Origin of the sequence: Celeribacter ethanolicus (assembly GCF_001550095.1) — a bacterium.
Taxonomy (GTDB): domain Bacteria; phylum Pseudomonadota; class Alphaproteobacteria; order Rhodobacterales; family Rhodobacteraceae; genus Celeribacter; species Celeribacter ethanolicus.
On record NZ_LRUC01000003.1, the window covers coordinates 1 to 188863 of the forward strand.

Consider the following 188863-nt stretch of genomic DNA (forward strand, 5'->3'; position numbering starts at 1 on the left):
TACCCGTGTCAAAGACCGGTTCGATCTGCACCCCGAGCGTTTGATCGCAGACACAGCTTATGGATCAGGCCCAATGCTGGGTTGGCTGGTTGAGCGTGAGATTGCGCCGCATATTCCCGTCATCGACAAGGCGGGGCGCAGCGACGGCACTTGGTCACGCGCGGAGTTCGAATGGGACGCGGAGAATGATCAGTATATCTGCCCCGAAGGTCACGAACTGAAGCAGTTCCGGCGAAACTACTCCGACCCGAACCGAGGTCCGACCGGCAAAGGCACAGCCCGCTATCGAGCTTTGAAGGAGGTTTGCCAAACCTGTCCATCGAAACCAACTTGCTGCCCGAATGCAGAAGCCCGCAAAATCACCCGCGAAGAACACGAAGACGCCCGCCAAGTTGCCCGTGATATCGCCAAAACCCACCAATACGATATCTCGATGAAGCTCCGAAAGAAGGTCGAGATGCTCTTCGCGCATCTCAAACGAATTCTTGGCCTGAACCGGCTCAGGTTACGTGGACCCTGCGGCGCAAATGACGAATTCCTCCTCGCCGCAACCGCCCAAAACCTCCGTAAACTGGCCAAGATCTTTCCTGCGCCGCAGCAACCGCGAAAAGCCTGAAAAGAAAGGCGCTCACGCCCATTCGGGAACCGCAAATTCTGCGCTCGCAAACATCAGTTTTTCAACAGAATCGGCGGGCCGCGGACGGTCGCTGCGCTTGCACAGATCACCTTCGCAGTTAACAAGACGCAGACGCCCAAAGCCACCCAAGCGGCTACGTCTCATCTCAGGGTTAGCGGCATCCAATCCGAAAAGTGCAACTCGACACGACAAAACCGACACCAGCTATGCCGCCAACAGCCACTTCACCGCAACCCTCAGTGCCAAGCGTTAATTGTCAACAGGCCCTAGATTCGGTCAGCCAGTCAAACATTTAGCCATATAGGGCGGCAATTCAGGCGCGGGATCAATTCTCGTGAAATTCACAGTGGCTCCGTTGCTGATGAAGTCGCCTATGTTTGAATCCACAACAAAGATGATCACTTCAATCGCTTCGGAAAGGCAGCGACCATAACCTAGCGAAGTCTGTTCAAGGCCAAATCGTTGATCCAACTCAATGTACTCAGGATTGCTTGCGTAGTTTTTACCTAATTGCTCGACCGCAGCCGCAGCGACATTATAATCGATCCATTCCGCCTCAGCCCATTTCCCGCCTAGGTCTGTTTGTTTAGAATCCCAATCCCATGATAAATTTCCTATATCTTTAAACAGCTTGCTGCGGGTGGTATTGACATCGCACCTTCGGATACGTGCATTTTCCGTTCGATGGCTTCCTTTCACCGGGCTTGTTTGATCGCTTGCTAGGATATGCATCTGAAATCTGTTGTTAATGAACACTGACATAATGCCTCCATCGATATCTATGCTGGTTAGCATAACCCAATGATCAATTGCATCGATGGCCTCACCCGAATAGATCCAGCTTTGACACCTCTCAACAGCATTGGCTATCATTTCTTCTGGAGCTTGAGCATGCGCATTATCTCCCCAGACCAATGCAGGCAGCAATATTGTAAATGTAAGAAAGCTGAGAACTTTCTTCCTTAGCGACTCAAATGGCCTGCTCTGGGTCCAAAATTTCTTGTTCGGAAAATCAGTTGAAACACTCACTGGACTAAGACGTGTAAGATTCGTCAAAATTTCATTCAATTTAGTAGCCCCAACTCGCTATCGTCGGACAAGAACCTATGCAAAGGTCTGCCTGGTTACAACGCCCCCGCAGTGCCGCTTAGTGTAGCCGCCAGCTTGCGCTGCTACGCAATCGATCTTGTTGAGCTTGGCTGTTTCGATCAGGGTGAATGCATGCTGGCGCGCTCAGAGCCTTGCCTCGAACTCCGGCAACAGCAATTGCCGCAACCATGGTCGAGCGGCCGGTTTGGTGAAGTCGCACTACAGCTTGACCCGACGCGATAAATGGCGGCTAAGGGCCGTCTCTCACACTACACCAAACGGCCTATACCGGTCATTCGAACGCGACACAGCAAATGACCGGTGTCAGCCGAAAAGTACGCCCCATTCCTTCTGCCCTGCAAGGTGCCGCGCAGGCATCATGAGGGAACATGGGCTCAAACCGGACCTTTGCCGCATATCGCATAAACTTCGGTTTCGAACGTCAGGAAGCCATAGCCCTCAATGCCGCCCCCGCCGCAAAGTCTGTGCCGGGCTTTCACCGAACCTTTCCCGGTAACGGGCGGTCATCGCGCCGAGGTTCACATAACCGCGGGCCCGGGCGATCGCCGTGACGGTCTCGCCGGGTCGCGCGGCGCGCAAGGCTGCGCGCAGCGCATCGAGACGGGCGGCACTCAGGAATTCATGCGGGGTGAGACCGCGGAACCGCCGGAAGCCCTCCGACAGGCTGCGTGCGGTGATGCCGAGCCGGGCGGCGATTTCGGTGATCGTCGGCGCGTCCTCGGCGCTTTGCCGCATCAGCCGCTCCGCCTCGCGCACGTAATGCGGCGCGGCAGCCCGCGCGCCGGTTTCAAGGTTCAGCCCCGATGCCTGCGCCCAGTTGCGCAACAACTCGAGACAGATCATCTCCTCGATCCGCCGCTCGGTCAGCGGATCGCCGATCCGGTCATGTCGTGCATCGAGCGAGCGCGTCGCATAGTCCAAAAGCGACAGCCAGGCCGACTGCCCCGCGCCGAAAATCAGCCGTTTCTTCCAAAGATCGTCCTCCGGCACAAAGCCGTACCACCGCGCGGCAGTGTCCTCCATCAGCTTGTGCGGGATCGTCAGGTTGAGTTGCAGATCGTCGCCGTCGGCGAGGTTCCAGTACTGCGTGCGGCTGCAATCCACCACGTAGCTGTCGCCCGGTCGCGTGTCGATGGCATCATTGCCGCCGACCGGGTGACGCACCGAGCCGCGCAGCGTGTTGACCACGATGATATTGCCGCTGTCCGGATCGAAATCGTCGGCCCGCGTCGGTGTGCCGAAACAGAACCGGCTGAAGGTGATCCGCCCGATGTCCAGCATGCGGATGGTGGCGTTCGGGTCCATGCCGGCAGTCAGCGGATGGGTCGAGAGCGGCATATAGGCGCGATGGCAGAAATCGTTCACCACCGACCATTCGCGGGTTGCGGTCAGCGTGTCGCGCAGCAAGGGGGTGCCGCTCCCGTCCTGCAACAGGGCCGTTTCCAACATCTCGGATCCTCCCAATCCTCTGGCCTTCGCGCCTCTCTGGCTTTCACGTCTGCCCTCCGTGACAGGATCGCGGGCCGGTGTTGTGACGCTGTGGTTCAGGGAGCATGCCCCATGCCGGGGCGCTCCGGCAAGAGGGCGCGAAGGCTGTTGATACATATGTGAGCGAAACCGTGCAGGGGCAGGGGCGTCCTGCCGGGTGCACAACTGACGTGGGGACAGTCGGCGGGAGGCCCCGGTTTCACGGAGCTGTCACATCGGTGTCACGGAACTGTTGCGCGCGCTTGGCACCTGATGCGCCAGAAGACCTGCCCCCCGCACATGGGCCGCGTCATCGATTCTCAAGCAACGCACTCAATGGAGCGAGACATGAAAGATCAGGATATCGTCGACCTGTCGTGGGACGATTTTGACGAGATGCGCGACCCGCGCCCGAACACCAACGGTTTCGACGCGGTCGTCGAACGTGCAATTTCCCGCCGTGGCTTCCTCGGCGGCGCTCTGGCCTTCGGCTCCGGCGCGCTCGCGATGGGCGCAGGGCTGATGTCCTCCACCACGGCCGCCCGTGCGGAAGGCGCAGGCTTTGCCTTCAAACCGATCCCGATCGGCACCGATTTCGACGTCCACGTGCCGGAAGGTTACCAGTGGAAGGTCCTCGTGCGCTGGGGCGATGCGCTGTTCTCCGAAGCTCAGGGCGCCTATTCGCCCGAGACCGGTGTGCCGGTTGCGATGTCCGACAAGGTGTTTGGCGAGAACACCGACGGCATGGAGACCTTCACCGACGGCGACAAAACCGTGCTCGCGATCAACTCCGAATATGTGAACCCGAAAATCAACCTGCCCGCCGACTCCGAAGGCATGCCGAAAAATGCCGACGAAGTGACGCTGCTGAAGAACATGCAGGGCGTGACCGTCGTGGAAGTCGCCGACAATGGCAACGGCTACGAGGTTGTCGTCGACAGCCCCTACAACCGCCGCATCACCCATGAAACCCAGATGACCATGGACGGCCCGGCCGCCGGTTCCGATCTCGTCAAAACCAATGCCGATCCGGAAGGCATTTCGCCCAAAGGCACGATGAACAACTGTGGTTCCGGCAAGACCCTCTGGGGCACCTACCTGACCTGTGAAGAGAACTTCAACGGTTACTTCGGCGCCACCGGCGAGTATGCCGAAACCGAAGGCCTCAAGCGCTACGGCATCGGCGGCGAAGGCCGTTACGCCTACGAGAAATTCGATGCACGTTACGACCTCTCGAAAGAACCGAACGAGCCGAACCGTCACGGCTGGGTCACCGAAATCAACCCGCTCGATCCGACCTCGACCCCGGTGAAACACACCGCTCTGGGCCGTTTCAAACACGAAAACGCCGAGATGGTGCAGGCCGCCGATGGTCGTGTCGTGGTCTACATGGGTGACGACGAGCGCGGCGAATTCATGTATAAATTCGTCTCCAACGGCACCTGGACCGAAGGCGGCTCGACCGAAGGTCTTCTCTCCGACGGTACGCTTTACGTGGCCAAGTTCAACGACGACCTGACCGGCGAGTGGCTGGCCCTGACGCCGGAAGCCACCGGCATGTCGATGGAAGAGATCCTCGTGTTCTCCCGTGAAGCAGGCTCCAAAGTCGGCGCGACCACCATGGACCGCCCGGAATGGATCGCCGCCAACCCGCTCAAGTGCGAAGCCTATTGCGCGCTCACCAACAACAAGAACCGCGGTGTGAAAACCAACGCGGGCGGTGACGAGCAACCGGCGATGGGTCCGAACCCGCGTGAGGTCAACAACTTCGGCCAGATCGTGCGCTGGCGCCCGGAAGGCGAAGATCACGGCTCCGAAAAATTCGGCTGGGATCTCTACGTCATGGCCGGCAACCCGACCGTCTATGACAACGCTTACGGCGGCTCCGAGAACGTCAACGAAGGCAACATGTTCAACTCCCCGGACGGCATGGCCTTCTCGTCTGACGGCTTCCTCTGGATCCAGACCGACGGCGAAGACAGCAACGAAGGCGAGTTCGCCGGCCAGGGCAACAACCAGATGCTGATCGGCAACACCGAAACCGGCGAAATCGCCCGCTTCCTCACCGCACCGAACGGCGCCGAGGTCACCGGTCTCACCTGGTCCCCGGACAAGAAAGTCGCCTTCGTCGGCATCCAGCACCCGGGCGGCTCCTGGCCGGACGGTGCGGGCAAACCGCGCTCGTCGGTGATCGCCGTGTGGCGTGAAGATGGCGCTCTGATCGGCTAAGCCGATCACGCCAAGGGATTTCATCCCGAGATTTTATCAGGCGAGGGGTGCGGTGAAAGCCGCGCCCTTTATTTTGTAGCGTGACTTGAAGATCCTTTAACGAGACTAGTGATGGACTATATGTACTTTCTTAAGTGATTTTACGGGTGATTTGATGAATTACAGGCATATATGTAGTGCAGCTAAAATCTCATATCTTGGTCTACATACTGCGCACAATGCTGCAGGCAGATTGGGGCACGGAGAAAAAGAGCCTAATATGGAGCGTGAGGCCGAACTATACTGTTTAAGGCTGCTTTATTTTCGTCACATAATGTTGGAAATTGCAAATATCGCGGATGTGGCCTCGACCGCCCGTGCTATGTATAAAGATCACCCTGAACTTGGAGAATTGCACGGGGAGCTTTCACAAGCTTTTGAGTTCTTTAAGTATATTCGTAATAAATACGTTGGTCATCTCGTGCCGGAGTTGGTGGATAAAACTTTCGAGTGGCTACCTCAGTCATTCTCTACTCTTGGAGATGTGGATGAAAGTAACGCCCTCATTTTATCGTGGTTTGTTCTGGAAACAGTTATAAATACTTACACTGATCCGAGTACAGGCCATAGAGTATTCGATACAGAAACTGACCTCAATTATCCTCCTGATCAAATTCGATTTTTTGATTATCTTGGAGAAACTGCCGAAAAAGCGATGGTATATGCTGAACTTCTTTCGAAGGTTGCTGCGACATATGTAGAAGTCCCAGACATGAAAGAAGAGTGGTTTAAATTAGCAATGCAAGCCGGGGCGACTGAGTTTTCGTACCTTGCAAAGAAAGGGCGATAATTGGCGTTTGAGCGAACAATCATTTGAACTTGGAGAAGTTTTTATTCAGCTCAATGCCCCCCCCTCCGCAATAAACCATCCCCCCCTCTGCACCTCCGCGCAACATTCGCGCGAAATGTCGCGCTTTCCCCTCTTCAATCTTCCGCAGCCCCTCTCTATGGTGCGCGCGATTTGGCGCGGGGGGCCGTCCCCTCGCGCGCCTTTTGGAGGATAGACCATGGATCGCCGCTCTTTTCTGAAAACTTCCGCTCTGGGCGGGTCTGCCGCCGCCGCCTCGACGCTCGCCGCGCCGATGTATGCGCAGGGCAACCGTACGCTCACCATGGTCTGTTCCTGGCCGCGTGGCCTTGCGGGTGTGTGGGACGCCGTCGAGCGTTTCGCCGACAGCGTTCAGACCATGTCCGACGGTCAGCTCACCATCGAGGCGCGGGCCGCAGGCGAACTGGTCGGCGGTCTTGAGGTGTTCGACGCCGTGACCTCCGGTCAGGCCGACATCTACCACTCCGCCGAGTACTATTTCACCGGGCAGCACCCGGCCATGGCCTTCTTCACCACCTCGCCCTTCGGCATGACCGCGCCCGAGATGATGGTGTGGTATTACGGCATGGGCGGTCTGCAGTTGCACCGCAACCTTGGTGAAATCTTCGGCTTGCACACCAACATCGGCGGCCAGACCGGCGCGCAAGGTGGTGGCTGGTACCGCAAGGAAATCACCTCGGTGGCCGATTTCCAGGGCCTGAAACTGCGCATGCCGGGATTCGGCGGCGAAGTGGTCGGCAAGCTGGGCGCCTCCGTGCAGGTGATGCCGGCGGGCGACATCTATCAGGCGCTCTCCTCCGGCGCTCTGGACGGCACCGAATGGGTCGGTCCGTGGTCCGACGAACGTCTCGGCCTGCAAGAGGTCTGTGATTATTTCTACCCGGCGGGCTTCCACGAACCGGGCTCGGCGCTGTCCGTCAACACCAACCTCGACGTGTTCCAGTCCCTGACGCCCGCGCAACAGCGGATCATCGACAACGCTGCCGCCGAGTGCAACCAGTTCGACTATTCGCTGTTCCTCGCCAACAACGGCCCGGCGCTGCAACGTCTGATCGCCGGTGGCACCCAGATCAAGCAATTCCCGGACGACGTCTGGGAGGCCTTCGGGCGCGCCTCGAAAGAGGTTCTCGACCAGTACATGGACGACGATCTCTTCGTGGAAATCCGTAAATCCGTCGAGGATTCGATGAAGGCCACCTCCGCCTGGATGGGCCAGTCCGACAGCTTCTATACCGCACAGCGCAACCGCGTTCTGGCGATGATCGAAGAGTGATCCGGGCCACAGCCTGAGAGCTTCTGAACGCGCGGGGGACATCTCCCGCGCGTTTTCTTTTTACACATCCACTCGGAGACCCGGTTGGACAACCTGTCGCATGGCCATGCGCGGAAAATTTGTTTATGCGTTTATGCGCATAAGGAGATTTCCGCCATGTTGCCTATCCTGTCCGCCCTCTCTGAACCCACCCGGTTCGATGCCATGCGCCTTCTCTATGACGGCAACGAGCATTGCGTTTGTGAGCTGATGCGGGTCATCGGCGCGACGCAAAGCCGGATGTCGCGGCATATGCAGGTGTTGAAACAGGCCGGGCTCGTCACCGACCGGCGCGATGCGCAATGGGTGCGCTACAGCCTGAACCCCGATCTCTCCGAAGACATTCGCGCCGTGCTCGACGCCGTGTTCCGGGCCGAGGACGCTTTGAGCCAGCAAAGGAGTGCCGCATGAGCACGATCCAAACTCACCCCTCCCATCCCGTGCGCCCGGATTGGCTCTGGCATCTGGGCGTCGCGGCTTTTGTCGTGTGTTGGTGGCTGATCTATCACCGGCTGCAACCGCTGGCCGACTGGCTCACCGCGCAGCTCCCGGTCGAACGCCACAGCCATACGGGCGAGGCCATCGCCTTTTTCCTCTATGACGTGCCGAAAGTGATGATGCTCCTGACGCTCATCGTCTTTGCCATGGGCGTCGTGCGCAGTTTCTTCTCGCCCGAGAAAACCCGCGCGCTCCTCTCCGGCAAACGCGAGGGCGTCGGCAATGTGCTCTCTGCCGGCCTCGGTATTTTGACGCCCTTCTGTTCCTGCTCCGCCGTGCCGCTGTTCATTGGCTTCGTCTCTGCGGGGGTGCCTCTGGGCGTCACCTTTTCCTTCCTGATCGCCGCCCCCATGGTCAACGAGGTGGCGCTGGTCCTGCTGTTCGGCCTCGTCGGCTGGCAGGTGGCGGCAACCTATCTGGCCTTCGGTCTCGGCATCGCCGTGGTTGCGGGCTTCGTCATCGGCAAGCTCAATCTCGAAGGCTGGTTGCAGGACTGGGTGCGCGACATCCATTCCGGGGCAGGGGCCGTTGACATGCCAGAGGGTGAGCGCCTGACCATGGTCGACCGCTACCGGCTTGGCATCCAGGCCGTGAAAGAGATCTTCGGCAAGGTCTGGGTCTGGATTCTCCTCGGCATCGCCATGGGCGCGCTGATCCACGGCTATGTGCCCGAAGACCTGATGGTCCGTATCATGGGCGCGGATGCTTGGTGGTCTGTCCCCGCCGCCGTGGTGATGGGCATCCCCATGTACACCAACGCCGCGGGTGTGATCCCCATCGTCGAGGCACTTCTGGGCAAGGGCGCGGCGCTTGGTACGGTTCTGGCCTTCATGATGAGCGTGATCGCACTCTCGCTGCCCGAAATGATCATCCTCAAACAGGTGCTGACCTATCGTCTGATCGCCGTGTTCATCGGCGTCGTCGGCAGTGGCATTCTCGCCGTCGGCTTTCTGTTCAACCTGATCTTCTGAAAGGAGACATATGATGACAACCGTCAAAGTCTACGGCCCCGGCTGCAAACGCTGTGAAACCACCGCCGAAATGGTGCGCGAGGCCGCCGCAAAGCTCGGTCTTGAGGTCGAGGTGGAAAAAGTCACCGATCCGAAATCCATCGCCATGGCGGGCGTGATGTCCACCCCCGGCATTTCCATCGACGGCAAGCTGGTGCATGCGGGCGGCCTGCCGGATAAGGCGAAACTCGAAACCTGGCTCTCGGCCTGATCCGGTTTCCGTGGAAAAATACTCCCGCCGTCGGCAAGCGCCCGATAAGGGCGCTTCAAATTGTGCCCGACAAAAGTCCGACACAAATCCGACGCTTTGCCGACAGTCAAAAACAGGGGGGCAGAACCGCCCTCAGAACCGCCCTGTCCCCTGCAATACCCCATGCTCCATCGCATAGCGCGTCAGGCCCGCGGTCGAGGAAATCCCCAGCTTGCGCTTGATGTTCTTGCGATGGGTCTCGACCGTGCGCACGGAAATATCCAGCGCGGCAGCCACGTCCTTGTTGGATTTGCCCTGCGCCAGTTCCAGAAGGATCGTCGTCTCCCGATCCGTCAGAGGCTCCCGCCCGTCGCGAATTTTCGTTGGTTTTATAGCGGCTTGCGCGCCGTCGCACAGGTATTTCTCGCCCCGCATCACCGCGTCGATGGCGTCTTTCACTGCCTCGGTCGGTACGTCCTTCAAAACATAGCCCTTGGCGCCGTGGCTGAGTGCCGCGCCGATATATTCCGGGCCGTCATGCATCGACAGGATGAGGATGCGCGTCTCCGGGCGGCGCTCCAGCAACAATTCGGTCGCCGTCAGCCCGCCCATCTGGGGCATATTCAGATCCATTAACACAACATCCGGTGCCAACGCCTCCACCCGATCCACCGCTTCCCGCCCATTGCACAGCGTTCCGACCACTTCGAGATCATCGAAGGTTTCCAGAAGCGCGCGGATGCCCTCGGCCACCATCGGGTGGTCGTCGACAATCAAAACGCGAGTCGGTGTCGTCGTCATCTGGCACTTCCTATTGGAGATGGCGGGCGACCGGAGGTCGCGGGCGGAAGGATATGCTTCAACGGTACGGTTGCGTCAATGGCGGTGCCGGGGTGCAGCGGTGTGATGGTCAGGCGCCCGTCGAGCTGCTCCATGCGCTCCGCCATGTTTCGAAGCCCCAGTCCCCGCCCGCGTTTGCCCACATCCAAGGGGTCGAAGCCCCGACCGTTGTCGCAAATCAGAAGCGTCGCGCCCGTGCGGTGCCCCGCGAGTTTCATTGTGACTTCCGTGGCTTGCGCGTGGCGCTCAATGTTGGTCAGCGCCTCCTGCGCGATGCGGAACAGGGCAATCCGCGCCTCCTCGTCGAGCCGGTTGCGAAACACCACGGTCTCCAGCTCGGTCCTGATGCCGGTGCGGGCCTCGAACTCTTCCGTCAGCGATTTGAGCGCCGGGCCAAGCCCCAGATCGTCGAGAATGCCGGGGCGCAGGTCGCGCGAGATGCGCCGCACCTCACCGATCGCACCGCCCAGCATCTCTACGCCCCGGTCAAGGCTCGCAGGCGCTTTCGGATCGCCCGCGTTGAGCTGCCGCCGTGCGAGTTCCAAAGCATAGCGCACCCCGACCAGGATCTGGCTGATCCCGTCATGCAACTCGCGCGCCACCCGTCCGCGTTCCTCCTCCTGCGTGTCGAAAATCCGTTGGGTGAGTTTCTTCAACTTGCCATCCGCCAGCCGCCGTTCGCGAATGGTGATCGTCAGCCCGGACATGAACACCAGAAGCACCGCCGCCATGGTGATCGCGCCGATATAGCCGAAGGTGCGGGTCACCCGCGTCTCCACCTCGGCGCGGGCTGCGGCGACGGAGCGCAGCACGTCGTCGATGAACACGCCGGTGCCGATCGCCCATTGCCAGTCCTGCAAGCCGATGACATAGCTCATCATTTGCGCGTCCTCGCCGGTCGAGGGCTTGGGCCAGAGATAGGAATGATAGCCGCCGCCCTGACGCGCCAGCCGGATCAGCTCGTCGGTGATGGGCGTGCCGGCACTGTCGGTCATCCCGGCCCAGTTGCGGGTGATCAGCCGGGTGTCGCGCGGCGCCACGAGGTTGGTGCCGTCATAGGTGTAGACAAAGAAATACCCGTCCGTGCCATAGGTCATCGCCGCGAGAATTTGCGTGACCCGCAGCTTGGCGTCTTCATCATCGGGCGGCGCGGGGCTGTATTCCGTGGTGATCGAATTGCGCGCGAGTTGCAGGTAGTTCTGCAACTCCTGTCGCTTGGCGGAAAGAATTTGGTCTTCAAGCTCGGCGATTTCCCGTTCGGCCATGGTCCGCGACTGGTGTGCGACCACAAGCGCGATTGCCGCCACCGAGAGGATCAGTGGCAACGTGGCAAGCAGGAAGAGCTTGCGTGCATAGGTCAGTTCGGGGAGCGGCAAGGCGATGAGGCAGGTCCTTCGGTGATCTTCTGTTGGCCCGGTCGCAGGATAACGTGCCGGGGGAGAGCGTCAATTCCACGAATTTTTCTGCTGCGCGGCATGAAAATTACGAATTTACAGTGCCGGAAGTCACAAAAAATCCCGGACTGCGTAGTGTTGGGTATTTCAACACCGCCTCACCGCCGATAACGTTAACATCACGATTTGTTCGGTTTGTCCGTGAAGGACCCGCCATGTCCGGTTGCAAGCGCGCCTTTCGCGCCACTTGCCGGGAGGAAACATGCGCAGGGAAGGGGCCGGACAGACTGCCATCGCCATAGACAATCTTGGGAGGACTTACTCTATGGACCGCCGTTCTTTTCTGAAAACCTCTGCTCTGGGGGGCGCAACCGCTGCGGCCGCATCGACGCTGGCCGCACCGATGTATGCGCAGGGCAAGCGCACGTTGACCATGGTCACCACCTGGCCGCGCGGTCTGGCGGGGGTTTGGGATTCCGTCGAACGTTTCGCCGCCAATGTCGATGCGCTGACCGATGGCCAGCTCACCATCGACGCGAAAGCCGCAGGTGAACTCGTCGGCGGGCTTGAGGTGTTCGACGCCGTGACCGCCGGTCAGGCCGATATGTACCATGGCTGCGAATATTACTTCACCGGCCAACATCCGGCACTGGCCTATTTCACCACCGTGCCTTTCGGCATGACCGCGCCGGAGATGATGGTGTGGTACTATTCCATGGGCGGCATGGAGCTGCACCACAAGCTGGGCGAAATCTTCGGCCTCAAGGGCTTCATCGCTGGCCAGACCGGCGGGCAGGGTGGCGGCTGGTTCCGCAAGGAGATCAAATCGCCCTCCGATTTTCAGGGCCTCAAGTTCCGCATGCCGGGTCTCGGCGGCGAGACCGTGTCGAAGCTTGGCGCCTCCGTGCAGGTGCTGCCGGGCGGTGAGATCTATCAGGCGCTGTCCTCCGGCGCGCTCGACGGCACCGAATGGATCGGCCCGTGGTCTGATGAGAAGCTCGGCCTGCAAGAGGTCTGTGACTTCTACTATCCGGCGGGCTTCCACGAACCGGGCGCGGCGCTTTGCGTGACCACGAACCTCGAAGTGTTCGAAAGCCTGAGCCCGATGCAGCAAAAGGTCATCGAACTGGCCACGGGCGAGTGTCACCAGCACAATTATGCGCTCTTCGTGGCCAACAACGGTCCGGCGCTGCAAAGGCTCATTCAGGGCGGTACCCAGCTCAAGGAATTCTCCGACGATGTCTGGACCGCCTTCGGCATGGCCGCCAAGGAAGTGCTCGATGGCTACATGGGCGACGAGATCTTTGCCGAGATCCGCACCCAGTACGAGGCCTCCATGGCGGCGACCTCGGCCTGGATCGGGCGGTCGGACGGCAACTACACTCCGCAGCGCGACCGCGTGATGGCGGCAACCGCGGAGTAAGCCGTGAAAACGGGATAAAAAACGGGAAATGCGCGCGGTTTTCGCGCGCATTTTTGGCTCCGGGCGTTGCTCATCCGGGGCGAGGGGCGTAAAGCGGCCCGACAGATGTAAAATCACCGGAATAATATCACTGGGAACGGCTCCTCAACGCAGGAGCCGGGAAGGGGACAACAATATGGAAGAACAGAGCGGCGGGTCGTTCCTCGGCGCCGTGGTGGACGGGATCGTGAGCCTTTTCGTCAACCTCGGGCTCGGGTTCTGGCACATCATCTACGCGATCAGCCACCCGAGCCTCTGGCTCGACTGGTCGGACAAGGAAAGCCTTTTGCGCTTCGTCTATTACGGCGGGTCGAAAGAGCTTTTGTTCGTGTTTTTCGATGTGGTGATCGTGATCACCCTCGTGGGTTTTTTCTATCGGCCGTTCCTCTGGGCGCTGGTGCGTGGGCTTGAGAAAATCGCCAACACCACGGGCCGGATCGCGGCCTGGGCCGGTCTTCTGATGGTGCTGCAACAGATCATGGTCGTTTTCCTGCAATCGGTGTTCCGTCAAGGCGAGATCACGATTTCCCCTTTCGGTGGCGGGTTCACCCAATCGGTCGGCTGGTTCGCCGAGAGCCTCAAGTTTGAGAATGCCCTCGTGGTCGCGCTCTGTGTCTCCTACGCCTTCGTGCAGGGGTCCCATGTGCGGGTCGATCTGGTCTATGCGGGCGTCAAGCACCGCACCAAACGCGCCATCGACATGTTCGGCTCGCTGTTCTTCATGCTGCCGGTGGCTTTGCTGACCTGGATGTACGCCTGGTTCTTCCTCTGGCGGCACCTGATCACACCGAAGGTCTCGGCCTCCGATGCGCTCGACCGGATGCTGATGAAGGCCCGGATCGTGAAATGGAACGTCGAGACGATCTCCTTCTCCGCGAATGGGTTCAACGGCTATTTCCTGTTCAAGATCCTGATGTTGTGCTTCCTCGCTCTGGTGATCCTTCAGGCGCTCGCGTTCTTCTACCGCTCCTTCCTCGAATTCGTGGAGGGCGAGGAAAGCGCCGGGAAATATCGTGACCAAGACAGCCTCGGCGAAGGCGAAGAAGCCTACGAAGGCGCACTCTGAGAATAAGGCGGATCAGATATGTTTTTCGGACTTGATGGCGTAGAAATCGGCCTCATCATCGTATTCCTCTGCCTGTTCGGCGGTATCCTCACCGGCTTCCCGGTGGCCTTTGCCATCGGTGGTGCGGGGCTCATGTCCTTCGGGATCATCGCAGCCTTGGACAGCGCGGGCATCCTCGTCCATGAGGCGCTCGACACCGGCTCGCAGGCCTACCGCGATCTGGTGAACGGAGGCGTGAACCCCAATATGATCTCGCATTTCCGATACCCGGATTTGCCAACGGTCTCGGAATCCCTGTTCCCCGGCGGCTGGGAGCAGGCGGTGGATCGCAACCTGTCCTTTATCGTCAACCGGATGAACGAACGCGTCTTCGCGGGCGCCTCCATCGAGACGCTGCTCGCCGTTCTGATGTTCGTGATGATGGGGATCGTTTTGGAACGCTCCAAGATCGCCAACGATCTCCTGACCACCATGGCCCGTGTCTTCGGTCCGCTTCCGGGCGGTCTGGCGGTTTCCGTGGTGATCGTGGGCGCGTTCCTCGCGGCCTCCACCGGCATCGTGGGCGCGACCGTGGTGACCATGGGCCTTTTGTCCCTGCCGACCATGTTGCGTCACGGCTATTCGCCACAGCTCGCCACCGGTGTCATCGCCGCCTCCGGCACCTTGGGCCAGATCATTCCGCCCTCCATCGTCATCGTGCTTCTGGGCACGCTCGCGGGGGACATCTATTCCGCCGCTCAGGAAGCCCGCGCGCAGGCGGTCGGTTGTTCCGATGCGCTGACCTATCTTGGCGAGCCTGCCGTGGTCTCCGTCGGCACGCTGTTCCAGGCCGCGATGCTGCCGGGCGTGTTCCTTGCCGGTCTTTATGCGCTCTATGCCTTCGGTTTTGCCATGTTCAACCCGCACAAGGCGCCGCCGGTGCATCTCGAACACACGAACCATGAGACCATGACCCGTCGCGACGGGCTTTTGTGGATGGTGGCCGTGCCGGTGCTGCTGATCGGGGGCGCGGTGTTCTCCGGCCAGTTCGGCCTCTCCGGTTCGCAGAACATCCATGTCGCCGAATTCACCGAGGCGGGCGCAACCGCGTCTCTGCGCACCAATGTGTCTGCGCAATGTGAGACGGCGATGATCGAGCTGCATGGCCAGAGCGCCTGGGACAAGGCCGTGGCCGAGCAGGCCGCGATCGAAGCCTCGGGCGGGGCGCAGCAATCGGTGCAGCGCACGCCGGAGCAGATCGAACAGCTTACCGTCGAGGCCATCGCCAATGCGCCCAAACTCGGCACCGGTCTTCTGACCGTGATGGTGATGCTGGCGATCACGCTGGCCTTCGGGCGCGGTGTGGCGCCGCTCGCGAACCCGGCGCCGCTTTTGATCGGCGCGGGCGGGATCGTCGCCGCGCTGCTGCTCGACGCGCTCCTCGTTGGGCCGCAGACCTCTTCGGGTACCGCCTTCGCGATCTACTTCATCCCGTTCATTGCGCTGGCCTACGGGCTCAAGGACGCGGCGAAGCATCTGTCGAAGAACGAGTTGTTCCGCGTGGTCTTCCCGCCGCTGGTGCTGATCGTCGCCGTGCTCGGCTCGATCCTCGGCGGTGTGACCAACCCGACGCCAGCGGCCGGTCTTGGGGCCGGGGGGGCGCTTTTGCTCGCCGCCTATCGCAAGCTCGCCGATCACAAGAAGCCGGGCAAGATAATCCTCGGGGCGGCCTTTGCCATCGTCGTGATGCTTTTGATTGGCGGCAACTTCGACCTGCGTCTGGGCCGGGGCAATGTGCCGTTTGAGGATTGGGCCGCCTATCTCGTCGCACTCGGCGCCTATTACTACGCGATGTTCGGCATTCTCTATGCTTGCTGGGTGCTGTTCTCCGACGGCACTCTGGGCATCGTGGTGCGTGAAACGGCCAAGGTCACGTCGATGGTCTTCACCATCCTGATCGGTTCGCAATTGCTGAACCTCGTGGTGATCTCCTTCGGCGGCGAGCATTACATCCAGAGCTTCCTGCGCAGCTTCGACAACGAGTTCACGGTGTTCCTGCTGGTGATGCTGGTGCTCTTCGTGCTGGGCTTCGTGCTCGATTTCCTCGAGATCATCTACATCGTCGTGCCCATCGTCGGTCCGGTGATCTACGGCGGGACGATGGATCCGAAATGGGTGACGATCATGATCGCGGTGAACCTCCAGACCTCCTTCCTGACCCCGCCCTTCGGCTTCGCGCTGTTCTACCTGCGCGGTGTGGCGCCGGCGTCGGTCACCACCGGGCATATCTACAAGGGCATCATCCCCTTCGTGCTCATTCAGGTGCTGGGCCTCGGGATCCTCTGGACTTTCCCGGACATCGTCACCATCGTGCCGAACCTTTTGTCGAAATAGGCAAACCGCTCAGAAAACAGACCCGGAAAAAGACAAAGCCTCGCCTCTTCGGCGGGGCTTTTCTTATGGGCAAAAGAATCCCTTGCGTTGTGACTAATGTCTTATAAAAAGACTAGGGTATTTAATCGCAGCCCCGCAAAGGAGCCCGAACATGTCTTTCCAGTCTGCCCGTGCCATCGACCAATTGAGTGAAGACGCCCGCGATGGGGCGCAACCGGTGGGGAAACTGTCGCAGCTCAACGAGCAGGGGCGTATGGTTGTCACCCTGTTTCGCGGTTCGAACGCGTTGCGAGAGGGCAGTGACATGGGGCGCATCTTCGACCAGATGATGCTGGTGTTCCAGCGTCACGCCCGCCGCCCTCTGGTGCATCACGGGATGAGCTGCGATTGCCTCGGTGCGGATGAGGCGGTGCTGGCACAATTCGTCCGCCACGCTGCGCGGGGCCAACGCGAGGATGCCTGTCTCATGGCGATGCTTTTGGTCCGCGCCGATGTCGCCCCGCTGGCGGTATCGCTGGCCGAGCAACTGGGTCTCTTGATCGATGCCACGCTGCGCACCGACCCGCGCGCGATGATGGGGACAGTGAAGGTGCATTGAGGCTTTCGCCAAAGGCAGAATGACAAAGCGCGGCTCCGAGGGCCACGCTTTTGGTTTGGGCGTTACACTTCCGGTTTGGTCGTCCTCGTGCCCTGCATATCCGGCAGGTCAATCTTCGCCACCTGCTGGGCAATCGGCTCGCTCTCCAGCGGATGCGTATCGGAGGAGAAATCGTCGGGGTCCTTCAGGTCGATCCATTGCCCGCCCTGATAGACCTCAAGCGCCGAAAAGCGCGCCTTGTAGCCCATTTTCGGCGAACCCGGCACCCAATAGCCGAGGTAGACATAGGGCAGGCCGGCCTCGCGGGCGATCTCGATATGGTCGAGGATCACATAGGTGCCAAGGCTGTCCTTGATCAGATCGGGTTTGTAAAACGAATAGACCATCGACAACCCGTCATCCAAAAGGTCCGTCAGACAGGTCGCAGCCAGCTCGCGCGGCTGCCCGGCGGCGTTGGGGATGTAATATTCGATGACGCGGGTGCGGATCGGGGTTTCCTCGATCATCGCGGCGAACTCGAACACATCCATATCCGCCATGCCGCCATCGGCGTGGCGCGTTTCGAGATATTCGCGGAACAGCTCATATTGCGCTTCGGTCGCCCAAGGCGAGGTGGCGGCGCGTTTGAGATAATTGTTCTTGTTGATCGCCCGGCGCTGGGATTTCGAGGGCTTGAAATCGGCCACCCGGATGCGCGCCGACATGCAGGCGTTGCAATCCGCGCAGGTGGGACGATAGAGCACGTTTTGCGAGCGGCGGAAGCCCTGTTTCGACAGGCTGTCGTTGAGTTGCTCGGCATGCTCCCCTTGCAGCGACGTGAAGAGTTTCCGCTCCATCCGGCCGTCGAGATAGGGGCAGGGCTGGGGCGCGGTCACGTAGAACTGCGGCGCAAGGGGGAGGGAGTGACGCATGAGGTGGACTTACGAGGAATTTCCAAAGGACGCGTAAACGGTTCAGGAAAAAGGTAGCAATTCCGTTTCATTTCGCAAGCCTTGGGTGTGCTTTTCTTTGAAAACGCGACAAAGGGCGCAAAGCTGCGCCCTTTTTGACCTTTCGGACCGGAAATTCGGGGTCAGTAGTCCGAGGGACGGTTGATCGCGGCGGAGCCGAGGATCAGATCGGAAAGCCCCTGTTTGCGCGCCGTGGTGAGCATCAGGACGACGGAGACCACCTGCGGCAGGCCCATCGAGCACCAGACGGTGAAGAGCGTGGTGTGCAGGAAGGCCATGCCAAGGTCGAACCGCGCGCCGGAACGGTCGCGAAACTCGATCCCCATGAGGCGCATCCCCCAGGTCGCCGAGCTGTTCGCAATCGTGATCACCCGGTAGACATAGCCGACCACGGCCACGAGGAAGGGGAAAAAGAACAGGCCGGTGAAGGCGGTGAAGGGCACGATCAGCGCGGCGATCACCACGCTGACGATCAGGTCGACGACAAAGGCCAGCGCGCGTTTCGTGGGCAGGCTGTCGTAAAAGCCGGGCTGGCGATCGGGGTCCGGCAGACCCCAGTGGTCATCTTGATAAGCACTCATACTCTGCATTCTCGTTGCTCGCTTCGGGGGAGGCAAGCCCGTTTCGGGCTTGCTCTGTGAAGGATCGGGTGGACGATCAGGCGTCTGCCTTGTCGGTGTTCGCGTCTGCGTCCTCATCCTTGTTGGCGGCGGCACGGTCTTCGGCGGTACGGCGGCTGCGGTCGTCCATGAACTGGTCGAACTCGGCCTTGTCCTTGGCGGCGCGCAGACGTTCGAGGAAGTTCTCGAACTGGTCCTGTTCCTCTTCGAGCCGTTTCAGGGTTTCTTCCTTGTAGGCGTCGAAGGCGGTGTTGCCCGAGGGGCGCATCGCGGCATGCATGGTCCGGAACCGCTCATGGCGGTTCTCACGGAAGGCGCGCGGGCCACAGCCACGGCCAAAGGGCGATTGCGGGCGGGATTTGCAGGAAAACATGCGTTTGCTCCAGATCATGTAGAAGAGAAGGGCGAGGCCGACCGGCCAGACGAAGATGAAACCGAGGACCATGGTCGCGATCCAGGCGCCTTTGCCTTTGTCGTCGAGCCAGGCCTCTGCCCGGCGAAACCAGCTCGTGGCGGTCTCTGCGGGGGTGTATGTGGAGGCGACTTGGGTCATGTCATCTTTCTTTCGGTGTGTGTCGTGGGTTTCAAAGGTGGGTTTCAGTGGATGTGAATGTCTTTCACATTGCAAAGATGGGGAGGTCAGGGCTGTCCCGCAAGGGGTGATGTGAATGTTTTTTACATTATTTTGAAATTATGTTTTTTATCAGTTTCTTAAGGCGTTCTGGGCGCATGTAAGACGGTGCGCATGTGAGACCGGTTCTGGTCATATCTGTTGCCATCATGCATGCTGGGGCGCATGAGGAGGGCCGATATGATGTTGCAGAAAACCGGACGATGCCGCTGCGGGGCGGTGACTTTAACTGTTTCCGCAGTTCCCGTGATGACCTCCGCCTGTCATTGCGATGGCTGCAAGAAGATGAGTTCCTCGGCCTTTTCTCTGACTGCGATGATCCCGTCGGAGGGGCTTGAAGTGCAGGGTGAGGTGGTGAAAGGCGGGGTGCAGGGGCCGGAGCTCGATCACTTTTTCTGCACGTCCTGCAAGACATGGATGTTCACCCGGATCACCGGGTTCGAGGCGCTGACCAACATCCGTCCGACGCTGTTCAATACGGAAGACCCGGAGATTCAGGCGTGGTGTCGACCCTATATCGAGACTATGGCGGCCAAGCGTCTGCCTTGGGTCACGACGCCCGCCGAACATGTGTTCGAGGCGATGCCGGATATGGCGGACTTTTCGGAATTGCTCAAAGGCTTCGCGGAACGGGGGTGACGTCAGGCGGTGAACTCCGCCACTGTCGCCCCGGAGATGCGCTGGAGATCGGCGGGCGCGATCTCGAAGATATGGCGCGGCGTGCCGGCTGCGGCCCAGACCGTCGCGAATGTACTCAGTTTCGGATCGAAATAGGCATGCGGTGGGGTGAGATGCCCGACTGGCGAGACGCCGCCAATGGCAAAGCCGGTGACCTTGCGCACCTCCTTGCCGTCGGCGCGTTCCAAAGCTTCTCCGGCCACGCTCGCGGCTTTCGCCAGATCCACCTGATCGCCCCCCGCCGTGATGAAGAGACAGATCGCGCCACTTTTCGTCCCTTTGAACACGATCGACTTGGCAATCTGGTCGACATCGCATCCGGCCTGATCGGCGGCCTCCTGTGCCGTGCGGGTCGAGCCGTGCATCTCGAGCACATGGATCGTGAGACCGGCGTCGGCCAGCGCCGTTTCGACACGTTTGAGACTTTTCGACATGGGGCCTCCTTTGTGCCTTTGAACCATGTCGTTTGGCCTTGCACAAGCCGCTGAAAAGGCGATGCTTTGGCGCAAGTGGAGGAGACATCATGACTTTCGAGACCCGGATCACCCGTAGCCCGCGCCCCTATGAGCCGGAGCGCGCCACGGAGGCACGCGCGGCCTTGCCCGACCTTCCGGGCGCCACGGCGGAGGTGATCGCGGGGGCGGCGGGGTCTGCGCCCTATCTGCACGGGCTGCTCCTCAAGGAAGCGGCTTGGCTGCCAGAGGCGCTGGACGATCCTGAATCGGCATTGGCGGCGGGCATTTCCCGGATCGAGGCGCTGCCCTTCGACCAGATCGACACCGGGCTGCGCCAGGCCAAGCGTCGCGTGGCACTTTTGGCCGGTCTCTGCGATCTCGGTGGTGTCTGGACTCTGTCCGAGGTTACTGGCGCGTTGTCGCTTCTGGCCGACCGGGCGACCCATGTGGCGCTGCGGGCGCATGTGGCGCGCGAGATCCGCAAGGGCAAGATCCCGGGCCAGACCGAAGACGATATTGAGGCCTGCGGTGGCATGTTCGCGCTGGCCATGGGCAAGCACGGGGCGGGGGAGCTGAATTACTCCTCCGACATCGACCTGATTTGCCTGTTCGACGAGGAACGCTTCGAGGGCATCGACCGGATGGAGGCACGCGCGGGCTTCATCCGCGCGACGCGTCGCGCCATGGCGGCGCTGTCCGATCTGACCGCCGAGGGCTACGTGTTCCGCACCGATCTGCGGCTGCGCCCCGATCCATCGGTGACGCCGGTGTGTTTCGCCATGGAGGCCGCCGAACGCTATTACGAAAGCGTTGGGCGCACATGGGAGCGCGCGGCCTATATCAAGGCACGGGCCTGTGCGGGTGATCTGGACGCGGGGGGACGGTTTCTGAAGGGGATGATGCCGTTCGTCTGGCGCAAACACCTCGATTTCAACGCCATTCGCGAGACCCACGACATGCGGCTGAAAATCCGCGCACACAAGGGGCTGGGTGGCGCGTTGAAGCTCGAAGGCCACAACATGAAACTCGGCTTCGGCGGCATTCGCGAGATCGAATTCTTCGCTCAGACCCGCCAGCTCATCGCTGGTGGGCGGGACCCGGATCTGCGGCTCCGGGGCACGGTTCCGGCGCTCGCCATGCTCGCGCAGAAGGGCTGGGTCGAGGCGGACGTGGCCGATCAACTCAGTCGGGATTACGAGGCGCATCGCGAGGTCGAACACCGGCTCCAGATGCTGCGCGACCAGCAGACCCACAGCCTGCCGACCGCGCCCGAAGAATTCGACCGTCTGGCCGCGCTCATGGGCACCACAGTCGCGGCGATGCGCGCCGAGATCGCCGAGCGCTGCGAACGGGTCAATGCGCTGACCGAGGATTTCTTTGCCCCCGGCGAGGCCGCGCCGACGCCGGAACTGTCGCCCGAACAGGCGGAGGTCACGGCGCGCTGGTCGACCTATCCCTGTCTGCGCACGGCGCGGGCACAGGAGATTTTCGAGCGGCTGAAACCCGAGCTTTTGACCCGCATCCAGCGGCTCGACAAGCCCGAGGAGGCGCTCAGTCATCTCGACGGATTCCTGCGCGGACTGCCGGCGGGGGTGCAGCTTTTCGCGCTGTTCGAGGCCAACCCGCAGCTTATCGACCTGATCCTCGACATCGTCTCTACGGCGCCGCATCTGGCGCGCTATCTCTCGCGCAACGCCCAGGTGCTCGATGCGGTGATCGGCGGGCGGTTCTTTGCGTCCTGGCCGGGGCGTGAGGGGCTGATTGCGCTTCTCGACACGCATCTCGAGGAGGCCGGGGATTATGAACGCCAGCTCGACGCCTGTCGTCGCTGGGCCAAGGAATGGCATTTCCGCGTCGGAGTGCATCAGCTCCGCGATCTGATCACCGCCGATGAGGCCGGGGCGCAATATTGCGACATCGCCGCCGCTTGTGTTGCGGCGCTCTATCCTCAGGTCGTCGCCGAATTTGCCCGCAAACATGGCCCTCCGCCGGGCCGGGGCGCGATGGTGCTGGGCATGGGATCTCTGGGCGCGGGGCGGCTGACGGCGGCCTCCGATCTCGACATGATCGTGATCTACGATGCTGCGGGGGTGGATATGTCCGAGGGGCGCAAACCCTTGCAATCGCGCAGCTATTACGCCCGCCTGACGCAGGCGCTGATCACGGCCATGACCACCCAGACCGCCGAAGGGCGGCTCTATGAGGTGGACATGCGGCTCCGTCCCTCTGGCAAACAGGGCCCGGTTGCGACCTCGCTCGAGAGCTTCATGAGCTATCAGCGCGAAGAAGCCTGGGTCTGGGAGCATCTCGCACTCACCCGGGGGCGGGCGCTTGCGGGCGATCCCGAGCTGATGCGCGCGGTCGAGGATTTCCGCGCCGATCTCATTGCAGGCCCCCGGGACGAGGCCCGTATCCGGCAGGAGACGACCGAGATGCGCGCGCGTCTGGCGGAGGCCAAACCCGGTAGCGACTGGGACCCGAAAAACGGTCCCGGACGGATGATGGACATCGAATTATTGGCCGAAACGGCGGCGCTTCTTGCCGGCAGCGCTGAGCAGGACATTTATGCCCAGCTCGGCGCCGGACGGGCGGCGCAGTGGCTGACGGGGGACGAATATGCGCTTTTGGTCGAGACCTACCGGCTGATGTGGCGGCTGCAATCGGCGGCGCGGCTTCTGACCGGAGAGGCGCTCGATCCGGAGGCCGTGGGCGCGGGCGGGCGCGCCTTTCTCATGCGCTCCAACGGGGCGGTGAGCATGGCGGCTTTGTCCGAAGAGCTGAAATTGCGTGCCGCGGCATCCGCCATGGCGATCACGGCGGTGCTTGCGCGTCCCTTGCCGGGTGCGTAAGCCTGTCTCAGGAGGTGCCACATGGCGCAAAGACATCCTTACCCGAACCTGCCGGAGGTGGACCAGGCGCTCGATCCGGGCGGGCTGATCCGCGAATCCTACCGGATCGAGGGGCTGGGTCTGCCGGAGGCACGCTCGATCTTTCTCGACTGGGCGATCAAGACCGACCCGGAGCTTGCGCCGCAGATCGCGATCCGTCGGCTGCTGGCGCTTTATGCACCGTTGGGCGGGCCGGAGCATCCGATGACCGTGGTGCTGACCGAGGGATTGGGCAAGCTGAGCGGCCCGGGGGGGCGGCGCGGCGGCTCACGGGCACGCCGCGGCTGAGGGCATGGCGGAGCTACCGGCGGAACCGTTCGATTTTTCGGGATTTGTCATGTTCTGGCAGAGTCTCGTTTAGCAGTCGTTTACCCGTTGGGCCTATACTGTGGGAAAAATGCATTTTTTACGCACAGTCCAGAGGTGACCTCCATGAGGATCAAACGATTAAACGGCATGTTCACAGTCGCCACTCAGGTGGATCTGGCCAAGATCGGCAAGATTGCCGAGACCGGGTACAAGACCATCGTCTGCAATCGCCCGGATGGCGAGGGGGCGGATCAGCCCGGTTTCGAGGAAATGTCGAAAATCGCCCGCGATCTCGGGCTGCGCACCGTTTATATTCCGATTGCCCTGACCGGGGCGACGGAAAAGGATCATGCCGCCTTCGCCCGTGTGATCGAGGACATGCCGAAACCCATTCTCGCCTATTGCCGCTCTGGCACTCGCTCCGCGACGCTCTGGTCGCATTGGGAGCAGGAGGCGTCGGGCTATCACCGCGCGGAGCATCGCGTCGAGACGATTGCGCGCGAGCCGTGGCGTCGCATGTCTGCCTGAGCGCAGCGAACGCATGATCAACGGGGCAGGGCGGCGGCTTCGCGGGCCAGCTCCTCGATGGCTTTCCAGTCGCCCTTTTCCACCAGATCCGCGGGCGCAACCCAGCTTCCGCCGACGCAGAGCGTGTTGGACAGGGACAGGTAATCGCGAGCGTTTTTCAGAGAAATGCCCCCGGTGGGGCAGAATTTCATCTGCGGCAGGGGCGCGCCGATGGCCTTGAGCGCAGGTACGCCGCCATTGGCCTCGGCGGGGAAGAATTTTGCAACCGTATAGCCGCGCTCCAGAAGTTTCATCACGTCTGAGGCGGTGGAGGTGCCCGCCAGAAGCGGCATGTCATGTGCTTCGCAGGCGTCCAGAAGCCGGTCGGTGGCGCCGGGCGAGACGCCGAATTTCGCTCCGGCGGCCTTCGCGGCGATCACGTCCTCGGGCGTCAGAAGCGTACCGGCGCCGACCACACCGCCTTCGACCTTAGCCATTTCGCGGATCACGTCGAGCGCTACGGGTGTGCGCAGCGTCACCTCAAGCGCGGGCAGGCCGCCTGCGACCAGCGCTTCGGCCAGCGGGCGGGCATGGGCCACGTCCTTGACGACGAGCACGGGCACGACGGGGGCGAGAGCGCAGACCTCTGCGCATATCTGGCTGGCGTCTTGTGGTGTCATGATCTGTCTCCTGATGCGCATGTGGGAGTCGGTGTGATGCGTTGCGTCAGTGTTAGCGCTAAATCGACCCGGACGAAAGCCTCTGCGACGGCGGCTCATGCGTCAAAGCCTCTTCGCCTGCGCATTTTTGTCAAACCACCCCCGCAGGGCTTGTCCGATGTTTGCGCCACCATAGATTAGCGTAACACGCACACAAAGGAGCGCGAAGATGGACACAAAGATCGACACCTTGTTCCGACCGTTCACCTACAAGGGCCTGAGCCTGAAGAACCGCATCGTCATGGCGCCGATGACCAGGAGCATGACCAAGGGTGGGATTCCCGGGCCGGAAAACGCCGCCTATTACGCCCGGCGCGCGGCCCATGAGGTTGGCCTGATCCTGTCCGAGGGTACGGTGATCGATCGTCCGGCGTCGCGTAACGATCCGGGTATTCCGTTTTTCCACGGCCCTGAGGCCTTGTCGGGCTGGAGCCGGGTGATCGAGGCGGTCCATGCCGCGGGCGGCAAGATGGGGCCGCAGATCTGGCATACCGGCTCGACCCGGGCGGGCGCCTGGGAACCCGAGGCGCCGGTCGAGAGCCCGTCTGGGCTTGTCGGTCCGGACGATCCGCGCGGTGTTGCGATGAGCGAGGCCGATATCGAGGCGACGATTGCCGCTTTTGCGGCCTCGGCCAAGGCGGCGAAAGAGCTGGGCTTTGATGTGGCCGAGCTGCACGGCGCGCATGGTTATCTCATGGACCAGTTCTTCTGGGCGGGCACCAACCTGCGCGATGATCGCTGGGGCGGGGCGACCATCGAAGAGCGTTCGCGCTTTGCCGTTGCAGTGGTTCAGGCGGTGCGCGCCGCCGTGGGGCCGGATTTCCCGATCATCCTGCGTTTGAGCCAGTGGAAACAACAGGACTTCAGCGTCAAACTGGCCGCTGATCCGGAGGAAATGGAGCGCTGGCTCATGCCGCTCGTGGAGGCGGGCGTCGACATTCTGCATTGCTCGCAACGTCGCTTCTGGGAGCCGGAATTCCCGGAGATCGACGGCGAAGAGGGGCTGAACTTTGCCGGTTGGGCCAAGAAGATCACCGGCGTGCCGACGATCTCCGTGGGCTCTGTCGGCCTGTCGGGCGAATTCCTCGCGGCCTTTGGCGGCGAAAGCTCCGCTGTGACGCCGCTGGATCGGCTTGTGAAGCGGATGGACGCGGAAGAGTTCGACCTGATCGCCGTGGGCCGTGCGCTTCTGTCCGATTATGAATGGGCTGAAAAGGTCAAACGCGGTGCGGCGGACAAGCTCAAAGGTTTCGAATCTTCCGCGCTTGCCGAATTGGTGTGACCTTTCAAAGCCTTCCGGAGATGGGGAAGGCTTTTCAAGCGCACAGAGATGTGCGACATTGGAAGCCTCGGAACAAGGAGATTTATGCGCAGAAAATCAGCACCGCCACCCATGGCATGACGCGCGACCCAATCGGTTCGCATGATTTTCTATGCGCATTTGCGCTTTTTCTGAGGCTTTACCATGACCATTACACATCTGACACTCCGCCGCTTCGAGGCAGGAGATACCATGGTTCTGTCCCATATCTGGCGCGCGGCGTCGGAGCGGGCGCATCCGTTTTTCAGCCAAGAGCAACTCGATCAGCAACAAGCCTTGGTGGAGCAAGTCTACCTGCCCAAGGCCGAAACCTGGGTTGCGTTGCGCGGCGCAGTGCCGCTTGGTTTCATCGGGCTGTTGCCCGACGCAGAGGTGGCCATTATCGGCGGGCTGTTCGTCGCGCCGGAAGCACAGGGGCAGGGCATCGGGCGGATGCTTGTGGACCATGCTCGCAGGCTTAAACATCGTTTGAGCCTTGAAGTTTACGAGACCAATGCTTCGGCACGCGACTTTTACACCCGGCTCGGCTTTCGCCAGACCGGGCGGCGTGAGGTGGATGACAGCGGGTTGCCGTACCCGCTGTTGAAACTTGTGCTGTAACGCGGGAGGGCGTGCGCTCAGAACAGGGAGCACGCCCCTTCGGTGGCCGGTCCGGCATTCTGGCGGAAGGTTTCGAACAGTTCGCGTCCCATGCCGACGGTGTTTGCGGAGAGATCGACGGTCACCGCCGTGCGTGCCTCGAAACCGTCTTCCAGTACGTCGAGCGTGCCACTTGCGCCATCGACGCGGACCAGATCGCCGTCTTTGAGTTTCGCAATCGGACCGCCCGTGGCGGCTTCCGGTGAGACGTGAATACAGGCGGGCACCTTGCCGGACGCACCGGACATCCGCCCGTCGGTGACCAGCGCCACTTTGAGGCCCCGATCCTGCAACACCGCGAGCGTCGGCGTCAGAGAATGCAGCTCCGGCATGCCATTGGCACGCGGTCCCTGAAAACGGACGACGACCACGGTATCCTCGGTGAATTCCCCGGCCTGAAACGCCTTTTTGACGTCATGCTGATCTTGGAACACGCGGGCTTTCGCCTCCACCACATGGTGTTCGGGCTTCACGGCGGAGACTTTCATCACGCCACGCCCGAGATTGCCGCGGAGCTCCTTGAGACCGCCGCTTTTCTGGAACGGATCGGAGGCGGGGCGGAGGATCTTGTCGTTGACGCTTTCGCGTTCCGGCTCCTCGAAGCTGAGCACACCGTCACGCAGTTTCGGCTCTTTGGTATAAAGCGACAGGCCCTCTCCGGCGACGGTATTGACATCCGCATGGAGCAATCCGGCATCGAGCAACTCGCCGATCAGATAGGACAGACCGCCCGCGGCGTGGAAATGGTTCACATCGGCAAGCCCGTTGGGATAGACCTTCGCCAGAAGCGGCACCACATCGGAAATCTCTGAGAAATCTTCCAGATCGAGGATGATTCCGGCGGCGCGGGCCATGGCAGGCAGGTGCAACACGAGGTTCGTCGATCCGCCCGTCGCCATCAGCCCGACAATGCCGTTCACGAAGGCTTTTTCATCGAGAATGGCGCCTACGGGCGTGTATTCATTGCCAAAGGCGGTGATCTGGAGCGCACGTTTGGCGGCCTCGCGGGTCAGGGCGTCGCGCAGAGCGGTGCCGGGATTGACGAAAGAGGCGCCCGGAAGGTGCAAACCCATGACCTCCATCAGCATCTGGTTCGAGTTCGCGGTGCCGTAGAAGGTGCAGGTGCCCTGACCGTGATAGGCCTTCATCTCGCTGTCCATCAACTCGCGGCGGGTGATCTCGCCGGTGGCGAATTTCTGGCGGGCCCTGGATTTTTCATCATTCGAGATGCCTGTGGTCATCGGGCCAGCGGGCACAAAGACGGTGGGCACATGGCCAAACGCGGCGGCGGCCATGATCAGGCCGGGGACGATCTTGTCGCAGATGCCCATATAGAGCGCCGCGTCATAGCAATTGTGCGACATGGCGATAGAGGCCGAGAGCGCGATCGTGTCGCGGGAAAACAGCGACAGTTCCATGCCGGTCTGACCTTGCGTGACCCCGTCGCACATCGCCGGAACCCCGCCCGCGACCTGTGCCGTGGCGCCGTTCTGATGCGCGACCTCGCGGATGATGTCGGGATAATGCTCATAGGGCTTATGCGCCGACAGCATGTCGTTGTAGGCGGTGACGATGCCGATGTTGGGGGCGCGACCGTCCGCGAGCGTGGCCTGATCGTCCCCCATGGCGGCGTAGGCATGGGCCTGATTGCCGCAGGAAAGATGCGCCCGCGCCGGACCTTGCTCTGCCGCTTCCGCGATCCGGGCGAGGTAGGTCTCGCGGGTCGGGCGGGAGCGTTCGATGATGCGTTGGGTGACGTTTGCGATCTCAGGCGCGATTACGGTGGCGATCCGGGCGTTCGGGGACATGACGGGCCTTTTGCTGGTCTGGCCAAATGGGCACATGGGATGGTCTGAAATTCGTTAGCGCTAACCTAACCTCCTCGACAGGGAATGTCCATTGTGGCGTGGCGGCTGTTGCCGCCTATGCTGCACATGCAAGGGGGTTGCTGCAAGCGCATAACGGCTCTTCGCAATTGGCACTCGTCTGCGTCAGTGGTTTTGACCTATAAATCAGCCATCGGGAGGATCAACACAATCGCGCCAATGTCGGCACAGACCGGCGGGCCAACACTTGAATAGGTGATCCTGATGACCACACGTACCGTCGTTCAATTTTCCCATCTTGCCGTCGAAGCCGAAGCCCGCAAACTGCGTGCTCAAGCCATGCGTTCGATGATCAGTGCGACCGGCAAATGGCTTCGTGGCCGGCTGCATGGCGGACGCGCCGCCGAACTGGCCTGATCAAACTGGCCTCGCGGGGCCAGACCGGACCCGAGCCAAGCACAACAGGCGAAACGCCACTGCCCACGCACCACACCGCTTTGAAAATCCCGGAAATGCTCCGGGATTTTCGCATTTTGGCCTCATTCTCCCGGCACGTTAACCAAGAAATTGGGGAGACCCCCGGAGGCCGTCATGAAACAGACATTCAAAATCGCAGCAGCCCTGATGCTTGCCGTCGCCACCAGCGCCTGCACCATGGAAACCACGTCCCGGGCGGTGCCGTTCGAGCTGCCGCTGGGGGCGGGAGGCGCAGAGGCCGTGATGATTGCTCCGGATTTCCGTGTCGCAAAGATCAACGTGAGCGTGCCGGACACGCTGACCGTGTCCGAGGAGAACGGCATCAAGCCGCGCGCCGATATCGTCTGGCGCGAGGACCCGTTCGGCAATCGCTACGAACAGGTCAAATCGGTGATGGAAGCGGGGCTGAACGCAGGTGCTCAGGCGCTTGACGGCGCGCGCGCGGTGGTGCTTGACGTGCAACTGGTCCGCTTTCATGCCCAGACGCAGAAAGTGCGCTATTCCTCGCTGCCGTCCAAACATGAGATCGAATTCCTGCTGACCGTGCGTGACGCCAACACCGGCGCGGTCATCGTGCCCTCGCATATGGTCAACGCGACGTTGAACGCGCTCGGGGGGAATGCCGCCGTGGCCGCCGACCGTGCGGGGATCACTCAGCGGATGCGGATCGGCGAACATCTTGCAGGCGTGATCTATGGCGAGCTGACCAAGCCGATCGCACTCTGATCCCTCTTCCGTGCAGATCGAAACAGCGCTAAGAGGGCTCTCATGACAGAGCCCTCTTTTTCACTCCCGACCATCCGCCTCAAACCCAAATCCAATGCCCGCGCAATCCGCCACGGCGCACCTTGGGTCTATGATAACGAGCTGGTCACCGACCGGCGCACCAAGGCGATTGCGCCCGGGACCATCGCGCGCCTCGAAGATGCGGAGCAGAATTTTCTGGCCCTCGTGGCGGTCAATCCGAATTCGCGCATTTTTGCCCGCGTGCTCGACCGCGACGAGGCGGGGGTAATCGACGCGGCGTGGTTCCGCGCCAAGCTCGCGACGGCTCTGGCGCATCGCGAGACCCTGTTCGAAGCGCCTTTCTATCGGCTGGTTCATGCCGAGGCCGATGGTCTTCCGGGCGTGGTGATCGACCGTTTCGGCGATACCTGCGTGGTGCAGCCCAACGCCGCATGGGCCGATGTTTTGATCGAACCTCTGGCCGAGGCGCTTCGCGAGGTGACCGGGGGCAAGACCGTGGTGATGAACGGCACGGGGCGGGCGCGCGGTCTCGAAGGGCTTGAAGAGAAAACGGAAATCCTCTCTGGCAAGGTCGACGAACCGATCCCTGTGCCGATGAATGGCGCGACCTATATGGCCGATCTCATGGGCGGGCAAAAGACCGGGCTGTTCTACGATCAGCGTCCGAACCATGCCTTTGCCCAGCGTCTGGTCGCGGGCAAAAAGGTTTTGGATGTGTTCTCCCATGTCGGTGGGTTTGCGCTGGCCTCTCTCGCAGGTGGTGCGGCCTCGGCGCTGTCGGTCGACAGCTCGGCCGCAGCCCTCGATCTCGCTGAAAAAGGCGCAGACGCGATGGGGAAATCGGCCGTGTTTTCAACGCGCAAAGGCGATGCTTTCGATGTCATGGCGGCTTTGGCGGAAGAGGATGAGACATTCGACGTGGTGATCTGCGATCCGCCCGCGTTTGCGCCGTCGAAACCCGCGCTGGAAAAAGGTCTGCGCGCCTATGAACGTGTCGCCCGCATGGCCGCGCCGCTGGTGCGGGAGGGCGGGTATCTGGGGCTTTGCTCTTGTTCGCATGCGGCGGATTTGGAGAAGTTTCGCACCGCCTGTAACCGTGGGATCGGGCGCGGTGTCGGGCATCTTGGACGCTCGGCGCAACTGATCCATACGGGGTTTGCCGGTGCCGATCATCCGCTGATGCCGCAGCTCGCGGAGAGCGGTTATTTGAAGGCGCTGTTCTATCGGATCCTGCCGTGAAAGTGTTGCTCGACGCCTGCGTGCTCTACCCGACGGTGATGCGGGAAGTGCTTTTGGGCGTCGCGAAACGCGGGCTTTATACGCCGCTGTGGTCGGCGCGCATTCTGGAAGAATGGGCGCGGGCCGCGCGCAAGCTCGGCCCCGGAGGCGAAGCGCAGGCGCGCGGCGAAGTGGCGCTTGTGCGGGCGGAGTTTCCGAAGGCAGAAGTCAAGGAACACAAAGGCTTAGAGGCGCGTCTTTATCTGACGGACGAGAATGATATTCACGTTCTGGCCGCCGCGATTGCGGGCGGCGCAGAGGCGATCGTGACCGTGAATGCGCAGGATTTTCCGCGTCATATTTTGGCCGAAGAAGGGCTTGAGCGCTGGGACCCGGACGGGTTTCTCTGGCGGCTCTGGTCGGATCGTCCCGAGGAGGTGGCGGCGGCGGTCGAAGAGGTGCGGGCGGAGGCCGAACGGCTTTCGGGCGAGGCCTGGGACGTGCGGCGGCTTTTGAAAAAGGCGCATCTGCCCCGGCTGGGCAAGGCGCTTGGCTGATCCGTTTTTGAGTATTTTTGCCATCGGAAAACAGAAGGCGGTTTCGCTCTGAAACGGCTGATTTTGGCTGTCGGATTTGTGTCGGACTTTTGTCGGACATCCGTCGGGCACGGCGTGGGCGCTCAGGCGATCACGACCATTTCGCCTCATTGGCCTCGATGGCTTTGATCCGCTCTTCGGTCTTCGGGTGGCTCATCAGCCAGGCGGGCATAGAGGCGCCATGGGCGCCGGTGAGATGCGGCAGTTTTTCGAAGAGCGATTTTTGTGGGCCGGTGCCGATCCCGGCCTTGATCAAAAGTGCTGTGGCGTAGGCGTCGGCCTCGTATTCATCGGAGCGCGAGAGCTTGGCGGCGAGCATCTGGGTCAGCCAGCCTGCGATATAGACGCCGAGGCCGGGAAGGATGCGGGAGAGCAGCATGGCCAGTGCCGTGCGCAGCGCATTCTGACCGGAGAAGTCGATCATCCGGCGTTTCGAATGGCCAAGGGCGACATGGCCCAATTCATGCGCGATGACGGAGGCCATTTCGGTGTCGGTGATCTGGCCCTGACGGAATTTGTCGTAAAAGCCGCGGGTGATGTAGACCTTGCCATCGGGGGCGGCGAGGCCGTTGACCGGCTCGATCTCGTAGAGAAACACCCGCACGCGGGGCAGATCGAGCGCGCGGGCGAGTTGACCGAAGGCGCGGGCCAGCGCCGGGTCCGCGAGTTCGGAGGAGCGCGCCTCCAATTCCCGCAGGGTGCGCCAGACGGACATGCGGTACATGGCAATGCCCCAGATCAGGGCGAGGAGGAGCGGCGTGAATTTCAACATGACCGGAATATGGGGGCGACCGGGGCGGAGGGAAACCCCGCCCGGTCGCATTTTTCCGATCCCTGTGGTGCGCCTCTGTGCGGTGTCGCCTATCGTTCGAGCGACCGGACCGTGTGCCGTGCCAGCAGCCCGGTGAGCGGCCGCACCGGAGCGAAGGTTTCTTCGTACAGAGGGCGGATCGCCTGTCTGTTGCCGCCGGGGTGCCAGGTCAAAAGCGCGCTGACCCCGAAGCTGTCGTCGTTGCCCTCCGTGTCGGTGACGAAACTGTAACTGGCGCTCAGTGTCAGGTCGACGGGGGCCGTGGCAAAGGGCCATGTGGCGCCGAGTGCGGCGGTCAGGTCGCGGGAGGCCAGATCGCTTTCCTCCAGATCGTAACCCGAGAGCGAGGCGGAGAGGGCGAGACGATCGCCGATACCGGTTTTCACGCCAATGTCGCCGAAGATGAAATCGCGGTTGTCCGGCTGGTAGAGGCCGATCCCGGCGCGCATCGACAGGAGGGTCTGGTCCTTGATGGCCCAGAGACCTTCGATGCCGAGGGTGCCGATAGAGGCCGCTTCCTGATTGATGTCGGTATAGGCCGCGAAGAGACCGTATTTCGCATCGGCATTGGGCCGCATGTAGAGATGGCCCGCGAGCGTGCCTTGCCAATGATCGGGAAATGAGGTGGTGCCCAGATCCAGTTGCAGCCCGTGATAGCGCGAAATGGCATAATCGAGCGTGCCGTCCGCCGTGGCGATCGACGTGTCGTTCAGGGAGATGTAGCCGATGCTGCTGTTGGCTCCGAGAAATCCGAGGCCGCTGTCTGCCGTGGCGGCAAGCGGAGCAACTGTGGTCGCGAGCGCTGTCGCCAACCCCAGAGAGAGATGTGATAGCCGTGTCATGTCTTCACCCATATGCGGGGACGGACCGCTCCGGTCCTGATGTCTCCGCCTTTTGCAAGCTGCCCCCAGCCCGATTTCAGACACAATTATGACACGTTTTGGCGCGTTAAGATATTCTTAAGTAAACAGATGGTTAACGGCGTTAGTTGATGTCTTTCCTGAGCCGTTACGTCAGCATTTTCATGCCGCGGTCCAGTCCCTCGAGTGTCATCGGCACCATGCGGTCCTCGAATATCTCGCGGATCATGGCGATGGATTGCGTGTAGGGCCAATGGGTCTCCGGCACAGGGTTGAGCCAGAGGTGATCGGGCCATGTGGCCCGCGCGCGGGCCAACCATGTGGCCCCGGATTCCTCGTTCCAGTGCTCGTTGGCGCCGCCGGGGATGGCGATCTCGTAGGGCGACATCGAGGCGTCGCCGACGAAGATCACTTTGTAATCCTTGCCATAGGTGTTCATCACCTCGCGGGTGGGAATTTTCTCGCCCCAGCGGCGGCGGTTGTCGCGCCACACCCCCTCATAGAGGCAGTTGTGGAAATAGTAATATTCGAGGTGCTTGAACTCGCTGCGGGCGGCGGAGAACAGCTCCTCGACCACCTTGATGTGATCGTCCATCGAGCCGCCGACGTCGAAGAACATCAGGACTTTGACGGCATTGTGCCGTTCGGGGCGGGTCTGGACATCGAGATAGCCATGCTCGGCGGTGGCGCGGATGGTGCCGTCGAGGTCGAGCTCCTCATGCGCGCCCGAGCGCGCCCATTTGCGCAGGCGTTTCATCGCGAGCTTGATGTTGCGGGTGCCAATTTCGACTGTGTCGTCGAGGTTCTTGAACTCGCGCTTGTCCCAGACTTTGACGGCACGGCGATGGCGCGACTCGTGCTGGCCGACGCGCACGCCTTCGGGGTTGTAGCCATAGGCGCCGAAGGGCGAGGTGCCCCCCGTTCCAATCCATTTGTTGCCGCCCTGATGACGGCCTTTTTGTTCTTCGAGCCGCTGTTTGAGTGTCTCCATCAGCTTGTCGAACCCGCCCAGAGCCTCGATTTCGGCCATCTCCTCGGGGCTGAGATGTTTCTCCATCTCCTTGCGCAGCCAGTCTTCGGGCAGGTCAAGTGCCGTCAGTACGACGTCTGAGGAGATGCTTTCAAAGCCTTGAAAGGTCTTGGAAAAGGCGCGGTCGAAACGGTCGAGGTGGCGCTCGTCCTTGACCATGGTGGTGCGGGCGAGGAAGTAAAACTCTTCGATGTCGTAGAGCGCGAGGCCGCGGTCCATGGCTTCCAGAAAGGCAAGGAATTCGCGCAAGGAGACCGGGACGCCTTCGGAGCGCAGGATGTCGAAGAAACGCAGGAACATGGCTCAGACCAAACGGTCGAGAAGGACGCCCGCAAAGAGGCCGACGACACCGAAGATCAGCGCGTAGACCACCATGTATTGCAACTTGTCGGCGCGGTTGCCGCCGCGTGTGTGGGCCAGTCGCCAGCCCCAAAGCCCGCCCATCACGGTCAGAATGATCCCGATCATCTCTCGCTCCCCTTGGAGGCGTGGGGACGGCGTGCCTCTTGTCGCGGCCTAGCGTGCCAGGGCGGCGATTTCGGCGGCGCGGGCCCGAACCTCGTCATCAGAACCGAATCCATAGCGCGCCCAGCCGAGGCTGTCGAGCCGCACGCTGCGGGCGTCCTGTGTCCGGCCGAGTTTTTCGAGCGCTTCGGATTCGGTCAGCATGAGCGAGGCCAGCAGGGCGGCGTTCTCGGCGTCGCGGGCGGCGTCAATGGCGCCAGCGGAGAGTTCATAGGCGGCCTGATAGCGATGTTCCGAGAGCGCGAGGGCGGCGCGTTGCATGGCGACATGGGCGGCGTGGAACCGGGTCTCGGGGCGCGCGGCATAGATGCGATAGGCCTCGTCGAGGGCGAGATGGGCCTGTGCGCGGTCGCTGGAGACGGCGAGGCGGCCCATGAGGAACCACGAGAAGCCTGCGCGGCTGTCGGACCAGCCCTCGTTGCGGGCGATGGCGACGGCCAGTTCGGCGGCGCGGCGGCGTTGCGGCAGCGGGGCGTCGCCCATGGCGGTGAGCACGGCCTGGGTCCAGGCGGGGGGCGTCGGCTGAACCGGAACGGTGGTCCGCCCTGCGCCTGCCGGATGGATTCGGGCAAGAATGCCGGGCAGGGCGGCGGCGACCTGTTCGCGGGTCATGCCGGAGCGCAGCTCGGGTGCGTAGGTGGCGCGCAGGATGAGCATGTCGAAGGGGGTGAGGACGGAATGGATATTGTCGTCGTTGAACACCGAATCCGGCAGGCGGTAGAGGTCGTTGAGCGGCCCGAGCGCCTGGGCGAGTTCTTCGTGCAGGCAGTCGCGGATTTCCTGCGGCGGCACGTTTTCCGGGATGAAGACGGCGAGACGCTCGCGGCGCTCGACCTGGGTCCAGCTCAGATTGGCGCGGCGGGCGTGGCGAAATTCCTGCCAGCTCGACACGTTGGGCACGACGATGCAGGCGGTGTTGGGCGCGCGGCGCGACAGTTCGGCCTGGGTCAGGGTCTCGATGGTGATCGAGGCGGGCTGACCGGCGGGCACACGGGCGATCTCGATCCCTGCCTCGGAGCGGAAGCGGTCCATCAGGCGCGACAGGTCGTAGCCGAGCGAGGCCGGGATGCGCTCGCCGGTGATGCGCAGCGTGATTGGGCCTTCGAAGCGGGTGAACCGCTCAAGGGTCGCGCCAGTTTCGAGTGCGAAGCTCAGGTCGAGGAAGTCGCGGGCGATGGAGGTGTTGGAGCGCGTGGTGGTCTGCGTCGGCGCGGGCGAAAAGATTTTCATCGGCGGCAGATCGAGGGCGGCGGGCGCGGCGCGGGCGGTGTCCGGGGTTTTCGGCGCCGTGGTCATGCATCCGGCCAGAAGCACTGTGCCCGCAAGGAGGCGGAGGAGCGGACCGGTTTTGAGGCCGTTTTCGATGCTGTTTTTGATTCCGCTGGCGGTGCGTTTGTGCATGTCGGGGTGCGTCATGACGCGTCTTTCAGTCTGAGCCCAAGGCCTCGGTTTTAACGAGGTAACTGTGGCGATTTTAGGGCAAACCGGGGAGAATGCCAGAGGGGACAGTGCGTTAAATCCGAGGCTCCGGTTCGACCGGAAGGCCCAGATGCGAGACGGAGGCGGTCACGGCGGTCAGAAAGGCGGTGTCGTCGCCGGTGGCCCGGGCGAGCACGATGCCGCCCTGAACAGCGGCCAGAATCTGGATGGCTTGCGCCCGGGCGTCGACGCTTGGGCGTCCGTCGCGTTCGAGGCAAAACTGAAGGCTTTCGCGCCAGCGGGTGAAATACGGGCCGATGCGCCGGGCAAAGCGGTCGCGCAGGTCGTCGAGGGCGAAGGCCCCGACAAGGCAAATGCGCTGGCCGGATTTGAAATAGATGTCCAGCGCGTCGATCATGTCCGGCAGGGCAATGGCGGCGGGCTTTTGCGTCAGCGGCGTGAAGATATGCGTTTCGAACCAGAGAGCGATGTCGGCAAGGACGGCATCGGCCATCTCGTCTTTGCCGCCGGGAAAGAAATGGTAGAGGCTGCTGCGTCCCGCGCCGGTTTCCTTGGCGATGATGCCGATGCTGGCTCCCTCGAAGCCGTGACGCCGGAATATTTCGGCGAGGACGGGGATCAGGTCGGAGCGTTCGAGAACGGTGCGGGCCATCAGGGGATCCTATTCGGGTAGGCGGTGCCGTTGAGGCGATGGAAGGTCATGGCGACCAGAACGAGGATTACGGAGCCTGCGAGGACCGGAGCGAAAAGAAAACCGATGCCGGGATCGGCAGCGAAGACCACCAAAGGGTCGGCACCGGCGGGCGGATGGGTCACACGCAGCGCGACCATGAAAGCCGTTGCGCAGCCCACGGCAAGGGCGACACTCCACCAGCTTGAAGCCCAAAACGCATGGAAGGCAAGGCCTGTCAGGGTGGCCACGAGATGCCCGGCGATGACGTTGAGCGGTTGCGAGAGCGGGGCCGAGGGGGCTGCGAAGAGCAGCACACAGCTTGCGCCGAAGGGGGCGACGAGGAGGGCGAAGGGCACATTCTGGGCCAGAAGCGCAAGGATGGCGATGGCGATGAAGCTGCCAAGGCCTGCAAGGAAGACGTTTCTGAGATTTGAGCGGGGCAGGCTTGGGCTCAGGAGTTTGATCATGGCGAATCCTGTAATGAACGATACATTATGTAATGATCGTTACATTTCGCGCATGGTGGGTGTCAACGGAGAATTTTCAGGCTCAGAGGCTGGGCTCGGAGATTGTGCTCTCGGGTGTTTACCGCGTGTATTTGATAAACGGCGTCAGCTTGCCGATGCGGTCGTAGAGTTGGCGTGCCGTGGTGTTGTCGGTCTGGGTGGTCCAGTAGACCGTCGGCGTGCCGTTGTCGTCGGCGACGCGGTAGACGCCTTCGATCAGGGCGCGACCGGCGCCGGTGCCGCGGGCGGCCTCGGTGACGAAGAGGTCTTGCAGGTAGCAGACATCCTCGATGCGCCAGTTGTGGGCATGGAAAATGTAGTGCACGAGGCCGATGAGCGCGCCGTCCAGCTCGGCCACAAGCGCACCGCGTTCGGTGTGCGCCGGATCGGTCAGGCGGGCGAAGGTGGTGTCGTAGATCTCTTGCGAAAGCGCGGTTTCGTAAAAGGTGAGATAGCCGCGCCAGAGCGGCTCCCATTGAGCGCGATCGTCTGGGATCAGGGGGCGGATGGTGAGGGGCATGGCACGCTCTTGCTTGTGGGAGGGACAGTCTTTGCATCCCGCAGGTGCAGCGAAAATTCAAGCGTTTCCCCGCCCTGTTGTCGCCGCAGATTACAGGTCGGGGACATCGCATTTCCGCACATAAAGGTCCGAGATCGGGCGTAGGCAGGTCAGGCCGCTAGGGCGAAGAGAAAACGGCGCATGGTCGGTCCTTTCGGGGGGACTGTGCCCCTGTGTGGCAGGCGGAGATGATCATGCGCTCAGCGACGCCCCCTTGCGAGAAAAGCGAGGCGTTCGAATAGGGCGACGTCCTGTTCGTTCTTCAGGAGCGCGCCGTGGAGTTTCGGCAGGCTGCTGGCGCCGTCGCGGGCGAGGTCTTCGGGCGAGAGGTCCTCGGCGAGCAAAAGCTTGAGCCAATCCAGAACCTCGGAGGTCGAGGGTTTCTTCTTGAGCCCCTGCGTGTCGCGGATCTCATAGAATTGCGTGAGCGCGGTGGAGAGCAGCCGGTCCTTGATGCCCGGGAAGTGTACCTCGACGATCTGCTTCATCGTCTCCATGTCCGGGAAGCGGATGTAATGGAAGAAACAGCGGCGCAGGAAGGCGTCGGGCAGTTCCTTTTCGTTGTTCGAGGTGATGATGACCACCGGGCGCTGGCGGGCGGAGACGGTTTCGCCGGTCTCGTAGACGTGGAACGCCATCTTGTCGAGCTCCTGCAACAGATCGTTCGGAAACTCGATGTCGGCCTTGTCGATCTCGTCGATCAGGAGAACCACCTTGCGGTCGGCCTCGAAGGCCTGCCAGAGCTTGCCCTTCTTGATGTAGTGGCGGACGTCCTCGACGCGCGGGTCGCCCAACTGGCTGTCCCGCAGCCGCGAGACGGCGTCGTATTCGTAGAGCCCCTGCTGGGCGCGGGTGGTGGATTTGATGTTCCACTCGATCATGTCGAGACCCAGCGAGGCGGCGACCTGACGGGCCAGCTCGGTCTTGCCGGTGCCCGGTTCGCCTTTGACGAGGAGCGGACGCTCCAGAGCGATGGCGGCGTTGACGGCGACGGTGAGGTCGGCAGGCGCGACGTAACTGTCGGTTGAGGAAAATTTCATAGGGTTTCGGGCCTTGAAGGATAGGGATTGTGCGGGATCATAACGGCCGGGGGGAAAGGTGCAACATCAGGGATATTGTGACGTGACATCCCGGGTCAAACGCGCTAAACGGGCCGCAATTGGAGGGCGCCTTATGGCTGATAACATCGAAAACGCGGCCGAAGGCACGACAGAGGTGAGCACTATGAAGGCTGAGGCTTTTTTGCCCGATGACTACCGTCCCGCCGAGGACGAACCTTTCATGAATGAGCGTCAGCTCGAATATTTCCGCCGCAAGCTTTTGATGTGGAAGGCCGAGCTTCTCGATGAGAGCCGCCACACGATCGAAGGCCTGCAGGACAGCACCCGCAACATCCCCGACATCACCGACCGCGCCTCCGAGGAAACCGACCGGGCGCTGGAACTGCGCACGCGGGACCGTCAGCGCAAGCTGGTGGCCAAGATCGACGCGGCGCTGCGCCGGATCGACGAGGGCGAATACGGCTATTGCGAAGTGACCGGCGAGCCGATCTCTTTGAAACGCCTCGACGCGCGCCCGATCGCGACGATGACGCTTGAGGCGCAGGAGCGCCACGAGCGTCGCGAAAAGGTTCATCGGGACGACTGAGCGCTTATGCGCTCGGGGGACGATTGAGCGCCTAAGCCTCGCGGCATTTTGGCCCGATGATCTCGGCACGGGAATATGAGAAACACCGGAGGAAACTCTGGTGTTTTTTCTTTGTGCAGAGGTAAACCCGGAGAGAGCAGACTAAAGGAACAGTGCCATGGTGATCGGTCAGGATATTGCGGTTTTGGGAGCGGGCGTCGCGGGGCTTGCGGTGGCGCAGGCGCTGGCGCTCAGGGGCGCCAGGGTGACGGTCTACGAGCAGGCCGCCGAGATCGCAGAGGTCGGCGCGGGCTTGCAGATCTCGCCCAATGGCGTGCGGGTTCTGAAGGCGCTGGGGCTTGACCCGGAGGCCCATGCGATGCGCTCGAAGGGCGTGCGGCTGGTCGATGGCTATATGGGGCGCGAGGTGCTCTATCTCGATCTCGCCGCCTACCGGCCCGAGGATGCGTTCCTGTTGATGCACCGTGCCGATCTCATCGCGATGCTCGAAGCGGGGGCGCGCACGAGCGGGGTGGAGATCCGGCTGGCGCATAAGGTGGCCGATATTCAGGGCGATCATGACGGGGTGAGGCTGACGTTCGAGGGCGGCGAGACGGTGCGCCACGCCGTGGTGCTGGGCGCGGACGGGCTGCATTCGAAACTGCGCCCGATGCTCAATGGCCCGGCGAAACCGTTTTTCACCGGTCAGACGGCATGGCGCGCCACGGTTCCGGCCATGGGCAACGAGCCGCCGGTCGCGATGGTGCATATGGCGGCGGGGCGGCATGTGGTGAGCTATCCTCTGCGCGGCGGCACTTTGATGAACATCGTGGCTGTCGAAGAGCGCGAGGATTGGGTGGAAGAGGGGTGGAACCACGCTGGCGATCCGACCGAGATGATGCGCAATTTTTCGAATTTCTGTCCGGGGATCAAAGGCGTGCTGTCGCGCGTGACCGAGGTGTCGCGCTGGGGGCTGTTCCGGCATCCGGTGGCGCTGCGCTGGTATTCGGAACGCACGGCCATTTTGGGCGATGCGGCGCATCCGACCTTGCCGTTTCTGGCGCAGGGCGCGGTGATGGCGCTTGAGGATGCCTGGGTTCTGGCCGACTGCCTTGCGACGCTGCCGCTCGATCAGGCGCTCCCGGCCTATCAGGCCAAACGGCGCGCGCGGGTCGTGCGGGTGATCGAGGCGGCGAATGCCAATGCGAAAAACTATCACCTGAGCGGGCCGAAGCGGTTTCTGGGCCATGCGGTGTTGCGCTTTGCCGGGCATATGGCGCCGAAACAGGCGGTGGAGCGGTTTTCGTGGCTCTATGATTATGATGTGACCAAGGGGTGAGAGGCGCGCCTCCGGCGGGAGTGTTTTCCGCACAAAGGAAACGAAAAGCGCCGCGCTCCGGGAAGGGGCGCGGCGCTTTGTGTTGGGGGACTCAGGCGGCTTCGAGGGCCGAGACGATGCCGGAGAAATCGGCGGCCTTGAGGGAGGCGCCGCCGACGAGCGCGCCGTCGACATTGGAGGTGGCGAAAATCTCCGCGGCGTTGGCGGGTTTTACGGAGCCGCCGTAGAGGAGCGGGATGTCCGATGCGCCCGCGCCGTAGCGGGCGGTGAGCGTGGCGCGCATGTCGTCGTGGACTTCGGCGATTTGTTCGAGCGTCGGGATTTTGCCGGTGCCGATGGCCCAGACCGGTTCGTAGGCGATAACGAGTTTGCCGAGATCGACCGCATCGGGCAGCGAGCCGGAGAGCTGTTTGCGGATCACGGCGAGGGTGTCGCCCGCTTCGCGCTGATCCAGTGTTTCGCCGACACAGACCACAGGGACGAGGCCCGCCATGGTGGCGGCCATGGTTTTTTCACAGACGATGGCGTCGGTCTCGCCATGGTCGGCGCGGCGTTCGGAATGGCCGAGGATGACGTAATCGGCGCCCGCATCGGCGAGCATGTCGGCGGAAATGTCACCGGTATGCGCGCCGGAGGTTTTCATGTGGCAATCCTGCCCGCCGGTGTCGATTTTCGTGCCCGAAAGCGCCTCGGCCATGGCGGCGACAAGCGTTGCGGGGGGGCAGAGCAGGATGTCGACCTTGGGGGCGGGGAACATCTCCGCGAGTGCGGTTGCTTCCGCGAGGCTGGCTTTCAGCCCGTTCATCTTCCAGTTGCCTGCGGCCAGTTTGCGCGCCATGAGAAAACCCTCCTAAATCGGTTGGGGGCATCATTGCAGCCTGTGGCGGGCAGTCAAGCGGCTGTGGGCGCTAACGCCTCAAATACTTGTGGAAATTCAGAGAGCGTCGATGGCACGCCGCGCCCAGTTGCAGGCGAGATCGGGATCGTCGAGGGCGGTCTCGGGCAGGGTCCAGTAATTCATGCCGCGGCCGTTTTCCACCTCGAATTTCTCGCAGTCTTCAGCGGCGAGGGCATCGGCGAAAGCACCTGCGACCTTGAGGTAGACGCGGCCGTCGGCGGAGAGGATCGCGAAAATCTGGCCTTCTGAGTAGATCGACAAGCCACCCATCATCTTGCGATGGCTGAGCGCGCCCAAGGGGCCGAAGAGGTCGTAGATAAAGGCGATGTCTTCGTCGGTGATAGACATTATTTGGCGGACATTATTTCGCGGTGAGGGTCTCGTCGAATTTGATCGACTCGCCACAGCCGCAGGCCTCGACCACGTTCGGGTTGTTGAATTTGAACCCGGATTCGAGAAGCGAGACCTGATAGTCGATCTCGGTGCCAAACAGGAACATCTGCGCCATGGGGGCGATCATCACGCGGGCGCCGTCCTGCTCGACCATCTCGTCCATCGGGTTGATCTCGGAGACATACTCCATGGTGTATTCCATGCCTGCACAGCCGCCTTTCTTGACGCCGATGCGCAGCCCCATGGAGCCGTCTTTCTCCATGAGTTTCGCGATCTGTTTCGCCGCAGCGGGGGTGATGCTCACCGCCTGTTTTCCCGGGATGCCGAACATATGCGTGTCTCCTTTGGAGGTAATCTAGTCGTTCAGGGGCGAAATTCCAAGCGGGGGGAGTTGTGCGGCAATGAACATCACCGCCAGCGTGACCGCGATGGCCCAGCCGAAGGAGGCGAGTGTGCCGATGATCACCCATTCGGCTTTCTTGCCCTCCTGCGCGGCCTCGAAGCGCAAAACGGATTTCGCGGCGACGAGAAAGCCGATGCCGCCGGCCATCTGGCCGATGAGCAGAAGGAAGATCAGCCCGCGTTCCAGAAGGCCGATCCAGAACCCGCCCTTGTCGAGGCTGTCGCCTATGGGGTTGGGGCCGAAGCGCTCCATCAGCTTGCCGACCGCAAACCCGCCCGCGCGGGTGGCGTAGATCGCGCCTGCGGTGAAAAGCATCGCTTTCGGCAGCCACGCAAGGGCGGCGTAGGGGCCTTGGGGGAAGAGGTCGGGGGCGATCAAGGCGATAAGAGTGAGGGTCACGAGGTGCAGCGCCTGATCGGTGATGTGGGGGATAAACGTGTCGGAGAAAAAGCGGGTCTTGACCGTGTCGATGACGATGTGAATGAGGGCCAAGGCGTAGATCATCGGGGAGGCGACCTGCCCGGTGGTGGCCATGGCGGTCAGAAGGACGATGAGAGCATGGAGGAAGAGGGTCTCGGGGCGGGACTTTTCCTCGACCATCCATCGGGTTTGGAAGACGTAATCGGCGAGGACATGGGCGAGGAAGAGGGCGGCGAGGGTTTCAGTCATGGGGCTGTCGAGCCTCCAGAAGCTTTAATGTAGCGATGATATAAGAGTAGGAAGCAGCTTCGAGTGTTTTGCCGATAGACTGTCGAGAGACGCCCATTTGGGCTGCAACGTCCTGCTGTCTTGGCGTGTCATCGGGGGACAGAAATGGCAAAATTGTTCTCGCTTGGGTGCTGGTCCAGTTGCTCACAATTTGATCGAGCAAAATGCAGATGGCATCCATTTCAGGGGTGTTCCCAGAGGCCATTCTGAAAGCGGGCTGCATTTGGTCGAGCGTTCGCCCCGACAACACAAATGCTGCATCCGTGGTTGTTTCGATTTTCTCTGGGAGTTTCCCTGACCCTTGGGCAATGGCAATCCGGGTATCGCAGGCGCGATCAATTGCGCGCAGTTTGGCGCGTATGATCAAAGCGGCGCGCAAGGAAAGCGAGGCGTTCTCGAAGGCGATTTGCCATCCATCTCCCCGATATTCAGAAAAGCGAGCCGGAGTGCCCCAGCCGGAAATTTCGGAAAATGTTTCGGCAATGGCGCGTTGAACCTTTTCCAGGAGGTCTGCGTTGAGCTTTGTGCTCTCTATAATGTCGCCGGTTAGAACTGTGATGCTCATGTGTGTCTCGCTGGTTTGAGCAATCTTTAAGAAGCTCCCAAAGAAAAGCAACCTTTTTTGGTTTCTTTTTGAGTTTGCGCCCCAAATGGGTTGCGCCTACCCAAATCGCGCGGGGGCGGTCAGGGCTTCGGCCAACGCCTCCAGCGCCGCGCGCACGGGCGGGCGGTGTATTCGGCGTAGGTGATCGGCGCGAGTTTGCGGCCCGCGAGCCAGCTTTGATCGGGGCGGCGGTTGCGGATGCCGATGTCGGCTTCGCGCCGGGCGATGTCGACGTTGGTGTTGGAGGCCAGCAGCGCGGGACGCCACGGGCTTTCGGGCGTCCAGATTTCGGAGAGATGGCGGGCGATGTAGCGCGTGGTCCAGCGGCCTGCGGTGATGCGGACCTCGGGGGCGGCGTCCTAGCGTTGAAAGCGTGCGAGACGGCGGACGGCATCGCGGAGCGGTTCGGCCTCTTGCAAAAGCGCGCGGCTCTCGGCGGTCAGTGTGTAGCCCCTATTGCCGCGCTCGAAGAGGCGCTTGCCGAGGCTGCGCTCCAGCTCCGCCATGCGGCGCGAGAGGGTGGGCAGGGAGGTGCCGGTGGCCTTTTCCGCGCCCGACAAGCCGCCGGCATCGGCCACGGCGAGGAAGAGGGCGTAATCATCGAGTTTGGGTCTGTCTTTCATTTTTGAAAAAATTCTTGCGCAATCAGGGCGTATTTTAGGGAGGTTTCTGAACCTATTCTGATCCTGTTTTTCAAAAATGCAATTAAAGGCGAGGCAGATGGATCGTATTCCCGTCCGGTTGGCGCAGGAGGATCAGGATATGGGGCTCTATGAGGAAGAACAGGCGCAGTATGCGCGGGAGCTGAAAAGACTTAGAGAAAATCAGCCGCCATGGTGGCGCAGGCTAGGGCTGTGGCTCAGGCCTGAGGCATAAAAAAGCGGCCCGGAGGCCGCTTCGATCACATAAACCCAAGCTCAAGCCGGGCTTCGTCGGACATCATTTCCATGCCCCAGGGCGGGTTCCATGTCAGTTCGACATCCACCTGTTTGACCCCCGGCAGCGGTTCGATCGCATCGGCGACCCAGCCCGGCATATCGCCCGCAACCGGACAGCCCGGCGCGGTCAGGGTCATGATCACACGCACTTCGTTCTCGTCATTGATCTCGACCGTATAGACCAGCCCGAGGTCATAGATATTCACCGGAATCTCCGGGTCATAGACGGTCCGGCAGGCTTCGACCACCGCTTCGTGCAGCGGGTGATCGGTGCTCGACGGTTTGATCAACGGGGCGCCCTCGACCGGGGTGTCCTCCGTCGCGGTGCGGTGTGCCTCTTCGCTCATGCGCGCTAACTCCTATTTCCGAGTAATCATATAGGGAATGGCGCCGACAAGGTCCAGAGATTAGAGCGAGAGATCGCCTTTCCACGACCGAAGCGGGCCGAGGCGGGCGGATTTCTTGGTCATGTGCCGGTCCATGCGGCCGAGAATGCGCGACAGGAAACGGATGGTCTCGACCACGTAAGGCCCCTTGTTGAGCATGACGCAATCGGCGCGCTGTGCCATGGCGGCGTCGGTGGTCTCGGCGCGGGTGGCGAGGCCCTGTTTCATCAGACCTTCGAGCACCTGCGTGGCCCAGACCACGGGGGTGTGGGCGGCTTCGCAGAGCCAGAGGATTTCTTCCTGAATTTCCGACATGCGCTCCAGCCCGATCTCGACGGCCAGATCGCCGCGCGCGATCATCACGGCGGTTTCGGTCAAAGCGCCGGATTGCACGATGAGTTTCGGCAGGTTGCGCACGGCCAGACCGGTTTCGATCTTGAGCACCAGCGCGGGACGATGCGCGCCTTCGGGCAGGCGTTTGTCGATCTCAGCGATCAGCAGGCGGATGTCTTCGGGCGTTTGCACAAAGGAATAGCCGATCATGTCGGCGTGACCGACGACGAAATCGAGGGCGCTGCGGTCGTCTTCGGTCAGCGCCGGAATGTCGATCTCGACGGCGGGCAGGTTGAAGCCCTTCTCGGGCTTGACCTTGACGCCCTCGGGACCGGCGCGGGTGACGCGGAGCTTGGCACCTTTCGGTGTGATCTCAAGGACCTCCGCGCCGATTTTGCCGTCGTCGATGAAAACGCTCATGCCGGGGGCGAGGCGGTCGATCAGCTCCGGGTGGCTCAGCGTGGTGGCGACATGTTTCGATTTGCCAGAGGGCGCATCGCGGCGGATGTCGAGCCGGTCGCCGACCATCACCCGCTGTTTGTTCGGTCCCGCGACCGGCCCGGTGCGCAGTTTCGGCCCGGCGAGATCCATCAGCACCGGCACATAGCGGCCGATCTCGTCCTGAGTGTCGCGGATGCGGGCGATCATCGCGGCCCAGACCTCGGGTCCGTCATGGGCGCAGTTGATCCGCATGGCGTCGGCACCGGCGCGCAGCATGTCGGGGATGAGATCGGGATCGGTCGCGGCCTCGGTCGGGAGCGTCAGCAGGATGCGCGAGCGCGGCGCGCCGGAGGAGCCGGTGCCAAAGAGCGTGTCGCGTCGGGCGGCGAGGCGGGCGGGGCCTTCGGTGAAGGCGCTCGGATCGGGATAGGGGGCTTCGTCACCCGATGCCGCGCCGGAGAGACGGGAGAGCGTGGCCACCACCGCGTCGAGCGAGGCGCGGGCATGCGGTTCGGCGCGCCCGAGGGTGGAGAGGCCGAGGGCGGCGAGATCGGGCTGCATCGGGCTCAGATCGGCATGACGCAGGGCGAGATAGGAGGCGAGGTTCTCGGCCGAGGGGCGGAAGGCGGGACGGATGTCCGCAGCCTCCCAGGCGGTCTGGATCGCGTCGGCTTCGCGGGTGATTTTCTCGCGCAGGGCGTGCAGTTCGATCGAGAGGCGGGTGGCGTCGGGCGGGAGGAGGCAGAAGGACATGGAGCACCTGCGGGTTGGATTGCCTTGTGCCCCTGTCTTTCCACCGGCTTTGTAACAGTGCTATGGCAAAGATCAAATCAGGTGCAAAATGCCACAGTTGCGTCGGAGTGTCGTCAGAATGGAACATTATGAGTTGCTTGGCAAAACCCGGCTCGGGCAGGGTCGGTGTGGTGCGTCTTGAGAATGGTATGAGGATATAAATGTTTCGTGATCAACAAGCCATTTTCGAGTTTCGCGGGCCTTGGGGCGTGCCTGTCAGGATCGGCAGCAGCATCCTTCTGATGTTCTTGCTGTTTATCTCGACCACCGGGTCGGCGACGGATTTGCTTTATGATCTGGCCTTTATCGCCATGCTGATCGGCTCGGTGTTCCTGCATGAAATGGGCCATGCCTGGGGCGCTCTGGTGCAGAGAATCCCCGTGCGCAGTGTGACGATCCACGGCTTTGGCGGCTATTGCCAGCAGGCGCGGGCGGCGACCCCGCGCGAGAGCGAGCTGATCGTGGCCATGGGGCCGATCGTGACGCTCACGCTCTGGGCGGTGAGCCGCCTTGTCGCCAATGCGATGTGGGGCGCGGGACGGGAATACGACTATGTGCTCTGGTTTTTCGAGACCATGGCCTGGCTCAACGGTTATCTGGCGATCTTCAATCTGCTGCCGATTGCGCCTCTGGATGGCGGCAAGCTGTTCGAACTGATCCTGTTGCGCTTCATGCGCGGCACGACGGCGTCGAAGGTGACGGGCTATGTCGGGATCGCGGGGCTGGCGCTGATGATCCCCTATCTGGTGCTGGGGATGCACATGTATATTTTCGTGCTGTTCTTTGTTCCGGCCATTCTGGAAAACTGGAACCGGATGCGCGGGCAGGTCTACTGACCCGCCCGTCGGTTTAGGCCGCTGAGTTAGGCCGCGCACCTTGCGCAGGTCAGGTTTTGCTACGCCCCTTGCGCGCGGGGGCCGGGCGCATGCGTTTCTCGATCATGTCCAAAATCGCACCGGCGATGTTCTTGTCGGTCGTGGTCTCGGCGCCCTCGAAGCCCGGAGACGAATTGACCTCAAGCACTTTCGGCCCGTCTTCGGCGCGCAGCAGATCGACGCCTGCCATGCGCAAGCCAAAGGCCTTGGCCGAGCGCACCGCCGTTTCGCGTTCCTCTTTCGAGATGCGCACTTTCGAGGCGGAGCCGCCCAAGTGCAGGTTCGAGCGGAAATCGCCGCCCGAAGACGAGCGTTTGATCGCCGCGACCACCTTGCCGTCGATGACGACGCAGCGGATGTCGACGCCCGCCGCCTCCTTGACGAAATGCTGGACGAGGAAGTTCGCCTTGAGGCCCCGGAAGGCGGAGATCACCGATTGCGCGGCTTTCTTGGTCTCGGCCAGAACGACGCCACGGCCTTGGGTCGATTCCAGAAGCTTGACGATCAGAGGCGCGGAGCCCGCCAGAGCGATCAGGTTGTCGGTGTCCTTCGGCGAGGCGGCGAAGGCGGTTGTTGGCATGCCGATGCGGTGGCGCGCAAGCACCTGATGCGCCTGCAATTTGTCGCGGGACTTGGCGATGCCTTCGGAGCCATTGACGCAGAAGGTGCCGATAGTTTCGAACTGACGGATCACGGCGGTGCCGTAAGAGGTGACGGAGGCGCCGATGCGCGGGATCACCGCGTCATAGCGCGGCAGACGCTCGCCATCGTAATAAATCTCCGGCGCCATGGCGTTGATCACCATGTAGCAGCGCGTGGTGTCGATCACCTCGACCACATGGCCGCGTTTCTCGCCCTCTTCGACGAGGCGCAGGGTCGAAAAATTGTCCGGCTCGCGCGAGAGAACAGCGATGCGCAGCGCGCGCGGCGCCACGGTGTCGCGGATCGCGGTGGTGAAATAGACCGCGTCGTCGAGCCGGGGCTGGCAAAAGCTCTCGGACGGCTGGACGATCATGTCGTCGCGAATGGCCTGACGCCCGAGGAGCATCCGGTAGGCCATATTGGTGCGGTTGGTGAGGGTGATCTCGATCGGCCAGACCCGCTCGCCCATGGCGATCTCGGAGGCGATGACATAGCGCAGCTCGGTTTCGCCATTGGACGAGGTCACCTCGCGCCGGTCCACCACATCGGCGGAGCAGGAGATCGTGATGTCCTCACGCCCCGGCACCGGATGGATGTTGAACCGCACCTTGGGGGCGTCCGCCTTGCCGAAAGGTTCAATGTCGAACGCATGCAGCGCCGAGGTCTTGGCGCCGGTGTCGACCTTGATCTTCAGCGCGGGCAGGCCGAGCGCGGGCAGGGAGGCCCACTCTTCCCAGCCTAAAGCGAAAGGAGCTTTGTCCGTCATGTGTGTGTCTCGCAATTTGGGGAGAGGCCGGGGCGCTGCTGCGGTCCGGCCAGATGCGCCAAATGTCACCTTCCGAGGGTTCTGACAAGAGGCTTTGTCGGTTTTGTGACAAAGCGGCGAAAGACGGAGGGCGGCCGCAGATGCGCGATCCGAAACCGGTCAGTTTTTGGACGTCACCCCGGGAAAACAGCGGATTTTGCCGTTTTCTTGCGCGGGGTCTGCCGGGAGGGCGGGGTTCGGACGGTTTGCGACAGGTAACGCTTTCGTCATTGCCGAGGGCGGCTCAGGCTTTTGCTCAGGGGATTTCAAACGGAACAAACTGGGGACAAACATATGAGTCAGGAAAAATTCATGCCGCTGGTCTATCAGCTCGACGATGTGCCGCCACCGCCGAAAGCGGCGCTGGCCGCGGTGCAACATGTGCTGGCGTCCATCGTCGGCATCGCGACGCCCTCGCTGATCATCGGCGGCGCGCTGGGGCTTGGGGCCTATACGCCTTATCTGATTGCCATGGCGTTTTTCGTCTCGGGCATTGCGACCTTTATTCAATGTAAGACCATCGGGCCGGTGGGTTCGGGGCTTTTGTCGCTGCAAGGCACCTCATTCGCCTTTCTTGGCGCCATTCTGGCCGCAGGCTTCGCGGTCAAGGCGCGGGGCGGCTCGCCGGAGGACATTCTTGCGATGATCTTCGGGCTCTGTCTCGTGGGTTCGCTGGTGGAGATCATCCTGTCGCAGTTTCTCGACAAGCTCAAACGCATCATCACGCCGACGGTGACGGGGATCGTCATTACGGTGATCGGCCTGTCGCTGATCAAGGCGGGGTTCACCGATTTCGCAGGGGGCGCGATGGCGGGCGAAGACCTCGGCAAGCCGCTTTACCTGTTGATGGGCTCGCTGGTGGTGGCGATCATCCTTGTGATGACCTTCATCGGCAAGCCGACGCTGCGGATCTCCGCGATCATGATCGGTCTGGTGGTCGGCACCCTCGTGTCGAGCTTTTTCGGCATGGTGAATTTCGGCGCACTGGGGTCTGCGAGCCTCTTTGCCCTGCCGATCCCGTTCAAATACGGCTTCGATTTCGATTTCGGCCTCTTCATCCCGCTGGCCTTCCTCTATCTGGTGACGGCGATTGAAACCTCGGGCGATCTGACCGCCAACTCGGTGATCTCCGGTCAGCCGGTGTCGGGCGATCTATATATGAAACGCATCAAGGGCGGGGTTCTTGGCGATGGCGTCAATTCGGCGCTGGCCGCGATTTTCAACACCTTCCCGAACACCACGTTTTCGCAGAACAACGGTGTGATCCAGATGACGGGCGTGGCCTCGCGTCATGTGGGGATGTGGGTCGGCGGTATTCTTGTGATCCTCGGGCTCTTCCCCATCGTGGGGTCGTTCTTCCTGATCATCCCGAAACCGGTTCTGGGCGGGGCGACTTTGGTGTTGTTCTCGACCATCGCGGTGGCGGGCATCCGTATTCTGTCGACCGAAGAGATGAACCTGCGCCGGGTCTATATCATGGCCGTGTCCTTTGGCCTCGCTCTGGGTGTGACGCTGGTGCCGGATTCCACCCAAAACCTGCCGAATTTCCTGAAACAGGTCTTTGCCGCGCCGATCACGCTGGCGGGTCTGTCGGCGATCATCCTGTCGCTGGCGATCCCCGAGGATGCGCAGGCGAAGATTGAGGCGGCGGAGTAAGCGCGTCTTCCTTGAACAGAGCAGGGGCTTTAGCACAGCAGGCGGGGCATGGCGCGGTCATGTCCCGTTTTTCTCACCCAACCCGCAGGCCCGCGCAGGTAATGGCGCGGTGCTTGCGGCAGAAAGGTCGGCTGATCAGCGGCGCTCCAGACGGTGAGGGTCAGTTCCCCTTCGCCGGTCAGTTCGATCTGATTGAAGGTGTTGGGCGTGCCGCGCCTGCGGGTCGAGAGTGCTGTGCCGGCCTGAACGAACAGGACACCCGGCACCCGGGTGAAGGGGGCGGCACTTGCGCTGTGCAGATGGCCCGACAGCACCAGATCGGCGCCTGCGGCGAAGAGCGCGGTGAGCGCCGCCTTGGCGCCATGGGTGCGCGGTTTGTCGAGGGTCGGCGGCTGTTCCAGAGGATGGTGCAGCACGGCGACGCGCAGGCGGCCGTCGTCGGGGCCGAAATGCTCCATCATCCGGGTGAGGGTCTTGTCGGAGAGTCTGCCGCTTTGCCAGGCGAAGGGGTTGACCGTGTTGACGCCGATCACCTGCATCTGCGGGGTTTCGAAGGTCGGTTCGAGATCGGCGGAAATGGCGCGTTTGTAGCGGGCGAAGGGGGCGAACCAGCGCAGGACCAGATTGTCGAGCGGCGTGTCGTGATTTCCGGGGACGGTGAGCACCGGGGCTTTGATTGCGTCGATGAAGTGCCGGGCCTTGTCGAACTGGCCGCGCCGGGCGCGCTGGGTCAGATCGCCGGAGATCACCACAAGCGTCGGCTCCAGCCGCTCGATGGTGCGTAGGAGAGGGGCGGCGAGCGCAGGGTCTGTGCGACCGAAATGCAGATCGGAGAGATGGATGAGGCGGGTCATTGGCGAGGCCTCTCCGGTTTGCGGGGGATGAGGATGCGAAGCGGCACGTCGCTCATGCGGAGGCGCAAGGGGGCTGCAAGGCGGGCCTTCTCGCCGTCGAAGGCGGTGAGGAAAGGTTTGTGCGATCCGTCGTGATGCGCAATCGTCAGGTCTTTGGCGCGGATCAGGGTGAAATCCTGCGCAGGCGGCATCTTGCGCGCGGCCAGGGTCATCGCGAGGCGCAACAGGTCCATCCGTGCACGGGCATGGATCACGAAGGTGGCGAACCCGTCCTCGGAAATGATGTCGGCCCCCTCGAGGCCGAAGAGATCGAGCTGATAGGCGGAGCGGGCGATGAAGACGAGGGGCGTCTTGATCTCATGCACCGTGCCGTCTGCGGTAATCGTCAAACGCATACGGTGCTGCGATTGCAGGATGGTTTTGATCACCGACCAGTAGGCCACGATGCGATGCCGCCCCCAGCGGTCATAGATCGTCTCGCGTTCCTTGAGGATCGCGGGATAGACGCCAAGGGAGGCGTTGTTGAGGAAGGCGTGGCCATTGATCTGGCCGACGCGAATGTCGCGGGTCTCGCCATTCCGCAACTGGGCGGCGGCCTCTTCGGGGGCTTCCGAAAGCCCCAGGCCGCGGGTGAAATAGTTGAACGTGCCCATGGGGAGGACGGCCATCGGCACATCGCGCCCGAGCATGGCATCGGCGACAGACATGGCGGTGCCGTCGCCACCCGCCGAGATCACGGCTTCGGCCCCCTCGGCGATCTTGTGGTCGATGAGATCGGAGAGGTCGGTGTCCGGGTCGATGGGAACGATCTCGCAGTCCGTACCAAGGGCGGCGCAGGCGCGGGTGAGCGCGTCGCTGTCTTTTGCATTGGTGCCGGAGTGGCGGTTGGCGAGGATCACGGCGCGCATGGGGCTCCTGAGACGAGGGTGTCCTCTCAACGCACGAGGCGCGAAATCGTTGCATCTGGCGGCCACCGTCTGGCCTGACGGCGCTTTTGGCGCTATGGCCTCAGCATGACCCAGAACACCATGCCCCAGCGATTCTCATTTTCCGTAAACGCCACCGACGGCAAGGCCCGCACCGGTGTGATCTCCACCCCGCGCGGCGACATTCGCACGCCCGCCTTCATGCCTGTGGGGACGGCAGCGACCGTCAAGGCGATGATGCCGGAAAGCGTGCGCGCCACCGGGGCGGATATTTTGCTGGGCAATACCTATCACCTGATGCTGCGCCCGACGGCAGAGCGGATTGCGGCTCTGGGCGGGCTGCATAAATTCATGAACTGGGACCGCCCGATCCTCACGGACAGCGGCGGGTTTCAGGTCATGAGCCTCTCCGATCTGCGCAAGCTGACGGAAGAGGGCGTGACCTTCCGCTCGCATGTCGACGGTTCGAAACATTTCCTCTCGCCCGAGCGCTCGATGGAAATCCAAAAGCTCCTCGGCTCCGACATCGTCATGTGTTTCGACGAATGCCCTGCGCTTCCGGCGGATCGCGACAGGATTGCGTCCTCCATGCGGCTGTCTATGCGCTGGGCGGCGCGGTCGAAAGAGGCCTTTGGCGACCGGCCCGGCCATGCGCTGTTCGGCATTCAGCAGGGCGGTTTGGAGCGCGATTTCCGGGAAGAAAGCGCCACGGCTCTGAAAGAGATCGGCTTTGACGGCTATGCGATTGGCGGGCTTGCGGTGGGCGAGGGACAGGAGCTGATGTTCCAGACGCTCGATTTCGCGCCGGGGTTCCTGCCGGAAGACAAGCCGCGTTACCTGATGGGCGTGGGCAAGCCGGACGACATCGTGGGCGCGGTGAAACGCGGCGTCGATATGATGGATTGCGTGCTGCCGTCGCGGTCGGGGCGCACAGGGCAGGCCTGGACCCGCCGCGGGCAGGTCAACATCAAGAACGCGCGCCATGCCGACGATCCGCGTCCGCTGGACGAACATTGTTCGTGTCCTGCTTGCCGCAATTACTCGCGCGCTTACCTGCACCATGTGTTCCGCTCGCAGGAGATTATCTCCTCGATGCTGCTCACCTGGCACAACCTGCATTATTTCCAGGAGATCATGCAGGGCATGCGCGACGCGATTGCAGGCGGGACCTTCGAGGCCTGGGAAAAGGACTTCCACGACACCCGCGCGCTGGGTGACATCGAGCCGATCTGAGCCTTGTGAGGCAATGGGCGGGGCTGTGGTTTGAAATGTATCGGTTTTTTGACGTCGCTGTTCCGGTCGCGGGACGGTCGGGCTTCGAAATCGTGAAAATCCGGTGAAATCCACCCTTGCCCGTGGGCCGCATGAAAGGCAGACTGTTTCCCAAGTCGCAACTTGACTTGGTTGAAATCATGGGGACAGGCCCCCAGATATAGAGCCAAGACAGGAAAGACCGGATGGTTGCCGCAGGGGCGGGGCCTGGGTCTTTTGCCAGAACAAGGAATGAACATGCACGAGCAAATCCAATCCTATCCCGTCCTGCCGCTGCGCGACATCGTGGTGTTTCCCCACATGGTCGTGCCGCTGTTCGTCGGTCGGGAAAAATCGGTCAAGGCGCTCGAAGAGGTGATGGCGCAGGACAAGCAAATCCTGCTCTCCGCCCAGATGGACCCGTCGGTGGACGATCCGTCGGAGGACGGCATCTTTCGCGTCGGCGTGCTGGCCAATGTGTTGCAGCTTCTGAAATTGCCGGACGGCACCGTCAAGGTGCTGGTCGAGGGCGAGCGTCGGGTGCGGCTCGAACGGTTTCTCGAAAACGACAGCCATTTCGAGGCGGAGATCACGCCCTTGGAGGAAAGCGCAGGCGATGCCGATGCGGTGACGGCACTTCTGCGCTCCGTGCGCGAGGAATTCGAGCATTACGCCAAGGTGAAAAAGAACATCCCGGAAGAGGCGCTTGTCGCCGTCTCCGAGACGCGCGAGCCGGCAAAACTCGCCGATCTCGTGGCGGGGCATCTTGGCGTCGAGGTGGACGAGAAGCAGAAACTTCTGGAAACCCTTGCGGTGGACGAACGGCTTGAGGCCGTGTTCGGGCTGATGCAGGGCGAAATGTCCGTGCTTCAGGTCGAGAAAAAGATCAAGACCCGCGTCAAGTCGCAAATGGAGAAAACCCAGCGCGAATATTATCTGAATGAGCAGATGAAGGCCATTCAGAAGGAGCTGGGCGATGGCGAGGATGGGGCCGGTGAGATTGCCGAGCTCGAAGAGAAGATCGCCGCCACCAAGCTCTCGAAAGAGGCGCGTGAAAAGGCCGAGGGCGAGCTCAAGAAGCTCAAGAACATGAGCCCGATGTCTGCCGAGGCCACGGTTGTGCGCAATTATCTCGACTGGATGCTGTCGATCCCGTGGGGCACGAAGTCCCGCGTCAAAAAGGATTTGAACCGGGCGCAGGAAATCCTCGATCACGACCATTACGGGCTTGAGAAGGTCAAGGAGCGGATCGTCGAGTATCTCGCCGTGCAACAGCGCAGCCAGAAGCTCAAAGGTCCGATCCTCTGCCTCGTCGGCCCGCCGGGCGTGGGTAAGACGTCTTTGGGCAAATCGGTCGCCAAGGCCACGGGGCGCGAGTTCATTCGTATCTCGCTTGGCGGCGTGCGCGACGAGAGCGAGATCCGCGGTCACCGCCGGACGTACATTGGCTCCATGCCGGGCAAGATCATTCAGGCGCTGAAAAAGGCGAAGACGACGAACCCGCTTATCTTGCTCGATGAGATCGACAAGATGGGGCAGGATTTCCGGGGCGATCCGGCATCGGCTATGCTCGAAGTGCTTGATCCGGAACAGAATTCCACCTTTGTGGATCACTATATGGAGGTCGAATACGATCTCTCCAACGTGATGTTCCTGACCACGTCGAACAGCTACAACATGCCGGGGCCGCTTCTCGACCGGATGGAAATCATCCCGCTCTCGGGCTACACCGAGGACGAGAAATCGGAGATCGCGAAACAGTATCTGATCCCGAAACAGATCAAGAACCACGGCCTCAAGGCCAAGGAATTCTCTGTGACGGACGGCGCTGTGACGGATGTGATCCGCTACTACACCCGCGAGGCGGGGGTGCGGAATCTCGAACGCGAATTCGCGAAGATGGCGCGCAAAGCGGTGACGCAGATCGTGCGCAAACAGGCGGACAGTGTCGAGGTGAACTCCGGCAACATCGAGGACTTCCTCGGCGTGAAGAAATTCCGCTACGGTCTCGCCGAGAAAGAGGATCAGATCGGGGTTGTCACCGGCTTGGCCTATACCTCGGTCGGCGGCGATCTGTTGCAGATCGAGGCGCTGAAACTGCCTGGCAAGGGGCGGATGAAGACCACGGGGAAACTGGGCGATGTGATGAAAGAGTCCATCGACGCGGCCAGTTCCTATGTGCGCTCCATCGCGCCGCAGATCGGGGTGAAGCCGCCGGTGTTCGACACGATCGACATCCACGTGCACGTCCCCGATGGGGCAACGCCGAAAGACGGGCCGTCGGCCGGTCTGGCGATGGTGACGACGATTGTGTCGGTGCTGACGCAGATTCCGGTGCGCAAGGACATCGCCATGACCGGCGAGGTGTCTCTCCGCGGCAATGCCACCGCCATCGGCGGGCTCAAGGAGAAACTTCTGGCGGCTCTGCGGGGCGGCATTAAAACCGTGTTGATCCCGGAAGAGAACGTCAAGGATCTGGCCGAGATCCCGGACAATGTGAAGGAGGGGATGGAGATCATTCCCGTCACCCATGTGTCCGAGGTTCTCAAACACGCGCTGGTGCGCCAGCCGGAACCGATTGAGTGGGACGAGGCCGCCGAAGAGGCCGCGCGTCTGGCCAAGCTCTCCGGCAGCGGCGAAAGTCAGGGGGCGACGGCGCACTGAGTGGCGATCCGGAAACAATTGTGGGAAAGCCGGCCTTCGGGTCGGCTTTTTTGCTTCGGGAGACTCAAAGAGATGCGCAGGATTTGAGCATATAAATCTGTGGAGCATCAAGGCAATAGAACCATGCCTATGAGGCGATTTCCCATTTGCAGCGAGAGGGGCGACAGGAGTAAGGTTTCCGCAACGGAAACAAACCACCAGAGGGGCACTCCCATGGCATCGCGGCCCACCGCATCCCGAAAACCCAAGACCACTGCGAAAACGACGGCGGCGAAGCCGGAGAAGAAGCCGGTTAAAAAGACCGTGCCGATCAGTACGGAGCCCGCGCCGGTGGAGGCACCCGAAACCACGGTGGTGACGACCATGAAGAAGAAAGATTTCATCGACCGGGTGGCCGAGGCCTCCGGCGTCAAGCGCGGCGAGGCCAAGAAAGCGGTCGAGGCGACGCTCAAGGAACTGGGCGATGCGCTTCAGCGTGGTGAGGAGCTGAACCTGCCGCCTTTGGGCAAAATGTCTGTGAAACGACAACAGGACGGCACCGGCGCGCATGTCATTGTGGCCAAGCTGCGCCGGTCCAAGACCATGCTGGGCGAGGAGGTCGAGGGCGGCGAGGCCCCGGCAGAGAGCCCTAAGGAGAGCGCGGAAACGGTGGCCGGGGAAAACTGAGTTTTCCGGCACATTTTCTGGCAAAAGCCTCTTGCATCCGAATTTGCCAGAGGCTAAACACCACGCCACGGCGGGTGATTAGCTCAGTGGTAGAGCGCTTCGTTCACATCGAAGATGTCAGGAGTTCAAATCTCTTATCACCCACCATTATATCCCTTTGAAATCAAATAAAACCCTTGAAAATAAGGGTTTATGGCCGTTTTGAGGTTACAACTTTGGTTACAAGTGGAATTCCGAAATGGCTGGCAAAGTCCGTCACTTGGTGAATCGTTCCGGGCGTTATCATGCGCGGTTGGTGGTCCCGAAAGAGCTTCGCACGATCATCGGAAAAACGGAACTGTGGGCACGGTGCGCACGTCCGGTCTGATGCGTTACCACGCTCGCCGCTGCGTTGGTGCCGGTGACGAAAGACCTCAAAGCACAGTCCAAACGCCTCGCCGCACGTCTCGAAGCGATCCCGTCCGAGATCGTCGCAGAGATCAAACCCGCGCTGATCGCTTCGGCGAATGATCTCGCCAACGTCGCGAAAGCCCTCGCACCGGAAGACAAAGGCGATTTGATCGCGTCTATTGAAGTGACCGCGCCCGGTGGTATGACGCCCGCCTATGCGCAGGGTGGCGGCAAACGCCAGCACCAGCCCGAGCCGCTTCATTCGGTTCACGGTCTTCAGCACGTCGCCAAGGTGGATAAGGTCTTTGTTGCCAGAGTTGGGCGTGAGCCCTTGGTCACGCATCCGGTCAAACCACCAGTCGCGAAATTCCAGCATATCGTCGCCAGTAATGTCGCCAATGGCCTTGTCGCCTACCACGTCCACGAAGTTCTTAACGGCTTTCTTGCGCGGGTTTTCCCAGCGGCGGAGCTGGTCCGGGCTCTTGCCAAGCGTCTTGTCCGCGGCCAAGCCCCAATAGAGTTCAAGAGCCCGAGTCACCGTGATCGCCGGTTCACTCACGCCGCCCATAAGGGCAGCCGTGTCCCGCATATCCAGTTCACCGTCTTTGCGCTCTTTGACGGCTTCGACACGTGCAAGAAGCTGGTCTTGCGGCAGCTTGGCGATTTGGGGCGCTGGCAGGTAGCGGAAGCCCCGGACGGCGGCGAGATTCTTGGCTGCCTCGAAACGCTTTTCCGCGTCGCTTGTGTCACCGGCAAGCCGGGCTTCCCAACCTTCGACGATATGCTGCCAAGCGATAGGGGCTTTCTGTTGGGCGACGGTAAGGGAGTCCGTGTGCAGGCTGACCCAGATGCTCTTGCGCTCTTCCACGCCCTCATAGCGGCGCGGCACGCGCTTGCGCAGGTGGTAAGTGCTGCCCCGCTTCATGATGGTCATGGCCGTTTCCCCGCTGGTGGTGTGTGCGGATTGTGCGGCGAAATGTGTTGCAAAACAAGCCAAAATGACGGATCGCGCGCAGGGCGCGGCGATCTAACGTCTTGTTATTACTTGGTAATTTGCCAAAACCTCGTAAGGTTTTGTGGCGGAGAGACAGGGATTCGAACCCTGGGTCCCCGTAAAGGGACAACGGTTTTCGAGACCGCCCCGTTCGACCACTCCGGCACCTCTCCGCGGGGGTCTGGTGGCGGGTGATTTATCCGTGCCGCGCGCCGTGTGCAACCCCTTTCGTGACATTCTTTTGAGCAATCGTTCCAGAGGGGGGCGCGAAATTTCGCCGGGAATTTCATCGAGGCGGGACATTTCGATGTCGTGACTTGTTCCTCGCTCAACTCTTTGTTTAGCTGTTGTCAGCACACTGCCGCTGAAAAGGACCTTGGAAAGGACCGTGATGACCGCTTCGACACGCGCAAGAGCCATGAGATTCGACATGGGATTCGAGCCGACGCCCCGGGACGGGGGATGGGCCGTGTTGCGCGGGCTGGCCTGTGCCGCTCTCATGTCCACGCTGCCGCTCGCCGCCTCGGCGGAGGTCGATGAGGCGCAGCTTGGCGAACTGATGGACGTCATGCTCTTCGATGAGGTGGTCGGGGTGCTGGCGCAGGAAGGGCAGGGCATGGCAGAGGATTTTGCCGATGCGGGCTATGGTGTGCCGAAATCGGCGTGGAAGGACATGCTCGTCCGGCTTTACGATCCCGAAGTGATGTCGAAAGCGTTTCACGACGAACTGGCCGAGGCGCTCGAGGGCTGCGACCTGCCGGAGATGGTGGCGTTCTTCTCGACCGATCTGGGCGGGCGTATCGCGCGGCTCGAACTCGAGACCCGCAAGGCCATGTCCGACGAGGCGGCTCAGGCCGCGGCGGGGCAGGCCTGGGCGGAGCTCGATCCCGAAACCGACCGTGCGCGTCTCATCGAGGACTATGTCCAGGTCAACGATCTCGTCGAGATGAATGTGGTCGGCGCGATGAACAGCGACATTGCCTATTACAGCGGCTTGTGGAGCGAAGGCTTCGACGTGGAGGACGGGGTGACCGACGGCGATCTTCTCAATGAGATCTGGGCCAGCGAGCCGGAGGTGCGCGCAGATGTCTCCGAATGGGTCTACGGGTTTTCCACACTGGCCTATGAACCGCTGAGCGATGACGAGTTCGAGGCCTATATCGACTTTGCCCGCACCGAGGCCGGGCAGGATCTCAACCGCGCGCTTTTCGCCTCTTTCGATGCGGTGTACGAACACCTGTCGCGGGGGCTGGGCGCGGGAACGGCCATGCTGATGCAGAAATATGAGGGCGAACAGCTCTGAGAGCGGCGCCTCCGGCACTGCGGGCTTGACTTTTGGACGATGATTCCCGATATACCGCGCACCCGGCGGACCCTTGGGCTCGACCGGGTGATGTCTTTTTGTCGGAAGCATTTCCGCGTGCAGGCATCTTTCATGACAATCTCGTCCCCTCTGAGGGGCGCGCTGTTCGCGGCAACAAACATCGGAACGCTTTGAAATTCAAAGCAAACCGGGGCCACAGGACGCGGGTATATCGAAAGGAAGACTGCATGTTTGCGGTTCTGAAAACTGGCGGCAAGCAATACAAGGTGCAGGCGGGTGACGTCCTGCGCGTTGAGAAACTCGCTGCCGATGCTGGTGAAAAAGTCCAGTTCAACGAGATTCTGATGGTCGGTTCCACCATCGGCGCGCCCTTCGTGGCCGGCGCCGGCGTGCAAGCCGAAGTTATCGACCAGATCAAGGGTGAGAAACTCATCCACTATGTCAAACGTCGCCGTAAGCACTCTTCGCAGCGCACCAAAGGCCACCGTCAGCAGCTCACGCTGCTCCGCATCACCGACATTCTCGAAGCGGGCGCGGACAAGACCGGTGTGAAAGCCGCCATCGGCGCAGGCTCCGTGTCTGCCGCTCCGGCTGCTCCGAAGGGCGCCGCGAAAGCCGAAGCTCCGGCTGCGGGTGGTGACGATCTGACCGCGATCAACGGTGTGGGGCCGGCTGCCGCGAAGAAACTGGTCGAAGCTGGCATCACCACCTTCGCTCAGCTCGCCGCTGTCGACGCCGACGCGTTCGACGCCGTCAAAGTGAAACCCGAATGGGTTGAACAGGCCAAAGAACTGGCCAAGTAAGACACGTTAAGGAGAGAACACCATGGCACACAAGAAAGCAGGCGGTTCGTCCCGTAACGGTCGCGACTCCGCAGGTCGCCGTCTCGGCGTCAAACTCTACGGCGGCCAAGAGGCCATTGCCGGTAACATCATCGTGCGTCAGCGCGGCACCAAGTTCTGGCCGGGCGAAGGCGTGGGACTGGGCAAGGATCACACCATCTTTGCGACCACCGACGGCAAGGTTTCCTTCCGTAAGGGCCTGAAAAAACGTACCTTTATCGACGTGCTTCCGGTGGCGGAGGCCGCTGAGTAAGCCGACCTCGATCAGGTTTGAACATCAGGGGGATCGGCGCAGGCCGGTCCCCTTTTGCTTTGTGCGCGATCGGGGCACCCGTCAGGAAAGGCTTGATCGGAAACGTAAAATTTGGCCAAATATGCCGTCGTTGCGCCGCAGCTTTCATCTGTGGTTAACACGACTGTCGTAAACCGTGGTTCGTCTGCGCATCTCATGCGCGGCTCACCGATACGGCAGGCCCGATGTCCGATGCCCTATGAGAAGGCGCGGACGCCGCCTTTGGGAGAGAGGTGTGTGGCAGGAGATTTGGAGGAAGAGAGATGAGAATGGATTTGGTTGACGACAGGCTGGACCATGGCGCACAGGCCGTGATCGAAACGGAGCGCTTCGTGCTGCGCCCGCCGCGCCGCTCGGACGCCGGTTTGCTCAACATGTATGTCAGCGACGAACGCGTCGCGCGCAACTCGCGCTCCCTGCCGCACCCGATGCCACCGGGCGCGACAGAGGCTTTCGTCGCCCGCTCGCTGAAGCCTGAGACCGAGGAAAAGGTCTGGATTCTCGACGGTTCCGCCCACGAACTGTCCGAGGTGCTGGGCGTGATCTCTCTGAAGCCGCTTGATCGCGATCAATGCGAAGTGGCCTTCTGGGTCGCGCCGGCGTTCTGGGGCACCGGGTTGGCCCGCACCGCCCTTGCGGCCATGGTCGACGCCAATCCCATGAAGGCGAAAACCATGTTTGCGGAGATTTTTCAGGACAACCAGGCCTCTGCCCGTGTGGTGACCGCTTGCGGTTTCGAATATCTCGGCGATGCGGAGACCTATTCCGTTGCCCGCGGGTCTCACGTCCCAACCTGGACCTACCTGCGCAAACTTTAACGGCCCCTAATTGGGGTCGCCACCAAGGAAGACCCCGATGACCGATACGATCCTCACAACCGACCGCCTGATCCTGCGCCCGTTCCGGGCGTCGGATGCACCCGATGTCGTGCGGGTGCTCAATGACATAGAGGTCAGCAAGTGGCTGACCCGCGTTCCTTATCCGTATTCTGTTCACGATGCGAACTGGTTCACCCGAAGGGTGGCCGCAAAAGCCTTTGTCTTCGGGATCGAATTTCAGGGTCGGATCGTCGGCACCATCGGCTGTGAGGGTGAGTTCGGCTATTGGCTCGGGCGAGACTATTGGGGGCAGGGGATCATGCCCGAGGCGGCGGAGGCGGTGCTGAGCGCGTGGTTCGCCACGACTGGCAAGGACCGGATCGAGGCGGGCTATTTCGCGGAGAATGCCCGCTCTTCCAAGGTCTTGCGTGCCATGGGCTTTGTCGAGACGGGCACATCGCGCAACTTCAGCCTTGCGCGCGGGTATGACGTCGACCGGATCGACATGATCCTGACCCGCAAGGCGTTTGCGGCGCGAAACAAGAATTGAGTTTAACGACCGGGCAAGATACATCTGCCCGAAAGCCTCGGGCCTGAACACATCGGGCGGGGCAGCAAAGGACAAGACTTATGAAATTCCTCGATCTTGCCAAGGTTTACATCCGTTCCGGTTCCGGCGGGAATGGATGTGTGTCCTTCCGGCGTGAGAAATTCATCGAATTCGGCGGGCCGAACGGTGGCGACGGCGGCAAGGGCGGCTCGGTGATCATCGAGGTGGTCGACGGGCTGAACACGCTGATCGACTTCCGCTACCAACAGCATTTCTTCGCCCAGAACGGCCAGGCCGGGATGGGCAATAACCGCACCGGCAAGGATGGCGACGACATCATCCTGCGCGTCCCCTCGGGCACGGAAGTGCTTGATGAGGATGAGGAAACGGTGATCGCCGATCTGACCGAGGTGGGCGAGAATTTCGTGCTTGCCAAAGGTGGCAACGGCGGCTGGGGCAACGCGCGGTTCAAGACCTCGACCAACCAGGCGCCCGCCAAGGCCAACCCCGGCCAGCCCGGCATCGACCGCACCATCTGGCTTCGGCTCAAGCTGATCGCGGACGCGGGGCTTCTGGGGCTGCCGAACGCGGGCAAATCGACCTTCCTGTCGGTGACTTCGAATGCGCGGCCGAAAATTGCGGATTACCCGTTTACGACGCTGCACCCGAACCTCGGCGTGGTCGGCATCGACGGCGCAGAATTCGTTGTGGCCGATATTCCCGGCCTGATTGAAGGCGCGTCCGAGGGACGGGGTCTGGGCGATCTCTTCCTCGGCCACGTCGAGCGTTGCGCCGTGCTGTTGCACCTGATCGACGGCACGTCGGAGGATGTGGTGTCGGATTACGAGACGATCATCACCGAAATCAACAACTACTCCCATATCCTCGGCGACAAGCCGCGGGTGACCGTGCTCAACAAGATCGACAGCCTTCTGGAAGAGGAAGTCGAGGAGAAACTGAGCGCCTTGCAAGAGGCCTCGGGCGGGCGGGTCTACACCATGTCCGGTGTCTCGAAAGAGGGCGTCGATACGGTGCTCCGCGCGCTCAAGGCGGAGATTTCGATGGACCGGCTTCGGATCAAACAGGCCGAAGAGGGCGATGAGGAAGACGAAGCGTGGCACCCCTGACCGCCTCTCTCAGCGGTGCGCAACGCATCGTGATCAAGATCGGCTCGGCGCTTCTGGTGGAGCGTGGCGAGTTGCGGACACAGTGGCTCGCAGGTCTGGCGCAGGACGTTGCCATGCTCAAATCGCAGGGCGCGGATGTCATCCTCGTGTCCTCGGGCTCCATCGCCCTTGGGCGGGGGATCCTGCATCTGGCTTCGGGCGAGTTGCCGCTGGAACAGTCGCAGGCGGCGGCCTCTGTCGGGCAAATCCGCCTTGCGCGCGCCTATCAGGAGGTGTTGGAGCCGCATGGCATCACCACGGCGCAGATCCTTCTGACCCTTGAGGACAGCGCGGATCGCCGCCGCTATCTCAACTCGCGTGCCACGCTCGATGCGCTTTTGAGCCTTGGCGCGGTGCCCATCGTGAACGAGAACGACACCGTCGCGACGGATGAAATCCGCTACGGCGACAACGACCGTCTGGCCGCCAATATTGCGGTGACCGTGGGCGCGGACCGGCTGGTGCTCTTGTCCGATGTCGACGGGCTTTATACCGCGAACCCGGCGGTCGATCCCGACGCCGTGCATCTGCCGATGGTCCGGGAGATCACCCCGGAGATCGAGGCGATGGCGGGCGATCCCGTGTCGGGCGTGTCGAAAGGCGGCATGAAGACCAAGGTGATGGCGGCCAAGACCGCGACCCATGGCGGCTGCACCATGGCGATCACCGAAGGTTCGAAAGACCGCCCGCTGAAAGCGCTGGAACATGGGGCGCGGGCGACCTGGTTCGTCGCCGCCGAAGATCCGGATCACGCCCGCAAGCGCTGGATCGGTGCGATGAAGCCCAAGGGCGAGATCTATATCGACGCAGGTGCCGTGACGGCGCTCGCCAAAGGAAAATCCCTGTTGCCCGTCGGCGTCGAGGAGGTTGTGGGCCATTTTGGCCGCGGCGAACCAGTCGTGGTGCTCGGGCCTGACGGGGCGCGCATCGGGCTCGGGCTGTCGCGCTACACTTCCGAGGAAGCAGAAGCCATCAAGGGCGCACATTCCGAAGACATACAGGCGATCCTCGGCTATCCCGGCCGGGCCGCCTTGATCCATAGAGACGATTTGGTGACATGACCGATATTGACGTGAAACAGATGATGAAAGAGCTGGGCCAGCGCGCGAAAGCGGCGGCTCGGGAATTGGCGACGGCGTCGGGCGAGGCCAAGGAGCAGGCGCTTTTGGCGGCGGCGGAAGCCCTTTGGGAGGCCCGTGCCGAGATCATCGAAGCAAATGAGAAAGACCTCGCCTTTGGCCGCGAAAAGGGCCTGACAGATGCGATGATGGACCGGCTGAAGCTCGATGAAGCCCGGATTCAGGGCATGATCGACGGCTTGAAAGCCATCGCGGCGCAGAAAGACCCCGTGGGCGATGTGATCGCCGAATGGGACCGTCCGAACGGGCTGCATATCAAGCGCGTGCGCACGCCTCTGGGGGTGATCGGCGTGATCTATGAGAGCCGCCCGAATGTGACGGCGGATGCGGGCGCGTTGTGCCTGAAGGCCGGGAATGCGGTGATCCTGCGCGGCGGCTCTGAGAGCTTTCACAGCTCCGGCGCGATCCATGCCTGCCTGAAAGCGGGGCTGCGCGCGGCGGGTCTGCCCGAAGATGCGATCCAACGCGTGCCGACCCGCGACCGGGCGGCGGTGACCGAAATGCTGCATATGACCGATTACATCGACGTCATCGTGCCGCGCGGTGGCAAGGGGCTTGTCGGTCTGGTGCAGCGCGAGGCCCGCGTGCCGGTTTTCGCGCATCTCGAAGGCATCGTGCATGTTTTCGTCGACGCCTCCGCCGATCCGGAGAAGGCGATGAAGGTTGTGCTCAACGCGAAAACCCGTCGGACGGGGATTTGCGGCGCGGCGGAATGTCTGCTGATCCATCGGGATATTGCCGACACGCTGGGTCGTGATCTGGTCGCGGCGCTGGTCGACAAAGGTGTCGAAGTACGGGGCGATGCGGCGGTGCAGGCCATGGTCGAGGCGGTGACGCCCGCCACGGAAGAAGACTGGGGCCGCGAGTATCTCGACAGCATCATCGCCGCGAAAGTCGTGGCGGATGTGGATGAGGCCATCGCGCATATTCAGCGCTATTCCTCGTCGCACACCGATTGCATCCTGACGGAAACGCCGGAGAACGTGGGAAAATTCTTCTCCCGGCTCGACAGCGCGATCCTGATGCACAACAGCTCGACGCAATTCGCCGATGGCGGCGAGTTTGGCATGGGGGCGGAGATCGGTATTGCGACGGGCAAGATGCACGCCCGCGGCCCGGTGGGGGCCGAGCAACTGACCAGCTTCAAATATCTCGTGACCTCGGACGGGGCCGTGCGCGCCTGACGGGGCTTGAGTATTTGAGCTGCAATGAAGGATGAAGGAAGGCGCGCAAGACCGGCGCGCCTTTTTCTGTTTCAGGCTGACAGTCTCAGGTTAAAAAATCTCAGGCCAGAAGCGAGATCACCCCATCGCCCGAGCTGTGGGTGATGCGGCGGCCCAGAGCGGCGGCCTGCATCGGGGCCAGAAGGAATTGCACATCGGAGGGTTTGAGCCCCTGCGGTGCCGTCACCGACCCTAGACGGGCCCAGAGATCGGGGGCGGGTTCCAGACGCTGGGCGGAGGCGCGGACCTGCCATTGGCCGTTGGTGTAGCCGATCTTGATCACACCGCCGCGGGGCAGGGCGGTCTCGAGACACATGAGCATGAGGCAGGCGAGCTTGATCTCCTCGCGCGGCAGGTCTTCCGTGGGCGTCCAGTCATAGCTCAGACGCGTCGTCGAGACCGCTTTGAGGATGCCTGCGATTTCGGTGCGCGAGGTCATCTGACCGCTTGAGGCCATGCCGAAAGCGATGCGAAAGAATTTCACGCGGGCGTTTGCATTCTCCACGCTTTCGGAGATAAGGCTAAGCTCGGGGCCGGAACCGACGCCGGACATCGCCAGCAATTCCACACCGTTCGAGATCGCGCCCACCGGGCTGATCAGATCGTGGCAGATGCGGGAACCGATCATGGCGGCGATGTCTCGGGTCAGGTCTTGGGTCATAGGGTCTCCGGGTTTGGAAATTTGCGAAAGGCGCTTTCATGGACGATCTCAACGCGATGCTGGAACCGGGGCAGATGGTGCGCCATCCGTCTCAGTCGGATTGGGGGCTTGGCCAGGTGCAGTCCAATATCAATGGCAAGATCACGGTGATGTTCCAGCATGCCGGCAAGATCGTGATCGACAGCCGGCGGGTCGCGCTCCTCCCTGTGTTCGACTGAGGGCCTTCAGGCCCGATTGCACCCTATGGTCGCGCATGCAGGCATACCTTACAACCTTTGCGTGAATGTTCCGGCAGGGGTTGACGGCATTCTGTTGCATTGAAATCAACAAAACCTTAAAACCCGCCCACCAACAGTGAGATCCATATGAGCGCCGCCCCGTCGCAGAGTGACAAGTCGCAAGATCACAAATTGCCGTTTCAGTTGAGATTTGCCCGTGACGTTGTCGACCTGCGGGCGGCGCAGAGGCTGCGCTATAGGGTGTTCGTCGAGGAACTCGGCTCGGATGGCGAAATGGTCGATCACGCGGCCCAGCTCGAGGCGGACCGGTTCGACCCGGATTACGAGCACCTGATGCTGATTGACCCGGCGCGTTCCGAGGACCCTCTGGAGCAATGCGTGGCGGTCTACCGGCTTTTGCCCGGTGAGAAAGCGGCCGAGCTCGGGCGGTTTTATTCCGAGGGCGAATACGATCTGACACCGTTGAAAGCCTCCGGCAAGCGTTTGTTGGAACTGGGGCGTTCCTGTGTGGCGAAAGACTATCGCGGCGGCATGGCGTTGTTCGAGATGTGGGCCGGGCTGGCGAAATATGTGATCGAGGAGGGCTATGACGTTTTGTTCGGCACGGCCTCGTTCTTTGGCGCCGATGTGCGCCGCCATGCCGAGGCGCTGTCCTGGCTGCATCACAACCACCTCGCCCCCGAGGCGCTGCGGGCGCGGAGCCTGCCGGAGCATTTCCAGAGCATGGATCTGGTGCCCCTCGAAGAGATCGACCGCAAGCGTGCGATGCTGGCGATCCCGCCGCTGATCAAGGCCTATCTGCGGCTTGGCGGCACGGTCGGCGAGGGGGCGTTTGTCGACGAGGTGTTCAACACGGTCGACGTGCTTTTGATCCTCGACACGGCGATGATCTCGCCCCGCCAGCGCGCGATGTACACCAAAGGTCTTGGCGCATGAGCGCGCAGAACGGCCCGCTTTGGGAAAGCCGCATTCCTCCCTCACCGCCCAATCCGGTGACATGGGGCACATGGCGTGCGATCCGCCGGGGCGTGCCCATCGTGTTGATGATCCTGATCTGCATGGTGCTGATGCTGGCGACTCGTGCTGTCGAGGCGGTTCTGGTCGGCAAGCGCAGGCCGTGGTCCTCGGTCTTCCCGCGCTTTGTGTCGCGCAACGCCTTGCGTCTCATGGGGATGCGGCTCACCGTCAAGGGGCAACCGATGGCCCATCATGGCGCGGTGGTGGCCAACCATTCGACCTGGCTCGACATTTTCGTCCTCAATGCCGTGCAGCGGATTTTCTTCGTCTCGAAGGCGGAGGTGGCGAACTGGCCGGGGATTGGCACCATGGCCAAGGCTACGGGGACGGTGTTCATCAACCGCGATCGCAAGGAGGCCGCCGAACAGAAGCGCCTGTTCGAGGAGCGGCTGCATATGGGCCATAAGCTTTTGTTTTTCCCTGAAGGCACGTCGAGCGACAGCCTCCGGGTTCTACCGTTCAAGCCAACGCTTTTCGCGGCGTTCTTTACGCCTGAGTTGCGCGACGAGGTTTGGATTCAGCCGGTCACCGCGCGTTATGTCGCGCCCGAGGGCGAAGATGTGCGGTTTTATGGCTGGTGGGGCGAAATGGAATTCGGGCCCTCGCTTGTGCAGGTTTTGAAGGCCAAGCCGCAAGGCGCGGTGGAGGTGATATTCCACGAGCCGATCGCGGTGAAGGACGTCAAGGACCGCAAGGAGATGGCTGCGCGCTGCGAAGCGGCGGTGCGCTCCGGGTTGCCGGAGATTCCGGTGGAGTATGTGGATGTGTGAACGTTCCTAGAAATCTGGCGTTGTGCCCACTAGGTCATTCTCCCATCTGCAAAACAGAACCGTATCGAGAGTTTCGAGTTTGCTCATTCGTTCCTTGGAATGTACGAACTCAATCTCCAACTTCTCCAGAGCGGAACTGAGCCCTGCGTCGAAATTAACGGCCACGATTTCGGCTCTTTCCCGAACGAAGTCTGTCGGCTCATGATCTAAATAATAGCGGAAAGTAACGTGCTGACCGGAGACTTTAAGAGCGACCATCCTCATTCCTGATGTGATCTCGCCATTGAGGCAGGCGTGCGCCCAAATGAGGGTTTTATCGTCCATGGAAAGGCGTCTTTGGCTTTGAGGGTTTGTCGCATCACAATGATTTGCATGCAAGACGGCGAATGACCATTTCGTTTCGGACAGGCCTTACGACCTTACCCCATCGCCGCGATCAACGCGCCGAGAGCCGCCACCGGATCTTCCGCGCCCCAGATCTCATCGCCCACGGCGAAAAAATCGGTCACGGGGGTCAGCTCTTTGACGATCTCAACCGTCAGCGCGCCTTCGGCCACCACCGGCACTTCGATCATCTGCGACCACCAGTCAAACAGATCGCGCGGCGCTTGCGTGCCGTCGCCCAGATCGGTCTCGCCGACGGGGCCGAAGGCGATGTAATCCGCGCCGATCTCGCCCGCGGTGAGGCCGTCATGGCGCGAAGCGCCGCAGTAACAGCCGACGATGGCGTCATCGCCCAGCACCTTGCGTACCTTGCGGATCGAGCGTGCGCCGTCGGTGAGATGCACGCCATCGAGCCCGTGGCGCTCGGCCAGAGCCACATGGCTCTCGATCACAATCGCCACATCACGCGTGTGGCACACCTCGCGGCAGGCATCCGCCGCTTTGCCCAGCACATATTCGTCCTTGGAGGCCAGTGCCAGCCGCACACAGGCCACCTCATGCGCGTCCAGGACGGCGGCGAGTTTAGGCGCGAAGTCTTCCGGCTCGAAAGCGGTCGGCGTCAGCAGGTAGATCTGCGGCAGTTCTTTTTGCGGCTCGGACATCTTGGCACCTCGGGTGGAGTTTTGCCCGCTATAGCCTAAGGCGGGGGCGGGGGGAAGCCTTGCGAGCTGGGGCAAATGTCGTTATCCCGCGCGAAACTGCAAAGGAATATCGCATGTCCGCGCCCAAAGACCCGAACCCCGCACTCATCACCCCTGCGATGATCCTCGTGCGTCCGCAAATGGGCGAGAACATCGGGGGCGCTGCGCGGGCGATGTGGAATTTCGGTCTCGACCGGATGCGGGTTGTGGCCCCCAGAGATGGCTGGCCCAATCCGAAAGCGGTGGCCATGGCCTCGGGGGCCGGGCGTCTTCTGGACGAGGCCGGGCATTTCGAGACGGTGCGCGAGGCCGTGGCTGATTGCGATTACGTGTTCGCCACCACGGCGCGAATGCGCGGGATCACCAAACCTGTCATGACGCCCGAGCGTGCCATGGAACATGCCCGTGCCTTGGTGGCTGAGGGCAAGAAGGTCGGCGTGATGTTCGGGCCGGAGCGCGCAGGGCTTGAGAACGAGGATGTGGTCGAGGCCAATGCCATCGTGACCGTGCCGGTGAACCCGGAGTTTGCTTCGCTTAATCTTGCGCAGGCGGTCTTGCTGATGTCCTACGAATGGGGGCGTCAGACCACGGAGGCGGTGCCCGAGGTCATGGAAATGGCCAAGACGGACTGGGCAGGCCACATCGAGGTGGAAAAGCTCGGCGATCATTATGAGACGGTGCTGGACGAGGCCGGGTTCTTCTTTCCGCCGGAAAAAGCCGACGGGATGAAGATGGTGCTTCGGAACCTGTGGTCGCGCATGCCGCTGACGAAATCCGACGTGCAGGTGTTCCACGGCATGATGCGGCAGATGCGGCGCTGGAAAGAGCGCGGGTAATCCCCGCGCTCAGGAATGTTGTCAGGTGCGCCCTGCGGTGCACTCAAGGCTCAGATCAGAACCAGGATTTCTTGCCGACCTCGTAGGTCTCGTAGAATTCGCTGTCCGTTTTGGTCAGGTAGATGATCCCCTCGACCAGAGAAATGACGTAAATGATCAGGGTCGGGATGGCGAGCAGGATGAAGCCGAGGATCGAGCAGAGCAGCATGATGACGCCGGCCTTGCTATAGCCGAGATAGAATTTGTGGATGCCGAGACCGCCGAGGAAGATGGCGAGCAGACCGGCGACGATCTTGTTCTTGTTGCCGATCTGGCCGCTGCTTTGGGTGATCACCGGGTAAATGCTCGTGGCGCGGCTGTCGCTTGTCTGGAAATCAACAGTGACGCCATCGCGCACCCGCTCGAACCGTTCGGCCACATCGGTGCCGGAAAAATCGTATCGCTGCCCGTCTTCGCCGCTGATCAGTCCGGTGCTCGTCTGGGCGTCAAAATTGAGAATGGTTCCACGCATGTTCTAACCTTTTTCTACTCTTCACGATCGTATTGATCATTTTCTTTGGAATGCGGGGGGACGGTAGTGATTTCCGGAGCTTGCGCAACCGTTATCTGGAGCAACATGAAAAAAGCGCGGGGGAACCCCGCGCTTTTGGATGGTGTCATATCGCTTCGAGTGCCTTTTACGGGCGCGGAGGTTGCTGCGGTTGCTGCTGCGCCGGTTTGTGGGCTTGCGGTGCGGCTTTCTGCGCCTGTGGCGCGGTTTGTGTCAGGTAGTTCAGGAAGACCCACAACAGTGTGCCGCCATCGGTCTTCACCTGAGCCCAGTCGCCCTGTTTCTTGACGATCTGGAGCTGCGTGCCGGCTTTCAGCGCAGACACCTTGCCATAGCCTGTGCCAGGGCCGGAGCGGCCGTTCAGGGTGACGCCGGGTTTGACGTAATACTGACCCTGTGCCTGTTGCTGTTGTTGTGGCTGACCTTGGGCAAAGCTCGCGACGGGGACGGCCACCATAAGTGCGCTCAAAGCCAGCGCGGCAAAGGTTTTCGGGGTGAGTTGCATGGTGAGTGTCCTTTCTGCTCAGACCGCCAGACGGTTGCCGTTCCTGATCTCAAACGATTGAGGGCGAGGCTTCCGTCGCCCCCGCAAAGAAAAAGCAGGGCGCCCCTGCTTTTCCCGAAAGTGTAAAACCGGCGCTGCGGGCTTACTGGCGGATCACCAGAGGATAGCTGCCCTCGAAGGCGGGTTTGCTCGGGTCCGGTTTCGCCTGCGGGATGACCTTGAGGCCCTGCGGTTGGGGCGCTGGGTCGAGATAGGCGGCGGATACCCAGAGCGGGGCGGCGCCATGGGCCGAGACCTTTATCCAGCCACGGGAGCTCTCGAGCGCGGTCAGCGGCGTGCCGGGGGCGAATGTCGTGACGGCGCGGTAGCCTGTGCCGGGGCCGCTGCGTGCATTGAGGGACACGCCGGGTTTGACGACGTAATCGGCCTGCACCGCCGTCTGAGACGGGGCGGTGTGGGTTTGGGCCGCAGCCATGATCGGGGTGCCGATGAGGGCGGCCCCCATCGTGACACGGAGGGCGGTGGCAAAAATGGTGCGTCGGGTTGTCATGAGACATCTCCTTTTTGTCAGGTCACGGAGGGAACGCGGCGACGGTGGGGCGGGGTTCCCGTTGCTGCCCTCGCATTTCCGTGAGGCGGCGGGGTTTCGCCCCCGGATCGGCGCTATCGCGCTTGCCCTCCGGCTTCGCTCTGCCTAGGGTCTGCGCAGGCAATGACAAGAGGCGCAATATGGCCACAAAACGCAGCATTTTCGAGGACGTCGGCACCAATGAGAAGCCGAAGGAGACGCCAAAGGGCGGGTTGATCGAAAAAGGGCGCGGTGGCGCACGCAAGGGCATCCGGGCCTGGCTCATCGTGATTTTCGCGCTGGTCATGGCGATGATCGCGGTGGGCGGGCTGACCCGTCTGACCGACAGCGGGTTGTCGATCACCGAATGGAAACCGGTGATGGGGGCCTTGCCGCCAATGACTGCGGCTGACTGGCAGGTGGCTTTTGAGAAATATCAACAAACTCCTGAATATAGGCTGCAAAACGAAGGTATGACCCTGTCGGAATTCAAACCGCTCTTCTTGTGGGAATGGGGCCATCGCAACCTTGGCCGGGTGATCGGGCTTGTCTGGTTTCTGGGCTATGTGCGTTTTGCGGTTGCGAAAAAGGTCCCGACCGGCTGGCACAAACGCCTGATCTTCATCGGCGCTTTGGGCGGTCTTCAGGGCGCGATCGGCTGGTGGATGGTGTCCTCCGGGCTGACCGGCGACCGGCTCGATGTGGCGTCCTACCGGCTGGCGATCCACCTTGGTCTGGCCTTCATTATTCTCGGTTTCATCGCCTGGTACGTGTTCCTTCTGGGCCGCACGGAGCCGGAGCTGATGCAGGCCCGGCGCGCGAAGGATGCCAAGCTGTTCGGCATGTCCACCGGCATGTTGCATTTCGCCTTTCTGCAAATCCTTCTGGGCGCGCTGGTGGCGGGTATCGACGCCGGGCGCGGCTATACCGACTGGCCGCTGATGGGCGGGCAGGTTCTGCCGCCCGATCCGTTCTATATCGAGCCCCTGTGGCGCAATTTCTTCGAGAACCCGGCGCTGGTGCAATTCCTGCACCGGATGGCGGGCTATCTCCTGTTCATCTACGGCATCGTGACCTGGCTCAAGGGCCGCAAATCCGCCAACCGGGCGACCGCGAGCGCCTTCACCCTGATGGCCGCCGTGCTGTTCTTGCAGGTGATCCTCGGCATCACCACGCTGGTGCATGGCGCGCCGCTGGCGCTTGGTCTGGCGCATCAGGTCGGCGCGGTGGCGCTGTTCGTGGCGATTTCCCGCGCCCGTTTCCTGTCGCAATATCCGCAACCGCAATCCGTCCGTTCCGTTTAATCTTGAGACATCTGTGAGGCAAACCATGAGTGCTTTCGACGACCTTCTCGCCCACGTTCGCACCACCGAAGCCCTCGGCCAGATCGCCGGGCGGCTGTCGTGGGATCAGGAAACCGTCATGCCGCGCGGCGCCGCCGAGCAACGCGGCGAGGAATTCGCCGCCATCGAGAGCGTGTTGCACGCCCGTCGGGTGGATCCGCAACTGGGCGAGTGGCTGGCACAGATCGACGAGAGCGGTCTCGATGACTTCGGCCGGGCGCTGGTGTGTCACAGCCGCCGCTCTTATGCGCGCAACACCAAAGTGCCCGCCGATCTCGCCGCCGAACTGGCGCGCGTGACCTCGGTCGCGCAGGGCATCTGGGCCGAAGCCCGCGCGCGCGACGATTTCAACCATTTCGCACCCACGTTTGAAGAGGTGGTCAAGCTGCGCCGGGAAGAGGCGGCAGCTCTCAAAGAGGGCACGGATCACGCCGATCTCTGGGACGCGCTGCATCAGGATTACGAACCGGGCTCGTCCGGCGCGGAGTTGGACGCGATGTTCGGCGCGCTGCGTCCGCGTCTCGTGGCGTTGCGCGACAAGATCATGGGGGCGGATCAGCCCAAGGGTCTGACTGGCACCTATGACGAAGACAAGCAGATGGCGCTGACCGGCATTCTCGCCGGGGCCTTCGGTTACGATTTCGACCATGGCCGGATCGACAAGGCGGTGCATCCGTTCTCCTCGGGGTCTGGCCTCGACACCCGCATCACCACGCGCACCAACCCGGAAGATCCGCTCAATTCAATCTATTCGACGATCCACGAGACCGGACATGCGTGCTACGAACAGAATATTTGCCGCGACTATCTTTTGACCCCGCTGGGGGCGGGCGTCTCCATGGGCGTGCATGAAAGTCAGTCGCGGATTTACGAAAACCAACTGGGCCGCTCGCGCGCCTTCACCGAATATCTCTTCGGTCAGATGCGGGACATGTTCGGCGAGATCGGCATCGACACGGCGGAGGCTTTCTATGCCGCGGTCAACCGCGTCACGCCGGGCTATATCCGCACTGAGGCGGATGAGGTGCAATATAACCTCCACGTCCTTCTGCGCTTCGATCTGGAGCGCGAGATCATCAACGGATCTCTTGAGATCAAGGACCTGCCGGAGGCCTGGGACAGCCGGTTCGAGGCGGATTTCGGTGTCAAGGTCGACAAGATTTCCAACGGTTGTTTGCAGGACGTGCACTGGCCGGTGGGGCTGTTCGGCTATTTCCCGACCTATTCTCTGGGCAATGTCTATGCCGGCTGTCTGCACAAGGCGCTGCGGGACGACATTCCGGATCTCGATGCGCAACTGGTGCAGGGCGATACCTCTGGTGCGACCGGTTGGCTGAAAGATCACCTGCAACAGTTCGGCGGTCTGCGCGCGCCGCGTGACACCATCGTGCATGCCTGTGGGTTCGAACCCTCGGAAGCGCCGCTTTTGGACTATCTCGAAGAGAAATTTGCCGGGATTTACGGCTTCTGATGGCGCTTTTGATGGACAAAACCGCGCTGGAAACGGTTCTGGCGCGGGATTTCGGCGATCTGGCGCGGCTTTTCGCGTTCGACGCCGTGAGTGAGGACGCCCTCACCCTGCGCCTGACGCCCGAGGCCGGGCATATCCGCTCCGGCGGCACGGTGTCCGGGCCGACCATGTTCCTTCTGGCGGATGTGGCGTTTTTCTTCGCGATCCTCTCGCAAGCGGGCGATGTGGCCATGGCGGCGACGACCAATGCCCATATCGACTTCCTGCGCAAACCTGCCGCCGATCAGCCGCTTCTGGGCGAGGCGCGGGTGCTCAAGCTCGGGCGCACCCTGTCGACCGGCAGCGTCACGATCCGCAATCCCGGCTCGGACCGGGTTCTGGCGCAGGCGCAGATGACCTTTGCCATGCCGCCCAAAGAGCACGCGATGTGAGCTTTGCAGAAGTGTCTTGAACGCCTGAGAGGAAACGGATTGTGCGGTTTGTAAAAAGTGTCCTGCCGCTGATCGTCCTCGTTGCTTGGATGATGGCGGTCTATCTTGTGACCCTCTCCACCGGCAAGGATCTGGTCAGCCTGAGCTTTCTTCTGGGCTTTCCCTTCGTGGCCGGTGGGGTGATGGTCGCCTTTCGCCCGAAAGGCGCGTTCAAAAGCTTCATGGGGGCGATGGCATGGGTCGTGATCGTGATGATTGCGAGCCTGGCCCTCTCGCGGATTTCCGGTCTGGAAGGGTTCATTTGTATCGCCATGGCCTGTGTGCCGATTCTGGGCGCAGGTCTTTTGGGAGGCGTGATCGCGGTGACCATTCAGCGGGTCAAGGCCGATCGCAAGACCACCACAGGTGTCTATCTCCTGCCGCTTCTGGCGGTTTGGGGGCTCGATCAGATTCCGACCGAGCCGCAGTTCTACACGATTTCGAACACGATCGAGATCGCGGCACCGGTGGGAGATGTGTTCGATTTCATCAAGGAGATCCGAGACATCCGCCCCGAGGAGATCGACACGCGCGCCTCGCATCTTTTGGGCGTGCCGAAGCCGACGGAGGCGCTTTGGCTGGTCGAAGAAGACGGGGTGACGCGGCATTCGTACTGGGGGCCGAAGGTGCATTTCCTGGAGCGGATCACGCGCATCGAGCCGGATCGGCGGATCGAATGGCGCTTTGAATTCCCGGAGGGCTGGGCCGCCGAGGGGATCGAGGACCCGCATGTGAAAATTGGCGGAAAATATGTCGATGTGCTGAACGGCGGTTATCTGTTGGAGCCCTTGGGGAAGGGACGGACGCGTCTCGTTCTGACGACACGCACGCGGGACAGTTCCGGGATGGGTGCCTATGCGCGGTTCTGGCATCACTTTTTTATCGAGGATTTCCATATGGTCATCCTCGATCTGGTGAAGGCGCGACTGGAAACTGCATGAGCCCTTGCAGCGTGTTCCGTAGCGCTCTTGTCAGAGCGCGTTCCGTGCGACAAACCACGGTTCGCACTGGCTGCGGATATAGGGCCAGAGCTTTGGGCAGCCACGGGCGATCTTGACGCCGACGCGGCTGTCGAGCTGATGTAGCTTGACGTCATAGGTGCGCCAGGAGCCGCCATCGTCGGAGAGATTGTGCAGCACCGGCTGGGTGCGGTCGATGGATTTCGCATAGATCGCGGTGGGCGTCTCGGCGGTTTCGAACTCTTCCCAGATGGCGCGGAACATCCTGCCCTGATCCTCGGGCAAAAGGCCGAACAACCGGTCGGCGGCGCGCTGTTCGGCGTCTTCCTGTGCTTTAAGAGCTTCGGGTGTGACTGCGCCGTGGATCGGTGTGTCGCCCGCGTCCACTTCGACAATGTCGTGCAGCAGGAGCATCTTGAGCGCCAGCGCGATGTCCACTTTGTCCTGCGCGTGATCCGCGAGCGTCAGCGCATAGAGCATGATGTGCCAAGAATGCTCGCCGGTGTTTTCCTTGCGGGAGCCATCGGCAATCGGCGTGGCACGGTAGACGGATTTGAGCCGGTCCGCCTCGCACCAGAAGGCGAAGCGTTGGGCGAGCACCGGATCGGTGGCCTCGCCCTCAAACGCCGCGCGGGTGAACTCGAACAACTCCGGCAGGATGTCTTTCGCCTTGACCGCCCGGCCACGCCGCAGATTGCCGCCAACGATGTCGCGCTCTTCCTCAAGCTGTTCCGGCGCGCCGATGCTTTGCAGCGCGGGGGCGAGATAATCGACCGCCTTGGCAAAGCGCGCGGTCGGGGTCTCCATCGCCTCGAACTCTTCCCATGTGGCGCGATACCGCGTGGCGAGATCCTCGGGCAAAAGGCCATAGATGCGATCTGCGGCGGCTTTTTCCTGCGCCACGATCTGGTCGGTGTCGTAGAGGATATGGATCGGATGATCGCCCGCGTCTACCTCGACAATATCGTGCAGGATCAGCATTTCGATCGCCCGGTCGAGATCGACGCCGGGACCGGCCATGGGGGCCATCAGAAAGGCGAGGAGACAGGCGTGCCAGCTGTGTTCGGCGGAGTTCTCGAAGCGCGAACGATCCATCAGCTGGTTGGCGCGCTCCACCGTCTTGAGCCGGTCGGCCTCCATGAGAAAGGCGTATTGGGCGTCGAGGCGGGGGGAGGCGCTGTCTTTGGGCATGGTTTTCCTAGTATTCTATGTCGTCCTCGGCACCCGGAGGCGGGGCGGAGGCTGCGAGGCCAGCCTTGGCTTCGGCAATGCGTTTTTGCAGGTAATCCCGTGCGCGCTTTTCGGCAAGGCGCACACGGGCGGCGGTCATGAAGGCCTCCTGCGTGGTGATCGAGGAGGCGCCGAGCACGCGGGAGACGTCCTGGATGAGCTGGTCATCCTGAATGATGTCGAGCGCGTCGATCGTGTCTTTCGCCAGAGCGTCGGCGAGATCCTCCATGATCCCCATGTCGGATTACCTCGTGGTCTCGGTCAGGCGGCGGCGGACATATTGGTCCACATTGCCGATCATCTCTTCCATGTGCGGGTCTTCGAAGAAATGCCCGGCACCTTCGATTTCCGTGTGCGTGATGGTGATGCCCTTTTGCTCGTGAAGCTTGTTCACCAGCGAATGCGTGTCTTTCGGCGGCGCGACGCGGTCGGCGGTGCCGTTGATGATCAGGCCCGAAGAGGGGCAGGGGGCGAGGAATGAAAAATCGTACATATTGGCGGGCGGCGCGACGGAGACGAAGCCGGTGATTTCCGGGCGACGCATCAGCAATTGCATGCCGATCCAGGCACCGAAGGAAAAGCCCGCGACCCAGCAATGTTTCGCGTTCGGGTTCATAGACTGCAGGTAATCGAGGGCCGAGGCCGCATCCGACAGCTCGCCCACGCCTTGGTCATATTCGCCCTGAGACCGGCCGACGCCACGGAAATTGAACCGCAGCACGGTGAAACCCATATTATGGAAAGCGTAATGCAGGTTGTAGACCACGCGATTGTTCATCGTGCCGCCGAATTGCGGGTGCGGATGAAGAATGATGGCGATGGGGGCGTCTTTTTGCGGTTGCGGGTGGTAGCGGCCTTCGAGCCGGCCCTCGGGGCCGGGAAAAATCACTTCGGGCATCTTGTCCCTGTCTCCTCATGTGGCGCCTGTCGGGTCGATGATCCCCGGCGCCGGTCGCGGCAGTCTGTCGGGCGCGGACGGGTCCAAGGTTTCGGGAGCCGTTTTGCGCATCTGGTCACACCGGCGCGGTTTATAGTTGACGAAATTGCTCAGGCTATTTAGAAGCGTTCTAAATTGACCGAAAGCAATGCACGCGCGGGTGGTATGGAGGTAAGGCCCCCACGCGGGCACGTCAATGTTTTTGCGACTGTTTTCGTCGCCCCGTGGCAAGGAATCGCGGGGAAGGGCGATCGGAGCGTGAAAACCGGGGCGATTGCGGTGGCAAGCACTGTGTTGAAAAGGGGAAAGACGATGAAGCTGTCGACGAAAGGGCGGTATGCCATGGTGGCGCTTGCGGATCTGGCCTTGCAGCCGGAGGGCGGGCTTTTGTCGCTTGCGGAGATTTCCAAGCGCCAGGATATTTCTCTGCCCTATCTCGAACAGCTCTTCGTGAAACTGCGCCGCGCCGAGCTTGTGACCTCTGTGCGCGGGCCGGGCGGCGGTTACAAGCTTGCGAAACCGGCGTCCGAAATCCGTGTGTCGGATATTCTGGGCGCGGTGGACGAGACCGTGTCGGCGATGCACACAGGTGCGGGCGCGTCTGGCGGGGTGTCCGGCTCGCGCGCGCAGTCGATGACCAACCGGCTCTGGGAAGGGTTGTCGGCGCATGTTTATGTCTTCCTGCATCAGACGCGGCTGTCGGATGTGGTGAAAAACGAGTTGCGGCCCTGTCCGGCGGTGCCGACATTGTTTGCCGTTGTAGATGAAGACTGACGGTCATTTTGAGTATTTGACCAGCAAAGGAAACCCGTGACCAGGACCCGCACATATCTCGATTGGAACGCCACAGCGCCGCTTTGTGGGGCGGCACGGGAGGCAATGATTGCGGCCATGGATATGGTCGGCAACCCGTCGTCTGTGCATGGCGAGGGGCGGGCTGCGAAAGGTCTGATGGAGCGCGCCCGCGCACAGGTGGCCGAGGCGTTTGGAGCGCAGGGGGCGGATATCGTCTTTACCTCGGGCGCCACGGAAGCGGCGGCCTTGGCTCTGTCAGGTAAGGAAATGCACTGCGCGGCGGTGGAGCATGAGGCGGTGTCTTCGTGGTGCGCCGCCGATCTTGCGGTGGATCGTTCGGGCCGTGTGACGGTCGCGGAGCCGGCAAAGAGCGCCTTGCAGATCGCCAATTCGGAAACCGGGATCGTCCAGACCCTGCCCGAAGGTTTGGCCGTCTGCGATGCGACGCAGGGCTTTGGGAAAATTCCGCTGGCCTTCAACTGGATGGGCTGCGATATGGCGCTGCTTTCGGCGCACAAGCTTGGCGGGCCGAAGGGCGTCGGCGCTTTGGTTCTGAAACAGGGCCTCGATGTCGAAGCCACCATCAAGGGGGGCGGTCAGGAGATGGGGCGCAGAAGCGGCACCGAGAACCTGATCGGCATTGCAGGCTTTGGCGCGGCTGCCGAACGCGCGGCCAAACAATTGGCCGAGGGCGTTTGGGAGGAGGTCGCGGAGAAGCGCGATTATCTTGAGACGCTGTTGGCGGATGGGATGCAAGCCCCCATCTTTGTGGGCAAGAATGAGTCCCGTCTGCCCAACACGATGAGCCTGATCACGCCCGGCTGGAAGGGCGAGACGCAGGTGATGCAGATGGATCTGGCGGGGTTTGCCGTATCGGCGGGCTCGGCCTGTTCTTCGGGCAAGGTCAGGGCCTCGAAGGTGCTGACCGCGATGGGATACAGCGACGAAGACGCGGCCTGTGCGCTTCGGGTGTCCATCGGGCCGGAGGTGACAAAAGAGGAATTGGAGCGGTTCGCCACAGCCTGGCTTTCCGCCTTTGGACGTTGGCGCAAACGCGCCGCATGAAACAAAAAACGGCCATAAGGCCGACAGAAGACGCACATGAAGGAGTGATCCGATGATGGATGACATTCAGGTCAAGGAAGGGGTCGAGGAGGAAACGGTTGCGGCCGTGAAATCCCTCGCCGGGAAATACAAATACGGTTGGGACACCGATATCGAGATGGAATATGCCCCGAAAGGGCTGACCGAAGACATCGTGCGCCTGATTTCGGCCAAGAACGAAGAGCCGGAATGGATGACCGAGTGGCGCCTTGAGGCCTATCGCCGCTGGATCACTCTCGAAGAGCCGGATTGGGCGATGATCGACTATCCTGAGATTGATTTTCAGGACCAGTATTACTACGCGCGCCCGAAAAGCATGTCGGAAAAGCCGAAGTCGCTCGATGAGGTCGATCCCAAGCTGTTGGAAACCTACAAGAAACTCGGCATTCCGCTGAAGGAACAGATGATCCTTGCCGGTGTCGAAGGCGCCGAAGAGGTGGCCGCCGACGGAGACAATTCAGAGCGCAAGGTGGCGGTCGATGCGGTGTTCGACTCCGTCTCTGTGGGCACGACCTTCAAGGCCGAGCTTGAGAAGGCGGGCGTGATCTTTTGCTCCATTTCGGAAGCGATCAAGAACCACCCGGAACTCGTCAAGAAATACCTCGCTTCCGTGGTGCCGATTTCGGACAATTACTATGCGACTCTGAACTCGGCCGTGTTCTCCGACGGGTCTTTTGTCTACATTCCGCCGAACACGCGCTGCCCGATGGAGCTGTCGACCTACTTCCGGATCAACGCGGAAAACACCGGCCAGTTCGAGCGCACGCTGATCATCGCCGACAAGGGCAGCTATGTGTCCTATCTCGAAGGCTGCACCGCGCCGCAGCGCGACACCGCGCAGCTTCACGCCGCTGTGGTCGAGATCATCATCGAGGAAGACGCCGAGGTGAAATACTCGACGGTGCAAAACTGGTTCCCCGGCGATGAAGAGGGCAAGGGCGGCATCTACAACTTTGTGACCAAACGCGCCGATTGCCGGGGCGACCGGGCGAAAGTGATGTGGACGCAGGTCGAGACCGGCTCCGCCGTGACGTGGAAATACCCGTCCTGCGTGCTGCGCGGCGACGACAGCCAGGGCGAATTCTACTCGATCGCCATCACCAACAACTACCAGCAGGCCGACACCGGCACGAAGATGGTGCATCTGGGCAAAAACACCCGCTCGCGCATCGTCTCCAAAGGCATCTCGGCGGGCAAGGCGCAGAACACCTATCGCGGTCAGGTGTCGATGCACCCGAAGGCGAAAAATTCGCGCAACTATACCCAGTGCGACAGCTTGCTGATCGGGTCTGAATGCGGCGCGCATACCGTGCCTTACATCGAAGTGCGCAACAACTCGTCGCGCGTGGAGCATGAGGCGACCACCTCGAAGGTGGACGACGAACAAATGTTCTACTGCCGCCAGCGGGGCATGGACGAAGAAGAGGCCGTGGCGCTGATCGTCAACGGTTTTGCCAAGGAAGTGCTTCAGGCGCTGCCGATGGAATTCGCCATGGAAGCGCAGCAATTGGTGGCGATCTCGCTTGAGGGGTCGGTGGGCTGATGATGCGTTTTGTTGGTATGAGTTTGGCGGCTCTTTTGGCCTCGGTGCAGGTGGCGCATGCCGATCCGGCAGAGGACCTTGGTTTGATGGGGGACGATTACGGTGTCTTGGCCGGTGTCATTCTCATGGAGGTCATGCCGGGCGTCGCAACATGCGGACCGGCCATGACAGATGAGGCCTGTGACGCAGTTCGGGCGCATATAGTGGACGATTTGAAAGCCAGTCCCGACCGGCTTCGCGACGTTCAGCTTCAGGCGATCGAGCAGCGGTTCGGATCGCTCGATGCAGCGCTTGAGGATTGGCGCAGCCAGCCGCAGGAGATTCAAGAGGCGGATCTGTGCAAAGTCGAAGAAATGACATGGCGCTGCCAGACGTTCATTGATGCGATGTTTTACGGGGGATTGGTGCCCTATCTTCAGGCGGCGCGTCTGGCCGCGTCCAGGGAGGTGACTCAGTTCTACACAGACGGAAGGCCTTTCGAGGATTGAACGCGATGTCGCACATGACCCCATCCGACCATGAGAACGACGCGCCGGAAATCTCTGGCATGATCGGCGGCACGCTCCGGGTGAAGCCGGGGACCAAGACCGTGATCTCCGCCATGATCAATCGCGATCTGATCCTTGCCTCTGGCGTCGAGGCGGAGCTGACCGGGATGGTGCAGAACAATGTTTATCTCAACGACGGCGTGCTAACGGGCAAAGGCTTGATTGGTGGCAAAATCCTGAAGGACGGTAAGACATGATCGTGACCACGACCCCCTCCGTCGAGGGGAAAAAGATCACCGCTTATCGCGGCATCGTCACCGGTGAGGCGATCATGGGGGCGAATATCGTCCGCGATCTCTTCGCGCAGGTGACCGACATCATCGGCGGGCGCTCGAACGCCTATGAATCGAAACTCGCCGAGGGACGCGAAACCGCTCTGAGCGAGATGGAAGACAAGGCGCGCGCGCTTGGCGCGAATGCCGTTGTGGGTGTCGATCTCGATTACGAGGTGATCGGTCAGATGCTTATGGTGTCCGCCTCCGGCACCGCCGTGACTGTGGAGTAAGCCATGCATTTCGAGCTTTTGCCCTATTTTCTGATCAAATCCTCCGGCATCGGTGTCGGTATCTTCATCGGCCTGCTGATCGGCCTCGGCGTGCGCGCCAAGGGGGGCAATCGCGAGGGGCTGATCATGAATTCGGTCGTAGTGACGGCGCTTGTCGTCGGTCTCGCGGCGCTGGTGTTTACCGCGCTGATCCGCATGGTGAGCTATTCCGGCTGATGAGCGCAGAGCACGCCCATATCGCCCCGTTCGGCCCCGCAGGGCCCGAGCTGACCTTCCCGGAGGAGGTGGGCGACTATGTCTGTGCGCAATATGACCGGGCGGAGCGGATCGTCGAATATGGCTCTGGCGGTTCTACCGCTTACGGGGCGGCGCAACCCGGCAAGGCGATCTGGTCCGTCGAAGGCTCGAAAGACTGGCACGCCGCCATGGCCGCGCATTTCGAAGCGCACCCGCCCAAGGCCGAGCTGCATCTCATCCATGCCGACATCGGCCCGACCAAAGCCTGGTCCTACCCGTCGAACAACAATGGCTGGGCGCGCTACCCGGACTACTGTTTCGGGGTGTGGCTGCGCGCGGACCTTGTGGCGCCGGATCTGGTGCTGATCGACGGGCGGTTCCGCGCGGGGTGTTTTCTTGCGACTCTGGTGTCGATTACCAAGCCCACGCGGGTACTGATCGACGATTATGTCGGGCGCGAAGACAAATACGCGGGGATCACCCAATTCGCAGAGCCGACCGGGTTCCACGGTCGCATGGTGCAATTCGATCTGGAACCGGTCGGGAGCCTGCCGTCGGCGGCGCTCTATCCGATCCTAAAGCTGTTTCAGGGAAAGGCATGACGATGCTCCGTGCCCTGACATACTCTATGCAGACGCCCGATTTTCGCCATGATCACATGGTAAACAGTCCCCTTACACAGCGTGGTAAAGGGTGTTGCGATGCATCAGCGCGAGGATTTCTACAGCCGTCTCGGACGCGTGACGCGCGCGCCGCAGGATGGGGTGCACAGGATGGGGCCCAGCCAGACGCGCAATCATGGCCGCAACCAGCACCTCAAGGAGATGCTGGCGCGGCACAAGGCGCAGGGCATGCATGGCGCACCCGCGATCGAGCCGAATCTGAAACTCACGCAGGTGCTTTCCTATCTTCTGGCCTTCGCCATGGGCGGGCTGGCGGCGGTGATCGCGCGCTGGCTGCGGTTTCAGCTTTCGGACGGTATGACGCAGGTTTCGGCGGATCTCGATCTGGCGCTCGATGTGCTCTTCGCCATCGTGATCGCCTTCATTCTGCGCGAGGCGGTGTCGCTTTCGGCGGTGAAGCGCATGGGGGCGCAGGTCGCGGGCATCCTGCTGGCCATGGTGACCATGCACAATGTGGTGCACGAGATGCCGGACGTGTTTTCGCGCCTGTTCTCGCCGCAATGGGTCGCGCATGTGACCGACACGACGGAGCCGGGCACGCTGGCCTTCCGGGGCCACAGCTATCATCTCTGAACCGCGCAGATGCTGACGCAACGTCAGGTCTCAATGTCGTAACAATTTCTGTCTCGTGCCACGTTCTTTCCCAATTTCCCGATCAATCTGGTGAGGTCCAGAACAAGAGACGGGAAGAGGGGCAGGAACATGCAACCAGCACAACAGGCACAATTCGCCGAGCGCATTCAGCGCATCCAGTCGGGGGGGCCGAACACCTTTGCGACCGTCTATACGGGGCTGCAAGATGTCGACACGCCCGCGGGCAAGAAGGTTTCCGGGGTGCAGCACAAGAGCGCGCCGGTCGAGGGACGACTGTCTGCGGCTGCGCTTTTGAGCCTCGGGCTGAAATCCGGCTTGCTCAAGCTGGTGGCCTTGGGCTCCGGCATTCTTCTGTTTTTGCATTTCGCCGGGGTCTGAGCCATTGCGCTTTTTCCGGCGATGACCTCACCGGTGCCGGTCTGACGGCGGCGCCTCATTCGAACATGACAAACGCACATGCGCCTGCCGGGGTCCCGATCCCGCGCGGGCTCTCTTCCGTGAAAGGACAATAAAATGTTGGAAATCAAAAATCTCCACGTCAAGCTTGAAGAAGAGGATAAGCAAATCCTCAAGGGTGTGAACCTCACCGTCGGCGAAGGTGAAGTCCATGCGATCATGGGGCCCAACGGCTCCGGTAAATCCACCACCTCCTATGTGCTCTCGGGTCGCGACGGCTATGTGGTGACCGAGGGCGAAGTGATCCTCGACGGTGAGAACATTCTTGAGCTGGAACCCGAAGAGCGTGCCGCTGCCGGTCTGTTCCTTGCCTTCCAATACCCGGTCGAGATCCCCGGCGTGTCCAACATGACCTTCCTGCGCACCGCCGTGAACGCGCAACGCAAGGCGCGTGGCGAAGAGGAGCTGTCGGCGACCGACTTCCTCAAAACCGTGCGCGCCAAGGCGAAAAGCCTTCAGATCGACGCTGACATGCTGAAACGCCCGGTCAACATGGGCTTCTCGGGCGGTGAGAAAAAACGCAACGAGATCCTGCAAATGGCCATGCTGGAGCCGAAGCTCTGCATCCTCGACGAAACCGACTCCGGGCTTGACGTCGATGCGATGAAACTGGTCTCCGAGGGCGTCAACGCGCTGCGTGACGGCAAGCGGTCTTTCGTGGTGATCACCCACTACCAGCGCCTTCTCGATCACATCAAACCGGACGTGGTTCACATCATGTATGACGGTCGCATCGTGAAAACCGGCGGGCCCGAGCTGGCGCTCGAGGTTGAGCATAACGGCTACGCCGATCTGCTGGCCGAGGTGGAGAAGGCCTGATGACACGTGCGGAACTGAAACAGAAGAAACTGGACGCGACGGCGGCGCGGGTCGAGGGTATGACCCTTCCCGCGGGCGCGCCCTGGGCCGAGGCCCTGCGTCAGGATGCGCTCAATCGGCTGCTGTCCATGGGGCTGCCGCAAGGGCGCGACGAATATTGGCGCTGGACCCGTCCGGACAGCCTGAACGCCGCCGAGGCGCCGAAAGCCGCTGTGTTCGTGGCGAGCGAGGCGCCGGTGTTCTCTGGGCTCGATCGGATCAAGATTGTCTTTGTCGATGGCGTTTTCGATGCCGAGGTCTCCGACGCGCTTGAAGGCGAAAACCTTGAGATCATGCGGCTTTCCGATGCGCTCTCCTCCGACATCCACTGGGTGAAGGACGCTTACGGCGTTCAGGAGAAAAAGGCGCAGGACCCGGTCGAGCGCCCGTTTGCGACGCTCAACACTGCTTTCGCCACGGACGGCATGGTCATCCGCGCCACCGGCAAGGTCGCGAAACCTGTGTCGCTTGTCTACCTGCACAAGAAAGAGACCTCCGACGCCATCCTGCACCACGTGATCCGCGTGGACGAAGGCGCCGATCTGACGGTGCTCGAAAACGGCCCGGCGGCGGCGCGGTTCAACAAGGTGATGGAAGTCGATGTGGCGGATAAAGCCGCTTTCCACCATGTGCGTGCCCAAGGCCGCGATCATGAGCGCCGCGCGGTGACCCATGTGTTTGCAACCGTCGGGCAGGAGGCTCTGTTCAAAAGCTTCACCATGACCGCCAACGGCGTTCTGACCCGCAATGAGGTGTTCATCGACATCGTCGGCGACGACTCGGTCGCGCATGTCGCGGGCGCGGCCATGGGGGACGGCGATTTCCTGCATGACGACACCGTGTTCATCACCCATGACGCCGAGCGCTGCGAAAGCCGTCAGGTGTTCAAGAAGGTGCTGCGGAACGGGGCCAAAGCCGTGTTCCAGGGCAAAATCCTTGTGAAACCCGAAGCGCAGAAGACCGACGGTTATCAGATTTCTCAGGGCCTGCTTTTGGACGACAACAGCCAGTTCCTCGCCAAGCCCGAGCTGGAGATCTACGCCGATGACGTCGCCTGTTCGCACGGCTCCACCGTGGGGGCGATCGACGATGAGGCGCTGTTCTACCTGCGCTCGCGCGGGGTTCCGGCGTCCGATGCGACCGACCTTCTGACGCTGGCGTTCTTGGCCGAAGCCATTGAGGAGATCGAGGATGCGGCCATCGCCGAAGACATCCTGCATCGTCTCGAAGGCTGGCTGAAACGCCGCCGCAAGTAAGGGGCATCCATGGGCGTCGTCACCGACATCGCGAAAAGCTACCGCGCGCCACGGGCCGTGCTCCGGCATCGGCTCGCGGGCGAAACCGAGGGCGGTGCGCTCGTGACCCTGATGCTCGCTTGCGGGCTGATCTTTGTGGCGCAATGGCCGCGGTTGTCGCGCGTGGCCTTCGAGACCGGCCAAGAGGTGCAGATGCTCATGGGCGCGACGCTCCTGAGCTGGCTCTTCATCATGCCCTTGGTGTTCTACGTCCTCTCCGGGATCGTGGGTTTTGCCCTGCGTCTCATGGGGGCCGCGGCCTCGGGGTTCGAGGTGCGTCTGGCGATGTTCTGGGGGCTTCTCTGTGCGGCCCCTCTGTGGCTCCTTTGGGGGCTGACGGCGGGGTTTGTCGGGCCGGGGGCCACGACCAATGGCGTGGGCGTTCTCGCCCTTGTCGCCTTGATTTACTTCTGGGGCGCGATGCTTGCGGAAGTCGTGAAGAAAGAGAGCTGACATGTTCGATGTCGCAAAAATCCGGGCCGATTTCCCGATCCTCGCGCGCGAGGTCAACGGCCAGCCGCTGACCTATCTCGACAATGGTGCCTCCGCGCAAAAGCCGCAGGTGGTGATCGACGCGATCACCCAGGCCTATACGTCGGAATATGCCAATGTTCACCGTGGCTTGCACTTCCTGTCCAATCTGGCGACGGACAAGTACGAGAACGTACGGCAGGTGGTGGCCAAGTTCCTGAACGCGGGCCATGAGGATGAGATCATCTTTACCTCGGGGACGACCGAGGGGATCAATCTCGTGTCCTATGGCTGGGGTGCGGAACATTTCTGCCCGGGCGATGAGATCGTGCTGTCCGTGCTCGAACACCACGCCAATATCGTGCCCTGGCACTTCCTGCGTGACCGTCAGGGCGTTGTCCTGAAATGGGTCGATTGCGCGCCGGACGGATCGCTCGATCCGCAGGCGGTGATTGACGCCATCGGGCCGAAGACGAAACTCGTCGCGATCACGCAAATGTCCAACGTCACTGGCACGCGGGTCGATGTGAAAACCATCTGCCATGCCGCGCGCGCGCGTGGCGTGGCGACGCTGGTCGATGGCTCGCAAGGCGCGGTGCATGGCCCGGTCGATGTGCAGGACATGGGCTGCGATTTCTATCCGATCACCGGGCATAAGCTTTATGGGCCAAGCGGGTCGGGTGCGATCTATATCCGCGCCGAGCGTCAGGCCGAAATGCGCCCCTTCCTCGGCGGTGGCGATATGATCGACACGGTGACGAAGGACAGCGTGAGCTACGCCAAACCGCCTTTGAAATTCGAGGCCGGCACACCCGGCATCGTTCAGACCATCGGCATGGGCGTCGCGCTCGATTACCTGATGCAGATCGGCATGGAGAACATCGCCGCCTATGAGGCCGAACTGGCCGCCTATGCGACGGCGAAGCTTCAGAACCTCAATTGGCTCAATGTGCAGGGCACGGCACACGGGAAGGGGGCGATTTTCTCCTTCACCATGGAAGGCGCGCACCCGCATGACATCTCGACCGTCCTGGACAAAAAGGGCGTCGCGGTTCGGGCCGGGAGCCATTGCGCCATGCCCTTGATGCAGCATCTGGGCGTCACCGCGACCTGCCGCGCGTCCTTGGCGATGTACAACACAACGGACGAGATCGACCGTCTGGTCGACGCGCTTGAGCTTTGCCGGGAATTCTTCGGATAAGATGATTTGCCGGGCGTGAAAACCGATTGCACGCCCGGCACGCATCGCCTATAGACAGGCGCACTGACGCGGTCAGCCCGCGCACCCATAGCTCAGCTGGATAGAGCGCTGCCCTCCGAAGGCAGAGGCCAGAGGTTCGAATCCTCTTGGGTGCGCCATTTCACATTTTTCCTTATGAAACACCTCTAAAGCCTTGAATGGTAAGGTAGTTTTTGGAGTTCGAATACCTTTCTCACGGGAATAGATAATTGGCTTCATAAAGGCCAAACTCAGGGCGATCCGCTTCCATGCAAAATTCCCCTCCTGCCAAATCCTTTGTGGGTGTTGAATGACAGAAGAACCTGCAGGAAGTGCGAAGTGGCCTGCTGGAACTTCGGGCAAGAAAAGTGCTACACCGTGCAGCCGGTGCTACATTCTGTAACGCCGGGGTCAAAAACGGCGCTGAATGGGATCTAAACGAGGAAACCGCAGAAAATGGCGAATCCAAAAAACCAGGAAAAATCAGGTTTTCCCGATGTTCGGCACGCTGCCTGCCTCTCCATTGCGCCCATGATGGACTGGACCGACCGTCATTGCCGGTATTTTCACCGGCTGATGTCGCGGGAGGCATTGCTTTATACGGAAATGGTCACGGCACCCGCTTTGGTGCGCGGGCGGGCGTTGCATTTGCTCGACTATAACCCCGAGGAACATCCGGTTGCGGTGCAGCTTGGCGGCTCCGAACCTGCGGAGCTGGCGGCGGCGACGAAGCTGTGCGTGGCGCAGGGCTATGACGAGGTGAATCTCAATGTCGGCTGCCCGTCGGACCGGGTGCAGTCCGGCTGTTTCGGGGCGGTTCTGATGAAATCGCCCGATCTCGTGGCGGATTGCGTCACGGCGATGCTGGCGGTTGCGGGCGATGTGCCCGTGACGGTCAAATGCCGCATCGGGGTGGACGATCAGGAGCCGGCGGAGGTGCTGCCGGCCTTCCTCGCCAGGATGCGCGACGCTGGCGTGACACGAATCACGGTGCATGCGCGCAAGGCCTGGCTCGAAGGGCTGTCGCCGAAGGAGAACCGCGACATTCCGCCGTTGGATTACGATCTCGTCCATGAGATGAAGCGCGCCTTCCCGGACCTGCATCTGTCGATCAACGGGGGCGTTCAAAACCTCGATGTGGTCGAGGAAGAATTGACACATATGGACGGTGTCATGGTCGGGCGGGCCGCCTATCATCAGCCTTACGACATTCTCGGAACCGCCGATCAGCGGATTTTCGGCAGAGACGCCGATCCGCTCAGCCGTCATGACGTGGCGCTTGCGATGGAGGATTATATCGGGCGGCACATCGCGGCGGGCGGCAAGCTGGCGCAGGTGACGCGCCACATGCTGGGACTGTTTGCGGGCCAACCGGGGGCGCGGCGCTGGAAGAGGGTGTTGTCCGAGGGGGCGCACAAGGACGGCGCTGGGTTCGAGTTGGTGCGCGAGGCCTTGCCGAGATGACAGGGGGAGACATGACGAAACAAGACCTGACCCGGCAAGAGGTCACGGCGGCGAACAGGGCCGCCTGGGAGGCCTCTGCGCCGCTGCACGAAACCGGACCTGAGTGGCTGGCGCTTCTGGACGCCGCAGCAAAGCCGGGGTTTTCCACCTTCGACGCCACGATGACCGAAGCGCTCGGGGCGCGCGATCTGACGGGCAAGCGCGCGGTGCAGATCGGCTGCAACAATGCCCGTGAGCTTCTGTCGCTGGCGTCTTTCGGAGCGATCCCGGCGGCAGGCATAGATCAGTCCGAGCGGTTTCTCGATCAGGGTCGTCGTCTCGCGGAGGCCGCAGGGCAGGCGCCCGCGCTGATCGCCGCCGATATCTACGACCTGCCCGAGGGGATCGGCTCCTTCGATTTCGTCTTGATCACCATAGGTGTGCTGAACTGGATGCCCGATCTGACCCGGTTCTTTGAAATCGTCGCGTCCCTGATGGCACCGGGGGCCGTTCTGATGATTTACGAAACCCATCCGGTGATGGAGATGTTCGACCCGGAGGCGGCCTCCCCGCATGAGCCAGGATTCAGCTATTTCCGCACGGAGCCGCATGTTCAGGACGACATCTTCACCTATGACGGAGAAGATCACGGTATGGGCACGACCAGCTACTGGTTCCCGCACACGCTGGGTGAAATCGTGACCGCCACCGCGCAGGCGGGATTGCAGATCGACGGCCTTGAGGAGTTCGGCCACAGCAACCGCGAGCCGGAGTATGACCTCTATCAGGGGCGCGCCGCGCAAATCCCGATGTGTTTCCTGCTGACCGCGACGCGCGGCGCCTGAGCCTTACTCCGCCGCATCTTTTCCGGGTTTGCCGCGACCCGTTTCCGGGTGCTCCGGCTCGAGCTCGATCACGCTTTCGGGCGTGGCCGTGGGCTGTTCCATCGGGCGTTGCCTCTGAACGGTTTGCGAGGCGCGTTCGGCGTCGTAGCTGTCGGGTCCGGCCCAGCTCTCCGTTCCCGTGGTCCAGACGAATTCCGGGTTCTTCGCGCGTCTGGCCTCGCGGCGCAGGCGATAATCCTCGGCGGCCGCACTCTGGATGCCCATGCGGGTCATCAGGCGCATCACCGCGTGGTGCACAAAGACCCAGAACCACACCCGTGCGGCCAGCATCGCGGGGGTAAACACCAAGGTCAGGATCGTGGCGATGCCGAGGCCGAAAACGACGGCGGTGGCGAGGTTGGTCCAGAACTGCGCCGTGGGCGAGTTGATCGTATAGCCGCCGCCCAGAAAATCGAGCGAGACCGCGAACATCATCGGCGTCAGCCCGGCCATGGTGGTGATCGTGGTCAGAAGCACGGGCCGGATGCGGTCCTCTGCGGTGCGGATGATGGCCTCGATCTTGGGCATGTAGCGGGCATATTCCTGATAGGTATCAATGAGAACGATGTTGTTGTTCACCACGATCCCCGCCAGCGCCACGACGCCGGTGCCGGTCATGATCATGCCGAAGGTCATGTCCATCACCATGAGGCCGATCAGCACGCCCGCCGTCGACATCACGACCGCCAGAAGCACCAGAACCGAGTTGTAGAAGCTGTTGAACTGCGCGAGCAGGATGATGAACATCAGCGCCAGTGCGGCGCCGAAGGCTTTGCCGAGGAAGGCCCCGGTTTCCTTCTGTTCCTCATCGTCGCCGGTCCATTCCCACGTCACACCTTGGGGCAGGGGATTGTCCGCCTCAAGCCATTGGGTCAGCGTTTCGATCCGCTCGGTCGGTGTGATCGTGACGCCATCGTCGCGGGTCATGCCGCTGTCGACGGCGGCTTTCACATCGTAATAGCGCTGCTGATCGACGCGGGAAATGGAGGCGAGTTTCGCGACCGGTTCGCGGGTGATGAAATTCGACAAGGGCACCAGACCGTCCGTGGTGCGCACTTTCAAACTGTCCAGCGTCGAGAGCACGCGGAACTCTTCGGGCAGGCGCACGCGAATCTCGATTTCCTCGTCCGAACTGTCGACCCGCATGGTGTCGAGCAGGATGCCGCGGGTCACGAGCTGGATCATCCCGCCGACCGTCGCCACATCCGCCCCGAACCGCCCGGCTTTCTCCACATCCACGTCGATCTGCCAGTCGATGCCGGGCAGGGGCCGCGTGTCTTCGATGTCGGCCAGTGCGGGCGTCTCGTCGAACTTGGCGCGCACGATTTCGGTGGCCGTCTCCAGCGTGTCGAAATCGTCGGCTTTGAGTCGAAGGTGAACGGGTTTCGCGGAGGCCGGTCCCATGGAGAGGTTCAGCGTTTCTGTATAGATGCCCGGCAGCCTTGCGAGTTTTTCTTCGAGCTGCGCCAGCACATAATCGCCGTCATATTCCGCGCTGACATGGGTGTTTTTGAAAAACAGGAACCCGTCTTCCGTGGTGGTCGGCCGGTCGTCCCAGGGGATCAGCTCGACCTGAATTTGCCCGATGGTGTCGCGCGGCGCGGAGGTGCCGCCGGTGTTGGAATTGAGCCCGCCGTCGCCGGCAAAGACGAAGGCATTGTCGACACCGGGCTGGCTCAGCACGATGTCCTCCGCCTGCCGCACCAGCGCGTCTTTCTCGGTGACGGACAGGTTGCCGCGCGCTTTGACATAGATGATCGCCTGTTCCGGTTCGGTGGCGGCGAAGAACTCGACGCCCTTGTTATGCGACCCGTAATAGGAGAACACCGAGGCAACCGCGACGATCACGGCGAGGATGGTGACGGGCGGCATGACCGGGTTGGCGGTGATGAACTGGATCACATGGCCGAAGGGCGTGCGTTTGTAGCCGGATTCGACCTTTTTCGGCGCTTTCTCGATGCGCAGCGCGCCAAGAGTGATGGAACTCAGTGAGCCGCCAAGGAAGATCAGCACCAGTGCGAGCAGGAAGCTTTCGCGCAGGAACAGGAAGAGGCCCACGCCGAGGATGGCCAGAGACAGGGCGGCGAGGACAAGGCGGAGCACGCGAGCCGTATGATCATGCAGCAGATCGGAGATCTGGCTGTAAAACCGCGCGATCCGGCCCGTGACCCCGCCCATGACCGGCAGGTAGATCAGCGCCACGATCAGCGAGGCGGAGAGCACGAAAATGATCGTGACCGGCAGCATCCCCATGAACTCGCCCGCCACCCCCGGCCAGAACAGCATCGGCAGAAAGGCACAAAGCGTGGTGGCGGTCGAAGAGACGATGGGCCAGAACATCCGCTTGGCGGCCTCGACAAAAGCGGTCATCGGGCCTTCGCCCTCGTCCATTTTGCGGTCGGCATATTCGACCACGACGATGGCCCCGTCGACCAGCATGCCGACGGCGAGGATGAGTCCAAACATCACGATGTTGGAAATCGTAATGTCCATCAGGCCCAGAAGAATGAAACACAACAGGAAGGATGTGGGGATCGCGAAGCCCACCAGCAGGGAGGAACGGATGCCAAGCGCCGCAAGCACCACGATCATCACAAGCGCAATCGCGGTCAGAACCGAACCTTCGAGCTGGCTCACCATCGACGAGACCTGCGTCGACTGGTCGTTCGACGTGCCGACCGTGATCGCCTGTTGCAGCGGTTCGGGCCAGCTTTCGTATTCGGTCTGTACCGCCTTCTTGACCAGCGCGACCGTGTCGATCACCGGGTAGCCTTTGCGCTTGACCACCTGAAGCGCGACAGTGCTCTCGCCGTTGAACCGCGCCGTGCCCGCCCGGTCCTCGAAGGTCAGGCGAATGTCCGCCAGATCGCCCAGCGTTACCACCCGGTCGCCATTGACCTTGACGGGAAGCGCCATGACATCGCGCTGATCGTTGAAGCTCGACGGGATTTTGATTGAGAACGTGCCCTGATTGGTCTCGATCTCGCCCGCCGCCACGAGCTGGTTGTTGTTGGTGACAACGCTGATCAGTTCGCCCGCTGTGACGTTGTAGCTTTCGAGCCTAAGCGGGTCGATCACCACTTCGAGCATCTCGTCGCGATGGCCGGTGAGCTGAGCCTCCAACACCGGTTCCAGCCCTTCAAGCCGGTCCTGCATCGACTTGGCGTATTGCACCAGCGTGCGTTCCGGCACCGGGCCGGTGAGATTGACGATCAGGATCGGGAATTCGGAGAAATTCACCTCCGAAATGGTGTAATTGTCCGCTCCATCCGGGAAATCCGCCTGCACCCGGCCCATGCGGTCGCGCACGTCTGCAATGATCTTGGTCTTGTCCCAGCCAAATTCGAACTCGAGCCAGATGCCCGCGTAATTCTCCGCCGCCGTGGCCGACATGGTATCGAGCCCGTCGAGATCCGACAGCTCCGTCTCCATCGGCTTGATCAAAAGTTTCTCGGCATCCTCGGCGGAAATGCCGGGGAATTGCACCGACACATAAAGCCCGGGGATTTCAATGTCCGGCTCGCCCTCTTTCGGCAGGCTGACATAGGCATAAGCCCCCGCGATCAGGGTCAGCGCCACGAAGGCGAGGATCATCCGGGCATGGCGCCCGGCCCAGTCGACGAGGCCGGTCATTGTTCGGTCTCCGTTTCGGTGTCATCCTCGAAATGCGGTTCGATCAGGACACCTTCGCGCACGAATTCCTGTCCGACGGTGATGATGTCCGCCTGTTCCGGCAGGCCCGCGACCCAGATGCCTTCGCGCGTGTCGCGCAGCACCCTGACGGGGGCGAAGACGACGCGATTGTCCGGCCCGGCAAGCCGCAGTCCGATCAGCCCGTCGTCATTGAGCGTCAGCGAGGATTGCGCCACCAGATGCGCCATTTCGCCCTCGGCCCGGATTGCCAGTTCGACGGTCTGGCCATCGCGAATGGCAAAGTCCGGGTTCGGCACCTCGACCTCGACGCGGAAGGTGCGGGTGGCGGCATCGGCGGAGCGGGCGAGATAGGTGACATGCCCGGTGACGGTATTGCCGGAAATCAGCCGCGCGCCCGCGCGCGCGCCGATTTGGATCTCGTCGACCTCGGTCTCGGGGGCGTAGCCCACAAGTTTCATCGGATCGAGCTGAATGACCGTCGCACAGGCCGCGCCTGTCGTCAGGAAGGTGCCGAGCTCCGCCGTGTCGCTTTCCAGCAGCCCCGCGAAAGGCGCCTTGATCTCGAGGTTTTCAATGTCGCGCGCGGCCTGGGCAAGCGCCGCACGGGCGCTCTCGACACCGGCCTCGGCGGAGAGAATCTGGGTCTCGGAGGCATAGCCGCCCGAGGCGAGTTTGCGGGCGTTGCCCAAAGCGACCTCGGCTTCGGCCAGCGCGGCCTGCGCCTGTGCGAGCGTAGCATCGCGTGTGCCGCGGTCGATCTGACACAGAAGCTGTCCGGCCTCGACCAGTGCGCCCTTGCGCAGCGGTTCGTTGACGACGCGCCCGGCGGTTTCGGCCGTCACCGTGACCTCGCGCGCCGCTTCCGTTTCGCCGCGCAGCACAACGGTGCTGTCGAGCGGTTCGGCCTGCGAATGCCGGACCACGACAGCGACCGCATGAGCCTCCGTGCGAGCCTTTTCGGCGGGGGGCGTGAAATCTGCCTCGACCTGCGCGGCTTCGGGGGTGCCCGTCGGGGCAGTGCCGTTCAACCGGTCGCGCTCGAAGATGAACAGGTAGAGCGCGGCGGTGACGAGAATGGCGATGGCGATGGAAACGATGCGCATGTGTCTGTTGCTGTCCTTGTGGGGCCCGCGACATGAAGGCCGTGGAGCGGTCTTTGCGGTTGATCCTTCCCGGTGTCACGGTTTCGGGAGTTAATCGGATTAACATTGTGGCCAAGATGGATAAGACTTCATCTTATCACAAGAGAAAGATACGCAAAGATGACGTGTAAAAACGTCTCAGAAGAAGAAATTTTCCGGTATCGTGCCGAACTGCACGCAGTCCGGGAGTCTATTGAGCGTTCGCGCACAGAGGTGCTCCCGCGCTCTCGCGCCTGTGATCCTAGGGGCGTTTGTGCCCGGGCCCGGTGTGTCGCGCAGGTCTTGGCATTCCGTCGCAGATCGGGGTAAGAGGGGGCAGACGTTTGAAATACCAATTCCGCAGCGCGCGGTCAGGGGGGCGAGAGTGAGCCATACCGATAGCTTTATCGACGAGGTGACCGAAGAGGTCCGCCGCGACAAGTTCTACGCTTTCCTGAAGAAATACGGCTGGATCGGAATCGTCGCCGTGCTGGCGCTGGTGGGCGGTGCGGCCTGGACGGAATATTCCAAGGCGAAAGCCCGGACGGCAGCGGAAGCCACGGGCGACGCGATTACCGCGGCCCTGGGCGCCGAGACGCCCGAGGCGCGTGCCGCCGCACTTGCCGATGTCGCGGGTGGCGAGGCGCGGGTGGCCATAGCGATGCTGCGCGCCGGTGAGCTTCATGCCGCGGGCGATGTGAAGGGCGCTCTGGCCGTTCTGGCGCCGCTGGCTGCCGACGACATGCTGGACCCGGTCTATCGCGATCTCGCGGTGCTCAAGACGGTGATGATCGGTGCCGGGGAAATCTCGCCCGAGGACCGCATCGGCCAGCTTGCGGGCATTGCCAGCCCCGGTGCGCCCTATCGGTTGCTCGCCGAGGAACAGCTTGCCGCGGCGCAGGCGGAAATGGGCGATACACAGGCGGCGATCGACGGCTATCGGGCGATCTCGCAGGACGTGGATGCAAGTAATGCCTTGCGTCGGCGCGCGGCACAGATGATGGTGGCGCTTGGGGCGGATCCCGCCGAGTAAGGGTCGCGACAGGCAAGGGGCGGGTGTGGGATGCGTAGGGTTAAAGCAGGGAGTGCAGGGATGATCGGTCAGACATGTAAGGCCGGGACCGGCGACGTCAGAACCGGAAAGGCCGGGATTGGCAAGGCCGGGCTGTTCATGGCGATGCTGGCGCTGACGGCCTGTGGCGCCGGGCGGGAAGAGATTCTCCAGGGCACCCGGCTCGATCCGAGGGATGGCTCCGTGCTCGCCGCCGCGAACACCGGCCCGGTGGTGAATCGCGCCGAGAAGATTTCTCTGGGAACGCCGATCACCCGTGATTCCTGGACGATGACCGGGGCAGGGCGCACGCATGCTTCTGGCCACAACGCGTTCACCTCCGGCACGCCGCATCTGATGTGGACCGCGGATATCGGTCAGGGCAAGACCCGCCGGGCGCGGTTGACCGTTGATCCGGTGGCCGAGGCCGGTGTGATTTTTGCGATGGATTCGGCGGCGCGCGTGACGGCGGTCTCCGCCAGCAGCGGTGCACCGGTCTGGTCCGTCGATCTGACACCTGCGGGCGAGAAAAGCGGCAAGGTCTTTGGCGGCGCTCTGGCGATCTCCGGCAACACGCTCTACGCCACCACCGGCTACGGCGATCTCGTGGCGCTCGATCTGTCGACCGGCGGGGAGCGCTGGCGTCAGCGGTTCGAGGCCGTGGGGGCTGCGGGCCTGTCTGTCCATGACGGGCTGGCCTATGTTGTCGCGGGCGACGGTCAGGTCTGGGCGGTGCAGACCAAAGACGGTCGGGTGAAATGGACCCTCAGCGGTCCGGAAACCATCACCTCGCGTGCCGGTGCCACCTCGCCGGCGATCGGAGACAAGTTCGCCGTGCTGCCGTTCTCTTCGGGCGATCTCTACGGTGTGTTCCGTCAGGGTGGCGTGCGCTACTGGTCGGCCTCTCTGGCCGGTCAGCGCAGAGGCGTGGTCTATGCCAACGTGTCCGACATCACCTCCGATCCGGTGATCGTCGGCGACCGCTTCTATGTCGGCAACCAGGCCGGGCGCTATGCCGCCTTCTCCATGGACATGGGCGAGCGGATCTGGACTGCGGACGAAGGCGCCTATAGCCCGGCCTCCGTGGTCGGCGGCTCCGTGTTCATCGTCACCGACCGCAACGAGCTTGTGCGTCTGTCGGCGTCGAACGGGCAACGGATCTGGGGCGTGCAACTGCCCTATTACACCACCGACAAGGTGCGCAAACGTAAGGCGGTCTTCGCCCATTACGGTCCGGTGGCCGCAGGTGGCAAGATGTGGGTGGCGTCCGACGATGCGGTGCTGCGCGGTTTCGATCCGGTCTCGGGCGCGCTGGTCGCCACCGTGGCTCTGCCAAAGGGCGCGGCGTCCGATCCGATCGTGGTGAATGGCACAATGTATCTCCTGCTTGAAGACGGCTCGCTCGCGGCGCTGCGCTGAGGCCTTGCGGAGACGTGAGCGCGGGTGATGTAACGGTATGAAACAGCTCGATCTTCCACCGGACCGCCCGATCCGGGATCGGGTCGTCGTGTTGGAAAACGCGCTGTTCCTGCCGAACCGGCGGCGTAAGGCGACCTGGCGATACTGGGGCGGCGTGCAGTCAGCCGATGGCAGCGAACACCCCTATGCCACCGGCTGGCATTATCCGCGGGACCGGGCGAATGTCATCCCCGAGGACTATCCTCTGCCCGAGGAGATCCCGACGCTTGAGGGCGATTTCCTCTATCTCGGTCATTACCCCTCGGGGTTCGGGCACTTCCTTCTCGAAGGCACGGCGCGGCTCTGGCACCTGCGGCAGAATGGCAAGGCCCATTCTGCGGCGCTGATGCTGAAACCGCGCAAGCTGGCGCCGGAGGGGGTGGAGCGACAGATTCGCAGCTTTGCGGAGTTCTGCGGGCTTGAGGTGCCGCCGATGATCTGGCCCGACGGGCCGGTGCGTCTGACGAATCTCACCGTGCCGCAACAGGGGTGCGGGGCACTCGAACTGATGCTGGGCGCGCCGGAATATCGCGACATGATCGTCGGGCATTTTGCCGCCGATGTGCCTGCCAAAGGGGCGAAGAAGATCTACATCTCCCGCAGTGCCTTCGATTCGACTCATGGCTCGCTGATCGAGGAGGACAAGCTCGAAGCGCTCCTGAAAGACGAGGGGTTCGCGATCTATCACCCGCAGGAGCACAGCTTTCGCGACCAGATCGCGCAATACAAGGCTGCGGAGGTGATCGTCGGTCTCGACGGGTCGGCGTTTCACGCGCTCGCTCTCGTGGGCTGGTCTTCGGACAAGACCGTCGCGATCATCCAGCGCCGCCCGGCGGCGGAGGCGGCGCTGCAGGCGCGCCAGCTCGAAGCCTTTGGTGTGGCCCGGGTCGGGGTTGTGGCGGGGCATGAGACGGCTTGGTCTCCGGCGGGCACGCGACGCGCGGCGCTGTCGATGTTCGGCACGCTGTCCTTCGCCGAGACCGGACGGGCCCTTTATGAGCTGGGTGCGATCTCGCGGCCCGACGTCTGGACGGACACGCCGCGTGCCGAACTCGAGGAGCGGGTGCGGGCCATCGGGGCCTGGCTGGAGCGCGACATGTACGAGGTGCGCAACTCCGCCACCCCGCTGGATGACAGGCCAGCGCGTCTGCATTCCGATCACATCACCCTGATCCCCGAGACCACACGCAGGCCGGGCTGATTGGATGCGCCGGGCATGCCGCAGAGTTTCCTCTGGACAGTCGGGTGCAAAAAGGTATACCCCGCAGGGTCAACTCCGGAGCGTTTCATGTCTTTTTCACTTGCCATCGTCGGCCGCCCGAACGTGGGAAAATCGACCCTGTTCAACCGCCTGGTTGGCCGGCGGCTGGCGCTTGTGGACGATCAGCCCGGCGTCACGCGTGATCTGCGCGAGGGTGAGGCCAAGCTGGGCGATCTGCGGTTTACCGTGATCGACACGGCGGGTCTCGAAGAGGCGACCGACGAGAGCCTTCAGGGCCGGATGCGCAAACTGACCGAGCGCGCCGTCGATATGGCCGACATTTGTCTGTTCATGATCGACGCCCGCGCGGGCGTTTTGCCCGCCGATGAGGTCTTTGCCGACATTCTGCGCAAACGCGCCAAACATGTGATTTTGGCGGCCAACAAGGCCGAGGGGCAGGCGGGCGAGTCCGGTTTGCTGGAGGCGTTTTCCCTGGGCCTCGGCGAGCCGCTTCGGCTCTCCGCCGAACATGGCGAGGGCATGCCCGATCTTTACGCCGTGCTGCAACCTTTGGCCGAAGAGTTCGATGAACGTGCGGCGGCAGAAGCGCCGGAGGTGGACGTCGAGCTGACCGAGGAAGAGCAGGAACTGGGCGAGGGCGAGGATATTGGCGGCGAGTCCCGCGAATTTACCTTCGACAAGCCGTTGCAGATCGCCGTTGTGGGCCGCCCGAACGCGGGCAAGTCGACGTTGATCAACAAGCTTCTGGGCGAAGATCGCTTGCTTACGGGTCCCGAGGCCGGGATCACCCGCGACTCGATTTCCGTGACCATGGACTGGAACGGCGTGCCGGTGCGCGTGTTCGACACGGCGGGGATGCGCAAAAAGGCCAAGGTGCAGGAAAAGCTCGAAAAGCTCTCCGTCGCCGATGGTCTGCGTGCGGTGAAATTCGCCGAGGTCGTCGTTGTGCTGCTCGATGTGTCGATCCCGTTCGAGCAACAGGATTTGCGGATTGCCGATTTGGCCGAGCGCGAGGGCCGCGCCGTGGTCGTGGCCGTCAACAAATGGGATACGGAAACCGATAAGTCCAACAAAGCCAAAGAGTTGCGCGAAGAATTTGCGCGCCTTCTGCCGCAGCTCCGGGGCGCGCAGCTTGTGACCGTTTCAGCGGTGACCGGCAAGAATTTGGACAAGTTGCAGGAGGCGATCCTGCAGGCCCACGCGATCTGGAACCGCCGTGTGTCGACGTCGCGCCTGAACAACTGGCTGGGCGCGATGACCGAGGCGCACCCGCCGCCCGCACCGGGCGGTCGCCGGATCAAGCTGCGCTACATGACGCAGGTGAAAGCGCGCCCGCCGCAATTCGTGGTGATGTGCTCGCACCCCGACGAGTTGAACGACAGTTACAAACGCTATCTGGTCAACGGGTTGCGCGAAGATTTCGACATGCCGGGGACGCCAATCCGGCTGTTCTTCCGCTCTCAGGCGGATAAGAACCCGTATAAGAACAAGACGAAATCCACGCCGTCGCGGCTGCGCAAGCACTTGGGCAAGGACCGGGCGGATGCGCCGAAGGTCAAGAAGCAGCGTCCGCCGAAGAAGTGATGCGGACGTGAGAAAAAAGCGCTAAAGCGCTTTCGCTTCGCGGAGGAGTGAACGGCGGAAAAGAAACGCGCCAGTGGCGCGTTTGAGCCGAGAACGGGCGGAGCCCATGAGACAACAGAAGGGGGGCGTTGTGCCTCCCTTCTTGCGTTTCAGAGGTCCAGTTCGACCCAGATCGGGACGTGGTCGGAGGGTTTGTCTTTGGCGCGGGTGAAGGCGTCGATCTGGCAGTCGGTCAGGAGATCGGCGGCCTGCGGCGACAGGAGGAAATGGTCGATGCGGATGCCGTCGTTCTTTTGGAACGCGCCCGCTTGGTAGTCCCAGAACGTGTAGGTGTCCGGCGCACCATTGCGGACGCGCAGCGCGTCGGTGAGGCCAAGCGCGGTGAGGCGGCGGAATTTGGTGCGGCTTTCCAGACGAAACAGCGCGTCGTCTTTCCAGATCTCGGGGCGTTTTGCGTCTTCCGGTTGGGGGATCAGGTTGTAATCGCCCGCCATCAGGAAGGGCTGCTCCTCGGCCAAAAGCGCTTCGGCGCGGGCGGTCAGGCGGTCGAACCATTTGAGTTTGTAGTCGTATTTCGAACCTGGCACGGGCGTGCCATCGGCATCGAGATCGACCGGGTTGCCATTCGGCAGATAGAGCCCGCAGATGCGGATCGCCTGCCTCTCGCCCACGACCGTCGCCTCGATGTAGCGCGCTTCTTCGTCGTCGTCGCCATCGCGCCCCGCACCTTCGCCGCCGGGCAGGCCGCGCGTCACATCCTCAAGCGGCAGTTTCGAGAGCAAAGCCACGCCGTTGAAGGATTTTTGTCCATGGGTTTCAACGTTATAGCCCAAGTCCTCGAAGATCTCGCGGGGGAAATTTTCGTCGACGGATTTGATCTCTTGCAAGATCGCCACATCCGGTTCGGCCTCTTTCAGCCAATCCGTGAGCGCCTCTGCGCGCGCCTTGATGCCGTTGATGTTGAAGCTGGCGATTTTCATGGCTTCTCCCTCTTTTGCCCCTTTGTAGGGGGCTTAGCCTTGGTCGGCAATGGCCCGTCCGGCCGCCGCCGCCGAGGCCCAGGCCCATTGGAAATTATAGCCGCCGAGCCAGCCGGTCACATCCACCACCTCGCCGATGAAATAGAGGCCGGGGACGGATTTGGTTTCCATGGTTTTCGACGAGAGCGCATCGGTGTCGACCCCGCCCAATGTGACTTCGGCGGTGCGGTAGCCCTCCGATCCGGTGGGTTTGAGGGTGAGGCCGTGGAGTTGGTCCGCGACGGCGTGCAGGGCCTTGTCGGATTGGTCGGCAAGATTGCCGCTGAGCGCGAATTTCTCTGCCAACGCCTGCGCAAGTTTCGCGGGGAGTAGCGTCGCAAGGGCGGTTTGAAGCTGGCGGCGACCGTTTTCGGCGCGCGCGGCTTTCAGAGCCTCAAACGCGTTTTGCCCCGGCAAGAGATCGACGGTGATCGCATCGCCTTCGCGCCAGTAATTCGAGATTTGCAGGATCGACGGGCCGGACAGCCCGCGATGGGTGAACAAAAGCGCCTCATCGAACGAGGTCCCCTGCGCCGAGACCCGCGCCTCCACCGCCGTTCCGGCGAGCGGCGCGATCCAGTCGAGTTCGTGCGGCGCGAAGGTCAGGGGCACGAGGCCCGGGCGGGTGTCTGTCACGGGAAGGCCGAATTGGCTGGCGATCTGATAGCCAAGCCCGGTCGCGCCCATTTTCGGGATCGACTTGCCGCCGGTGGCCACGACGAGATGGCGACAGGTGACAGGACGCCCCGAGAGGATCAGGCGGAACGCTGTGCCGTCATGGGCGATCTCATCGACGGAGGTCTCCAGACGGATGTCGGCGGCGCGGGCCTCCGAGAGCAGCATGTCGACAATCGCCGCCGATTTGCCATCGCAAAACAGCTGGCCAAGGCCTTTTTCGGGGTTTTTCTCATGCCATGTGATGCCGTGGCGGGCCAGAAGGTCGATGAAATCCCATTGCGTGTAGCGCGCCAGAGCGGACTTGGCGAAATGTGGATTGCCGGAGAGGTAGTTTCCCGCTTCGGCGTAGAGATTGGTGAAATTGCAGCGCCCGCCGCCGGAGATGCGCACCTTTTCCGCCGGACGTTTGGCATGGTCGACCACAAGCACGGAACCACCTCGCGCGGCTGCAAAACCCGCACAGAACAGGCCTGCGGCACCTGCGCCCAGTATGATCGTGTCGACATGCTCCATGGGCCGGTTTGATCAGGCCGGACGGAGTATTGCAAGTCAGATTGCAGACAGAACAAAGGCCTCGCATATGCGAGGCCTTTTCTCAAAGCGCAGACTGGGTTCAGTCGATCGGGTTGCGATCTCTGACCTTCGCCGTGGCCGCAGGCGTCGTCGTATCCGTGGTGTAGAGCACGGTAAGAACGTCATTCAGAGCCGGTGTGGTGAAATTCACCCGAACATCGGTGTTGACGCCGGCTTTGACCGGAGCGGAGCCGAGCACTTTTCCGTCGGTGCCGGATTTGTTGTCGTAGGCGTAGATCACGCCATCGGTTTCAGCACGCACGAGTTCAAGCGTCACGCCGGAATTGGTGTTTTGGGCCTCACCCGGCTTGATGTAGTTCGATCCCGCGAAGGCAGCGGAACCGGCAACGGCGATCAGGGAGGCGGCAACAATGGTTTTCATGGAATGTGTACTCATGATTTTGGTCCTTTGGAAGTCAGACCGGGCATATCCCGGGTCCATTATATGTCCTGTCTCATATGGGGTACTCCGGGGCGGAGGTAAGAGTCTGAATGATCACAAGATTGCGCGTGAAAAGTGACAATTTCGTGTGTGAATCCCTGTGGCAACGCCTGTGCGAGAACGCGCAGAAAGGAGGGGTCTTCATGTGCGATGTGCATCAGGTCTCAGGCCTGGCCATCCCTGAAGCCGCGAAAAGCCCCCTTGTGGGGCTTTTCTATCGGTTCTATCGGTCATGCGGGTTTCATCTGTCGTGGATGGGAGCTTACATCTTGTCGAGATTGCGCAGGGTGGTGGTCGCGACCGGCGCGCCTTCTTCGCTCAAGACCACGAGCGCTTTCTGGGCCACGTTCGGGGTGAGCTCCACTTTCACGTTTGTGTTGGCGCCGGCATGAACCTCGGCGGTCCCCAGCAGAGCGCCTTGGGTGCCGTTCGAATAGTCGTAGATCGACACGGTCCCCGCCTCGGAGGCCCGCACCAGCTCGAGGTTGATCACGGAGTTCAGGCTCTGGATTTCGCCCGGGACGATGTAGTTGTAATCCATATTGGCCGCGAAGGCGGTGCCGGAGGTGGCGACGGCGAGAAGAGCGGCAGCGGTCAGGGTTTTTACGGAATTGAAGGTCATTTTCTTATCCTTTCCAGGAAGGCGTTTGAGAATGGCGGAACGGGAAGAACTTCGGGTCCGTCTGTGTGATCAACAGGTGGAGGTCGCCACGCGGGTTTGTAAGGGGTTGATATGTCACAAAAATGCGCCTCGACCGTGACTTTGCGTGTGCGATTTCGTGATCGGAGCGGCGCGGTGACCTGGGAAAGCCAAAGAAAAAAGGAGATCCGAAGACCTCCCCGATCACGAATGGCGACATTCCGCCCGGTTTTACATCGAAAACGACACGCCGCAGCCGCAGGACGCGGTGGCATTGGGGTTGTCGATCACGAACCGCGCGCCGATCAATTCCTCGGTGAAGTCGATGGTGGCGTTTTCCAGAAAGGGCAGGGAGACCGGGTCGATCACCACCACGCCACCGTCGCCCTTCAGGACCACGTCGTCCTCGGCGGGCTCGTCGAGCGTGATGTCATACTGAAATCCGGAACAGCCGCCTCCCTCGATGGCCACGCGCAGAGCCTTGCTCTCGCCGGTCATTTCGTTGATTTCGGCCAGCCGGGCATACGCGCGGTCTGTCACTTTCGGCGGCAAGGTGAGGGGCATGCTGTCATTCCCGGGTGTTCAGGCTGAAAAAACAGCCGGTTATTGCGATTTTCCCGCGTCATCTGTTTGTCGCGGAGTGCTGGGCACAATATAGTCCTCACAAGGAACAGCGACAAGACAGCCATGAGGACGGAGGCGATGGCTTCCGGGAAGAGCAGATGTTGAAACCCTATGCGACCCAGCCTTTTGAAACGCGTGGACGGCTTTACCCCGAAGAGCTTTCGACCTTTCGCTCGCCGTTTCAGCGTGACCGCGACCGGATCATCCATTCCTCGGCCTTTCGGCGCCTCAAACACAAGACGCAGGTTTTTGTCGAACATGAGGGCGATTATTACCGCACGCGGCTAACCCATTCCATCGAGGTGGCGCAGGTGGCGCGCACGCTTGCGGGGGCTTTGGGGCTGAACGAAGGTCTGGCCGAAGCCGTGGCGCTCGCGCATGATCTGGGGCATTCGCCCTTTGGCCATACTGGGGAGGATGCGCTTGAACTTCTGATGGCACCTTACGGGGGCTTCGATCACAACGCTCAGGCGCTTCGGATCGTGACCAAGCTGGAACGCCATTATGCGACCTTCGACGGGCTGAACCTGACCTGGGAAAGCCTTGAGGGCATCGCCAAGCACAACGGGCCGATCATCGGCCCCAATGCCGACAAGAAAAAACACCCGGACGACGCGCCCTTGCCCTATGCGCTCAAGGAGGTGAACGACCAGTTCGATCTGGAGCTGCACACCTTTGCCAGTGCCGAGGCGCAGGTGGCGGCGATTGCCGACGATGTGGCCTACAACCACCACGACCTGCATGACGGTCTGCGCGCGGGGCTTTTTACCGCCGAAGACCTGATGGAATTGCCATTGACGGGGCCGGCCTATGAGGAGGTCGACCGGCTCTATCCGGGGCTGGAGCGCAACCGGCGCGACCATGAGGCGTTGCGGCGGATTTTCGGCTATATGGTCGAGGATGTGATCGCGATTGCCACCAATCGGCTGGAAAGCGCCAAGCCGGAATGTGCGCAGGACATCCGCGATATGGATCGGACGATCATTCGGTTTTCGAAGCCGTTCTTCCAAAACCTCAAGGCGATTAAATCCTTTTTGTTCAAACGGATGTATCGCGCACCTTCGGTGGTGAAAGAGCGCAAGCGGGTGACGGAAATGGTCAATACGCTGTTCCCGCTGTTCATGGAACACCCGGAGCTTTTGCCCCCGGAATGGCGCCATGAGGTTGATGATGTTCAGAGCGACACGGAACTTGCGCGCCTTGTTTTGGATTATGTTGCCGGGATGACGGACCGGTTTGCCATTCAGGAATATGAGCGGCTCTGCACCTGATCTGAGTATTTACGGCACAAAGGAAACAGCGGCATGGCGGCGGGAACAGGAACGGGACTGGGCGCGGTGGAGGCCTTTGCGCTTGTGGGCGTTTTGGGCGTCGGGGCGCAGTGGCTTGCGTGGCGGCTGAAGCTGCCCGCGATTGTTCTGATGCTGGCCGCTGGGTTGGTGGTCGGGCCGGTGCTGGGCGTGTTCGATCCGGCGCGCGATCTAGGCACGCTGGTGCAGCCTTTGATCTCTCTTGCCGTGGCAGTGATCCTGTTCGAAGGCGGGTTGACGCTCGATCTGCACAAGCTGGGTGACGCGAAGAAGGGCGTGATGCGGCTGGTGGTGATTGGCGCGCCTTTGGGCTGGTTCCTGTCCTCGGCGGCGCTGCATTGGGGGGCGGGGCTCGGATGGGAGGCCTCTGCGGTGTTCGGCGGCATTATGGTGGTGACCGGGCCGACCGTCATTGCGCCTTTGCTGCGGCAGGCGAAATTGCAGAAACGCCCGGCGAACCTGTTGCAATGGGAGGCCATCGTCAACGATCCGGTGGGAGCACTGGCCGCCGTGCTGGCCTTCGAATTCGTGCTGGTGGGGCGCGAGGCGGAAAGTCTGCCTGCCGCACTGACCCAGTTGGGCGTGGGGATTGCCATCGCCATGGCCGTTGGCATCGCGGCAGGGGCGGCGATTTCTTACGCGTTTCGGCGGGCGTTTGTGCCGGAATATATGAAGGTTCCGGTGCTGTTTGCTACTCTTCTGGCGACCTTTGCCTTTCCCAATATGATGCTGCACGAAAGCGGGCTTTTGGCCGTGACGGTGATGGGGCTGATCATCGCCAATGCCGATCTGCCGTCCTTCGAAGAGCTGCGCCGGTTCAAGGAACATGCGACGATCCTTTTGGTCTCGGGTGTGTTCATCCTTCTGGCCTCCTCGATGGATTTCGCCTCTCTCGGGCAACTCACATGGCGCGCGGGGCTGTTCGTGGCGCTGGTGATCCTTGTGGCGCGGCCTCTGACCGTGCTGATCTCGCTCATCGGCACCGGTCTGCCGCGCAACGAAAAGCTGTTGATCGCGCTCACCGGTCCGCGCGGCGTGGTGCTGGTCGCGGTGGCGGGGCTGTTCGGCGAACGTCTGGCGCAGGCGGGCGTCGGCGACGGGTCCGTGATCGGCCCTCTGGCCTTCGTTCTGGTTCTGGCGACCGTGGTGCTCCATGGGTTTACGCTGGCCCCTGTGGCACGCGCTCTGGGGCTCGCGTCCAAGGGGCGTCCGGGGGTGCTTTTGCTTGGCGGCTCGCGCTTTACCACCGCTTTGGGCGAGCTTTTGAGGCGTGAGGAGGTGCCGGTTTTGGTCGCCGATCCGAACCACGCGCGCCTGCTGCGCCCGCGCACGGCGGGGCTGCCGGTGTTTTATGGCGACATCCTTGGCGAGGCGGCGGAGGACAGTCTGGAGATCCTGTCGTTCGAGACGCTGATCGCGGCCACCGAGAACGACGCCTACAATACTCTGGTCGCCACGGATTTCGGGTCGGAATTCGGTCGCGATCAGGTTTGGCAGATCGCCCGCGAAAAGGGCGAAAGGGCGCGCCATTCGTTGCCTTCGCAGCTTGGCGGGCGGCCTTTCGGGGCGGGTAAGACCTTTGGCGAACTCGAGGAGCTGATGAAACAGGGCTGGCGCATCACCGCGACGCCGCTGACCGAGGATTACGGCTTCGATCAGTGGAAGGAGGACCGCCCGCATGCGCTTTTGCTCGGGCGGCTGGTCTCGGGCGGGGTGTTCAAGCGGTTCTTACAGGAAGATGCCGAATTGTTGTTCCCGCGCCGGGCCGAGGCGGCCATCGAGGCTCTGCCGGAAGATCAGCGTGAGACGGCGCGCGAGGCCTTGAAACGGCGGCGCACCGATCTGCGTCTCAATGCAGCGCGCGGACGGATGGGGGCGGGGGTGAAACTCGTGGCGCTTGTGCCACCTGAAAGCGAGCGCAAACGCGTGGACGGGCTGGCCGAGGGGCAGGCGGACGGCGTGGCGGAGGGTCAAGCCCGTTGACCTTGGCCACATGCGTGGTAAACCCGCGCCAAGCTATACATTAGAGAGACGTCATGAACCTGTTCGCCGATATCCGTGTCCTTGTGATCGACAGCCTTGCGGCGCTGACCGCCGAGGGCGCACTGCCCGAGGGGCTCGATTTTGCCAATGTCGCCGTGGAGCCGCCGCGCGATCCGCTGCATGGCGATATGGCGACCAATGCCGCGATGGTTCTGGCGAAACCGGCCAAGGCGAAGCCGCGCGATATTGCCGACAAGCTGGCCGAGAAACTCGCCGCCGATCCGCGTGTCGAGAGCGTCGATGTGGCGGGGCCGGGGTTCATCAACCTGCGTCTGGCGCAAGGTGTCTGGACCGGGCTCGTGGAGGGCGTTCTGACGGCTGAGGGCTATGGCCGCTCGAGCATGGGCGCGGGCAAGAAGATCAACGTCGAATATGTCTCCGCCAACCCCACGGGGCCGATGCATGTTGGGCATACCCGTGGTGCGGTGTTCGGCGATGCTCTGGCGTCCCTGCTGGATTTCTCGGGGTATGATGTGACGCGGGAATATTACATCAACGACGGCGGGGCTCAGGTCGATGTACTGGCGCGGTCCGCATTCGAGCGCTATCGCGAGGCCAACGGGCTGAACCCGGAGATCGCCGAGGGCATGTATCCGGGCGATTACCTCAAGCCGGTGGGCGAGGCGATGAAGGCGACATATGGTGAGCGCCTTCTCAACACGCCGGAAGAGCAATGGATCGACGAGGTGCGCGAATTCGCCACCGGCGAGATGATGAAAATGATCCGTGCCGATCTCGCCTCTCTCGGTGTCGAGATGGACAATTTCTTCTCGGAGAAATCGCTCTACGGCACGGGGCTGATCGAGGCCGCACTCAAGGAACTCGATGACAAGGGGTTGATCTACGAGGGCGTTTTGGAGCCGCCGAAAGGTAAGACGCCGGAAGATTGGGAGCCGCGCGAGCAGACGCTGTTCAAATCCACCGAACATGGGGACGATGTCGACCGCCCGGTGAAGAAATCCGACGGCTCCTGGACCTATTTCGCTCCCGACATCGCCTATCATTACGACAAGGTGAAGCGCGGCTATGACGGCATCATCGACGTCTTTGGCGCCGACCATGGCGGCTATGTCAAACGGATGAAAGCCGCCGTCTCGGCGCTGTCCGACGGCAAGGTCGAGTGCGATATCAAGCTCATCCAGCTTGTGAAACTCTTCAAGAACGGTGAGCCGTTCAAGATGTCGAAACGTGCGGGCACCTTTGTGACGCTGCGTGATGTGGTCGAGCAGGCGGGCAAGGATGTGACCCGCTTCATCATGCTGACGCGCAAGAACGACGCGCCCTTGGATTTCGATTTCGACAAGGTTCTGGAGCAATCGAAAGACAACCCGGTGTTCTACGTGCAATATGCCCACGCCCGGGTCCGTTCGGTGCTGCGCAAGGCAGCCGAACAGGGCGTGACCCTGACCGATACGCCGAAGTTCGACGACCCGGCGGAGATCGCGGTTGCGCGCAAGATCGCCGACTTCCCGCGTCAGGTGGAAATTGCCGCCAAGGGCCACGAGCCGCACCGGATCGCCTTCTATCTCTATGAGCTGGCGTCGGATTTCCACGCGCTGTGGAACAAGGGCAACGAGAACGAGGCGCTGCGCTTCCTGCATGACGATGCGGAGCTGTCGGCGGCGAAAATCGCCCTGCCGCGCGCCGTGGCCGTTGTGATTTCCGCAGGTCTTGGTATCCTTGGTGTCACTCCGGCGGAAGAAATGCGTTAAGCCGCAAGGCTTTGGGCGAACAAGGGTCGGAAACCCCGAGAGGAGCCGCGGGCAAACGAGGGCATAAGACCCTCATGCGGCCTCTCAAGAGCAGATGACAGCCCGCAGAAAACAAAGCGGGAAACGAGCGAGGCGAAGAGAATGCAGGACGTGTCGAACGGCCCCCGTATGGGCTATGGATCGCCGCAGGCGGACGGTTATTCTTCCTATGACAATCACTGGCAGCGGGCTGAGCCGCAGGTGACGCGCGGGACGCATAATCCGGGTTGCGGTCATCCCGAGATGCGTCAGAGGCCGGATGCGGACCGGCTTTTTGCCGATGGACATGTGCATTTTGAGCAACAGTCGCCGCGCCATACCGCGACCGGTTTTCAGGACCCGCGTGCCTCATATGAGGCCGGTCCGGCCTATGTCTACGACACCACGGACATGCTGTCGGAAGAGGGGGCGGAGCGCCCGCATCTCGGGCCGGCGCAGTGGGGCGGCGCGATCGTCTCTCTGGCGCTAATTCTCGGACTCGGCATCTGGGGCTATAAGCTGATGGTGCGCGATGTGACCGGCGTGCCGGTGATCCGCGCCATGGAAGGGGCCGCGCGCATCCTGCCGGACGATCCGGGCGGGCAACTGGCGATGCACCAAGGGCTTGCGGTCAATTCCGTGACCGCCGACGGCTCCGCCGCGCCGCCCGCAGACCGTTACGTTCTTGCGCCCGCTGCGGCAGACCTGTCGGAGGAAGATCAGCCGATGGCGGACATCCGACCGGTGCTGAGTTCCTATGAACCGTCGACCGCCGATTATGCGGTTCAACCGGCCTCCGCGCCTCTGGAAGAGATGGCTGTGGAGCAGGATCCGCAGGAACTCGAGGGCGTCGAAACGGCGGTCGCCGCCGAGCCGGAGCTGCTTGCAGAGGCATCTGTCGCCAACGCTAGGCCCGTGCCGTTACCGAAACCGCGCCCGGTGCGTCTGGCCTCTCTGGCCGCGGAGCAGGGGGGCGCGAGCCTCGATGGCGTGGCCGGTGACATTCTGGCGGCTCTTGGCGCTGCCGAAAGCGTCGAAATGGCCCGCGAAATGGCCCCGGAGGATGTGCCTGAGGGCAGCCGTCTGGTGCAATTCGGCGCCTATCAATCGGCCGAGGTGGCGCGGTCCGAGTGGGAACGTCTGACAGGGCGGTTCACCGATCTCATGGACGGCAAGACCCGGGTGATCGAACGTGCCGAAAGCGGTGGCAAGACCTTCTATCGCCTGCGCGCCTACGGGTTTGCCGATGCCTCGGACTCCAATAGGTTCTGTGCGGCGATGACCTCGATGAACGCGGCCTGCACGCCGACGGTTCAGCGCTGAGCGCCGGAGAACCCATGGGGCAGGGCGCATTTATCCTTGGTTGTGAGGGGCTTGCCCTCACATCTTCGGAGGTTGAATTCTTTAGGTCCTCTAACCCTTGGGGATTTATTCTTTTTGCCAGAAATATTTCCGATCCGGTGCAGCTTCGCGCACTTACCGGCGCGTTGCGCGAGGCGGTGGGGCGGGACGCGCCCATTCTGATTGATCAGGAAGGTGGCCGGGTGCAACGGATGCGCGCGCCGCATTGGCGGGAGTTTCTCCCGCCTATGGATCAGGTGGAACAGGCTGTCTTGAAAGGGGGCGCCCCCGAACGCGCCCTGTGGCTGCGCGGGCGGCTTCTGGCGGAGGATCTGCACAGTGTCGGCCTCGACGTGAACTGTGTTCCCGGCCTCGATGTGGCACGCCCCGACACCCATCCTTTCCTGCGCAACCGCTGTCTTTCAGAGGACCCCGACACGGTCGCCCGCATGGGCCGCGCTTTGGTGGACGGCATGGCGGCGGGCGGGGTGGCGCCGGTGATGAAACATCTGCCGGGCCATGGCCGCGGCACGGTGGACAGCCATAAGGGCCTGCCGCGCGTGACCGCCACGCGGGCGGAATTGCAAACGGATTTCGCGCCCTTCAAGGCGCTGAACGATTTGAGCATGGGTATGTCGGCGCATATCATCCTGGATGCGGTGGACCCCGAACGACCGGCGACGCAAAGCCCGGACGCGATCCGGGTGATCCGCGAGGAGATCGGTTTTCAGGGCCTGTTGATGACGGACGACATCTCCATGGGGGCGCTCGAAGGTACGGTGCGGGACCGTGGTGAAGTTGCCTTGAAGGCGGGTTGCGATCTCGTGCTGCATTGCAACGGCAATCTGGCGGAGATGGAGCAGATCGCGGCGCTCGGCACGATGAGCGCGCAGGCACAGGCCCGTGCAGACCGGGCGGCGGACACGCGCCCGGCCCATGTGCCCATTGACACGGACGCGCTGGCGGACGAGTTTTTAGCCTCGTACTTCTGAAGAGGGCCCGATGGCCGATCCCGATCAGTTCGACATCAACGACATCCTGACGGTCGAGGAACGCCTCGCCGCCGAGGCTTTGATCGTGGATGTCGACGGGTTCGAGGGGCCGCTTGATCTTTTGCTGCAATTGTCGCGCACGCAGAAGGTCGATTTGATGAAAATCTCGATCCTGCATCTGGCGCAGCAATATCTGCTCTTCGTCGAGAAGGCCAAGGAGCTTCGGATCGAACTGGCCGCCGATTATCTGGTGATGGCGGCGTGGCTGGCATTTCTGAAGTCGCGGCTCCTGTTGCCGCCCGATCCGACAGACGACGGCCCTTCGGGTGAGGAACTGGCCGCGCATCTTGCCTTTCAGTTGCAACGTCTGGAGGCGATGCGCGAGTCCGCCGCCAAATTGATGGCGCGCGATCAGAAGGGCCGGGATTTCTTTGCCCGTGGCATTCCCGAAGCGGTGCAGCGGCTGCGCAATGTGACCTATACAGCGAGCCTTCTCGATCTGATGCAGGCCTATGCGAGGGTCCGGACCAAGGACGAGTTCCGGCCCTTCGTTCTGGACCGTGAGGCCATCCTGTCGATGGAGCAGGCGCTGGAAAAGCTGCGCTACCTGATCCCCTATGCGGTCGAATGGGCGGATCTGTCGTCTTACTTGCCCGAGGGCTGGGAACTCGATCCCAAGAAACGGCGCTCGGCGACAGCGGCGACCTTTGCCGCCTCGCTGGAACTGGCGAAACAGGGACAGATCGAGATTCGTCAGGGCGGCACCTTCGAGCCGATCCAGATCAAGGCTCGGCAGATCAGAACACCACGGAGAGAAAATGGCTGAGGAAGATTGTCAGGAAGAGAGCCTGTTCGCAGCCCCGCCTTTGGCCGAACAGGAGCGTATGGTCGAGGCCGTGCTGTTCGCCTCGGCAGATCCGGTGACCATTGCCGATCTGGCGGGCCGGATGCCGCATGGCTGCGATCCGAAGGCGGCGGTCGAACTTTTGCAGAAACGCTACGAGGGCCGCGGCGTGCGGGTGGTGCGTGTGGGGGAGGCCTGGGCGATCCGCACCGCGCCCGATCTGGGCTTTCTGATGCAAAAGGAAACCACCGAGACCCGTAAACTCAGCCGCGCCGCGATTGAAACGCTGGCGATCATCGCCTACCATCAGCCTTGCACCCGCGCCGAGATCGAAGAAATTCGCGGCGTCTCGGTGTCGCGCGGCACGCTCGATCAACTTATCGAGCTGGAATGGATTCGCTTCGGCCGGCGGCGGATGTCGCCGGGGCGCCCGGTCACTTATGTGGTGACGTCCACCTTCCTCGATCACTTCGGGCTGGAGACGGCGCGCGATCTGCCGGGGGTGAAGGAATTGCGGGCGGCAGGGCTTCTGGAAAGCCGACCGATGCCGGGACTCGACGAGGAGCGCGACGAGGACGAGCATCAGGACGACCTGTTCGAGGACGAAGCCTGAGGGCACAGAGTTTGCGTTGCCGTGCCGCGGAACGACCTTATTCCTGCGGTAACCGGACTGATGACAGAGATGAGAGGGAAGGCAGACGTCATGAATTTGGACAGATTGATCTCGATGATCGTCAATCGCTTCGTGCGCACCCTTGTGAACAAGGGGGTGAATGCCGGGATCGACGCCGGGACGAAAAGCCTTGCGAAACGCCGTGGCGCCAAGACCTCTTCGGGGGTGGAGTTGACGCCGGAGCAGAAGGCGGATCAGGCGCGAATGGCGAAGCAGGGCAGGGACACCGTACAGAGAGCGAGAAAGATTGCCCGGATGAGCCGGCGAATCGGTAAATTCTAGGTCGGTTGTGACGAATCTTTTCCCGTTTTAAATACGGCGACATAATATTACGCCTGTGTTCAAGTATCCTGCGAATTTCTCTGAAAACATTTAGGGGATGTTAACCTGTCCCGTCAGAGACTTCCGCATTCCGTGAAGTGCCGGGCCGTGAAGTGCCGGGCAAGGGTTCTGGCAATGGGCCCCCGGAATCTGTGCCGGTTTTTGAAAGTGACTGATGCCATGTCAGGTTTGCATCTATTGGATTTGCGGAAGGATCGGTCTTTCCGACGTTCGAGAAGATCGAACGGGAACGGCGCAACCTGGCGCATGTGATGCGGCAGCAGGCGCGGCACGATCCGTTGACCGGGCTGATGAACCGGCGTGCGGTTCGGGATTATATCGGCGGGTTTCAAGACAGGGCGGATGCGCGAGGTCGGCAAATGGCTGCGTGGCAAATTGCGCCCTTCCGATTTCCTGGCGCGTTGGGGCGGTGAGGAATTCCTCGTGCGGCTGCCGGGGGCCGACCTGCACCAGACCATGAGCATGGCACAGGTGCTCCGAACGGCGGTGGTAGCCCATGTCGACGGGGACAACACGGGGGAGCGCGAGGCGATCACCCTTTCGCTTGGCGTGACTGTCTATGATCGGCAGATGAGCGAGGACACGCTGGAGCAGGCGATCCAAAAGGCCGATGCGGCGCTTTACACGGCCCAATCGAAAGGTCGCAATCAGGTGAAGTGCTGTGACAAACCCGCGCCCGACGGGCAGAATGCCGTCGAGGAAGTCTTGCCGAAAAGTTTGGCGTTGCACTGAACCGCTGCGGGGCCTCAGCTTCGGAAATGTTTCGACAGTTTGAGCCCCTGGCCCTGATAATTCGAGGCAAGATCGGCACCGTAGAGCCGGTCCGGGCGGTTTTCCATGCGCTCATAGACCAGGCGACCGACGATCTGCCCGTGTTCCAGAACGAATGGCGCCTCGTGGCAGCGCACTTCGAGCACGCCGCGCGCCCCTTCGCCGCCCGCCGCCGCATTGCCGAAACCGGGATCGAAAAAGCCCGCGTAATGCACCCGGAATTCGCCCACCATCGCCAGATAAGGTGCCATTTCTGCGGCGTAATCGGGCGGGATATGCACGGCCTCGCGGCTGACGAGAATATAGAACGCCCCCGGATCGAGGATGATCTGGCCGGTCTTGGAATAGATCGGCTCCCAATAGTCCGCCGGGTCGTAAAAGCCGATGTTGTCGAGGTCGATCACCCCGGTGTGCGGCTTGGCGCGATAGCCGACGAGATCGCCCTCGGCGGGTTCGAGATCGACGGAAAAGCCCAGCCCCTGGTCAATCACCGCCACGCCATTGACGAGCGGGCTCTCGGCATGGAGCGCCTCCAGCTCGGCATCGGACAAAACCGATTGCCCGGCGCGGAATCGCACCTGATTGAGTCGCATGCCGGGGCGCACCAGAACGGAGAAGGAGCGGGGGCAAATCTCGGCGTAAAGCGGCCCGTCATAGCCGGGTGCGATGCGGTCGAATTCGACGCCTTCGTCGGTGATCAGCCGGGTCAGGAGATCGAGGCGCCCGGTCGAGCTTTTGGCATTGGCCACGGCCTGAATGCCGTCGGGCAGGGCGAGGCGTTCCATCAGAGGCACGACATAGACGCAACCCTTTTCCAGAACCGCCCCCTCGGTCAGGTCGATCTGATGCATTTCAAATTCGGAGAGGCGTTCGGCGACCGTGCGGCCTTCGCCTGCCAGAAACGAGGCCCGGACCCGCCAGGCCCGCGTGCCGAGACGCAGATCGAGCGAGGCGGGCTGCACCTGCGCGTCGATCACCGCCGGGCTGGCCGTGATCTCGCCGCGTGTCAGCATCTCCCGAATGGCATGATCGGCCAAAACACCCATGTCGTCCTCCCCGGGCCCTCAAACCCTTGTTTCTGATCCGAAAGCTGTAACGCAAAACCGCCCGCAAGCCCAGAGGCCGCGAGCGGTTTTGAGGTGTTTTGGTCGGGCTAGCAGGACTTGAACCTGCGACCTTCCGTCCCCCAGACGGACGCGCTACCAGGCTGCGCTATAGCCCGACGTGGACCCCTTACATAGTGATTTCCGTGGCGGGGGCAAGCGCTAAATTGGCAAATCCGTCGCAAATTCCTGTCGCAAATTCCTACCGCCGCCGCGCGCGCCGGGTCACCCGGCCATGCGCGCGCGCAAGGTCTCCGTGCGGCGCAGCAGGGCCGCGAGCTCGGTCTGTGGCACATGCTGCAAATGACGATGGTTCAACTGCCCGAGAATTGCGGTAAAGCCGTGATCTGGTTCCGCCGCGTCCGACGGATCCTCCGGCAGGTCGAGATCGTCGCCGAGCGGGCCGCGTGCAGAAGAAATCGCAGACAAAACCGATGGGGGCGGGGCGGCATGGCTGTCCTCGGGCGGTTGTGCCGCATCGGGTTCGGTGGCCTCCGTGCCGATGTCCGCGGTGAGAATCGCTTCTTCCTCCGCAGTCATCGCCGCCATGTCAAAGTCGATCTCAGGCAGTTCTTCGGCGCTGTCGTCCTCTGCCTCGATCAGGTCGGGCTCTTCGAACAGATCGGCCGTCGGGCCGAGAGCGAAATCGAAAGAGGTCTGACCGGGCAGCGGCACTGACTCTTTCGGCGCGTCAGGCTCTTCGGCGATTTGCAACCCGAAGACCGTCTCCTGTTCGGTCTCCGGTGCGGCGGCGATCGGTTGGGGCGGCGTCATCGGTTCCGGGCGGGCAAAGGGAATCACACGCTCTTCCGGCTCGGGGCTGTCAAAATCGTCCTGCGGCACCATTTCGGCCATGGGCGCGAAGGGCGCAGGGGGAATCGGACTGTGCTCCGGCGCGGGGGCGCTGATTGGCTCGATGCCCTCGATCACAGGCGAGAGAGAGGCGACATACTTCACCCCATGCTCGCGCAGGAGCTTCTGCACGCCGCGAATGGTCATGCCATCGTCATGCAAAAGCTTCTTGATTCCGCCCAAAAGCGCCATATCGGCCGGGCGGTAATAGCGCCGCCCGCCTGCGCGCTTTACCGGTTTGACCTGGGTGAACCGGCTTTCCCAGAACCGCAAGACATGTGCGGGCGTGTCCAGCCAATCGGCAACCTCGCTGATCGTGCGGAAGGCGTCCGGTGATTTATCCATTTTAGATCAAACCTTTAAGCGGATTTACGACTTGTTGCCCGCCGCCACGCGGTCCTTCATCAGATGCGAAGGACGGAAGGTCAGGACGCGGCGTGCCGGGATCGGGGCTTCGTCGCCGGTCTTCGGGTTGCGGCCAACGCGCTCGGATTTCGCGCGCACCGAGAAGGTGCCGAAGGACGAGATCTTGACGGTTTCGCCCTCCACCAGCGCGTCGGAAATATGCGCCAGAACGCTTTCGACGAGGGCGGCGGATTCATTGCGGCTCAGGCCGACCTCGCGAAACACGGCTTCGCTGAGATCCATACGGGTCAGTGTCTTGTTCATTTTTTCCCCCTGTGGAACGTTTGTCCCGGAGAGTGGCAGTTTGCCAAGCTTGCGTCAATATCAATGACTTGGCTGGGGCTGTTGAGGTGCCGGAACCTGCCGAAAAGGTCAGGCAAACCTGACCCGGCGTGACCTGCAGATCACCACCGGATGACCACCGCGCCCCAAGCCAGCCCGCCGCCGATCGCCTCGGCGACGCAGACATCGCCCTGTTTGATCTGGCCGCGCGCCTTGCCGACCGACATGGCCAGCGGGATGGAGGCGGCGGAGGTGTTGCCGTGATCCTGCACGGTGACGACGACCTGATCCATCGAATGGCCGAGCTTCTTCGCCGTACCCTCGATGATGCGGATATTGGCCTGATGCGGCACGATCCAGTCGATGTCGGCGTCGGTGAGCCCGGCCTTGCCGATGGCGGTCTCGGCGGTCTCCGCCAGTTTCTGGACGGCTTGGCGAAACAGCGCATTGCCCTGCATACGGAGTTTGCCCGAGGTGCCGGTGGTGGAGACGCCACCATCGACATAGAGCATATCCTTGTATTGGCCGTCGGAGTTCAGGTCGACCGCAAGAATGCCACGATCCTGAGGCGTGCCGGCACTTTCACGCGCCTCGAGCACCAGCGCCCCGGCACCGTCGCCGAACAGGACGCAGGTCGAACGGTCTTCCCAATCCATGATGCGCGAGAAGGTCTCGGCACCGATGACGAGCACGCGTTTGGCCTGACCCGAAACGATCTGGGCGTTGGCATTGGACAGCGCATAGATGAACCCGGCGCAGACGGCCTGCACGTCGAAGGCAAAGCCGCAGGACATGCCGAGCGCGTTTTGAACCATCGTGGCGACGGAGGGGAAAGTCAGGTCCGGCGTCGAAGTGGCGACGATCACCGCGTCGATGTCGGATGGCTCCATCCCCGCGTCCTTGAGCGCGGCGCGTGCGGCCTCGGTCCCCATCATGGAGGTGGTTTCGCCTTCGGCGGCAAAATGACGCCGCTCGATCCCGGAACGGGTGCGGATCCATTCATCGGATGTATCGAGGGTTTTTTCGAACTCTGCGTTCTCGACCACGCGGGAGGGGAGATAGTGCCCCACACCTGCGACGACTGCCCGGACTGTCATGGACAAGGCCTTATGTTATTTATGACGTTCCGTCATTTTGCGATGTGGCGACGGCGGATGCAACCCGTGCCGCCAAACGATCGGTAAAGCCCGATGCAGACAGCTCATAGGCCAGTTTGATCGCAGCGGAGACACCTGTGGCGTCGGCCGAGCCGTGGGATTTGACCACGGTGCCCTTGAGCCCGAGGAAGACCCCGCCGTTCACCCGGCGCGGATCGATTCGTTTTTGCAGGCGTTTCAGAGAGGTCAGCGCCAGAAGTGCTGCGATGCGCGACAGTGGCGTCGCCTTGAACGCTTCCTTGAGAAGATCGCCCACCAGTTTCGCGGTGCCTTCGCCGGTCTTGAGTGCGATGTTGCCGGTGAACCCGTCGGTGACGATCACGTCCACCCGGTCGCCGGGAATATCGCCGCCTTCGACGAATCCCTTGAAGGCATAACCGCCGATGTCGGAGGCGTTCTCGATCAGTTCGTTGGCCTCTTTCAACTCGGCGCGGCCCTTGTGTTCTTCGGTGCCGACATTGAGAAGTCCGACGCGCGGGGTCTCGAGGCCAAGCCCGTTGCGGGCATAGGAGGCGCCCATCATCGCGTATTGCAGCAGGTCGCGGGCATCGGCGCGAATGTCGGCACCGACGTCGAGCATGACATTGAAACCTTGCGGATTGCGCGAGGGCCAGAGGCAGGCGATGGCTGGGCGGTTGACCCCGTCGAGCTTGCGCAGGCGGATCATCGAGGTCGCCATCAGCGCACCGGTGTTGCCACAGGACACGCAGGCCTGGGCCTCGCCATCCTTCACCGCATCAATGGCGGACCGCATTGACGTGTCGGTGCGGCGCATCGCCTGAGAGGGCTTGTCATGCATGGTGACGACGCCCGGCACATCGCGAATCTCGACACGATCGCGCAACACTTTGCGCTTGCGGACGAGCTTTTCAAGCTCGGCCCCGTTGCCATGGACGATGAAGTCGAGAGCCGGATTCTTGGACGCGGAACGCGCAATACCGGCGACAACAGCCGCCGGTCCACGATCGCCACCCATGGCGTCGATCGAAAGCGTGATCTGAACCCCGTCGCGCATGCCGAGCCGTCCCGTGTTGTCCGTTTCCTTATGCCCGGACCCCTGTCCCGTGATCGGGGCAGAGGTGCCGGAAGAAGTCTCGGACGGGCTCATGCTCATCAGAACGCCAGTGGGGCTTCGGACTTACGCCGCGTCTTCGTCGAGGTCGATCTCGTCGGCCTGCGCGATGACTTCGCGGTCATCGTAGTGGCCGCAAGCGCCACAGACGTGGTGCGGGCGTTTCAGCTCGCCACAGTTCGGGCACTCGGCCGGGTTGCCGGCGACCAGAGCATCGTGTGCGCGGCGCATGTTCCGCTTGGAGCGGGTAACTCTATTCTGAGGGACAGCCATGTCTCAACCTCGGTAGCAACGGGCAGGGGGCCTTACGATCCCGTGCCTCTGGTGGGCGGGGCTTGTGGCCCCTGATACAAGTCCGGACCTCATGCCCGGTGAAAACTTTGGCGCTTCATAGGCCTTCGCGGGCAGAGTGTAAACCATGGTTTGCACCATAATTTTCGTCTGCGCTCTTGTCTGGCCCGAGAAAGATCGGTGCCTGAAACCTGTCAAAGACATGCATGGAAGCGAGGCCGGGAACATACTCGCTTTGTGATTCCATGCAAGTGTTTTGTTTGCGATGTATAAAAGCGGCTTTCAGGCCGCCATTTCCGTCGCTTATTCGCCGTCTTTGCCGATCTTGTCGCGCAGTGCCTTGAGGGCGGCAAAGGGTTTGGTGTCCTCGTCGCTCATCGCCGCTTTGCCCGGTTCGGTGAACTGGGTGACGCCCAGTTCCGCCCCGTCGGCGCGCGGATAATCGGGCGCGGCGAGCGCCAGCGCCTCTTCGGCGACGGTGGACAGCAGGAGCGTGGCGGGCAGAGGCTCGACCGTGTCGTCCTCCGGCATCTCAAGCTCCTGCTCGGGATGAAATTCCTCATGCAGATCGGCAATATAGGTGCGGTTGACCGGCACATCGAGCCGGGTCGTGACCGGAACCAGGGTGGCAACACAGGGCTGCACCACGGTGGCCCCCAATTCGCCTTCAAGCCGCCAGTCACGTTTGCCGACGGGGATCATCTTGCCCTCGAACTTGACCTTGCGGACCGAACTGAGGCCCAGGGTGGTCGCCATTTCCTCCAGATCTTCGCTGGAAGGTACGAGGCGAAAGGCATGAGCATGCGCATCGGAAAGATCACGCAGGTGCAGCGGGCTGCCCCAGCTGTTCAAGCCGTCGTGTCCCATGGTGGAAGTCTCCTTGATCGTCGGGCGCTGTTTCTATAAGCCGGATACCGATACGAAGCGCAAGCGCACAAGGCAAGAGGGGGCTTATGTCCAACCGTATTTTCCCGCAGGGGGCTGTTAAAGGGGCCGCAATCGTGGCGAAAGCCGTTCTGGGGCTGGCTCTGGTCCTGTCGCTGAGCGCCTGTGTCGCGCAGTTCCGCAACCATGGCTATGTGCCCACTTCCGGCCAACTGGCGGAGGTGCAGGTCGGGGCCGACACCAAGGACACGGTGGCCGAAAAGATCGGCGCGCCGGGGGTCGAGGGGATTCGCGACAATTCCGGCTGGTATTACGTCCGCTCGCAATTCCGCCACTATGGTGCGTTCGAGCCGAAAGAGGTGGATCGTCAAGTGGTTGCGATCTCGTTTGACGGTCGCGGCGTGGTCAGCAATGTCGAGCGTTTCGGGTTGGAACAGGGCCGGGTCGTGGTGCTGGAGCGCCGCGTGACCGACGACAATATCAAGGGCATCACCTTCCTCGATCAGCTCTTCGGCAACCTCGGCAACGTCTCGGCGGAACAGCTTTTGCAGTGAGCCGCGACCGGGATAAGAGACGAAAAAGCCGCCTTCGGGGCGGCTTTTCTTTTGAGTATTTCGGCCATCGGAAAACCTGAAAGCGGCGAAAACCGGCTGTCGGATTTGCGTCGGACTTTTGTCGGACTTCCGTCGGGCAGGAAATCGGGCGTCGGGCAGAAACGCGGGGGGTTACGCCACCGCGCCGTCATCCGGCAGAAACCGGATCGACACGCCGTTGATGCAATAGCGCAGGCCGGTCGTCTCGCGCGGCCCGTCCGGAAAGACATGGCCGAGATGCGCGCCGCATTCGTCGCAATGCACCTCGGTACGGATCATGCCGAAAGAGGTGTCGCGGGTCTCGGCGACGGGGGCGTCTGCTTTGGTCTGATCAAAGGACGGCCAGCCGCAATGAGATTCGAATTTGTTCTCCTGCCGAAACAGCTCCGCGCCGCAGCAGGCACAGGTGAAGGTGCCGGGGGCTTTCGGGAAGCCGGGGTGGGAAAAGGCGCGCTCCGTGCCGTGCTGACGGGTGACGCGGTAGGTCTCCGGATCAAGCTCCTCGCGCCATTCGGCATCTGATTTTTCGATTTTAGGCATGTTGGGCTCCTGTTGTGGCTTGGGAGGAAGATAAGGGGAGGCTGTCTGGTGGCAAGGGGGGCATCGCACCGATTGGCGCAACAGATCCTGTGATGGACTTTAAGCTGGAACTTTATCATCATTGAGGGAATGTCGAAGTTTCATGTTAAAAGGGTTAGGCGGTTGAGACGAGATTTAGCGATTGGCTTGTTATGTTTAGGGGGGCTTTGGGCCACGGAAACGGTGGCCGGTTGTCCGCAAGGGCAGGAAGCCTTCACCTCTTGTCAGATTGAAGGCCGTGGCACCGAGGTCTTTGTGTGTTTCGACAATCAGGTCGCGACTTACAGCTACGGGCCTGTTGGCGGCCCAGCCGATCTGATCCTGTCAGTTTCCATTGAACAGGTTGATTTTGAGCCATGGTCGGGGCTTGGGACCGCGATCAGTGAATCTATCACCTTTTACAACCGCGACTACGGCTACACGATTGGTGGCGGTTTTGAGCGTCCGTTTTCTGAGGAAGATATGCAACGGCCACCAAGGCGCTTTGGATGGGTTGAGGTGACCGAGAGCGGCGAGCGGGCCGCTTGGCTTGAATGCATTCCTGACACGGTAAGCTATGGATTCGGTGGCGGAATTTACGATGCCAAAATGGCGGCCGGGCTGGTTTGGGACTGGGACTCTGAGACCTGGGTTTCGGACCGCATTCTGTCTGAGACGACGCCGGTTCTGAGGGAACACCACGAATTTGGCGTCGTTTCCGATTGTCTGCCCGCCGCAGAATTTCGTTTGAATGGCGTCAAGATGGGCGATCCGTTGGACGCGCTCGGGACAGCAGAGGCAACCGACGATGTCTCCTTCAGCGATGAGCCAATTGATCGGATGGCGCTTGCTGGCGCTTATATTGATTTTTTTCAGGATGCGGTTGTCACGATGACGGCCACGTCGCCGGGCTGGCACATGCCCTCCGGTCTGAGCGTCGGTCTGACCCGTGGGGATGTGATCCGCATCCTCGGGCGGGTGCCAAGCGGATATACGGCCAGAGCGCAGGGTTACACCATCCCGGTCTGTTCCGAAAATAACACTGCCAACCCTGACGTAAGCTTCGGTCAATGGTTTGCTCTGATTGACTTCGGAGAGGATAAGCGCGTGGACAGAATGACTTTGGTGACCTCAACAGAATAGGGCATCCTGCGCGACCGCATGCAAGCGCGCATCCCCAACGTCAAAAAACCGTCATCTCTTGCAGGCAGAAAGAGGCGACCCCATAGTCTTATGGTAAGATGGTGGTGAAAGCGGAAGGAAGCCTTCGCGATGTTCAACCTGCTCAAGGGCCGTTACACGGTGCGTTTTGCCGAAACCCGCGCGGATATCGAGGCGGCGCAGCGGTTGCGCTATCTGGCCTTCGTGGCCGGGACCGGGGCGGCGGAGCGTTTGGACGGGCTTGAAGCGGACAATTTCGACGGGCTGTGTCGGCATGTTCTGATCGAGGAGCGCAAGAGCGGGCGGTTGGTCTGCACCTATCGGTTTCTCGACCTGAATGGCGGGGCGGAGATCACGCGGAGCTATTCGGCGCAGTTCTACGGGCTTGAGGGGCTGGCGGAGTACGAGGGCCGGATGTTGGAGATGGGGCGGTTCTGCATTCATCCCGAGTGTCACGACCCGGATATTCTGCGTATCGCCTGGGGCGCGATGACGCGCTATGTCGACGAACAGGATGTCGAGCTGTTGTTCGGCTGTTCGTCGTTTCACGGGGCGGACTGGGCGCTGCATGCCGATGCGCTGGCGATGCTGAAACACCGCCATCTCGGGCCGAAACGATTCCTGCCGAAGGTGAAGGCGCCGAACGTCTTCAAATATGCCGCGCGTCTGCGGCGCAAGCCGGATGCGAAACGCGCGGCCAAGGCGATGCCGCCGCTGTTGAAAACCTATCTGATGATGGGCGGCTGGGTGTCGGATCACGCGGTGGTGGACCCGGACCTGAACACGATCCATGTCTTCACGGGCGTCGAAATCAAATCCATTCCGCCGGCCCGGAAGAAGTTGCTGCGCTCTGTCGCCGGCTGATCAGCGTTTTTCCAACGCGAGGCGCAGGCCGAGGGCGATGAGAATCGCGCCCAGAGAGCGCTCCATCCATTTGCCGAGGGTCTGAGAGCGGCGCAGCGCTGCGCCGAGGCGGTCGCCCATGAGGATGAGCGGCGGCTCGATCAGAGCGGCGGTGAGGATGACCAGCGTGCCGTGGAGGAACAGTTGCGCGGGCAGGGGACCAGCGCCCTCGACCACGAATTGCGGCAGGAAGGCGAGGAAGAAGAGCGCGACTTTCGGGTTCAGGATGTCGGTGAACACGCCTTGCCGGAAGATTGCCCAGGGGGAGCGACGCGGACCTGTCATATCCTTGTCTTTCAGAAAAGCGCTGCCGTCGGAGCGCAGTGCCCCGATGCCGAGCCAGACGAGATAGGCGACGCCGACCCATTTCACGATGGAAAAGGCGGTGGCGGAGGTCATCAGGATGGCCGACAGCCCGGCGGCAGCCATCACCACATGGACCATCGCGCCGATCCAGATGCCGAACATGGCGGCGAAACCCGCGCGTTTGCCGCCGCGGAGGGTCTGGCCGAGGATGAAGGCGAAATCCGGCCCCGGCGCGAGGTTCAGAAGAAGTGCAGCGGAGAGGAAGGTGGTCCAGTGGAGCAGCGAATAATCGAACATGGGGCAGGGTATAAAGCCATGGCACGGGGTGTCCAACGTCGCTTTGTGACAGGGGCCATCACATGACATGATCATTGACCTTTGTGCGGCGCCCGGGTAGCGGTGCGACATGGCACGCGCACCGGTTTTACAACTCTCCGACATTTCGCTCACCTTTGGTGGAAACCCTGTTTTTGACGGGCTGTCTCTTGTTGTTCAGGAGGGCGACAGGGTCGCTCTTGTGGGCCGGAACGGCTCGGGCAAGTCGACGCTCATGAAGGTCATGGCGGGGCTTGTGGAGGCGGACCGGGGCAGCCGCGTTTGGGGGCCGGGGATCACGGTGGGCTATATGGAGCAGGAGCCGGATCTGTCGGGGTTCGAGACGCTGGGCGATTTCGCGGCCTCGCAGCTCGATGCGGCCGAAAGCTATAAGGTCGATATGGTGGCCGAGGGGCTCAAGTTCGATCCGGCCACGCCGGTCGCGACCGCCTCGGGCGGCGAGCGGCGGAGGGCGGCTTTGGCGAAACTTCTGGCCGAAGCGCCGGGGTTGATGTTGCTCGATGAGCCGACGAACCATTTGGACATCGAAGCGATTGCATGGCTCGAAGAGGAACTGCGGCTGACCAAGACCGCCTTTGTGCTGATCTCCCACGACCGGGCGTTTCTCAATCACCTGACACGCGCGACGCTTTGGATCGACCGGGGCGAGGTGCGGCGCCAGGAGCAGGGCTTTGAGGCCTTCGAGGAATGGCGCGACAAGATCTGGGACGAAGAGGACCAGCAGCGGCATAAATTGAACCGCAAGATCAAGGCGGAGGCGCGGTGGGCGGTCGAAGGCATTTCGGCGCGGCGCAAACGCAACATGGGCCGGGTGCGGGCGCTTCAGGATTTGCGGTCGGAACGCGCCAGCCAGATCAAACGCCAGGGCACGGCGGCGATGGAGCTTGAGGTTGCCGAGAAATCAGGCAAGCGGGTGGTCGAGGCCGATCACATTTCCAAGAGCTTCGGTGATCGCGTGATCATCCGTGATTTCTCCATCAAGGTGGGCCGGGGAGATCGGATCGCTTTCGTGGGGCCGAACGGGGCGGGGAAAACCACACTTCTGAAAATGCTGACGGGCGAGATGGAACCGGATTCGGGGACGATCAAACTTGGGACCAAACTCGAAATGGCGGTGTTCGATCAGACCCGCTCGAACATTCGCGAAGACCTGACGCTATGGGAGGCGATGACCTCTGACAAGGAGATTTCTGTCTCCGGCAAGGCCGATCAGGTCATGGTGCGCGGCACGCCGAAACATGTGGTCGGCTATCTGAAGGATTTCCTGTTCTCCGAAGCACAGGCGCGTGCGCCGGTGGCGTCGCTGTCGGGCGGCGAGAAAGCGCGGCTTTTGCTGTCGAAAATCATGGCGAAACCCTCGAACGTCTTGGTGCTCGACGAACCGACCAACGATCTCGACATCGAAACTCTTGATTTGCTTCAGGAACTCCTGACCGATTTCGAGGGCACGGTGCTTCTGGTCTCGCACGACCGGGATTTCATCGACCGGGTGGCGACTCAGACCGTGGCGGTTCCGGGCGACGGGACAGCGACGCTCTATGCGGGCGGCTGGACGGATTATCTGGCGCAGCGCGGCGACAATGGATTCGCCAATGAGAAGCCGCATGTGAAAGCGGCGGCCAAGGCGGAGAAACCCGCTGAAAAGGCCTCTGAGAAGGCGGCCGCTAAACCTGCGCCTGCGAAATCCAAACTGTCCTTCACGGAAAAGCACCGGCTTGAGGCGCTTCCGGGGGAAATCGAGCGGCTGGAGGCCGAGATTGCCAAAATCGGCGATCTTCTGGCCGATCCGGAGCTGTTCACCCGCGAACCTGTGAAGTTCAGGAAGGCGACCGAAATGCTGTCGCAGCGGCAAGAGGCGCTGATGGCCGCCGAAGAAGAATGGCTAACGCTCGAAGAGAAGAATTCCGACGCCTGAGCGCGCGGATTTCTTGTGGATTATTTCGCCTCGGCCAGTTCTTGCCGGCGCGGAACCCTGTCTCGGCAGCTTTTCACCGATTTAGGGTACTTCACGGTTTCCTCACGCGGGCGTGACCGTTACCCCTCTGTATTTCTGGAACGATTTCTCTATCTCTCTCGTTGAGATGTCGATCAAGGCATCACCTCTGAACGAGGCAGTACAAGGAGAATGAACATGAAACGTATCGCAACCCCGGCGCTCGCTCTGGCCGCTTTTGCCCTGACCGCTCCGGCCTTTGCCGGCGGCTATTCCGAACCGGTCGTCGAACAGCCGGTGATCACCCCCGCCCCCGTCATGCCGGTTGCCGGCACCGACTGGACCGGCGGTTACGTCGGTGCGACCATTGGCTACGGCTGGGGCGACAACGCGCTCGATGGCGCCGATGACATGACCTACGGCGTCTACGGCGGTTATGACTCTGACTTCGGCAACTTCGTGCTCGGTGGCGAACTCGAATACAACGCCACGGAGATGGAAGAGGGCGACAACAGCCTCGACAACCTGACCCGTCTGAAACTGCGTGCCGGTTACGACATGGGCCCGGCTCTGGTCTACGGTGTGGTCGGTGCCGCCTATGGTGAAGCCGATATCAACGGCGCCTCCTACAATGACACCGGCTATGTCTACGGTCTCGGCGTGGACTATGCCGTCTCCGACAACATGACCGTGGGTGCCGAACTGCTGCAAAACGAATTCGACGAATTCGACAACAGCGGTGAAGACCTCTCCGCCACCACTCTCGGCGCGCGCGTGAGCTTCCGCTTCTGATCGACGGATCGGAAATAGACCCCCCCGATGGTCCATTTCGACCATCTCTGGCCCCCCGTCTTTCGAGTCGGGGGGCTTTGACGTTTCTATGACCCGCGGGTCAACATCCGATGGACACGGTGCCCGGGGGCGCTAAAGTGAGGGTGAGACTGAACGGGAGGGGCTGAATGGCGCTCGAAGACGCGAAAACCCAGATTGATCTGGCCTTTACCGGCTCCGGGCGGGGGCTGGCCTATGAGAATGCCTTTGGCGGTGCGCTGTCGGCCTTTCGCCGGCGCTATACCAAGGATCTTGCAGGTGTCGATCTGGCCATCACCGGCGTGCCGTTCGATCAGGCGGTGACCAACCGTCCCGGCACCCGCCTCGGGCCGCGGGCGATCCGCGAAGCCTCCGCGCTTCAACCGTTCGATGCACCTTATGGCTGGGGCTATTCGCCTTTGGATGAGTTCAATGTGGTGGATTGCGGAGATCTGGCCTTCGATTACGCCATGGTGTCGGAGTTCCCGGAGCGCTTGACGGATCACATCCGGGGGATTCTGGCGGCGGGCGCGGGGAGCCTTGTTCTGGGCGGGGATCATTACATCAGCTACCCGATCCTCAAGGCGCATGCGGAGAAATTCGGGCCCATCAGCCTTATTCATTTCGATGCGCATTCCGACACATGGCAGGACGACGATCTGAGCCGGATCGACCATGGCACGATGTTCTACAAGGCGGTGAAAACCGGCCTCATCGACCCGAAAACCTCGGTCCAGATCGGCATTCGCACCGACAACCCGGACACTTTGGGCGTCAATATCATCGACGCACGGACGGTGCATGAACGGGGGGCGGCCTGGGTTGCGGGCGAGGTGAAAAAGATCGTCGGCGACCGGAACTGTTATCTGACCTTCGACATCGACTGTCTCGATCCGGCCTTCGCGCCCGGCACCGGTACGCCCGTGTGGGGTGGGCTTGCGAGTTGGCAGGCGGCGGCGATCCTGCGCGATCTGGCGGGGGTGAACCTCACTGGCGGTGATGTGGTCGAGGTCTCGCCGCCCTATGACACGACGGGCGCGACGGCGGTCGCGGGGGCCCATGTGGCGATGGAGATCATCGCGCTCTATGGCTGGACGCGACGGACGGGATGAAGATGCTGTTCTGGGGGATCGTTCTTGTCTTTGTCGGGCTTCAGGCGTTCATTCGTCTGGCGCCGACAGATCCCCTGCGCTGGCATGTCGATCCCTTTGCCGCCGCCGACCCTGCGCCGGGCGGCGTGAAACGGCTGGTCAACGTGCCTTTGACGCCGGAAGAGGCGCTGACCCGGCTGGCGGCGATTGCCGAGACCGAGATGCGCACGCGCCGCGTCGCCGGGTCGGTCGAGGAGGGGCGTCTGACCTACCGGACCCGCACGGCGTTCTGGGGCTTTCCCGATTTCACCACGATTTCCGCACGGAGTTCCGAGGGCGGCTCCGAGGTGGTGGTGCTGGCACGGCTACGCTTCGGCAAATCCGATTTCGGGGTCAACGGGCGGCGGGCGGAGGCGTGGATCAAGGCGGCCGGGTTTTAGCGCGGCTTGACCCGGACCGTGTTTCATCGCAACAGATCGCCTCATGATACCTCAAGACCGCCTCCAGCAGATTCTCCAGCGTTTCGAATTCCTTGAAGCCTCGATGGCGCAGGGCACGGGTGATATTGTCGCCTTGGGCCGCGAATATGCCGGGCTCAGGCCGGTGGTGGAGCAGATCCGCGCTTATCAACGCCTTGCTGGCGATATTGCCGAGGCGGAGGCGATGCTTGCGGACCCGGAGATGCGGGCGCTGGCGGAGGAGGAATTGCCGGGGCTGAAAGCGCGGCTCCCGGAGGCGGAGGCGGCGCTTCAGATCGCGCTTTTGCCCAAGGACGCGGCGGATACCGGCTCTGCCATTCTGGAAATCCGCCCCGGCACGGGGGGCGACGAGGCCTCGCTTTTTGCCGGCGATTTGCTTCGTATGTACCAGCGCTATGCCGAGGCGAAGGGCTGGCGGTTCGACATCATCGAGCTGGCAGAGACCGAGTTGGGCGGCATCAAGGAGGTGATCGCCAATGTCGAGGGCGAGGGTGTTTTCGCGCGCATGAAGTTCGAGAGCGGCGTGCACCGGGTGCAGCGCGTGCCGGAAACGGAATCGGGCGGTCGCATCCATACCTCGGCGGCCACCGTGGCGGTGCTGCCGGAGGCGCAGGAGGTGGATATAGAGATCAACCCGAACGACATTCGCATCGACACGATGCGGTCTTCGGGCGCGGGCGGGCAGCACGTCAACACCACGGATTCGGCGGTCAGGATCACCCACATCCCCAGCGGAATCGTCGTGACCTCGTCGGAGAAATCCCAGCACCGCAACCGTGAGATCGCGATGACCGTGCTGCGCGCGCGGCTTTATGACGCGGAGCGGCAGAAGCTCCATGCCGAACGCTCGGCGGACCGCAAATCGCAGGTCGGCTCGGGGGATCGCTCCGAACGCATCCGCACCTATAATTTTCCGCAGGGCCGGATGACGGATCACCGCATCAACCTGACGCTTTATAAGCTGGATCAGGTGATGAGCGGCGATCTCGATGAGGTGATCGACGCGCTGATTGCGGATCATCAGGCGGCACTTCTGGCGGAGATGGCGGGATGACGGTTCAGTCCACGGTGCAGACGGCGCTGATCAAAGGCACCAAACGTCTGGCCGAAGCCGGGATCGAGGGCGGGGCGCGCGATGCCCGGCTTTTGATGGCGCATGTGCTGGGGTTCGCGCCCTCGCGGCTCACACTTGTGATGCCGGATGCGATTTCGGAGGCGGACGAGGCGGCGTTCGACGCGGCGATCGCGCGGCGGGTGAACCGCGAACCTGTGTCGCATATTCTCGGGCATCGGGAATTCTACGGGCGGTCTTTCAAGGTCAGCTCCGATGTGCTCGACCCGCGTCCCGAGACCGAGATCCTGATCGCCGAAGCCCTCGCGCGGCCGTTCAATTCTGTGCTCGATTTGGGTACAGGATCGGGCGCTATCCTTCTGACATTGCTTGCGGAACAGATTTTGGCTAAGGGGCTTGGAACCGATCTTTCGGAGCCTGCTTTGAAGGTCGCGCGCGAGAATGCCGATGCGCTTGGCCTGACCGGGCGGGCGCGGTTTCAACAAGCCAACTGGTGGGACGGCATCGACGGTGAGTTCGAACTGATCGTGTCGAACCCGCCCTATATTGCGCTCTCCGAAATGCCGTCGCTTGCGCCCGAACTGGCGCATGAGCCGCGCATGGCGCTGACCGATGAGGCGGACGGGCTTACGGCGTATCGGGCAATTGCCAGGGGCGCGCGGGCGCATCTGGCGCCGCGCGGGCGGCTGATCGTCGAGATCGGTCCGACCCAGGGCGCGGCCGTGTCGGAGCTGTTTCTGGCCCAAGGGCTCAAGGGCGTACGGGTGATTGCCGATCTCGACGGGCGCGACCGTGTGGTGCGCGCTCAGGCGCCGAACCCGCATCCGCGCAACCGGGGCAAGTGAAACATGGTTCTGTCATGTCGCAGGTATGTTGCCGACAGATGTCGCCAGCATATGCGAATTGGTAACTGTTTTGTGCCAAACTGGTGCCGATGCTCCCGCAGCCTGCGGTCTTCGTGGCGAAATGCCGCATAAAGGTACCGGGTTTATGTAAAAATCGCTTGTCATACCCGACTCGACAGGGTTACAGAGGGATGCGCCGGACGGGAGATTGCTCCCCGACGCTCTTACCCTGCACAGCTTTGATGTTGAGGGCTCTCGAGAGAACGAGAGCGCATTGGGACAGACAAGCCAGCTTCAAAAGCCGGTCCGAGAATCCGGCACACAGGCTCGATTAACGAGATATAGGCTCGAAAGAACACCGTATGAGATCCTCGAAAAACCGTTCGCGGTCCAAGAACAACCGCAACCGTTCCGTTGGCAATATCGTCAACCGTGTCTTCGACAGCTCCGGCCCCGAGGGCAAGGTGCGCGGCACGCCGCAACAGATCATCGAGAAATACAACCAGCTTGCCCGCGACGCGCAGCTCGCCAACGACCGGGTGGCGGCCGAGAACTTCCAGCAGCACGCGGAACATTACCTGCGGATGCTGGGCGAGGCGCAAAAAGAGCTGGACGCGCAACGCGAACAGCAGGAGCGCGAACAGCAGGAACGCCGTGACCGTCAGGAAGCCGAGCGTGCCGAACGCCAGCGCCGTCGTGACGAGCAGCAGGCCGAACAACAGTCCCAGCAGGTGGCGGGGGCGGGCGATCAGCCCGATCTGGTCTTTGTCGAGGCCGATGTGAACGAGGCGGGCGGCGACAGCGCCGATACCGGGCTTGTCGAAACGCCTGAGGATCAGCCGAAACCGAAAAAGCCGCGCGCACCGCGCAAACCGCGCAAGAGCAAGGCGGAACGCGAGGCGGAGGCCGCCGCTGCCGCGGCGGAGGCTCAGGAGCCGCAAAGCGCCACGGAAAACGCACCGGAGAGCGCGCCGAACGACGACACCACAGAGGCTGCCGAATAAACGCGCCTGATTGGCGGAACGCTTGAGATGGCTGAATGCGAAAAACCCCGCCACTGAGCGGGGTTTTTTCATGGTCGTCGAGCTGGTGCGGTCAGGGGGCCGAAGGGGCTGTCGCGTCGCTCTGCGGGTGCGGGTCGATCAGCGAGTCGATCAGGGCGGACATCATCTCGGCGCGGTTGCGGGTGCCCGATTTGCGATAGATCGCGTTGAGATGTGCCTTGATCGTGCCCTCCTTGTTGCCGCGCAACCCGGCAATCTCGGTGATGGAAAAGCCTTTGACGAGAAAGCTCGCGACATCGCGCTCCGACGGCGACAGGCCCCAGAGATCGAAATGGCTCTCGATCACCTCGAACACGGCGCGGGAGGCGTCCTTGAGGCTGCGTTCGAGCCGGGCCTTGCGCTGCATCAGCTCGATGATCATGCGCAGTTCGAAGAAGATGGCGATCACCAGCGTGCCGGAGGCCAGGGTCTCGATGATCAGATGCAGGGTCGGTTTGCCGCCAGCCTGTCCGAGGTCGGTGGCGACGTCGGACAGGAAGAACAGGGCGCAGAAACTCTGCACCCCGATGAGGGCGACGATGAGGGCGGGGGATGTGCTCAGGCTGCGAGGGCGCATCGGCATTCCGGGGGGCATTGAGTCATGGCACCTCCTTATAGCCTGTCACCATGGCGCGGGGAAGGTTCACGCGCGTGCGGCGGCTCTCGAAGAGCACGGCGGCAATATGCAGGACAACGGAGAACTCGGCCCAGTCGACGGCGATCTGGTGCAGCTCATCGGGCCATTCGACGCCCCAGAACATGTCGGTGGTCATCAGCCAGCCGGAGAGCGCGATGACGGACAGCGTCACGATCAGGTTGTAGATCATCAGCGCGCCCAGCGGCGTATGGCCGAGGTGTGTCTTGACGCGCCCGGCGACCATGTCGGAGGCCTGTTCGAGCGCCCCATGCGCGGAGGGCGGAAAGGAAGAGAACCGGGCATAGCGCGGTCCGATCAGCCCCCAGAGCACGCGAAAGATCAGCAGGGCGATGATCGTGTAACCGAACCACAGATGCGCGTCGCTTTCGTGATCGACGATCAGCGCATTGGCGGTGAAACTGAGGACGAGGGTCCAGTGGAACAGGCGCAGGAGCGGGTCCCAGACCTTGTGTCGGGTCATGTGGCTGTCCTTTGAAGAGGGGGCGAAAAGGCGCCGGGGTCGGGAGCCCCGGCGCGGGGACGGCATCAGTCTTCTTCGGTCTTGACGACGTTGAGGTCGCCATCGAGGAAGATCTCGTATTTCATGCCGTCTTTCTTGGCATAGGCTTCATAAAGACCGTCCTCGATCTTGATCTTGCCGACCTCATAGCCCTGGGCGGTGAGGGTTTCGGTGATCTTGGTTTTCATCTCGTCGGTGAGTGCCACGGAATCCGAGGCGAAGGCCGCACCCGAGAGCGTGGTGGCGAGTGTGGCGGAGAGCAGAGCGGCGGAGATCAGGGATTTCATCGGCAGGTCCTTATGTCAGAGCGGGCGGGGTTGCCCGTGGCGTGACATAAGGCGATGCCGGGGAGGTTTGGCCATTGGACCGGAGTTGGAGGTGGCTCGGTCTCCGGTCGGTGCATGGGCGATTCAACCGGGGTTTAGGTGTTTATTCCGAAGCTTTCGGTCAGCTCGGCGCGATGCACGAGGTGGACCTTGTTGCCGAACGGGTCGCGCAGGTAGGCGCCGTAATAATCGGGCGCATAATGTGGGCGCAGGCCGGGCGCGCCCTCATCGGTGCCACCATGGGCAAGCCCTGCGGCGTGGGCTTTGTCCACCGCCCTGCGCGACGGGGCGACAAAGGCCAGCATGGTGCCGTTCCCGGCGCTGGCGGGGGCCTTGTCGAAGGGGCGATAGACGTAAAACCGTGGGAAGGGGGCCTCCGGGCGCACCCAGCAACGGGCCTCGGGGCCGCCGTCGGGCTCGACCTCACGTCGATGCAGGCCAATCTCGCCCAGAACCGCGTCGTAGAAGGACGCGGCCAGATCGAGATCGTCGGCGCCGAGAGTGACATGGGAGAACATGGGTCAGCCTTTCACCATTTCGCGGGCGAGCGCGCACCAGCCCTCGATCGGCACCTGTTCGGCGCGATCCGTGGGCTTGATCCCGGCGGCGGTCAGGCGGTCTTCGATGTCGGGCGTGAGGCCCTTCAGCGAGGCGCGGAGCATCTTGCGGCGTTGGTTGAAACCTGCGGCGACGATGCGTTCCAACACTTTCGGGTCGGCTTCGAACCGCGGCGCGGGCAGGGCGTCGAGATGCACCACGGCGGAATGGATTTTCGGCGGCGGGCTAAACGCCTCCGGCGGCAGTTCCATGACGATGCGCGGCGTGGTGCGCCATTGCGACAGGATCGCGAGACGACCGTATTTCTTCGATCCCGGCTCGGCGACGATGCGCTCGGCCACTTCGCGTTGAAACATCAGCGTCAGCGAGGCCCAATAGGGTGGCCAGGACGGCGGGGTCAACCAGCGCACCAGCAATTCCGTGCCGACATTATAGGGCAGGTTGGCGACGATGCGCACCGGGGCGGTCAGGCGTTCGAGCGGGTCGATTTCAAGCGCATCGGCGTTGATCACCTCAAGCCGTCCGGGATAGGCGGCGGAAATTTCTGCCAAAGGCGCCATGGCACGGCTGTCTTTCTCGACGGCGAGAACCTTGCGCGCGCCCTCGGCCAGAAGACCACGGGTCAGACCGCCGGGGCCGGGGCCGACCTCGAGTACGTCGCATTGCGTCAGATCGCCCGCCTGACGGGCGATTTTCGAGGTCAGGTTGAGATCGAGCAGAAAGTTCTGCCCCAGCGATTTCTTCGCTACAAGCTCGTGGGTCGCGATCACGTCGCGAAGCGGCGGAAGCCCGTCGACCGTGGCCATCAGAGTGCCTTTCGGGCGGTGATCGCCATGTCCTGCGCCATCTTGAGCGCGGCAGTCAGGCTCGATGGATCGGCCACGCCCTTGCCCGCGATGTCGAAGGCGGTGCCGTGATCCGGCGAGGTGCGGATGAAGGGCAGGCCAAGCGTCACGTTGACGCCGCCGGAGAAGTCGATGGTCTTGATCGGGATCAGCGCCTGATCGTGATAGGCGCAAAGCGCCACGTCATAGCCTGCCCGCGCCCGGCCATGGAACATGGTGTCGGGCGGCATCGGGCCTTTGAGATCGAAACCCTGCGTCTTGAGCCGGTCGATGAGCGGAATCATCCAGTCGATTTCTTCCGTGCCCATGGCGCCGCCTTCGCCCGCATGCGGGTTCAGACCCGCAATGGCGATGCGCGGATGGGCATAGCCCCAGTAACGCTCCATATCGGCAGCGGTGATGCGGATGGTGTCTTCGAGAAGCTCCGGCGTGAAGGCCTCCGGCACGTCCTTGAGCGCGATGTGGATGGTCACGGGGACGACGCGCAACTCGGTGCAGGCCAGCATCATCACCACGCGCTCGACACCGCCCAGATGGGCGAGGAATTCGGTGTGGCCGGGGAAGGCATAGCCCGCGCCGTCTTTCAGCACTTTCTTGTGGATCGGTGCGGTGCAAAGCGCAGAGGCCTCGCCGGTCTGCACGAGCGCCGTGGCGCGGCGGATCACGTCGATCACCCCTTGCGCATTGTCGAGATCGGGCGTGCCGGGACGGACTTCGGCGGCGAAGTCGTGGCGCAGAACCGGGAGCGCGCCGGGCGCAATGCGCAGCGCGTCAGCCGGGCTTGCGATTTCCTCGAACAGCGCATCGGATGGCAAATGGCGCGGATCACCGATCCAGAAGAACGGCACCGCACCGGCCAGAAGTTTGGCGGCCTTGACCGCAAGTTCCGGGCCAACCCCGGCCGGTTCCCCGCAGCTCAGCGCAATGGGGGCGAGATCGGAGGGGCGCAGATCGCTCTGGCTCATGGGATCACGATCGTCGCGTCGGCGCGCATCTCGGCGAGGAAACTGTCGGCCAGCGCGCCGATGCGTTGCGATTGCAACTGGGCCCGAACCGACTCGCGATCGGCATTGGCCAGCGCCTCATAGGTGCGCCCGCACATCATCAGGAAGACAAGCGTCTGGCCATCGGCGCGGGTCAGTGCGGTGGAGACCTCACCCGGATCGAGTTTCGCGAGTTCGAAAGCCACATCGTTGGGGATCTGGCTCACCGGCAGGGTGTCGATTTGCAGCACGCTTTCCGGCTCGCCCTTGGCGATGCCATAGAGATCGTCGCAGGTGTCGACACTGGCCTTCACCTCGGCAGCACGTTTCAGCGCGGCTTCGGAGCGTCCGCCCGCGATGTAATAGGCGGCATATTTGATGGCGTCGGCATTGGGCGTCGGCGTGGCGATCTCGGCGACCGAACGCAACTGGAACAGGCCGATGGCGTTGCCGGTGGACAAGGGGGCGCTGATCTCGCCGGGCTTGAGGCCCATGACGGCGGCGCGCAGCGGCGGCGGCAGATCGCCGATCGCGGCCCAGTCCATCCGCCCGGCTTTCTCGCGCGACGGAGCGACGGAGTATTTCTCGGCAGCGGCGGCAAAGGCGGCAATCGAGGGGTTGGCCGCGATCTGTTTCGCCAGCGCGTCGGATTTCGCGGCCTCTTCGGGCGTGCGGGCTGGCAGGAAAAGCTCGGACAGAGCCACGCGCAGGCCGCCGGAGGGGCCGTTCGATTGCAGCGCCTTGTCGATCTCCGCTTCGGAGATCTGCGCTTTCGAGGAGAACCGGGCGCGGGCGTATTCACGCCAGATGATGCCCGAGGACACGAAATCGCGCACGGTCTGGGCCGAGACGCCGTTTTTCGCCATCAGCGAGAGGAACTGTTCGGGTTGCAGCTTGCCGCGTGCGGCAAACTCGGCGATCGCGGTGGCGACCTGTTCATCGGTCAGCTTGAAATCCACGCGCTCGGCGACCTGTTGCTTCAGGCGCTCCTCGATCAGCGCGTCGAGCACGTCCTTGCGGCTTTTCGGACCGCCCAGAACGGAGAGCATCTGCATGCGTTGTTCAAGCTCGTAGCCGGTCACCACCTTGTCGTTGACATAGGCGACGGGAGCGAAAAGGTTCTGGGCCACAGCCTGGCCGGGGGCGATCCCCGGCAGAGCCATCGCCAGGGCGAGAAGCCCGCCGCGGATCGTGCCGCGCGGCATGGGGTTGCGCAGAGAGGTTTTCACCGCGTCCAGAAGATCGGCCCCGAATTTGCGTGTCATGCTCACTCCCATGCTCACTTCCATACCCACTTGTGGCCCCGGTTTCGGGGCTTTCGTCCAGATGTCGGTTTCTTTTAAGAGGTTTCGCGGTCTGGGCCAAGCGGATTGCTCGTCTCTGTGCCGTGCTCGGCGGGGAATATCCCGATTGTGAACGCAGGACGGGGGCGCGACGGGAGCTTGGCAGGGGCATGACAGGGTTTGGGGCCCGGCTCAGAAGGCGCAGGAGCCAGTCTTTTGCGTCCCCGACCCGAAGGCGCCGAACCCTACGGAAAACGCCACGCGGGTAGTCGGATCGAGGGAATCGGTGTCCCAGTAGCGCCGCGATAGTTCGAGCTTGAGCCGGGTGCATTCGTTCTGGAATTGCAGGCCAAGCCCGGCGCGGGTGGCTTCGTCCTCGTTGAAATCGTAGAGATATTGCGCCGTGGCGCTCCAGTTCTGCGCCAGTTTCACCGAGCCGTCGAAGCCGAATTCGTTGAGATCTGTGTCGCGCTCTTCAGCGGCATCGGCGATGACATAGGCATAGCTCGATCCGATGGAATAGCGCGGACGGCTGAGATCGAGCCGGGTTTCCCATTTGGTGATCTCGGCATCCTCGGTGATGAGCGCGCGAGTGTTGGCGGCAAAGCCGTTCTGAAAGCGCAGCCCGGCGCCCAGAAGCCAGTCGGAGCTTTGCCCGGAGAGGCCGGAGGCGACGGAATAGGCGTCGTGATCTTCGAGGCTGAGGACCCGCCCGAGCGAGAGGCCATAGTCCATGGTCTCGCCGTAATGCGAAAACCGCAGCCCGGCGGCGGCGGTCAGGCCGGTGTCGCGCCGGTCCGCGCCGGGAAAGCGCGCGAGGGTCAGCAGATTGCCCTCGTCAAACTCGACGAAACGCGAATCCGTGTTGGGCACATCGCCGCCGGTGCTGTCGGACCAGCCAAGCTGCAACAGAGGTTCGAGAAGTTCGGACGCGCCGGAGACGGTGCTGCGGGTGAGCGGCCAGCTCAGGCGGGTTTCGGCACTGCCGGTGAGGCGGGTGACGTGGTTTTCGTAGGCGGAATATTGCTGTTGCAGGTAGCCGTCGACATAGAGGCCGGCGGCGTTTTCGAGTTTCAGGCCGGGACCGAAGACGGTCGAGCCGCTCCAGCGCCCTTCGGCCCCAAGACGCAGCACGTCATAGCCGTCGATGTCGTCTTCGGAATCGCGGTACGAGGTCGAGGCGGTGATCCCGAAGCTCAGTTGACCCGGCAGACGGGCCGGATCGTAGAGATGTTCGTAGCTGAACTCGCCCAGAAGGAAGGGCAGCGTGTCCTCGATCGCCACATCGGAATCGCGCAGGCTGCGGGAATAGACGAATTGCCCGTCGATGGCCTCGTCTTCGCGGTAGCGGCTCAGCGTGACTTTCGAGGGCAGGTAATCTTCGTCGTAATAGCCGTAATCGAGCAGATAGGCGATGTCGGAGGTGGCGCGCAGATCGAAGCCGAGCTTCATGCCGTTGTCGAGCCGCCAGTTGCCCTCGGCAAAGAGATAGGCCCGCAGCCCGTCGCGGGTGTCGTCGGAACTCACCGCGCCGTTCAGTTCGAGATCGCCATGCACGAAGGCCTGACGATAGCGCAGGTTGAGCGTCGTGGTGTGGCTTGCCAGATAGGGTGCGACGGTGAGGTCGCGGTGATCGCCCAAGGTGATGAAATAGGGAATCTCGATGCCGGTTCCGAGGGTAGAATCGGTGCGGATTTCCGGGATCAGGAAACCGTTGGCGCGGGTCACGGTCGGGTCGGGTACCCGCAGGTGCGGCAGCCAGAACACCGGAATATCGACGATGCGCAGATGCGCGTCGGTGAAATAGAGCTGATGGGTCTCGTTGTCGTGGATCACTTCGCTGGCGCGAATTTCCCAGAGCGGCACCGGGCGCACGGCGCAGACCTCGCAGGTCGAGGCGACGGTTTTCTCGAGCCTCGTATAGCGGCCTTCGACCACGTCGAGCCGGGCGGCGGCCAGTTGCATCTGGCGGTCGATCACCATGCGCGCCGACAGCAGAAGGCCGTTTTTCAACTCGGTGTCGATCTCGGCTGCGGAGGCGAGAATCTCGGTCGCGCCATCGGCTTTGGTGAGACGGATCGGACCTTCGATCGAGAGCGCGCCGGTCTTCTGATCGAAGGTGATGCGCGTGGCGGTGAGCCGCGTGTCGCCGCGCAACACTTCGACCGCGCCGGAGGCGATCAACAGCGTGCCGTCGAAGCTGACGCTGTCGGCCATCAGCGCGGTGGAGGGCTCGGATGCTGTCTGGGTCATCGCGGGCAGGGCGGCCATGGACAGGGCAGCGCTCAGGGCGAGGGCCGTGAGCGGGGCGCGCAGTGTCTGCGCACGACGGGAAAGGGGGGCCTTCGGTGCGGCGGTCATGTCCTTATCCATCCTCCAAATGCAGCAGAAGGGCAAGAGAGGCGAGGATGACCGCGAGAGGCGGCGCCCAGGCGGCCAAAGAGATCGGCAGCAATCCGTTCTGTCCCATGACGATGGCGAAGGAGCGCAGGAAATAGAAGCCGAAGGCCAGAAGCACGGCGGTGATCACCCGCGAGGAGGTGTTGCCGAGACGGGTGTGGCGCATGGTGAAGCCCGCAGCGATCAGCACCATGGCGATAAAGGAGAACGGCAGGGCCAGCTCGCTTTGCAGCCACATGCGGTAAGAACGGGCGGAGAAGCCGGCCACTTCGAGCTTGTCGATGTAGCTGGTGAGTTCCCAGAACGGCACGGCCTCGGGCGCGCCGAAGCGGTCGCGGATTTCATCGGGGGTGAGCGAGGTGGTCAGGGTGAGCGTGTCGTGCACGGTGGCAGCGGCCTCGGGGTTGGCGGCGCCGGTCAGTGGCCAACGCTTGGCCCCGGTGAGATGCCACTGGCCGTCCTCGATCTGGGCGCTCTGCGCTTCGATACGATAGAGCGGCGTGCCGTCGGGGGCGAAGCCGATGAAGCTCACCTCCTGCAATTGCGAGCCGTCGAGATTGGAGCGCCCGGCGCGGATCACCATCTGGCCGCTGGGCGTGCCTTCGCGCAGCCACAGCCCCTCGTCGGAGACCGAAAACACCTGGGCTTCGCCCTGGCTGAACAGGGTTTTCTGCCGCTCGTAGCTGCGTTCGGTGGTGGCGGCAATCGGGTTGAAGACGGCGACGCTGAGCGCGCCGAACAGAAAGGCCACGGCAACCGGCGGCACCAGGGAACGCAGGGCGGAGCGTCCGGCAGCGCGGGCGACGACCAGTTCGGAGGAGCGCGCAAGACCGAGAAACAGCACCAGCGTGGCGATCATCACGATGATCGGCAGGATGTCGTAAAGCGTGCGCGGCACGCGCAGGAGGGCCATGTGTAACACGGCGGTGCCGCCGATGCCGAGATCGGCAAGATCACGAAGCTGGTCGAGGCTTTCAACCATCAGGATCAGCCCGGCGAACAGGGCGAGGACAATCAGCAGGGCACGCAGGAAACGACGGGCGAAATAGAGATCGAGCCTCATGGCATTTTCCCCTCACGGTCCGGGGGGCTGCCCTTTTGGCGCAGACGCGGGTGGGCGGCCTTCCACATCAGAACAAGCGCCATGGCGACGGCCAGAACGGAGGCGAGATAGCGCAGCGGCCAGAGGCTTGGGGTGTCGTCGATCATGCCGCCAAAGCTGTTGTCGAGGGTTTTCACCACGACCAGAAGCAGGATCGCGAGAAGGATCTGGCGCCAGAGGCCGAAGCGCGAAAATCCGCCGATCAGCAGCGCGCCGAAGCCGACGAGACAGATGACGAGGCCCTGAACGGCCTTGTTGGTGCGCTGGGTCACCTCGGCGAACATCTCTTGCGGCGTGCGGCCGATCTCTTCCTGAAGCGCAGGGCTGGCCTGCAAGAGCGCGAGGCTGTCGGTGGAGCGCAGGGTGCGCGGCCGGGTCCGGGTTTCGCCGAGCAGACCCGAGAGGCTGTAGGAGAAACTGTCGAAACGGGTGACGGAGAGGCGCTGTGCGGCAAGTTCATAGGTCTGGCTCATGCCGTCGAACATCAGGAGCATCGGGCCGCTGTCGTCTTTGACGATCAGGGCGCGCGAGGCCATGAAGCTCTGGCGCTGGCTCTTTTCGCGGCTGTTCGAGAGGTAGACGTCCTCAAGCTCGCCCTCGGCCGAGATGTTGCGCACGTAGAAGGTGATGCCTTTGACCGGATGGACAAAGGAGCCTTCGGTCAGGAGCCGGGCGGTCACGTCGCTGGCGATCTCGGCGCGGCGCAGGTCCAGTTCGCGCTGCGACAGCGGCACAAGCACATGGGCGAGGATGGCGACCATCAGCCCGACGATAAGGCCGAAGAACAGCACCGGGCGGGCGAGGCGATAGGGCGAATACCCGGCTGCCTGCACCACCACCAGTTCAGATTCCGAGGACAGGCGGTTGGTGACATAGACCACGGCGGCAAAGGCGGCGATCGGCAGGAGGTTCACGAGGATCGTCGGCAGCGACAGAAGCGTGAGTTGCAAAAACGTCGAGGCCGATTGACCGTCGCCCATCAGCCAGTCCAAGAGGCTCACCGCCTTGTTCACCCAGAACACCAGCGCCAGCAAAAGCGAGAAGAATCCGAACAGCATCAGCAGTTGCTGAAGCATGTATTTGTCGAATCTTCCCAACCCACTGGTCCCGATACTGGTGTTTGCGTTCGGGCGGACTTTATCCGCAGCCTGCGCGGGGAGAAAGCAGAAACCCGTGCGCAAACCGATGCAATCGGCGCAAACTCGCACTGGTCAGTCGGGGGTATGGCCGCTACCTATGGGAAAACCCGAATTCAGCAAAGGAATTGCCATGACCGCGCTTGCCCAGATCACCGTGACCGAATTGGACCTCGACGCCATTGCCGCAGCCCCCGGACGGGTCTCCGTCATGGTGACGCCCGACGGCAAGATGAGCCCGGCGGCCCGGCGGATCAACCGGCTGACGAAGGGCGCATTGGCGCGGTTCGTCGAAAGCCCGGCCTTCGAGAAGATGAAAGAGGGCGAGGCGAAGGATCTGGCCTATCCGGTCGGCATGGCCGCCTCTGCGGTGCAGGTGGTGAAGCTGGCGCATCAGGCCTCGGTCGAACTTTGTCGCAAGGCGGGCGCGGCGATCGGCGCGGCGCTCGACAAAGAGGGCGCTCTGGTGCTGCCGGGCAGCCTCAAACGGGTCGAGGAGCTGGCGCTGGGGCTGATGCTTCGCAATTACAGCTTCACCGCCCACAAGACCTTGGACGAGGCACCCGTTGCGCCTGCCGTGACGCTCGCGGTGGCGAAACCCGATGCGGTCGATCTTTCGGCGGTCACGGCGCTGGCCGAGGGGGTGTTCTTCACCCGCGATCTGGTGTCCGAACCGTCGAACGTGCTGAGCACGGTGGAATTCGCCTCCCGTCTGACCGAACTTGAAAGCCTTGGTGTCAAGGTCGAGGTCTTCGAGGAGGACCGTCTCGCGGAGCTGGGCATGAACCTTTTGCTCTCCGTGGGCCAGGGCTCGGTGACGCCGACGAAAATGGTTGTGATGACATGGCAGGCGGGCGGTGATGAGGCCCCGGTGGCGCTCGTGGGCAAGGGTGTTGTCTTCGACACCGGCGGGATTTCTCTGAAACCGGCGGCGGGCATGGAAGACATGACCATGGACATGGGCGGCGCGGGCACGGTGTCGGGCGTGATGAAATCCTTGGCTCTGCGCAAGGCGCCGGTGAATGTCGTGGGGCTTGTCGGGCTGGTGGAAAACATGCCGGACGGTCAGGCGACGCGGCCGGGCGATGTGGTCAAATCCATGAAGGGCGACACAGTCGAGATCATCAACACCGATGCCGAAGGCCGCCTCGTTCTGGCCGATGTGCTCTGGTACGCGCAAGAGACCTTTGCGCCGACCGCGATGGTCAACCTGGCGACCCTCACCGGGGCCTGCATGGTGGCTCTGGGACAAGAGAACGCCGGGGTGTTCTCCAATGACGATGCGTTCTGCGCCAGATTCCTCAAAGCCGCCGAGGCGGAGGGCGAGGGGGCATGGCGTCTGCCGATGGGACAGGGCTATGACGATCTGCTGAAATCCAACGTCGCCGATATGAAAAACGTCGGCACGCGCTGGGGCGGGGCCATTACGGCGGCGCAATTCCTCAAGCGCTTCGTCAAGGATGAGACGCCGTGGATTCACCTCGACATCGCGGGTGTCGCCTCCGTCGCCACCGGCACGGCTCTGGCGCCCAAAGGCGCGACCGGCTGGGGCGTTCTGGCGCTCAACCGGATGATCGACGAGATGAACAAAAAGGGCTAACACCTTATGGGTGCTGTATATTTCTACCACCTGACCCGTGCGCCTCTGATCGAGACGCTGGCCACGCTTGCGGAGAAATCTATCTCTGCGGGCTGGCGGGTCGAGGTGCGCGGGCGCTCCGAGGAGATGCTGCGTGGCCTCGATCAGGCGCTCTGGCTGCGGGAGGGATTTCTGCCGCATGGCATGGCCGGGGGGCCGCATGACGCGGACCAGCCGGTGCTGTTAACGACCGGTACAGGTGGCAACAAAGCGGCCTGCGTGATGAGCGTGGGCGGGGCGGATCTGAGTGCTGAGGAAATTGCAGCACTCGACCGCGCCTGTATCCTCTTCGACGGCTATGACGAGGCGGCGGTGCAACACGCGCGGGTGCAGTGGAAAACTTTGACGGGGGCCGGGGCCGAAGCGCAATACTGGTCCGAGGAAAGCGGCCGCTGGGAAAAGAAGGCGGAGAGCAAGAAGGGCTGACTGCGGCTTCTTTTGTCCCTAAATATCCTGGGGTGAATTGGCGCAAGCCAAGAGGGGCAAAGCCCCTAACTTCACCGCGTCAAAATCAGCTTGTTCTGTTTGATCTCGATGCTTTCATAGCGTTGCAGGTAATCCATGCCCAGAAGCGAGCCGAACAGCTCGCCATCGGTGACATAGGCCCGCACGCGGCTGTCGGTGATGCCTTCGATCTCCAGCGTGTCGATCTTGACCGCCGCCGTGCGCACCGAGCCGTTGGCGGTCTGGGCGTGGCCGGTGAAGGCGAGCTTGTCGATGTCGATGCCCGCGCGTTCGGCGTCCTCTTTCGAGAGCACCACGTTGGACGCGCCGGTGTCGACAAGGAATTCCACGGGGGCGCCGTTCACCTCGGCCATGACGGAGAAATGCCCGAAATGGTCGCGATCCACGGTGACGATGCCGTCGCCCATGCTCATCTGCGCGGGCGCTAGACGGGGGCGGACGTCCTGCCACAATCCGACAGCGGCCAGCGCGCCGATGAAGATCAGCGCCCAGAGCACGGCATGGCGCACCATCTGGCCCATGCGTTTGCGGTTGGCGATGACGTAATAGAACCCGACCGCTCCGAGGAGCAGCGAGAGATAGAGAATGCGGGCGGTGTCCATCTGATCCATAAGACATAGATAGGGGCGCAGGCGGGGTTTGTCAGTGGGACATTCTGTTCCTGACGAAAACGTCAAAGGGACGATCAGCCGATGAAGAAGATCGCCTTGACCCCGTCCACGACGAATTGAACCGACAAAGCGGCCAGCAACATGCCCATAAGCCGGGTCACCACATTGATGCCGGTGGCGCCGAGGACGCGTTCCATGACGCCACTCAGAGCGAAGAACAGCAGGCAAACGACCAGCACCGCGATGAGCACACCGAGCATGAACAGGACACCGGTGACGCCGTCGGCCTGATCAATGAGAAGGATCATCGAGGTGATCGCGCCGGGACCGGCCAGCAGCGGCGTGGCGAGGGGAAAGACGGAGGGGTCTTCGACCGGCTGATGCTCCGGGTGTTGGGCATGTTCCTCGCGGCGCTTGCTGCGTTTCTCGAACAGCATTTCAAGCGCGGTGAGGAACAAAAGAAGCCCGCCCGCGATGCGGAAAGCAGGCATGGAAATCCCTACAAATTCAAGGACATGGTCGCCGAAAAGGCCGAAAAGCGTCAGGATGCCGAAGGCGATCAGCACCGCGCGCAGACCGACGGCGCGGCGGTGTTTCGCGGTGGCGCCCTGGGTGAGCGCCACGAACAAGGGGGCAAGCCCGATCGGGTCGATGATGACGAAAAGCGTCATGAAGGCCGTGATCAGAACCTGCGGGTCCATGGCTCAGCTCTTGCCCCCGGCGGCTTCGAGTTTTTCGAGCGCGGCCATCCAAAGCGCCTCGGCGCGGTCCATCGCCTCCGAGACCTCGGCATATTTTTTCTGCCAGACGACGGCGGCCTGTTTGTCCTCGTAAAGATCGGGGTTCGCCAGTTTGACCTGTAGCTTTTCGCTCATGTCGTTGAGCTTTTCGACCCGGTCCTCGCATTTGCGCACCTCGGAACGAAGCGCCATCAGCTCTTCGCGGGTGGCTTTTTTGACCTTGGGCGCGGGTTTGGCCTTGGCCTCTTTCGGTTTCTCGTCGCCCTGAACGAGGAAGCGGCGATAGGCCTCAAGGTCTTCCTCATAAGGCGTGACGCGGCCGTCTTTCACCAGCCAGAGCCGGTCGGCCACCAGCGAGAGAAGGTGCATGTCGTGCGACACGAGGACGACCGCGCCGGTGTATTCGGTCAGCGCCTCGACCAGCGCCTCGCGGCTTTCGATGTCGAGGTGGTTGGTCGGTTCGTCGAGGATCAGAAGATGCGGCGCATCGAGTGTGGCCAAGAGCAGCGACAGGCGGGCTTTCTGGCCGCCGGACAGCCGCCCGACCTCGGTCTCCGCCTGATCGGCGCCAAGGCCGAAGCCCGCAAGACGCGCGCGCAGTTTCGTGGGCTCAAGGTTCGGCAGGGCGCGGCGCAGGTGCTGGAGCGGGGTCTCGTCGAGATGCAGCTCGTCCACCTGATGCTGGGCGAAGAATCCGACGCGCAGTTTTTTGTGCCGGGTGATGTCGCCGCCCATGGCGGGCAGACGGTCGGAGAGCAATTTCGAGAGCGTCGATTTGCCCTCGCCGTTGCGGCCCAGAAGCGCGATGCGGTCGTCCTGGTCGATCCGAAGGTCGAGCCGTTGCAGGATCGCCTTGCCGTCATAGCCGACGGACCCGCCCTCGATCCGCAGGATCGGCGGCGACAGTTCTTCGGGCGTCGGGAAGGAAAACACCATGCGCGCGGCGTCTTCGGGCGCTGTGATAGTCTCCATCTTTTCCAACATCTTGACGCGGGACTGCGCCTGTTTCGCTTTCGAGGCCTTGGCCTTGAACCGGTCGACAAAGCTTTGCAGGTGGGCGCGATGCGCCTCTTGTTTCTTGGCCGCCGCCGCCTGAACCGCGCGTTGGGCGGCGCGCGTGCGGGCGAAATCGTCGTAACCGCCGGTGTAAAGCGTCAGTTTCTTGCCTTCGAGATGCAGGATCGCCCCCACGGCGCGGTTCAACAGCGCGCGGTCGTGCGAGATCAACAGCACGGTGTGCGGATATTTGGCGAGATAGGTCTCAAGCCAGAGCGCGCCCTCGAGATCGAGATAGTTGGTCGGTTCGTCCAAGAGCAGGAAATCGGGCTGCGAGAACAGCACCCCCGCCAGCGCAACCCGCATCCGCCAGCCGCCGGAAAACGCCGAACAGGGCATCGCGATTTCTTCATCGGTAAAGCCGAGCCCCTTAAGGATCGACGAGGCGCGGCCCTCGGCGGACCAGGCGTCGATGTCGGCGAGACGGGTCTGAATCTCTGCGATGCGGTGCGGGTCGGTGGCGGTTTCCGATTCCGCCATCAGCGCCGCGCGTTCCTTGTCCTCGGCCAGAACCGTGTCCAGGAGCGACACCTCGTTGCCGGGAACCTCCTGCGCCACGCCGCCGATGCGGGCCCGCGCCGGGATTTCGATCGCGCCGCCCTCAAGGACCAGATCGCCCTTGATCAGCCGGAACAGCGTGGTCTTGCCCGCACCGTTGCGGCCCACGATGCCGACCTTGTGGCCGGTGGGAATGGTGACGGACGCCTCCTCGATGAGGGTACGGCCTTCGACGGAATAGGTGAGATCGCGGATTTTCAACATGAGTGCCGCATAGCAGGGCGCGCGGGTGCGGTCCAGTGGCCGCAGACGCCCGCATTGCAGCTTGTGCGAAAGACGCGGCGCTCAGAAGGCGGGTTTCATTTGGGTGAGGCTGGAATTGTAGCTCCAGAGCACCGCAAGGACGCCTTCGGCCCGGTCATGGGAGAGGATATGCAGATAGAGATAATTGACGGTGCCGTCTTGCCAGAAGGCGAAAATGTCTTCCTGCCAGGTGTCGGACAGCTTGGCGTGATAAAGGGTGTCCGACTGATCGAGCGAGTTGCCGTAGAGAGTTGTGAGCGTCGTGCTCAACTCGGAAATCTGCGCGTCGGAATAGCTGTGTTGCGAGTCCAGACGCCGGATCAGCCCCGCATAGTCTCCCTGTTTCAGGCGTTGCGAGATGTCGAGGATCATCGCTTTGCGGCTTTTGTAGGTCATGTCCGGCGTCAGATCGGGAGAGGGAGCGTCCGGTTGTGGCGAAACGGCGGTCTGCGCCGCCATGGGCAGGGCATTCAAAAGCAGGAGGGAGGCGAAACAGGAGAAAAAGAGGGCGCGGGTCAGCATGGGAACCTTGTAAAAAACAGTTTTTCCACTGTGTCGCGGTTCCTGTTACGGCTGTCAACGCGAGAGAGTCGATATGCCGCATGCAGTGCGCCTTTCGCGCTTTTCAAAGCGCCTTGCCCGTGGTATCCGGCGGCCAATCTTCGGGCGTGGGGCTTTCCGCACCTGTTTTCACTGCAAATCGAGATCCAAGAGGCTTTCCCAATGGCGATCCAGCGTACCTTCTCCATCATCAAACCCGACGCCACCAAGCGCAACCTGACCGGCAAGATCGTTGCCAAGTTCGAAGAGGCCGGCCTGCGAGTCGTGGCTTCCAAGCGCATTCAGCTTACGCTGGCTCAGGCTCAGGCCTTCTATGGCGTGCACAAAGACCGTCCGTTCTTCGGTGAACTGTGCGAATACATGATCTCCGAGCCGGTTGTGGTTCAGGTGCTCGAAGGCGAAAACGCCATCGCGAAAAACCGCGAAGTCATGGGCGCCACCAACCCGGCGGACGCGGCCGAAGGCACCATCCGCAAAGAGTTTGCGCTCTCCGTTGGCGAAAACTCCGTGCACGGCTCCGACGCGCCGGAAACCGCGGCTGAAGAGATCGCATTCTTCTTCTCCGGCATCGAGCTGGTTGGCTGAACCGAACCCGGTTCCGACATTTGAAAAGGCCGCTCTTCGGGGCGGCCTTTTTCATGTGGTATGAGCGCGTAAGCTCAGATCCGGCCTTCCTCAGGTGTGCGGGCGATGATCCAGACGGCGTGGACGATGCCGGGGATATAGCCCAGAAGCGTCAGAAGGATGTTGATCCAGAACTGTTTGCCGATGCCCACCTGCATGAAAACGCCCAGAGGCGGCAGGATGATGGCGGCGAGGATGCGGATGAGGTCCATGTGTCTCTCCTTAATTTGCTTTGAAGAGAAACGCCGCGCGGCTTTGGAAAGTTCCGATTGGGGGCCGACCGGGGGGCGTCTAACGTCGCAGCCCTGTGCCGATGTCGTTCAAAATCGCCTCGATGCCCAGAGGCACGGCGGTCTTGTCTTCCTGCACGGAGGCGACGATGGCGTCGAAGCGGGCGCGCAACTCGTCCTTTTCCTTGCCTTTGCAATCGTTCCACGGGCGGCCCTGAAGCCCCATGACGATGCAGTAATAGCCGATGAAATGGGGGCGGCTGCCGTGCGTGAGCAAGTGCCTGTACGCGGCATCTGCCCCCATTTCACGGAGCTCCTCGGCGGAGGTGATCCCGGCCCGCGCGAAACTTGCGTCCGATGCGGGGCCGAGGTTGCGGATGGAAGAGACGGGTGTCGGCATGGGCGTCCACGGAACTGCGAGACAGGCGGATGTCGCAACTGTCCCGCAGCTTCGGGGGCGCGTCAAGCAAAGCCCGACCCGGTTGGCTCAGATCATCGCCCAGTCGATGAAGATCGGATGCGGCATGTGACGGGCGGCGACGGTCGGGATCTCACTCATGGGGATGGGCGCGCGCTGTTGCGGCAGGGGCCGTTGATAGGCGAGCGGCGGAACGGGGATCGGATGTTGGATCTGCTCAGTGTCTTTCGGGTGCATGGCGTCTCTCCTCGAAATTCGTGTGCCACGGAGTGTGCCGTGACACAGGTTAAATTCTGCTGAGAGTGCGTGGCGAAATGTGGGGCAGAAATGCGAAAAACCCGGGCGATTTGTCCGGGTTTTTAGATAAATTTTAGGGAAATCGAGTCGGTGGTCTTCAGGCCGGTTTCACGACCGTGTCGAGCGCATGCAGCGTTGCCAGAAGCGGGCCGAGGTCTTCGATCCGGAGCATGTTCGGGCCGTCGGAAGGCGCGTTGTCCGGGTCTTCGTGGGTCTCGATGAACAGCCCCGCGACGCCCACGGCGACGGCGGCGCGCGCCAGCACGGGAACCATGGTCCGGTCGCCGCCCGTCGAGGTGCCGTTGCCGCCCGGTTGCTGGACCGAATGGGTGGCGTCCATGATCACCGGATAGCCGGTTTCGGCCATGCGCGGCAGGCCGCGGAAATCGCTCACCAGCGTGTTGTAGCCGAAAGACGTGCCGCGTTCGCAGAGCATGATCTTGTCATTGCCGGTGGAGGCGAGCTTGGCGGCGACATTGTCCATGTCCCAGGGCGCAAGGAACTGGCCCTTCTTGACGTTGATCGCCTTGCCGGTTTCGCCTGCGGCGAGCAAAAGATCGGTCTGGCGGCACAGAAAGGCGGGGATTTGCAGCACGTCGACCGCTTCGGCGGCCATGGCGCAATGGGCGGGTTCATGTACGTCGGTGATCACCGGGCAGCCGAATTCCTCGCGGATCTTCGACAGGATGGTGAGGCCCTTTTCGGCGCCCAGACCCCGCTTGCCCGACAGCGAGCTGCGGTTTGCCTTGTCATAGGAGCCTTTGAACACGAAGCCGGTGCCGGTCGGCGCGCAGGCCTCGGCGATCTTCTCGGCCAGCATGCGGGCGTGATCGAGGCTTTCCAACTGGCACGGACCGGCAATGAGGCCGAAGGGTTTGGCGTTGGAAAAGGTGACATTTCCGATGGCGACATCTTTGGCGGTCATGTCGGGCTCCTTTTTGGCAGGTCTGGCGTCCCTATCCCATGAAGCGGGGGGCTGGTGCAAGTCCGAGCGACAGCGGGCAGGGCGCTTGCGCGGAAAGCGGCGCTGGGGCAGAACAGTCCTATGAGTGAAGAACTTGATGACGAGACGCGGCTCCGGTTGCGGATTTATTTCGGCGCGCGGCTGATGCTCGGGCCGGGCAAGGCGGATTTGCTCGACGGCATTCGCGACACTGGCTCGATTGCGGCGGCGGGGCGGGCGATGGCGATGAGCTACAAACGCGCCTGGTCTCTGGTCGAGGAGATGAATGCCGCGTTCAAAGAACCTCTGGTGGCCTCCGCGCGAGGCGGAAGCAAGGGCGGCGGCGCGCATCTGACGGAGACGGGCGAGGCGGTTTTGACGCAATATCGGGCCATTCTGGCGGAGGTCGAGGCGGCGTCGGAGGCTCGGATTGCCATGATCCGGGGGATGCTGGCGGAACGTGACGATATGCGTATCGATATGTCCGAAGGGAAATAACGCTTGCCCCTTCCTGCATGTGTTGCGATATGTTTGTGCAAACATATCCATGCTCAGGGAGTTCCCATGTCCGTTTCTTTCCCCCGTCGCGCTTTGGCGCTTGCAGCCGTTTCGGCCTTTGCCCCTCTGACGGCCCATGCCGAAGACATCACCGTCTTCGCCGCCGCCAGCATGACCAATGCGCTGGCCGAGATCGAAGAAAATTTCGAGGCCGAGACGGGCCACAGCCTTGCGATTTCACTGGCGGGGTCTTCGGCGCTGGCGCGCCAGATCCAACAGGGCGCACCCGCTGATATTTTCATCTCGGCCAATCCGGGCTGGATGGACACGCTTGAGGAAGAGGGGCTTGTGGAACCGGGCACGCGGTTCGATCTGTTGAACAATTCCATCGTGCTGATCGCGGCAGGCGACGCCGATGCGGTGGAGATCACCCCCGATCTCGATCTGGCGGGGCTTCTGAACGGCGGGCGTCTGGCGATGGCGCTGGTCGATGCGGTGCCTGCCGGGATTTACGGTAAGGCCTCGCTCGAAACGCTCGGGCTTTGGGACGATGTCGAGGCGCAGGTGGCGCAGGCCGACAATGTGCGCGCGGCTCTGGCGCTCGTGGCCACGGGTGAGGCGCCTTATGGCATCGTCTACGCCACCGATGCGGCGGCGGAAGCGGGCGTGACCGTGGTCGGCACGTTCCCGGCAGACAGCCATCCGGCGATTGTCTATCCTGCCGCCGATCTGGCGAACCGCGATGTGCCGGCTGAGACCGAATTCCTTGAGTACCTCAAGGGGGCCGAGGCGCGTGCGGCATTCGAACGTCAGGGTTTCGTGGTCGTCGCAGACTAAAGGGGACGTCTTTGCTGGACTGGTTGGGACCGGAAGAATGGGCGGCGGTTCGCTTGTCGTTGCGCGTCGCCTTCTGGGCGGTGGCGGCGAGCCTGCCTTTGGGCATTTTCACCGCCTATGCTCTGGCGCGCTGGTCCTTTCCGGGCAAGCAATTGCTCAATGGCATCGTGCATCTGCCGCTGATCCTGCCGCCGGTGGTGACGGGCTATATGCTGCTTTTGACCTTCGGGGTGAAAGGGCCTGTCGGCAGCGTGCTGCATGACATCGGCATCACCTTCGCCTTCCGCTGGACGGGGGCGGCGCTGGCGGCGGGGGTGATGGCCTTTCCGCTGATGGTCCGCGCGATCCGGCTGTCGATCGAGGCGGTGGACGTGAAACTCGAACAGGCGGGGGCCACACTTGGGGCCTCGCCGTTCTGGGTGTTTCTGACCGTGACCCTGCCGATGACCTTGCCGGGGATCGTGGCGGGGGCCATTCTGGCCTTTGCCAAGGCGATGGGGGAGTTCGGCGCGACGATCACCTTCGTCTCCAACATTCCCGGCCAGACCCGCACCATCCCCTCGGCGATCTATGCCTTTCTGCAAGTGCCGGGCGGCGAAGGTTCGGCAATGAAACTGGTGCTTGTGTCGGTGGCGGTCGCGATGGCGGCGCTGTTGATGTCTGAAATCCTCGCCCGACGTGTGGCGGATCGGGTGGGGGGCAAGTGATGTTGTCGGTCGATCTGCACCATGCGTTTGCCGGTTTCACGCTCGATGCGCGGTTCGAGGCCCCGCCGGGACTGACGGTGCTGTTTGGCGCCTCCGGCTCGGGCAAGACCACGGTGATCAACGCGGTCGCCGGGCTGTTGATGCCGGACCGGGGAAGGATCGCGGCGGGGGACTGGGTGCTTCTGGACACCGAACGCAAGCTGCGGCTCAAACCGCATCAGCGCCGTCTGGGCTATATCTTTCAGGACGCGCGGCTGTTCCCGCATCTGACGGTCAAACAGAACCTGAACTACGGTGCATGGTTCGCGCCGAAAGACGCGCCGCGCGAGGATATGGGGCAGGTGGTCGATCTTCTGGGCATCGGCCCGTTGCTCGACCGGCGTCCCGGCGCGCTTTCGGGAGGGGAAAAGCAGCGGGTTGCCATCGGGCGGGCGCTTTTGTCCGCACCGAAACTGATCCTCGCCGATGAGCCTCTCTCGGCCTTGGACGAGACCCGAAAGGCGGAGATTTTGCCCTATTTCGAGCGATTGCGCGACGAGGTGGCGGTGCCGATCCTCTATGTCAGCCATTCCGCCAGCGAGGTGGCGCGGCTTGCGACCACGGTTGTCGTCATGGAGGGCGGCAAGGTGGTGCGACAAGGGGCGGCGGCGGAGGTTTTGGGCGATCCGGATGTGTTGCCGATGGGCGCGCGGGAGGCGGGGGCGGTTCTGACCGTTTCGGTGAAGCGGCATCACGCCGACGGGCTGACCGAATTGGACGCGGGCGGCGCGCCTTTGTTCCTGCCGCATATCGCGCAGGCGCCGGGCCAGAAGGTGAGGGTGCGGATCGCGGCCCATGACGTGATCCTGTCGCGGAGCCGCCCGGAAGGGTTGTCGGCGCTCAACATCCTGTCGGGCGTGGTGCATCAGATGCAGCCGCATGAGGGCGCGGTGATCGTGGCCATCGACACGCAAGCGGGCCGGGTTCTGGCGCGGATCACCGGGCGCTCGGCGCAGGCGCTCGATCTGGCGCCAGGCGTGGCGATCCATGCTATCGTCAAGACGGTGGCGGTGGCCTCCTCCGACATCGGCGCGGTGGCGGCGCAGCCTTAACCCTTCACCACACCGCGTTTCTCCAACTCCTTGCGCAGCCCCTCGGGCGCGGCATAGCCCCAGCCGGGGTAACGGTCGCAGATCACCTCCATCATCTGGCGGATCGGGCGCGAACTGTCGTCGCGGCGAAAGCTCATGAAGATCGGCGAGGTGGCATGTTCGACGAGGGGGCGAAAACATAGCCCGTCCATGCGCGAACGTCGCACCGCCTCGGGCACCATGGCGATGCCTTCTTCGGCGGCGACAAGCCCGATGGCGATGTGCAATTCGCGCGCCTCATGGGCGATGTTGGGGGAGATGCCGTGGTCGTGGAACACGGCGAGCACCTGATCGGCAAAGCTCGGGCGCGGCTGGCTTGGATAAAGGATCTGCGGCTCCTGCGCGATGCGGGCCAGCGGCAGCGGGCCGTCTTCCTGCGCCAGCGGATGGGTTTCGGGCATGGCGACGAGCATGTCCTCCTCGCGCAGGAGCACGCGGGTGATCGCCGGGTCCTCAAACCGCTGCGTGCCAAAGCCTGCGTCGATCCGGCCTTCCTTGAGGGCGGGGATTTGTTCCAGACTGCTCATCTCGATCAGATTGATGTCGACGTCCTGCGCCACTTTGCGAAAGCCGCGGATGAGCGCCGGAAACCGCCCGTACATGGTCGAGGCGACGAACCCGAAGACAACGCTTTGCCGACCGGAATGGGCGGAACGCTCGATCATCTTCTTAGCGGCCTCGGCATGGGCGAGAATTTGCTCCGCCTGTTTGAGAAAAAGCCGCCCCGGCGCGGTGAGTTTCAGGGGCCGTACCGTGCGATCAATCAGCTCGGTGCCCATTTCCGCCTCCAACATCTGGATCTGGCGACTGAGCGGCGGCTGGGCCATGTGCAGTTTTTCGGCGGCGCGGGAAAAATTCCGCTCGCTGGCGACCGCTACGAAATAGCGGAGCTGGCGCATCTCCATACTATACCCTCCTCGTATAGAAACAGATGAACTTGGTCTTGGATTTTTTAGCTCATGTTTCGCAGAGTGGTCCAATCTTGTTTGGATGCGGCGGCTGGAGGAGCGGCCGTCAGGGAGGTATCACCAGATACCGAAAAGGTCTCAAGAGGCGTGACTGGGCCTCTTCTCCCCCGTTTCGGGGGCCGGGTTTCTGCGTGCCATTGACGGGTGGCGCGCCGGAGCCGGGGTCTCTTCCTGCCGATCCGAACGGGACAGCAAACGTGCCCATAGGCACAGGCCAAAACGGAGGAGAACGCATGACCACCACGCTCAGAGACCGCATCGCGGGGGCCGTCGAGGAAGACGAAAACGGCATCCACCGCTGCCGCCGGGATATTTTCACCGACGAACAGATTTACGATCTGGAGATGAAACACATCTTCGAAAACGGTTGGGTGTATCTCGCGCATGAGAGCCAGATCCCGGAACCGAACGACTATTTCACCACCTGGATCGGTCGGGTGCCGATTGTCATCACCCGCGACAAAGAGGGCGAGCTGCACGCGGTGATCAACGCCTGTGCCCACCGTGGCGCGATGCTCTGCCGCCGCAAACACGGCACGAAATCGAGCTTCACCTGCCAGTTCCACGGCTGGACCTTTTCCAACACCGGCAAGCTTTTGAAGGTGAAGGACGGCAAGACCGGTGGCTACCCGGAGGGCTTCAACAAGGACGGCGCACACAATCTCAAAGCGGTCGCCAAATTCGAGAGCTACAAGGGGTTTCTCTTTGGCAGCCTGAACGCCGATGTGCCGACGCTCGATGAGCATCTGGGCGAGACCAAGGTGATCATCGACCAGATCGTCGATCAGGCACCCAACGGGCTTGAGGTTCTGCGCGGCAATTCGAGCTATACCTTTGACGGCAACTGGAAGCTCCAGATGGAGAACGGTGCGGACGGCTATCACGTCAGCTCGGTGCACTGGAACTACGCGGCCACCATGGGACACCGTAAGGACGAGGGCACGCAGGCGGTCGACGCCAACGGTTGGTCGAAAAGCGTTGGCGGCGTTTATGGTTTCGAGCGCGGGCATATCCTTTTGTGGACCCGAACTCTCAATCCTGAAGTGCGACCGGTGTGGAACCACAAGGACGAACTTGAGGCACGTCTCGGCAAGGAGAAGACCGAGTTCATCACCACCCAGACCCGCAACCTCGCGCTCTATCCGAACGTCTACCTGATGGATCAGTTTTCGACGCAAATCCGCGTGGTGCGCCCGATCAGCGTCGATAAGACGGAGATCACGATCTACTGTTTCGCGCCGGTGGGCGAGGCCCCGGAAGAGCGCGCAACGCGTCTGCGCCAGTATGAGGATTTCTTCAACGTCTCCGGCATGGGCACGCCCGACGATCTCGAAGAATTCCGCGCCTGTCAGACCGCCTATGCCGCCGCCGACGGGGTCTGGAACGACTTGAGCCGGGGTGCCACGCGCTGGATCGACGGGCCGGACGAGAATGCGACGGCGATGGGGATGACCCCGATCCTGAGCGGTATCCGCTCCGAGGACGAGGGGCTGTTCGTGCGCCAGCATGAATACTGGTCGGGGCTGTTGATCGAGGCGCTCGACAAGGAGGCGGCCACGCCGGTTTCCGCAGGTGAGGAGGTGATGGCATGAACGCGTTCGTGAAATCCGATCTCGAACAGATCGCCGCCTTTCTCTATCGCGAAGCCCGACTTCTCGATGACCGCGACTGGGACGCATGGCTTGAGTGCTACGCGCCGGAGGCCTCGTTCTGGATGCCGTCCTGGGACGATGACGACCAGCTGGTCGAAGACCCGCAATCGCAGGTCTCGCTGATCTATTACCCGAACCGTCAGGGGCTTGAGGACCGGGTGTTCCGGATCAAGACCGAACGCTCGGGCGCGACCATGCCGGAGCCGCGCACCAATCACATGATCACCAATATCGAGATCGTCGAGCGGCGCGAGCAGGACCTCGATCTGCGGTTCAACTGGCACACGCTGAGCCATCGTTACCAGACCACGATGAGCTTTTTCGGCACGTCCTATTACACGCTCGATCTCTCGGGAGAGGTGCCGAAGATCACCGCGAAAACTGTGGTGCTGAAGGATGATTACATCCATCAGGTCATCGACGTGTACCACGTCTGAGGAGGGCCGGATGAGTTATCGCATTGCCCTCAATTTCGAGGACGGGGTGACCCGTGTGATCGACTGCAACCCGATGGAAACCGTAATGGATGCGGCTTACCGGCAAAAGGTCAACCTGCCGGTGGATTGCTCCGACGGGGTCTGTGGTACCTGCAAATGCCGCTGCGAGGAAGGCGCCTTCGACATGGGCGACGACTATCTCGAAGAGGCGCTGTCCGAAGAGGAAGCAGCCGAAGGGTTGGTGCTGTCGTGCCAGATGGTGCCGGAAAGCGACTGTGTGGTCTCCGTGCCGGTGCCGTCGTCGAGCTGCAAGCTCGGGCCGTCGGTCTTCTCGGGCGAGATCACCACGCTCGAACAGGTCTCTCCCAGCACGATCGTGCTGGGGGTGACGTTGCCGAACCCGGAGGCGCTCGATTTCCTGCCGGGACAATACGTCAATATTGCCGTGCCGGGGCTGGGCGTCACGCGCTCCTATTCCTTCAGCTCGGCGCCGGGGGCGGATGAGGCGATGTTCCTCATTCGCAATGTGCCGGGCGGGGCGATGAGCCGCTATCTGACCGAGGTGGCGAAACCCTGCGACCGGCTCGAATTCACCGGCCCGTTCGGCAGCTTCTTCCTGCGCGAACGCAAACGTCCCGTGGTGATGCTTGCAGGCGGCACCGGGCTTGCGCCGCTGTTGTCGATGCTTGAGGTCATGGCGGCCAAGGGCGAGACCGAGACGCCGGTGCATCTGATCTATGGCGTGACCTCGGACAGCGATCTGGTCGAAACCGCCCGGCTCGAGGCGCTGGCGGCGCGTCTGCCCAATCTCACATGGGCCGCGACCGTGGCGGATACGGCGAGCAGCCATCCGCTCAAGGGCTATGTCACGCACCATCTGAGCGACGCGCAGCTCAACCACGGCGAGATCGACCTCTACCTCTGCGGCCCGCCGCCGATGGTCGAGGCGGTGCGCGGATTTCTTAGGGACAAGGGCGTCACGCCCGCGAGTTTCCATTACGAGAAATTCACGCCAAACGCGGCGGAGGAGGCGGCATGATCTGTCCCGGCAGGTTTGCGGGCAAGGTCATGGTGATCACGGGCGCGGCCCAAGGCATCGGTCGGGGCGTCGCCGCCCGGGCCTGTGCCGAGGGGGCGGATGTGGTCCTGGCCGACCGGGCGGAGTTCGTGGCCGAGGTGGCCGGGGAGATCGCAGCTTTGGGTCCGGGGCGCGCCACATCCGTGGTGGCCGATCTGGAGACCTATGACGGGGCTGAGGCGGTCATGAAGGCCGCGATACAGGCCTTTGGCGGGATCGACATCCTGATCACCTGCGTCGGCGGCGCGATCCGGATGCGGCCTTACGGGGCGTTTGAGCCGGAACAGATCACGGCGGAAATTCAGCGCTCGCTGATGCCGACGCTCTGGGCCTGTCATGCGGTTTTGCCCGCGCTCAGGACCCGTGGCGGCGGTGTGATTGTCAATGTCTCGTCCAACGCCACCCGTGGCATTCACCGCGTGCCCTATTCGGCGGCGAAAGGTGGGGTCAATGCGTTGACCGCCTCGCTCGCGATGGAGCTGGCGGAGGAAAACATCCGGGTCGTGGCCAGCGCGCCGGGCGGCACAGAGGCGCCTCCGCGCCGGGTGCCGCGCAATGCGGCAGGCGACAATGAGGCGGAAAAGGCGTGGATGGCCGAGGCTGTCGAACAGGTCACCGGCTCCACCATGATGAAGCGCTACGGTACGCTCGAAGAACAGGTCGCACCGATCCTGTTTCTGGCCTCGGAGGAGGCGGGCTATATCACCGCCTCGACGCTTGTGGTGGCCGGCGGCGATACCGGCTGAGCCGGAGCCTCCAAGATTGAGACAACCGGCCTCGCCATCGCGGGGCCGGTCGCCAGACATGTTCAGAGGGATGGGAGGCCCGGATGAACTTCAAGCAACTCACCTATTTCATCGCCGTCGCCGAGGAATTGCATTTCGGACGCGCGGCGGAACGGCTCGACATGGCGCAACCGCCCCTGAGCCGTCAGATCAAACTTCTGGAGGAAAGCCTCGGCGCGGTGCTGATCAACCGCTCGCGCAATGCCACCTGCCTGACCCAGGCGGGCGAGAGGCTTCTGGACCGCGCCCAGTCGATCATGGAACAGCTCAACGACACACGCCTTGAGGTCAAACGGCTCGGGCAGGGGGCGGAGGGGCGGCTGCGCGTGGGGTTTGTCGGTTCGGCCACCTTTGGCATTCTGCCCAATATCCTGAAATCCTACCGCGCCGCCTATCCGGATGTGAATCTGAGCCTCATTCCGATGAACAACGCGAAACTGCACCGGGCGCTGGTGACCCGCGAGATTGACGTGGCGCTGACCCGTCCGGCGCTTCAGGACAGCGATATCGTGAGCCGCACCCTGACGGAGGAGGATCTGATCGCGGCGGTGCCCGACACGCTCGACACCGGTGGGCGCAGCGTCGATCTCGCGGCGCTCGACCAACCGAATTACATCCTCTACCCGGAATATCCGCGCCCGAGCTATGCCGATCTCGTGCTCGACTGCTGCGCGCGTCAGGGGCTCGACACCTCGCGCCGGGTCTGGACGATGGACATCCAGACCGCGCTCAGCCTCGTGGCGATCGGCGAGGGGATTTGCATCGTGCCCGCTTCGGTCGGCACCGCCCAGCGCAATGGCGTGCGGTTCCGACCGATCCGCGCGCCGCTCGGGGTGACGACTTTGGCTCTAAATGCGCGGATCGACGAGCAGGGGGTGCATGTCTGCAATTTCAAACGCATCGCCCAGACGGTGGCGCGCAAGACCGGCTGAGCCGTCCGGCCTGCGCTTTTCTATCACACGCCCAGCCATCTGTGCTGGGCGTTTTCGTCCGCGCGGATCGCGTCTGCATCCCCCGTCCAGACCACCTGTCCCTTGCTGACCACGACCACATCGTCGGCGAGCGAGGTGGCAAAGCCGAAGTTCTGTTCGACGAGGATCATCGACAGGCCTTCGTGTTTCAGCTCCATGAGCTTGTCGTGAATGAGCTTGACGATGATCGGCGCGAGGCCTTCGGTCGGCTCATCGAGGATCAAAAGCCGCGGGTTCATCAAAAGCGCGCGGGCGATGGCGAGCATCTGCTGTTCGCCGCCCGAGAGCTGCGTACCGCCATTGTTCATCCGCTCTCCCAGGCGCGGGAAGAGATCGAGCACGCGCGCCATGGTCCATGGGCTGTCGCTGTCGCCAAAGCGTTTTGCAGTGATCTCAAGGTTCTCGCGCACGGAGAGCGAGGGGAAGATGTCGCGGGTTTCCGGCACATAGGCGATGCCCATGCGGGCGATGTCATAGGACGTCTTGCCCATCGGCTGGCCGTCCAATGTGATCGTGCCTTCGCGGGTCGGCAAAAGCCCCATGATGGTCTTGAGTGTGGTGGATTTCCCTGCGCCATTGCGGCCCAGAACGGCCAGAACCCGGCCCTGTTCGGCGCGCAAGGACAGCCCGTGCAACACCTGCGTTTCGCCATAGCCAGAGGCGACGGATGTGAGATCAAGCATCTTCCCAGCTCCCCAGATAAATCTCTTTCAAAAGTTTCGACCCGCGCGCTTCTTCCGGCAGCCCGTCGAACACCACCTCGCCGTAGTTCAGAACGGTGATCGTGTCGGCCACGTCGAAGGCCAGATCCATGTCATGTTCGATGATCAAGAGCGTCAGATCGCGTGGCAGGTCGTTGAGCAATTCGTGAAACCCCTTGGCCATTTCGGGGCCGACGCCGCTTGTCGGTTCGTCCATCAGCAAGACGAGGGGCCGGGTGGCCAGAGCGACGCCCACCTCCAATTGCCGCCGCACGCCATAGCTGACTTCGGAGACTTTCGCGTGCAGATAGGGCATGAGGCGCACCTGTTCGGCGACCTCGGCAACGATCTCGCGCACCTCGGGGGAGGCAAGGCTGTCGCCCCAAAGCCGGGTGCCCGCGCCGGTGTGGATCGCTGCGGCGAGGCCGAGGTTTTCCTCGACCGTCAGCCCGTCGAACAGCGTGTTCTTCTGATAGCTCCGCGACAGGCCGCGGCGGGCGCGTTTCGCCACCGGCAGTGCGGTGACGTCCTCGCCCGCCAAAAGTACCGACCCGCTGCTGGGGGTCAGCTCGCCGACCAGAAGGTTGAACAAGGTGGTTTTGCCCGCGCCATTGGGGCCAAGGATGACACGGCGCTCGCCGCGTTCGAGTTTCAGCGAGACGTTCCGGGTGACGTGAACGGCGCCGAATCTCTTGTCGAGATTGCGGGTCTCAAGCATCGGTGGTGATCTCCTCTGCATCGGATTTGCGGGTCATATCGGAGAGGCGGCGCTCCAGCCGCGCGCCCCAGCGGGCTTCGATCCAGCCGAAAAGCCCATTGGCACGGCTCATCACCACGGCGATCAGCAGAACGCCGACGACGAGATGCCAGTGGCTGGTGACATTGCTGACCTCATGTTTCAGGATGACGAAGGCGGCAGCGCCGATCATCGGGCCGACAAGCGTGCCGAGGCCCCCGAGGATGACGACGACCAGGGCTTCGCCGGAGACGGTCCAGGCCAGAAGGCCGGGGGAGATATACATGACATGCTGGGCGGCGAGCGCGCCTGCGAGGCCTGCGATCATGCCCGAAAGGCCGAAGACATCGGCCTTGACGCGCCAGACGGTCAAGCCAAGAGCACGCATCCGCTGTTCGTTGTGCATGACGCCGGTGAGCGAGCGGCCCAGCCCCGAGCGCAGGATCAACACCGCCGCGCCATAGGCCGCGCCCAGAAGCGCGAGGCAAAACAGCGCAAAGCTGCGGCTGTCGTTCAAATCGAGGCCGATGAGCGACAGGTCGATCCGGGGAATGCCGCCCATGCCGTCGTCGCCGCCAAAGAACGGTGCCTCAAAAACATAGGAATAGGCCATTTGGCCGAAGGCGAGCGTTGCCATGATGAAATAAATGCCATGAGCGCGCGCCCCGATCGCGCCGATCACCCAAGCGGCGGCCCCGGTGACGGCGATGGAGCCGCCCAAGGCTACGGGCGGCGCGAGGCCCGCCTTGGTGGTGAGAATGGCATAGGCGTAAGCGCCGACGCCCATCAGCGCGCCGTGGCACAAGGACACCATGCCACCAAAGCCCGCGACCATGTCGAGCGCGAGGACCAGCATGGCGAGGAGCAAGATTTCGGTGAGAACTTCGAGGCCGAAATAGCCGGCGGTGACGGCTTGGGCAAAGGCGCCCACGGCCAGAAGGATGAGCGCGGTGTAGCGCAGGGCGCTGTGTTGGAACATCGGATCAGCCTTTCGCCGGGAAGAGGCCCATGGGACGGATCACGAGGACCGCCGCCAGAAGCGCATAGATGAGAACGGAGGCGAGCTGGGGCGCGAGAACGGCGCCGAAGGTCTGGACGAAGCCGAAAATGAGCGAGCCCGCGATGGCGCCTTGCAGAGAGCCAAGCCCGCCGATGACGATCACGATCAGCGTCGGGATCAGGATCTGAAGCCCCATGTCGGGGGTGACGCTCAGAAGCGGCGCGGCCACAGCGCCCGCAAGCCCCGCCAGTGCACAGCCGACGCAGAAGACGATGAAGAACAGACGCTCGACATTGATGCCGAGACAGGCTGCCATGGCGTCATTGTCGACCCCCGCGCGGATCATCGCGCCGATCTGGGTGCGTTTGAGGACCATGGCGAGGGCGGCGAAAATGGCGAGGCCCAGCGCGATGATGAACAGGCGATAGACCGGGTAATCAATGCCGAAGAGCGACACACGGCCCGCGAGAAGCGACGGCACTTCGATCGCAAGCGCGATGTCGCCCCAGACGATCCGCGTCAGATCAAGGAGCGCGAAGATCAGCCCGAAGGTCACCAGAACCTGTGCCATCGGCCCGCTTTTGCGCATCCGTTTGATCAGCCCGCCATAGAGCAGGATGCCCATGCCCGCGACCGCGACAGGGGCCAGAAAAAAACCGGTCCAGTAGCCGCCCACGGTGGCTGCGGCTGCGGCGACATAGGCACCCAAGGCATAGAGCGAGCCATGGGCGAGATTGACGAAATGCATCAGGCCGAAAATCACCGTGAGGCCGATGGAGAGAAGGAACAGGAGCATGGAAAGCTGCAACGCATTGAGCGTCTGCAACGCCCAGAAACCGGGGTCGAGAGACATGGTGGGGGTCCTTTGACAAACGCTCGGCCGGGAACTGGGGCCCGGCCGGGCTGGGAGGTCAGTTGGAAACGGGCTTAGTTCGAGACGGGTGCCATGGCGCAGCCGTTGATCGGATCGGGCGTCGCGGGCAGGGTGGCCAGAACCTTCTGGGTCAGGCCGGCATCGCCTGCGACGGTCTCATAGACATAGATCGGCTGGACGATGTTGTTGGTCGCCGGGTCGATCGAGAGCGTGCCGCGCGGACCGTCGAAATGCACCTGACGCAGGGCATTGGCGAGGCTGTCGCGATCCGTTGCACCGGTCTTGGTGGCCTCGATCAGCGCGCGGGCGGCGTCGAAGCCCTGCACGGCGTATTCCGAGGGAATGCGGCCGGTTTTCGCCTCAAACGCGGTGACGAAGGCGGCGTTTTCGGGGTTGTCGATTGTCGGCACGTAATGCAGCGCGGTGATCACACCTTCGGCGGCGGGGCCTTCGGCGTTGACGTAGAGCGGCGAGGTCAGGAAGCCCGAGCCATAGAGCGGCAGATCGGATTTGAGGCCGAAGCTGTCATATTGCTTGACGAAGGAAATCGCTTCGCCGCCCGCGTAGAACACATAGACCGCCTGTGCGCCGCTGGCCTTGGCCTTGGCGAGGAACGGCCCGAAATCCTGGGTTTTCTGGAAGGGGGTGAATTCCTGCCCGACGATCTCGCCCCCGGCGGCGGTGAAGGTCTCGGCGAAGCTGTCGATCATTTGACGGCCTGCGGCGTAATCGGGGGCCAGCGTGAAGACCTTGGTCAGGCCCTGCTCGACCATCCACGGTCCCATCGGGCGGTTCACCTGACCGTTGGAGAAGGACATGCGGGTGATGAAGGGCGAGCAATGCGCGCCGGTGGCCTCGTCATTGCCGGCATTGGCGACAATGAGCGGCACGCCCGCACCATCAATGAGATCGCGCACCGCGCCCAGAACGCCGGAACTGACGATGCCCGCCATGACGTCGACCTTGTCCTGAAGGATGAGCTTCTTCGCCTTGGCGAGCGCGACGGGCGGTTTCACCTCCGTATCTTCGCGCAGGAGCACAAAACTGGCGTCGGTCTCGGAGCCGTATTCCTCGATCGCCAGTTCGAAACCGGCCTCGATGTCATTGCTGAGCGCGGCATAGACGCCGGAATAGGGTAGCAGAAGCCCGACTTTGATCTCTTCGGCGTTTGCGGGCATGCTCAATGCGGTGGCGAACCCGAGGGCTGCCAGAACGGTGGTTTTCATGATATTCCTCCCTGTATCCCCGAACCCCTCCCCGGGTCCGGGTGGCGGCCACAGCGGCCGACCTTTGTGCGTGCCAGTCCGGGGCTTGGAACCCGTTCGGAACAGCTTGCGGCCAGACTGTGCGCAGGGCGCGCACAAGTCGAGAAAGGTTTGGGTATCGAATAATATCGGTTTTGTTGCGAGCGGCACCGGGTCACAGCCTCATTTTTAGGCGGTGATCGGGAAGTGGGGACGACGGAGCGGATCGGGCGTGGGCCAGCGTTGACAGCTTCGGCAAAAAATAAATCAATTGGTCCAAGTTTCGCATCGCGGGAGCGCGATGTGGGCCAAGCGTTCGCACAGACGTACACCATAAAACTTCGCGCATGCGAGCAAGCAACAGGGGATCAAGATATGACCAAAGACATGACGCGCCTCGGCCAGTCCCGGCGCAGTTTTCTCAAGGCGAGTGCGGCGGGTGCGCTTTTGACCACGCCCTTTGTACGGGCCGCGCTGGCGGCGGGAGATGGGCCGCTCAAGGTGGCAGGGATCTATACCGTGCCGGTCGAACAGCAATGGGTGAGCCGCATCCATGTCGCCGCCGTCGCGGCGCAGGCGCGGGGCGATATCGAGTACACCTATTCGGAAAACACCGCCAACACCGACTATCCGCGCGTCATGCGCGAATATGCCGAACAGGGCTATGACCTGATCGTCGGCGAGATTTTCGGCGTCGAACAGGAGGCCCGCGAAGTGGCCGCCGATTATCCGGACACCGCCTTCCTGATGGGCTCGTCTTTCAAGGAAGACGCGGGCGTGCCGAACCTGTCGGTGTTCGACAACTACATTCAGGACGCGTCCTACCTCTCGGGCATCATCGCGGGTGCGATGTCGAAATCCGGCAATATCGGTATGGTCGGCGGCTTCCCGATTCCGGAGGTCAACCGTTTGATGAATGCCTTCATGGCGGGCGCGAAGGAGATGAACCCCGAGATGAAATTCCAGGTGTCCTTCATCGGCAGCTGGTTCGATCCGCCCAAAGCCAAGGAAACCGCCTATGCGATGATCGACAACGGGTCGGACATGCTCTACGCCGAGCGCTTCGGTGTGTCGGATGCGGCGAAGGAAAAGGGCGTTCTGGCGATCGGCAATGTGATCGACACCCAGGCCGACTACCCCGAGACCGTGGTCGCCTCGGCGCTCTGGCATTTCGAGCCGACGTTGGACGCGGCTATCGCCAAGGTCAAAGCCGGTGAATTCATCGCCGCGGATTACGGACTGTATTCCTTCATGAAAGAGGGCGGCTGTTCGCTTGCGCCTTATGGCACGTTTGAGGGCAAGATTCCGCAGGAGGCGCTCGATCTCGTGGCTGCGCGCATGGCGGAGATCAAATCCGGTGCCTTCACCGTTGAGATCAACGACGAAGAGCCGAAGTCCGCGTAAATGCAAGCCTTTGAGACGGACGCAGGGCAGGGTGAACCTGTCCTGCGCATGACCGGGATCACCAAGCGCTTCGGTGCCGTGACCGCCAATGAGGATGTGAGCTTTGCCCTGCAACCGGGCGAGGTGATCGCGCTTTTGGGCGAGAACGGCGCGGGCAAGACCACGCTGATGAACATCCTTTTCGGGCAATACGCGCCCGACGAGGGCAGCGTCGAGGTGTTTGGCGAAACCCTGCCGCGCGGCAATCCGCGCGCCGCCTTGTCGGCGGGCGTCGGCATGGTACATCAGCATTTCACGCTGGCGGGGAACCTGACGGTCTGGGAAAACATCGTGCTCGGCACGCAACCTCTGGGTAAACTCAGCCTGTCGCCCGCGGCGGTGCGCGCCAGGATCACCGCGCTGGCGCAGAAATTTCACCTCAAGGTCGACCCGAATGCCAAGGTCGGCAAGCTGACCGTAGGCGAGCGGCAGCGTGTTGAGATCCTCAAGGCGCTCTATCGCAAGTCCCGCATTCTCATCCTCGACGAACCCACCGCCGTTCTGACGCCGCAGGAGACCGACGATTTGTTTGCGACGCTGCGCGAGGCGGTGGCGCTTGGCCTGTCGATCATTTTTATTTCGCACAAGCTGCACGAGGTCATGGCGATCTCGCACCGGGTGCTGGTCTTGCGCCATGGCCGTCTGGTCGCTGAACGGGCGGTCACGGACACTAACCGCGAAGAGCTTGCCGCGCTTATGGTCGGCAGCGAAGTGACTGCGCCGGATATTCCGGCGATGCCTGCGGGACCGGCGCTTTTGTCGCTGCGCGATGTGCATGCGACGGGGCTCAATGGCGTGACGCTCGATCTGCCCGCCGGTCAGATCACCGGGCTTGCCGGCGTGTCCGGCAACGGTCAAGCGGCGCTGTTCGATCTGATTTCCGGGCTGAACCCGGTGCGCTCCGGGGCCTTCACCATTCTGGGGCAGACGCCCGCGCATTGGACCCCGCGCGCAGCACTTGAGACGGGTGTCGGGCGCATCCCCGAGGACCGGCACACGACCGGCTCGATTGCCGATTTCGACCTCACCGAGAATGCGATCCTTGAGACCTATGCGACGAAATTTTCCCGCAAGGGTTGGATGAACTGGGGCAGGGCGCGCGCCGCGACCGAGCATCTGATCGCGACCTATGACGTGCGCTGCCCGGGGCCTCAGACGCGCATTCGCCTCCTGTCCGGCGGTAATATGCAAAAGCTCATTCTGGGGCGGGTTTTGGAAGAGGCGCCGAAGATCATCCTCGCCAACCAACCCGTTCGAGGGCTCGATATTGGTGCTGTGAACTATGTCCATGGCCGTCTGGCGGCGGCGCGGGAATCCGGGGCGGCGGTGTTGTTGATTTCCGAAGACCTCGAAGAGATCATGACGCTGTCGGACCGCATTCACGTCATCTCCGAAGGCCGTCTCAGCCCCGCCTTTGCGCGCGGCAGCGTGACGGTGGCGGAGTTGGGCAAGTGGATGGCGGGAGATGGGGAGGGCAGCCATGCGGCTTGAACCCATTTCCAACGCGGGCCCGGCGCGCAAGCTTCTGCCGCCCGTGCTGGCAATCCTTGCCTCTTTCGTGGTGGCGGCGGTTTTGGCGCTGGTCGCAGGCGGCGATCCGTTTGCGGTCTTCGGTCTGATCTTCAAAGGCGCGTTCGGGTCGAAATTCGCCCTTCTGGAAACGCTCAACCGTGCCACGCCGCTGATTTTCACCGGGCTTGCCGTGGCGGTCGCGTTTCGCGCCAAGCTCTGGAACATCGGGGCAGAGGCACAGTTTTATGCCGGGGCCGTCGTGACGGCGGCACTTGGTGCGGGCGCGATCGGGCTGAGTTCGGTCTTTCTTTTGCCCATCCTCGCCATCACCTCGGCGCTCGCGGGGGCCTTCATCCTCCTGATCCCGGCGCTTTTGAAAACCCGGTTCAAGGTCGATGAGGTGGTGACGACGCTGCTGTTCAACTTCATCTTTCTGCTCTTCGTCTCCTACCTGCTCGAAGGCCCGCTGAAGGACCCGATGGGCATGGGCTGGCCGAAATCCGCCCGCCTCATTCCCGAAGCCCGCCTGCCGCGCATCGTCGAGGGGCTGCGGTTGCACTGGGGCTTTGCTCTGGCGCTGATCTGCGCCGTGGCGCTTTACGTGATCGACCGCAAAACCACCCTCGGCTTCGAGATGCGCGCGGTCGGCCAGAATGTCGAAGCGGCGCGGTTTGCGGGGATTCCGGTGACGAAAGTGATCCTCAAAACCGCGCTTTTGTCGGGCGGATTAGCGGCCCTCGGCGGCTTCTCGGAAGTGGCGGGGCTCAAAGGCTCCCTGACGCTCGATCTCAGCCCGGGCTTTGGCTACACCGGCATCGTCGTCGCGATGCTGGCGCTTTTGAACCCTCTGGGCGTGGTGGCCGCCGCGCTCTTCGTGGCGGCGATTTTCGTCGGTGCCGACAGTATGAGCCGCGCGATCGGCGTGCCGACCTATCTGGCGGATATCATGCTGGCCTCGGCGCTTTTGATGATGGTGCTGGCGATCCTGTTTACCAAGTTCCGGATCAGGAGGGACTGATGGAGATCATCGACATTCTGCTGTCCGTGTCGTTCTGGGCCGCCGCGATCCGCATCGCCTCACCACTGATTTTCGCCACCATGGGGGAGCTGATCTGCGAGCGTGCGGGGGTTTTGAACCTCGGGATCGAGGGCATCATGGTCGCGGGCGCCTTTGCGGGTTGGTTCGCCGTGCTCTCTGGCCTGCCGCTTTGGGCGGGGGTGGGCGTGGCGCTTTTGGTGGGCATGACGTTTGGGCTGTTACATGCAGTGCTCTCTGTGCCTTTCGGGCTGTCGCAGCATGTGGTCGGCGTTGGTGTCACGCTGTTTGCCACCTCGACCACGTTTTTCATCTATCGCGTCGCCCTGCCGGAGGTCTCCTCGCCGCCGAAGATCACGGCCTTTCAGCCGGTCGAAATCCCGATCCTGTCGGATATTCCGCTTTTGGGGCAGGCGCTGTTCAACCAGACATCGCTCACATATGCGGCCTTCCTGACCGTCGCGCTGACCGCCTTTGTTCTCTACCGCACGCCCTTGGGGCTGGCGGTGCGGGCGGCGGGGGAAAGCCCCTCGGCCGTGGCCGCCCAAGGCCTCTCAGTGACGCTGATCCGCATGGGCGCGGTGGTGGTCGGCAGCGGCTTGATGGCCGTGGGCGGTGCGTTCCTGACCATGTCGGCCTTTGACAGTTTCTTTTTCGAAATGGTCGGCGGGCGCGGCTGGATCTGCATCGCTTTGGTGGTCTTCGGCGCATGGAAGCCCGGCAAGGCGATGCTGGGCGCGATCCTGTTTGCGGCGTTCGACGCGCTGCAAATCCGGTTGCAACAGACCGGCGTGGGCGCCATCGTGCCCTATCAGGTCTTCCTGATGATGCCCTATGTGCTGTCGATCCTGGCGCTCGTCCTGATGTCGCGCCGCGCCGAAGTTCCGGCGGCCTTGATGGTGCCGTTCAACAAAGGAGAAAGATGATGTTCGACCTGCTCGTCAAAGGCGGCACCTTGCCGGACGGAACCGTCGCGGACATCGCCATTCTGGGCGACAAGATCGCCGAGATTGCGCCCGGGATCGCCGCCGATGCGCGCGAGATGATCGACGCCACGGGCGATCTGGTCGCACCGCCTTTTGTCGATCCGCATTTTCACCTCGACGCAACGCTGTCCTATGGCCTGCCGCGCCTCAACGCTTCCGGCACGCTCTTGGAGGGAATTTCGCTTTGGGGTGAGCTGCGGGAGATCGCGACGGTCGATGAAATGGTTGAGCGCGCGCTGAGCTATTGCGACTGGGCCGTCTCCATGGGCCTTCTGGCGATCCGCAGCCATGTCGACACGACGCCCGATCACCTCAACACCGTCACCGCGATGTTGGAGGTGAAGGAGAAGGTCAAAGACTACATCGACCTGCAACTCGTGGCCTTCCCGCAGGACGGGCTTTACCGTGCGCCGAACGGGCGCGAAAACCTGCTCCGTGCGCTCGACATGGGTGTCGATGTCGTCGGCGGTATCCCGCATTTCGAACGCACCATGCAGGCCGGTGCCGACAGCGTGCGCGATCTGTGCGAGATCGCCGCCGAACGCGGTCTGCCGGTTGATCTCCATTGCGACGAAACCGACGATCCGATGAGCCGCCACGTCGAGACTTTGGCCCATGAGACCACGCGTCTGGGCTTGCAGGGCCGGGTGGTCGGGTCGCACCTGACCTCGATGCATTCGATGGACAATTATTACGTTTCGAAACTGATCCCGCTGATGGCCGAGGCCGAGATCGCCGCCATTCCCAACCCGCTGATCAACATCGTGCTGCAAGGCCGTCATGACACATTCCCGAAACGCCGTGGCCTGACCCGTGTACGGGAGATGCAGGCGGCGGGGATCGCCGTGGGCTGGGGGCAGGATTGCGTGCTCGATCCGTGGTATTCTCTGGGCACGGCGGACATGCTCGATGTGGCTTTCATGGGGATGCATGTGGCGCAGATGACCCACCCGGACGAAATGGCGCGGTGTTTCACGATGGTGACCGAGACCAATGCCGCGATCATCGGGGTTGAGGACTATGGGCTGCGCAAGGGGGCGATGGCCTCATTGGTGGTGCTGGATGCGAGCAATCCCGTCGACGCGCTGCGCCTGCGGCCTGCACGGTTGGCCGTGGTGTCCAAGGGCAAGGTGATCGCGCGAACGTCGAGGCAGGATGCGACATTGTCACTGGCTGGGCGCCCGGGCCGTGTCCGCCGCCGCGCTCCGAAACGATAATTCCGTTTCCGGGCATGCGAAGCGGGTCTTCCCACCTCGTCCAGCAAGGCCGTGATAGGAAGTTTGATACCGAGGTCTTGGCGAGGATTTTCTAACTTCGTCAGGGAGCTGGACAACGTGGCCGTGTTCAAAAAATCGTCTTGAGCACTTTTCCGTTCCGGCACCCCAATCTTCAATTTCTTCTTTTGTCGCTGCACGCCCTTTTGTGTGGTCGCAAGTGTTCCGTATGTCAGCCAAATACGGGATGAAGAGCCATTGTAGCGCTGTCGTCACGTCTGCATCTTTTCGCATCTGACTTAGGTCAGATATGCCGGGGTTTTCTTGCTCATCGTGATGCCGGGAACTCCGCAAACTGCCTGTGGTTAGCAGTCTAGAGGAGGTGCTCGACATCTTGTGGCGGCGCCGGGGCCAGAGAGCAGCAGTATGCGGCAGCGCTCAGAAACTCATACGGCGCAGGGCTCAGAGCAGCGCCGATTTGTGGTCTGAATATCGGCGATCTCGAAAGTATGCGTCCAATTTGGTGGGAATCATCTATGCTTAAGGAAAGAGACCTGTGCCCTATTGTGCGAACTATAGAAATGATGTGCAAATTTGCATTGCAAATACACGCATTGACCCAAACTTAAGAATTTGAAACAATACTAAAGCATATATTTGAACATACTAATTGGTTATCTATTTTGCCGCTAACTATACGTAAAATATAGGTTAAATGATTTTTGTGTTGTTTGTTTGCGCATTTTATTTTCTAAAAGACATGTCTCATAAACGTATTTTCATTTAGGCAATACGTTTTGATCTTAGACCACCCAAAAGTCTTGGATTGACGAAAAATATAACCTTTAGGGGGACACTCTATGAAATTCATCCAGAACTCCAAGAGCCTCATGCGGCGGTTCGCGCGAGAAGAAGACGGCGCAACAGCCATTGAGTATGGCCTCTTCGCCGCTTTGATCGCGGCTGTGATCGTTGGAACGGTGAGCACCCTCGGGACCAACGTGAATTCCGGTTTCACCAAAGTTAACACGGAACTGGAAGCTGCTCTACCTGCTGCAGGCGAATAACCATGTTCTCGCGCTTCGGTATTTCCGGGCGCGCGACATTGGTTCTGGCCACGTCGGCTCTGGTGGCCGGTGCTGCTGTGTGGGGAGGGTTTCGTCCGGCCCCTCAACCCACTTCGCAGCCCGTGCCGCAGGCAGCCTCCGGAACGGCACAGACGGCGCAGATTCTGGTCGCGTCACGTACCGTTCAGCCGGGAGTCCCTGTCTCGCCCGATGATTTTCAATATGCCGACATGCCGGTTGATAGCGTGCATGACGGGTTCCTCGTCGACACAGAAGCGCATCGCGCGATGCTCACGGGAGTGACTGTCTCGCGAACAATTCCGAAGGGCACGCCTTTTGTCGAGGCTGACCTGACGGCGCAGACCCTTGTGACTGATATGACCGCTACTCCTTCGACACCGCCCCGCTTGAATCTTGCGGCGGGCATGCGGGCCATCGCCTTGCCGGTTAAGGCTGAGACTGCCGTGGCGGGGCTGCTCGAACTTGGCGATCGTGTCGATATCCTGTTGTCCTACGAGATGGCGGAGGACGTCCTGGCGATCCGCACGGTGTTGCGTAATGTGCGGATCATCGCGACGGATCAGACCACGCAGCCTCCGGCGGAAGACGCGCAGGCGGAGCCGAAAACGCCGCCGAAGATCGTGACCTTCGAATTGACGCCGGAGGGAGCCAAGGTTCTGGCTCTGGCGGATCAGATGGGCGACATCATGTTGGTTCTGAGCGAAGATGATGCAGGTGAGGGGCCGGTGATCGCCGAGGATGCCCCGATTTTCTCCAGCCAGATTTCCGGCCAAACGACCAAGCCTCTGCCGACGGTGACCAGTCGCAGCGTGTCCATCGTGCGCGGTGCGCAAAACCGGGTGGATGTGTTGCTCTCAGAAGAGCAGCTCCCGGGGGGCATACCCGCGGCGGTCGTCTCCGTTCCTTCCAGTTCAGCAGAGTGATCATGATGTTTCAAAAACGTCTCAATCTCATCCTCCGCAAGCCTCCGATATTGCGGTTCGCCCTGAGCGCGCTTTTGCTGTCGCTGACCTTTGCCCCCGCGCAAGCGCAAACCCTTGTGGAAACGCGCAATCGGGCGATTGATCTGTTTGCGGGGCAAGGCAAGCTGATCAAACTCGAAAGCCCTGCGGAGACGGTTTTTCTGGCCAATCCCGACGTGGCCGATATCGAGATCAAATCTCCGAAACTGCTTTACATCTATGGAAAGTCCATCGGGGAAACGACGCTTTTCGTGATTGATGACGCGGAGGAAGTGACGCTCAGCAGCGCAGTCAAGGTGTCTTTCAACATGGATGCCATGACCCGTGCCGCCCGTGCTGCGCAGCCGGGGGGCAGCTTTTCCGTGACCGAGATCGGTGGGGCAATCGTACTGAGCGGCAGCGTCGATACCATCGGAGAGGCGGAAAAGGTCGAAACGGTTGTGCGGCAACTGGCGGGGGCCGATGCGACGGTGGTCAATTCCCTGTCGTTAAACACCCCGGCGCAGATCAACCTTCAGGTCAAGATCGCGGAAGTGTCCCGAACGGTGACGGAGGATCTGGGGGTGAGCTGGAACGTCCTATCTGGACACACATTTTCGAATAGCGCATACGGGGCGGCTTTTTCTGGTGGATCTGGTGTGGATGGAGGATACTCGTTGAGTGGCGCAACTGTCCGCCCTTTCAGCACAGGCCGTCTAGAGGTGGGTGTGACGCTCGAAGCGTTGAAAAAAGAAGGTCTCCTGACCATCCTGTCGGAACCCAATCTCACCGCGCGCTCCGGCGACAAGGCGAGTTTTCTCGCGGGGGGGAGGTTTCCTTATCAGACCACCAAGGACGATGACACGGCCACGGTTGTGTTCGAGCCCTTCGGCGTGGAATTGGAATTCCTGCCGGAGGTCTTGCGCGCGGATCAGATCAAGCTGAACGTGCGCACGCAAATCCGCGAGCTTGATTTCTCCAACGGAAGCCAGACCAACACGCAGAATGTGCCGCTGATCCGCGAGCGCAGTGCCAGCACGACGATCGAGGTTGGCAGCGGTCAGAGTTTTGCGATCGCTGGGCTGTTCAGCGCGTCGACGCAGCAGGATGTCGAACAGGTGCCGGGCCTCGGGGATATTCCGCTGTTGGGCGCACTGTTCCGGTCGACGAGCTTTCAGAAGGGCGAAAGCGAGTTGGTGATCATCGTGACGCCCTACATTGTCGAACCGGCCGCGCCCGGTCAGTTCAAGACGCCGCTCGACAAATTCAGCCCGGCAAACAGTCTCGACCGCAATTTCCTTGGTGCGCTCTCTTCCGGTGAGCCGATCAGCAAAGACGGTCCTGTGTCTGTCAAGAACATCAACGGCAACGCAGGGTTCCTTTTGCAATGAGACCGATCCGAATGTCCTCCGTCTGTGCCCTTGTCGGGGTCTCCCTGTTGAGCGCCTGTGCAACGCCGGTTGTGGATCGCGGTGCGATGCAACGTCTTTCGGCGCCCTATGTCGAGGTTCAGCACCAGTTTCGCTTTGCCAGCGGTGGTGGCGATCTCTCCGCCTCTGAAAGACAAAGTGTCCAGCGCTTTTTGAACAGTCTTTCTTTGACGGACAGCGACTTGGTGATTGCGACCCTTCCGGGAAGCGGCCAGCCGACGGTGGATGCGGCGCGCGAGCAGGCGATGCGGTCGCTTTTGTCGCGCAGCCCTGCCAAAGTTGAAATTCTGATGGACGAGACCTTTGGGGCCCGACCGACGCCGAGGCGACAGGTCGGAATTCTGCGTGCCGTGCGCGCCCAAGGGCTTGCGGTCTCCTGTGCGCCGGGAGAGCTCATCGCGGATCTGGGCTGCGCCAGTGCGACCAACCTCGCGGTGATGATCCATGAACCGGGCGATGTTCTGGCCGCCGAGGCGACGGCGGCGCGGGCCTATCGTGACAGTCCGGCGGAGACGGCACAATGAACCAGCCTATGCCTTCCCGAGCTGTTACCCGGCATGCAATTGATGCGTTTGTTGCCTCCGAGGAGGGGCGCGATGCGGTCACCTTGCTGTTGCAGCGGCTTGGAGAAAGCGACGCCGCCACACTTCAAACCGGCACGCTTGAGACCGTCGCCCGGCTCGCCGGTCTTGCCCCGTTTCGCAAACTCATGATCGTGGAACTGGGACAGGGAGAGATGGGTGACCATCTCGAGGCCGTCCGTGAGATTGTCGCCGAAGGTGGGGAGCTTGTGCTACTCGGGCGCGAAAACAGTGTTGCGGCGTATCGCCATTTTCTGGCGGCCGGGGCGCGGGACTATCTTGCACTGCCTTTGGAGTCGGATTTTGTGCTGCCGGATGTCTTTGCAGCGCCGAAGGGCGCGCTCCCGGTTCATGGCACCCAGGCTAAGGGCCGTGTCGTTGCGGTTTGCGGGGCGTCGGGCGGTGTCGGTGCAAGCCTCTTGGCCGCCAATTTGTCCGTTGCGTTTCTGGCACATAATGCGCCCCATAGGGCGGAAATCTCAAACGCGGGTCAGGGGGCAAAGGTCGGTCTGCTCGATGCGGATTTTGCCTTTGGGTCTCTGGCTGTCGATTTCGACATCGAAGCGACGCAGGGCGTTTTCGAAACCTTGGAAAGACCGGAGCGCGTCGACAGCACCTATCTTCAATCCAGTATGGCGGAGGTTTTGCCCGGTTTGTCGGTCTATGCCGGAGAGCTTCATGACGCGTCACTTCTTGCGGGGTACGAACAGGGGCTTGCGGGACTTGTGCAAACGCTGAAAGAGGAATTTCCGCTGACCGTCATGGATTTGCCGCGCCGACTTTTGCTGCAGGATGTCGGTTTGTTACGGGAGCTGGACGATGTGGTTTTGGTTCTGGCGCCCGGTTTCGGTTCGTTGCGCACTGCGGGACGGTTGATTGAGCGCGTGAGCAGCCAAAGCGGGGCTACGCGGATCTGGAACGTCGTATCCCAAAGCCGCCGTGATGCCGGGTTGAGCCGAAAAGAGATCGCTGATGCCCTGGGGCAGCCGGTGACTTGCGAACTGCCTTTGAGCTCTGCCGAAATTGCGCGCGCCTCGGTCAAGGGCGCGCCGCTACAATCTGAGTTTCCGAGGAGCGCTTACGCCCGAAAAGTCGCCGATCTGGCCCAGACGATATTGGCTGCGTCGGAACACGAGACATCCGACGTAAACGACCGTCGGTCTTGGTGGAAAAAGAGGTCGCGATGACCATGTCCGGCCCGCGACCAGCTACTGAATTGTCGACCGCACATGTTCAGATCGCAGAGCGTATTCGCCTTCTGATGGCGGAAGGCGCGCAGGGCGGGCCTTATTTGGTGAGTTCTGCGATTGATTGGTATCAGGCGCACAGTGGTGAAACCGTGCCGCGCGATGTGCAGCGGGCGTTGATGCAGGATCTGGTCGCAGATGTGAATAGCCTCGTACCCACCCCGCCGCCGGTCGTGCCTGTATCGCCGGGGAGGGCGCAGTATCAGCCCGAGTTTACCAAGCGGGTAATGCAGCTTGGTGGGCAGATTGCGCCCGAGGTGATCGGGCTTTTGGATTTGCGTGCCTTGGGGCATTTGTCTTTGGACGCGCAGCGCAGCGCGATCCGGGATGCCGTTCTGAGCGTCAGCCGTGGGCAGAAACTCGATCTGAACGGCGTCGAGACGGCGGAGCTGGTCGATTACGTCGTGGATGACATGTTGGCGCTGGGGCCGCTTGAACGTCTGCTTGCGGATGACAGCGTTTCCGAGATCATGGTGAACGGGCCCCGGCAGATTTATGTCGAGCGCCGCGGACAGTTGGAGCTGGCGGATATTTGTTTTCGCGATGACGACCATGTGGTGAACATCGCCTCGCGGATTGTCGGCGCCGTTGGGCGTCGGGTGGATGAGACGACGCCGCTTGTCGATGCGCGCCTGCCGGATGGCAGCCGGATCAATGTGACCATCCCCCCTCTGGCGGTGGACGGGCCGACCATGACCATTCGGAAGTTTCCGAAAGACGATCTGACGCTTCAGGATCTGGTGGAACGAGGCAGTCTAAGCCGACAGATGATGCAATTCCTGCGTCTTTGTGCACAGTTGCGGCTCAATCTTCTGATTTCCGGTGGCACGGGGTCCGGGAAGACCACGCTTTTGAACGCCATTTCGCGCGAAATCCCGGCCAGGGAGCGGATCGTGACGCTTGAGGATGCCGCCGAATTGCGTCTGCAACAGCCGCATGTCGTCCGACTTGAAACCCGGCCCGCGAACATCGAGGGGCAGGGGGCGGTTCCCATGCGGGCCCTGTTTCGCAATGCACTGAGGATGCGACCGGACCGGATCATCATCGGTGAGGTGCGTGGCGATGAGGCATTCGACCTTTTGCAAGCGATGAACACCGGACATGACGGTTCGATGAGCACGCTGCACGCGAATACGCCGCGCGAAGCGCTGACCCGGATGGAGAACATGATAGCCATGTCCGGCGTTGTCCTTCCGACGGAATTCGTGCGTCAGCAGTTGGGCGACGCGATCCACGTTATCGTGCAGATTTCGCGCATGCGTGATGGTGGTCGGCGGATTTCCTCCATCTCAGAGATCGTAGGTGTCGAAGGCAGTGTCGTCAGCCTTCAGGAACTGTTCCGTTTCGTCCCGCGCCCCTATGAGGGCGAGGCCGTGCAGGGCGATTTTGTCTCCTCAGGTCTGATGCCCGGTTTCTTGGATCTGGCGGTGGAGCAGGGGCTGGACAAGACGTTGCGTCAGACCATGGAGCCAGGCTGATGCTGATGTCCGCGCTTTTGTTTCTGCTCATCTTCGTCGCCTGCGTCGCTGTGAGTACCTTTGCTCTGATGATGTATGACCGGACCAACCGGGGCCGGAGGGGCCGCTTGATGCGGGCCGCGGCGGCGCATCCCGGCGCCACCTCCGCACAGGTGCGGCAACGGCTGGCGGAAAGCGCGTCCGAGGCGGCTTCTGCGGTGCTCAAGCGTGAAAAGAGTGGTGTGATTGGCGTTCTGGAACAGCGACTTCGTGCCGCTGGATTGTCTCTTTCTGCGCCCGCCGGGCTCCTTTTGGTCTTGTTTTTGTCTGTCCTCAGCTTTCTCGGCCTGATGGTCTTCGCGGCTGTACCTGTGATGTGGTCGGCGCTGATAGCGATCGGAGCGGGCTGGATGCTCCTGAATGTTGTGCTCGACATTCTGCGCCTGCGGCGGGTGCGGCAGTTCACCGAAGCCTTGCCCGATTGTCTCGATGTCTTCGCGCGCGGGCTGCGGGCCGGACAACCCCTCGGGGAGGCGCTCGGTCTGGTGGCCAATCACTCCAAGGGGATCGCGCAGGAAGAGTTTCTCAGATGTCGTGAGGAATATCGTATGGGGATGGCGCTGGATGAGGCTTTGTCGGGGATGGCGGATCGGATCACTTCCCCGGAAGCGCGTTTTATCGCCGTGGCCACAGGATTGCAGGCCGAAACCGGCGGCAACCTGATTGAGACGCTTGAAAACCTTGCCATGCTCCTGCGAGACCGGCGCAAGTTGCGCAAAAAGGCGGCGGCGCTTTCGGCCGAGACGCGCGTGAGCGCCGTGATCCTGTCCGGGCTGCCGTTTGCTGTCGGTGGCGTCATTTTCTTTATGAATCCGAACTATCTGTCGCCGCTCATTGAGGACCCGAGAGGCCGCATTCTCGGCATTCTGGGGCTGCTCAGCCTGAGTCTCGGCATTGCCAGTATGTACAAGCTGTCGCGGATAGATGTCTGAGATGGAACGGTTTTTTCTCCTCCTGCTTGTATTCGCAGCACTGGGTCTCCTACAAGTCCTGTTTTGGGGGCTATGGGACGCAAGGGCCCGTCGCGCGCGATTGCAGCGCACGATCGCCCGAAACGCGCAAGGGGCATCGTCAATTGCCTTTGCGCCTCCTGTGATCAACCCTATGCACAAGCGTCTTCAGGACCATTTGACACGCATGGCGGTGGCGACATTCGAGCGGGTCTCTGTCGTGAAGGGCAGTGAGGCGGAGGCTTCGGATGCGCTGTTGAAAGCCGCGGGCATTCGCAGCCGGGATGCCCACCTGGTCTATGCCTTTCTGAAACTGGTTCTGCCGATTGCCGGGGCGTTTTTGGCGTTGTTCTGGTTGATGTTCAATGCGGACGGCGGGCTCAATCCGCTCTCCGTCATTATTGGTGTAAGTGGCTGCGCGCTTTTCTTTTCCCGTGCGCCGGATGCTTTTTTGGCAATGCGCCGCCGCAAGCGGCTTGAACGCGTGCGCCGGGCGTTTCCCGATATGCTAGAGCTTTTGGTGATCGTCAGCGAAGCCGGCCTTGGTCCGCTGCCGGCGCTGCGGCGGGTCGCGCGGGAACTGCAGGTGAGCTGTCCCGATCTGTCTTTGGAACTGCAACAGCTCGTGCTCGAACTCACGGTTTTGCCGCAGCGCGCAGAGGCGTGGCGCAATTTCGAAGAGCGTCTGCCATTGCCGGAAATCTCGGTGTTTGCCAATGCCCTTGTGCAGGCGGAGCGCTATGGCACGCCGTTTCGCGGCGCGCTGCGCAACCTGATGCAGGACACGCGGTCGGCGCGGTTGTTGCAGATCGAGGAAAAGGCCGGACGTCTGCCCGCCCTTATGACGATCCCGCTGATTGTTTTCATCATGCCAGCGCTTTTCGTGGTGCTGATCGGCCCGGCCGTGCTGAGCATTCTTGACAACATTATGCAGGGAGGAGCGGGGGGATGAATCTGTTTCGGCGTCACTTGCAGGAGGACGAGGGGGCGACGGCGGTAGAGTTCGCGCTCGTTTTGCCGGTGCTTTTGAGCATCCTCTTCGGCATCATTGCGTTCGGCCAGTATTTTGCCATTGCCAACAGCCTACAGCAATTCGCGGCAGAAGCCCTGCGCTATTCGGTGAGCGAGCCCTTCATGGCCGACCGTGAGGCGCGTGCGAACAGTTTTCTGAACAGCCCCGGAGAGCGCTTTGCCTTTCTCGACGCCACCAAGATTTCCCGCACCGTGACGCCCAGCGAAACGGTCACAGAGAGCGGACTGACCGTCACGGCGCTACAGATCACGCTGACCTACGATCTGAGCGGAACGGCGGTCGATATTGCAGACAAGTTCCTTGGCATCGGGATCGCCGACATCACCCGGAGCAGTTACCTTGCCTATTAAGCGCCATGTCCAGAGATTTCACCGCGATGAACGTGGGGCAGTTGCGATTGTGGTCGCGCTCTTTATGACCGTTGCGATCGGGTTTCTGGCCTTGGGGGTCGATCTGGGCTCGCTCTATTTCGAGCAAAAGACCCTGCAAACGCGTGCTGATATGGCGGCGGTGAGTGCGGTTTTGAATCTTGACGACAGCCCGGCTCAGAACGCTCAGGACACGGTAGCGGGCAATGCCTTGGCTGTCGCCGATCTGGAAACGCTGTCCTATGGTCGATACCTCTATGACGCGGCTGTCTCGCCCGAGGCGCGGTTCACTGTGGGGGATCTGACCGACACCGGGACCAATGCGGCGGAGGTCGTCCTCACGGATGACGCGCCGCTCTATTTCTCCTCTCTGTTTCTTGGCACGAACAGCACGCCGTTGAGCGCATCCGCAACCGCTGCCCGGTTCGATTTCGCGTCTTTCAGCCTTGGCTCGCGCTTGTTGTCGCTGGACGAGGGGCTGCTGAATGCGCTGCTTGAGGAGCTTCTGGGCACCTCCTTGTCGCTCACCGCTCTGGATTACGAGGCTCTGGCCAATACGAATATCGACCTTTTGACCTTCACCGATGCTTTGGCCAATCGGATAGATTTGACCGCAGCGAGCTACGAAGACATTTTGACCTCCGATATTGACCTGCTCGATGTGGCGGGGGCGCTGCTGGATACCGGGCTGGTCTCGGGCTCGACGGATGTGTTGACCGCCATTCTCAATGGTGTGGTGTCCAGCACTCTCAATGCGTCGCAATTGATTGCGATCGACGGCGACAATGTTGCCTTGCAGCTTGAAGATGTGCTCAGGGAAGTGTCTGTTTCCGCTCTCGATATCCTGATGACGAGTGTCGAGATCCTCAATCAGGATCACTATATCGAAGCCAGTCTGGATCTCGATATTCCTGGTGTTCTGGACACCGATTTGGGGTTGATCGTCGGGGCGCGGAAGGCGGGGTCTGGCTGGATCACGCTGGGAGATCGCGGCGCCACAGTGCATACGGCTCAGGTGCGTCTCAAGCTGTTGCTCGATTTGTCTCCGAGCCTTCTCGAAGGAATCGGGGAGGGGGTCTCCGTGCTGTCTTTGCGTCTGCCGCTCTACGCCGAGATTGCGAGCGCCACGGCCACGCTGGCGGATCTCAATTGCGACGCCGGGGATGCGGACGACGTTGTGGCGCGGTTCGACACGGGTTTTGCCCCGATGACCGGAACGACGGGCAACCATGTGCTCGAATTGTTCTTGGGCGAATTCGACGCGCCGACCTTCGAGGACACGACGACCCCGCTGGATGCCGATTTGCTGGAGCCCGCGAAGTTTCTCGATCTGGAACTGAGCCTGTTGTTGATCACCATCGACTTGTTCTCCCTGAACATCAAATCCCATGTCGCGACGGGGATCTCCGAACAGCCGGAAACGGAATTCCGCGTGTCCCAGATTGGCGAGACACAGACCTACGGGGTGGAGGGGGTGCTCAGTTCAACCGTGGCCAGTTTGCTGGACCCGGACAATCTCGAGATCAGCGTCAGCAATGACAGTCAGTCTCTTTTGGGGGGGCTTCTTGAGCTGCTTTTGGCGCCGGTGGTCGCATTGGTGAACCTGATCCTGACCACCTTGCCAAACATGTTGCTGACTGCGCTTTTAACCCCCATCGACGCTGTGCTCGACGCCCTTTTCAACCTGCTCGGCATTGGTATTGGAGAAGCGGACCTGACGCTTGAAGGCGTGTCCTGCGGCAAGGTCATGCTGGTCCGATGAATGTTCTTGCGTCCCTCATACAAAACCGCTGCCGTGGGGCTGTCATCGCCTCACTTTTTCCTCATGTCCTCACGTTGACCGGAGTAGCCTCTTGCGCCTTATCACACATATGAAACACCTGTTTGCATCTATTTTTGTGGCTCTGAGCCTCTCGGCCTGTACGCTTGGCACGGATACCGCGACACAGGGCGCAAGTGGGGGCGGTTCGGAAACTCTGCGTCTGGCGCAGGCGACCTCTGAGGCCGGCGACAATGAAACGGCGGCGCGGCTGTTTGAAAAGGTTCTGGTGGTCGATCCGGTGTCGGTGCCTGCGCTCTTGGGGGCGGGCAACAGCTATGCGCGTATGGGGCAAAACAGCCGTGCGGAGGCCGTGCTGTTGCGTGGGTATGAGCTTGCTCCCGGGAATGCAGAAGTGCTGACCACTTTGGCGCGTGTCTATTTGGCGATGCAACAATCCGAGCGGGCGGTTGACACCTATGACAAGGCGCTGCGGGTGGATCGCACCAATGTGGCGGCCCTGACCGGAAAAGGCGTCGCGCTCGACACGCTGTCGAGGCACAAACAGGCACAGGGCGTCTATGAAGATGGCTTGCAACTCTATCCCACGAATTTCATTTTGCGCAGCAATTATGCGCTGTCGCTGGCGATTTCCGGCGATATCGTGCGGGGGACCGCGATCCTGCAAGAGTTGGTCAAAGACCCGGCCGCGGCCCCTTATGTGCGGGGCAACCTTGCCTTGGTCTACGGGCTCGACGGGCGCGAAAACGATGCGCGGGCGACGCTGAAGCTTGATCTAACACCGCAAGAGATCGAAGAAAATCTGGCGACCTATCGGGCTTTGCGCCGGATGCGGCTTGAGGGGAAACAGATCGGCTCTCTCGTATTCGTCTGAGGCAAAAGAGGGCGCTCTGACGTTCAAACGGCAGTCGGGCCGGACAAATGATCCAGGATTTTACCAAAGCCGATCGAGTTGGACGCTTTCAGCAAGATGGTATCTCCGGGGTGCAGATGGCGGTCGGCCTCGCCCGGGCGGGCTTCGACACCAAGGACCAGCAGGCGGCGGCGGACAACCACCTCTTACAATGTGGTCGCTGAAGCCGTGGGGGCTGATACTCGACCGTTCCGCTTGGGAAGGAACGAAATTCGTCAGCTGATTCAGAAGTATGCCGCCGATCCAGATTACCGCGATCTCGATGCTCAGACGGAATTGGTCACAGAGCTTGGGCGTTCCGCCCGCACCTTTGCCCAACACGCACCAGAAGCCACAGAAAAACTGATTTCAGAGCTGGAATTGACCCGGCTGGAACTTGCGATCCAAAAGTTAACTTGCGATCCAAAAGTTCGAAGAGCTGTCTCCCCAAGCCCCGGTCGCCCGAGTGGTGTTTCCGATCTATCGAAAAATGCCGGGCACAGAGGGTGATTTTGAAATCACATTGAACGCGAAACGGCAGGGCGCCGAACGATTAGGCATCACAGCATAGCTCACGGTGGCATTATTTTAAAGTGCGCATCACTATCAGAGTGATCCGAAAGAAAATTCTGTTAAGGCGGCTGTTGGAGAGTGCTGAGGTCCAAGTCGAAGCTCCGATGACTATTTTGGCGTTGATCAGCTGCGCCTTGCCCTATCGCCCAGGGCGCGGCCACACTTAGATTTATGATGTTGTGAATGGGCTTCCGGCTTTCCGCCTTCATCAACCTTGCCGCGATCTTTCAATGCAAACCCACGTCGCGCGGCGGCTTCACCCCTCGCGTAGTCGAAAGCGAGGTTGCTCAGCCATGTCAGTCGGCTGGCCAACACCTCGGCTTCGCGCACCACATGAGTCCGCAACGAAAAAACGAAAAACGAGTTTGACGCATTTTTTTGAAAAAAAATCGGCAGACGTCTGCGCCAATAATATGCGGACTGTCTGCGCTCTAAATGAAGGTAGCGAATTTGTTTTCTCAATGCTCCGACTCCCGCGTGCGGTGTGTGTCATCGGATGTGTCAGAGAATGTGCCCAGAACGCGAAAAGCGCCCCGAGATGGAGCGCTTTTTCGTTTATTTCCAAATCCTTGGAGGGGATTTGGCTCCGGCGGTAGGGATCGGAGCTATTTTCCCGCGTAGGGTGTAAGTTATTGAATTTAAGTTGTTTTGTTGTGGGCTTGCGATGGCGGACTTCATGATTTGTGAGACATTTGTGAGACGGAGGCGAAACCGTTCTCACGATGTTCCTCCCAGACATTAGGAGCGTTTTCTTGTTTGGTCGAGTGCAAAATATGGTGTGTTGCAGGCGGGCTGAGACCGGGGATTGGTCCGGTCGGTTACACTAGGGGCTCCTATGATTTTAAACAGTTCTAAGCATCTCAGGGGTCTATATCCACGGCCGCAAAGTAAAACCAAAACTGCTGCGGACAAACTCGATCAGTTCAGAGACCGTAAGCTGGGGTGAAGCACCTAGCCAAAAGATGTACGTCTTTAATTTGAAATAAGATATTGATTTTAATGTTGTTTTAAAACGCCATCATCTGGCTCGATTGTACTTTTGTATTCATCCTCCCCAGAAAAGCAAATCCAATGATCAGTTGATAGATCAATCATATAATCCGTAGATGCCACATTTTCCGATAGATATGAGGCCAACTATTTAAGGCGATTTCTCCTTCCTAAAGTCAAATCCGAGGCAGCCATCCCGTTGGTTGTTTCAGTTTTAAGGGACTGCGGATCATTCCGCTCAAAGGAGGAAATCACTATGAAAATGTTTCTTGTTCTCGCGTCTGTTGCCGCTCTCGCCGGCGGTGCTGCCAATGCACAAACTATTCTTGGCACTGGCTCTTGGTCCAATTCCGCAAGTGGCGCTGACTTCTCTGGCTCGTCCGGTGCAGGCACCTTTGGCGGCTTTGCCGGTGCATCCAACACGACATCCATGAATATGTCCTCGACCGGCCAGGCCGGCGGTGTCACTGTGCTTGGCTTTGGTGGCGCAGGGTCCGGCTCTGGTTCGAGCACAACGGCGAGCGGAGGGGTGAACAACACATCCACAAGTGGCTCGCTCGGCTGGGGCGCCGCTGGCGCATCTGGCGGCTACGGCGGTTCCAACGGAAGCACTGCTGGTGCCTTCGGCGGATTTGGCACCTCGTTCTAACGGGGCGTCAAAGCTTGACCGTTTCAAAACGGTTCAAGCCGACCGGAGCAGCTATCCGAACGTACTGCTCCGGTCTCACAATCAACCTCTGCGTTCGGGGAGGAGTAACATCATGCATACGTTTAAAAAGGAAATGAATGTCCCAATTCTGGCCAAAGTAACTCTCGTCGCCACAGCTTTGTTCGCAACCGCTTTCTGCGGCTCCGTCGCGACCGCCCAATCCGCAACGAGCGGATCGAGTTCAAGTTCGTCCAGTTCCGCGACTGTCGACAGTTCGGCCGCAGCCTCTGCGTCCGGGGGCTATTCGAATGCGCAGATCTATCTCGATCAAAGCACACCCGGCACGATCTCGTCGAACCACAACTACAGCGGCTCATATGAAGTGCGTTCTGCACCTGCCGTACAACCCCCGTCTATGGGGTCCGGCCACCCCTGTGCGATCTCCGGCAGTATCGGCATTTCTCTGATCGGTGGTGGCGCTTCAGGCGGTCTGAGCCGTGTCGACGAAGCATGTTTGCTTGCACAAATGGGACAAGGCAATGCAGCGCTGATCATGATTGCCCGCAGGGATGCCGAAGCTTGTTTTGCTCTGCGGCAAGTTGGGTCTATTCCGTCCAACAGTCAGTGCTCTGCCTCTGATCGACGTGCAGCAGCGCAGGTAAGCCGCGCTCAATCGGCTCAAACCGTCCGCGCATCGTCTTCCTCGTCGTCACCGACTGTGGTTTCAATTGCGCGCTATGTGACGTGCTCGCGAGATTCCGATGGTGGTATCCGCGCCCGCAAACTGCGGGGAGCGCCGTTCAGCAACGATCAGGTTGCAACATACTGTCGCGCGCAGATGAAGTAACCTGTCGCGTCTCGCCTTCTTTTACCTGCCCCCCCAAAAAGGAAGAATGGCGAGGCGCACTTTCCCACAGGAATAAACGCCTGCGGGTGTTCCAGAACAGACCAGAATGAGCACATGAAGCTAGTCCTTCTCCAATTAGGACGAGTGGCTTTTTATTTGTCCTGATGGTCAGCCCCCCAGCCGAGGGCGCATTCGAACCTGAGATCATAAAAGCATCAGGCTTCAGAACTGGATGATAGCGGGAGAAGAACTTTGGCATCGTTCGTAATGCTCGCGAACCGCAGTCGTAAGACGATTAAAATAGCTTACAAATGTCGGAACAGCCATCAGATGACGCGGCATAACAAGCACCATTTCCTGCATCTTACGCCCTATATCATAAAAGTTCACGGCATCATGGATGCGTTGCGGCAAGTTGCTATGATGGGTCATGCTGATGTGACATGTCGCAAGCTGTGCTACGACGATCTCGATCGCACTGACGTGCAAATCACAGGAAAAATATGGTCGCGCACTCGGAAGCATTGCGTGATACCAATCATCACTGGTCTCCCGCCATTCATGTTGAGCTTCGACCAAAACCCGCTTTCTCAACGGTTTGGGAAGAACCTCCGGCAATGCCTCGGATTCGATAATCCGTTTAACCAGCGCTTGGTTTACACTTTTGGGAACAGCCCAAAGTATCCGGTCATCGTATAGAAATTCTCGTTTTAGCGACTGCGTTTCTCGCAGAGATCCCGTCATTCTCATAAGGCCAACACTTGCTTTTCGGACAGCCATAAAGTCCAGCATAGTCTTACTCGATGCGGAAAAATGAACAGAAAAATCCGCGATATTCGGATCTATTTCAGCCGCGTCAGCGGCCAACCCCAGCACAACGCCCGAATGAGACGGGATGGTGACAAACGTCATCTTGTAGGCGTTTTTTCCGAAATGTTCCGCGTGAATCTGTTGTCCGACTTCCAGTTCCGACAACACACGTCGCGCCGTCTCGGCCCAAAGCTCTCCGGCACCGGTCAGAAGGGTGTGGCGTTTTCGGTCCCGATTGATCAACTCCGCCCCGAGAGTGCTTTCCATCTTGGCAAGCTGTGCTGAGATGGTCGGCTGGGTCACCCCCATCACCTGCGCAGCTTTTCGTATGGACCCAGCACAGGTGATTCCGTGCAACACTTCCAACTGTCGAATGGTAATTGTTGTCGAATAGCTCATCAAACAGCCCCATCATCGCAAACTATGCCTGAACGCATTTGCGGGCCGGTATCCTGGAAATCTTACGAAGACATGCACAGGATGTACGCCACGACCCACGCTGAGTTAGGCGTATTCAATCCCCAGAGCGTCGCATTTCTCTGAGCGAGGCACTGTTTCCTCGCGCATTGGTGTTGTGAAAACAGATCGCCGCTTCCGTCCGATTGGAAACACCCAATTTGGTCATGATCCGATGGATATGAAGTTTGATCGTATGCGCCGACACCGACAGGTCATTCGCGATTGCCTTATTGGGCCGACCGGCCGCCACGAGGCTGAGAACCTCGCGCTCTCGCGGTGTCAAATCTGCCATTCGGCACGCGCTTGCTTCGCGTTCAGAGAGGCTCTGTGGCCGATGCGGATGTTTGATCATCTCCGCACGGTTGTTCTGCACGTCGCTTTCATGTGCGATGCAGTTAAATATGGGCGCCGGGAGATAGTTCGCGCCGCAATCAATCAGGCGTATCAGTTGTATCCAAGCCGTGAGGTTCAAATTCATTGGCAGCAAGCTCATCTCAGCTGACGCAATCTCATCGACCCAGCGCTCGGCAAGGCGCATGGCACTCGCCATATCGCGCACACCAAATGCGATGCGAATTCCCTCCCTCACGCGCAATTCGCTCAGTGCGCTGGACATGAATTCCTCGGCCTGACGCTCATCGACGATCACGAGACGCGTGGCTTGCCGCTCTGGTGGCGTTTGGTTGGAATACACCACTTGCCACGTCGCGACATCGTTAAAGAGTTTCGCCTCCACTCCCTGAAATTCATTCTCAATGGTGCGCAGAACCACCTCTGAAAACAGTCGTCGAGTGCCTATGAACGTAAATATAGCAGAGTGTGTTGCACTCGGTGCAATGTCTCCATTCACCGGGTGCCCCTCTGGTCCCCTCGGTTGACTCATTGGTTGTCTCCCCGCTAACGCTAACAAAAATACCACTATTTATCGACTTGTATTCTTTCCCCACCCTCGAAAATAACGAAAATCTGATTGATGTTAATCTATACTCGAAAATTGTTTTTTTGACCTCCTAGCTAAAAGGACAATCCCTGGGAAGTAATGTGATGAAGTTGTTCGTGCAATTTCCAAGGGAACCTCGCAAAATGCCTGTGGTTCTCAATGTAGAGGGGTGGGGCTTGGTCAGCCCCACCTGAGCGGTCCAGCTTTTAGGATAGTTTATCCTGTATTTTGGAGGACTACTTACATGGCAGGCAAACGAGAAAAGCCGGAAGACATTGTTCTGAAGATTCGGAAAGTTGAGGTGCTACAAGGCCAAGACGCACCTGCGCGGTTGTTTTATGCCTTCGGTTTGGAGCGGCAAGTTCCGCTCCGTGACATTGATAGATTTTTTGATTCTGATGGAGGGAAAATCCTGTGTCAGGTCACCACCGCGAAGATCAACGGTGCCGAGCCCTTCACCTACCTAAAGGCGACTCTCGAAGCCATTGCCGCCGTTCACCCGGCCAGCAGGGTTGACGAGCTGCTACCTTGGAACTTCAACCCGTCAAGCTGAACAGGCGTGGGGCGGTAATCCCCCCATTTTTAGAGGGGCGTATCAGTAGAATCTAAGCTGCTGTCAGTTTCTGTATCGGGGTCATGCCGCCGATGCCCATGTTTGGTCTTTCGTTGTTGTAAGTCCAGAGCCATTTCGTTGCGTGATCCTGCACGTCTTCAATGCTTTCGAAGTGGTATCGCCCGAGCCATTCGGTGCGAACTGTCCGATTGTAGCGCTCGATATAAGCGTTCTGCTGGGGCTTGCCCGGCTGGATGTAAAGCAGCCCGATCCCCGCCTTCTCGGCCCATGTTTGGAGCCTGCCACTGACATATTCCGGGCCGTTATCTACGCGAATGGCCAGAGGTTTGCCTCGCCAGGCGATGATCTGGTCCAGCGCCCGAACAACGCGCTCGGCGGGCAGTGAGAAGTCCACTTCGATGGCCAGGCCCTCGCGGTTGAAGTCATCAAGCACGTTCAATGTGCGGAATGCCCGACCGTCAGCCAGCTGATCGGCCATAAAGTCCATCGACCACACCTCATTCGGGGCCTCAGGCACGACCAGCGGTTCCGGTTTCTCGCGCTGCAGCCGCTTCCGAGGCTTGATCCGCATGTTCAGCTCCAACTCGCGGTAGATGCGGTACACGCGTTTGTGGTTCCAGCCAAAACCTTTGACGTTCCGCAGATGCAAAAAGCACAGACCAAACCCC

General features: G+C 61.8%; 201 protein-coding genes, 4 tRNA genes and 1 pseudogene. 119 read left to right on the forward strand and 87 right to left on the reverse strand.

The window, feature by feature from the left end; genetic code table 11:
* Positions 1–616: transposase (locus NH195_RS00090; RefSeq protein WP_155846031.1), on the forward strand; the 616-nt coding region annotated here is incomplete at its 5' end.
* Between the two features lie 297 nt (positions 617–913).
* Here the strand turns inward: NH195_RS00090 and NH195_RS00095 are convergent.
* Both NH195_RS00095 and NH195_RS00100 read right to left on the reverse strand, forming a co-directional pair.
* Positions 914–1666 carry a hypothetical protein gene (locus NH195_RS00095; RefSeq protein ID WP_162265836.1) on the reverse strand — a complete coding sequence of 251 codons (753 nt, stop codon included), beginning with the start codon at positions 1664–1666 and terminating at the stop codon, positions 914–916.
* 519 nt (positions 1667–2185) lie between these two features.
* Positions 2186–3196 (reverse strand): helix-turn-helix domain-containing protein, encoded by a 1011-nt coding sequence (locus NH195_RS00100; RefSeq protein WP_066701439.1) that lies wholly within the window; start codon positions 3194–3196, stop codon positions 2186–2188.
* Positions 3197–3562: 366 nt separating this feature from the next.
* On the opposite strand from NH195_RS00100, the gene NH195_RS00105 reads away from it, so the two are divergent.
* The 6 genes from NH195_RS00105 (at position 3563) to NH195_RS00130 (ending at position 9342) form a co-directional block, all read left to right on the forward strand.
* Complete coding sequence (locus NH195_RS00105; RefSeq protein WP_066701441.1) at positions 3563–5443, forward strand: PhoX family protein; 1881 nt, start codon at positions 3563–3565, stop codon at positions 5441–5443.
* Positions 5444–5702: 259 nt separating this feature from the next.
* Entirely contained in the window at positions 5703–6272 is a 570-nt protein-coding gene (locus tag NH195_RS00110) for a hypothetical protein (RefSeq protein WP_066701443.1), read from the forward strand.
* A gap of 217 nt (positions 6273–6489) precedes the next feature.
* Positions 6490–7584 carry a TRAP transporter substrate-binding protein gene (locus tag NH195_RS00115; RefSeq protein WP_066701445.1) on the forward strand — a complete coding sequence of 365 codons (1095 nt, stop codon included), beginning with the start codon at positions 6490–6492 and terminating at the stop codon, positions 7582–7584.
* Positions 7585–7740: 156 nt separating this feature from the next.
* A complete protein-coding gene (locus NH195_RS00120) occupies positions 7741–8034 on the forward strand; it encodes an ArsR/SmtB family transcription factor (RefSeq protein ID WP_066701447.1) in 294 nt (97 codons plus the stop codon).
* Positions 8031–9092, forward strand: coding sequence for a permease (locus tag NH195_RS00125; RefSeq protein WP_066701449.1), 1062 nt, complete (start codon positions 8031–8033; stop codon positions 9090–9092). The genes NH195_RS00120 and NH195_RS00125 overlap by 4 nt, the downstream gene beginning before the upstream one ends.
* Positions 9093–9105: 13 nt before the next feature.
* The gene (locus NH195_RS00130; protein ID WP_066701761.1) at positions 9106–9342 is read left to right on the forward strand and encodes a thioredoxin family protein; all 237 of its coding nucleotides are present in this window, start codon (positions 9106–9108) and stop codon (positions 9340–9342) included.
* 132 nt (positions 9343–9474) lie between these two features.
* On the opposite strand, the gene NH195_RS00135 is transcribed toward NH195_RS00130, so the two are convergent.
* Together NH195_RS00135 and NH195_RS00140 are read right to left on the reverse strand one after the other, a co-directional pair.
* Positions 9475–10122, reverse strand: a complete 648-nt coding sequence (locus tag NH195_RS00135) for a response regulator transcription factor (RefSeq protein WP_066701452.1) — start codon at positions 10120–10122, stop codon at positions 9475–9477.
* Positions 10119–11537: a cache domain-containing protein gene (locus NH195_RS00140; RefSeq protein WP_066701453.1), complete on the reverse strand. Its 1419-nt coding sequence runs from the start codon at positions 11535–11537 to the stop codon at positions 10119–10121. The genes NH195_RS00135 and NH195_RS00140 overlap by 4 nt, the downstream gene beginning before the upstream one ends.
* Before the next feature lie 343 nt (positions 11538–11880).
* Between NH195_RS00140 and NH195_RS00145 the strand changes: the two genes are divergently transcribed.
* The 4 genes from NH195_RS00145 to NH195_RS00160 all read left to right on the forward strand — a co-directional run bounded on the left by NH195_RS00145 (position 11881) and on the right by NH195_RS00160 (position 17054).
* Entirely contained in the window at positions 11881–12978 is a 1098-nt protein-coding gene (locus tag NH195_RS00145) for a TRAP transporter substrate-binding protein (RefSeq protein ID WP_066701456.1), read from the forward strand.
* A 175-nt stretch (positions 12979–13153) separates the two neighbouring features.
* Positions 13154–14083 carry a TRAP transporter small permease subunit gene (locus NH195_RS00150; RefSeq protein WP_066701458.1) on the forward strand — a complete coding sequence of 310 codons (930 nt, stop codon included), beginning with the start codon at positions 13154–13156 and terminating at the stop codon, positions 14081–14083.
* An 18-nt stretch (positions 14084–14101) separates the two neighbouring features.
* On the forward strand, positions 14102–16456 hold the full coding sequence (locus NH195_RS00155; protein ID WP_066701460.1) for a TRAP transporter large permease: 2355 nt from the start codon (positions 14102–14104) through the stop codon (positions 16454–16456).
* 151 nt (positions 16457–16607) lie between these two features.
* On the forward strand, positions 16608–17054 hold the full coding sequence (locus tag NH195_RS00160; protein ID WP_066701462.1) for a hypothetical protein: 447 nt from the start codon (positions 16608–16610) through the stop codon (positions 17052–17054).
* 62 nt (positions 17055–17116) lie between these two features.
* Here NH195_RS00160 and NH195_RS00165 read toward each other — a convergent pair whose 3' ends face one another.
* From NH195_RS00165 to NH195_RS00175, 3 genes are all read right to left on the reverse strand, one after another.
* On the reverse strand, positions 17117–17965 hold the full coding sequence (locus tag NH195_RS00165) for an arginyltransferase (RefSeq protein ID WP_066701464.1): 849 nt from the start codon (positions 17963–17965) through the stop codon (positions 17117–17119).
* 161 nt (positions 17966–18126) lie between these two features.
* Complete coding sequence (locus tag NH195_RS00170; protein ID WP_066701467.1) at positions 18127–18585, reverse strand: RDD family protein; 459 nt, start codon at positions 18583–18585, stop codon at positions 18127–18129.
* A gap of 76 nt (positions 18586–18661) precedes the next feature.
* The gene (locus NH195_RS00175) at positions 18662–19177 is read right to left on the reverse strand and encodes a DUF2852 domain-containing protein (protein ID WP_066701469.1); all 516 of its coding nucleotides are present in this window, start codon (positions 19175–19177) and stop codon (positions 18662–18664) included.
* Between the two features lie 261 nt (positions 19178–19438).
* Here NH195_RS00175 and NH195_RS00180 point away from each other — a divergent pair, with 261 nt between their 5' ends.
* On the forward strand, positions 19439–19894 hold the full coding sequence (locus NH195_RS00180) for a GFA family protein (RefSeq protein ID WP_066701763.1): 456 nt from the start codon (positions 19439–19441) through the stop codon (positions 19892–19894).
* Positions 19895–19896: 2 nt separating this feature from the next.
* On the opposite strand, the gene NH195_RS00185 is transcribed toward NH195_RS00180, so the two are convergent.
* Positions 19897–20367, reverse strand: a complete 471-nt coding sequence (locus NH195_RS00185) for a YbaK/EbsC family protein (protein WP_066701471.1) — start codon at positions 20365–20367, stop codon at positions 19897–19899.
* Between the two features lie 89 nt (positions 20368–20456).
* Between NH195_RS00185 and NH195_RS00190 the strand changes: the two genes are divergently transcribed.
* The 3 genes from NH195_RS00190 to NH195_RS00200 all read left to right on the forward strand — a co-directional run bounded on the left by NH195_RS00190 (position 20457) and on the right by NH195_RS00200 (position 24113).
* Positions 20457–23237, forward strand: a complete 2781-nt coding sequence (locus tag NH195_RS00190; protein WP_066701473.1) for a [protein-PII] uridylyltransferase family protein — start codon at positions 20457–20459, stop codon at positions 23235–23237.
* Between the two features lie 21 nt (positions 23238–23258).
* A complete protein-coding gene (locus NH195_RS00195; RefSeq protein ID WP_066701475.1) occupies positions 23259–23564 on the forward strand; it encodes a hypothetical protein in 306 nt (101 codons plus the stop codon).
* 144 nt (positions 23565–23708) lie between these two features.
* On the forward strand, positions 23709–24113 hold the full coding sequence (locus NH195_RS00200) for a protein tyrosine phosphatase family protein (protein WP_081423714.1): 405 nt from the start codon (positions 23709–23711) through the stop codon (positions 24111–24113).
* Positions 24114–24130: 17 nt separating this feature from the next.
* Here NH195_RS00200 and eda read toward each other — a convergent pair whose 3' ends face one another.
* The gene (eda, locus tag NH195_RS00205; protein ID WP_066701477.1) at positions 24131–24772 is read right to left on the reverse strand and encodes a bifunctional 4-hydroxy-2-oxoglutarate aldolase/2-dehydro-3-deoxy-phosphogluconate aldolase; all 642 of its coding nucleotides are present in this window, start codon (positions 24770–24772) and stop codon (positions 24131–24133) included.
* 208 nt (positions 24773–24980) lie between these two features.
* Here eda and NH195_RS00210 point away from each other — a divergent pair, with 208 nt between their 5' ends.
* Together NH195_RS00210 and NH195_RS00215 are read left to right on the forward strand one after the other, a co-directional pair.
* Positions 24981–26093, forward strand: a complete 1113-nt coding sequence (locus NH195_RS00210; RefSeq protein WP_066701478.1) for an oxidoreductase — start codon at positions 24981–24983, stop codon at positions 26091–26093.
* A 183-nt stretch (positions 26094–26276) separates the two neighbouring features.
* Positions 26277–26732 (forward strand): GNAT family N-acetyltransferase, encoded by a 456-nt coding sequence (locus NH195_RS00215; RefSeq protein ID WP_066701479.1) that lies wholly within the window; start codon positions 26277–26279, stop codon positions 26730–26732.
* A gap of 17 nt (positions 26733–26749) precedes the next feature.
* Here NH195_RS00215 and edd read toward each other — a convergent pair whose 3' ends face one another.
* A complete protein-coding gene (gene edd, locus NH195_RS00220) occupies positions 26750–28579 on the reverse strand; it encodes a phosphogluconate dehydratase (RefSeq protein WP_066701481.1) in 1830 nt (609 codons plus the stop codon).
* 282 nt (positions 28580–28861) lie between these two features.
* On the opposite strand from edd, the gene NH195_RS21030 reads away from it, so the two are divergent.
* The 4 genes from NH195_RS21030 to NH195_RS00235 all read left to right on the forward strand — a co-directional run bounded on the left by NH195_RS21030 (position 28862) and on the right by NH195_RS00235 (position 31596).
* On the forward strand, positions 28862–29014 hold the full coding sequence (locus tag NH195_RS21030) for an RSP_7527 family protein (RefSeq protein WP_155846034.1): 153 nt from the start codon (positions 28862–28864) through the stop codon (positions 29012–29014).
* Positions 29015–29188: 174 nt separating this feature from the next.
* A complete protein-coding gene (locus NH195_RS00225) occupies positions 29189–29800 on the forward strand; it encodes a DUF6778 family protein (protein WP_066701483.1) in 612 nt (203 codons plus the stop codon).
* 42 nt (positions 29801–29842) lie between these two features.
* Entirely contained in the window at positions 29843–31060 is a 1218-nt protein-coding gene (locus NH195_RS00230) for an RSP_2647 family RNA methyltransferase (RefSeq protein ID WP_066701485.1), read from the forward strand.
* The gene (locus NH195_RS00235; RefSeq protein ID WP_066701487.1) at positions 31057–31596 is read left to right on the forward strand and encodes an RSP_2648 family PIN domain-containing protein; all 540 of its coding nucleotides are present in this window, start codon (positions 31057–31059) and stop codon (positions 31594–31596) included. The genes NH195_RS00230 and NH195_RS00235 overlap by 4 nt, the downstream gene beginning before the upstream one ends.
* 130 nt (positions 31597–31726) lie before the next feature.
* Here the strand turns inward: NH195_RS00235 and NH195_RS00240 are convergent, their stop codons facing one another.
* From NH195_RS00240 to NH195_RS00280, 9 genes are all read right to left on the reverse strand, one after another.
* Positions 31727–32407 carry a M48 family metallopeptidase gene (locus NH195_RS00240; RefSeq protein ID WP_066701765.1) on the reverse strand — a complete coding sequence of 227 codons (681 nt, stop codon included), beginning with the start codon at positions 32405–32407 and terminating at the stop codon, positions 31727–31729.
* An 89-nt stretch (positions 32408–32496) separates the two neighbouring features.
* A complete protein-coding gene (locus NH195_RS00245; protein ID WP_155846035.1) occupies positions 32497–33288 on the reverse strand; it encodes a hypothetical protein in 792 nt (263 codons plus the stop codon).
* Positions 33289–33454: 166 nt separating this feature from the next.
* Complete coding sequence (locus tag NH195_RS00250; RefSeq protein ID WP_066701491.1) at positions 33455–34636, reverse strand: vWA domain-containing protein; 1182 nt, start codon at positions 34634–34636, stop codon at positions 33455–33457.
* 3 nt (positions 34637–34639) lie between these two features.
* Positions 34640–34804 (reverse strand): apolipoprotein acyltransferase, encoded by a 165-nt coding sequence (locus NH195_RS00255; protein WP_066701493.1) that lies wholly within the window; start codon positions 34802–34804, stop codon positions 34640–34642.
* Positions 34805–34852: 48 nt separating this feature from the next.
* Positions 34853–36277: a DUF2927 domain-containing protein gene (locus tag NH195_RS00260; protein WP_238379663.1), complete on the reverse strand. Its 1425-nt coding sequence runs from the start codon at positions 36275–36277 to the stop codon at positions 34853–34855.
* A gap of 97 nt (positions 36278–36374) precedes the next feature.
* Positions 36375–36953, reverse strand: a complete 579-nt coding sequence (locus NH195_RS00265; protein ID WP_066701495.1) for a TetR/AcrR family transcriptional regulator — start codon at positions 36951–36953, stop codon at positions 36375–36377.
* Entirely contained in the window at positions 36953–37441 is a 489-nt protein-coding gene (locus NH195_RS00270; protein WP_066701497.1) for an HPP family protein, read from the reverse strand. Before NH195_RS00270 ends, NH195_RS00265 begins: the two co-directional genes overlap by 1 nt.
* 118 nt (positions 37442–37559) lie before the next feature.
* Positions 37560–38000: a GNAT family N-acetyltransferase gene (locus tag NH195_RS00275; RefSeq protein WP_066701498.1), complete on the reverse strand. Its 441-nt coding sequence runs from the start codon at positions 37998–38000 to the stop codon at positions 37560–37562.
* A gap of 239 nt (positions 38001–38239) precedes the next feature.
* A complete protein-coding gene (locus NH195_RS00280; RefSeq protein WP_066701500.1) occupies positions 38240–39079 on the reverse strand; it encodes an AAA family ATPase in 840 nt (279 codons plus the stop codon).
* 184 nt (positions 39080–39263) lie between these two features.
* Here NH195_RS00280 and dksA point away from each other — a divergent pair, with 184 nt between their 5' ends.
* Together dksA and NH195_RS00290 are read left to right on the forward strand one after the other, a co-directional pair.
* A complete protein-coding gene (dksA, locus tag NH195_RS00285) occupies positions 39264–39686 on the forward strand; it encodes an RNA polymerase-binding protein DksA (protein WP_066701768.1) in 423 nt (140 codons plus the stop codon).
* Positions 39687–39843: 157 nt separating this feature from the next.
* On the forward strand, positions 39844–41004 hold the full coding sequence (locus tag NH195_RS00290; RefSeq protein ID WP_066701501.1) for an FAD-dependent monooxygenase: 1161 nt from the start codon (positions 39844–39846) through the stop codon (positions 41002–41004).
* Positions 41005–41095: 91 nt separating this feature from the next.
* On the opposite strand, the gene tpiA is transcribed toward NH195_RS00290, so the two are convergent.
* The 6 genes from tpiA to NH195_RS00320 all read right to left on the reverse strand — a co-directional run bounded on the left by tpiA (position 41096) and on the right by NH195_RS00320 (position 44633).
* Complete coding sequence (gene tpiA, locus NH195_RS00295) at positions 41096–41842, reverse strand: triose-phosphate isomerase (RefSeq protein ID WP_066701503.1); 747 nt, start codon at positions 41840–41842, stop codon at positions 41096–41098.
* A 96-nt stretch (positions 41843–41938) separates the two neighbouring features.
* Positions 41939–42250, reverse strand: coding sequence for a TfoX/Sxy family protein (locus tag NH195_RS00300; RefSeq protein WP_066701506.1), 312 nt, complete (start codon positions 42248–42250; stop codon positions 41939–41941).
* Between the two features lie 13 nt (positions 42251–42263).
* Positions 42264–42626: a HesB/IscA family protein gene (locus tag NH195_RS00305; protein ID WP_066701508.1), complete on the reverse strand. Its 363-nt coding sequence runs from the start codon at positions 42624–42626 to the stop codon at positions 42264–42266.
* Positions 42627–42650: 24 nt separating this feature from the next.
* Positions 42651–43367, reverse strand: coding sequence for a DUF3307 domain-containing protein (locus NH195_RS00310; protein ID WP_066701510.1), 717 nt, complete (start codon positions 43365–43367; stop codon positions 42651–42653).
* Entirely contained in the window at positions 43360–43971 is a 612-nt protein-coding gene (locus NH195_RS00315) for a MarR family transcriptional regulator (RefSeq protein ID WP_155846036.1), read from the reverse strand. Before NH195_RS00315 ends, NH195_RS00310 begins: the two co-directional genes overlap by 8 nt.
* Before the next feature lie 398 nt (positions 43972–44369).
* On the reverse strand, positions 44370–44633 hold the full coding sequence (locus NH195_RS00320; RefSeq protein WP_066701517.1) for a helix-turn-helix domain-containing protein: 264 nt from the start codon (positions 44631–44633) through the stop codon (positions 44370–44372).
* 97 nt (positions 44634–44730) lie between these two features.
* Between NH195_RS00320 and NH195_RS21035 the strand changes: the two genes are divergently transcribed.
* The gene (locus tag NH195_RS21035) at positions 44731–44886 is read left to right on the forward strand and encodes a hypothetical protein (RefSeq protein WP_155846037.1); all 156 of its coding nucleotides are present in this window, start codon (positions 44731–44733) and stop codon (positions 44884–44886) included.
* A gap of 25 nt (positions 44887–44911) precedes the next feature.
* On the opposite strand, the gene NH195_RS00325 is transcribed toward NH195_RS21035, so the two are convergent.
* Positions 44912–45295, reverse strand: a complete 384-nt coding sequence (locus tag NH195_RS00325) for an SUF system Fe-S cluster assembly protein (protein WP_066701519.1) — start codon at positions 45293–45295, stop codon at positions 44912–44914.
* Positions 45296–45355: 60 nt separating this feature from the next.
* Positions 45356–46861 (reverse strand): pyruvate kinase, encoded by a 1506-nt coding sequence (locus NH195_RS00330; protein ID WP_066701521.1) that lies wholly within the window; start codon positions 46859–46861, stop codon positions 45356–45358.
* Positions 46862–47061: 200 nt separating this feature from the next.
* On the opposite strand from NH195_RS00330, the gene NH195_RS00335 reads away from it, so the two are divergent.
* Positions 47062–47736: a site-2 protease family protein gene (locus NH195_RS00335; protein WP_066701523.1), complete on the forward strand. Its 675-nt coding sequence runs from the start codon at positions 47062–47064 to the stop codon at positions 47734–47736.
* A 49-nt stretch (positions 47737–47785) separates the two neighbouring features.
* Here NH195_RS00335 and rimK read toward each other — a convergent pair whose 3' ends face one another.
* Complete coding sequence (gene rimK, locus NH195_RS00340) at positions 47786–49183, reverse strand: 30S ribosomal protein S6--L-glutamate ligase (RefSeq protein ID WP_066701525.1); 1398 nt, start codon at positions 49181–49183, stop codon at positions 47786–47788.
* A gap of 333 nt (positions 49184–49516) precedes the next feature.
* Between rimK and NH195_RS00345 the strand changes: the two genes are divergently transcribed.
* Positions 49517–50878: a nucleobase:cation symporter-2 family protein gene (locus NH195_RS00345; protein WP_066701526.1), complete on the forward strand. Its 1362-nt coding sequence runs from the start codon at positions 49517–49519 to the stop codon at positions 50876–50878.
* Between the two features lie 29 nt (positions 50879–50907).
* Here the strand turns inward: NH195_RS00345 and NH195_RS00350 are convergent, their stop codons facing one another.
* A complete protein-coding gene (locus NH195_RS00350) occupies positions 50908–51732 on the reverse strand; it encodes a metallophosphoesterase family protein (RefSeq protein WP_066701527.1) in 825 nt (274 codons plus the stop codon).
* Positions 51729–52640, reverse strand: a complete 912-nt coding sequence (locus tag NH195_RS00355; protein ID WP_066701530.1) for a diacylglycerol/lipid kinase family protein — start codon at positions 52638–52640, stop codon at positions 51729–51731. The genes NH195_RS00350 and NH195_RS00355 overlap by 4 nt, the downstream gene beginning before the upstream one ends.
* 120 nt (positions 52641–52760) lie before the next feature.
* On the opposite strand from NH195_RS00355, the gene tgt reads away from it, so the two are divergent.
* Both tgt and lon read left to right on the forward strand, forming a co-directional pair.
* The gene (gene tgt / locus NH195_RS00360) at positions 52761–53891 is read left to right on the forward strand and encodes a tRNA guanosine(34) transglycosylase Tgt (RefSeq protein WP_066701772.1); all 1131 of its coding nucleotides are present in this window, start codon (positions 52761–52763) and stop codon (positions 53889–53891) included.
* A 276-nt stretch (positions 53892–54167) separates the two neighbouring features.
* On the forward strand, positions 54168–56573 hold the full coding sequence (gene lon / locus NH195_RS00365) for an endopeptidase La (RefSeq protein ID WP_066701532.1): 2406 nt from the start codon (positions 54168–54170) through the stop codon (positions 56571–56573).
* Between the two features lie 107 nt (positions 56574–56680).
* Here the strand turns inward: lon and NH195_RS21395 are convergent, their stop codons facing one another.
* Entirely contained in the window at positions 56681–56938 is a 258-nt protein-coding gene (locus NH195_RS21395) for a hypothetical protein (protein WP_162265837.1), read from the reverse strand.
* Between NH195_RS21395 and NH195_RS21400 the strand changes: the two genes are divergently transcribed.
* Positions 56937–57239 (forward strand): HU family DNA-binding protein, encoded by a 303-nt coding sequence (locus NH195_RS21400; protein ID WP_162265838.1) that lies wholly within the window; start codon positions 56937–56939, stop codon positions 57237–57239. The two genes, NH195_RS21395 and NH195_RS21400, sit on opposite strands and share 2 nt — an antisense overlap.
* A gap of 72 nt (positions 57240–57311) precedes the next feature.
* Positions 57312–57386: transfer RNA gene (locus NH195_RS00375), tRNA-Val, on the forward strand.
* 43 nt (positions 57387–57429) lie between these two features.
* Here the strand turns inward: NH195_RS00375 and NH195_RS21925 are convergent.
* Positions 57430–58563: a DUF6538 domain-containing protein gene (locus NH195_RS21925; RefSeq protein ID WP_066701537.1), complete on the reverse strand. Its 1134-nt coding sequence runs from the start codon at positions 58561–58563 to the stop codon at positions 57430–57432.
* Positions 58564–58706: 143 nt separating this feature from the next.
* Positions 58707–58796 (reverse strand) — tRNA-Ser (locus NH195_RS00385).
* A gap of 257 nt (positions 58797–59053) precedes the next feature.
* Here NH195_RS00385 and NH195_RS00390 point away from each other — a divergent pair.
* The 8 genes from NH195_RS00390 (at position 59054) to NH195_RS00425 (ending at position 65938) form a co-directional block, all read left to right on the forward strand.
* Positions 59054–59926 (forward strand): DUF2059 domain-containing protein, encoded by an 873-nt coding sequence (locus NH195_RS00390; protein ID WP_157779726.1) that lies wholly within the window; start codon positions 59054–59056, stop codon positions 59924–59926.
* A 248-nt stretch (positions 59927–60174) separates the two neighbouring features.
* Positions 60175–60750: a 50S ribosomal protein L21 gene (locus tag NH195_RS00395; RefSeq protein WP_066701540.1), complete on the forward strand. Its 576-nt coding sequence runs from the start codon at positions 60175–60177 to the stop codon at positions 60748–60750.
* 22 nt (positions 60751–60772) lie between these two features.
* Positions 60773–61042: a 50S ribosomal protein L27 gene (gene rpmA / locus NH195_RS00400; protein ID WP_066701542.1), complete on the forward strand. Its 270-nt coding sequence runs from the start codon at positions 60773–60775 to the stop codon at positions 61040–61042.
* A 302-nt stretch (positions 61043–61344) separates the two neighbouring features.
* Positions 61345–61899, forward strand: coding sequence for a GNAT family N-acetyltransferase (locus NH195_RS00405; protein WP_066701545.1), 555 nt, complete (start codon positions 61345–61347; stop codon positions 61897–61899).
* Between the two features lie 37 nt (positions 61900–61936).
* Positions 61937–62449 carry a GNAT family N-acetyltransferase gene (locus tag NH195_RS00410; protein ID WP_066701546.1) on the forward strand — a complete coding sequence of 171 codons (513 nt, stop codon included), beginning with the start codon at positions 61937–61939 and terminating at the stop codon, positions 62447–62449.
* Positions 62450–62529: 80 nt separating this feature from the next.
* Entirely contained in the window at positions 62530–63576 is a 1047-nt protein-coding gene (gene obgE, locus NH195_RS00415) for a GTPase ObgE (RefSeq protein ID WP_066701548.1), read from the forward strand.
* Positions 63564–64676 (forward strand): glutamate 5-kinase, encoded by a 1113-nt coding sequence (proB, locus tag NH195_RS00420; RefSeq protein ID WP_096804670.1) that lies wholly within the window; start codon positions 63564–63566, stop codon positions 64674–64676. Before obgE ends, proB begins: the two co-directional genes overlap by 13 nt.
* Positions 64673–65938 carry a glutamate-5-semialdehyde dehydrogenase gene (locus NH195_RS00425; protein WP_066701550.1) on the forward strand — a complete coding sequence of 422 codons (1266 nt, stop codon included), beginning with the start codon at positions 64673–64675 and terminating at the stop codon, positions 65936–65938. The genes proB and NH195_RS00425 overlap by 4 nt, the downstream gene beginning before the upstream one ends.
* 100 nt (positions 65939–66038) lie before the next feature.
* On the opposite strand, the gene NH195_RS00430 is transcribed toward NH195_RS00425, so the two are convergent.
* Positions 66039–66638, reverse strand: a complete 600-nt coding sequence (locus NH195_RS00430) for a histidine phosphotransferase family protein (protein WP_066701551.1) — start codon at positions 66636–66638, stop codon at positions 66039–66041.
* A gap of 38 nt (positions 66639–66676) precedes the next feature.
* On the opposite strand from NH195_RS00430, the gene NH195_RS00435 reads away from it, so the two are divergent.
* The 3 genes from NH195_RS00435 (at position 66677) to olsA (ending at position 68664) form a co-directional block, all read left to right on the forward strand.
* A complete protein-coding gene (locus NH195_RS00435) occupies positions 66677–66856 on the forward strand; it encodes a DUF3553 domain-containing protein (RefSeq protein WP_066701552.1) in 180 nt (59 codons plus the stop codon).
* Positions 66857–67003: 147 nt separating this feature from the next.
* Positions 67004–67813, forward strand: a complete 810-nt coding sequence (gene olsB / locus NH195_RS00440; protein WP_066701553.1) for an L-ornithine N(alpha)-acyltransferase — start codon at positions 67004–67006, stop codon at positions 67811–67813.
* On the forward strand, positions 67810–68664 hold the full coding sequence (olsA, locus tag NH195_RS00445; protein ID WP_066701554.1) for a lyso-ornithine lipid O-acyltransferase: 855 nt from the start codon (positions 67810–67812) through the stop codon (positions 68662–68664). Before olsB ends, olsA begins: the two co-directional genes overlap by 4 nt.
* 6 nt (positions 68665–68670) lie before the next feature.
* On the opposite strand, the gene NH195_RS00450 is transcribed toward olsA, so the two are convergent.
* Both NH195_RS00450 and NH195_RS00455 read right to left on the reverse strand, forming a co-directional pair.
* The gene (locus NH195_RS00450; protein ID WP_066701556.1) at positions 68671–68988 is read right to left on the reverse strand and encodes a MafI2 family immunity protein; all 318 of its coding nucleotides are present in this window, start codon (positions 68986–68988) and stop codon (positions 68671–68673) included.
* A gap of 95 nt (positions 68989–69083) precedes the next feature.
* Positions 69084–69710, reverse strand: coding sequence for a thiamine phosphate synthase (locus tag NH195_RS00455; RefSeq protein WP_066701558.1), 627 nt, complete (start codon positions 69708–69710; stop codon positions 69084–69086).
* Positions 69711–69823: 113 nt separating this feature from the next.
* Between NH195_RS00455 and NH195_RS00460 the strand changes: the two genes are divergently transcribed.
* The gene (locus tag NH195_RS00460; protein ID WP_066701560.1) at positions 69824–70585 is read left to right on the forward strand and encodes an RNA methyltransferase; all 762 of its coding nucleotides are present in this window, start codon (positions 69824–69826) and stop codon (positions 70583–70585) included.
* Between the two features lie 55 nt (positions 70586–70640).
* On the opposite strand, the gene NH195_RS00465 is transcribed toward NH195_RS00460, so the two are convergent.
* The 3 genes from NH195_RS00465 to NH195_RS00475 all read right to left on the reverse strand — a co-directional run bounded on the left by NH195_RS00465 (position 70641) and on the right by NH195_RS00475 (position 72190).
* Entirely contained in the window at positions 70641–71096 is a 456-nt protein-coding gene (locus NH195_RS00465; RefSeq protein WP_066701562.1) for a TM2 domain-containing protein, read from the reverse strand.
* Positions 71097–71262: 166 nt separating this feature from the next.
* Complete coding sequence (locus NH195_RS00470; RefSeq protein WP_066701564.1) at positions 71263–71640, reverse strand: SH3 domain-containing protein; 378 nt, start codon at positions 71638–71640, stop codon at positions 71263–71265.
* 142 nt (positions 71641–71782) lie between these two features.
* Positions 71783–72190, reverse strand: coding sequence for an SH3 domain-containing protein (locus NH195_RS00475; protein WP_066701566.1), 408 nt, complete (start codon positions 72188–72190; stop codon positions 71783–71785).
* A 179-nt stretch (positions 72191–72369) separates the two neighbouring features.
* On the opposite strand from NH195_RS00475, the gene ctaA reads away from it, so the two are divergent.
* The 4 genes from ctaA to NH195_RS00495 are packed head-to-tail and all read left to right on the forward strand — an operon-like array spanning position 72370 to position 76433.
* Positions 72370–73512, forward strand: a complete 1143-nt coding sequence (gene ctaA, locus NH195_RS00480) for a heme A synthase (protein WP_066701568.1) — start codon at positions 72370–72372, stop codon at positions 73510–73512.
* Positions 73513–73537: 25 nt separating this feature from the next.
* Entirely contained in the window at positions 73538–75022 is a 1485-nt protein-coding gene (locus NH195_RS00485) for a carboxypeptidase M32 (RefSeq protein ID WP_066701570.1), read from the forward strand.
* On the forward strand, positions 75022–75453 hold the full coding sequence (locus tag NH195_RS00490; protein WP_066701572.1) for a PaaI family thioesterase: 432 nt from the start codon (positions 75022–75024) through the stop codon (positions 75451–75453). The genes NH195_RS00485 and NH195_RS00490 overlap by 1 nt, the downstream gene beginning before the upstream one ends.
* Before the next feature lie 41 nt (positions 75454–75494).
* Positions 75495–76433 carry an SRPBCC family protein gene (locus tag NH195_RS00495; protein ID WP_238379665.1) on the forward strand — a complete coding sequence of 313 codons (939 nt, stop codon included), beginning with the start codon at positions 75495–75497 and terminating at the stop codon, positions 76431–76433.
* A 30-nt stretch (positions 76434–76463) separates the two neighbouring features.
* On the opposite strand, the gene NH195_RS00500 is transcribed toward NH195_RS00495, so the two are convergent.
* Genes NH195_RS00500 through NH195_RS00510 form a run of 3 tightly spaced genes read right to left on the reverse strand, consistent with a single transcriptional unit; the run spans position 76464 to position 78579 of the window.
* The gene (locus NH195_RS00500; RefSeq protein ID WP_066701573.1) at positions 76464–77642 is read right to left on the reverse strand and encodes an HD domain-containing protein; all 1179 of its coding nucleotides are present in this window, start codon (positions 77640–77642) and stop codon (positions 76464–76466) included.
* A gap of 7 nt (positions 77643–77649) precedes the next feature.
* Positions 77650–77919: a hypothetical protein gene (locus NH195_RS00505; protein ID WP_066701574.1), complete on the reverse strand. Its 270-nt coding sequence runs from the start codon at positions 77917–77919 to the stop codon at positions 77650–77652.
* A 6-nt stretch (positions 77920–77925) separates the two neighbouring features.
* Positions 77926–78579, reverse strand: a complete 654-nt coding sequence (locus NH195_RS00510; RefSeq protein ID WP_066701575.1) for an alpha/beta hydrolase — start codon at positions 78577–78579, stop codon at positions 77926–77928.
* A 351-nt stretch (positions 78580–78930) separates the two neighbouring features.
* On the opposite strand from NH195_RS00510, the gene iscR reads away from it, so the two are divergent.
* The 17 genes from iscR to NH195_RS00595 all read left to right on the forward strand — a co-directional run bounded on the left by iscR (position 78931) and on the right by NH195_RS00595 (position 91214).
* Entirely contained in the window at positions 78931–79392 is a 462-nt protein-coding gene (iscR, locus tag NH195_RS00515) for a Fe-S cluster assembly transcriptional regulator IscR (RefSeq protein WP_066701576.1), read from the forward strand.
* A 36-nt stretch (positions 79393–79428) separates the two neighbouring features.
* Positions 79429–80478: a cysteine desulfurase family protein gene (locus tag NH195_RS00520; RefSeq protein WP_066701578.1), complete on the forward strand. Its 1050-nt coding sequence runs from the start codon at positions 79429–79431 to the stop codon at positions 80476–80478.
* Between the two features lie 52 nt (positions 80479–80530).
* A complete protein-coding gene (sufB, locus tag NH195_RS00525) occupies positions 80531–82060 on the forward strand; it encodes a Fe-S cluster assembly protein SufB (protein ID WP_066701580.1) in 1530 nt (509 codons plus the stop codon).
* A complete protein-coding gene (locus tag NH195_RS00530; RefSeq protein WP_066701582.1) occupies positions 82060–82548 on the forward strand; it encodes a hypothetical protein in 489 nt (162 codons plus the stop codon). The genes sufB and NH195_RS00530 overlap by 1 nt, the downstream gene beginning before the upstream one ends.
* Before the next feature lie 5 nt (positions 82549–82553).
* On the forward strand, positions 82554–82805 hold the full coding sequence (locus NH195_RS00535; protein WP_066701584.1) for a hypothetical protein: 252 nt from the start codon (positions 82554–82556) through the stop codon (positions 82803–82805).
* Positions 82802–83113, forward strand: coding sequence for a heavy metal-binding domain-containing protein (locus tag NH195_RS00540; RefSeq protein WP_066701586.1), 312 nt, complete (start codon positions 82802–82804; stop codon positions 83111–83113). Before NH195_RS00535 ends, NH195_RS00540 begins: the two co-directional genes overlap by 4 nt.
* Before the next feature lie 3 nt (positions 83114–83116).
* Positions 83117–83329, forward strand: a complete 213-nt coding sequence (locus tag NH195_RS00545; RefSeq protein ID WP_066701588.1) for a hypothetical protein — start codon at positions 83117–83119, stop codon at positions 83327–83329.
* The gene (locus tag NH195_RS00550) at positions 83329–83952 is read left to right on the forward strand and encodes a hypothetical protein (RefSeq protein ID WP_066701590.1); all 624 of its coding nucleotides are present in this window, start codon (positions 83329–83331) and stop codon (positions 83950–83952) included. Before NH195_RS00545 ends, NH195_RS00550 begins: the two co-directional genes overlap by 1 nt.
* Before the next feature lie 99 nt (positions 83953–84051).
* A complete protein-coding gene (locus NH195_RS00555) occupies positions 84052–84606 on the forward strand; it encodes a hypothetical protein (protein ID WP_066701592.1) in 555 nt (184 codons plus the stop codon).
* 129 nt (positions 84607–84735) lie between these two features.
* A complete protein-coding gene (locus tag NH195_RS00560; protein ID WP_066701594.1) occupies positions 84736–85005 on the forward strand; it encodes a hypothetical protein in 270 nt (89 codons plus the stop codon).
* A gap of 135 nt (positions 85006–85140) precedes the next feature.
* The gene (gene sufC, locus NH195_RS00565) at positions 85141–85902 is read left to right on the forward strand and encodes a Fe-S cluster assembly ATPase SufC (protein WP_066701596.1); all 762 of its coding nucleotides are present in this window, start codon (positions 85141–85143) and stop codon (positions 85900–85902) included.
* Positions 85902–87197 (forward strand): Fe-S cluster assembly protein SufD, encoded by a 1296-nt coding sequence (sufD, locus tag NH195_RS00570; protein ID WP_066701599.1) that lies wholly within the window; start codon positions 85902–85904, stop codon positions 87195–87197. Before sufC ends, sufD begins: the two co-directional genes overlap by 1 nt.
* A gap of 9 nt (positions 87198–87206) precedes the next feature.
* A complete protein-coding gene (locus NH195_RS00575; protein WP_066701601.1) occupies positions 87207–87689 on the forward strand; it encodes a hypothetical protein in 483 nt (160 codons plus the stop codon).
* Between the two features lies 1 nt (position 87690).
* Positions 87691–88908, forward strand: a complete 1218-nt coding sequence (locus NH195_RS00580) for a cysteine desulfurase (RefSeq protein ID WP_066701603.1) — start codon at positions 87691–87693, stop codon at positions 88906–88908.
* A gap of 81 nt (positions 88909–88989) precedes the next feature.
* Positions 88990–89066, forward strand: a tRNA-Arg gene (locus NH195_RS00585).
* 316 nt (positions 89067–89382) lie between these two features.
* Complete coding sequence (gene dusA, locus NH195_RS00590; RefSeq protein ID WP_066701605.1) at positions 89383–90390, forward strand: tRNA dihydrouridine(20/20a) synthase DusA; 1008 nt, start codon at positions 89383–89385, stop codon at positions 90388–90390.
* 11 nt (positions 90391–90401) lie between these two features.
* Positions 90402–91214: a class I SAM-dependent methyltransferase gene (locus tag NH195_RS00595; protein WP_066701607.1), complete on the forward strand. Its 813-nt coding sequence runs from the start codon at positions 90402–90404 to the stop codon at positions 91212–91214.
* A 3-nt stretch (positions 91215–91217) separates the two neighbouring features.
* Here the strand turns inward: NH195_RS00595 and NH195_RS00600 are convergent, their stop codons facing one another.
* Both NH195_RS00600 and NH195_RS00605 read right to left on the reverse strand, forming a co-directional pair.
* Positions 91218–94886, reverse strand: a complete 3669-nt coding sequence (locus NH195_RS00600; protein WP_066701610.1) for an efflux RND transporter permease subunit — start codon at positions 94884–94886, stop codon at positions 91218–91220.
* A complete protein-coding gene (locus tag NH195_RS00605; protein ID WP_066701611.1) occupies positions 94883–96010 on the reverse strand; it encodes an efflux RND transporter periplasmic adaptor subunit in 1128 nt (375 codons plus the stop codon). The genes NH195_RS00600 and NH195_RS00605 overlap by 4 nt, the downstream gene beginning before the upstream one ends.
* Before the next feature lie 403 nt (positions 96011–96413).
* Between NH195_RS00605 and NH195_RS00610 the strand changes: the two genes are divergently transcribed.
* The 4 genes from NH195_RS00610 to der all read left to right on the forward strand — a co-directional run bounded on the left by NH195_RS00610 (position 96414) and on the right by der (position 101343).
* A complete protein-coding gene (locus tag NH195_RS00610; RefSeq protein WP_066701612.1) occupies positions 96414–97061 on the forward strand; it encodes a hypothetical protein in 648 nt (215 codons plus the stop codon).
* 60 nt (positions 97062–97121) lie between these two features.
* On the forward strand, positions 97122–98498 hold the full coding sequence (locus NH195_RS00615) for a PQQ-like beta-propeller repeat protein (protein WP_066701613.1): 1377 nt from the start codon (positions 97122–97124) through the stop codon (positions 98496–98498).
* 37 nt (positions 98499–98535) lie between these two features.
* A complete protein-coding gene (locus tag NH195_RS00620; RefSeq protein WP_066701615.1) occupies positions 98536–99738 on the forward strand; it encodes a glycosyltransferase family 61 protein in 1203 nt (400 codons plus the stop codon).
* Between the two features lie 87 nt (positions 99739–99825).
* Positions 99826–101343 carry a ribosome biogenesis GTPase Der gene (der, locus tag NH195_RS00625; protein WP_066701616.1) on the forward strand — a complete coding sequence of 506 codons (1518 nt, stop codon included), beginning with the start codon at positions 99826–99828 and terminating at the stop codon, positions 101341–101343.
* Positions 101344–101492: 149 nt separating this feature from the next.
* Here the strand turns inward: der and xth are convergent, their stop codons facing one another.
* From xth to NH195_RS00650, 5 genes are all read right to left on the reverse strand, one after another.
* Entirely contained in the window at positions 101493–102323 is an 831-nt protein-coding gene (gene xth, locus NH195_RS00630; protein WP_066701617.1) for an exodeoxyribonuclease III, read from the reverse strand.
* A gap of 33 nt (positions 102324–102356) precedes the next feature.
* Positions 102357–103553, reverse strand: a complete 1197-nt coding sequence (locus NH195_RS00635) for a BaiN/RdsA family NAD(P)/FAD-dependent oxidoreductase (protein ID WP_066701618.1) — start codon at positions 103551–103553, stop codon at positions 102357–102359.
* A 100-nt stretch (positions 103554–103653) separates the two neighbouring features.
* Positions 103654–104010, reverse strand: coding sequence for a hypothetical protein (locus NH195_RS00640; protein ID WP_198403483.1), 357 nt, complete (start codon positions 104008–104010; stop codon positions 103654–103656).
* Positions 104011–104317: 307 nt separating this feature from the next.
* Entirely contained in the window at positions 104318–104677 is a 360-nt protein-coding gene (locus NH195_RS00645) for a hypothetical protein (RefSeq protein ID WP_066701622.1), read from the reverse strand.
* A 249-nt stretch (positions 104678–104926) separates the two neighbouring features.
* A complete protein-coding gene (locus tag NH195_RS00650; RefSeq protein WP_066701624.1) occupies positions 104927–105259 on the reverse strand; it encodes a HesB/IscA family protein in 333 nt (110 codons plus the stop codon).
* A gap of 158 nt (positions 105260–105417) precedes the next feature.
* Here NH195_RS00650 and NH195_RS00655 point away from each other — a divergent pair, with 158 nt between their 5' ends.
* The 9 genes from NH195_RS00655 (at position 105418) to NH195_RS00695 (ending at position 115326) form a co-directional block, all read left to right on the forward strand.
* The gene (locus NH195_RS00655; protein WP_066701626.1) at positions 105418–106590 is read left to right on the forward strand and encodes a deoxyguanosinetriphosphate triphosphohydrolase; all 1173 of its coding nucleotides are present in this window, start codon (positions 105418–105420) and stop codon (positions 106588–106590) included.
* Between the two features lie 33 nt (positions 106591–106623).
* Complete coding sequence (locus NH195_RS00660; RefSeq protein WP_081423718.1) at positions 106624–108612, forward strand: cation:proton antiporter; 1989 nt, start codon at positions 106624–106626, stop codon at positions 108610–108612.
* 53 nt (positions 108613–108665) lie between these two features.
* The gene (gene argS / locus NH195_RS00665; RefSeq protein ID WP_066701628.1) at positions 108666–110384 is read left to right on the forward strand and encodes an arginine--tRNA ligase; all 1719 of its coding nucleotides are present in this window, start codon (positions 108666–108668) and stop codon (positions 110382–110384) included.
* 141 nt (positions 110385–110525) lie between these two features.
* Positions 110526–111725: an SPOR domain-containing protein gene (locus NH195_RS00670; RefSeq protein WP_081423719.1), complete on the forward strand. Its 1200-nt coding sequence runs from the start codon at positions 110526–110528 to the stop codon at positions 111723–111725.
* A gap of 14 nt (positions 111726–111739) precedes the next feature.
* Positions 111740–112735, forward strand: a complete 996-nt coding sequence (gene nagZ, locus NH195_RS00675) for a beta-N-acetylhexosaminidase (protein WP_066701632.1) — start codon at positions 111740–111742, stop codon at positions 112733–112735.
* Positions 112736–112745: 10 nt separating this feature from the next.
* Positions 112746–113561 carry a segregation and condensation protein A gene (locus NH195_RS00680; protein ID WP_066701634.1) on the forward strand — a complete coding sequence of 272 codons (816 nt, stop codon included), beginning with the start codon at positions 112746–112748 and terminating at the stop codon, positions 113559–113561.
* Complete coding sequence (gene scpB / locus NH195_RS00685; RefSeq protein ID WP_066701636.1) at positions 113554–114192, forward strand: SMC-Scp complex subunit ScpB; 639 nt, start codon at positions 113554–113556, stop codon at positions 114190–114192. Before NH195_RS00680 ends, scpB begins: the two co-directional genes overlap by 8 nt.
* 90 nt (positions 114193–114282) lie before the next feature.
* Positions 114283–114534: a hypothetical protein gene (locus NH195_RS00690; RefSeq protein WP_081423725.1), complete on the forward strand. Its 252-nt coding sequence runs from the start codon at positions 114283–114285 to the stop codon at positions 114532–114534.
* Between the two features lie 402 nt (positions 114535–114936).
* On the forward strand, positions 114937–115326 hold the full coding sequence (locus tag NH195_RS00695) for a GGDEF domain-containing protein (RefSeq protein WP_066701639.1): 390 nt from the start codon (positions 114937–114939) through the stop codon (positions 115324–115326).
* A 14-nt stretch (positions 115327–115340) separates the two neighbouring features.
* Here NH195_RS00695 and NH195_RS00700 read toward each other — a convergent pair whose 3' ends face one another.
* The 8 genes from NH195_RS00700 to NH195_RS00735 all read right to left on the reverse strand — a co-directional run bounded on the left by NH195_RS00700 (position 115341) and on the right by NH195_RS00735 (position 121394).
* Positions 115341–116411, reverse strand: coding sequence for a 2'-deoxycytidine 5'-triphosphate deaminase (locus tag NH195_RS00700; protein WP_066701641.1), 1071 nt, complete (start codon positions 116409–116411; stop codon positions 115341–115343).
* 99 nt (positions 116412–116510) lie between these two features.
* Positions 116511–116587, reverse strand: a tRNA-Pro gene (locus tag NH195_RS00705).
* Between the two features lie 106 nt (positions 116588–116693).
* Positions 116694–117665, reverse strand: a complete 972-nt coding sequence (locus tag NH195_RS21630) for a MerR family transcriptional regulator (protein WP_238379667.1) — start codon at positions 117663–117665, stop codon at positions 116694–116696.
* Between the two features lie 24 nt (positions 117666–117689).
* Complete coding sequence (ihfA, locus tag NH195_RS00715) at positions 117690–117989, reverse strand: integration host factor subunit alpha (RefSeq protein WP_066701646.1); 300 nt, start codon at positions 117987–117989, stop codon at positions 117690–117692.
* Positions 117990–118129: 140 nt separating this feature from the next.
* The gene (locus NH195_RS00720; RefSeq protein ID WP_066701647.1) at positions 118130–119104 is read right to left on the reverse strand and encodes a beta-ketoacyl-ACP synthase III; all 975 of its coding nucleotides are present in this window, start codon (positions 119102–119104) and stop codon (positions 118130–118132) included.
* A 19-nt stretch (positions 119105–119123) separates the two neighbouring features.
* Positions 119124–120179 (reverse strand): phosphate acyltransferase PlsX, encoded by a 1056-nt coding sequence (gene plsX, locus NH195_RS00725; RefSeq protein WP_066701779.1) that lies wholly within the window; start codon positions 120177–120179, stop codon positions 119124–119126.
* Between the two features lie 123 nt (positions 120180–120302).
* Complete coding sequence (gene rpmF / locus NH195_RS00730) at positions 120303–120509, reverse strand: 50S ribosomal protein L32 (RefSeq protein WP_066701648.1); 207 nt, start codon at positions 120507–120509, stop codon at positions 120303–120305.
* Positions 120510–120830: 321 nt separating this feature from the next.
* Positions 120831–121394 carry a YceD family protein gene (locus tag NH195_RS00735; protein ID WP_066701649.1) on the reverse strand — a complete coding sequence of 188 codons (564 nt, stop codon included), beginning with the start codon at positions 121392–121394 and terminating at the stop codon, positions 120831–120833.
* An 86-nt stretch (positions 121395–121480) separates the two neighbouring features.
* Here NH195_RS00735 and NH195_RS00740 point away from each other — a divergent pair, with 86 nt between their 5' ends.
* Complete coding sequence (locus NH195_RS00740) at positions 121481–121966, forward strand: outer membrane protein assembly factor BamE (protein WP_155846039.1); 486 nt, start codon at positions 121481–121483, stop codon at positions 121964–121966.
* Positions 121967–122137: 171 nt separating this feature from the next.
* Here the strand turns inward: NH195_RS00740 and msrB are convergent, their stop codons facing one another.
* Positions 122138–122545: a peptide-methionine (R)-S-oxide reductase MsrB gene (gene msrB / locus NH195_RS00745; RefSeq protein WP_066701650.1), complete on the reverse strand. Its 408-nt coding sequence runs from the start codon at positions 122543–122545 to the stop codon at positions 122138–122140.
* Between the two features lie 129 nt (positions 122546–122674).
* Between msrB and NH195_RS00750 the strand changes: the two genes are divergently transcribed.
* Positions 122675–123706: a hypothetical protein gene (locus NH195_RS00750; protein WP_155846040.1), complete on the forward strand. Its 1032-nt coding sequence runs from the start codon at positions 122675–122677 to the stop codon at positions 123704–123706.
* 129 nt (positions 123707–123835) lie between these two features.
* Positions 123836–124588: a GNAT family N-acetyltransferase gene (locus tag NH195_RS00755; RefSeq protein ID WP_066701657.1), complete on the forward strand. Its 753-nt coding sequence runs from the start codon at positions 123836–123838 to the stop codon at positions 124586–124588.
* Here NH195_RS00755 and NH195_RS00760 read toward each other — a convergent pair whose 3' ends face one another.
* Positions 124589–125230: a LysE family translocator gene (locus NH195_RS00760; RefSeq protein ID WP_066701659.1), complete on the reverse strand. Its 642-nt coding sequence runs from the start codon at positions 125228–125230 to the stop codon at positions 124589–124591.
* 109 nt (positions 125231–125339) lie between these two features.
* Here NH195_RS00760 and NH195_RS00765 point away from each other — a divergent pair, with 109 nt between their 5' ends.
* The 7 genes from NH195_RS00765 (at position 125340) to NH195_RS00795 (ending at position 132503) form a co-directional block, all read left to right on the forward strand.
* Complete coding sequence (locus tag NH195_RS00765; protein WP_066701661.1) at positions 125340–127184, forward strand: ABC-F family ATP-binding cassette domain-containing protein; 1845 nt, start codon at positions 125340–125342, stop codon at positions 127182–127184.
* Between the two features lie 216 nt (positions 127185–127400).
* Entirely contained in the window at positions 127401–127994 is a 594-nt protein-coding gene (locus tag NH195_RS00770) for an outer membrane protein (protein WP_066701663.1), read from the forward strand.
* Between the two features lie 167 nt (positions 127995–128161).
* Entirely contained in the window at positions 128162–129124 is a 963-nt protein-coding gene (gene speB, locus NH195_RS00775) for an agmatinase (protein WP_066701664.1), read from the forward strand.
* Complete coding sequence (locus tag NH195_RS00780) at positions 129121–129543, forward strand: DUF1499 domain-containing protein (RefSeq protein WP_066701665.1); 423 nt, start codon at positions 129121–129123, stop codon at positions 129541–129543. The genes speB and NH195_RS00780 overlap by 4 nt, the downstream gene beginning before the upstream one ends.
* A gap of 43 nt (positions 129544–129586) precedes the next feature.
* Positions 129587–130636: a peptide chain release factor 1 gene (gene prfA, locus NH195_RS00785; protein ID WP_066701666.1), complete on the forward strand. Its 1050-nt coding sequence runs from the start codon at positions 129587–129589 to the stop codon at positions 130634–130636.
* Complete coding sequence (gene prmC, locus NH195_RS00790; RefSeq protein ID WP_066701667.1) at positions 130633–131499, forward strand: peptide chain release factor N(5)-glutamine methyltransferase; 867 nt, start codon at positions 130633–130635, stop codon at positions 131497–131499. The genes prfA and prmC overlap by 4 nt, the downstream gene beginning before the upstream one ends.
* Before the next feature lie 362 nt (positions 131500–131861).
* Positions 131862–132503, forward strand: coding sequence for a DUF4167 domain-containing protein (locus NH195_RS00795; RefSeq protein ID WP_066701668.1), 642 nt, complete (start codon positions 131862–131864; stop codon positions 132501–132503).
* Between the two features lie 91 nt (positions 132504–132594).
* On the opposite strand, the gene NH195_RS00800 is transcribed toward NH195_RS00795, so the two are convergent.
* From NH195_RS00800 to NH195_RS00845, 10 genes are all read right to left on the reverse strand, one after another.
* Positions 132595–133137, reverse strand: coding sequence for a helix-turn-helix transcriptional regulator (locus NH195_RS00800; RefSeq protein WP_238379668.1), 543 nt, complete (start codon positions 133135–133137; stop codon positions 132595–132597).
* A 4-nt stretch (positions 133138–133141) separates the two neighbouring features.
* Positions 133142–133660, reverse strand: a complete 519-nt coding sequence (locus NH195_RS00805; protein WP_066701675.1) for a cytochrome b/b6 domain-containing protein — start codon at positions 133658–133660, stop codon at positions 133142–133144.
* Positions 133661–133725: 65 nt separating this feature from the next.
* Positions 133726–133986, reverse strand: a complete 261-nt coding sequence (locus NH195_RS00810; protein WP_066701677.1) for a PepSY domain-containing protein — start codon at positions 133984–133986, stop codon at positions 133726–133728.
* A gap of 134 nt (positions 133987–134120) precedes the next feature.
* Positions 134121–134543 carry a VOC family protein gene (locus tag NH195_RS00815; protein ID WP_066701678.1) on the reverse strand — a complete coding sequence of 141 codons (423 nt, stop codon included), beginning with the start codon at positions 134541–134543 and terminating at the stop codon, positions 134121–134123.
* 3 nt (positions 134544–134546) lie between these two features.
* Positions 134547–135389, reverse strand: a complete 843-nt coding sequence (gene rsmA, locus NH195_RS00820; RefSeq protein ID WP_066701679.1) for a 16S rRNA (adenine(1518)-N(6)/adenine(1519)-N(6))-dimethyltransferase RsmA — start codon at positions 135387–135389, stop codon at positions 134547–134549.
* On the reverse strand, positions 135389–136393 hold the full coding sequence (gene pdxA, locus NH195_RS00825; RefSeq protein ID WP_066701680.1) for a 4-hydroxythreonine-4-phosphate dehydrogenase PdxA: 1005 nt from the start codon (positions 136391–136393) through the stop codon (positions 135389–135391). The genes rsmA and pdxA overlap by 1 nt, the downstream gene beginning before the upstream one ends.
* Positions 136390–137676 carry a peptidylprolyl isomerase gene (locus NH195_RS00830; protein WP_238379669.1) on the reverse strand — a complete coding sequence of 429 codons (1287 nt, stop codon included), beginning with the start codon at positions 137674–137676 and terminating at the stop codon, positions 136390–136392. The genes pdxA and NH195_RS00830 overlap by 4 nt, the downstream gene beginning before the upstream one ends.
* Before the next feature lie 210 nt (positions 137677–137886).
* Entirely contained in the window at positions 137887–140055 is a 2169-nt protein-coding gene (locus NH195_RS00835) for an LPS-assembly protein LptD (protein ID WP_066701683.1), read from the reverse strand.
* A 4-nt stretch (positions 140056–140059) separates the two neighbouring features.
* Positions 140060–141157: an LPS export ABC transporter permease LptG gene (gene lptG / locus NH195_RS00840; protein ID WP_066701685.1), complete on the reverse strand. Its 1098-nt coding sequence runs from the start codon at positions 141155–141157 to the stop codon at positions 140060–140062.
* Entirely contained in the window at positions 141154–142272 is a 1119-nt protein-coding gene (locus tag NH195_RS00845; protein ID WP_066701687.1) for an LptF/LptG family permease, read from the reverse strand. The genes lptG and NH195_RS00845 overlap by 4 nt, the downstream gene beginning before the upstream one ends.
* Positions 142273–142465: 193 nt before the next feature.
* Here NH195_RS00845 and NH195_RS00850 point away from each other — a divergent pair, with 193 nt between their 5' ends.
* Both NH195_RS00850 and NH195_RS00855 read left to right on the forward strand, forming a co-directional pair.
* The gene (locus NH195_RS00850; RefSeq protein ID WP_066701689.1) at positions 142466–143932 is read left to right on the forward strand and encodes a leucyl aminopeptidase; all 1467 of its coding nucleotides are present in this window, start codon (positions 142466–142468) and stop codon (positions 143930–143932) included.
* 6 nt (positions 143933–143938) lie between these two features.
* The gene (locus NH195_RS00855; protein ID WP_066701691.1) at positions 143939–144397 is read left to right on the forward strand and encodes a DNA polymerase III subunit chi; all 459 of its coding nucleotides are present in this window, start codon (positions 143939–143941) and stop codon (positions 144395–144397) included.
* Between the two features lie 71 nt (positions 144398–144468).
* Here NH195_RS00855 and NH195_RS00860 read toward each other — a convergent pair whose 3' ends face one another.
* From NH195_RS00860 to NH195_RS00875, 4 genes are all read right to left on the reverse strand, one after another.
* On the reverse strand, positions 144469–145047 hold the full coding sequence (locus NH195_RS00860) for a retropepsin-like aspartic protease family protein (RefSeq protein WP_066701692.1): 579 nt from the start codon (positions 145045–145047) through the stop codon (positions 144469–144471).
* A 74-nt stretch (positions 145048–145121) separates the two neighbouring features.
* Complete coding sequence (locus tag NH195_RS00865) at positions 145122–145748, reverse strand: MarC family protein (RefSeq protein WP_066701693.1); 627 nt, start codon at positions 145746–145748, stop codon at positions 145122–145124.
* A 3-nt stretch (positions 145749–145751) separates the two neighbouring features.
* The gene (locus tag NH195_RS00870) at positions 145752–147605 is read right to left on the reverse strand and encodes an ABC-F family ATP-binding cassette domain-containing protein (RefSeq protein WP_066701694.1); all 1854 of its coding nucleotides are present in this window, start codon (positions 147603–147605) and stop codon (positions 145752–145754) included.
* Between the two features lie 81 nt (positions 147606–147686).
* Positions 147687–148166, reverse strand: a complete 480-nt coding sequence (locus NH195_RS00875; RefSeq protein ID WP_066701697.1) for a hypothetical protein — start codon at positions 148164–148166, stop codon at positions 147687–147689.
* 201 nt (positions 148167–148367) lie between these two features.
* Here NH195_RS00875 and ndk point away from each other — a divergent pair, with 201 nt between their 5' ends.
* A complete protein-coding gene (ndk, locus tag NH195_RS00880) occupies positions 148368–148790 on the forward strand; it encodes a nucleoside-diphosphate kinase (RefSeq protein WP_066701699.1) in 423 nt (140 codons plus the stop codon).
* Positions 148791–148864: 74 nt separating this feature from the next.
* Here the strand turns inward: ndk and NH195_RS20705 are convergent, their stop codons facing one another.
* The 4 genes from NH195_RS20705 to kdsA all read right to left on the reverse strand — a co-directional run bounded on the left by NH195_RS20705 (position 148865) and on the right by kdsA (position 150699).
* Positions 148865–149041, reverse strand: a complete 177-nt coding sequence (locus tag NH195_RS20705; RefSeq protein ID WP_081423722.1) for a YqaE/Pmp3 family membrane protein — start codon at positions 149039–149041, stop codon at positions 148865–148867.
* A gap of 79 nt (positions 149042–149120) precedes the next feature.
* Positions 149121–149459 carry a TfoX/Sxy family DNA transformation protein gene (locus NH195_RS00885; protein ID WP_066701702.1) on the reverse strand — a complete coding sequence of 113 codons (339 nt, stop codon included), beginning with the start codon at positions 149457–149459 and terminating at the stop codon, positions 149121–149123.
* An 87-nt stretch (positions 149460–149546) separates the two neighbouring features.
* Entirely contained in the window at positions 149547–149714 is a 168-nt protein-coding gene (locus NH195_RS21045) for a hypothetical protein (RefSeq protein WP_155846041.1), read from the reverse strand.
* 157 nt (positions 149715–149871) lie between these two features.
* Positions 149872–150699 (reverse strand): 3-deoxy-8-phosphooctulonate synthase, encoded by an 828-nt coding sequence (gene kdsA / locus NH195_RS00890; protein WP_066701704.1) that lies wholly within the window; start codon positions 150697–150699, stop codon positions 149872–149874.
* 120 nt (positions 150700–150819) lie between these two features.
* Between kdsA and NH195_RS00895 the strand changes: the two genes are divergently transcribed.
* The 4 genes from NH195_RS00895 (at position 150820) to modC (ending at position 153850) form a co-directional block, all read left to right on the forward strand.
* Positions 150820–151215 (forward strand): winged helix-turn-helix domain-containing protein, encoded by a 396-nt coding sequence (locus tag NH195_RS00895; RefSeq protein WP_066701705.1) that lies wholly within the window; start codon positions 150820–150822, stop codon positions 151213–151215.
* A gap of 66 nt (positions 151216–151281) precedes the next feature.
* On the forward strand, positions 151282–152052 hold the full coding sequence (gene modA / locus NH195_RS00900; RefSeq protein WP_066701707.1) for a molybdate ABC transporter substrate-binding protein: 771 nt from the start codon (positions 151282–151284) through the stop codon (positions 152050–152052).
* 14 nt (positions 152053–152066) lie between these two features.
* A complete protein-coding gene (modB, locus tag NH195_RS00905; RefSeq protein WP_066701785.1) occupies positions 152067–152759 on the forward strand; it encodes a molybdate ABC transporter permease subunit in 693 nt (230 codons plus the stop codon).
* Positions 152759–153850 (forward strand): molybdenum ABC transporter ATP-binding protein, encoded by a 1092-nt coding sequence (modC, locus tag NH195_RS00910; protein ID WP_066701709.1) that lies wholly within the window; start codon positions 152759–152761, stop codon positions 153848–153850. The genes modB and modC overlap by 1 nt, the downstream gene beginning before the upstream one ends.
* On the opposite strand, the gene NH195_RS00915 is transcribed toward modC, so the two are convergent.
* Positions 153847–154794 carry a LysR family transcriptional regulator gene (locus NH195_RS00915; protein ID WP_066701711.1) on the reverse strand — a complete coding sequence of 316 codons (948 nt, stop codon included), beginning with the start codon at positions 154792–154794 and terminating at the stop codon, positions 153847–153849. The two genes, modC and NH195_RS00915, sit on opposite strands and share 4 nt — an antisense overlap.
* Positions 154795–155090: 296 nt before the next feature.
* Here NH195_RS00915 and NH195_RS00920 point away from each other — a divergent pair, with 296 nt between their 5' ends.
* The 5 genes from NH195_RS00920 (at position 155091) to NH195_RS00940 (ending at position 159741) form a co-directional block, all read left to right on the forward strand.
* Positions 155091–156449: a Rieske 2Fe-2S domain-containing protein gene (locus tag NH195_RS00920; protein WP_066701712.1), complete on the forward strand. Its 1359-nt coding sequence runs from the start codon at positions 155091–155093 to the stop codon at positions 156447–156449.
* A complete protein-coding gene (gene benB / locus NH195_RS00925) occupies positions 156446–156946 on the forward strand; it encodes a benzoate 1,2-dioxygenase small subunit (protein WP_066701714.1) in 501 nt (166 codons plus the stop codon). The genes NH195_RS00920 and benB overlap by 4 nt, the downstream gene beginning before the upstream one ends.
* 10 nt (positions 156947–156956) lie before the next feature.
* Entirely contained in the window at positions 156957–157985 is a 1029-nt protein-coding gene (gene benC / locus NH195_RS00930; RefSeq protein ID WP_066701715.1) for a benzoate 1,2-dioxygenase electron transfer component BenC, read from the forward strand.
* Positions 157982–158770, forward strand: a complete 789-nt coding sequence (gene benD / locus NH195_RS00935) for a benzoate diol dehydrogenase BenD (RefSeq protein WP_066701716.1) — start codon at positions 157982–157984, stop codon at positions 158768–158770. Before benC ends, benD begins: the two co-directional genes overlap by 4 nt.
* Before the next feature lie 83 nt (positions 158771–158853).
* Complete coding sequence (locus tag NH195_RS00940) at positions 158854–159741, forward strand: LysR family transcriptional regulator (RefSeq protein ID WP_066701718.1); 888 nt, start codon at positions 158854–158856, stop codon at positions 159739–159741.
* A 23-nt stretch (positions 159742–159764) separates the two neighbouring features.
* On the opposite strand, the gene NH195_RS00945 is transcribed toward NH195_RS00940, so the two are convergent.
* The 5 genes from NH195_RS00945 to NH195_RS00965 form a co-directional block, all read right to left on the reverse strand.
* Positions 159765–160463 carry an ABC transporter ATP-binding protein gene (locus NH195_RS00945; protein ID WP_066701720.1) on the reverse strand — a complete coding sequence of 233 codons (699 nt, stop codon included), beginning with the start codon at positions 160461–160463 and terminating at the stop codon, positions 159765–159767.
* Complete coding sequence (locus NH195_RS00950) at positions 160456–161199, reverse strand: ABC transporter ATP-binding protein (protein WP_066701721.1); 744 nt, start codon at positions 161197–161199, stop codon at positions 160456–160458. The genes NH195_RS00945 and NH195_RS00950 overlap by 8 nt, the downstream gene beginning before the upstream one ends.
* Positions 161192–162196: a branched-chain amino acid ABC transporter permease gene (locus NH195_RS00955; RefSeq protein WP_066701723.1), complete on the reverse strand. Its 1005-nt coding sequence runs from the start codon at positions 162194–162196 to the stop codon at positions 161192–161194. The genes NH195_RS00950 and NH195_RS00955 overlap by 8 nt, the downstream gene beginning before the upstream one ends.
* Positions 162197–162200: 4 nt before the next feature.
* Entirely contained in the window at positions 162201–163070 is an 870-nt protein-coding gene (locus NH195_RS00960) for a branched-chain amino acid ABC transporter permease (protein ID WP_066701725.1), read from the reverse strand.
* Between the two features lie 74 nt (positions 163071–163144).
* Entirely contained in the window at positions 163145–164317 is a 1173-nt protein-coding gene (locus NH195_RS00965) for an ABC transporter substrate-binding protein (RefSeq protein ID WP_066701726.1), read from the reverse strand.
* 393 nt (positions 164318–164710) lie between these two features.
* On the opposite strand from NH195_RS00965, the gene NH195_RS00970 reads away from it, so the two are divergent.
* From NH195_RS00970 to NH195_RS21405, 18 genes are all read left to right on the forward strand, one after another.
* On the forward strand, positions 164711–165739 hold the full coding sequence (locus NH195_RS00970; protein WP_066701728.1) for a BMP family protein: 1029 nt from the start codon (positions 164711–164713) through the stop codon (positions 165737–165739).
* Positions 165740–167269, forward strand: coding sequence for an ABC transporter ATP-binding protein (locus tag NH195_RS00975; protein ID WP_066701730.1), 1530 nt, complete (start codon positions 165740–165742; stop codon positions 167267–167269).
* Positions 167259–168308, forward strand: a complete 1050-nt coding sequence (locus NH195_RS00980; RefSeq protein ID WP_066701731.1) for an ABC transporter permease — start codon at positions 167259–167261, stop codon at positions 168306–168308. Before NH195_RS00975 ends, NH195_RS00980 begins: the two co-directional genes overlap by 11 nt.
* A complete protein-coding gene (locus NH195_RS00985) occupies positions 168308–169252 on the forward strand; it encodes an ABC transporter permease (protein ID WP_066701733.1) in 945 nt (314 codons plus the stop codon). Before NH195_RS00980 ends, NH195_RS00985 begins: the two co-directional genes overlap by 1 nt.
* Positions 169252–170529: an amidohydrolase family protein gene (locus tag NH195_RS00990; RefSeq protein ID WP_066701787.1), complete on the forward strand. Its 1278-nt coding sequence runs from the start codon at positions 169252–169254 to the stop codon at positions 170527–170529. The genes NH195_RS00985 and NH195_RS00990 overlap by 1 nt, the downstream gene beginning before the upstream one ends.
* A gap of 857 nt (positions 170530–171386) precedes the next feature.
* On the forward strand, positions 171387–171593 hold the full coding sequence (locus tag NH195_RS00995; RefSeq protein WP_066701735.1) for a Flp family type IVb pilin: 207 nt from the start codon (positions 171387–171389) through the stop codon (positions 171591–171593).
* Positions 171594–171595: 2 nt separating this feature from the next.
* The gene (gene cpaB, locus NH195_RS01000) at positions 171596–172537 is read left to right on the forward strand and encodes a Flp pilus assembly protein CpaB (RefSeq protein ID WP_066701738.1); all 942 of its coding nucleotides are present in this window, start codon (positions 171596–171598) and stop codon (positions 172535–172537) included.
* Between the two features lie 2 nt (positions 172538–172539).
* Complete coding sequence (locus NH195_RS01005; protein WP_066701740.1) at positions 172540–173946, forward strand: type II and III secretion system protein family protein; 1407 nt, start codon at positions 172540–172542, stop codon at positions 173944–173946.
* A gap of 11 nt (positions 173947–173957) precedes the next feature.
* Complete coding sequence (locus NH195_RS01010) at positions 173958–174509, forward strand: CpaD family pilus assembly lipoprotein (protein ID WP_155846042.1); 552 nt, start codon at positions 173958–173960, stop codon at positions 174507–174509.
* 185 nt (positions 174510–174694) lie between these two features.
* Positions 174695–175753 carry a CpaE/TadZ family protein gene (locus tag NH195_RS01015; RefSeq protein ID WP_155846043.1) on the forward strand — a complete coding sequence of 353 codons (1059 nt, stop codon included), beginning with the start codon at positions 174695–174697 and terminating at the stop codon, positions 175751–175753.
* On the forward strand, positions 175750–177291 hold the full coding sequence (locus tag NH195_RS01020; RefSeq protein WP_066701744.1) for a TadA family conjugal transfer-associated ATPase: 1542 nt from the start codon (positions 175750–175752) through the stop codon (positions 177289–177291). The genes NH195_RS01015 and NH195_RS01020 overlap by 4 nt, the downstream gene beginning before the upstream one ends.
* On the forward strand, positions 177291–178262 hold the full coding sequence (locus NH195_RS01025) for a type II secretion system F family protein (RefSeq protein ID WP_066701745.1): 972 nt from the start codon (positions 177291–177293) through the stop codon (positions 178260–178262). Before NH195_RS01020 ends, NH195_RS01025 begins: the two co-directional genes overlap by 1 nt.
* A 205-nt stretch (positions 178263–178467) precedes the next feature.
* Positions 178468–179232, forward strand: coding sequence for a type II secretion system F family protein (locus NH195_RS01030; RefSeq protein WP_238379670.1), 765 nt, complete (start codon positions 178468–178470; stop codon positions 179230–179232).
* Positions 179229–179663 (forward strand): TadE/TadG family type IV pilus assembly protein, encoded by a 435-nt coding sequence (locus NH195_RS01035; RefSeq protein ID WP_066701747.1) that lies wholly within the window; start codon positions 179229–179231, stop codon positions 179661–179663. Before NH195_RS01030 ends, NH195_RS01035 begins: the two co-directional genes overlap by 4 nt.
* Positions 179653–181443, forward strand: coding sequence for a pilus assembly protein TadG-related protein (locus NH195_RS01040; protein WP_274377261.1), 1791 nt, complete (start codon positions 179653–179655; stop codon positions 181441–181443). The genes NH195_RS01035 and NH195_RS01040 overlap by 11 nt, the downstream gene beginning before the upstream one ends.
* Positions 181444–181552: 109 nt before the next feature.
* Complete coding sequence (locus tag NH195_RS01045) at positions 181553–182335, forward strand: tetratricopeptide repeat protein (RefSeq protein ID WP_081423723.1); 783 nt, start codon at positions 181553–181555, stop codon at positions 182333–182335.
* 47 nt (positions 182336–182382) lie between these two features.
* Positions 182383–182538 carry a hypothetical protein gene (locus NH195_RS21050; protein WP_155846045.1) on the forward strand — a complete coding sequence of 52 codons (156 nt, stop codon included), beginning with the start codon at positions 182383–182385 and terminating at the stop codon, positions 182536–182538.
* A complete protein-coding gene (locus NH195_RS21405; protein WP_162265839.1) occupies positions 182528–182863 on the forward strand; it encodes a hypothetical protein in 336 nt (111 codons plus the stop codon). Before NH195_RS21050 ends, NH195_RS21405 begins: the two co-directional genes overlap by 11 nt.
* A gap of 186 nt (positions 182864–183049) precedes the next feature.
* Here NH195_RS21405 and NH195_RS21055 read toward each other — a convergent pair whose 3' ends face one another.
* Positions 183050–183388, reverse strand: coding sequence for a DUF6538 domain-containing protein (locus NH195_RS21055; protein ID WP_155846046.1), 339 nt, complete (start codon positions 183386–183388; stop codon positions 183050–183052).
* Between the two features lie 784 nt (positions 183389–184172).
* Between NH195_RS21055 and NH195_RS01050 the strand changes: the two genes are divergently transcribed.
* Both NH195_RS01050 and NH195_RS21060 read left to right on the forward strand, forming a co-directional pair.
* Positions 184173–184565, forward strand: coding sequence for a hypothetical protein (locus NH195_RS01050; RefSeq protein WP_066701751.1), 393 nt, complete (start codon positions 184173–184175; stop codon positions 184563–184565).
* A gap of 112 nt (positions 184566–184677) precedes the next feature.
* Positions 184678–185412, forward strand: a complete 735-nt coding sequence (locus tag NH195_RS21060; protein ID WP_155846047.1) for a hypothetical protein — start codon at positions 184678–184680, stop codon at positions 185410–185412.
* Positions 185413–185634: 222 nt separating this feature from the next.
* On the opposite strand, the gene NH195_RS01055 is transcribed toward NH195_RS21060, so the two are convergent.
* Both NH195_RS01055 and NH195_RS01060 read right to left on the reverse strand, forming a co-directional pair.
* Entirely contained in the window at positions 185635–186621 is a 987-nt protein-coding gene (locus NH195_RS01055; protein ID WP_066701753.1) for a LysR family transcriptional regulator, read from the reverse strand.
* Positions 186622–186736: 115 nt separating this feature from the next.
* Positions 186737–187453, reverse strand: a complete 717-nt coding sequence (locus NH195_RS01060) for a helix-turn-helix transcriptional regulator (protein WP_162265840.1) — start codon at positions 187451–187453, stop codon at positions 186737–186739.
* 592 nt (positions 187454–188045) lie between these two features.
* Here NH195_RS01060 and NH195_RS20710 point away from each other — a divergent pair.
* A pseudogene (locus tag NH195_RS20710) lies at positions 188046–188174 on the forward strand (transposase domain-containing protein); the annotation flags it as partial.
* Positions 188175–188226: 52 nt separating this feature from the next.
* On the opposite strand, the gene NH195_RS01070 reads toward NH195_RS20710, so the two are convergent.
* Positions 188227–188863: IS3 family transposase (locus tag NH195_RS01070; RefSeq protein ID WP_066701789.1), on the reverse strand; the 637-nt coding region annotated here is incomplete at its 5' end.

Excerpts from the sequence above, each read along its gene's own strand:
- NH195_RS00100 (WP_066701439.1), bottom strand. The coding sequence starts at position 3,196 with ATGTTGGAAACGGCCCTGTTGCAGGACGGGAGCGGCACCCCCTTGCTG.
- NH195_RS00105 (WP_066701441.1), top strand. The coding sequence starts at position 3,563 with ATGAAAGATCAGGATATCGTCGACCTGTCGTGGGACGATTTTGACGAG.
- NH195_RS00110 (WP_066701443.1), top strand. The coding sequence starts at position 5,703 with ATGGAGCGTGAGGCCGAACTATACTGTTTAAGGCTGCTTTATTTTCGT.
- NH195_RS00115 (WP_066701445.1), top strand. The coding sequence starts at position 6,490 with ATGGATCGCCGCTCTTTTCTGAAAACTTCCGCTCTGGGCGGGTCTGCC.
- NH195_RS00120 (WP_066701447.1), top strand. The coding sequence starts at position 7,741 with ATGTTGCCTATCCTGTCCGCCCTCTCTGAACCCACCCGGTTCGATGCC.
- NH195_RS00125 (WP_066701449.1), top strand. The coding sequence starts at position 8,031 with ATGAGCACGATCCAAACTCACCCCTCCCATCCCGTGCGCCCGGATTGG.
- NH195_RS00130 (WP_066701761.1), top strand. The coding sequence starts at position 9,106 with ATGACAACCGTCAAAGTCTACGGCCCCGGCTGCAAACGCTGTGAAACC.
- NH195_RS00135 (WP_066701452.1), bottom strand. The coding sequence starts at position 10,122 with ATGACGACGACACCGACTCGCGTTTTGATTGTCGACGACCACCCGATG.
- NH195_RS00145 (WP_066701456.1), top strand. The coding sequence starts at position 11,881 with ATGGACCGCCGTTCTTTTCTGAAAACCTCTGCTCTGGGGGGCGCAACC.
- NH195_RS00150 (WP_066701458.1), top strand. The coding sequence starts at position 13,154 with ATGGAAGAACAGAGCGGCGGGTCGTTCCTCGGCGCCGTGGTGGACGGG.
- NH195_RS00155 (WP_066701460.1), top strand. The coding sequence starts at position 14,102 with ATGTTTTTCGGACTTGATGGCGTAGAAATCGGCCTCATCATCGTATTC.
- NH195_RS00160 (WP_066701462.1), top strand. The coding sequence starts at position 16,608 with ATGTCTTTCCAGTCTGCCCGTGCCATCGACCAATTGAGTGAAGACGCC.
- NH195_RS00165 (WP_066701464.1), bottom strand. The coding sequence starts at position 17,965 with ATGCGTCACTCCCTCCCCCTTGCGCCGCAGTTCTACGTGACCGCGCCC.
- NH195_RS00170 (WP_066701467.1), bottom strand. The coding sequence starts at position 18,585 with ATGAGTGCTTATCAAGATGACCACTGGGGTCTGCCGGACCCCGATCGC.
- NH195_RS00175 (WP_066701469.1), bottom strand. The coding sequence starts at position 19,177 with ATGACCCAAGTCGCCTCCACATACACCCCCGCAGAGACCGCCACGAGC.
- NH195_RS00180 (WP_066701763.1), top strand. The coding sequence starts at position 19,439 with ATGTTGCAGAAAACCGGACGATGCCGCTGCGGGGCGGTGACTTTAACT.
- NH195_RS00185 (WP_066701471.1), bottom strand. The coding sequence starts at position 20,367 with ATGTCGAAAAGTCTCAAACGTGTCGAAACGGCGCTGGCCGACGCCGGT.
- NH195_RS00190 (WP_066701473.1), top strand. The coding sequence starts at position 20,457 with ATGACTTTCGAGACCCGGATCACCCGTAGCCCGCGCCCCTATGAGCCG.
- NH195_RS00195 (WP_066701475.1), top strand. The coding sequence starts at position 23,259 with ATGGCGCAAAGACATCCTTACCCGAACCTGCCGGAGGTGGACCAGGCG.
- NH195_RS00200 (WP_081423714.1), top strand. The coding sequence starts at position 23,709 with ATGAGGATCAAACGATTAAACGGCATGTTCACAGTCGCCACTCAGGTG.
- eda (WP_066701477.1), bottom strand. The coding sequence starts at position 24,772 with ATGACACCACAAGACGCCAGCCAGATATGCGCAGAGGTCTGCGCTCTC.
- NH195_RS00210 (WP_066701478.1), top strand. The coding sequence starts at position 24,981 with ATGGACACAAAGATCGACACCTTGTTCCGACCGTTCACCTACAAGGGC.
- NH195_RS00215 (WP_066701479.1), top strand. The coding sequence starts at position 26,277 with ATGACCATTACACATCTGACACTCCGCCGCTTCGAGGCAGGAGATACC.
- edd (WP_066701481.1), bottom strand. The coding sequence starts at position 28,579 with ATGTCCCCGAACGCCCGGATCGCCACCGTAATCGCGCCTGAGATCGCA.
- NH195_RS21030 (WP_155846034.1), top strand. The coding sequence starts at position 28,862 with ATGACCACACGTACCGTCGTTCAATTTTCCCATCTTGCCGTCGAAGCC.
- NH195_RS00225 (WP_066701483.1), top strand. The coding sequence starts at position 29,189 with ATGAAACAGACATTCAAAATCGCAGCAGCCCTGATGCTTGCCGTCGCC.
- NH195_RS00230 (WP_066701485.1), top strand. The coding sequence starts at position 29,843 with ATGACAGAGCCCTCTTTTTCACTCCCGACCATCCGCCTCAAACCCAAA.
- NH195_RS00240 (WP_066701765.1), bottom strand. The coding sequence starts at position 32,407 with ATGTTGAAATTCACGCCGCTCCTCCTCGCCCTGATCTGGGGCATTGCC.
- NH195_RS00245 (WP_155846035.1), bottom strand. The coding sequence starts at position 33,288 with ATGACACGGCTATCACATCTCTCTCTGGGGTTGGCGACAGCGCTCGCG.
- NH195_RS00250 (WP_066701491.1), bottom strand. The coding sequence starts at position 34,636 with ATGTTCCTGCGTTTCTTCGACATCCTGCGCTCCGAAGGCGTCCCGGTC.
- NH195_RS00255 (WP_066701493.1), bottom strand. The coding sequence starts at position 34,804 with ATGATCGGGATCATTCTGACCGTGATGGGCGGGCTTTGGGGCTGGCGA.
- NH195_RS00260 (WP_238379663.1), bottom strand. The coding sequence starts at position 36,277 with ATGACGCACCCCGACATGCACAAACGCACCGCCAGCGGAATCAAAAAC.
- NH195_RS00265 (WP_066701495.1), bottom strand. The coding sequence starts at position 36,953 with ATGGCCCGCACCGTTCTCGAACGCTCCGACCTGATCCCCGTCCTCGCC.
- NH195_RS00270 (WP_066701497.1), bottom strand. The coding sequence starts at position 37,441 with ATGATCAAACTCCTGAGCCCAAGCCTGCCCCGCTCAAATCTCAGAAAC.
- NH195_RS00275 (WP_066701498.1), bottom strand. The coding sequence starts at position 38,000 with ATGCCCCTCACCATCCGCCCCCTGATCCCAGACGATCGCGCTCAATGG.
- NH195_RS00280 (WP_066701500.1), bottom strand. The coding sequence starts at position 39,079 with ATGAAATTTTCCTCAACCGACAGTTACGTCGCGCCTGCCGACCTCACC.
- dksA (WP_066701768.1), top strand. The coding sequence starts at position 39,264 with ATGAAGGCTGAGGCTTTTTTGCCCGATGACTACCGTCCCGCCGAGGAC.
- NH195_RS00290 (WP_066701501.1), top strand. The coding sequence starts at position 39,844 with ATGGTGATCGGTCAGGATATTGCGGTTTTGGGAGCGGGCGTCGCGGGG.
- tpiA (WP_066701503.1), bottom strand. The coding sequence starts at position 41,842 with ATGGCGCGCAAACTGGCCGCAGGCAACTGGAAGATGAACGGGCTGAAA.
- NH195_RS00300 (WP_066701506.1), bottom strand. The coding sequence starts at position 42,250 with ATGTCTATCACCGACGAAGACATCGCCTTTATCTACGACCTCTTCGGC.
- NH195_RS00305 (WP_066701508.1), bottom strand. The coding sequence starts at position 42,626 with ATGTTCGGCATCCCGGGAAAACAGGCGGTGAGCATCACCCCCGCTGCG.
- NH195_RS00310 (WP_066701510.1), bottom strand. The coding sequence starts at position 43,367 with ATGACTGAAACCCTCGCCGCCCTCTTCCTCGCCCATGTCCTCGCCGAT.
- NH195_RS00315 (WP_155846036.1), bottom strand. The coding sequence starts at position 43,971 with ATGAGCATCACAGTTCTAACCGGCGACATTATAGAGAGCACAAAGCTC.
- NH195_RS00320 (WP_066701517.1), bottom strand. The coding sequence starts at position 44,633 with ATGAAAGACAGACCCAAACTCGATGATTACGCCCTCTTCCTCGCCGTG.
- NH195_RS21035 (WP_155846037.1), top strand. The coding sequence starts at position 44,731 with ATGGATCGTATTCCCGTCCGGTTGGCGCAGGAGGATCAGGATATGGGG.
- NH195_RS00325 (WP_066701519.1), bottom strand. The coding sequence starts at position 45,295 with ATGAGCGAAGAGGCACACCGCACCGCGACGGAGGACACCCCGGTCGAG.
- NH195_RS00330 (WP_066701521.1), bottom strand. The coding sequence starts at position 46,861 with ATGTCCTTCTGCCTCCTCCCGCCCGACGCCACCCGCCTCTCGATCGAA.
- NH195_RS00335 (WP_066701523.1), top strand. The coding sequence starts at position 47,062 with ATGTTTCGTGATCAACAAGCCATTTTCGAGTTTCGCGGGCCTTGGGGC.
- rimK (WP_066701525.1), bottom strand. The coding sequence starts at position 49,183 with ATGACGGACAAAGCTCCTTTCGCTTTAGGCTGGGAAGAGTGGGCCTCC.
- NH195_RS00345 (WP_066701526.1), top strand. The coding sequence starts at position 49,517 with ATGAGTCAGGAAAAATTCATGCCGCTGGTCTATCAGCTCGACGATGTG.
- NH195_RS00350 (WP_066701527.1), bottom strand. The coding sequence starts at position 51,732 with ATGACCCGCCTCATCCATCTCTCCGATCTGCATTTCGGTCGCACAGAC.
- NH195_RS00355 (WP_066701530.1), bottom strand. The coding sequence starts at position 52,640 with ATGCGCGCCGTGATCCTCGCCAACCGCCACTCCGGCACCAATGCAAAA.
- tgt (WP_066701772.1), top strand. The coding sequence starts at position 52,761 with ATGCCCCAGCGATTCTCATTTTCCGTAAACGCCACCGACGGCAAGGCC.
- lon (WP_066701532.1), top strand. The coding sequence starts at position 54,168 with ATGCACGAGCAAATCCAATCCTATCCCGTCCTGCCGCTGCGCGACATC.
- NH195_RS21400 (WP_162265838.1), top strand. The coding sequence starts at position 56,937 with ATGAAGAAGAAAGATTTCATCGACCGGGTGGCCGAGGCCTCCGGCGTC.
- NH195_RS21395 (WP_162265837.1), bottom strand. The coding sequence starts at position 56,938 with ATGGTCGTCACCACCGTGGTTTCGGGTGCCTCCACCGGCGCGGGCTCC.
- NH195_RS21925 (WP_066701537.1), bottom strand. The coding sequence starts at position 58,563 with ATGACCATCATGAAGCGGGGCAGCACTTACCACCTGCGCAAGCGCGTG.
- NH195_RS00390 (WP_157779726.1), top strand. The coding sequence starts at position 59,054 with ATGGGATTCGAGCCGACGCCCCGGGACGGGGGATGGGCCGTGTTGCGC.
- NH195_RS00395 (WP_066701540.1), top strand. The coding sequence starts at position 60,175 with ATGTTTGCGGTTCTGAAAACTGGCGGCAAGCAATACAAGGTGCAGGCG.
- rpmA (WP_066701542.1), top strand. The coding sequence starts at position 60,773 with ATGGCACACAAGAAAGCAGGCGGTTCGTCCCGTAACGGTCGCGACTCC.
- NH195_RS00405 (WP_066701545.1), top strand. The coding sequence starts at position 61,345 with ATGAGAATGGATTTGGTTGACGACAGGCTGGACCATGGCGCACAGGCC.
- NH195_RS00410 (WP_066701546.1), top strand. The coding sequence starts at position 61,937 with ATGACCGATACGATCCTCACAACCGACCGCCTGATCCTGCGCCCGTTC.
- obgE (WP_066701548.1), top strand. The coding sequence starts at position 62,530 with ATGAAATTCCTCGATCTTGCCAAGGTTTACATCCGTTCCGGTTCCGGC.
- NH195_RS00425 (WP_066701550.1), top strand. The coding sequence starts at position 64,673 with ATGACCGATATTGACGTGAAACAGATGATGAAAGAGCTGGGCCAGCGC.
- NH195_RS00430 (WP_066701551.1), bottom strand. The coding sequence starts at position 66,638 with ATGACCCAAGACCTGACCCGAGACATCGCCGCCATGATCGGTTCCCGC.
- NH195_RS00435 (WP_066701552.1), top strand. The coding sequence starts at position 66,677 with ATGGACGATCTCAACGCGATGCTGGAACCGGGGCAGATGGTGCGCCAT.
- olsB (WP_066701553.1), top strand. The coding sequence starts at position 67,004 with ATGAGCGCCGCCCCGTCGCAGAGTGACAAGTCGCAAGATCACAAATTG.
- olsA (WP_066701554.1), top strand. The coding sequence starts at position 67,810 with ATGAGCGCGCAGAACGGCCCGCTTTGGGAAAGCCGCATTCCTCCCTCA.
- NH195_RS00450 (WP_066701556.1), bottom strand. The coding sequence starts at position 68,988 with ATGGACGATAAAACCCTCATTTGGGCGCACGCCTGCCTCAATGGCGAG.
- NH195_RS00455 (WP_066701558.1), bottom strand. The coding sequence starts at position 69,710 with ATGTCCGAGCCGCAAAAAGAACTGCCGCAGATCTACCTGCTGACGCCG.
- NH195_RS00460 (WP_066701560.1), top strand. The coding sequence starts at position 69,824 with ATGTCCGCGCCCAAAGACCCGAACCCCGCACTCATCACCCCTGCGATG.
- NH195_RS00465 (WP_066701562.1), bottom strand. The coding sequence starts at position 71,096 with ATGCGTGGAACCATTCTCAATTTTGACGCCCAGACGAGCACCGGACTG.
- NH195_RS00470 (WP_066701564.1), bottom strand. The coding sequence starts at position 71,640 with ATGCAACTCACCCCGAAAACCTTTGCCGCGCTGGCTTTGAGCGCACTT.
- NH195_RS00475 (WP_066701566.1), bottom strand. The coding sequence starts at position 72,190 with ATGACAACCCGACGCACCATTTTTGCCACCGCCCTCCGTGTCACGATG.
- ctaA (WP_066701568.1), top strand. The coding sequence starts at position 72,370 with ATGGCCACAAAACGCAGCATTTTCGAGGACGTCGGCACCAATGAGAAG.
- NH195_RS00485 (WP_066701570.1), top strand. The coding sequence starts at position 73,538 with ATGAGTGCTTTCGACGACCTTCTCGCCCACGTTCGCACCACCGAAGCC.
- NH195_RS00490 (WP_066701572.1), top strand. The coding sequence starts at position 75,022 with ATGGCGCTTTTGATGGACAAAACCGCGCTGGAAACGGTTCTGGCGCGG.
- NH195_RS00500 (WP_066701573.1), bottom strand. The coding sequence starts at position 77,642 with ATGCCCAAAGACAGCGCCTCCCCCCGCCTCGACGCCCAATACGCCTTT.
- NH195_RS00505 (WP_066701574.1), bottom strand. The coding sequence starts at position 77,919 with ATGGGGATCATGGAGGATCTCGCCGACGCTCTGGCGAAAGACACGATC.
- NH195_RS00510 (WP_066701575.1), bottom strand. The coding sequence starts at position 78,579 with ATGCCCGAAGTGATTTTTCCCGGCCCCGAGGGCCGGCTCGAAGGCCGC.
- iscR (WP_066701576.1), top strand. The coding sequence starts at position 78,931 with ATGAAGCTGTCGACGAAAGGGCGGTATGCCATGGTGGCGCTTGCGGAT.
- sufB (WP_066701580.1), top strand. The coding sequence starts at position 80,531 with ATGATGGATGACATTCAGGTCAAGGAAGGGGTCGAGGAGGAAACGGTT.
- NH195_RS00530 (WP_066701582.1), top strand. The coding sequence starts at position 82,060 with ATGATGCGTTTTGTTGGTATGAGTTTGGCGGCTCTTTTGGCCTCGGTG.
- NH195_RS00535 (WP_066701584.1), top strand. The coding sequence starts at position 82,554 with ATGTCGCACATGACCCCATCCGACCATGAGAACGACGCGCCGGAAATC.
- NH195_RS00540 (WP_066701586.1), top strand. The coding sequence starts at position 82,802 with ATGATCGTGACCACGACCCCCTCCGTCGAGGGGAAAAAGATCACCGCT.
- NH195_RS00545 (WP_066701588.1), top strand. The coding sequence starts at position 83,117 with ATGCATTTCGAGCTTTTGCCCTATTTTCTGATCAAATCCTCCGGCATC.
- NH195_RS00550 (WP_066701590.1), top strand. The coding sequence starts at position 83,329 with ATGAGCGCAGAGCACGCCCATATCGCCCCGTTCGGCCCCGCAGGGCCC.
- NH195_RS00555 (WP_066701592.1), top strand. The coding sequence starts at position 84,052 with ATGCATCAGCGCGAGGATTTCTACAGCCGTCTCGGACGCGTGACGCGC.
- NH195_RS00560 (WP_066701594.1), top strand. The coding sequence starts at position 84,736 with ATGCAACCAGCACAACAGGCACAATTCGCCGAGCGCATTCAGCGCATC.
- sufC (WP_066701596.1), top strand. The coding sequence starts at position 85,141 with ATGTTGGAAATCAAAAATCTCCACGTCAAGCTTGAAGAAGAGGATAAG.
- sufD (WP_066701599.1), top strand. The coding sequence starts at position 85,902 with ATGACACGTGCGGAACTGAAACAGAAGAAACTGGACGCGACGGCGGCG.
- NH195_RS00575 (WP_066701601.1), top strand. The coding sequence starts at position 87,207 with ATGGGCGTCGTCACCGACATCGCGAAAAGCTACCGCGCGCCACGGGCC.
- NH195_RS00580 (WP_066701603.1), top strand. The coding sequence starts at position 87,691 with ATGTTCGATGTCGCAAAAATCCGGGCCGATTTCCCGATCCTCGCGCGC.
- dusA (WP_066701605.1), top strand. The coding sequence starts at position 89,383 with ATGGCGAATCCAAAAAACCAGGAAAAATCAGGTTTTCCCGATGTTCGG.
- NH195_RS00595 (WP_066701607.1), top strand. The coding sequence starts at position 90,402 with ATGACGAAACAAGACCTGACCCGGCAAGAGGTCACGGCGGCGAACAGG.
- NH195_RS00600 (WP_066701610.1), bottom strand. The coding sequence starts at position 94,886 with ATGACCGGCCTCGTCGACTGGGCCGGGCGCCATGCCCGGATGATCCTC.
- NH195_RS00605 (WP_066701611.1), bottom strand. The coding sequence starts at position 96,010 with ATGCGCATCGTTTCCATCGCCATCGCCATTCTCGTCACCGCCGCGCTC.
- NH195_RS00615 (WP_066701613.1), top strand. The coding sequence starts at position 97,122 with ATGATCGGTCAGACATGTAAGGCCGGGACCGGCGACGTCAGAACCGGA.
- NH195_RS00620 (WP_066701615.1), top strand. The coding sequence starts at position 98,536 with ATGAAACAGCTCGATCTTCCACCGGACCGCCCGATCCGGGATCGGGTC.
- der (WP_066701616.1), top strand. The coding sequence starts at position 99,826 with ATGTCTTTTTCACTTGCCATCGTCGGCCGCCCGAACGTGGGAAAATCG.
- xth (WP_066701617.1), bottom strand. The coding sequence starts at position 102,323 with ATGAAAATCGCCAGCTTCAACATCAACGGCATCAAGGCGCGCGCAGAG.
- NH195_RS00635 (WP_066701618.1), bottom strand. The coding sequence starts at position 103,553 with ATGGAGCATGTCGACACGATCATACTGGGCGCAGGTGCCGCAGGCCTG.
- NH195_RS00640 (WP_198403483.1), bottom strand. The coding sequence starts at position 104,010 with ATGAGTACACATTCCATGAAAACCATTGTTGCCGCCTCCCTGATCGCC.
- NH195_RS00645 (WP_066701622.1), bottom strand. The coding sequence starts at position 104,677 with ATGACCTTCAATTCCGTAAAAACCCTGACCGCTGCCGCTCTTCTCGCC.
- NH195_RS00650 (WP_066701624.1), bottom strand. The coding sequence starts at position 105,259 with ATGCCCCTCACCTTGCCGCCGAAAGTGACAGACCGCGCGTATGCCCGG.
- NH195_RS00655 (WP_066701626.1), top strand. The coding sequence starts at position 105,418 with ATGTTGAAACCCTATGCGACCCAGCCTTTTGAAACGCGTGGACGGCTT.
- NH195_RS00660 (WP_081423718.1), top strand. The coding sequence starts at position 106,624 with ATGGCGGCGGGAACAGGAACGGGACTGGGCGCGGTGGAGGCCTTTGCG.
- argS (WP_066701628.1), top strand. The coding sequence starts at position 108,666 with ATGAACCTGTTCGCCGATATCCGTGTCCTTGTGATCGACAGCCTTGCG.
- NH195_RS00670 (WP_081423719.1), top strand. The coding sequence starts at position 110,526 with ATGCAGGACGTGTCGAACGGCCCCCGTATGGGCTATGGATCGCCGCAG.
- nagZ (WP_066701632.1), top strand. The coding sequence starts at position 111,740 with ATGGGGCAGGGCGCATTTATCCTTGGTTGTGAGGGGCTTGCCCTCACA.
- NH195_RS00680 (WP_066701634.1), top strand. The coding sequence starts at position 112,746 with ATGGCCGATCCCGATCAGTTCGACATCAACGACATCCTGACGGTCGAG.
- scpB (WP_066701636.1), top strand. The coding sequence starts at position 113,554 with ATGGCTGAGGAAGATTGTCAGGAAGAGAGCCTGTTCGCAGCCCCGCCT.
- NH195_RS00690 (WP_081423725.1), top strand. The coding sequence starts at position 114,283 with ATGAATTTGGACAGATTGATCTCGATGATCGTCAATCGCTTCGTGCGC.
- NH195_RS00695 (WP_066701639.1), top strand. The coding sequence starts at position 114,937 with ATGCGCGAGGTCGGCAAATGGCTGCGTGGCAAATTGCGCCCTTCCGAT.
- NH195_RS00700 (WP_066701641.1), bottom strand. The coding sequence starts at position 116,411 with ATGGGTGTTTTGGCCGATCATGCCATTCGGGAGATGCTGACACGCGGC.
- NH195_RS21630 (WP_238379667.1), bottom strand. The coding sequence starts at position 117,665 with ATGGATAAATCACCGGACGCCTTCCGCACGATCAGCGAGGTTGCCGAT.
- ihfA (WP_066701646.1), bottom strand. The coding sequence starts at position 117,989 with ATGAACAAGACACTGACCCGTATGGATCTCAGCGAAGCCGTGTTTCGC.
- NH195_RS00720 (WP_066701647.1), bottom strand. The coding sequence starts at position 119,104 with ATGACAGTCCGGGCAGTCGTCGCAGGTGTGGGGCACTATCTCCCCTCC.
- plsX (WP_066701779.1), bottom strand. The coding sequence starts at position 120,179 with ATGCGCGACGGGGTTCAGATCACGCTTTCGATCGACGCCATGGGTGGC.
- rpmF (WP_066701648.1), bottom strand. The coding sequence starts at position 120,509 with ATGGCTGTCCCTCAGAATAGAGTTACCCGCTCCAAGCGGAACATGCGC.
- NH195_RS00735 (WP_066701649.1), bottom strand. The coding sequence starts at position 121,394 with ATGGGACACGACGGCTTGAACAGCTGGGGCAGCCCGCTGCACCTGCGT.
- NH195_RS00740 (WP_155846039.1), top strand. The coding sequence starts at position 121,481 with ATGTCCAACCGTATTTTCCCGCAGGGGGCTGTTAAAGGGGCCGCAATC.
- msrB (WP_066701650.1), bottom strand. The coding sequence starts at position 122,545 with ATGCCTAAAATCGAAAAATCAGATGCCGAATGGCGCGAGGAGCTTGAT.
- NH195_RS00750 (WP_155846040.1), top strand. The coding sequence starts at position 122,675 with ATGTCGAAGTTTCATGTTAAAAGGGTTAGGCGGTTGAGACGAGATTTA.
- NH195_RS00755 (WP_066701657.1), top strand. The coding sequence starts at position 123,836 with ATGTTCAACCTGCTCAAGGGCCGTTACACGGTGCGTTTTGCCGAAACC.
- NH195_RS00760 (WP_066701659.1), bottom strand. The coding sequence starts at position 125,230 with ATGTTCGATTATTCGCTGCTCCACTGGACCACCTTCCTCTCCGCTGCA.
- NH195_RS00765 (WP_066701661.1), top strand. The coding sequence starts at position 125,340 with ATGGCACGCGCACCGGTTTTACAACTCTCCGACATTTCGCTCACCTTT.
- NH195_RS00770 (WP_066701663.1), top strand. The coding sequence starts at position 127,401 with ATGAAACGTATCGCAACCCCGGCGCTCGCTCTGGCCGCTTTTGCCCTG.
- speB (WP_066701664.1), top strand. The coding sequence starts at position 128,162 with ATGGCGCTCGAAGACGCGAAAACCCAGATTGATCTGGCCTTTACCGGC.
- NH195_RS00780 (WP_066701665.1), top strand. The coding sequence starts at position 129,121 with ATGAAGATGCTGTTCTGGGGGATCGTTCTTGTCTTTGTCGGGCTTCAG.
- prfA (WP_066701666.1), top strand. The coding sequence starts at position 129,587 with ATGATACCTCAAGACCGCCTCCAGCAGATTCTCCAGCGTTTCGAATTC.
- prmC (WP_066701667.1), top strand. The coding sequence starts at position 130,633 with ATGACGGTTCAGTCCACGGTGCAGACGGCGCTGATCAAAGGCACCAAA.
- NH195_RS00795 (WP_066701668.1), top strand. The coding sequence starts at position 131,862 with ATGAGATCCTCGAAAAACCGTTCGCGGTCCAAGAACAACCGCAACCGT.
- NH195_RS00800 (WP_238379668.1), bottom strand. The coding sequence starts at position 133,137 with ATGCCCCCCGGAATGCCGATGCGCCCTCGCAGCCTGAGCACATCCCCC.
- NH195_RS00805 (WP_066701675.1), bottom strand. The coding sequence starts at position 133,660 with ATGACCCGACACAAGGTCTGGGACCCGCTCCTGCGCCTGTTCCACTGG.
- NH195_RS00810 (WP_066701677.1), bottom strand. The coding sequence starts at position 133,986 with ATGAAATCCCTGATCTCCGCCGCTCTGCTCTCCGCCACACTCGCCACC.
- NH195_RS00815 (WP_066701678.1), bottom strand. The coding sequence starts at position 134,543 with ATGTTCTCCCATGTCACTCTCGGCGCCGACGATCTCGATCTGGCCGCG.
- rsmA (WP_066701679.1), bottom strand. The coding sequence starts at position 135,389 with ATGGCCACGGTCGACGGGCTTCCGCCGCTTCGCGACGTGATCGCGACC.
- pdxA (WP_066701680.1), bottom strand. The coding sequence starts at position 136,393 with ATGAGCCAGAGCGATCTGCGCCCCTCCGATCTCGCCCCCATTGCGCTG.
- NH195_RS00830 (WP_238379669.1), bottom strand. The coding sequence starts at position 137,676 with ATGACACGCAAATTCGGGGCCGATCTTCTGGACGCGGTGAAAACCTCT.
- NH195_RS00835 (WP_066701683.1), bottom strand. The coding sequence starts at position 140,055 with ATGACCGCCGCACCGAAGGCCCCCCTTTCCCGTCGTGCGCAGACACTG.
- lptG (WP_066701685.1), bottom strand. The coding sequence starts at position 141,157 with ATGAGGCTCGATCTCTATTTCGCCCGTCGTTTCCTGCGTGCCCTGCTG.
- NH195_RS00845 (WP_066701687.1), bottom strand. The coding sequence starts at position 142,272 with ATGCTTCAGCAACTGCTGATGCTGTTCGGATTCTTCTCGCTTTTGCTG.
- NH195_RS00850 (WP_066701689.1), top strand. The coding sequence starts at position 142,466 with ATGACCGCGCTTGCCCAGATCACCGTGACCGAATTGGACCTCGACGCC.
- NH195_RS00855 (WP_066701691.1), top strand. The coding sequence starts at position 143,939 with ATGGGTGCTGTATATTTCTACCACCTGACCCGTGCGCCTCTGATCGAG.
- NH195_RS00860 (WP_066701692.1), bottom strand. The coding sequence starts at position 145,047 with ATGGATCAGATGGACACCGCCCGCATTCTCTATCTCTCGCTGCTCCTC.
- NH195_RS00865 (WP_066701693.1), bottom strand. The coding sequence starts at position 145,748 with ATGGACCCGCAGGTTCTGATCACGGCCTTCATGACGCTTTTCGTCATC.
- NH195_RS00870 (WP_066701694.1), bottom strand. The coding sequence starts at position 147,605 with ATGTTGAAAATCCGCGATCTCACCTATTCCGTCGAAGGCCGTACCCTC.
- NH195_RS00875 (WP_066701697.1), bottom strand. The coding sequence starts at position 148,166 with ATGCTGACCCGCGCCCTCTTTTTCTCCTGTTTCGCCTCCCTCCTGCTT.
- ndk (WP_066701699.1), top strand. The coding sequence starts at position 148,368 with ATGGCGATCCAGCGTACCTTCTCCATCATCAAACCCGACGCCACCAAG.
- NH195_RS20705 (WP_081423722.1), bottom strand. The coding sequence starts at position 149,041 with ATGGACCTCATCCGCATCCTCGCCGCCATCATCCTGCCGCCTCTGGGC.
- NH195_RS00885 (WP_066701702.1), bottom strand. The coding sequence starts at position 149,459 with ATGCCGACACCCGTCTCTTCCATCCGCAACCTCGGCCCCGCATCGGAC.
- NH195_RS21045 (WP_155846041.1), bottom strand. The coding sequence starts at position 149,714 with ATGCACCCGAAAGACACTGAGCAGATCCAACATCCGATCCCCGTTCCG.
- kdsA (WP_066701704.1), bottom strand. The coding sequence starts at position 150,699 with ATGACCGCCAAAGATGTCGCCATCGGAAATGTCACCTTTTCCAACGCC.
- NH195_RS00895 (WP_066701705.1), top strand. The coding sequence starts at position 150,820 with ATGAGTGAAGAACTTGATGACGAGACGCGGCTCCGGTTGCGGATTTAT.
- modA (WP_066701707.1), top strand. The coding sequence starts at position 151,282 with ATGTCCGTTTCTTTCCCCCGTCGCGCTTTGGCGCTTGCAGCCGTTTCG.
- modC (WP_066701709.1), top strand. The coding sequence starts at position 152,759 with ATGTTGTCGGTCGATCTGCACCATGCGTTTGCCGGTTTCACGCTCGAT.
- NH195_RS00915 (WP_066701711.1), bottom strand. The coding sequence starts at position 154,794 with ATGGAGATGCGCCAGCTCCGCTATTTCGTAGCGGTCGCCAGCGAGCGG.
- NH195_RS00920 (WP_066701712.1), top strand. The coding sequence starts at position 155,091 with ATGACCACCACGCTCAGAGACCGCATCGCGGGGGCCGTCGAGGAAGAC.
- benB (WP_066701714.1), top strand. The coding sequence starts at position 156,446 with ATGAACGCGTTCGTGAAATCCGATCTCGAACAGATCGCCGCCTTTCTC.
- benC (WP_066701715.1), top strand. The coding sequence starts at position 156,957 with ATGAGTTATCGCATTGCCCTCAATTTCGAGGACGGGGTGACCCGTGTG.
- benD (WP_066701716.1), top strand. The coding sequence starts at position 157,982 with ATGATCTGTCCCGGCAGGTTTGCGGGCAAGGTCATGGTGATCACGGGC.
- NH195_RS00940 (WP_066701718.1), top strand. The coding sequence starts at position 158,854 with ATGAACTTCAAGCAACTCACCTATTTCATCGCCGTCGCCGAGGAATTG.
- NH195_RS00945 (WP_066701720.1), bottom strand. The coding sequence starts at position 160,463 with ATGCTTGATCTCACATCCGTCGCCTCTGGCTATGGCGAAACGCAGGTG.
- NH195_RS00950 (WP_066701721.1), bottom strand. The coding sequence starts at position 161,199 with ATGCTTGAGACCCGCAATCTCGACAAGAGATTCGGCGCCGTTCACGTC.
- NH195_RS00955 (WP_066701723.1), bottom strand. The coding sequence starts at position 162,196 with ATGTTCCAACACAGCGCCCTGCGCTACACCGCGCTCATCCTTCTGGCC.
- NH195_RS00960 (WP_066701725.1), bottom strand. The coding sequence starts at position 163,070 with ATGTCTCTCGACCCCGGTTTCTGGGCGTTGCAGACGCTCAATGCGTTG.
- NH195_RS00965 (WP_066701726.1), bottom strand. The coding sequence starts at position 164,317 with ATGAAAACCACCGTTCTGGCAGCCCTCGGGTTCGCCACCGCATTGAGC.
- NH195_RS00970 (WP_066701728.1), top strand. The coding sequence starts at position 164,711 with ATGACCAAAGACATGACGCGCCTCGGCCAGTCCCGGCGCAGTTTTCTC.
- NH195_RS00975 (WP_066701730.1), top strand. The coding sequence starts at position 165,740 with ATGCAAGCCTTTGAGACGGACGCAGGGCAGGGTGAACCTGTCCTGCGC.
- NH195_RS00980 (WP_066701731.1), top strand. The coding sequence starts at position 167,259 with ATGCGGCTTGAACCCATTTCCAACGCGGGCCCGGCGCGCAAGCTTCTG.
- NH195_RS00985 (WP_066701733.1), top strand. The coding sequence starts at position 168,308 with ATGGAGATCATCGACATTCTGCTGTCCGTGTCGTTCTGGGCCGCCGCG.
- NH195_RS00990 (WP_066701787.1), top strand. The coding sequence starts at position 169,252 with ATGTTCGACCTGCTCGTCAAAGGCGGCACCTTGCCGGACGGAACCGTC.
- NH195_RS00995 (WP_066701735.1), top strand. The coding sequence starts at position 171,387 with ATGAAATTCATCCAGAACTCCAAGAGCCTCATGCGGCGGTTCGCGCGA.
- cpaB (WP_066701738.1), top strand. The coding sequence starts at position 171,596 with ATGTTCTCGCGCTTCGGTATTTCCGGGCGCGCGACATTGGTTCTGGCC.
- NH195_RS01005 (WP_066701740.1), top strand. The coding sequence starts at position 172,540 with ATGATGTTTCAAAAACGTCTCAATCTCATCCTCCGCAAGCCTCCGATA.
- NH195_RS01010 (WP_155846042.1), top strand. The coding sequence starts at position 173,958 with ATGTCCTCCGTCTGTGCCCTTGTCGGGGTCTCCCTGTTGAGCGCCTGT.
- NH195_RS01015 (WP_155846043.1), top strand. The coding sequence starts at position 174,695 with ATGATCGTGGAACTGGGACAGGGAGAGATGGGTGACCATCTCGAGGCC.
- NH195_RS01020 (WP_066701744.1), top strand. The coding sequence starts at position 175,750 with ATGACCATGTCCGGCCCGCGACCAGCTACTGAATTGTCGACCGCACAT.
- NH195_RS01025 (WP_066701745.1), top strand. The coding sequence starts at position 177,291 with ATGCTGATGTCCGCGCTTTTGTTTCTGCTCATCTTCGTCGCCTGCGTC.
- NH195_RS01030 (WP_238379670.1), top strand. The coding sequence starts at position 178,468 with ATGGCGGTGGCGACATTCGAGCGGGTCTCTGTCGTGAAGGGCAGTGAG.
- NH195_RS01035 (WP_066701747.1), top strand. The coding sequence starts at position 179,229 with ATGAATCTGTTTCGGCGTCACTTGCAGGAGGACGAGGGGGCGACGGCG.
- NH195_RS01045 (WP_081423723.1), top strand. The coding sequence starts at position 181,553 with ATGAAACACCTGTTTGCATCTATTTTTGTGGCTCTGAGCCTCTCGGCC.
- NH195_RS21050 (WP_155846045.1), top strand. The coding sequence starts at position 182,383 with ATGATCCAGGATTTTACCAAAGCCGATCGAGTTGGACGCTTTCAGCAA.
- NH195_RS01050 (WP_066701751.1), top strand. The coding sequence starts at position 184,173 with ATGAAAATGTTTCTTGTTCTCGCGTCTGTTGCCGCTCTCGCCGGCGGT.
- NH195_RS21060 (WP_155846047.1), top strand. The coding sequence starts at position 184,678 with ATGCATACGTTTAAAAAGGAAATGAATGTCCCAATTCTGGCCAAAGTA.
- NH195_RS01055 (WP_066701753.1), bottom strand. The coding sequence starts at position 186,621 with ATGAGCTATTCGACAACAATTACCATTCGACAGTTGGAAGTGTTGCAC.